This window comes from Achromobacter sp. PD1, assembly GCF_048541815.1.
GTDB classification, from domain to species: Bacteria; Pseudomonadota; Gammaproteobacteria; order Burkholderiales; family Burkholderiaceae_B; genus Achromobacter; species Achromobacter bronchisepticus_A.
Genome location: NZ_CP183349.1, coordinates 1,846,562 through 2,068,856 on the forward strand (window position 1 = coordinate 1,846,562; position 222,295 = coordinate 2,068,856).

Genomic DNA, 222,295 nt, shown 5'->3' on the forward strand with positions numbered 1-222,295 from the left:
GCCCATACGCTGGTCTCCTTCGGCTTCACCGACGGCCGCCACGTCGTGTTCTCGGTCGAGATCCGCAAGGAGCGCGGCGAACAGTTTTCCGAGGTCGGCGGCTTCTTCAAGCAGTTCGAACTGAGCGTGATCGCAGCGCAGGAGCGCGACATCCTTTACGTGCGAGCCGGGCCGCGCGCCGAACGCGTGTACCTGTATCCCGTCGACATGCCCGTGGCCGCCATGCGTGAACTGTTCCTGTCCTATGTGCGTACCGCCAACGAGCTGGCCGACGCGCCGCGCTTCTATCACACGGTGACGGCCAACTGCACGACGCTGGTCTACAGCATGGTGCGCGCCATAGTGCCGGGCCTGCCAATGGACTACCGCATCCTCCTGTCGGGCTACCTGCCGGAATACCTCTACGAACAAGGGGGACTGGATACCAGCAAGCCTCTGGCCCAGTTGCGCGAACAAGCCTACCTCGGCAAGCCCGCCTTGCCCGGTCCGGATCCGGTTGCGTTCTCGCGCGCCATCCGCCAACCGCCCGCCGCCGGGGCCGCGCAATGAGTGGAATCTGGACGGCCGGCGCGAAGGGCTGCGCGATCCTGGCCCTGCTGGCGTGCGCCGGCTGCGCAGGCGTCAAGGTATCGTCTGTCAGCACCCAGGATTACATCGCCCAGCGCCGCGGCGACGTGCTCACCACCGGCCAGCTGAGCGCGTCCGCGCGCGAGTCCATGGCCGTGCTGGGCCTGAACGCGCAGGAATGCCGCAAGGACCGCGACGCCTGCACCCATGCGCTTGCCACCATGGATGGACTAGACAGCGAACGGCGCCTCTCCACGCTGTCCGAAGTCTGGCTGATGGAGGCGCTGGCCACGGAAAAACAGCGCCCCGACAGCCAGGCCGGCCAGGACGAACTGCTGGACGCCTATCTGCAGACGGCGCGGGCCGCCTACGCCTATCTGTTCTTCACGCCGCGCTCGCCCAGCGACCGCGCCTTCGAGGACCGCCAGACGCAGGTGCGCGACTATTACAACTACGCGGTGCAACAGGCCGTCACGCGCCTGTTCGAGCAGCATCGCGGCCGTCCGCCGGAGCCCGGGGCCAGCATGGCGGCGGGGCCCTGGCAGGTGGTGGGCGAGATGTCCGACGTCAAACTGCCCGGCGGCAAGCAGTTTCCGCACGAACTGGTGCCCGCGGCGAACTTGACCTTCCGCGGGCTGCGCAGCATGTACCGGCGCGACGGCTTCGGCGCCGAACTGGTGGCGGTCACGGCGCGCCGCGTGAACGATGCCGACACCTTCAAGACGCGGTACAGCGAAACGCCGTTTCCCGCCGTGACCGTCATCATGGGCTTTCCCGGCGATACGCTGGAACAGGTCATGGCCACGCAAAACGCGACCCTGGCAGCCTACGACCCCTACAAGCGGGACACGGTGGAACTGGCCGGCACGACGGTGCCGCTGGCCGCCAACTTCACCTCCGGCTACGGCTTGTGGCTGGCGCGCTCGGGCTTCGCCACCCAGGCGCTGCGCAACGTGCTGGGCAATGAAGAGGGCATCGACGCGCCGCACGTCTATCTGTTGCAGCCCTACGACCCGGACCGGCGCACCGTCGTCATGCTGCACGGCCTGGCCAGCAGCCCCGAGGCCTGGATCAACGTCGCCAACGAAGTGCTGGGCGACGAAACCCTGCGCCAGAATTACCAGATCTGGCAGGTTTATTACCCGACCAACGCGCCGCTGGCGCTGAACAACCGCGCCATCCGCGACGCGCTGCGCCAGACGATCGGGCATTTCGATCCCATGGGCGCGGCGCAGGCTTCGCGCGACGCCGTCATCATCGGGCACAGCATGGGCGGCGTATTGAGCCGGTTGCTGGTATCCTCCTCCGGCACCGTGCTGTGGGATGCGCTGCGCGACCACGCCAAGCTGGACGATGCCCGCCTGGCCCAGGCGCGCGCCGAATTCGATCCGGTGTTGAGCTTCGAGGCGTTTCCCGGTATTTCACGCGCGGTGTTCATCGCGGCGCCGCACCGGGGCACGCCCTTTGCCGAGAACACTTTGTCGCGTTGGCTGTCCAACCTGATCACGCTGCCCGTGACCGTAGTCAGGCAGTTCGCCAAGCTCAACAGGCTGGCCGACGGCGATGGGCCGGCCCGCGAATCCTCGATCCGGATATCCAATGGCGTGGACAACCTGAGCGAAAAGGACCAATTTGTGAGACTGACCGCGTCCATGCCGATTTCGCCGGCGGTGCGTTACCACAGCATCATCGCGAACAACACGCCCGGCATCCCGCTGGCGGATTCGGATGACGGCCTGGTCCCGTACCGCAGCGCGCATCTGGACGGGGCCGAATCCGAGAAGATCATCGACTTCTCGCATAGCGTGCAGGAGACGCCGCAGGCGATCCTGGAGCTCAGGCGCATTTTGCGGCTGCAGCTGGAACAGGGGGCGCGCTGATGCACGGGTTATTGTTCGGCCTGCTGGGCGCTGCCGCCGGTATCTTGATCGCGGCGCTGTTGCGCCAGCCGGGCGTGCTGCTCTATGACTGGATCGCGACGCGCGCGGCGGCCAGGCATCAGGCCGTCCTGCGCAAACGCCAAGCCCTGATCGTCGAGGCGGCGGCGCGCGATGCCGCGAAGGCCAAGCGCGGCCGGCCGCCTGTCACGCAAGCCGGATAACCCTGAGCGGCGCGCCGAGATGGCCCGCCGGGGACGGCCGAGCCGGCCTATCGGGATCCCAGTCCCAGGTGCCCGCGCAGCGTGCTGTGTTGGTACTCGGTGCGGAACAAGCCCCGGCGTTGCAGCACCGGAATCACGTGCTCGACGAAATCGTCGATCCCCCCGGGCAGGGAAGGCGGCATCAGATTGAAGCCATCGGCGCCTTCGTTGCGGTACCAATGCTCCATCCGGTCGGCGATCTGTTCGGGCGTGCCCACCATGGTGCAGTGGCCGCCGCCGGCCGCCAGCCGTCCGAGCAACTGGCGCACGGTGGGCTTTTCGGTTTCGATGATGCGCAGGATGGTCGCGTAGCGGCCCTTGGGGCCGGTGAATTCCGCCAGGGGCGGCAGAGCCGGCACGGGCGCGTCCAGCTCCCAGGCGGAGCAGTCCTGCAGCACGAACATGCCCAGCTGGCGCAGCGAAGCGTCGCTGGGCAGCAACACGTCGAGCTCGCGCTGCTTGGCCCGGGCCTCGGCCTCGGTTGAACCCACGTAGGTGACCAGGCCCGGCATGATCGGCACGAAATCCTGGCGTCCGGCGGCCAGCACGCGCCGCTTGATGTCGCGGTAGTAGGCTTGCGCAGCGGGCAGGTCGTAGGCGACTGCGTAGATCGCTTCGGCGCGCCGGGCGGCCAGATCGCGCCCCTGGTCCGAGGCGCCGGCCTGGAACAGCACCGGGCGGCCTTGCGGCGGACGCGGCACCGTCAGGGGGCCATCCACCAGGAAATGCTCGCCGTGATGGCCGATCTTGTGCACGCGCGCGGGCACGCCGTAGTCGCCGGCGCGGTCGATGGCCAGGGCATCCGCGTCCCACGAGTCAAACAGCTTCAAGGCGACGTCGACGAATTCCTCGGCGCGCGCATAGCGCCAGTCATGCCCCGGCATGGACTCGTAGCCATGATTGCGCGCTTCCGCGTCGAACATGGATGTGACCACGTTCCAGCCCATCCGACCGCCCGAAATATGGTCCAGCGAGGCCACCATGCGGGCCGCGTGAAAGGGCGTGAAGAAGGTGCTGGAGACCGTGCTGATCAGGCCGATGCGGGAGGTGGCGCGCGCGATCGCGGCCATGGCGGTCAGCGGTTCCAGGTGCCAGCGCGGGCCGTCGCCGATGTTGTCGACCGATTGCCCATCGGCAAAGAAGATGGCGTCCAGCTTGCCGCGTTCGGCGGTGCGCGCCAGTTCTTCGTAATAGGCGATGTCGCCCAGCCGCTCGGCGGCCGAGTCCGGATGGCGCCAGGCGGCGCGGTGATGGCCGCAGCCGAAAATGAACAGGTTCAGATGCAGCATGGCGATCCGGCCCGGACAGGGGCGGTAAAAGGCGCGATAGGCATGGTCAGGCTCTACGATTGCAGCGGCGGACAGGAAAACGGCCGCCGCACGCGGGCGAACTTAGCACAAAAGCCGCTGGCGGGCGTCCGCGCCCGGCGCGTTGACATTGGCGTGCCGCTCTCCTAATCTTGCGGCAATTCCTGGGGGAGCCCTGCAAGGGCTGAGATTCCGCGACATCGCGGTAACCCTTTGAACCTGATCCGGGTAATGCCGGCGAAGGGAAGGACATCGCGCAGTCCGCGCGCCCTCCCTAGACTTTCATTCATCTTGCGGCCTGCGTGCCAGCGGGGCCGCCGCGTTGCGCGTCCGGCCACCCGCCGGCAGCGGGAGGACCGAAACCCATGTTGACCCAATCCACCGCCCTGATGTGGCTGCTGCTGTTTTCGGGCGGCTTTGCCGTGGCCAGCGTGCTGTACACGCGCCGCAAGCGCGGCACGCTGGAGGACTACATCGTCGCCCGCAACAGCCAGGGCGCCTTCGGCACCATCCTGACGCTGATGGCTTCGACCCTGGGCGCGTGGATCCTGTTCTCGCCCGCGCAGGCTGCCACCTGGGGCGGCCTGGCGGCGGTGATCGGCTACGCGCTGGGATCGATGTCGCCGCGCCTGGTCATGATTCCGCTGGGACGGCGCATGCGCGAACTGATTCCCCACGGACACACCCTGACGGAGTTCCTGATGGCCCGCTACGGCCGGCCCATGTACGGCCTGGCGCTGTTCATCATGCTGTTTTATCTCTTCATTGCCCTGTCGGCCGAAGTCACGGCGATCGCCAAGCTGGTCACCATGCTGGCGCCCGTGCCGCTGTGGGCCACCGCCGCCATCGTGATGGGCACCACCTTGCTCTACACCACCTACGGCGGCCTGCGCTCGTCGATCTTCACCGACCAGGTGCAGATGATGGTGATCGTGCCCCTGCTGGTGATTCTGTGCGTGGTCGGCTGGCAGGCCGCGGGCGGCGCCATGCCCACCATCGAAGCGCTGCAGGCCAAGGCGCCGCAGCTGCTGGACCTGACCGATCCGGTGGGCATCAAGGCGGGGCTGACCTTTTTCGTCGCCATCCTGCTGACGGGGATTTTCCACCAGGGCAACTGGCAGCGCATCTATGCCGCCCGCGATGCCCGCTCTATGCGCAACGGCTTCCTGCTGGGCGGCCTGCTGGTCGCGCCCTTCATCTTCCTCATGGGACTGTTCGGCCTGGCCTTCGTCGGCCTGGCGCCCCAGGGCGACAGCTCCATCGCGCTCTTCAGCGTCATCATGCCGCATGCGCCCGCGTGGTTCGTGATCGCGTTGATTCCCTTGGGGCTGTCGCTGGTCATGAGCACCGCCGACACGGCGATCAGCGCCGTCTCCAGCATCATCGCGGTCGACATGCGCCGCCTGATGCCCAACGCCAGTTCCATGACCATGAAGCGCCTGGCGCGCTGGCTGGTGCTGTTGATGGCCATTCCGGTCATGATCGTGGCCTCGCAGGGCTACAGCGTGCTGTACCTGTTCCTGCTGGCCGACCTGCTGTGCTCCGCCGCTGCCTTTCCGGTGTTCTATGGATTGTTCAGCCGCAAGCACGACGGCCTCACCGCCACTGTCGCGACCCTCTCCGGCTTGGCGGCAGGCCTGTTCTACTTCCCGGCGCCGGGCGACAAGCCCTCGTTCCTGCTGGAGTCCTTCCTGCTGGCGGCGGTGGTGCCGGTGGTGACGACGGTGCTGATGCGATGCCTGCTGCGCGGCCGCAAGGAGTTCGATTTCTCGACCCTGAGCGCGGCGGTGCGCAGGCTGGATCGGGACCCGGCGTGAGCAGCGGGCCGGCTGCGTGACGCCCCTGCCGGGGCGCCGCGCAGCTCTTATGGCGCGCGCAGCGCCTTCTTGTCCACCTTGTTGGCGCCCGTGTAGGGCAGGGCGTCGAGTATGCAGACGACCGCCGGCACCTTGTAGCGCGCCAGGTTCGACTGGCAGTGCGCGATCAGCCCGGCTTCGTCGATTGCCGCGCCCGGCCGCAGGACGACGAAGGCGCGGATGACCTCGCCGCGATAGCTGTCCGGCCAACCCACCGCGGCGGCTTCGGCCACGTCCGGATGCAGGTACAGCACCTCGTCGATCTCGCGCGGGTAGACGTTGTAGCCGCCGGAAATCACCAGATCCTTTTTACGGTCGCGGATGTACAGGAAACCGTCCTCCGCGAACTCGCCGATATCGCCCGTATAGAGCCAGCCGTCGCGCAGGGTTTCAGCGGTGGCGTCCGGCCTGGCCAGATAGCCTTGCATGATCTGCGGCCCACGCGCGCGGATTTCGCCGCGCTGGCCGGGCGGCAGCACGACCGTGCCTGATTCCAGGTCGACCACCTGTACCTCGGTGCCGGCCACGGGCGTGCCGACCGAACCATGGCGGGCGCCGGCCGGGCCGTTGTAGGTGAGGATGGGGCCCGCTTCAGTCTGGCCATAGCCCTCGTAGATCGGCGCGCCTACCGCAGCTTCCCAGCGCCGGTGCACTTCTTCGGCCAGCGGGGCGGATCCGGAATAGCAGACGCGCACGCTGGACCAGTCGGTGGCCGCGAAGCGCGGGTGCGACAGCAAGCCGGTGTAGATGGTGGGGCTGCCGGGAAACAACGTAATGCGCTCGCGCTCTACGGTGTCGCAGACGTCGTCGGGCCGGTAACGCGGCAGCACCACCAGCGTGGCCGCGGCGCTGGCGGCCAGGAACAGGCCCATGGCCATGCCGTAGGAATGGAACAGCGGCATGGCGCAAAGCACGCTGTCGGCGCCGTAGCGGGTGGGCAGGGCCAATTCCCGCTGCAGCACATTGGTGGCGATGGCGTCGCGTCCGAGGATCACGCCCTTCGGGTGTCCGGTCGTGCCGCCGGTGTATTGGAGCAAGGCCGGCGCCTGGGCGTCGGCATCGTCCAGCGGCGCATCGTCCAGGCCTGGCTCCGGCTTCAGCCACTCACGGGCCTCGTCTTCGGCGACCAACGGGATGCCCAGCGCCGCGGCCAGCGACGCCGCGACGGCCGCCGATGCCGCGTCCGCAATCAGCAGAGCGGGCTGCGCGTCGCGCAGGATGAACTCCAGTTCGCGCGCGGTATACAGCGGATTGAGCGGCACATGCTGGTTGCCGGAGCACTGCAGCGCCAGCGTCACCACGCAGGCCAGGTCCGAATTGCCCAGCAGCGTTGCGATGCGCGCGCCGCAAGGCGCGTGGACGCGCAGATGGCGGGCCGTCGCCCAGACTTCGGCGGCGTAGCGCCGGTAATCGACGCGACGTGTGCCGCAAACCAGGGCCGTGCGTTCGGGCCAGTCGCGCGCCGCGCGGGCCAGCAGGGCGGGAATGCGCAGGACGCCTTCAAGGCTGGATTGGCTCATCGTGCCGCTCCGCCAGCGTCCACGCGCAAGACCACGGCCATCGCGCTGTCGCCGGCCGCGCAGCCCGTGAACAGGCCCAGGCCGCCGCCACGCTCGGCCAGTTCTTCGATGAGCTCGATGACGGACCGAAGGCCGGTCGGACTTTGGGGATGGCCCCACACCAGCGAGCAGCCATAGTTGTTCATGGCCATGACGTCGAACCCCGTGGCGCGCGCCAGCGCAATGTCCGAGACCACGAAGGGGTTGTGCGTCTTCACCGCATGCAGGTCGGACACGGCCAGGTTGGCGCGTTGCAGCGCGTGGCCGGCGGCTTCGATCGGCGCCTGCGGCATGTAGCCCTTTTCGGTGCGCGACTGGCCGAAGCCCAGAATCTCGATGCCGATCTCGGGGCGGCGCGACAACTCACGCGCACGCGCGGCGGTTGCCAGAACCATGCCCGCGTTGCCGTCGGCCGGATGCGTCTGCCCGCCATAGGTGATGGTGCCGCCGGGCAGCACGGGCGCCAGGCGCGCCAGACCCGCTTCTGTGGTGGCATGGATGCCTTCGTCACCTTCCAGCACCGATGCGATTTTGGCGTAGCGCGGGTCGGGCACCTCGAAGGGCAGCGTCATGTAACGCTGTTGGAACCGGCGGCCGCCGGCGCAGGCCTGCGCGTACTGCTCGTAGCGGCGCAGCGTGACGGCATTCTGTTCGTCCGTGGAGATGCCATGGCGCTCGGCCACGCGCTCGCCGGTCTGCAGCATGGACAGGCCGCTCCAGGGATCGTGCGAAAAATTGTCCAACACCCAGTTTTCATGCGCGCCGGAGCCGCCGGGGCCGGCGGGATCGGGATGGTAGAGCTGCGGGCCGTTGGACACGCGGTCGGCCATGAGGACCAGCGAGGTTTCGGCGTTGCCGAGCATGAGTTCGGCCGAGGCCGCGGCCAGGCCCCGCACCGAGGTGGCGCAAGCCTGCGAGACCACCGGCCCCGCCAGATGGGGCGCGCCAAGCATGCCGGCCACCCAGGGCAGGCCGTAGAACGAGCCCTGCTGCGGCACCGAGCAGCCCAGCACCGCGCTTTGCAGCGCCGCGGGCGAGATGCCGCGGCGCTCCAGTTCACGGCTCGCGGTCCAGGCCGCGAAACGCAGGCTGTGCAGGCGCGACAGGCTGCCCTGCCAGCGCGAGAATGGGGTGCTCCAATACACGCCATAGGGAATGTGTACGCCGGTCATGCGGACTCCTGTTGCAAGAAGGGCGGCTTACGGCAGGAACTGCCAGGCGCCCGAACGGGCCTGCATCAGCACGACGCCGCGCTCGTCCAGACCGTTGTGGTTGGTGGGCGACATCATGTAGATGCCCTGGGTGCCGACGGTGCCCTGCAGGCTTTCCAGGGCGTCGCGCAGCGCCTGGCGGAAGGCGGGGGTGCCGGGCTGGGTGCCCGCGGGAATCTTGGCCACGGCCGCGTCCAGCAACAGGTAGGCGTCGTAGGTGTAAGGCGCGAAGGCGTTGCGCGAATCGGCGCCGTAGGTCGATTCATACTGCTGGGCGTAGCGCGTGGCGACCGGCTTGATCGGGCTGTCCGCGGGCAGCTGTTCCACCACCTGCACCGGGCCGCTGGGCACAATGACGCCATCCACGCCCTTGCCGCCCAGCTTCAGGAAATCCTTGTTGATCACGCCATGCGTGTTGTACTGGACGCCCTGATAGCCGCGTTCGCGCAGCGACAGATGGGGCAGGGCGCCCGGCGTGCCCGAGCCGCCGACCAACACCGCGCCGGGGTTGAGAGCGACAATCTTCAGCACCTGCGCCGTGACCGAGTTGTCGGTGCGCGCGTAGCGTTCGTTGCTGAGCACCGTGATGCCGCGCTTGGCGGCCGATTCCTGCAACGCGCGGTAGACGGCGTCGCCCCAGGCGTCCGAGAAACCGATGTAGGCCACGCTCTTCACGCCGCGCTTGGCCATGTCGGCGGTCAGCGAGTCCACCATCAGGTCTATGCCATGGGCCACCACGAAGATCCATTCGGCGCGGTCGGGGCTGACCATGATGGGCGCCAACGAGAGCTGCGGCGTGCGCGCTTCGCGGGCGACTTCCGTGACCGCCATCGAGGTCGGCACATTGCTCGGGCCGATGATGGCGTCCACCTTGTTCTCGGTGATCAGCTTGCGCGCCGTCCTGACCGCGGACGACGGATCGGTCGCATCGTCCAGCGCGATGTACTCCACCGGTTGGCCGCCCAGCGTCTTGGGCAGGAGCGGCACGGTGCTGCGGTATAGCGACCCCATGGAGGCTCCGGGGCCGGTGCTGCTGGCGATCACGCCGATGCGGATGTCGGCGGACGCGGCGGCGGGCGCCAGGGCGCAGGCCAGCGCCAGCGCGGCAAGACGATGAAACATGGCTATTCCCCTTTTTTTGGATATCACCCGGTTAGCGGGATGACCCTAGTATGGGCGTGTTGGCGATAACTGGATAATTGCGATTCCTTATCAATCGATAACCAACTTGCCGGGCGTATTCCATGCCGGACATCCCCCCTTTGCGGCAGCTGCGGTCGCGCCTGCGCATCCGCCACCTGGTCTTGCTGGACGAGCTGGGACGGGTCGGCAATCTGCACCGGGCAGCCGAAGCGATGCACCTCAGCCAGCCCGCGCTGAGCAAGCTGCTGGGCGAGGCCGAAGCGCTGGCCGGTCAGCCCTTGTTCGAGCGTTCGCATCACGGCGTCGCGCCGACCGCGCTGGGTTTGCTGATGATCGACCGCGCCCGCCTGCTGCTGAACGAACTCGACGCGACGCACGCCGAACTCGCCGCCGCTGCCAACGGCGCAAGCGGCAAGGTGAGGGCGGGCATTTTCCCGGTGGTGGCGCATCTGCTCGTGCCCCTTGCGGCGCAACGCCTGCAGGAGACGCATCCGGCCCTGCGCATCGAGCTGTCCGAAGGCCTGGAAAAGCAGTTGTTGCCCGCCTTGCGCGCAGGCGAGCTGGACTGCGTGGTGGGACGGCTCGGGGTGGATGGGGCGGACGCCGACCTGCAATGCGAGATCCTTTACGACGAGGCCACCGCCGTGGTCTGCGGCCCGGCCCATCCGCTGGCCTCGCGCAGCCGGTTGAGCGGCGCGGCGCTGGACAAATGCCGCTGGGTGCTGCCGTCGCGCAACGCGGCGCTCTACAGCATGGTCGCCGCCGCCGTCTCGGCGCGCGGCGCGGGCTTCCCGCAGGTTGCCATCGAATCCAGCGCCATTCTGACCATCGTCTCGCTATTGCAGCGGACCTCGCTGCTGTCGGCCATTCCGCTGCGTGTGGCTCGTGCTCTGGCGGCCAATGGGCAACTGGCCATCCTGCCGCTGGCCTTGCAGGCGCGGCTGCACCCCGTGGGCATCATGACGCGGCGGGACGTGCGCACTGCGGCTGCGGCGTCGTTGTTCCTGGATGCGTTGCGAGACGCCGCGACGACAGTGCGCGTCGACGAAAACGTTTGAATATCGCCTGTCAATAAATAAAAAATGAACAAGTAATTATATTTGTTTAAATTTTGAAATATTTCAGGAGTTTAACTATATTGTGACTGCGGCGTTATTGATTTTCAGCCGTGCGATTTTCAAATGATGGCGATGCAAATGCACGAGGGTGGAATTCGGAATGAAGCCGTGGGCACAAGACCTTTTATTGGCGACTAATAGCGCGACCACTGAGCAAGCCGTTTTCACGGAGGTGGCCACCGCTGCATTGAATCTGGGGTTTTCTTATTGCGGGTATGTGGTGGGGGCGGCCTTGCCGTTTACCAATCCCCAGGTCGTCATGATCAGCAATTATCCAATCTCCTGGCAGGAGCGTTACGCGCAGGCGCGTTACGTGGAGATCGACCCCACCGTAAAGCACTGCGGCCAGTCCGCGATACCCATCGTCTGGTCGGACAGGGTGTTTGCGGGAACGCCTGAGCTTTGGGACGAGGCGCAGGCGGCAGGCCTTTGTGTGGGGTGGTCTCAGTCGAACCTGGACGCTTACGGAACCGGGGGGATGCTGACGCTGGCCAGACAGAAGGAGCAACTCTCCGACGAGGAACTGATTAGCAAGGAATTGCGCATGCGATGGCTGGTGACCGCTGCGCACCTGGCATTGAGCAGGGTCACGCTGCCGCGATTCAAATTGGCGCCGGATACTCCATTGACGCGTCGCGAGACCGAAATTCTAAAATGGGCGGCGGACGGAAAGACCAGCAGCGACGTGTCCGAAATACTGGCGATTGCCGAGTCGACGGTCAGATTTCACACGAAGAACGCCATTTCCAAGCTCGGCGCCCGAAATCGGACTGCAGCCGTGGCGCGCGCCGCGCTGCTCGGACTCTTGCGATAGGTGGGCGGCGCATTGGCGGCCCGCCGATCTCCGCATGTTGCGGGATCGAGATTCCGCAGGCGCCGGAATCCGGCGCATAAAGCAAAACAGGGCACCACATCGCTAAATGTAGTGCCCTGTCTTGGCGGGAATTTTGGTGGAGCGGAGGAGGATCGAACTCCCGACCTTCGCATTGCGAACGCGACGCTCTCCCAGCTGAGCTACCGCCCCAATGAAGCAAGACCAAGACTATACAGGAATGTTCTTGGCCTGCGCAATATGCCGCCGTGCAAAAAATCAGGCGAATTCCAAGGTTGCCACCACGGGGGCGTGATCGGACGGTTGCTCGTTGCGGCGCGGCTCCTTGTCGATGACGCAGGCGGTGCAGCGTTTGACCAGCGGCGCGGACAGAAGGACGTGATCAATGCGCAGGCCGGCATTGCGGCGGAACGCGAACTGGCGGTAGTCCCACCAGCTGAAGGATTTCTCCGGCTGCTCGAAAAGGCGGAAGGAATCCGCCAGTCCCAGGTCGATCAGGGCGCCGAAGGCCTTGCGCTCCGGCTCGGACACCAGCACCTGGCCTTCCCATTTCTCGGGGTTATGCACGTCTTCGTCGGCTGGCGCGACGTTGTAGTCGCCCAGCACCGCCAGCCGCGGATACTGCTTGATCTCGTCGGCCAGCCAGGCGCGCATGGCTTCGAACCAGTCCAGCTTGTAGGCGTACTTGTCCGAACCCACCGCCTGGCCGTTGGGGCAGTAGGCGCAGACGACGCGTACGTCGCCTTCGGCGCTGGGAAAGGTCAGCGCCAGGACGCGCTGCTGCGGATCCTCATAGCCGGGAATGTTGCGCACCATGGACGTGCCGGGCACGCGCGAAATGATGGCGACGCCGTTATAGGTTTTCTGGCCGGCCCAGACGGCGCGGTAGCCGGCCTCGGTGAAGGCGGCTTCGGGGAACTTGTCATCCGTGAGCTTGAGTTCCTGGATGCACAGCACGTCGACGGGATTGGCTGCCAGCCAGTCCAGCACCTGCGGCAGGCGCACATTCAGGGAGTTCACGTTCCAGGTGGCTAATTTCATGATTTTCGTAGACCGTTTGTTTATGCGGTTCTTGAGGGTGCTGCCTTCCAAAAACCCGTTCTAGCTACTCATCTGGCTACTCATCCGGGGCGTGGTTGGCAGGCGCCGGGGACAAGGCCAGATGATACCCGCTCATGCTGCCTTCTTCTGCTTGCTCCGTTCGATCAGCGCCTGGACGCTCTCGACGGTAATACGGGTGGCGTCGCCGATCTGCACTTTCTCCAGGTCGCCGCGCTTGATCAGCCTGTAGATCATGGTGCGCGACAGGCCCAGCACTTCCTCCGCCTCCCTCAGTCGATATAGCAGCTTCGGCGCCGCGACCGGTGTTTGGTGTGTGGCTGCGTGTGCCATTACTGCTCCTTGTTGTCGGTGCGCACGCCGATGGCGTAGACCGTGACCGGGTCCGGGCCGAAGTGCGGGTGCGTGATGGTCTTGATGGTGTAGCCCTGCCAGGGGAGCACTAGGCGGCGGTCGGCATCGTCGCGGCGCGGGTAGCCGCGGGTCAGCACGATCCGGTCATAGCTCCTGTCCTCCAGCCTGTTGGCCCAATGGAGTGAGAGAAGCCGGTATTCCTCCGTCTTCATGCCGGCCTTGATGGCGTCGAAGTATTCGCCCTTGAGGGCCAGATGCAGGTCAGCCATTTGCGCCTCCGTCCTAGTTGTCGGGGGCGATGGGCGGCAGCGGCGGCAGCTTTATGTCGTCAGGCATTGCCAGTCTCCTCGATTCGGTACTCGCGATGGAAGCCGCCGCCGGGCCCTTCGTGCATCACCTGCGTAACCTTGATGCCGTGGGGGCGGCCCTGCCTATCCTCGATGCTGCCGTGCGCCCAGGGCCCGAGCAGCGCTTTCCAGTCCTCTGGAATCAGTGCCAGCACCTGGGCATCTGTGCCAGCTCGGTCTGGGTAAGCCTTGATGGTGGCGATGATGGTCTCGATGAAATCGCTGCTCATGGAAATGCCCGCCCTGGCCGAGTCTGAGGGTGACATTCCTGGGAACGGCCAGTCGTAATGAGGGACCAGTATCGGTGCCCGCGGGATTTTGACTGTGGACGCCAGGTTGGCCGCCGAGAACAATTTGCCCTGCATGCGGTCAGGCATCGTTGCCTCCCTTCTGCGCGCCCGGTTGCGAGGACAGTGCATCCAGTACATGCAGAACTTGCGCCAGTTCGGGCCACTCGTCGCCCTCGTAGAGGTCGGTGATTTGTTGCGCTGCTGATCTCAAGGCATCGCGCACCGCCTCGCTGGCCTGGGCCGCGGCATAGAGCTTTGTTCCAGCGTCCACCGCCTCGAAGTCCACCAGCGGCACGATGATGGCGCGCTCGTCGTCGGGCGGGCTATGCGGGTCAATCTGCACCTCTGCAACCGCCTCCCCGGCTACAGAGGCGCTTGCCAGGGCGGCGTGCGCGGCCTGGCCCTCTCTGTATGCATCGAAATAGATGCGGCCAGCGCGCAGCACCGGCGGCTCGTCGTCAAAGCCCTTCTGCCAGGCTTCGGCCAGGTCCTGATGGCCGGCGTGCGGCTTCACTGGCCGCTCATTGGCTACAGGGGCGCGCAGCTTGGACAGCAGGGCGGCCTGCACAGCAACGCATGCCATCAGCAGCCCGTCGGGTGAGTACGCCTCATTGGAATGCACTTCCCATGCGGCGGTGGCGATCGCCATCAATTGGTCATCACTAAACCGGATTTCATGCGCCTGGGCGGCGGTGGTTTGGTCGGTCATGAGAAAAGATCCTTTTGCCCGCCTACCTCGATTTGCCGGTAGTAGAGCGGTTCGTAGTAGGCCGCCACGGTGTCTTTCCAGACGCCTGGCGCGATGCGTTCAAGGTTGGTGAGGTAGTGCAGCGCGCTGTTGCCGCGCGGGCCGTCGTCAAGGTACGGCTGGTGGTGTGAGTTCAAGCCCCAGCGGCGCATGGTCCAGTGATCGGGGCCCTGGGTGTCGTCGGGCAGGATCTGGACCACCTCGTAGCAGTAGAGGAAGGGGTGGAGCCGGGCCACGGGCCGCAGGAACGTGCCAGGTACTGGGAACATGGCGGGGTCCATTCCTCACCTCCCTCCGGCCTGGTTGAACTGGCCGGCGCCCTTCGATTCCACGGTCACCGTTCGGAAGCAGTCCTTCCCGCAGTTTTCGGTGTGCTTCGCTGTGACATCGCCGGCAATGCTGGAGAAGTAGACACGTCGGTTGCCGTCGCTGAATCGGTAGATAGTGACGCCGCGGTGCGTGAATAGCTCGTCGACCTGAATTTCCCTGTTGTCGGTGCCGGATACGGACACAGGGTCTTTGGAGCAGCCCACAAGGGCGAGGGCTGTCATGATCATGACCAGGCTGCGCATGGTTACCTCTCTCCCTGGATGCAGTGCGGGATAGCGTCGAAGATCTCTTCGGGCGATTGGCGGACGGTATGGCTCTTTCCGTTTTGGGTGTGGATTACTGCTCTCGATCCGTGATAGCTGTTCAGCACGGCGGTCACGGAGACTATGAAATTCGGATTGATCGCGAGGGCATTCCCGTCGATATCCGTTAACAGGATCAGGCTCATGCCCCACCCCCTTTGCCCTGCTGGGCGGCAATGGCGGCGGCATAGTGCTCCTGCGAGCAGTACCCGTTGCCCATATGGAGGATGTTGGACGGGAGTCCGCATTGGCACGCCGGCAAGGGATCGGCCTGGTTGGCGTCGAAGTACGCCTGCGCCTCGGTGCCGTAGGGTTCATCCTCCTCGGGAATGTGACCCGGCCCGGCTAAGCCGTTCTCGATCCACCGCATACCTGCCTCGGCGCCTGCGCCGTGCTGCCATTCGATCCAGGCCGCCTGCTGCGCGACCGTAATGTTGTGGATGATCTTGCTGAGCTCGGCAATCAGGTCGGTCTTACGCGTGAGCTCATGCGCATCGCCAGCAGCGGAGAAGCCCGCCGCCGCAAGGGCAGCGCGCATGCGAATGCGGAAATGCTCCTGCTGATCCCTGCTATCCGGGAGGGTGCTGAACCAGCCATTGATGGCGGCGTCCACGACTTCAACGGGGATGGATATCTCGGGGGCGCTCATGCTGTGACTTCCTCCTTGCTGCGGTCGTAGGTTTCAATGCCCCAGGCAAGGGCGAAGCAGCACCAGCGGAACCGGCGCGTGTAGTCGTTGAAGTTGTGGTCCCAGAGATCGTCAAAGAACCAGGTACGGCCAGGGCCGGGGGTATAGCGGGACGGGGTCCAATTGAAGTCGTTTGCGGCGGTGCAGGCGTAGTGTTCGCCGTCATTGATCCGGTTCAGCACGTCGCAATCCACTGCCTCCCAGAGTTCGCGCCGTTCGTCCTTGGTCAACAGCCTGCGCGCATCGCCGCGGATCCAGTTCAGCCGATACTCTTCTATGACCTTGCGGAACTTTGCCAGGTCGAACTCTTCGGCAGCCCCACCGCGCCGACTGCCGTTGACGGCCTCAAGCTTCTCGGACCAGTACGACAGATTGACCGCCAGTCGGCGCCCGCGCCGTTGTGCGTACTCGCGATCTGTGCGGAAGAACTCGAACATGTCGGCCAAGCGCGTAAACACATAGGTACCCATGTCGCCCGTGTAGCAGAGGTATCCCGGCCAGGTGATCAGATCGAAGTGCATGCACATCGTGCCGGGCTTGCGGAAGCGGATGTGGCGGTACACGCCGTCATCCCGCTTGACCTCCATGACGTGATCGGCCACGTCGCGCAGGAATTCGTTTTCGGTAAGAGCGCTCATGCGGTGGCTTCCTCTTGTTCAAGGTCGATAGGTGCCTGTGTATCGGGGGCGGCTTGCTGTGCCTCCGTGGCGGCTTTCTCGGCGCGTTTGGCGCGGACGGTTTCGACGGCGCCGTGTGCCCGAAACAGGTTGATCAGGTCTTCGGCCTTTACCGTGATGGTGTCGGCGGCTACGCGGCCTTCCTGGATGTCGATGAGGATTGCGCGCTGGTTGGCGTCCAGTCCCTTGATGAAGGAGTCCACGCCGCTGATGAGCGGGGAGACGACTTTGCGGGGGAGGGCGCGGCCGTGGATGGTGCTGGCGGTCACCTTGGACTTGCCGGCGGCCTTGACCTGGTCAACCTTGCCGCTGAGGAAGTCGCCAGCCTTGGCGCCCAGCCTGCGCACGGCGTCGATAGCGACCTCGGCGGACACCTTGCAGCTGCGGACCAGTTCTTGCACTTCGCGTTCGGCGTCGGCCAGGACAAGGTAGTTTTCGACATGGGTACGGCTGCAATGGACGAGGGCGGCAATCTCGGCGCTGTCCAGGCCGGCGCCGCGGAAACGCTTGAAGCCACGCGCCGCTTCCAGGGGACGCAGGGGAGAATTCTTGTTGCTGGTGTATACGCGTGCCAGGCGATCAATCTTGTTGCCCTGGAAGGCCACGATGGAAACCCAATCGATGGGGAATCCCTGGGCGATGGCGCGTCCCATGGCATCGAAGCGCCGATGCCCGTCGACAAGCTCAACGCCCGACCCGTCAGCCATCGCGATGACCTCCAGCGGCGGCAGCGTACCGCCGGCCAGGATGTGGGCAAGCAGTTCCTGAATGTCGGTTTCGTAGAAGTCGTCCAAATCGCGCGGGTTGAAGTCGGGGGCAACGTGAATCCGGTCGTACTGGATCTTCATCGCGTCGGCGCGCTTGATCGTCTTGTCCAGAATCATCGTCTTGAACGATGCGGGGGGATGGGTCATGCTGACACTCCGGGGAGTTAAGATGCAAAACTTCAGCGGCGGGAGGGGATGAAAGATGACAAAGGCAGAGCAATTCTTGTGGTGTGTGCAAACGGCGATCCTGAGTAATCAGGTAGCTCTTTCACGCGAGATTGAGACTCGGGATATCGCCGGCCAGTTGTCGTTTAACGCGCTGGACAGACAACTGGCGCTGGCGCTGGCCGCTGCGGCCAGTATTCCCGCGGATGTGAGCGTGCGAGAGGCCGTGCGTGACTTTTGCCTGGTGCATATCGAGCGCCTTTGGTCATCGGACTACAAGGCCGCAGATTGGGTGCGTTCGCTGGCGGTCGATTAGAGGCGTTTCTCGCCTCCCAGGGCTTCGACCAGCTCGGCCATCATCTTGGCCAGCTCACCCGTCATCAGCAGCATGTCCGAATCGAATTTCTCGTCATCGTTGGCGGCCATGCCTTCATTGCCTTCCTTCAGTACATCGAGGGGAGACACGCGCTTGATATCCAGCCCTTCGGTGAGGACGAAGGAAATGCGGTCAGCCCACGTCATGGCGAGACGGGTGCATTGCTTGCCGGACTGGATGTGTCGGCGGGCGTCGTCGGCATCGATGGAGTGCTTGACGTAGCGAATGGCTGCGCCGCTCAGGCCAGATGACCGCAGTTCAGTGTCCTGATCGATGCTGAAGTTGGCCGGGGCCTCGTCGTCGGCCAGCCAGTTGGTCATGGCGGACGCGGGCGACTGGGCTACATAGAGGTTTTCTAGCGGGAACGGGTCGATGCACTTAGCCAGGATGCCGATCACCTCATCGGCCTTGTTGGAGGTTGCCGCGTCGATCACCAGCCAGCGATAGCGCGGGTCAATCCACACGCGGGTATCGCGGTAGATGCTGAAGGCGCGGGGCAGGAGTTCGTCCGTCACGCGCTCCTTGATTTCCTTCATCTGCTGGCGGCCCGGCTTGTAGCCTTGCTGCTCTTCGATTTCCTGGGCGCGGGACTTCGCCACCTGGTTGATGACCGTGCCATGGAGCTGCTTCTTTTCGGCGCGCAGGGTCAGCAGGATCTGGCCGTTGACAACGTGGGCGAGTCCGCCGTTCTCGCGGGGCTCGACCCAGCCGATGCACTGCATTTCCAAGTTCGTGCCGGGCTGGTACGCCTGGCGCGCCAGTGCGGCCTCCAGGTGATCGCCGAACAGCGACCAGGCGGCGGACAGGCGGTAGATCTTCAGGTTCTTGAACCACATGAGAGAGGACTCCGGTTTATCCCTTGGCGGCGTAAGCGGTCTTGCCGCCGTCCTGGGCTGTGATGGAGGATTCGTCGGCTTGTTGGCGCTCGCCATAGCCAAGCAGGGCGGCGGCGATGGCAATGACGCAGAAGGTGATGTTCATGAGCAGTTCGCCATGGACGCGCAGAATTCGGCGGATCATGAGGGGCTCCAAGGATCGGCCGCGACATAGCGGCGGGTGAAGTAGTTGCCAATGGGGACCAGGGCCACCGCCACGAGGGCGAGCAGCGCCAAGCCCCACCAGATGGCGGGGATAGTTGAGGGCATGGAGATTTGCGCGGTGTGCGCGGTGGTGGGTGGGCTTCGGGGAGCGGGCCGGTAGCCCGGTGAATTCCTGAAAGTCACTTTCAGCGCCGGTGACGTCGCAGCGCCGCCCGCTCTCTGAAGCCACGAAGAATGGGATTCAGGGAGTGTGTTAATTCGTAACAGCTATATCTTTGTTGCGGCTAATCATTGATAGTGGCCGCGGGAACATTTTCCCTGCAAATCTAGGACTTACATTGAAGATTGAAACTGGTATCGTGAAGTGGTTTAACAACGACAAGGGCTTCGGCTTTATCATGCCGGAGCTGGGTGGCAAAGACCTCTTCGCCCATTTCTCTGAAATTCAGGGTGATGGCCACAAATCTCTGGAAGAGAACCAGCGTGTCTCCTTCGTGGCCGGTCAAGGGCAAAAAGGCCCCACGGCAACGATGATCAAAGCGATTTAATCGGCAGCTTGCCCTAAGGCAAGTTGCTTGCGGTACAGGGGCTGGATCCATTGAAACAGTGGATCCAGCCCTTTGGTTTTGTGGGCAACAGGTTGCATTGGGCCGATGCCCCGTTGCCCGCTTTTGAATCGAAGCGGCTTGCTGAAAGGTTGAAGGGGCTTTCTGCTCCAGCACTTCTTGGTGGAGGTCGCTTTTTTTGCATTCTCATCGGCATCCGTTTGGAAATTCGATAGTGGTTCAACGAAGCTTGACCCACCGTTCTCGCTTCCATGTAAGACGTTGTCTTCTGCCGCCAAGTTTGTATTCCTGTCCAAGTCACGTAAGGTAGCCTACTTATCTTGACATGGAGAAGAAATGCCAAATAGGTACGGAAAACTCGCTTCCTGGATCTACCACCTAGATAAGCCCATTGGCCACTCATTCGGCGATCTGGAATTTTATCGGCAGCGCCTGACTGGATGTGATGGCCCGATCTTGGAACCTGCGGTCGGCAATGGCCGGGTCTTCATACCGATGCTTGAGATGGGGCTAGCGATGGAAGGTTTCGACGCGTCGCAAGACATGCTCGACTACTGTAGGCAGGAGTGCCTAAGTAGAGGTCTGGCTCCCGCACTGACCTGTCAAACATTCGAACAATTTAGCTACGATCGACGCTTCGCATGCATTGTCATGCCGGCGGGGTCGCTGCAGTTGATTACAGAGACCGCTTCTGCAATGGTCGTGCTCAAGCGGTTTTGGGATCATCTGCTGCCCGGTGGCAGGCTGATCGTAGATATTGACCCCATCGAGAGCCTCATTGGAGGGGCGAGCTCCGTGCGCAGTTGGGCGGTAGATGGCAGCGATTTGCTGACGCTGACCAGTCATCGGGCCGAGATTGATTACATCAAACAAACAACCCTTGATCATCTGCGCTACGAACACTGGCGGGATGGGGCGTTGCTGTCGACAGAGCTTGACCTATTCCATTTGCGCTGGTGGGGTGTCGAGGAGTTGGCTCTCGCATTGCGGGAAACTGGATTTGTAGATGTGGTCGTGTCGGGTGACTACCAGCATGGACGCTATCCCCGCAACGGCGCCCGGATCATCAGCTTTGAGGCGAGCCGCCCGAGTAGGTGTATTTGACCTAACCGAGCAATGCAATCGTAGTCCGCTTCTGGTTGGCGGTTGATCCTCTGTGGTTCTGCACGGTGTGTGTGGTTGTGGGCTTCGGAGAGCAGGCCGAAGGCCCGTTCATCGTTTTACGTTGGAAAGTCACTTTTGCACCGGTGACGTTGCGGCGCTGGCCCGCTCTCCGAAGCCGCGTCGCACAAGTTGATGCTGCCGTGGTCGACTTCAGATAGGCGTAATAGCCCTTCGCCTAAAATCCCAGATCTTCGACTGCGAACTCCTTGCAGGCCAGAGCATGAGCTTGAGCACGACCTTGAGAACTTGGGCTAAGCGCGTAAAACGCGATGGCCTCACCTTGTGGTTTGCGAGCAAGCATCCCAGGACGCCCTGGCACGCCAAAGCGCTAGGGGTGTTTGTTGTGGCTTACGCGTTGAGTCCAATTGACCTGATCCCGGATTTCATTCCGGTGATTGGGTACTTGGACGACGTGATCCTGCTACCGGGGTTGATCTGGCTCGCGATCAAGTTGCTGCCGGCCGACGTGCTTGTGGAATGTCGTATCAAGGCGGATGAATGGATGCGCGAGAGGGGAGCCAAACCTAGTAGCAGGATCGGTGCGGTGGCAATCGTGGCTTTGTGGGTCGCTGTCGGGATGGCCATTTGGTACTGGTTGGCCTCCTAGTGAGAGTGCGGATTCAGATTGCCTCTGTGATATCGAATTACAGCTTTCCGTTGCGGTCCAGCACGCTGAGAATGGGCGCGAGAATGTCCAGCAGGGCTTCAATGAACTTGATCATAGGTATTCCTGGGTAGGGGGAGGATCAGGCAACAGCGCCTGCCAATACTCCGCACGCGAGGCATGAGCCGGGGCTGTCAGGCGGGGAGTGCTTCGCCGTGGGCGCTGCTCCCGTTCGTGGATTTCATGTGCAGGGCTTCGCAATGGGGGCAGGTGGACAGCGTGTCCCACGATTCGCCTTCCGGCGCTGCCTTGGTGTCGATCACGCCGCCGCAGTCCGGGCATTCATAATTCGTGATTTCATCGCCGCGAGCGCGCAGGCGAGCTATGTAGTTTTCGTACTGTTGCTTCAGGCTCATGGTCATTTCCTCAGTGCTGGGGTTGCCGGCGAGGGCTCGGAACGGGCGTCAGGGTGCCGTAGTCGTCCATTACGCCGGGCAGACAATCGCCCTGAGTACTGAGGTCTACGCTTGCCCATGCAAGCCAGTACCGGCGGTCGCGGTGGAGGCGGCCGCCGAATATTCCGCCGGGGGTCTCATCCAGGTAGTCGCCGCCTAAGTGGTCGTAGGTTTCGATGGTGGACATCATCAGCGGCTTCAGGTCAGGCAGAGACCGGCGTGCAGTGGTCGACCGCCACGCAGCCGCGTTTGCCTTCAAGCCACACGACGGCGGTGTGGCCGCTCAATACTTCGGCTTCGGTCTTGGTCTTGAACGTCTGGGGTTCGGTCAGTCCTTTCACTTCGGCGTACTGGACCATTTGGCCGATCTGAACGCGAGCGTTCCAGGCATCGACCTCTTTCTGCGGGTTGGGTCTGCGGTTCATAGTTGGCTTCTCGGTGCTGCCCGTCATACGGGCAATTAACTGGGGGTTCATTTACCTGCCCAGACCTAGACGTGCTACGGTAATTGCCCCTCTACGAATCTCCTCAATCTCAACAATGAAAACGGAAAATGAGTTGAAAGCGGCAATTGACGCGGAATTGGACAGAGACCTTCTGATCGCGATATTCGGATCGCTGTCCGAAGACTCGCGCAGGAGCATCGCTCGCTCTATGAATGAATCTGTGCTGCGTCGGAATCACGTAATTCATCAAGAACTCGTTGACGAATCTGCTCGAGAGATTTCAGGAACGACGCAGCAGCAGGACAGTGGAGAGGGTCAGTCTCAAGCGTCTGAATTAACGAAAGAGCTATCGCTGCGCCAACGTGCTTGGGGCGATCTGCGAGACCGTCTAAAACTCTAAGTGCATAGGTGTAGTGACTTGCTTCGGCGTATGTTGCGCCTTGGTTCTTCCCGTCAAGCGGCATGGTTTGCTCCTCCTGTGAAATGTTCAAAATTGACCCTCCTTTTCAATAATTGGCTTCGGTAAGCGCCGCACGCGGCGGAGGCTAGAACCCGCACTTTTGGCGCTCCGGTTAACATCGAAGGGGACTTCGATCCGGGGGGACAGGGATGGGTATCCTTTCTTGCGAAAATTGTCGCGCTATCGTTCATGACAAAGTTGCAATTTGCCCGTCCTGCGGTGAGAAGGTGTTCGCCCGAAGCAGTCCGCAATTGGAAGGCGCGTTAGGGCGACAGCGGCATCGGTCATTGCGTGTAGACCTGATTGCACAAACTTTGCTTTGGGTCGCGGCAGTGGTCGCGGTGTTGTTCGCGAGTTGGTGGCTTTTTCTCACATGGGCTATGTCTGGCCCAGATCCCGTTGAGAAAAGGGCTAGGAAAGCCTGTGAATCGGCACTTCGGAGCGGATCTTTGGATGGCGGGCGAATCGCGATACCGCAGCCAAAAATCCATATTCAAGACGGCCGTTACAGGCTGGAGTGGCTTGCTGGGCAGGGGCTGACCATGCCAAATGGCTACGGCGCGAATCTCGCCGCATACGCGACCTGTTTCTACGACGGTTTTACTGGCACGATCACGAGTTTGCGCGTGAACGGTAAGTCGTTCCCGTAAATCCTGTTCAACGGGCAGTGACCTGGCGGTTTCCTGCCTTTCAGCGGGTTCGGAAAACGGCCGGGGTTATCGTCGCCACGCCCGGCTGGGCGTTGCCTGGGTTTGGAAGCCCAAGCACACAGGGTCCGGGGGCGCGCTGGCGTCTGGTTGTCCTGTTTCGCCCTTCCCCGGTGGGGGCGGGCGGCCTCGGTTGTTAAAGAGCGGTACTTCTGGTGCTGCTGCCTCTTCTCCATGCCGACTCTTTATGTGTGTGGGCTAACGTCTGCCGCCGAGGTGTCCCGAGGGTGCGGCTCCGTGGAGGTCTTGCTTCGCTGTGTTTGCAGCGCATGGGTGTAATGTGCCACAAGAAAAACTAGCATGCAAGAAAAACTAGCAAATAACGTTGTAACGGCTGCGCCGGGACGCAAAAAAAAGCCCGCTCGAGGCGGGCGGGGTTGAGGGGAAGACTTAGTAGGCCGGTGTGGCCCAGAGGGCCATTAGCACCACTAAGAGCCAGATCATGATGCGGATCATGGAGTGCTCCAGTACCTAGGCATCTTTTCACCTAGTACATGTGTAGTCATGATCAATTGGAGGTATTCGCAGGTCGCCGTTAGATATCGGCTAGCATCATGGAATCTTTTGTTACGTGGGGAGCGATGTGGTCGAAGTCACATTACGGTGGGTGCTGGGCACGCTCTTAGCGGGAGCGCCTTGGGCCGCAGCGCAGGCGAACAGCGTCGATTGCCAGAAGCCGGCGACGAAGATAGATCAGATGGTGTGTGGCAATCAGTCCCTGCTGAACCTAGACACCAAATACGCCCAGGCATACAGAGCAGCTCGGGATAGCGCCGAGGACCGCGATAAATTCATGAAGCTGGCCGCGTCCGATCTGAAGTGGCGCGCCGACAACTGCGCCGACGTAGCATGCGTAGAAGAGTGGTACGGGAATGTGACCCCAAGGTATCGTGCGTTCGCCAGTAATGCTCGGCTGCCCGCCCTGGAAAAGGGAAGGGAGCGATCAGAACCTGTCGAGTCTCGATCGTCGAAGGAAGTGAGCGTAAGTCCTAAGAATCTTGCAGTTGGTCAATGCCGAGTAGTACGTGGGTACATGTCGTCAGTTCCCCTATGGAGAGACAATGGGGTGCCGGTGGCGCAAGCATGGACCAATGTTGGGCGAGCGATTGCTGCTTTTGTACCGAGCTCCGATGTGATCCAACAGTGGGAGCAGGCAGTCAGAAGCATCTACGCATCGAGAGCAACCATCGCGGACGTTGAGAAGCGTTATGAGTCCTTGTGCGATCAATATGAAGGATTGCAGATAGCCGCGCCGAGGCCCCTCTAGTCTTGCGTGGCCCACGCCCGCTCGAGGCGGGGGTGGCCTAGTAGGCTGGCTGGCCCCAGAGGGCCAGTACCAGCACTACCACCACCCAGATGATGAACTTCATCATGCTGGCTCCTGCATCTGGGCTTCATTGCCCAGGTACATGGAAAGTCATGATCAATTGCAGGTAGTGCGCAGCGGGCAACAAAAAAGCCACCCGGAGGTGGCCTTGTTTATCAAACGTCCCTTGGCAGGCGGCGTTGAGTTTGTGCGGGATGAATGTTGTACTCAGAGACCTCCATCAATCGCGGACGCCCATCCCTGTCGACGTCGTACCAGCCCGAGACGCTAATCGTCCGGCCCAGGACTCGCTTGCTCAGGTTCTCATCGAACTTGCTGACGCAGCGTAGTGTGCCCACCCCCTCCACGCCTCTCAGCTGAAATCTACTGGAGTCTAGGTCTATTTCGCGCACTTGGCCCACAAACGAGCCACGCCTACGCTCTTTCATAAAGGGCCGAGAAGTTGCCTCGCGAAGGACTACTCGTTCTCGCTGGCCGAGCGTTCCTGTTCGAATGCTCGTGCGGGGCGCGGAGATCTCAAGCGTGTGGATTCCCTTGCGCCCTGTCGGAGCTATCTCGAATGCGGCCACTATCAACGCGTCCCTCAGCGCGGGATCTGGAAATGCGTCCATGATCTCAGAGCTCACATCAACGTCCGTCACAAATTGGGGTATGACTTGGATGCTCTGCAGCGCAGACCGAATAGACTGCACGAGCGATAAATCGGAAGCCTCCATGCCTGGCAGCGACGCCGCAATCTCCGCCAGAGCGATCCCCATGTAAAGGCTGCCAGGAGCAATGCCGGTGAGGCGAAGATCAAGCTTGCGGGCGGCGACACGCGCGTCAGCTTCCACCAACGGAGTCAGCGATTGGGCCAACTCACGAAGGCGGCGCTCCATTCGGACACCGAGCCAATTGACAGTGTCCAGCCGCGGGCTTTCATGGCCGGCACCAGGACCCTCTGCATGGAACAGGAGATCAGATTCATCTGTCAGCTTGGCAAGCTGAAAGTCTTCTTCATATAACCGAGTTACTTTGGTCAGGTAGGGATTGTTGGCCCAAAAATCTTCTTTGGTGACCAGGCCCGAGTCCTTGATGGCATCCCACATGGCGTTCGCTTGGCTCACCCACGTGAGAGCCTCACCATGCACCAGATTGCGCGTATCGTTCACCATGTCGTCACCTGTACAATGCCGCGCCGCTCCTTAGCTGGCAAGCCCTTCGCAGCGCCGGTCTTGATACCGACGTACTGGAAAAAATCCCGAAAATCATTGCCCGCTCCCGCAACCATCACATAGTAGTCTACGTGCTGTTGCGCATGCCATATGTGACGGTTTGCTTGGAAGCACACGTAACACTCGCCAATTACTGCTACTGGAAAATCAGGCGGCAGAGCGAGCACTGCTTCAATGTCCCCAGGGGCCGGCTTGTCAGAGAAATAGCTCCCTGCGAGGGTTAGCGGTGGTGGAGGCAACCCTCGTTGCGTGAAGGGCGAGCGGATAGTAGGCAGCACGCTACGTAACCCTGCCCAGATTCCCTGCCTATGAAGGTCTTCCTGCGCCCATCTTTCCGCCTCATCAAGTGCGCATTCATGGACGCCCGCAGGGAGCAGGCCACGATCATCTAATGGAGGAATCAAGTCCGACTCTCATCTGTTTGAACATGGCCAAGTTTCCAGTGGCCTTTCGCTAAAACCATCTCATCACAGCAGTATTAACTAGCTACGACCGCACCCACTGCCCCGCCTCATCATCCCGCAGCCTGGCGCCAGCCCAGGAATAGAGGATCACAGCCTGAACCCGACCCAAAAGACCCTGCCGATGATCTCGATTTCAGGGTCTTCGAAGTCCAGGTGTAGGTCAGGGTTCCCAACGAGGTTCTCCGACCTGGCGATAAAGCCGCCGTTGCCTTTGTGCAAACGCTTGACTCTGACCTCGTCACGCTGGCGAAAGGCATAGACCTTCCCATTGACGATTGAAGTCGCCGCACGGTTCACAAGGACCGTCGCCCCGTCGGGGATCAGCGGCTCCATGCTGGATCCCGTTACCGACACAGACACGGTTTGCTCCGGCGTAGCTCCAGCGGTGCGCAGAAAGTCCGCGCGGAACGAGAGGCGGCTCTTCTCATCTTCGGATAAGACGATCTCACCATGACCGGCAGAGAGGCGCACGTCTAGGCGACGGACCGCAACGAACTCGTCGGTGTCTGGATCCGTGACGGGACCCACAGCCAAATACTCAGGAGTCGTGTTCAAGGCCTTGGCGACGGCTTCCAGCCGGGCGCGCTTGGGCGCGGTCTTGCCGTTCTCCCACTGTTGAACTGTTTGCCAGGAAACGGGCACGCGCTCGGCGAGCTGTTCCATGGACAGCCCGAGCTTCTCTCTCAGGTCTTTGATTCGTTTGTGGATCGTGGGCATGCGCGCGAGATTACCCACAAGAAAGGCTTGTGTCATTGCAGGAATTTCTTGCATTGCTAGTTTTTCTTGTATAGAGTGGGCGAATGGACAAGAACCCTCATATCGCTCAAGCCATCGCCAACGCCGGCGGACCGGTGGCAACGGCTAGGAAGACCGGCGCGAACAACTACCAGACCGTCCAGCAATGGGAGAAGTCTGGAAATGTTCCGGCGGAGTACGCGACCGCCCTTGAGACGGCTTCCGGCATATCGAAGCGGCTCTTGTGCAAGCAATGGGCGAAGGTATGGCCCGAGTTGGCCGAAGAGGCGAGGGCGGCATGACATCAACACCCCGCAATTCGCACTTTGGGTTTCGCGTTCATCAGGAGCCCTCCCATGCATAGGTCGGCGCAGACGCTTGAGCTGCTTCCCACCTCCTTGGTTTTTCGCAACGGCCAGTGCGTCATGGAGGTATCGACCAGCGTTGACGGATTCTGGGTCGAACTTGGCCCAGAAGCGGGATTCGCACTGTTCATGAGGTCATCCCCAACAGGGTTCCGACTGCAGCAAGTGCGGCCGGTCCCGACTCCAGGCCTTTATCAACGAGCTTCAGTACGAGGTGTTTTGTGGTCTCGGCGGGCAGCGATCGAAGCTGATCGAGCCATCTCTTCTTTTCTGGCTGCGGGAGGTCCGATTGCAGGATCGTAGATTCAATCATCGCCTTGATGGTGTCGTCATGGAGCCGCACGGTCACTACACCGAGGATCGCGCCGAGGCCTCCATCGTCGGCAAGGAAATCCATCCCTTGCGCGGTGATGCAGGCAGCAACGACCTGAGCAGGCCCGGACATGGGGCGCACGATGGTTGCGTTGATCAAGCCGTGTTCATGCAGGTACGCAAGGTTCACGGAGCAGTCAGGGAACTCGTTTTCCCAGGAATCTACATCAACCTCGTTCGGATATTCCGCGGCCAGGCGTTGAAGGCAAATCAGCTGAGTCTCGCGATTGAGAGTCGCCATGGCAATTCCTTATCAGAAGGTGTGTGGATTGAGGGCGCAAGTCATAGCAGACGGGAGCTGCTCACTCCGCTTCGGGAGCCCTCCCATGCATAGCCTCTACGCCCGATTCGTTCTGTGGTTGATCAGACCAGCGGTGGAACGCATCGCCGATGAGCGTATTGCGGCGGCAACGCGCCAAGGCGGCGCACTTTGGCGGGCGGGAGTAGCCCTTGATGGAGTGCGCCTCCCTGGCCGCGTTGTGATTAGTTCGGAACGACTGCCGGGAGGGCGTCCATCGTGTCGGCAGCTTCGTTGAGCTTTTCCGCGATTGCTCGCGCCCCATCGGGCGTCATTCGCCAGCCGGGCGCGGCAACAAGCTTCCCGTCGAAAAGAGTTGACGGCAGGAGCGTGACAACCCGAGTGATCGGATCGATAGCGATTTCCGCATGGTCGAGGCGAGTGAAAACCGCTTGCCCGTTTTTGTTCATGGTCAGCCCCCTCCTGTTCGGGGCGAGTGCTTTGTGTGAGAGCAAACATTCTAAGGGGCTGGCCACCTGTTTTATGGAGAGGGCGCATGGATAGCGCGACGACGCCGGCCCAGCCGGCACCGCAGCCGCCGGCACCGGCAAAGCCTAGCGACAAGGTCCAGATCGGGCCGTTGGACGTGTAGGGCGCACTTCGCTTTTCCATGCAGCGCATCGTAAGGCCGCTGCTGAGCAATAGATACGTTCAGGAAATCAGGAAATGAACATCACCACTGCGGCCGATTTGACGGTGCATGAGTACAGGGGGGGGAGCGAGTCATTGGGGCCGTTGGTCGGCATTTCGGCGGCCGTCCTGCGCAACAAGGTCAATCCCAACAACAACACGCACCACCTGACCCTTGCCGAGGCGGACCGCATTGTCCGCATGACGGGGGATGCCCGGATTTTGGCGGCGTTTGCGCATAGCAACGGCTATCTGCTGGTGAAGGCTCCGGAGACATGTGGCGAAAGCGACATTTCCGTGCTGGAACAGGTTGCCGGCCTGATGGTCGCCCACGGCAAGTTTGGTCATGAGGTGTACGACGCCCTGGCCGACGGCGGCGTGGACCAGCAGGAGGTGGCACGCGTCACCGCGGCTGGACGCGTGGTCATGGAGGCTGTGGCGAGTGTTGCGAACCGTCTGAGCGGGATGGCCGAAGAATGATCCAGCGCGGAACATCGGGAGTACCCGTGCGGGCGCGAGTCCCGTCCACGGAGCGCAAGGGGGGCGCGCGGGCGCGTGCGGCCGACCAGCTCTGTAGGAGCGCTCGGTTCCAGGACTGGGTTGTTGCCCGCGTCGGCGCTGCCCCCCAGGGCGTGACAGCTAAACAGCACGCGGCGCAGTTCGTCCGCGACGTGTGCGGCATCACCAGCCGCGCCGAGCTGGATCACAACGCCCAGGCGGCCAGCTTGTTTTATCTGGCAATCCGAAAGCCGTTCATCAAGTGGAGCGGCATCTATGGCTGACTGCCTGCACATGTTCAGGGGCTACCGAGTGCCACCAGCGACGGTCGAGGCAGTGCGGCAGGCCATCATCGACACCCCGCGGCAAGTTCAAGTCGGCGCGCTACGGGCCATGGTTTCGCCTGCCATGGTGGCCGTCAGCCCTTGGCTGCGGACCACCCGGGATGACGCCGCAGCTGCTGCGGTGGAGTCGTTCCTGTTCGACGCCGTGCGCGCCGGCCTGGTCAGGCGTCACATGAACGGTTGGAAGTTCTCGCACTGGTCGCGCGTCCGAAAGCAGCGGGGCGCGGCATGACGTTGCAACGCAAGACGCCGCTTCGCCAGAAGACGCCTATGAAGCGTGGTGCGCCGCTGAAAGCGAAGGCCCCGATGATGCGCGCCAAGCCGCTGCCGCCGCCCCGAGCCTCGATGAAGGCGCGCAAGAAGGGCAAGAAGCCGCCCAAGACCGTTTATCGCAACCCGGCGCTGCTGGACCTTGCCAAGGGCGAGGAATGCTTACTGCGCGTTCCCAAGTACTGCCAGGGTGGCACGGACACCACGGTCGCCTGCCATTCCAACCGCCTGCGGGACGGCAAAGGGAAGGGCATCAAGGCCCACGACTGGGCTATCGCCTTCGGCTGCGGCGGGTGCCATTGGTTCATTGACCACTCCAAGGCCACGATGGAAATGAAGCTGTCCTATTTCATCCCGGGCTTGCGGCTTACGCGGCTGCGGATCGTTGCGATGGGCAAATGGCCGGAGGAAGCCGAGCGCGGGTATCAGCAGCTCTACGGGGAGGCGGCATGAGCGCCGTAGTCTTGAAGATGACGCCGAAATCTCCCCAGCTTGAGGAAGGCCATACGCAGATTTCCAACGAACTGCTGGAGGCGATCACTGCGCATCCGTTCAAGCAGACGACTTTGCGCGTGCTGCTGGCGCTTATCCGCAAGACCTACGGTTTCAACAAGAAGGAAGACGACCTGTCCGCCTCGCAGTTGGGCGCATTGCTGGGCGACATGAAGCGCCAGCACATCACCACGGCGCTGAATGAGCTTGCGGCGATGCGGGTCATTCACAAGCGGCCGGGCAAGTACGGCTCCATCGTGGGGATCAACAAGGACTACTCGGTGTGGCTGGATAGTCCGAAATCCGGACAGGTGAACGAATCTCGGACTAGTGGAACTACTAGTCCGAATCTCGGACAGGTGAACGAATCCGGGACTACCACTAGTCCGAATCTCGGACAGGTCGCTAGTCCGAAATTCGGACACACAAAAGACAACCTTCCAAAAGACAACCAACAAAAGGAATCTGCTGACGCAGATTCTTGCGCCGACCAGCTCGCGCTGCTTGGCGCCGAAGACGGCAATGCTCCGCCTCCCGTCGTTCAGCTTCCGCTGCAAGACGGCTCCGAGTTTCTGCCCACCGATGTCCAGCTCGCGGAGTGGAGCGCGGCTTTTCCTCAGGTCGACGTGCCGGGGGCGTTGAAGCGGATGCGGGTCTGGTGCACAGCCAAGCCGGCGAACCGCAAGACGCGCCGGGGCATCTCCGCATTCATCGTCAACTGGTTGGCCGGTGACCAGACAAAGGCAACAACCCCAGGGGCAGACCAGCGCCGCCCCGCGAAAGGAGCAAAGATCCATGGAAACTTCAGCAGCCAGGACTACCGGCATGGTGTTGACGACGATGGCCGGTTTTAACTTCGCCACGGAGGAGCGGCATTGCTCCGAGCATGGGGCGTATACCGCCATGAAGACGCCGGTAGGGTGGTCGGACTGCACCATGTGCAATGCCAAGCGCCAGCAGGCCGAGCGCTTTCGCCTGGAGGCCGAAGCCAGCCGCCTGACCATCATGCGCCAGGCCGAGGTGCCCTTGCGCTATCACGGCAAGACGCTGGATAACTACGACGCCTCGAACGAAGGCCAGGGACGCGCACTGCGTGTGGCGACCGAGTACGCCGATAGTTTCGCCACTGCGCGGGCCGCAGGCCGCGGGCTGATCTTCTGCGGCACTCCGGGAACGGGAAAAACGCATTTGGCCGTGGGGATCATGCATCAGGTGCTGGAGGCCGGGTACTCCGCGCGCTTTGCCGTGGTGCTGGACGCCATGCAGGCGGTGAAAAGCACGTATCGCCGGGACGCGGCCAGCACCGAGGCCGCCGTGTTGGAGAAGCTGACGGCGCCCGACCTTCTGGTGCTGGACGAGATCGGAAACCAGTACGGGTCCGACACCGAGCGGATGATCCTGACGAACGTCATCAACAACCGCTACAACGCGATGAAGCCCACCATCATGCTGAGCAACTTGGCAAAGGACAAGCTGGGGGCGGAGCTGGGCGAGCGCGTCATTGACCGGATGCGCGAAGGCGGCGGGCGCATGGTCATCTTTGACTGGGACAGCCACCGGGGGGCGCACGCATGAAGCCCTGGCCGAATATTGGCGTCAAGCGCTCGCCTCGCTGTTCGAGCGGTGCGGCGAAGCTCGCTGGCCCGAGCGAAGACACCATCCAGGCCCAGGTGATCAGGTGGGCGACCCTTCAGGCCGGGGTATGTCCGGAGCTCGCGCGACTCTTCCATGTTCCCAACGGCGGCCAGCGCCATGCGGCAGTGGCGGCAAAGCTGAAGGGGCAGGGCGTGAAGCCTGGGGTGCCAGACCTCTGTTTACCCGTGCCGCGCTTCGGATGCCCCGGGCTGTGGATCGAAATGAAGACCAGCGACGGCCGGGTCAGCACAAATCAGAAGGATTGGATTGCATACCTCAAGGGTGCGGGATATCGCGTCGAGGTGTGCCGGAGCTTCGATGAGGCGCGGGGCGTCCTACTGGACTACCTGAATCCGAAAGTGCCTTTCTCCCTGGGGGTGATTTGATGACTTCGGGACGAAATGCGGCATTGCTGGCAGGACAGACAGCGCTGGCTCAGAAGATCTATGTAGTCCTGCCGGCCGAGCGCACCACTGCCTTTACTGCGTTGCGGATTGCTCAGGCTATTAAGGACGCCACGGGCGCATCCCCGGATATCCACACCATGCGCGGATGTTTGAGGAGGCTGAGGGAGGCGGGTCTGATCAAAGAGGTTGTGCCGGGGTCGTTCCGGCGCATTGAGGTGAAGGAAAAATTGACGATGACGAATCAGGGGCAGCAGATGATGAGCAACAACTCCAACGGCAAGGAACCCGTTGATGTACTCGGGGGCGCAAAGCAAGCGGCGCCCATGGACGTGCTGGTGATCATCGCCGAAAAGGTTCGGACGGTTATGGCTGGGCTGGGGACGTTGGCCGAAGAGATCGACCAAGCCGCAATCATGATCGAGGAACGCACCGCAGCGAATGCTAATGAGCTGGCCAAGGTCAAACAGATCGCCACGTTGCTCAAGGAGCTGGGCTAAGGCTCGGGGGCGCAATGGCTGACCGATTCGACGCTAACGCCGTTTTGTGGAACTGGGCGCGCTGGTGCTGGTCCGGTGCATCAGTCGGAAACATGGTGTGGTACGAGCCGGCGACTGAGGATTACCACCCCATCGAGGTGGACCATGCGATGGCGGTTGAGCGTCTGCATCAGGCGCTACCTCTCCTTGAACGCATGATCATCATCGCCGAGTATCCGCAGCGTCATGAACGGTTCGCAGGGCTGGAGGCGCACCAGCGGCGCTCGGCAGCCCTGCGCTGGATTGCCCAGGTGACGGGCAAGGCAATTTCGGCCACCGAATACAGGCTGTATCTGGGGCTTTTCAAAGACAAGGTGAAACGTGAAGTTTGCTAAGGAAATCATCGGGTTGATGGCCCCGTATCCCGGCCGAGAATTCAAGATGGCGGATCTCGTGAGAGCCGCGACGGGGGCGCGGGAACTGACAATCAAGGAACGCACGGCGGCGCGGCAAGGCGTACTGCGCGCGGTCACCGCACTTATCGACCACGGGCAAGTGTTGCGCCGGCCCAGCCGCCCCGGTGTTCGCAACGCTGCTGTGTACCGGTGGAAAAGTGCGACATGAAGTAGTTGATTAGTGCGACAGGAACCGCGACAATTTGTCCGTCCACAGGTGCGCCCGCATGTAATGCACCCGAAAACCCGCCAGGCGAAAGCAGGCGGGTTTTTTCATGCACCTCGCGGAGGTGGTGACTAGTCAAGGCTTGACTCTCATGGACACGTCCACATGCGTGCCACGATCAAAATCTGCTCCTGGTGTTTTTTCCCATTGAGGAAGAGAAAGCAATTCTTTGCCAACTTCGCCAGTTTGGATGCGGCGAGCAACGTCATCTAGCAATTGGGTGCGATTCGCAAAGTTCCTGCCGCTCAATCCACCGATGAAAAGTCGATAGGTGAGGTTGGGCATTTGGCCCTTCATGACTCCCAGATCGAGCACTTGACCTTGCTCGTTTCGAATTAGCAGATGACCAGGGCGGGCATAGATCCGATAGATGCGCCATGGTGACGAAATCGCCGCGTGGGTCGGCTTCGTTCCTACACTCGGCTCTCGTTTCGCGCTTTGGGGCGGGGTTGGTGGAAGGAGCTTGACAAAGGCATGAGCGAACTTAGCAATGGACCTTCTGAGTGCTCTCACCTGGCTGTCGCTAATATCACGAACGTTGCCCTTTGCCGATTAAGCAGGGTAGGTGGGTTCTGCTGGCGTTGTGCTCGATGCATATTTGCACTCCTAAATGGCGAGGCGGCGAGGTGACGCACGTTCAAGCGCCAAATTCTCAGGGTACGCGACTTGTGACTCGCAAATTGGAACAATGGAAGGTCGTTACACAAAACTCGGCTAAATGTGGTGCCATGCAAGATCGGCCTGCTGACAAAGGGCTCCAACCTTGGTTTGGTGCTATTTGGAAACGCAGGTTGACTTTCGGAGATTACGCAACCATAGTGACTAAGCGGCTTTTCGAGCAACGCGATTTCCGTCCGGTCTTGCGCCCTCAAGGTGCTTCATTGTTCGCAGTCCTTTCCTTGACTAGCTCCCTTTTCGGGCGTTGCCCGCCATGTCAGGAGTCGAAGAATGGAAACCGGAATTGTTAAGTGGTTCAATGATGCTAAGGGCTTTGGGTTCATCATGCCGGAGGATGGTGGCAAGGACCTATTTGCTCATTTCTCTGAAATCGTGAGCGGCGATGGCCACAAAGTTTTGGTCGAGAATCAACGTGTTAGCTACGTAACCGCGCAAGGGGCTAAAGGCCCGCATGCAACGCAAATTCGCGCATTGTGAACAACGGTCCTGGACTGATGAACGGACAGGGAGGACTAATGTTCCATAACAACATGGTCTATAAAGGTTATCGACTGACAGCTAGTGTCTCTCGCATATCGGCTGGCGGCAGTCGTCGGCCCGCCTTTATCGCAACTGTGGCATTGGGTGCCGTTTCGGACCAACATGAGTTGAACGAGCCACAAGTAGTACCGCTTTTTGCCTCAGGAGGCTTTGTTTCAAGCCCAGTAATGGCGGTAGATGCGGCCATAAATCATGGGCGTAATTTGGTCGACGCTTACGTGCGGCCTTCCTGAGCAGCGTCCGCCAGTCTGCCTCACAGCGGGCTTTAGCTATGTTTCGATAGGCGGCGCGATGTTGATTCAGCAAATGAGCAGGTACGATCTGGCAAATCGACTGCGCGAGATGGCGGATGCGATAGAGCGAAACGTACTCATCCATTGGGCCACGCTTGAGATGAGCGCGATGTCCGCTGGAGAGTTTGCGTCGGGTGAATGTCCCGGGGCCGAAGGACAAATGCGAGGCCCAACAGCGCCAGAGAGTGTGGTCGAGCAAACCATTACGATCAGGCTGATGCGCGAAGGCTGAGCGTTTTGCCTGTCTAAATCACAATGATGAATCTGAATCCGCCCCGAGAATTGCGGGCGGATTTTTTTGCATTTCTACGCGCTTTGCGCGGCGTGCCAACTCTTCTCAGGTTGTCGGGGTGGAGCGCCGATCAAAGCCGTCTCGTGGATGGCATTGGCAAGCCCTCTGCCGTTGCGAGCTTCTCCATAGCGACTTCCAAGATGGCACGTGCCTGGCCTGCGGCTCGCTGCAAATCGCTATGCAACTGGGCATCGTCCGCACTGCGAGATGCACATTGGGCGCTGTAGCGTTCGAAGCTTCCCACCATCATCAACAGGTCCGCCAGATGTTTTGGACATTCGCAAGCCAAACCGCTGCCGGAGGCCATGATGGTCAGGAGTGCGCTTTCATCAAACCGGATGTCGGGCATGTGTGACTGTTGGTGTGGAGGAAGACGTTCTCCGGTAAGGGCTGAGCGGCAAAGGAGCGCGAGCTCGTTTACATCGGCTGGAACGCGCGTAACTAGGCAGGCCTGGGCGCGGAGGGCTCGAATGGTCGCGCTGGCGCAGAAGCGATAGAGAACTACAACAGCGACCGCACCCCAGATATTCCTGACATTAGCTATCAGCGGAACCGCGCTGTCGTGCAATTCTGATTGCTCGATGACTAGAACCTCCACGCCAGTGTTTGGTGGTTCCTGCACAGCTTGCTCAAGCTGAGAGCAGCTGTATTCCAGCACCAGATCTGCTCTATCGCGTGCGCCGCCAGAAATGCGTTTCGCTAGATTGCTCCCAATTACCCCAATTCGAATTGGTCCGACTACATCAGGCTGAGTGTATGCAGCATTGGCGAGCTCTTGAAGTTGGTTGTCGGGCATCAGGGCGAGCACGCCAATAGCATGGCCCTGGTCCACCAACTGTTTCAACAGGCTCAATTTTCGGACCTGTTCCGCGGAATACAAGCGCTGCCCTCGCTCGGAACGCTCAGTGTTCGAAAGGTTGTACCTGCGCTCCCAAACGCGCAGGGTTTCTGGGGAAAGGCCCGCTAGGCGGGCGGCCGCGCCGCTGCGATAGGTCACGTGCTGCTGTTCTGAAGAAGTCTGATGTTCCATATCTATGCTGCTCCAAATGACCCGATATTGACCCGTTTTGTTTATATTGTAGCGGGTCATTTTGTGGACCAGGAAGGTTTTGGCGCGTAAATTTACTCCTAAGCGGTTCAAGTGACCCACTCGATGCCGCGTACCAAGGGCGCCGACTTCATCGTGCAGCCCCTCATCAATTAAAGGAGTCGATTATGAAACGCGTCCTGACCACCCTAACGTTCGCTCTGGCACTTGGCACTGCGCAAGCCGCCGACATCGTGGACACAGCGAAGTCAGCGGGTTCCTTCAATACGTTGGTTACTGCGGTGCAAGCCGCGGGATTGGTCGACACACTCAAGGGCCCTGGCCCGTTCACAGTGTTTGCGCCGACCGATGATGCATTCGCCAAGATCCCCAAAGACAAACTCGACGCACTGCTGAAAGATAAAGCCGCATTGACTAAGGTTCTTACTTACCATGTCGTGCCAGGAAAAGTGATGGCAAAGGACATCAAGGCTGGCCCTGTGAAGACTGTTGAAGGAGACTCGTTGACAGTGGCCCTGAATGGCGGACAGGTTAGCGTCGACAATGCCAAGGTAGTGAAGGCAGACGTGGCGGCGGACAATGGTGTGATTCATGTTATCGATACCGTTGTGATGCCCAAGTGACGCGCGTTTAGTTTTCTTGCGTAAAGCGCGGCTGTAGTCATTACCACTTAACCCAAAGCCATACGCAACACACCGAATAATGCGGTGGGTTCATCTATTCTGCGAGCATGGCCGCAGCACTATTTTTTTGCCCTGTGCGAGTTATTTGCACGGGGCTTTTTTTTCCCCTCGTTCTTGGGAGTGCCGCGCGTTGGGCATGGCGTGTGGGGGAGGGCGCGCGCCGCCGAAGTGGGGGCGAGGTGGGCCCGCCTAGGGAAGGCCGGGGGCCCCTGCAAAATTCGGTCCGATAAGGGTAATTCGAACCCCGAACGCTCGCTAGTCACGGGCGCGCTAAGGGGGGGTAATAATAATTTCGCCCACCTATCCATCGCGCGGATTCGGCGGTGAGGGGCACAAATCTGAGACCGTCATGAAGCTGCGCCACCACTCTACGATTCGTGAGGGCGTGGATTTCTACGGCCAGGTTCAGAGGCAGCTGCCATATGCGACAGCCTTGGCCTTGAATCGGGTCGGGCAACACGTCCTCGATGCGCTGGCGCAGGTCACCGCAGAGGTCTTTGATCGCCCGACCCCGTACACGATGCGGGCGTTGCGACTTGTCCGGGCCACCAAAGACAATCTGGTGGCCACGGTCGATTACCGCGACGCCGCCGGCAAGGGAATTTCCGCCGACAAGTATCTGCCGCCCCAGGTTCTAGGTGGTGGGCGCAGGCTAAAGCGGTCCGAGCGCGCACTTGCCAGAGTAGGGCTTCCGACGGGGGCGTTTACGGTGCCGGCCGCCGCGGCGGAAATGGATGCCTACGGCAACATGTCGCGCGGCCAGGTCGTGCGCCTGTTGTCGTACCTGCAGGCGTTCGGCGAGCAAGGCTACAGGGCGAACTCCACGCCGCGCAGCCGCGCACGCACTGCGAAGGTGGGGCGGTCGCCTGAAGGCTACAGGCGCATCAACGGCGTGCAGTACTTCGTTTCCCGCGGCAAGGGGTCCATGTCCGGAAATCGTGAGCAGCATCTGCCTGCTGGTGTATGGCGGAAGACCGGAACGCACGGAGCGGACGTAAAGCCGGTCCTGCTTGCGGTGGCCCAGCCGACCTATACGCAGCGATTCCCCTTCTACGAAACGGCAGAGGCGGTCTATGGCGAACGCTACGACTCCGAATTTTCCACCGCCTTAGATCTGGCCCTGTCCACCGCAAGATGATCGACCTTGACAAGAAGACGACCCAGGCCCGGTTCGGGCAACTGGTCGGGATCACGCAGCCTGCCGTCAGCGGCTTGCTCATGCGTGGCGTCATGGTCGCGGGCGATACGCTGGGAAACTGGCTGCTGTCCTACTGTGGGCACATTCGAGACATAGCGGCAGGGCGCCAGGCCGGCGAGGAAACAAGAACGCTCGATCCTGCGGAGGAAAAGGCGCGGCTATATGCGGCACAGGCCGACAAGATCGAGATGGAGAACTCGGTTGCCCGCGGCGAGCTTGCGCCCGTCAGCGTGCTGGAGGAGGTCTTGACTCGGGCGGGCACGAAGGTAAGCGCGGCTATGGATGCTATTCCCACGGCACTGAAGCGCCGGCTGCCGAATCTGACTGATGCGGATCTGACGATTGTGCGCCGCGAGCTTGCAAGGGCTCGCAACGCAATTGCATCCCTGTCGCTGGAGGATCTGGAGGCTGACGAAGAGAACGAGGGTGAGTAATGCTCATAGAGTCCAATCGCGCCGCGGTCGCGCGCGCGCTGCGACGTGGGCTTGCAACCTTCGCCACTCCCGAGCCAATGACGTTGCGGGAGTGGGCCGAGCGCAACTTTTATCTCTCGGCCGAATCGTCGTATGTCGAACAGCGTTGGGAGGCTTGGCCGTTTCAGCGTGCCATCCTTGCCTGCGTTGGCAGCGACGATGTGCACGAGGTTGACGTAATCAAGTCGGCCCGCGTTGGTTACACGAAGATCTTGCTGGCGGCCATTGGGTACTTCGCGGAGCATAAGCGGCGCAATCAGGCGCTTTGGCAGCCCACGGACAGCGCCCGCGACGAGTTCGTCAAGACCGAACTGGAACCGATGCTGCGCGACGTGACGGCGATGCATCCGATCTTTCCGACTCGCCTGGCGCGGCACAAGGACAACACGCTCCTGGTTAAGAAATTCCGTGGCAGCGTGCTGCACCTTCGCGGCGGTCGTTCGGGCGACAACTACCGACGGCTGTCTATCGGTGTCGCATTCTTGGACGAGTTCAGTTCGTTCGATTCGAACATTGACGGTGAGGGCGACCCCGGCCAGCTGGCGGCCAAGCGTCTTGAGGGCGCCACGTTCCCGAAGATGGTGGTTGGGTCCACGCCCAAGCTGAAAGAGACCTGCCTGATGGATAAGCGCGCAGCCGGCGCCGATGCGCGATATGACTATCACATCACGTGCCCCCACTGCGACGGGCATCATGCGCTGACCTGGGGAGGTAAGGACGAAGCGCACGGGTTCAAGTGGATCGACGGCGATCCAGAATCGGTGAAGCACTTATGCCCGCACTGTGGTTGTCTTATCACCCAGAGCGAGTACCTGGAGGCATCGGAATCCGGATTCTGGTGCGGTTCGGACGGCACCACCATCGACCGCGACGGAGTTTTCCGTAGCGCGGCTGGCGAGGTAATACCGGCTCATCGGCGCGTCGCTTTCCACGTGTGGACTGCGTACAGCCCAATGGTTAGCTGGGCCAAGCTGGTCCGTGAGTTCATGGAGGCCTACGCCAAGGCAAAGCTGGGCGATGACGAGCCGCTGAAGACCTTCTGGAACACCACCCTGGGCCATGCCTGGGAGGGCGAGGTCGAGAAGATCGAGGCGGACGAGCTGAAGCGGCGCGCCGAGATCGAGGCCTATCGCCTTCCAGGCTTGGCCGAGAACCTCGTTCCTATGGGCTGTTCGTTGTTGCTCGCAGGTTGCGACACCCAGGGCAATCGGGTGGAGGTTGGCGTCTGGGGATTCGGTCGCGGCGGAGAAATGTGGACCGTCGATCACCAGATATTCCACGGGAACCCGGCGGAGGACGAGGTCTGGTCCAACGTGGCGGCTTATCTGTTCGAGCGGCGCTTCCAGCATGAAGGCGGCCAGCAGATGAGTATCTACGCCACGGCCATTGACAGCGGCGGCCACCATTCGAATGCGGTCTACGATTTCGCGCGCCGCAACAAGGCGCGCCGGGTCTTTGCCGTCCGCGGTCGCCCCTTCGGTGAGAAGGCCATCAAGGATGGCGCCGGCCAGGTGGATATCGACTGGCGAGGGAAGCGGATCAAGAAGGGCGTGATCCTGTGGCACGTCGGCACGAACCTGGCCAAGGATCTGCTGCACAGTCGCCTGGCTATTGAGACGCCGGGCCCGGGCTATGTGCACCTTTCGGAGGACTTGTCGGACGAATGGTTCCGGCAGTTCTCAGGCGAGGCGCGGGTGTCGCGCAAGACGGCGACCGGCGTTCGTACGCTGTGGACGGCGCTGCGCAAGCGCGTCGAAGCACTGGACTGCGCGGTGTATGCGCTATGGGTGGCGGAGCATCTGGGCCTTTCTCGCAAGTCGGACGCTTGGTGGGATGCCATGGCGGAAAAGCTTGATGCGTTGCCGCCACCGCGGGACGAGGAGGCTGAGGCGCCGCCGACATCAACCACGCGGCCGGCCGCCCCGGCGAAGGCCGCGCCAGCGGCGCCAGCGGCGCGTGCCGGGCCGGCCGTCAAGCCGGCGCGCCGGCGAGTGGCGGCTTCCAGCTACCTCCGGGGGCGCAGGTAGGCCGCAGAACAGAAACCAATAAGGCAAGGTCATGGCATACACCCAGGCGGACCTGGAACGGCTGGATCGCGCGATAGCGAACAGCCAATTGGAGGTCCAGTACGACGGCAAGCGCGTGCGTTTCCGCAGCACGGACGAATTGATGCGCGCCCGCGCCCATGTGGAGCGGGAACTCAGCAAAGGAAAGGGGCGCTCGCGGCAGTTCAGGCTGCGCAACGCCGGCAAGGGGATCCGATGAGCTATCTGAAACATCGTGGTTCCAGTCTGCTTGTGCCTCGTCGCCTTAGCGCGCAGATGAGCAGCAGCTACGAAAGCGGAAGCGCCACGGGGAGCCGGGCCCGAAATTGGAATCCCTCGGGGTCGGGGCCGAACGCCGCGGCGACGCAGAACCTGGGTCTGCAGCGTCGCCGCGCGCGCGACGCCGTGCGCAATGATCCATGGGCATTGACTGCGACCACACGCTGGGTATCCAACGTGGTCGGCACGGGGATCCAGCCGTACCCCAAGCACCCGGACCCCAACGTCCGACGGGCGCTGAAGGAACTGTGGGCCGACTGGGTGCAGGAGGCCGATGCCGACGGCAGGCTGGACTTCTACGGAATGCAGGCCCTGGCTGTGCGCAGCATCTTCCAGGATGGTGAGACCTTGTTCCGTTTGCGCGCTCGGCGGCCTCAGGACGGATTGTCCGTACCTCTGCAATTGCAGCAGATGGAGGGAGACCAGCTGCCGGTCGAGCGGTCGCTTACCCTGCCGAACGGCGGGGAGATCGTGAATGGCGTGGAGTTCGATTCTATCGGGCGGCGCACTGCCTATCACATGTGGCGTCGTCATCCTGGCGAATTCGGCCGAAACGCGGCTGGGCAGGATACGGTCAGGGTGCCAGCCGAGCAGGTCATCCACGCCTATCCAATGTTGCGGCCCGGGCAGGTACGGGGGGTGACTGCTCTGGCTACCGTCCTGCTCCGCCTGAAGTCCATCGACAACTTGGACGACGCCGTCATGTACCGGCAGGAGGTGGCAAACCTCTTCGCGGGCTTCATCACCAAACCGGATCCCGATGCCGATCCAAATAACCCTCTTACGGGCGAGGCGGACGGTTATGAGATCGATTACGACGGCACGCCGCTCGTCTCCATGGAGCCGGGCACGATGCAGGAGCTGGCACCAGGTGAAGAGGTGACATTCTCCAGTCCGCCAGATGCCGGCAACAACTACGAGGGATTTATGCGGCAGCAGTTGATGGGGGCGTTTGCCTCTGTCGGCGTGCCTTACGAAATCGCAACAGGCGACCTGCGCGGTATCAGCGATCGAACGCTGCGGGTGGTGGTCAACGAGTTTCACCGGCTCATCGAGCAATACCAATGGCACTGCGTGATCCATCAGCTCTGCCGCCCCGTCTGGAATGCCTGGATCGACGCCCTGGCGCTTTCTGGCACCTTCCCCATGCCGGATTTCCACCGCCGCCGCCGTGAATGGTTGCGCGTGCTGTGGGTGCCCCAGGGATGGCCGTACTTCAACCCCGTGCAGGACGCGCAGGCCGACAAGGAGTCGGTGCGAAGCGGCTTTTCCAGCCGGTCGTCAATCATCCTCAAGAAGGGCGACGATCCAGACCACATTGCGGCGGAGATTCGCGCCGACAACGAAACGGCCGACGCCGAGGGCTTTGTGTTCGATAGCGATCCTCGGCATACGACCAGCGCCGGTAAGGCGACGGGATCAGAAGGGGGCAGCAGCCCCGACCCTCTCAATCAATGAATGGAGCCAATATGGCAAAGAAGGCTTGGTATTCGATCAGCGTCAATGCGCAGGCGGATAAGCCGGTGGTCGAGATTCGCATTTATGGCGAAATTGGGTTCTGGGGAACTACGGCCGAAGCGTTCGTCGCAGAACTGGACGCAGCAGCGGCAGGTGGTGCCGACATCTTGGTGTCGCTGAACAGCCCAGGGGGCGACGTTTTCGACGCGTTTGCAATCTACAACGCGCTTCATCGGTACGCCGGTCGGGTAACCACGCGAGTGGACGGCGTCGCCGCCTCCGCGGCCTCATTGATCGCGATGGCCGGCAAGCCAACGATCATGCCCGAGAATACGCAGATGATGATCCACAACGCTTGGATCATCACTGGTGGTACGGCCGAGGATCTGCGCACCACTGCAGAAATGATGGATCGGATCCGAGACGGCGTGGTGGCAGCCTACTCCCGTAAGAGTGGACTGGACAGTGACAAGATCATCGAAATGATGGACGCGACCACGTGGATGTCTGCGCTCGAGGCGCAGGCGTTGGGATTTTGCGACCTGATCGAGGAGCCCGTGCGTCTGCAGATGTCGGATAGTGCGGCTGCGGTGCTGCAAAAGCACAAGAATCTGCCTGACGACGTGAAAGCTATGCTCAAGTCCCTGGAAGAGAGCGACCCCGAGCCCGCGCCGAATCCGAATCCGAAGCCCGAGCCCGAGCCCGAGCCCGAGCCCGAGCCCGAGCCGTCCCCGGCTCCTCCGGCGGATGCGCCGACGGCATCTGCGCTGGCCGCCCGTGTCTATGCGTCCTGCCGGCAAGAGGGGATTGCGGATCTGGCGGAAGGTGTGCTGCTCAGCGGTGCGCTGGATAGTCTTGAACTGGCGGATCAACGGGTCACGCAAGCCAAAGAGATCGCCGGCATCTGCTTGGCAGCAAAGCTGCCTGAGATGGCTGCCGCTTTCGTGTCTGCGGGCCTCACGGTAGACCAGGCGCGTGCGCGCCTGTTCGAGCATGTTGTGGCCGATGCGGGCGACTCTATCAATAACCGACCTCCCACCAATTCATCGGCCCAGAAGCAGAGCGGGCCGAATCCCCAGGCGATCTACGCCAAACGAAAAGCCCTCTCTGCCCACTAGGAGTCAGCACCATGCCTTTCATCCATCAACAGGCCAGAACGGCCGATTTCATCCTCTCCGAAGCCAACGGCCAGCGTTCTCGCGAAAACGCAATCTTGGCTGCCACCCTCGTCGCCCTGGCTGCAGGGCAATTGCTCACGCTGGGCGACGACGGCAAATATGCCGCCTACGCCGGCCCGGGGGCGGACCCCGGCGCGCCGATCACCGCTGACGCCGTGCTGTACGGCAATGCCCCGGTGTCCGACGATGATCAGCAGATCGTCGTCATCGCGCGTGACGCGGAACTGGCGGGCGTGCTGCTTGTCGGCTTGGATGCGCCGGCGCGCGTTGCCCTGCAGTCGGCTGGCATCATCGTCCGCTGATCCCACCAACACAACTCCATCCATCCAACATTCGCGGTCGCCTCCGGGCGGCCGTTTCTATTTCTGGAGCCTGACATGGCCGATATCAATATCTTCCAAGACGAGAAATTCACGGTTTCCGCCTTGACCGCCGCCATCAACGAGCTGGAGAGCATCCCGGGCCGCATCGGCAAGCTCGGCCTTTACTCGGAAGAGGGCGTTTCCTCCACCGTGGTGCAAATCGAATACGACGGCCAGACACTGGGTCTGGTGTCCGCCAAGCCCCGTGGTGGTGTCGGTCAATCGGTCGTCCTGACCGGCCGCAAGCTGATTCCGTTCAACACCGTGCACTTGCCGCAACGTTCCACGATGCTGGCCGACGAAATCCAGGGCATCCGCGCGTTCGGGAGCCAATCGGAGCTGGAATCGGCCGAGGCGCGGGTTGCCAAGTACCAGAGGAAGCATCGCCAGCAACTCGATCTGACGCACGAATATCAGCGCGTGGGCGGCATCAAGGGGCAGATCCTGGATGCCGACGGCACTTCGGTGTTGCTCGACGTTTACCATTCCTTCGGCATCGTCCAGCAGGAATTCCCGATGGAACTCACGAGCGCAACCACCCTCGTTCGCCAGAAATCGGACGACGTCGTGGATCTGGTCGAGGATGCCCTGGGCGCCACCCCGGCCAGCGGCGTTCGCGCGCTGTGCGGCAAGGACTTCTGGAAGACGTTGATCAACCACAAGAGCGTACGCGAGACGTACCTGAATACCGCGCAAGCAGCCGAGCTGCGGGGCAAACCGGCCGACTCCTTCGAGATCGGCGGCATTACCTACGAACGCTACCGCGGCAAGCTGGGGGGCGCTCCCTTCATCGGCGACGAGGAGGCTTACGCCTTTCCCGATGGCGTGTCCGATTTCTTCATCACGCGCTTCGCGCCGGCCGACTATATGGAAACGGTCAACACCGATGGCCTGCCGTATTACACGCGGGTCGAGCCGTTGCCGTTCGGGAAGGGGCTTGAGATCGAAAGCCAGTCCAATCCGCTGCATCTGCCGACGCGGCCCAAGGCCATCATCAAACTGAAGATGGGCACCTGAAGCCATGGAATGGGATAACTCCGTGTTCGACGAAGCCTTCGATGCGGTGGGTCTGCGCGAGCCGGCGTTGCTGCTGGATACGGAGCCTCCCGTTCCATTCAAGGTTCGGTTCGACCGCCCGCAGGTCATCGACGAAGGGGACCTGGTGCACTCGACCGACTACGAGATCGAGTACACCACCGCCGACGTCCCCGACCTTGCGTACCAAAGTCAGGTGGAAATCGGGGGCGTCCGCTACCGAGTCCGCCAGGAGCCGACCGCGGTAGGCGACGGCTTCTGGTCGCGCGCGATGCTGGAGCAGCTTCCATGACCACGCTGGCAATGCAATACGTGGTGGACCTCCGTGCCGCCCTCAAGGCGGCGCCCGGATTCCCCGCCGAAGTCGAGGCATCGCCTGTACGGGCAATCGCCAGAGAGGATCCGATGGTGATCTCTGTGCAGTTGGGCGGGGAGTCGGTGGAGAGCATTCACCCGCCGCGCGCCACCCGCGTACGTGAAATCCATGTCCTCGTTCACACAGCAGGCGATGACCATCAGGCCTTCGCAGAGGCGGTGTTCGAGCAGGCCCACCCCGTCGTTATGGCATACGCCGGCCCCAACGTGGTCGAGGTTGCCGAGTTCGGGACCGATGAGCCCAAGTACGTCAATGGCGACCTGCGGCGGCAGATTGTGAACAAGCGCTACCGCATCACCTACCAAACCGATGAGCACTCCCTAAGCGCCTGAACTATCGGAGAAAGCATGAACAAAGAAAGGAAATCAGTCGCAGACGATCCGGTGAGTACCGATATCGCCCAGCCTGCGCAGGCGGTGACCGGGCCCCAGATCGATGAACACCATGGCCGCGGCGGGAGCTATCTCCGTGATTCGGCTACCGGCGAGCGAATTCTGATCGAGCGGACCGAACCCTGCTCAGGCCGCCAGGCCCGGTAGGGCCGTCTCGCTATCAATCTGGCCCTTATTGGGCCTTCATTCTTGGAGCCCATGATGGCAAAGAAAACTCGCAATTCCGTCGTGTTGGCGAAACTGCAGACCACGGCCGGCACTGCCGCTCAGCCTGCCGGGGCCACGGACGCGGTGCTGGTCCGAAGCCTGACGGCGACGCCTCTGTCGGCAGAGTTCGTGGAACGCGAACTCCTGCGGCCCTACATGGGGAATTCCGGGCAAATCGCGACCACGCAGTATGCCCAGCTCGAATTCGAAGTGGAACTCGCAGGAGCAGGCACCGCGGGCAAGGCGCCTGCGTGGGGTCCGCTGCTGCGCGCCTGCGGATTCGCGGAGACGGTTACGGTGGGCACCGACGTGCGCTATCTGCCGGTGTCGACCGACTTTGAACTGATCACTCTGCATTATTTCCTGGACGGGCTGTTCCACAAGATCGTGGATGCCCGGGGAACGGTCGCCTTCGATCTGACGGCCAAGAGCATTCCGGTTCTGCGCTATCGGTTCATGGGTGCCTATGTGCCGATCACGGACGGCGCCATGCCTGCAGGCGTGGATTTCACCGCTTTCCAGATCCCGAAGGCGGTAAACAAGGCGAACACGCCGGCCTGGTCGCTCGGCGCCTATTCGGGCTGCTTGCAGTCTATGACCTTCGACGTGGCGAACCAGCTGGTTTGGCGCTCGCTCATCGGCTGCGAGGGGGCGGAGATAACGGACCGCAAGCCGACGGGAAAGCTCGTTCTGGAGCTGCCGCGCATTGCTGACCTTGACTGGCCGACCATGGTCCTGTCAGGCGCCGGATCGCCACTGTCGGTCACCCATGGGGTGGTCGCAGGCCATATCGTGGAAATCAAAGCCAGCTCGGCCCAGATGACCAATCCGACGTACTCGGACCAGGAAGGGGTGGCGATGCTGAACCTGGACACGAACATCAACCCCGGCGCGGTCGGCAACGATGAGCTGGAGATCATCGTCAGGTAGCGCCGCAGTTATCGCCCTTCCACCATTCGTATCACGACATGCCCGGGATATCCCGGGCATTTTGCATTTGGAGCCTTATATGTCTTTCGTCGTCACCAAGCGTCCTGTCGCCGCCATGCCCATTGAGGTCATCGTCAACGGTACCAATGGCAATCCGATGGAAATCAAATTCATCGCCCAGTACCACCGTCATACGCCTCAGCAGCTGGCAGATCTGCGTGATGGGATGACCGATCAGGTGCGCGCCGGTCAAGGGCTGGAGCCGTTGCAGCGTCCGGGCGGTACCCGTGCCCCCGCGTACCAGTATGCGAGCGATATCGACTTCTTGAAGGACAAGATGGCCAGTTGGCTGGGCGTTCGAGACGGGGCCGGTGAGTCCATCACATACAGCGTGGATCAGCTTGAAGCCCTGCTCGCCGACTGGCCGGAGCTGGTCATCCCGTTGTTCAACGGATTCTTCGGCGCCCACGAGGGAGCGAAGAAAAAAAACTGATCGAGGCCGCCAGGTACTGGGCCGGAGGAGGCACGTCGTCAAGTGGCGGGTTTGTGGCCGACGACCAGGTGCTGGCGGCATTGAGGGCGGCGGGGGCGCCGCCGGAGATTTTGGACGCAGCGCGCCCAAGTTCACCGTCTGAAGACGAAGTATTTGAGGTTTGGCCTGAAAACTGGCCAACAGTAGAGGCATTCCTGGCTCTCGGGCACAGCTGGATGTGGGTCGCGCCCGGGATGGGTACGCCTGTACGAGTCGGCATCCCAGCGACCGAGGTGGATTCCACGCTCAGGCTGTTGGATGTGCAGCGGCCAGGGCGTCGCGAAATGTTCTTGGAACTCAGGGCGATGGAGCAGGCCGCCCTTGAGGTCTTTGAAGGCAACGAGTAGGCGCAACGCCGGAAAAATATATGAACGAGAAGATCCTTGCCGTACGGTTGACCGGCGACGAGGCGGACTTGTTGCGTTCGTACGGAGCTGGCAGTGCTGCGTCGGCGCAGTTTGCCGCGGCCACCGAAGCTTCGCTGACTCGCGCGGCCACCGCGGCGGATAGGGTGGGGACGTCGTCCAGCCAAATGTCCTTGGCGGTCAATGCTGCATCCGCTGGTGCCCAGGCATATGCGACCGCTGGTGATAGGTTCCTGCAGAGCCTGGAGCGCCAGGCGCAGGCTGCGGGCAGGACCCGATCTCAGTTGCTGGAGCTGCGTGCTGCAGAACTCGGCGTAGCCGCACAGGCCGCGCCAATGATTGGCCACCTAAAGGCGCAAGAGTCCGCCTTGAATTCCGGGGCGGTGGCCTTCAATAAGCACGCCAGGTCGGCCGCGCAGACTGAAGCTGCGATGCGTGGCGTACCCGCGCAGATCACCGATATTGTGGTTTCGCTGCAGAGCGGACAGCAGCCCATGACTGTGGCGCTACAGCAAGGCGGTCAGCTGAAAGATATGTTCGGCGGGCTAGTCCCTGCAGCTCGTGCGCTGGGATCCACCCTGTTGGGGATGGTGAACCCGTGGACGCTGCTCGCCGGCGCTGCTGTGGCCTGGGGTATTGCTGCCTATCAGGGGGACCAGGAGACAGATCGGCTAAATCGGACGATCCGCCTGACAGGGAACTATGCAGGCGTCACTGCCGCGAGTATCCGCGAAATGTCGGCCGCTTCCGCCAAGATTGGGGGCGGGGGCATCGGAAATGCGCGTGATGCGGTTGAAGGATTGGTCGCTACCGGCCAAATCTCGAAGGCCACGATTGCTGATCTGAGCGCCACGATGGTGGAGCTGGAGCGCGTTTCCAAGCAGTCCATGGACGAAATCTCCAAGGACTTTGCTCGGATGCCGGAAGGTGTCACGAAGTGGGCGGAAGAACATAACCGCTCGATGAACTTCATGAGCCTGGCGCATTGGGAGTACATCCGCACGCTGGAGGAAAGCGGCAATCGCGAAGCCGCGATGCAGGCGACTTCGAAGGCTCTGCATGATTACCTGGGTGATGAGGCTCCTGCGAAGCTGGGTTTGCTGGAGCGAGCCTGGCGCGGGGTCAAACAGGAAGTCTCCGGCGCGTGGGAGGCGATGAAGCAGGTTGGGCAGGAGCAAGATCCGCTTGATGCTCGCATTACGTCACTCCGTAAGAATCTTGACCTTATCCGAGACAGAGCAAATGGGCCTGCCGGCATTAACGCGGCAGGCCAGGCCAAATTGGCGGCTGCCGAAGGGCGGCTGCGGGATGCTGAGGATCAGAGAGCCTTGGCAGAGGCGGTTTCACAGGTCCACGGGCTCAATGCCGCCGCCAATGCCAGCGCCATCACTGCGGCAAAGGCACTCGAATCGCTAGATGAGGCGACAAACAAGTCGCGTCGGCTGGAAAAGGCGCTCGAAGAAAACGCACGAAATGAAGCGAGTCTGAGGGCAATCGACCCGAACGATGATCGGATATCCGCCACCGCCATCCGCGCACGGGAAGCTGCCACCCGAAAGCGCTTTGAGGACAAGGGCGCTGGCGCAGGAGTCCAAAGCGGCATTTCCGCTCAGCTGGCCGCAATGCAGGCGCAGGCGCGCTTGCGAGAGGAAGAGCTTCGACGGGAAACTACGCGCCTGGAGGGCGAACGTGCCCGCGGTCTGCTGTCGGAGGAGCAATTCATCCACCGGCGCGCCGAGGCACAGCGCGCGGCCCTGCAAGATGAGCTGGAGGTGGCTCGCAAGCAGGCGGAGATTGCCGGAGGAAAGAAGCAGCTTTCGGAGCGGGAGCGTTATCTTGGCCGCGTAAAAGAGCTTGAGGCCCAGATCGTTCGCTCCCAGGAGCAAGAGGCCACCGATATCGAGAAGTACCAGGAGAAGATCCGCGGAGCGTTGCGGGCTACTCAGCTGGACATCGAGAACTATCGCGAGACGCGTGACCTGCAGGCTAACCGCCAAGTCAACGCCATGACGCTGGGTGCGAATGATCGCGCCCTGGTGGACTCTGTGAATCAGGCGCAGGACCGATTCCGGCGTATCCGCGACAGCTTTACCGACAAGATGCTGCGCGAAGGCGGGGCGGGCGCGCTGGATTCTGCGCAGTACCAGCAAGGGATTGCCCAGATCGATGCGGCCATGCTGGCCCAGGTTGAGCGTGAGCGCGCCTACATGCAGGAGCGTGTGGCAATCCAGTCTGACTGGAAGAACGGTGCACTGCTCGCCGTAAACGACTGGCTCGATGGCACTGCGAACCTGATGGCGCAGTCGCAGCAGGTCTTTTCATCCCTGTTCACCGGGATGGAGAACGTCGTTGCGAGCTTCGTGACCACCGGGAAGTCGAAATTCTCGGACTTCACCCGCAGCGTTCTGGCGGATATCGCAAAGATTGCGGCGCGCCAGGCCATGGTCGGATTCGTAAGCAGCATATCCGGAATGCTCTTCAGTGGGGTTTCGGCGGCTGCCAACTATGCCGGGGCTGGCCAGGTGGCGACCGGAGACACATCGGGCATGTCTGGCAGCTGGGGGGCAGTCAAGAACGCAAAGGGCAACGTCTATTCGTCGCCCAGCTTGTCCGCCTATTCGAACGGGGTCTATGACACACCGCAGGTCTTCGCCTTCGCGAAGGGCGCGGGTGTCTTTGCCGAGGCTGGTCCTGAAGCAATCATGCCGCTGAAGCGCGCGCCGGACGGGAGCCTTGGTGTCCGCGCACAGATTCCGAACTTCTCCCAGGCCGCGGCGGGCGATGACCTGCGGGCAGGCAATCGCCCAGTCCAGGTGCAGATCTACCTGCAAGAAGGGGAGGGAGTTCGCACGAACGCACCGGCCGGCCTGGAGCAATTCGGCAAGGAAATCGGCGAATTCGTTGACCAGCGGTTTGAGCGCCTCCTGGCCCGGTCCTACCGGCCCGGGGGGACTTCTTGGAACCGTCAGAACGGTAGGTGAGCTTCGTGGAAATTTTTACCTGGTGCCCCCGGAGAAATCCGAAGGGGGAGGTCGCCTTTCGCGGGTTGAGCGCGCAATTCGGCGATGGATTCGCGCAGGTCGCCGAAGACGGCATCAATTCCCGCTCTGAGTCTTGGCCGCTTGAGTTCTTCGGGACCGAGGCTGAGATCCAGCCAATCAAAAAGTTCCTTGACCGCCACGGGACCTGGACGGGGTTCCTTTGGACGCCGCCCCTGGGGCAGCAGGCGGTCTTCCTGATGGAGCGGGGTTACAGCCCTGTGCCTCTGGGTGGCGGCTGGTTCACGTTGGCCGTCACCTTCAAACAGAAATTCATTCCCTGATGACCATGGTGAACCTCGAAATCATCAACGTTGGGCAAGCACCCAATGATGGAACCGGCGATACGCACCGGGATTCGTTTCAAAAAATGAACCGGAATATGGCGTTGCTGAAAGCGGCGCTGGAGGATGCGTTCAAGGCCGCTGAAATGCCCGCGTCCGCGAACCTGAACGCGTATACGGCTACTGGCACGTTCCACCAGTCCGCGGACGCTGGCGCAGTGGGTGGTTCGAACTATCCTGAAGGTGCCGCAGGATTGCTGCAGGTCGTGGCGGCCGGTACGTCGTTTGTGTACCAGCGCTATGTCACCACAGCACGCAGGAGCTATTGGCGGACGCGCGTCGGTAGTGTGTGGGCTGGCTGGTTGCGAATGCTGGACGCCTCGATGCTGGGCGCTGCCAACGGTGCGGCATCGCTTGGCGCCGACAGCAAGATCCCGCGTGAGCAGTTACCATTCTTGACCGCTCTACCGATCGCGGCAGGCACCGACGCCAACACGGTTGTCGACCCTGGCCCCTACTACATCAACGATGACGCCGACGCGGTGCTGGCCAACAACTGGCCCGAGCTGCGAGCAGGCACGTTGGTGGTGGAGCGGTCCACCGCCGGCAACATGCAGGTCACCCAGACTTACACCACCCGTAGCGGCTCGGGCGGCGTGTCGCGTACCTACAAGCGCGTGCGATTTGCGGCGTCGCTTACTTGGAGCGGCTGGCAGGAGCTGGCGCGGGCTGTGGACACGGTGCGTAAAGTTTCCCTGACCTCGGCCATAGACGCCAACACCCTGACGACGGAGAACGTCTACTTCACTTGGGCGGGCGGCGCGGCAATGGTCGGCGGGGCGAACTGGCCTGCGACGATCTTCGGATCTGGCTCGCTGCAGGTGACCATGATCAACGCCACCGACCTCCTGCAGAGCTTGACTATAGTCCCAGGCGCAGGCCGCCGACCCACCAATTTCCAGCGCGCGCAGATCGGCGGTACCTGGGGCTCCTGGTATGTAGTTGCGCCCGTCAGCACTGTGGCCGATCTGCCCACGGCCGACCACGGCGACGTCTATGTGGACGGGGTTGGGTGGCACAAGTGGAACTCTGAGACGGGCAGCTACCTGCGCGCTTCCTTCGCAGCCGATATCCCCGATGGCGTGAATTTGAACATTTACGACGTCCCCGGCAGCTATGCGTGCCATGTTTCGGCTTATGCCACGCCGGCGAGCAATTACCCGGTTCAACTGGCGGGGATCTTGACCGTAGAGGCAGCGGCACCCTTTCCCGCCAGCAACCTTCAGGTCACACAGACCTATACGGCCTTCCCCGAAACTAACCCGGTGACCTACAAGCGCGTGCGCTTTGGTGCGTCGAAGGTGTGGGGGGCGTGGTTTGAGCAGGCCCGTCTCAAGGACGCTATGCACCGGGTGGTCCTGAGCGGCGCTTCCGGCGTGAACGCCAATACGCTCACCGCGGACAACACGTTCTACACCTGGGACTCCGGATCCACTATCACGGGTGCCGGCGGCGCCAACTGGCCGCCCGTGCAAAACGGCACGGTCGGCGCAGGTTTCCTGGAAGTGTTCTACATCACCTCCGGCCTAGCCGTTCAGCGCTGCACGTTGCTGGGTAACGGGCAGAAACCCCGCATCTTCCAACGATTCGGTTCAGGCAGTTCCTGGGAAGGTTGGAAGATCACCTCGGTCCTCAGCTCTGTGGCGTTCCTGCCCGTGGCTGACTGCGGCGACATCTACGTTGACGCGGTTGGCTGGTATCGCTGGAACGGTTCGGTCTACATTCCTCAAACCTTGGCTACGGGCGATTTGCAGCTGATGCCTGGGACGACTCTGAGGGGGTCGTTCACCGGCGACTACACCGACGGGGTCAGCACGGTGGTGCAGGCCAATTCCACCTCTACCTATCTCACCGTGGTTCCTGGGTCCGCAGGCACTTACGCCGGGCTCCTGGCGCGGGCACGCAAGGATCCCAATTCGCAATTCGTTTTGTTGGGCATCAACCAAGCCACGGGCCTCGGTCAGATCCTTTTCAGCAAGCACGGCACAGCTGGCACCCCGTATCACATGACCTTTGACTCCGCGACCGGGGAGTGCGGGCGCGTGATGGAGGACGGGCGCTGGATGTTCGGGCGGTTTCTAAACCCCAACGTGCAGTCCAAGCTCCATGTAGCCTTCAACGGCGGTGGCCTGGAGTACGGAATCGTGACGCGTCCGATCAATCCGTCGGACTCCACAGCCATCCAGTTCCAGTCGTCCACTGGCGGCGTAGCCGGGTATATCTATTCGACGCAGGCGCTGACCACGACCTACGCCACGACCTCCGACTACCGCGCCAAGACCGACCTGGGGGACATGAACCCCACGGACTCCCTGGTAACCGTCAACGCGCTGCGGCCCATCTTCTTCCGCATGAACGAGGCGCCGGAAGGCTCCGAGGTTCAACGCGGCTTCATTGCCCACGAGCTGCAGGCCCTGGTCCCCACCGCGGTGGTGGGCAAGAAGGACGAGATGATGAAGGGGCCCGACGGCAAGGACGTGCCCAGGTATCAGGGCGTGGACATGTCGCGCATCATGCCCGACATGGTGGCTGCGGTGCAGTGCCTGACCCAGATGCTGGAGGAAACCAACAGATCGTTGGTGACGGCCAACAACAGGATCGCGCAACTGGAAGCTGCGGGCTCGCCCGCTACCCCGGAGTAGTGCAATGGGGATCTATGCGGATGTTCAAAAGCTGGAGGTCGGCCAACTGGTCGACTTGTTCGAGCTGGACGCCACCGGCATTGGCGGCACGCTCCAGCGCTTTCACGGATACGCCCAGGTAGGCCCGATCTGGTGGCAAGGGAATCAGTACGACCCCTGGGCTATCCAGGCGGAGGGGTTTGAGCAGGTGGGTGAGGGGCAGCAGCCTACGCCCACGTTGTCCGTAGGCAACATTGGGCAGGACGCAGAGGGCAACCCCATGCCGGGTGTCATTTCCGCACTATGCATCCAGCTTGACGACCTGGTGGGCGCTCGCGTGGTTGTTCGGCGGACGCTCGGGAAGTACTTGGACGCGCGCAACTTCCCCGACGGTAATCCTACCGCCTCACCGGACGAAGAACTGGCGCCGGAGATCTGGATTGTCCAGCAGAAGACGAGCGATCTTCCCGAAGTCGTGGAGTTCGAACTATCGAGCGCGCTGGATTTCAACGGCCAGCAGCTTCCCGGCCGCCAGGTCATCGCCGGCGTCTGCGGTTGGCTGACGAGGGGCGGATACCGCGGCACGTACTGCGGATACACCGGGTCGCGCATGTTCGACCTTGACGGAAACCCCGTCACGGATCCCGCTCTTGATCGTTGCTCTGGCCTGTTGAGCGACTGCAAGAAGCGCTTCGGCGATTTCGAAGTTATCAATTTCGGCGGCTTTCCATCGGCTGACCGACTCAGAGGCTAACCATGCGCAAGAGGACTTTGACGGCCATCCGGGCTCACGCGATGGCGGAGTACCCGCGCGAGTGCTGCGGCCTGGTCGTGATGGCAGCCAGGCGCGAATCGTACTGGCCATGCCGAAATCTGGCGACCGGTACAGACCATTTCGTGATGGATCCAGAGGACTACGCCAAGGCAGAGGAGGCTGGGCGGATTACCGCCATCATCCATTCCCACCCGGACGTACCTATTGACCCCAGCGAGGCGGACCGCGTTGCATGCGAGGCGAGCGGCTTACCGTGGTTCATTGTCGGGGTGGAGAAGGATGCCGCCGGCGCCGTCGTGGCAGGAGACGTACGCGGGTTCGCGCCCGAGGGGTATGTGGCTCCGCTGCTTGGGCGTCCCTTTGCCCACGGTGTCCTGGACTGCTACAGCCTGATTCGTGATGGGTACGCGCGCGAGCTGGATATCTCCTTGCCTGACTTTCACAGGGATGATGGTTGGTGGGAGCCAGGCCGGGAGGGAGACCTTTACATGGACCATTTCGCCGAGGCGGGCTTCCGACCTCTGACCGTCGGCGAGGAATTGCAGTTTGGTGACGTGGTGCTGATGCAGATTCGTTCGGATCGTGTCAATCACGCCGGCCTGTTCATCGGAAGCCGCCCATTGAAGGAAGCGCCCGATCTCTTTCCGGTGCCCAACGCGATGCTCCATCACCTGTACGGGCGGGATTCTGAACGCGTGGTCTATGGCGGCTACTGGCGCGAGGCCACGCGCCTCGCACTTCGATATGAGGGTGCCCAATGAGCGAAACACTGCGTGAAGTGCGGCTGTATGGCCGGCTGGGCGCGCGATTCGGGAGAGTTCACAGGCTCGCCGTATGCAGCACCGCCGAAGCAATCCGCGCGCTATGCGTACTGATGCCAGGGTTTGAACGCGAGTTATCGGAAAGCGAGCTGCACGGCGTGCGGTACGCCTGTTTCCTCGGCAAGCGCAATATCGGCGAGGACGACATTGGGCATCCAGTGGGTTCCGATTCGATCCGCATCGCACCTGTCTTAGCTGGCGCTAAGCGCGGCGGACTTTTCCAGACCATTCTCGGTGCTGTCCTGATTGTGGCGGGGGCGGCAGTGAACGTCTTCGCTCCCGGGGCCGGCACGCCGTTTATGCAATTGGGAGCGGCGATGGCGCTTGGTGGCGTCATTCAGATGCTCTCGCCGCAGCAGCGCGGGCTCAGTGCGCGGGATAGCCCCGAGCATGGCGCTTCCTACAACTTCAATGGCGCGGTCAACACTTCAGCGCAGGGCAATCCTGCGCCGCTCTTGTATGGCCGAATGATCGTGGGCAGCGCGGTGATCTCGGCGGGGATCTACGCAGAGGATCAAGTATGACGATGCAATTCAATCGAGCCAGCGAGGCGCCTTCGGGCGCCTTTTTCGTTTCTGGCGGCTCGCGTCGGAGGGGTAGGCCCGTGGTCGGCCACGGGGGCGGGAAGAGTGGCGGCGGCGGCCGCTCTCCGAGGGAGGCGCCCGACAGTCTCCATAGCACCGCCTACGCCCGCATTATCGACTTGGTGTCGGAAGGGGAGATTTTTGGGCCAACCCATGGTTTGGGCGGCGCGTTGCGTGATGTGTACTTGGACGGTACGCCAGTAGCGAATGAAGACGGCTCGTTGAATTTTCAGAATGTCGCTATCGACTTTCGCACCGGCACACAGACGCAGGATCCATTGCCGGGATTCCCTGCGTCCGAGGTGACCACCGCGGCCAACGTCGAACTGACCGCGGCGTTGCCATGGGTTCGTTCGTTCTCTGACACGCAGCTGTCCGCAATTCGAATAACGCTCGCAGTCAACGGTCTGTCCCAAGCGAACACGAGCAATGGCGACATTACGGGCTATCGCGTCGAGTATCGAATCGAAGTCAGTACAGACGGAGGCGCGTATCAGACAACGCTTACGTCGGCCTTTGATGGCAAGACCACCCAGCGCTACGCACGATCGCACCGAATAGATTTGCCTGCGGCTCGTTCTGGCTGGTCGGTTCGCGTGGTTCGGACTACTGCCAACGCAGGCAGTAGCACCGTTTCTGATCGGACCTTTGTAGACGCCTATACCGAAGTGATCGATGCGAAGCTGCGCTACCCGATGTCGGCCGTGTTCGGGATCAAGGTCGATGCATCCCAGTTTCAGAATATCCCCGTTCGGGCGTATGACTTGAAAGGGCGCATCATTCGCGTCCCGTCAAATTATGACCCTGAGTCGCGCTCCTATGCGGGGACATGGGACGGCACATTCAAACTCGCATGGACGGATAACCCAGCCTGGATCTTCGTCGATCTGGTGAGCAACGACCGGTATGGCTTGGGCGAGCGCATCCCGGCCGGATGGTTGGATAAGTGGGGGCTGTACCAGATTGCCCGCTATTGCGATGAACTGGTGCCTGACGGATTCGGCGGGCAGGAGCCGCGTTTCACCTGCAACGTCTATCTGCAAACGGCCGCTGATGCCTATCGTGTACTTCAGGATCTGGCGTCGGTGTTTCGCGGCATGTCGTACTGGGCTAGCGGTTCTGTCTTTGCCGTGGCGGACATGCCTGGCGACCCGATCTATACATTCACGTCCGCAAACGTCATTGATGGGCGCTTCCATTACGCCGGATCGGCTCTTAACACCCGCTACACCGTGGCGTTGGTGTCATGGAACGATCTTTCTGACATGGGGCGGCAGAAGGTTGAATATGTGGAAGACCGCAGCGGCCTGGTGCGGTACGGCCTCCGGCAGATCGAAGTCAGCGCATTCGGGTGCACATCGCGAGGGCAAGCGAACCGCGTAGGAAAGTGGCTTTTGCTGACCTCCCGCATGGAAACGCGGTCCGTTTCGTTCTCGGTAGGGTTGGATTCTTGCCGTGTTCACCCGGGCAGCATCATCCGCGTGGCAGACCAGCACCTAGCGGGGCGTCGAATCGGAGGGCGGATTCATGCGGCGACCGGAACGGTGATTACTGTTGACGCCGCGCTGGGTGTCCGGCCAGGCGATCGCCTGACGGTCAACTTGCCCAGCGGTGTGTCCGAGACGCGAATCATCAGCACCGCAGTGGGTCAGGGACTGACTGCGGACATGACGACCTTCACAGTCGATTCCACCGAGCTGACTGCGGATATGGTGGGTCTTCCGGGAACAGTCCTCATTTTGACCGTTACGGCGCCTTATTCGGAGGTTCCTGAACCCGAATGCGTGTGGACACTGGAATCCGAGACGCTATCTGCACAACGCTTTCGAGTATTGAAGGTGAAGCGCAAGGAAGGGCTTGTCGCCGAGATCGCCGCTGTTCAGCATGAACCGGGAAAGTTCGACAACGTGGATTTCGGCACGCGGCTGGAACCGGTGCCGATCACGGTTATCCCGCCTGGCGTGCAGCCGCCTCCCTCCGAGGTGACTATCACGTCCTATCCCGTGATCAGCCAGGGCTTCGCCAGCCATACCGCCGTGTTTTCTTGGAAGCGCGCGGAGAGTGCTGTGGCCTATGAGGTGCAGTGGCGCCGGGATAACTCGGAATGGGTGAATATGCCGCGCACGGGGTCGGCGAGCGTTGAGGTGCCGAACGTCTACGCGGGGGCATTCCTGTGCCGGGTGCGTGCGCTGAATGCCTTGGATATCGCCTCTGTGTGGGCCACGTCGACGCTTACGCAGTTGGACGGCATTCTGGCTCCGCCTCCGGCCGTCACTAGCCTGGTGCCGACCGCTTTGGTCTTCGCTATTCGATTGAAGTGGGGGCTGCCTGCGGGCCCGTCCATTCTGGAACGGACCGAGATCTGGTACAGCGCCTCGCCTGCATTCGAGTCCGCGCAGAAGTTGGGAGACTACGCGTTCCCCCAAGACAGCACGACGCTGATGGGCTTGTCCGCCGGCGCGCGGCTGCACTTCTGGGCGATCCTGCGAGACAGGAACGGCGTAGCAGGGCCGCGCTATCCGGCGGGGAATGGCGTGCTTGGTCAGGCAAGCTCCGACGCCGGCGAAATTCTCGAGTACCTCACCGACAAGATCACCCAGACCCAACTGGCGCGAGACGTCCTCGAGCCGATTGAGCGGATCCCGGTGCTTGAAACTCGGATAGCTCAGGAGGAGGCGACTCGGCAGAGCCAGAATGAGGCGATGGCTCAGACGATCAGTACCGTCAGCGCGAAGGTCAACGAGAACACCGGCCTAATTCAGCAGGAGTCGCTTACCCGCGCGAATGAGAATGAAGCGATGAGCCGACGCGTCACGGACGTGCAAGCGACGGCCGGGGCAGCGTCACAAAAGGCAGATCAGGCGTTCGCCGGAGTTCAAGAGACGAGCCAGGCCATCGCCAAGACCAATGGCGATCTGTCGGCGATGTGGACGATTAAGGCGCAGACCACTGCGGGAGGTCGCAGCTACATGGCCGGCATCGGGGTGGGCGTGTCGAACACAGGCGGCATCGTCGAGTCGCAGGTGCTGGTGATGGCGGATCGCTTCGCGGTTCTGCATCCGAACGGCAGCAGCGTTACGTCGCCCTTCGTTATCCAGGGCGGCCAGGTGTTCATGAACCAAGCCTTTATCGGCAGGGCATTCATCGGGTCCGCGCAGTTGGCCGATCTACTTCAATCTGACGCAGTGAACAGCCTTGGGCAACCCATATTTACGCTGAATATGCGCTCAGGCCTGATGTCCTTCAATGGCCAAGACTCGGACGGATCGCGGACTGAAGTGAACAATAAGGGTGTGCGCTACTACTACCCGAACGGGCAGCTTGGCTTGCGTCTTGGCGGGGCTGCGTAGATGGCACTCGTACCGCTTGAAATTTGGGATCAGAACGGCGTCCCGCTGTTTAAGTTCGGCACTCGGGTCGCGCGCCAGTTCGGGTATTTCGATACGACAGCTGGCAACGGTTCGCGCTTCGTGGATGTGCTCGCTCAGCAGAATTCGTGGTTTGTTTGCAGCCCGAGGTTCGGCGGGACTGAGTGGCCGGCCATTACACGCAATGGCGGCACCATAAGTTGGGAAATTGTTGGCAACCCTAACAACGATGTTGTTAGGGTGCGCGTCTACTACGGGATGTTGTGATATGGCGGATGCTGCACTTTTGCTATACGACGAAGCCGGAAATCTGATCGTCGATAGCAAGAACGTCAATATGTTCTTGCGCTATCAGGGCGTTGGAAATTCGTTCACTTTCGCGGCGCTAGAGCCGGTGGTGTTCTTCCGGCCGACGCAGCAGTTTTCAAGCATGCGGGCTTTGATACCGAATGGCAACGGGACCTACACGGTCACCTTCGATGGCGCGGCGGTCGAATACTACATCTTCGACAGGCCCTGGGTGGCGGGTGGCCCGATCGATATCTGGGCCGAAGACGGGCGTCATATTTTCATGAGTACTGCGAAGCCGATGAACGTCTATCGGACCATGCAAATGGGTCGCTACTGGAATCCTGACGGGAGCGGCCGGGGAGCATACGACGGGGTTGAGTATGGCGGGCTACCGTATGCAAAGTGGGCGTACTGCCCATCGTTCTACCGTCAAGGCTACAACTGTACACGCGGTCCTGCCGGCATGACCTCCACCCTTCTGGGGGAGCATTTTGCTGCTCGAAACACAGGGGTCTTTTCCAAGTTCGGTCAGAACCTGGGTTTCTTCTATGGCTGGGCGCCGTTGACGGTGAACGCCTTCTACACCAAATCATCAACCAATGACATGGCCTATCTCGATGTGACGGGCTGGTTATAGCCCTGAGGACAGTAGGGCAGTTTTAGCGGACCCGCATTGGCGGGCTTTTTTTCGTCTATAGGGAACGCAATGAACGATTTTGAAAAGACGCTTGCCTGGTTGGCCGGCATGGGCGCGCTGATCGCAGTAGGACGTGCACTTACCAGTCAGGACAAGCTCTCGTGGAGGGTTGTCCTGGGCCGGACGATATTGGGCAGCGCGCTGGGTACCGTGGCGGCGCTGATCTACATCCCGTTCCCAGACGCGCCCCAGGTCGTCGTGATAGGCGCGGGCGCCGGTTTGGGAATTCTGGGTGAGCAGATCCTGGAGCTGGCGGCACGCCGGCTCATCTCGTTCAAGCTGGGGGGTGATTCGAAATGAGCCAATTTCAGCTGTCGCAGCGCAGCCTGACGCGTCTGGTTGGCGTGCATCCTGACCTGGTCGCCGTCGTGAAACTGGCGATCCAGCGGACGGCGGTGGACTTCTCTGTGGTTGAGGGCGTGCGCACGGTTGCGCAGCAGCGCGAGTATGTCGCGCGGGGCGCCAGCCAGACGATGGCCAGCTATCACTTACCGCAGGCCGACGGCCTGGGCCACGCCGTTGATCTGGCGCCGCTGGTGGGAGGCGCGATCCCATGGAACGACTGGGCGAAGTTCAAGGACCTGGCGGATGTAATGAAAGGCTGCGCCGCGGAATTGGGCGTGCCGGTGGAGTGGGGCGGGGATTGGAAGACGTTCAAGGACGGCCCGCATTTCCAGATTCCGCGCGAATGGAAGGGGCAGGCATGAACCCGCTGCTGCGCGCCGCATTGCCGTACCTGGTCGGCGCCGCGGTGCTGGCTGCCGCAGTGCTGGGCGTGCGCTGGTACGGCGCCGTCCAGTACCGGGCCGGTATTGACCAGGCGAAGGTGGATCACATGCTGGCTGAGCTCGTGGAGTTCAAGGCCCAGACAGCCAGAATCAGCGGCATTTCGGAAACCCTGGAAAGCGCGCTGGCGGCGCTGCGTGCCGCCAGCCCCAAGATCATTGAGAGGTATACACGTGTCGAAGTTCAGAGCCCTCTGCCTGCTGGCTGCCGCATTGATTCTGAGCGGTTGCAGCGCATCAACGAAGCCGGCCACATGGCCAATTCTGCCAGCCAATCTGGCCCAGCCGTGCCCGCCGGTTCCCGAGGTGATCAGTGATAGCTGGGATGACTTCGCCCGCAGCTACATGGCCCTGGCGTTGCAGTATGGGGAATGCGCTGCCCGGCACCGGGCTGCGGTGAATGCCTGGGCCAAGTCCTAGCGGGGCTCCATCCCCTTACGGAGCTTGCGCGGTGATTCCAAGTCTTGGGCCATGCCAGACGTAGCGGACGGCGACCCGGACCCTTAGCTCGGTTGTATTTCCAGTGCTACCCTGGGTATGAATCTTGCTGCGCTCAGCAAGAACTCTTGGGGATCGATGTGAATACGGACGAGTTTGTTTCTAAGATGATCGTGACCGCCGGCCCTGAGAATTTGGGATTCGGAGACTGGGCGGAGGTGCTCTACGCCTACGCTGCAGTGTTGGAGCGGATAGAAGCGCGGTTGACCGTGGAGGAGATTCACGAACTGGTCGGCGTGGGCGGCCAGTTCTATCGGACTCTCGCGCGTGCTGAAGACTATCGCCGCATGTTTAGGCGACATTCTGCCGCGGAGTGAACCTCGCGGCGATTCAGGTACGCGCCCCATAAAGGGACGCGTGCTTGAGACTTACACCGTATGTAGGCCTGCCAATTGAGCGGGGCTCGGCGGCGGTCTTGTCACTTCCTTTTCCTTCGCCCATCCTGCTTCCCACGCATCGACCTTGGCCTGCCAAACTCTGGGTGATTCTCCCGTGTGCCCGGGCATTGCCTGGGCCTTGAGGTAGGGGCAGTCCCAAAGAGGCGATCCTTGGCGGGCGGCCGCTGCTCCCTGCTTTCGGATGTCGTCATACATTGCGCAACCCTCCAAAAGTAGATGATCGAGGGCCAAGTATGAAACGAGTGGAGAGGCGAACGCAATAGTATGTCCGTACCAAGGGCGCTAGCGCGGCGACATCCCCTTGCGCAGTTTGTGCGGCGATTCCAGCAGGTGGGCCGTCATCTGGTCCCTCTCCAGCACACAGGGCTCTTTGGCCAGGCCGGCCAGCAGATCGTCGTAGATGTCGCCCGTCAGGCCGGCAGGCCGCTTCAGCTCAAAGGACACCTGATGCATGCGCAGCAGGGCCGCGCGCAGGCGCTTCACCTCCCAAAGCAGGGAGAGCACATCAGGGTTCCAGGGCTGACGCTCCCGGATGGCCCGGAGGTCGGCGAAGGTGAGCGGGTCTTTGAACGGCATGGCGGAAAACACTGGTTGAGTATCCAGTATATTCCGTCGATAATTGGGTCAGCTATCGGGCTTTCCCATGTCGCGTGCCCAGCGTCGAGATCTCGTTTCAGCGATCCAGCCACTTTGCCACGCTTCAAATCTCTCTCTCCAGCTCACCGGGGACTCTCCCGTCTGCCCCGGCATTGCCTCTGGTTTCAGAAATGGGCAATCTAATAGCGTCGCTCCTTCACGCGCGGCCTGCGCGCCTTGCTTTCGGATGTCGTCGTGCACTTGTGCACCCCCCAAAAGTGGCTGATCGGGCGAATAGTATCGAGCCGGCCGGGATCGGATTGCAATAGTGTGTCGATCCTGGCTTAGGTCGAATGTCGCTATGCCGCGGTCGAGTCCAGGCCCAAAAAAGCCACCCGGAGGTGGCTGCCCTGAGGCGTCGCGTGCCGGTACAAAAGGCGCCAAGTGATATCCGTCTCGGCAATATAAGTAGGTATTTTTTAAAAAATACTTGCATTGCTTGGGCTGCATAGTGAGAATGTAGGTACTTTTTAAAAGGAACCTACATGAGTTCGACTGATACCAAGGTGACGGGCAGAGCCAAAGGCGGGGTCCAGCGGGCGATTAATGCTTCCCCCGAGCGGCTTAGTGAGATTGGCCGGCTTGGGGCGGAGATCAAGAAGTTGCCAAGGGCCACGCATGGAGCCGCAGATAAGCCTCTGGTGATCGGCGACATCGAAATCACTTGCTACGTGCTTGAGGATGGCCGGCGTGTGCTGGCTCAACGTGGTCTCCAGCAGGGGATAGGTCTCTCGCAAGGAGGTGGACATACTGGCGCGCGCAGAATCGCCGAATTTCTGGCTAGGCTGGAGAAAAAAGGTATATTAATCAATGACTTGATCGCGCGCGCAAATTCCCCAATTCGCTTCGTTCCGCCGCATGGAGGGAACCCAGCCGATGGTTACGACGCCACAATTCTTCCCGACATTTGTGCAGCGATTATCGCGGCTGATCAGTCCGGTGCGCTCGACAAACGGCTAAAAAGGGTGGCCGAGCGTGCTGCTATTCTTCAACACGGATTTGCGACGATTGGGATCATCGCGCTGGTCGACGAGGCAACTGGGTATCAAGAAGTTAGGCCTCAAGACGCGCTTCAGGCCTACCTTGAAAAGGTGATCAGCAAAGAATTGGCCGCCTGGGTTAAAAAATTCCCCGACGAGTTCTACGAGAATATCTACAAGCTTCGTGGATGGCCATGGCCCGGCATGAGCAAAAATCGCTACAGTGTTGTGGGAACCTATACCCGCGACTTGGTTTTCGAAAGGCTAGCGCCTGGGTTGCTACCCGAACTTGAAAGACGGTTGCCTAAAGATGAAAAGGGAAATCGTGTCGCTAAGTTGCACCAGCACTTAACTCAAGATATTGGCGACCCTATGCTCGCTCAGCACATGCACACGCTCGTGATGTTCCAGCGTGTGGCGCTTCAAAATGGTTATGGCTGGGCGCGCTTCGTAAAAATGGTGGATGCAGCAATGCCGAAGCGCGGGAACACCCTGGAATTGGCTTTGACAGAGGTTTGACAGGAGCTAGGCCTCGCGCCTCTAACCAGGCGTGCGGCTATTAGCCTTCACGACCGCACCCACTGCCCCGCCTCATCATCCCGCAGCCTGGCGCCAGCCAAAACGAAAACGCCCCAACTCGTGAGGGAGTTGGGGCGAGTGCCCATATGCCGCCGGCCAAGGACGCACATGGGCGCCAGGAGTGTATCAGTCGTACAGTTCGGCATCCTTCAGGGTCTGATAGTGGCTGCACATGGTCCCTCCCATCGGAAGGGCCAGTATAGGATCAGGACGCGGCGCGCAGCGGGGTGACGTTCCACTCGGTGCCGGCGGCGCAGCTTTCCAGGTAGGCTGCCCAGAGCTCGAGCGCGGCCCGGCGCTCCGGGATGTCGTCGCGCACGTCGTAAATGGCCTCCATGCCCTTTAGCTTGTGGTTCAGGGCAAGCTCGGAGATCTCATTGGTGACGCCCAGGTTGCGCATATGGCCCTTGGCCGTGCTGCGGGTGTCGTGCGGGGTGAATCGGCGGATATCCAGGTCGCCGCGGTCGAAGGCGCGCCGCAATGCTGCCCATAGGGTGGTGCTTCCGACGTGCGTGTCGCCGCCCTGGTTGCGCCGGCGCCGCTCGTGGCGCGCGGGCAGAACCCATTCCGACGTGCCGGCCAGGGCCTGCAACTGCCGGAACCAACCGGCCACGGTCGGCGTGAGCGGCACGGTGAAGCCGCGGCGGACCTTGACGTTTTCCTCTGGCACCCACCACGTGCCGCGCTCGAGGTCGACATATTCCCATCGCGCCTTGGCCAGTTCCACCGACCGCACGCAGGTGGCCAGCAGGATGCGCAGCGCCAGTGCGTTCTCGGTGCCGATATCCTCGATGCTGGTCAGCAGGCCACGTAGATCGGCCTCAGTCAGCATCACCCGGCGTTTCACTGGCGGGCGTGGGCCCATGAGGGACACCAGGTCCACGCCTGCGGCGGGGTTTGTGTCGATGAGGCGTAGGCCACAAGCGTGGGCGAAAAGTTGCTTGGCCGTCGTGAGGATCCGCTTGCTGATCGTCCACGTGCGTTTGGCCGAAGTCAGCATATAAACAACGTCGGAGGGTTGCACTTGGTCGACAGGAATGGGGCCCAGCTTTGGGATGATGACCTTGTCCAGATCCCAGTTTCGGTAGGTGATAGTGTCGGCGGCCAGGCCGGCCAGCTTCTTGCTGCGGAAGTCGTCGACTAGTGTGCGGACGTTGGACACCTTCGTCGCCCGCGCCTTGCCCCGCTGCTTCTCCAGCGCGGGGTCAGCGCCGCGATCGATGGCGGCCCGAAAATCCCTGGCGGCCTTGCGCGCTGCCGCCAGGGAAATATCCGGGTAGTTTCCTATGGTGACTTCCTTCTGCGGGCCGCCCTGGCGATACCGCAGTACCCAGGCAGCGGTGCCGGCCGCCGACAGAGTGAATGTGAGGCCGTCGCCGTCGCTGCGCGCCAGCTTCTCGCCAGCGCTAACCCAGCGCCGCAGCTGGATATCGTCCAGCAGATTCTTCCCCCGCTTTGCCACCGTGTTCTCCCTGTGAAATGAGTAGCTAGCGGTCCTGGCTACTCATCTAGCTACTCATTGAACTGTCGCCAGCAAAGTACTACACGGAACACCCGGAAACAAAACAGCCCGCGTTTATGCGGGCTGGCGGGGAGGTGGGTGCATGGCAGGAAACAAAGGTGCACCTGCATGGGGCTTGCAGGTGGCTAATTTCATGATTTTCGTAGACCGTTCATTCATGCGGCTTGCGGCGGCGTCGCCCGCCACGATCCCGGTTCCAGTTGATCTTCTGGCCATGCATCCGGGGCGTGGTCGGCGGTCGCCGGGGACAGACGCAGATGATACCGTGGCTGCGCCGCCCGGGCCGGCGGCCTGTCCGCGCTGAAGCTGACTCTCAGGCTTGCAGGGCGCCATGCAGTAGCTAGCTTGAGGCCCTATAAAAAGAGCCGGGTTGGGCGAACAAAGGGGGCGCGGCGTTAGATATTCGATCTTCCATTAATAATAATTTTTCTCAATAGATTGAGTTATTTCAAGTCACCATAGATCTGTGCGCGGAGGCACTTCGATGTCCATGGGTTCGCAGGGAGCGGGGCTTGGAGACGTTTTCATTGCACATCGGGCGCAGCTGCGTCGCATCGCGCAAAGAATCGTCGGCACGCCGGAGATCGCGGATGAAGTGACGCAAGACGCCTACCTGAAGCTCATTGAAGGGTCATGCGCGCGCGACGTCAGCGAACCTTTTGGTTACTGCTGCCAGGTGGTCCGTAATCTGGCGTTGGACCATTGCCGCCGTCAGGCCGTCGAATCCACGTATCGCATCTATACGGACGATGGGGAATTGCCGCAGGTCGCTGGCGGCTGCGTGCCGGAGCGTCGCTTCCAGGAGCGGCAGGTGATCGATGCCATCGACCAGATCCTCGGCACCTTGCCGCCCAGGACGCGGCGCGCCTTCGAACTCTATAGGCTCGGCGGTTTGACGCAACGTGAGGTGGCGCGGCAAATGGGCTGCTCGGCCACGCTTGTGAACTTTATGCTCCGGGATGCCACTGAGGCCGTCGCCAGCTGCCGCGATTTGTTGGAGGTCTGAGTCCGCAGGCATCGGGCTGCGCAGTTGCGCCTTGGGCTTGGTTGGCGCAAGCATGCGGTTCGGACGGTATGCCGCCGCCCAAAGAAGTTATCGTGGATAGCCTTTTCCTATACCATAGCGCCGACTAGCCATTCAGGCCCGACGGTAGCCAATGGGCGATGACATCGATTCGAAGCAAGACCCGGTCTGGGATGCTGCCTGGTCCTGGGTGCTGCGCCAGCACGAGCACGATAGCTTCGACGCAAACGCTGAAGCCGAGTTGGTGCAATGGCTTGCCGTCGATGCGGCCCATCGTCAGGCCTACGACAAGGCCGGCCGCCTGTGGTTGATGGTGGGCTTGGTTCCTCCCGCGAACGATATCAATATCCCCGGCGCCGAGGAGCGCGGCGGCAAGGCCTAGTTTTCAGGCTTGTTCTCGCCACGTTTGCAGCCATCGACGCCATGCCGCTGTGCGCGGTTTGCATCTCCTTCCCCCTGCACGCTCGATCAGCGCCGCATCCGCAAGGATGCGCTTGCACATGTTCGCGCGCTGCTTGACCGGCGGCTGGCGCGCTGTCGACGGCGTCAAGGGAGACAAGAAAACCGTTCTCGATTATGTCGAGAAGACTTGGACCGACATGCGGCCGCTGTCGCCGCGCAGGTGGATGGACGAACAATCTGCGGCGATGCAAGGCCGGCCATGGCATGGCAAGCCACGACGAGCGCTATTTCCATCTGGCCGACCGCCTGATACGGATGGAGAACGGTCAGATCACGGCGATCGAGACATCGGTTGGAGGGGATCTGGCGAAGTTGGCGCCCGCCGAGCTGGTTGCCGTGCAATGAGAGGCTGTCGTTCGCCGGCGTTGCCCAGATAGTTTATGTGTGAATTTTTATTTCCACCCTGAGTGGATGGCGCAGCCTGGGATGGCTCGCTCCAGGCCGCGGGCGGGGAAGTACACAAAATGTTCTATTTTTTGCGGTTTTCTAATGCCTGAGAATTGACGCGGCGTCTACGCTCCCTACAGTTTCCTGAACGGAGAGGAGTATGAAGCCCCTTGATTTGGATCAGGTTCCTCCTGGCGTGGCCGGAGTTCCCGGCATCCCCATCGTCGGCTGGCTGCTGGACGGGCCGCAGCCCGAGTTCACCGATATCGTCAGCGTTGCCCGCCAATGGATGGCGGACGGGCAGCGCGTGTCCGAAGTGGTGCGGGCCCAGGACTGCCGGGGAGCGCCCGCGGCGGGGCCTGGGCTCATCCTGATGCGCGCCTGCGGCCTCGCGGGAAAGCGCTCGGGCGCGGAGAGAAAACAATGAAAACCGGAGTGATCAGGCTCAACGGGCATCAGCTCGAATATGAACTCAGGCCGCTGGCGGCGCAGCAAGGCTACGAAGCCTGGGTACGCACCGCGCCAGGCCGCGAATGGACGCGGATAGGCGTGGGCGATTCCGCCTTCGTGAGCGAGGATGCCGCGCTCAAGGGCATCAAGTACGCCGCAGTGGAAATCAGCGCGCGACGGCTGCAGGCCTAGGGTTTGCCGGCCCATGGCGCGTCAGGCCGTCGCGTCTTGCATCAGCCTTTTACCAGCCCGCCGTCGACGATCAGGTTCTGTCCGGTCACCGCGCGCGACCAGGGGCTGGCGAAGAACAGCACGGCGTCGGCGAATTGCTCGGGCGTGGTGACTTCGCGCAGCGGCGTGCCCGCGGCAATCATGTCGAAGACCGCGTCCGGCGTGGCCGCCGAGGCGTCGGTGGTGCGCAGCAAGCCGCCCGAAACCATATTGACGGTAATGCCATCGGCCCCCAATTCATGCGACAAGGTGCGGGTGAAAGCCAGCAGCGCGGCCTTGGCCGCGGTGTAGTCGTGGTATGGCACCACCGGGTTCTGGACCAGGTTGGTGCCGACGTTGATGATGCGTCCGCCGCCAGCTGTCCGCATGCCGGGCAGGGCTGCCTGCGTGGTGTTGAGCGCGGCGCGCACGCTGCCTTCCAGCTGCGCGTTCATCTGCGTCCAGTCCAGCGCGCCGGCATGCGGACGGGCGTCGCCGTTGAACTGGAAGGCCGGCAGGGCGTTGTTGACGACCGTGGCAACGGGCTGGCCGAAATGCTTGGCGGCCTGCGCGAACATGGCGGCGACGGCGGCCGGGTCGCGCACGTCGGCCTGCAGCGCGATGGCGCGGTCCGGCGCGCTGGCGGCCAGCGCCTGCGCGCGTTCGGCGCTGTTCAGATAGTTGACGACGACCTTGGCGCCTTCGCGCAGGAAGGCGCGGGCGATGGCGGCGCCCAGGCCGCGGCTGGCGCCGGTGACGACGACGAGTTGCTGGTTCAGGTCCAGGGAGGGGCGTTGCTGCGATGACATGTCGTTAAGGCTTCCTGCTCAGTGTTCCGAGCCGCTGTTCAGCATGCGGCTGCGGGCTTTTTCAATATGGGCGCGCATGACGTTGCGTGCGCCTTCGGCGTCCTGTTCCTGGATCAGCCGGTAAATGTGGCGGTGTTCCTCGATGGCGGCGCGGGTGCGCTTCCAGGGTTCGCTGTGGACCAGGTGGCGCATGACGTTCACGGCGTGGCTGACGTCGTACTCCAGGGACTTCAGCACCTGCACGAAGCGCTGGTTGCTGGTGGCCGCGGCGATGGCGCGGTGGAATCCGTAATCGTGATGGTGGGCGATGGCGCCGGAAGCGTCGGCTTCTTCGTAGCCGGTCAGCATGCGGTCCATTTCGCGCAGGTCTTCGTCGGTGCGGCGCAAGGCGGCCAGGTAGGCGCATTCGGGCTCGATCACCATGCGCAGTTCCAGGCCTTCCAGGATGTGGCCAACGCGGCGCGCCGGGTCCACCGCGGGCATGCCGCCCATCAGGTCGGGCTTTGCGCGCACGTAGGTGCCCGAGCCGCGGATGGAGTCCACCAGCTGGTCTTCGCGCAGCCGATCCAGCGCCTGCCTGACCACTGGCCGCGATACCTCGAACAGTGCGGCCAGCTCCAGTTCCGTTGGCAGCTTGTTGCCGGGCGCGATCTTGCCGGTGGCAATGGCATAGAACAGGCTTTCGTAGACGCGCTCCGCAAAGCGCTCGGCGCGCACGTAGCCCAGGCCCGAGGCCACTTCCGCCAGCACGTCCAATTCCGGCCGGGGGCGGTCCACGGCTTGCAGCAGCGATTCCAGCTGTGGATCCCGCACATTGCTCATCGTCATTCCTACATGCATTGCCGGGCTTGTCAGTCACCATGACAAATCCGGGGTGGCGTTAAGCCGCTGAATTATTAGGGATTACCCGAGGTGACCAGGAAATATCCTGACTCTTGGGACAAAAGCTGTCAATTCAATTGACAAGTTGCGGGCCGCTCCCGTACCTTGACCCGAAACCAAAACGCAATCCGCGCGCGACGCCATATCCCCGCAACCGGCCGTCCGGCCGCTACTTTACTCCGCACATCGTGACTCAGAAGAACTTTATCGCCAACCAATGGGTGGCAGCCGCCACCGGTGAAACCATTCCCGTCCTGAACCCGTCCGATGGCAAGCCCTTCGAGGCGATCGCGCGCTCGGGCGCCGCGGACGTGGATCGCGCGGTGACCGCGGCGCGCGAGGCTTTCGAAGGGGAGTGGGGCCAGATGGCGCCCGCCGCGCGCAGCCGCCTGCTGATGCGCATCGCCTTCGCGCTGCTGGACCGCCAGGAAGAACTGGCACAGTTGGAATCGGCCGACACCGGCAAGCCCATCAAGCAGGCGCGCGCCGATGCCGCCGCCGTGGCGCGCTACTTCGAGTTCTATGCCGGCGCGGTCGACAAGCTGCATGGCGAGACCATTCCCTACACCCCGGGCTTCACCGTGCTGACGGTGCGCGAAGCGCACGGCGTCACCGGCCACATCGTGCCCTGGAACTACCCGCTGCAGATCTTCGGCCGCAGCGTGGGCGCGGCTCTGGCCGCCGGCAACGCCTGCGTGGTCAAGCCGGCGGAAGACGCCTGCCTGTCGCTCCTGAAGCTGGCGGAGATCGCCGCCGAAGTCGGCCTGCCGGCCGGCGCGCTGAACATCTGCACGGGTTATGGCCATGAAGCCGGCGCGGCGCTGTCCGCCCACCCGGGCATCGACCATATCTCTTTCACCGGTTCGCCGCAGACGGGCAAGATGGTGGCGCATGCCGCCGCCGAGAACCATGTGCCGGTCACGCTGGAACTGGGCGGCAAGTCGCCCCAGATCGTGTTCGACGACGCCGACCTGGACGCCGCCATGCCGGTGCTGCTGGCGGCCATCATCCAGAACGCGGGCCAGACCTGCTCGGCCGGCAGCCGCGTGCTGATCCAGCGCGGCGTGTACGAAACGGTGCTCAAACGCCTGTCCGACGCGTTTTCGGCCACCGTCACCGGTCCAGCCGCGGCCGACCTGGACGTGGGTCCGCTGATCAACGCGCGCCAGCAGGACCGCGTGCGCGGCTTCCTGGCTGAAGCCGAGGCCGAAGGCATGAAGGTCGCCGCCCGCGGCAAGTTGAAGGAAGGCACGCCCGAGGCCGGTTTCTACCAGCCGCCCGTACTGTTCCGCGACGTGCCGCCCAACAGCCGCCTGGCGCAGGAAGAAGTCTTCGGTCCGGTGCTGGCCGCCATGGTGTTCGACACCGAGGAAGAGGCGCTGGAAATCGCCAATGGCACGTTGTACGGCCTGGTGGCCGGCGTCTGGACCCGCGACGGCGGCCGCCAGCTGCGCCTGGCGCGCAAGCTGCGCGCCGGTCAGGTGTTCATCAACAATTACGGCGCCGGCGGCGGCGTGGAGCTGCCGTTCGGCGGTTCGCGCCAATCGGGCTACGGCCGCGAGAAGGGCTTTGAAGCGCTGTACGGCTTCACCACCCTGAAGACGATCGCCATCCGCCACTGATCCTGGCTTGCGGGCAGTCCGGCCCCTGGCAAAATATCGGTTAACGTTGATGTTTTGCTTCAGGGGCCCGGCCCCGCATTCAGGATCCGTATGTTCACCGGTATTGTTCAAGGCACCGCGAAGATCGCCAAGATCGCGGATCGCGAAGGCCTGCGCACTTTCACGCTGGATTTCCCCCCTGGTTTTTGCGTGGACCTGGCCATCGGCGCCAGCGTGTCCACCGATGGCGTCTGCCTGACCGTCACGGAAATCCTGTCCGAGAACCAGGCGACTTTCGACGTCATGCTGCAAAGCCTGGCCATCACCACCCTGGGCAGCTACCAGGAGGGCGACCGCGCCAACGTCGAGCGGGCCGCCAAGGATGGCGCCGAGATCGGCGGCCATCCCTTGTCCGGGCACGTGGACTTCACCTCTGAAGTGGTGATGGTGAAGTCATCCGACACCAACCGTCTGATGCGCTTCAGCATCCCCGAGGCTTTCCGCAAGTATGTCTTCGCCAAGGGCTATATCGCCATCAACGGCGCCAGCCTGACCGTATCGGAAGTCAATCGCGCCGAGGGCTGGTTCGAGGTCTGGCTGATTCCGGAAACCCGCCGCATGACGGTGTTCGAGGACAAGCAGGTGGGCGATTTCGTCAATATCGAAATCGAACGCAGCACCCAGGTGGTGGTCGATACCGTGCGCGAAACCGTGCAGGAAAGCCTGGGCAGGCTGCAGCCGCTGCTGGAAGCCATCCTGAAGGAAAAGGGCCTGACGCTGGAAGACTTCGTCAGTCCGCAGGGCAAGCTGAAGTAGTGAGCGGGGGCGGGGCAGGCCGCGCCTGGCCCCTCAGCCGGAAAGCCGGGCCGAAGTCAGATCGGTCAGCACGCCATTTTCCAGGACGGCCATCGTCAACCTGTCGACCGTGCCGCGGATTTCGAGTCCGTTGCGGTTGAGTTCGTCGCACAGCGATTTCATCAGTGCGCGATTGGTGGACGACCCCATGGTGATGTGCGGCACATAAGGAATGTCCAGGCGCAAGGTCGGCGCCAGCACCTGGCGGTACAGGGCGTCATGCAGGCGCGACAGCTGGCTGTGGCCTTCATCGGGAACCAGGTACGCATAAGCGTGCGCGGAGTCGGCGCCCAGCATGGCGTAGCGGCATACGAAGTCTATCGGGCCGAGCAGGCCGGCGACTTCTTCGAGGTGCTGCTGGTAGGCCTGTTCGTCGATGCCCGCGCAGCCGAATGCCATGGTGAAGTGCGCTTGCACCAGCGGATGCTGGCCGTCATGCTGGCGTCGGCACTCCTCGATGAACGCGAAGTCCGGCGCGCTGAGGCGCGGATAGGCGAGCGTGTGGAGCTTTTTCATGCCTCCAGTCTGCCACTGCGTCGCGCGAAAGCAAACCCCGCCGGCTGGCGGCGGGGTGGGGGGGCTCAGTCAGAGAACGGCTTGCCTTGCGGACGCACGCGGATGCCGGGCTGCAGCCGGGTCCAGGGCAGGTCGGCCGGGTCGGCCTGCATCGGGCCGGGCGCCTTGGCCACCAGCACTTCGTGGGCGATGGGCTGGAAGTCCGCACGGAAGTGCACGGAACTCTTCACCACCAGTATCGCCATCTCCTCGGGCTGCACGCCGCCGACGCGGAACAGGTTGCGGTCCAGCATCTGCGACTTGGTGGCGCTGACCACCACCCGCACGCCGCCGATCCGCAGGCCGGCCACGGCTTCCAGGTCCACGTCCATGCCGTTCATCATCGGTCCGTCAAAGCGCAGCTTGCCGGGCGACAGGGTTTCGACCACGAATTCGCCTTCGAAAGCCGAATCGCCTGCCACGCCGGATTGGCCGCCCAGGCTCAGCCGGACCTTGCCGCCGACGCCGGCCGCCGTGGCCTGGCGCACCGCCTCGGGGTCGTAGAACAGCCCCAGCGCCGCATTCTGGGCGTCGGCCTGAACCAGCGCACGCAGCATGCCGGTGGTGTTGGCGTCGCCGCCCGCGCCCGGATTGTCCTGCGTGTCGGCGATGACCACCGGGCGCGACGCGCCCGCCGCCAGGGCCTGCGCACGGCGCACGGCCTCGGACGGTTCGAGGAAGTCGGGCGACCATTGCGGCTCCAGTTCCAGCACGCGCTGGTACAGGGTTTCGGTCACGCTTTCGACGGCTGCCGCATCGGTGCCGTAGGCCCAGACCACCGGGCCGCACTCGGGGAAGTCGGCCGCCGGAAAACCCGGCGCGAACGAGATGGAGGTCACGCCGGGCGTCCGCTCCAGGCGTTCCAGCAGTTCGTACACGCCTTGCGAGGGCTGCAGCATCGTGCACATGCCGTTGATGGGAATCAGGAAGGGCAGGCGGCGCTCGCTGCGGTGCCAGTTGCCGCCGGCGGCGATGCGGGCCAACAGCAGGCGCGCCGCGTGCACGCCGGTATCCGCCATGTCCACGTGCGGGTAGGTGCGGAACGCGGCCAGGCCGTCGGCTTCATGCAGCATCTGCGCGGTCACGTTGGCGTGCAGGTCCAGGCTGGCGACTACCGGAACCGTCGGGCCGACGATCTGGCGCATGCGCGCCAGCAGTTCGCCTTCGCCGTCATCGAGGTGCTCGGCCACCATGGCGCCGTGCAGGTCCAGATAGACGGCGTCATAGGCGCCCTTGCGGGCGGCGTCCAGGATTTCGCCGGCGATCCGTTCGTAGGCGTCGCGCGTCACGTGCGCGGACGGGCTGGCGCCGGCCCAGATCACGGTTTCCATGGTGTGGCCCTGGGCGGTCATCGCGTTGATGAAGCCGCCGGCGGGGATGTTGACCTCGCGCAGCGCCAGCATGTCCTTGCCGCGCACCATGGCGGGGAAGCCTTCGCCGCGCACGAAGTTGTCGTAGGCGGCGAGCGACGGCGCGAAGGTGTTGGTTTCGTGCTGGAAGCCAGCAACCAGAATATGCATGATCGTTTCCTGTGAGTTGGACTTCAGGCGCGGGCGGGCGCGGAACGGGGCGGACGGTTCACCAGCAGGAGCAGGGCGCCTGCCACCAGCAAGGCGGAAATCACGTACAGGCCGCCAGCCAGCGTGCCGGTGGCTTCCTTGGACCAGCCGATGATGGACGGGCTGAGGAAGCCGCCGAGCAGGCCGATGCTGTTGATGAGGGCGATGCCGCCGGCTGCTGCCTCTCCTTTGAGGTACTGCGAAGGAATCGCCCAGAATACCGTGTACGAGGCCCACATGAAGCCCGTGGCGAGCGTGATGGCCGTCAGGGATAGCGCGAATTGCGTCGGCGCGGCGGTGGCGATGCAGAGCGACACGCCGGCCAGCAGGGCGGGCACCAGGGTGTGCCAGCGCCGTTCCTGCATGCGGTCCGAGCTGCGCGCGAACCACAGCATGAAGGCGGCCGCCGCGATGTACGGAACGGCGGAATACAGGCCGATTTCCATAGTGTCCTGCACGCCGGCCAGCTTGAGCAGCGTGGGCAGCCAGAAGCTGACGGCATAGATGCCGCAAATCAGGCAGAAGTACGTCAACGCCATGCGGTAGATGGCGGGATCGCGCAGCACCTGCTTGAAGGCATGCTTCTGCTGCGCGCCTCGGGTTTCCAGGTCGGCGGCCAGCAGCGCCTTTTCATCGGCGCTGAGCCACTTGGCCTCGGCGGGCTTGTCGTCCAGGTAGCGGTAGGCGATCACGCCCAGCAGCACGCAGGGCAGGCCTTCCAGCAGGAACATCCATTGCCAGCCGTCCAGGCCGTGCGCGCCCGAGAACGCGGTCATGATCCAGGCGGATACCGGACCGCCGACGATGCCGCCGATGGGGCCGGCCAGCATCACCACCGCCATGACGCCGGCCATGCGCGACTGCGAATACCAGTAGGTCAGGTAGAAGATCATGCCGGGCGCGAAGCCGGCTTCGAACACGCCCAGCATGAAGCGCAGGATGTAGAAGCTCCATTCGCCCTGCACGAACAGCATCGAGGCGGAGGTCAGGCCCCACAGCACCATGATGCGGCTGATGGTGCGGCGCGCGCCGATACGGGTCAGCAACAGGTTGCTGGGCACTTCGAAGATGACGTAGCCCAGGAAGAAGATGCCGGCGCCCAGGCCGTAGACGGCGTCGGAGATGCCGATGTCCTGCTGCATCTGCAGCTTGGCGAAGCCGATGTTGATGCGGTCCAGGTAGGCAAAGACGTAACAGAGCAGCAAGAAGGGCAGCAGGCGCCACGTGATCTTGCGATAGAGCGGGGCCAGGCGCGGGTCCGCGCCCGGCGTGGTCGGATGGGGCATTGCATGTCTCCTCGCGCGGGTCTGGCGCCCGCGGTGGCTGGGGTTGGGCCGGAATCCTCATGGCTTCCGGGCCGCCATATTGGAAGACTGCGGCGTTCCGAACAATGACCAGGGTGATAAATTATCGTTGCCCTATGGGCAACACTCGAATCACTTTCAACTGGCGCGGCCTAGCGCCCCAGGAACGCGGGATATGCAGGAAATCAGCCAGGTCCGCCTGAAGTACTTCAACGAGGTCATGGCCTGCGGCTCGATACGGGGCGCGGCCGACAAGCTGGATACGGCGGCCTCGGTCATCAGCCGGCAGATCCAGCTGCTGGAAAAGGAGCTGGGCGTGCAACTGTTCGAGCGGCGCTCGCGCGGACTGACGCCCACCGAGGCCGCCGACATGCTGCTGGAGTACCACCGCGGCTGCCGCGCCCAGCAGGAACACCTGAACGCGCGCCTGCAGGAATTGCGCGGCATGCAGCGTGGCAACGTGCAGCTGATGATCAGCGAAGGCTTCATCGACGGCTTGATGGAGCACGTGGTCGGACCGTTCTGCATCGAATATCCGCAGATCAACATCAGCGTCAACGTCGGTTCGGTCAACGAGGTGGTCGAGGCGGTGGCTTCGGACGCGGCCCACATCGGGCTGGCCTACAACCCGCCGGTGGACCCGCGGCTGCGCTGCCGCGCCAGCCGCAAGCATCCGGTCTGCCTGCTGGCGGGCCGCGGCCACGCCTTGGCCTCGCGTCCAGGGCCGCTGACCATCGCCGACATCATGCCGTATCCCTTCGCGCTGATGTCCGCGCCCTACGGGCTGCGCCAGGCGGTGGACCTGCTGGAATTCACCGAGCGCATCCACCTGACGCCCAGCCTCACCACCAATTCGCTGCGCGTACTGAAGCAGTACGCAATGACGGGGGCCGGCGTGACGCTGATGCCGAACCTGGGCGTGCATCATGAGCTGGCCAGTGGCGAACTGGTGGCGATTCCGATCGCGCATCCCATCCTGAGCGCGCCCGAATGCCAGGCGCTCCTGCGGCTGGGAAGGCCGCTGTCGTCCGCCGCCAATGAGGTCATGCGGCGCATCGAACAACGCCTGCCGGCGTTCTCGGGCGGCTGAGCGCCAGCGCGTCGGGCCGCGCCCGCTTACAATGGGCGCACTTTCGGAGGTATCACCATGTCGGTCACAACCGATATCAAAATACGCCCCCTGGAGCGTGGCGACCTGCACTTCGTGCACAAGATCAACAATAACGACGTCATCATGCGTTATTGGTTCGAAGAGCCCTACGAGGCCTACGACGAACTGGTCGCCCTGTATGACCGCCACTTGCACGACCAGAACGAGCGGCGCTTCATCATCGAGCACGACACCGGGCAGCCCGCCGGCCTGGTCGAGCTGGTGGAAATCGACTACATCCACCGCCGCGCCGAATTCCAGATCATCATCGCGCCCAGCTATCAGGGCCGGGGCTACGCCAAGGCGGCGACGCGCATCGCGGTGGGCTATGCCTTTCGCGTGCTGAACTTGCACAAGGTCTATCTGGTGGTGGACAAGGACAACACCGCCGCCGTGCACATCTACGAGCGCTGCGGCTTCCAGATCGAAGGGCTGTTGAAGGAAGAGTTCTTTTCCAACGGCGGCTACCGCGACGCCTACCGCATGGCCCTGCTGCAGCACGACCATCTGCGCGACGTGGGGCCTGGCGCACCGGATGCGCCGGTGCTGCGCGACTGGCCGCAGGAAGAGCAGGCGGGCTGAGGCGGGCATGGTTGCCAGCAAAGCGTCGGGCAGAGTTGCCCGGCGCTTGTTCCTTGCCGGCTGGGCGGCTTCAGCCTTCGCGGCCCGAAACGCTTTCCCAGTTCAAGCCGAATCTCAGCAGATATTTGCGCAGGCGGTCAGCATCGTTGACCACGGTGCGTTGCGCGCGCGAGCGGTTGTACAGCTTGCGTCCCGCCTCGGACAGCGAGTCCGATTGCCGGCACACGCCGATGACGGCTTGGAGCTGCAGGCGATCGAACAGGTCGAGGCCATCGGCCGCGTCGGCGGGCAGCAGCGCGTCCAGGCGCGTCCTGTCGCCGTCGCGGTCCGCGGGCGCGCCGCGCTGCCATAGCCAGTTCAGACGCTGGATCTCGGCTTCCACCAGTTCCAGCGGGATCCGGCCGCCGTCCGCCAGCGTCGCCAGCCGCGTGATACTGGCCGACAGGTCGCGGAAGTTGCCGATCCATTTGGCCTCGGACGATCTGGCGAACTTCAGGTAGCGCGTGCGCGCTTCGGCGTTGAACCGGACCACGGCGCCGGTTTCCTCGGCGGACCGCATGAGCAGGTGGTCGACGTTGGGCTCGATGTCCTCGGGCCGCTGCGCCAGTCCGGGCAGGTCATAGGACCACAGGTTGATGCGCGCATACAGGTCTTCGCGGAAGCGCCCCTGCGCCACGTCCACGCGGAGGTCGCGGTGGGTGCCGGCGATCAGCTGGAAGTCGCTGCTGGTCTCGCGGTCGCTGCCCATGGGCAGGAAGCGCTTTTCTTCCACGGCCTTGAGCAGCATGGCCTGCTCGTCCAGGCCGAGTTCGCCGATTTCGTCCAGGAACAGCACGCCCTGGTGGGCCGTGCGCAGCAGGCCAGCCCGGTCCGCGGCCGCGCCGGTGAAAGCGCCTTTCTTGTGGCCGAACAGCGTCGAGGCGGCGCCGTCGCCGCGCAGCGTGGCGCAATTGACCTCGACAAATTCGCCCTGGACCTGGTGACGGGACTTCTTCAATTCGTACATGCGGCGCGCCAGGTGCGACTTGCCCGCGCCGGTGGGGCCGGTCAGCAGGATGGGCGCCTGCGAGCGCACCGCCACCCGTTCTATCTCTTCGATCAGCGTATTGAACGCCTTGTTGCGCGTGGCAATGCCGCTCTTGAGGAATTGCAGCGCGTCCTCGCGCGCCTGGCTGAAGCGGCGGGCCAGCACGTCGTAGCGCGACAGGTCCAGATCGATCAGTGTGTACTTGCCGGGACCTTCGCTCGCCTGCTTCCTGGGCGGCGCGGTCTGCAATAGCACGCCAGGAATGGCGCGCGACTCCACCATCAGGAACATGCAGATCTGCGCGACGTGCGTGCCGGTGGTGATGTGCGCCCAGTACTGCTCGCGCTCCGGATCGAAACGATAGCCGCGCGTCCAGTCGTAGAGCGCCGCGTACATTTCGCCAAAATCCCAGGGATCGGCGAAGTCCATCGGGATCAGGTTCACGATGGTGTCGGGCGACAGGTTGGCGATGTCCTGCTGCATCACCTGGGCCAGCGCCTTGTAGCGCGTCGGATAGAACAGCTCGAGCCGGTGGATCAGCGTGTCTTCGTGCTGGACCAGCGATACCGTGGGCCGCCATTTCGCCCAGCGGCCTGCACCCTGGCCGGCATCCAGCTGGGTGCCGAGGAAGCCGATGACGACGTTCTTCTTTTGCATAGTTTTTTAGATAAATGACTAGCTAATATTCTATATAAATCCTAGAGGCGATGAGATGAGATTTTCTTTCTGCCCGTTTTGGAAATTAATTAATAGTTAAGAATCAATGGCTTGAGAAAAACTTCCGACCGTTCCGGCAAAGTTGGCACGCCCTTTGCATAAGGAGATGCATAGACAACGAATCGCATGCAAGAAGGAGAACGCTCCATGGTCAACACGCAACTCTTCCAATCCCTGCGCGGCGCGCTGCTGCCGGCAGCCTTGGACGCCAATCAGGAACGGGCGCCGGCCTATGAATTCGGCCCGCGCCATCAACTGGCCCAGCTTGCCGTTACCGGCTGCCTGCGCCAGACGTTCTACGCCCAGGCGCAGGATCAGCTGGATCGCGTGCTGGCACTGGCCGCGAGCGTAGATCCGGCCTTCGTGGCCAAGACGGCGATCCATGCCCGCGAATCCGGCTACATGAAGGACATGCCGGCGCTGCTGGCCGCAATCCTGGCCGTGCGCGACCTGAGCCTGCTGGCCCAGGTGTTCCCGCGGGTGGTGGACAACGGCAAGATGCTGCGCAACTTCGTGCAGATCCTGCGCAGCGGGGCCGTGGGCCGCAAGTCGCTGGGCACTCGGCCGAAAAAGCTGGTGCAGCGCTGGTTGCTGCAAGCCACGGAAAAACAGTTGCTGAACGCGGCCGTGGGCAATGCGCCGTCGCTCGCCGACGTGGTGAAGATGGTGCATCCCAAGCCTGCCGAGGCCTGGCGCGCGGCCTGGTTTGCCTGGCTGATCGGCAAGCCCTATGACGAAGCCGCGTTGCCGCCCGCGACGCAGGCGTTTGAGCGCTACAAGCGCGATGCCACGGGCGTGCCGCCGGACGTGCCGTTCCAGATGCTGACCTCGCTCGAGATGGGGCCGGCGCAGTGGGCCCAGGTCGCGCGGGCCGGGTCCTGGCAGATGGTGCGCCAGAACCTGAATACCTTTGCGCGCCACGGGGTGTTCGAACTGCCGGGCATGGCGAAGGCCATTGCCGCCAAGCTGCGCGATCCGCAGGCCGTGGCCCAGGCGCGGGTGTTGCCGTACCAGCTCATGTCGGCCTTCAAGGCGACGGGCGAGGCGGTTCCGGAGGTGGTGCGGGATGCGCTGCAGGACGCGATGGAGCTGGCGATCGCCAACGTGCCCCGCTTCAGCGGTCGTGTGGTCGTGTGTCCCGACGTGTCGGGGTCGATGCAGTCCGCGGTAACGGGCTGGGCCGGGTCGGCGACGTCGGCGGTGCGCTGCATCGACGTGGCGGCCTTGGTGGCGGCCGCCGTGCTGCGCAAGAACGGCCGCGCCCGGGTGCTGCCGTTCGAGTGCGACGTGGTCGATGTGCGGCTGAACCCGCGCGATTCAGTCATGACCAACGCCCAGAAGCTGGCTGAAGTCGGCGGAGGCGGCACCAGCTGCAGCGCGCCGCTGGCTTGCCTGAACCGGGAACGGGCCAAGGTGGACCTGGTGATCCTGGTCTCGGACAACGAGTCCTGGATGGATGCGCGGCGCCAGGGAGCGACCGAAACCATGCGCCAGTGGGAGGCGCTGAAACAGCGCAACCCGCGCGCGCGGCTGGTGTGTATCGATATCCAGCCGCAGGCGACCACGCAGGCGGCGGAGCGTTCCGACATTCTGAACGTGGGCGGTTTTTCCGACGCCGTGTTCGAGATGGTGGCAAGCTTCGCCGAAGGACGGATGGGCGCCGAGCACTGGATCGGCGAGATCGAGGCCGTGTCGCTGGGAGTCCAGTAGGCGGCCAGGCCGCCGCAGGAAATTGATGTACCGATTACGCGCGAATGCCGGCAGGACTACATCGGATGCCACGGGGTTCAAATCCTCAGGCCGGGAAACCGGAGCAGGCTACGTCTTGCCAATCTGGTCGCGCATTGTCTTGCTCCGGAGGAGGTTCCTCCGGGGCGAGTTGGACGAATGCGGGCGGGACTACATTCCAAATTGTCCGTCTCGCCCACGAACTAGTCGTCCGTTGCTCGCCTTATGCAACAGTATTGTTCAATAGAAAAGAAGAAGATCAACATGTCGAATCAGAACTACAACGTCGAGGAAATCGCTGGCGGCGTGCCGGTGAAAATGTGGACCAAGGGCGTGCCCGTCGAAGACGACGCCAAGCGCCAGCTGGCGAACGCCGCCCGTCTGCCCATCGTGTTCAAGCACATCGCGGCCATGCCGGACGTGCACTTGGGCATCGGCGCGACCGTGGGATCGGTGATCCCGACGGTCAAGGCCATCATCCCGGCGGCGGTGGGCGTGGACATCGGCTGCGGCATGATGGCCGCCAAGACCACGCTGCGCGCCGAGGACCTGCCCGACAACCTGGGCCCGCTGCGTGCGGCCATCGAGCAGGCCGTGCCGCACGGCTCGGCGCCGCGCGGACGCCGCGACACGGGCAGCTGGGAGAACCCGCCCGTGTCGGTGGACCAGGTCTGGGCCACGCTGGCAGACGAGTTCGATGCCTTGTGCGAGCTGCATCCGCGCCTGCGCAACACCAACAACCGCAAGCACCTGGGCACGCTGGGCACGGGCAATCACTTCATCGAGGTTTGCCTGGATGAGGCGGGCTTCGTGTGGTTCATGCTGCACTCGGGTTCGCGCGGCGTGGGCAACGCCATCGGCACGCATTTCATCGAGCTGGCCAAGAAGGACGCGCAGCGCCACCAGAGCAATCTGCCGGACGAGAACCTGGCCTACTTCGAGGAAGGCGCGCAGTATTTCGGCCACTATGTGCGCGCGGTGTCGTGGGCGCAGCAGTTCGCGCTGCGCAACCGCGAGGTAATGATGGCCAACCTGATCGCGACGGTGCGCAAGGTCATCGCCAAGCCCTTCGAGTCGCACGTGGAGGCGGTGAACTGCCACCACAACTACGTGCAGCGCGAACGCCACTTCGGCGAGGATGTGTTCGTGACCCGCAAGGGCGCGGTCAGCGCCAAGCGCGGCGAACTGGGCATCATCCCGGGCAGCATGGGGGCGCGCAGCTACATTGTGCGCGGCCTGGGCAACCCGGAGAGCTTCGAGAGCTGCAGCCACGGCGCGGGCCGCGTCATGAGCCGCACCAAGGCAAAGAAGATGTACACGGTGCAAGACCAGGTCCGCGCAACAGAAGGCGTGGAATGCCGCAAGGACGCCAATGTCATCGACGAAATTCCGATGGCCTACAAGGACATCGACGCCGTCATGGCGGCGCAGCGCGACCTGGTGGAAGTGGTGCACACCCTGAAGCAGGTGGTGTGCGTGAAAGGCTGACGGAGCGGGGCGCTGGCCCCATTCCCCAAGGAGAAGAACATGAAGCAGGAAAGCGTCATGAGCGCGCATCCGGTGTCGGACGACATGCGCGCGCTCATCGCCGAGAAACTCGCCGACATCGAGCGCCAGCACCAGGTGACGGTGCTGTACGCCTGCGAGTCGGGCAGCCGGGGCTGGGGTTTCGCCTCGCCCGATAGCGACTACGACGTGCGTTTCGTCTACGTGCACCGGCTGTCCTGGTACCTGACCGTGCTGCCGGGGCGCGACGTCATCGAACAACCCATCAGCGGCGACCTGGACATCAACGGCTGGGACCTGCGCAAGACCCTGGGACTGCTGCGCGATTCCAATCCGACGCTGCTGGAATGGCTGCGTTCGCCCATCGTCTATCGCGCCGTCGAGCCCTGGGCGCCGCGCCTGCGGGCGCTGGCCGAAGAGGAGTTCTCGCTGGTCCGCGGCTATCACCATTACGTGTCCATGGCCCGCAAGAATCTGCGCGAGCATCTGCTGGGCGAGGTCGTGCGCTACAAGAAGTACCTGTACGTGCTGCGGCCGCTGCTGGCGGCGCGCTGGATCAGGGATGGGCGCGGCGCGCCGCCCATGCGCTTCGCCGAGCTGGCGAGCGCGACGCTGACCGACCAGGCGCTGCTCGATGAACTCAACGCCTTGCTGGCGGTGAAGATGCGCGCGGGAGAGGCCGCGACCAGCCCGCGCTGGCCGGGTCTGCATGACTTCATCCTGCGCGAGTTGGAAGCGGCGCAGGCGCACGTTCCGGTTGCGGGCGACAGGCCGGACCTGTCGCGGCTGGACCGGTACCTGCACGATGCCGTCCTGCATTTCGATGCCGGACCCGAGTGAAACAGAATTGGATGTGTATGAAAGTGATAGAAATCGACGGGGCCGCCGGAGAGGGCGGCGGCCAACTCCTGCGGACGTCGCTGGCGCTGTCCATGTGCACGGGCCAGCCTTTCGCCATGACCCGCATCCGGGCAGGGCGGGCCAAGCCCGGGCTGATGCGGCAGCATCTGGGCTGCGTCAACGCCGCGGCCGAGATCAGCGGCGCACGCACGCAGGGCGCGGAATTGAACTCGCAGTCGCTGAGCTTCGCGCCAGGCAAACCGCGGGCGGGTGACTACCGTTTCCATCTGGGCACGGCGGGCAGTTGCGGACTGCTGCTGCAGACGCTGTGGCCGGCCCTGATGATGGCGGACGCGCCCAGCCGCCTGTCGCTGGGCGGCGGCACGCATAACCCGGCCGCGCCGCCATTCCATTTCCTGGCGCGCAGCTATGCGCCCCTGCTGGGGCGGCTCGGCGCGCGGGCGGAACTGAACCTGCGCCGATTGGGCTTCTACCCCGCAGGCGGCGGTGAGATCGACGTCTCGATCTGGCCTGCCGCCGACGCGCTGGAGCCGTTCGACCTGACCGAGCGCGGCGCGCCCGCCGCGCGCTACGCCGAGTGTTATGCGCCAGCCCTGCCGCGCGCGGTCGCGCGGCGTGAACTGGAGCATCTGGGCGAGGCGTTGGGCTGGACCGCGGAGCAGTTGCGCGTCGCGCCCGCGCGCCAGCACGAGGGGCCGGGCAACGCGCTGCTGGCGACGCTGGAGCATGAGCACGTTTGCGAGGTCTACACCCGTTTCGGCGCCAAGGGCGTGGGCGCTGAGCAGGTGGCCCAGGAGCTGGCGCAGGACCTGCGCGGCTATCTGGACAGTGACGCGGCGCTGGGGCCGTACCTGGCGGATCAGTGGGCCTTGCCGCTGGCCCTGGCCGTCTGGCGCCGTGGCCGGCCCGCGCGCTACACCTGCACGGAACTGACCGCGCATGCGCACAGTAACTTCGCGGTCATCCAGCAGTTTTTGCCGGTGAAGTTCGCCGCCGTCCCGCAAGGCGCGGGCTGGCGCGTATCGGTCGAGCCCGCCTAGGGCGGGCTGGTCCTAGTGGGCGGCAGGCGCCGCCCGCAACAGCCGCAAGCCGTTCGCCACCACCAGCAGGCTGGCGCCCACGTCGGCGAACACCGCCATCCACAGCGTGGCGTTGCCGGTCATGGCCAAGGTCAGGAACACGGCCTTGATGCCCAGCGCCAGCGCGATGTTCTGCACCAGCACGCGATGCGTGGCGTGGGACAGGCGCAGGAAGGTGCCGATCTTGCGCAGGTCGTCGTCCATCAGGGCGACGTCGGCCGTTTCGATGGCGGTGCCGGTGCCGGCCGCGCCCATGGCGAAGCCGATGTCGGCGCGGGCCAGGGCGGGGGCGTCGTTGATGCCGTCGCCCACCATGCCGACGCGGCCGCCCGACGCCAGCTTGCTTTCGATGGCGGTCAGCTTGTCTTCGGGCAACTGGTCGCCGCGGGCTTCGTCGATGCCGACCTGTTGCGCGATGGCTTGCGCCGTGGGCGTGTTGTCGCCCGTCAGCATCAGGGTGCGCACGCCCAGGGCGTGCAGGTCCGCGATGGCGGCGGCGCTGGTCGGCTTGACCGTGTCGGCCACGGCGGCCACGGCCAGCACGCGGCTGCCGTCGGTCAGCGCGATGGCGCTCTTGCCCTGGCGTTCCAGTTCATCCAGGCGCGCTTCCAGCTTGGGGCTGGAGACGCCCAGTTCGCGCATCAGGCGGCGGTTGCCCAGCTGGAAGGTCACGCCGTCCAGCGTGGCGCTGACGCCGCGACCGGGCAGGGCGGTGAAGTCCCGCACGTCCAGCAAGGCCGTGCCGGCGTCGCGCGCGGCATTGGCCACGGCCAGCGACACCGGGTGGTCGGAGCGGGCGGCCAGGCTGGCGGCGACCAGCGCGGCCGGTTGGCGGCTTTGGTCGGACACGTCCCAATCCTGGATGTCGGTCTGCACCGGCTTGCCGTGGGTCAGCGTGCCGGTCTTGTCCAGCGCCAGCCATTTCAGGTTGCGGCCTTCTTCGAGATACACGCCGCCCTTGACCAGGATGCCGCGGCGCGAGGCCGCGGTCAGGCCGCTGACGATGCTGACCGGGGTGGAAATGACCAGCGCGCAGGGGCAGGCGATGATCAACAGCGCCAGGGCGCGGTAGATCGCGTCGAACCAGGGCTGGCTCCAGAACAGCGGGGGCAGCACCGCCACCAGCACCGCGATGCCCACCACGGTCGGCGTATAGATGCGCGAGAAGCGGTCGATGAAGCGCTGGGTCGGCGCGCGCGCGCCTTGCGCCTGTTCGACGGCGTGGATGATGCGCGCCAGCGTGGTGTTGCCCGCCGCTGCGGTGACGCGGTATTCGAAGGAGCCGGCGGCGTTCACGGTAGCCGCGTAGACCGGGTCGTTCTGTGTCTTTTCCACCGGCAGGCTTTCACCGGTGATGGGGGACTGGTCCACCGCCGAGCTGCCGCTGACGATGATGCCATCGGCCGCGATGCGTTCGCCCGGGCGCACCCGCACGATGTCGCCCACCTGCAATTTGGCGGCGGGCACTTCCAGCCAGTCGCCATTGGCCTGGCGCACGGTGGCGGTTTCCGGCGCCAGGTCGAGCAGGCCGCGGATGGCGTTGCGCGCCCGGTCCAGGGAGCGGGCTTCGATCAGTTCGGCCACGTTGAACAGGAACATCACCATGGCCGCTTCGGGCCATTGGCCGATCAGCACGGCGCCGGTGACGGCGATGCTCATCAGGGCATTGATGTTGAGGTTGCCGTTGCGCACGGCGATCCAGCCCTTGCGGTAGGTGCTGACGCCGCAGGCCAGGATGGCGGCCACGGCCAGGGCCGCGGTGACGCCCAGCGGCCAGCCGGCGAAATGCGACAGTTCCGACAGCGCCGCCAGGACGCCGGAGCCGCCGATCAGCCACCAGTTCACCGGCTTGGCCGCGGGGGCGGGTGTGCCGGGGGCGTTGTCGGCCAGGGGCTCGGGCGTCATGTCCAGCGACTTGATGGCGGCCATGACGCGGTCCAGCGCGCCTTCGGCATGCACCACCGTCAGGACGCGCTGCATCAGGTTGAAGTCCAACGCGTGCACGTCGGCCATGTTGTCGAGCTTCTTGCGGATCAGCGTTTCCTCGGTGGGGCAGTCCATCTGTCCGATGCGCAGGCGCGCCAGCGACTGGCCGGGGCCGGCGGTAAGCGCGGCCGCGCCGGCGCCCGAGACGCTGAAGGGCTGGCCGTCGCCGTGGCCGCAGCAGGCGTCGCCGCCGTGGTCGTGCTTGTGGCTGTGGTCGTGCTTGCGACCGTGGGCGTGATCGTGGCCGGCGTGGTCGTGGCTGTGATCGTGGCCCGCGTGGCTGTGATCGTGGCCCGCGTGGCTGTGATCCGCGTGATCATGCCCCGCATGATCGTGTCCGGCATGCGCCTGGGCGTTCTTGGCGGGAGCGTCGCATGCGTCATGCGCGCAGCAGGCGCCGCCTTGCCCGGCGGGCATATGTTCGTGTTTTTTGACCGGAGGTAAAGACATCGTCCTCTGCCTTGAAATAAGCTGGTGACGCTATTCCACACCTTGGAGTTACTATAGGGTCAACCCCCTATATCAATCGGATGCGATCCGGGAGGCAGCGATGCGTATCGGCGAATTGGCCACGGCGGCCGGGACCACGGTCGAGACCGTCAGGTATTACGAGAAAGAAGGGCTGTTGCCGGCCCCGGAACGGGGGCTGAACAATTACCGCAGCTACGGCCAGCCCCATCTGGAGCGGCTGCGGCTGATTCGCAATTGCCGGGCGCTGGACATGACGCAGGACGAGATCCGCGCCATTCTGTCGCTGGCGGACAACCATCAAAGCGGTTGCGGCCCCATCAATGAACTGTTCGACGAGCACATCTCCCACGTGGACGAGCGCATCGCCGAGCTGACCCAGCTCAAGACCCAGCTCACCGAACTGCGCCAGCGCTGCCTGTCGGCCCGGCCCGACACGGAAGACTGCGGCATCCTGCATGGCCTGAGCGAAATGCAGGTCGAAGAGCGCCAGGAACGCCACACCCACCTGGGCTGACACCGGCCCTGCAAAGGGCGGCATCACGGAATACAGGCCTGATGGCCTAGGGAAAACCCGCCGCGCAAAAAGCGCGGCGGCGTCTTGTTGCGCCCAAAATCAACATGTAAGATGTCCAACATCCAACAAATAATGACAAGGCGGCGCGGTTCACCCCCCCAGCGACGCCGAACAGAGAGGCAGACAAGCATGGATTCCAAGCCCTTGGGCCGATTCACCGTCCTGGACCTGACGCGAGTGCGCTCGGGACCCGCCGCCGTGCGCCAGTTCGCGGACTGGGGCGCCACCGTCATCAAGATCGAAGAGCCGGGTGACGAGCAGGACGACAAGCCGGGCGGTTCCGCCCAGTTCGCCGACTACCAGAACACCCACCGCAACAAGCGCAGCGTCACGCTGAATCTGAAGCACCCGCAGGGCCGGGCGCTGTTCCTGGACCTGGTGCGCCAGGCCGACGTGGTGGTGGAAAACTACCGGCCCAACGTCAAGTTCAAGTTGGGCATCGACTACGAGACGTTGCGCCAGGTGAACCCGCGCATCGTCTACGCCAGCGTGTCCGGCTTCGGGCAGGACGGCCCCTACGCCGGACGGCCAGGGCTGGACCAGATCGCACAGGGCATAGGCGGGCTGATGTCGGTGACGGGCGAGCCCGGCCGTGGCCCCATGCGGGCCGGGATCCCGGTGGCGGACCTGACTTCCGGCCTGTTCTGCGCCATCGGCATCTTCATCGCGCTGCTGGAGCGCGAGGTGTCGGGGCAGGGGCAGTGGGTGCAGACCTCGTTGCTGCAATCGCAGGTCTGGATGATGGATTTCCAGGCGATGCGCTGGCTGATGAACGGCGAGGTGCCGGGCCAGAGCGGCAACGACCATCCCACCAGCAGCCCGACCGGCGTGTTTCCCACCAGTGACGGCTATATGAACATCGCGGCCATGGGCAACGATATCTATGCGCGCCTGTGCCGCGTGCTGGAACTGCCGGAACTGATCGAGGACGAGCGCTTCCTGACCGTGCCGCTGCGGGCGCGCAACCGTCCGGCGCTGAACGCGGCCATCGGCGCGCGCACCGCGACCCGACGCACCGCCGAATGGATCGCGTTGATGAACAAGGAAGGCGTGCCTTGCGGTCCGATCCTGGGCATGGACCAGACCTTCGAGGATCCGCAGGTGCGCCACCTGGGACTCAGCCGCGAGATTCGCCATCCCGCGCTGGGGCCGATCTCGGTGGTGGGGCAGCCGATGATCCTGAGCCGCTCGAGCGCTGGGGAAATGGCGCCCGCGCCCGAGCGCGGCCAGCACAATGGCGACGTCTACGGCGGCATGCTGGGCTTGGCGCCCGCCGACTTGCAGCAGCTGGCCCGCGAAGGCGTCATTTAAGGGATCCGTCCAGGCACCGAGCATAAAATCGCCGCCAAGGCCGCCCGCGTATCCGGCGGCCCAGACGGAGACAGCCCCCATGAACGCACCATCCACCGCCGCCGACCAGGTCTTTTCCAGCCTGGGACGCCCCGACAACCTGCCGGACGAGATCGCTTCGCAGATCCGCCAGAAGATCGTGGCGCGCGAATTCGAGCCCGGCCAGCGCCTGCCCACGGAGTTCGAGCTGGCGCAGATGTTCGCCGTCAGCCGCAATGTGGTGCGCGAGGCGATCGCGCGGCTGAAGCTGTCGGGATATGTGGATACGCGGCGCGGCGTGGGCTCCTTCGTGGCGCAGGACGTGGGCACGCGCAATTTCGAGATCGCGCCCGAAGACCTGCTGCAGCCCGAGCCGCTGGCGCACATCTTCCAACTGCGCGTGGAGCTGGAATCCGGCGCGGCCGCGCAGGCGGCCTTGCACCGCACCCCCGAACAGATCGAAACCCTGCGCCAGGCCCTGCAACGGGTAGACGCGGCTGGCAACGACTGGCAGGCCGGCGCCGACCACGCGCTGGACTTCCACATGGCCGTGGGCGAGGCTACCAACAACCCTTACTTCGTGCGCCTGTTGGCGCACCTGCGCCACGTGTTCCGCGGCGCCGTGCGCACGCTGCGCTACACCAGCGCGGGCACCGAGCGCGTGCCGGAAATCGAACGCGAACATCACCGCATCTTCGATGCCATCGTGGCTGGCGACAGCGAGGCCGCGCGCCTTGCCATGCGCGCCCACCTGACCAATGGCATTCAACGGCACCAGACAGTCATACAAGGAAAGCAACCGTGACCATACAACGCATCCTGCAGGGCGATATCACCGACAGCATCGTGGCCGAAAAGCGCGGCGCGGTGGGCTGGCTGACCTTCAACGATCCGCAGCGGCACAACGCCGTGTCGTTCGCCATGTGGGAGGCGGTGCCGGTGGTGCTGGAAGCCTTCCGCCAGGACCCGGAGATCCGGGCGGTGGTGCTGCAGGGCGCGGGCGGCAAGGCCTTCGTCAGCGGCGCCAACATCTCGCAGTTCGACAAGCTGCGCAGCGGCGAAGACGCCGTGGTGGAATACGAACGCGTGGCCGAAACCGCGCAGCTGGCGCTGTACGACTACGACAAGCCCACGATTGCGTACATCCAGGGCTATTGCATCGGCGGCGGCCTGAACATCGCCCTGTGCTGCGACATCCGCATCGCCTCGGCCAACAGCAGCTTCGCCATTCCCGCCGGCAAGCTGGGCCTGGGCTACCGCCTGACCGCGATCCGCAACCTGGTGACGGCGGTCGGTCCGGCCAACGCGTTGGAGATCTTCCTTACGGCGGCGCGCTACGACGCCCATCAGGCCAAGGAACTGGGCCTGATCCGCAGGGTGGCCCCGGCGGACGAACTGCCGCAGGTGCTGGAGACCATGCTGGCGCAGATCCAGGCCAACGCGCCGCTGACGCTGCGCGCCGGCAAGAAGATGATCCGGCAGCTCCAGCAGCTGGGGCCGGAGGTCGACGTGGAAGGCATGCGCCGCCTGGTGCTGGAGTGTTTCGAAAGCAATGACTACCGCGAAGGCCGCAAGGCGTTCGCGGAAAAGAGAGCGCCGGTGTTCACCGGCACCTGATCTCCGGCCGCGGGCCGGATTCCCTACGCGGCTTGCAGGTCCGCGCCGTCGCCGGCGCGGCCCGGGGGAGGCTTGCGTCCTGAATCCGCCGCGGACCGGATCAACCCGGCCACCGATCCCACCGGGGACGGCCAGGCCATAGACCGCGCAGCAGAAGCGCGGCGACGAGGAGACAGACATGAAAGCGGTTCATCTGAGGGCAGGCCTGGCGGGTTTGGCGGCGTGGCTGTGCGCGGCGCCGCTGCACGCGCAGGGGGCGTACCCTAGCCAGCCGGTGCGCATCGTGGTGGGCTACGCCGCCGGCGGCACCACGGACATCCTGGCGCGGGCGCTGGGCGAGCAGTTGAGCAAGGAGCTCAAGCAGCCCGTCATCATCGAAAACAAGGCCGGCGCCGCCGGCAACATCGCCGCGGCCTCCGTGCAGCAGGCCGCGCCCGATGGCTACACCTTGTTCATGGCCACCGTGTCCAGCCATGGCATCAATCCGGTCGTGTACAAGAAGTCGCTGGGCTACGACCCGGTGGGCGGCTTCACGCCGGTCAGCATGATCGCGTCCATCCCGCTGGTGCTGGTCGCCAATCCCAAGCTGCCGGTCGCCTCGGTGGCCGATCTGGTCAAGCTGGCGCGCGAGAAGCCGGGCGACCTGAACTATTCCTCCAGCGGCAATGGCTCGCCGGTGCACGTGGCTGGCGCCATGTTCGCCTCGGAGGCCAAGGTGCAGATCCAGCACGTGCCGTACCGGGGCGGGTCGCTGGCCAATTCCTCGGTCATGAGCGGCGAGACCCAGTTCAGCTTCGCCACCTTGCCGGCGGCCTTGCCGCAGGTTCGCGCGGGCGCCTTGCGCGCCCTGGCCGTGACCACGCGTGACCGTTCGGCAGAACTGCCCGACGTGCCGACGGTGGCCGAGGACCCGATGTTCAAGGGCTACGAGATCAACACCTGGAATGCGTTGATGGCCCCCAAGGGCACGCCCGACGCGGTGGTGGCGGTGCTGAACCAGGCGGTGGCGCGCTCGCTGGCGGTGCCGGCCCTGCAGACCCGTTTCAAAGGCGAGGGCGCCACGCCCGGCGCCAGCAGCCCGGCCGAGCTGGGCCAGTTCGTCAACGCGGAGCTGGCGCGCTGGGCGGGCGTCATCAAAGAGGTCGGCATCCAGATCGAATGACCTCTGGCGGTCCGGGGGGATGACGGCCTGCGGCGGCGGAGTGGCGTAATATGAATTGTGTTTCTTTCTCATTGACGCCTGATCCGATGACCACTAGCCAGAACGCCACCCCGACCGCCACCCCGTTGCACGCCCTGAATACGCGCCGTTCCTTCAAGTTCCTCCGCGCCCCGGCGCCCAAGCCCGAGGAACTCGAACAGATCCTGCAGGCGGCCATGTCGGCGCCCGACCATGGCGCCTTGCGCCCGTGGCGTTTCGTGGTGATCCAGGGCGAGGCCATCGGCAAGCTGGCCGATCTGGCGCTGGACGCCGTCAAGCGCAGCGGCGATCCGCGCATGACGCCGGAAAAGGAAAAGTCGGTGCGCGAATGGATGGCCGGCGTGCCGCTCTTCGTCGCGGTGGCGCAGAAGATCGCGCACGACAACACCAAGATTCCGGAGCAGGAACAGCTGCTGGCCACCGGCGCCGCCACCATGAACCTGCTGAACGCCGTGCACATGCTGGGCTACGGCGCGTTCTGGAGCACCGGTATCGGCACCTACGTCGAAGACGTGCAGAACGCGCTGGGCCTGGACGCGCTGGACTACCGTTTCCTGGGCTTCTTGGCCATTGGCACGCCGGCTTGCGCGGTGCCGCCGGCCAACCGCCCGGACTACCGGGAATTCGTCACGGAGTGGACCGGTCCGGTCTGAGTCCGCTGTGTTTCTCCCTGGCTGCCCGAGACGGGCGTACGCTGAAGCAGCAGCGAAGCCAGGGCAGAGACGATGCTGAGCAGCCCCGCGATCAGGAATGCCGCGTGATACCCGGCCAGTTCAGCCACTTGCGGTATTTCGCCGCCGGCCAGGTGAGCCGTCGTCACGCCATGGGCCACAGAAGCCAGAATGGCAATGCCGACGGCGCCGCCCAATTGGCGTGAGGTGTTTTGCAGACCTGCCGCCAATCCAGAATCCTGGCGGGGTACCCCGGCCAGCACGGCCTGGGTCGCGCTCATCATCACCAGGCCGTTACCTGCGCCGACCAGCAGGGTTGGTAGCAGAAGTTCGGTCGCATGCACTGGATGCATGGGCAGCCAATAGAGCCAGATCAACCCGCCCGCAGCGATCAAGCCGCCGATCAATGGCAAGCGGGTGAAACCGGCATCGCGCAAAGAGCGGGAAGCCATTGCCGCGATTGCCAGGGCGAGGGCCATCGGCAACAGTGCCAAGCCTGTTTCCAGCGCGTTGCGTCCATCAATGCGCTGCAGCGCCAAAGACAGGAAGAACGCCGAGGCCGTGAGAATTGCGCCTAGCCCCGAGACCATGACCATCCCGATGGGAACATTGCGCAATCGGAAGATGCCGAATCGGACCAGCGGCTGCTTGGCGCGAAATTCCCGGAACACGAACGCCAGGAACATGATCAGTGCAAAAACCATTGCATTGAATACGAGCTTGTCGCTCCAGCCTGCATGAGCCGATTGCGATATGGCGTACAGAAATGATGCCAAGGACAGCGTCACCGTGATGGCTCCCGGTATGTCCAGCTTGGCCCTTGGCGTATCCGGATGCAGCGGACTCAGGCTGAGCATGACCGCTGCGAACAGAATCAGGCCCAGCGGCACATTGACGAACATGACCCAGCGCCAATCGACCAGACTGGTCAGTACGCCGCCGATCACCACGCCGAAAGCAGAGCCCATCGCGGCACACGCTGCCCAACAACCAATCGCGCGATCCTGGCCGGCTCCAGGGGGATGAGCAGCCACGATCACAGCCAGCGGCGATGTTGCCAGCGCTGCGGCGCCAAATCCTTGCACTGCGCGAGCAACCAGCAGGATCGCTCCTGATTGCGCCAAGCCACCCATCAGGCTGGCGCCGGTGAACAACGCCAATCCCCATAGCAACACGTTTCGCCGGCCATAGATGTCGCTGGCGCGAGCCGCCAGCAGCATGAAGCCACCCAGCAGCAAAAGATAGATATCGACCACCCATTGAAGCTGTACCGCAGATAGCCCCAGGTCGTCCCGCATCGCCGGGAGCGCGACACTCACGATGGCGCCATCCATCACGACCATGAAGGCGCACAGGCAGGCGACCAGGGTGGCAACCCAAGTTGAAATTCCATCGCGTAAAAGCGGTGGGGGCATGACTGGCGTAGAGGTGGAAGACATGTGTACCTGATCCCGAATGAAGAATGGTCAATCTATCGTTGTGAAACCTGCAGATAGGCCATTGTGGTTGGCGGGAGGTAAACTGATATAACGGCAAATGGACTAAAAATAGTGAAAAATGGCCAATACGCCCGAACCGGCCCGACCCTCTTCAACCGTTGATCTCAGCGAGTGGCTCGAAGGACCTTTCCTTATCGCGCTAAGAGGCAATGACAAGCCCGACAATGAATTCCAGCTCGGGACGCGGGAGTACGACTGGCATCAGCATGCGAGAGGCCAGGTCTTCTGTGTCGAAGCGGGGATGATTCAGGTCAGGACACAGCATGGCTCGTGGCTGCTGCCCCCGCACCGTGCAGGCTGGATACCGCCGAACATTCCGCATCAGGTGCGGGTAAGTGGCGCGCTGACGGGCTGGAGCCTGCTGATCACTCCTCATGGAGGAAGACGGCTACCGAAACAGCCGTGCGTCATCGGCATTTCGGAGGTCTTGCATGCTCTGGTGCGGCGTGCCGAGAATTGGGATAAGCATGCGCTGCTGGCGCCGGAGCAGGTTCGCATCGCCGCGGTCATCCTCGACGAAATCCGCCGAGCGCCGCATGAGTCGCTTCACATCCCCATGCCTTCCGACCCGCGGCTGGCCCGTGTGGCGCAGGCGATTCTGGAAAACCCTGGCAATCCGCGCACATTGGAGGACTGGGCGCAGTGGGGAGCCATGTCGGCCCGAACCTTGAGGCGGCTGATCCTGTCGGAAACAGGCTTGAGCTTCGCCCAATGGCGCCAGCAGGCGCAATTGGGACATGCGCTGGAAATGCTGGCGCGCGGTGCGTCAGTAACGGATGTTTCCGATCAATTGGGTTACGCCTCGCCAAGCAACTTCATTGCCATGTTCCGCCGCGCCTTCGGAGATTCGCCCGCGCATTACTTCTTGACCAAAAAAGGAAGCTAGAGATGGCAATGTCCTTCGCGGACTACGCCACTGACCGCCGCGTGGCTTCAGGGCTAGTCATCGCGGTGCATTCATACTGCCCTTGGTCGACAATGCGAGGAAGACCGGCAATCGCAAGAACCAAGCCTGACCCATGGCCCCGCATGGCCTGTTTTGCTGTTGCGCGCGCAAGGAAAAACCGGGCGGCGGCAATTCTTCATGGGCGGCTTGCCTGGCGCCGGTCCCCGAACGGCCGGAAGGCCAGGCGCACGAGCCGCTCCAGGCTCCAGCCCGCGAAGTAGAAGAGGGCCAGCGTGGGCAGTCCGATCAGCAGGTAGCCGCCGACCCAGGACAGGCCTTCCAGCAAACGGTCCAAGTTCAGTTCATGCAGTAGCGCCAGTTGCAGCGCCAGCGGCAATTGCAGCAGCACGAAACGCCCCTTGTCGTCGCCGCCGGCCGACAGCGCGGCGGCAACGCAGAGGATGACGATGGCGAGGTACAGCGCGGCGAACACGATGCCGGTCCAGCTGAACCATTTCGAGGCGGTCGATCGGGGCACGTCGGTTTCCAGCGGATCAGGGACAGGCAGTATATGACGTCGCCGGCCGCCGCCACCGCGACCCCGCCAGCGCCGCATGGCCCGCGACCGGCGCGGGCAACGAGGCCCGGCGCGGCCCCTGTTTCGGGGCTGCGCCCTGTGCTACTCTGGCTGCCGGTCGTGCATGTTCATCCCTTTGCACCGGCCGACGATGGCAATGTCCGAGGTCACCCCCTTGGGCAGTGTCTTGGTAAGAAGAATGCGCATGACACGATCAAGCGTGGAGACAATACATGAGCCAATATGGGCCGTTGAAGTTGCACGTCCCGGAGCCTACAGGGCGCCCGGGTTGCAAGACCGATTTTTCCTACCTGCACCTGTCGCCGCCCGGCGATGTGCCCAAACCACCCATTGATGTTGCCGCGGTCGATACCGGCGGACTGGCCTACAGCCTGGTCCGGGTGATCGCGGACGACGGCAGCGCCGTCGGACCGTGGGCGCCGGAACTCAGCCATGAGCAGCTGCGCGCCGGCATGCGCAACATGCTGAAGACGCGTCTGTTCGATGCGCGCATGCTGACCGCCCAGCGCAAGAAGAAGATCTCGTTCTACATGCAGAGCCTGGGCGAAGAGGCCATCGGCACGGCCCACGCCATGGCGCTGGAGCAGGGCGACATGTGCTTTCCGACCTACCGCCAGCAGAGCATCCTGCTGGCGCGCGACGCCTCGCTGGTCACCATGATGTGCCAGCTGATGTCCAACGAACGCGATCCGCTCAAGGGGCGCCAACTGCCGGTCATGTATTCCGACCGCGAACGGGGCTTCTTCAGCATCTCCGGCAACCTGGCCACGCAATTCATCCAGGCGGTGGGCTGGGGCATGGCCTCGGCCATCAAGGGCGACACCCGCATCGCTTCCGGCTGGATCGGCGACGGCGCCACCGCCGAGGCCGACTTCCACACCGCACTGACCTTCGCCCACGTCTACCGCGCGCCGGTCATCCTGAACGTGGTCAACAACCAGTGGGCCATCTCCACCTTCCAGGCCATCGCCGGCGGCGAAGGCGCGACCTTCGCGGGCCGCGGCGTGGGCTGCGGCATCGCCTCGCTGCGGGTGGACGGCAACGATTTTCTGGCGGTCTACTCCGCCTCGCGCTGGGCCGCCGAACGCGCCCGCAGCAATCTGGGGCCGACCCTGATCGAATGGGTGACCTACCGCGCCGGGCCGCACTCGACGTCCGACGATCCCTCCAAGTACCGTCCCGGCGACGATTGGAGCCACTTCCCGCTGGGCGATCCGATCGCGCGTTTCAAGAAGCACCTGATCCTGCTGGGCATCTGGTCCGATGAAGAGCATGAAGCCGTCAAGGCCGAGCTCGACGCCGAGATCCTGGCGGCGCAGAAGGAAGCGGAAAGCTACGGCACCCTGGTGGACGGCCACGTCCCCAGCGCCGCCAGCATCTTTGAAGACGTGTACAAGGACATGCCGGAGCATCTGCGCCGGCAGCGTCAGCAGCTCGGAGTCTGATCATGGCTATCGATAACAACGCTGGTCCGGCCTCCGCGCCGATGACCATGATCCAGGCTTTGCGCTCGGCCATGGATGTGATGCTGGAGCGCGACAACAACGTGGTGGTGTTCGGGCAGGACGTCGGCTATTTCGGCGGCGTGTTCCGCTGCACCGAAGGCCTGCAGGCCAAGTACGGCAGCTCGCGCGTGTTCGACACGCCCATCTCCGAAGGCGGCATCGTCGGCGTGGCGGTGGGCATGGGCGCCTACGGCTTGCGCCCCGTCTGCGAGATCCAGTTCGCCGACTATTTCTATCCCGCTTCGGACCAGATCGTGTCCGAGGCCGCGCGCCTGCGCTACCGCTCGGTCAACGAATTCGTCGCGCCCATGACCATCCGCATGCCTTGCGGCGGCGGCATCTACGGCGGCCAGACGCACAGCCAGAGCCCCGAGGCCATGTTCACGCAAGTCTGCGGGCTGCGCACGGTGATGCCGTCCAATCCGTACGATGCCAAGGGCCTGCTGATCGCGTCCATCGAGAACGACGACCCGGTCATCTTCCTGGAGCCCAAGCGGCTCTACAACGGCCCGTTCGATGGTCACCATGACCGGCCCGTCACGCCCTGGACCGGGCGGCCGGGCAGCGTGGTGCCCACCGGCTACTACACCGTGCCGCTGGACTCGGCCGCCATCGTGCGGCCCGGCAACGCGCTGACCGTGCTGACCTACGGCACCACCGTGCACGTGTCGCTGACGGCCGCCGAGGAAACCGGCATCGACGCCGAGATCATCGACCTGCGCAGCCTGTGGCCGCTGGACCTGGACGCCATCGTCAACTCGGTCAAGAAGACCGGCCGCTGCGTGGTGGTGCACGAAGCCACGCGCACCTGCGGCTTCGGCGCCGAGCTGATCGCGCTGGTGCAGGAACACTGCTTCCATCATCTGGAGGCGCCCGTGGAACGCGTGACCGGCTGGGATACGCCGTATCCCCACGCGCAGGAATGGGCGTACTTCCCCGGCCCGCGCCGGGTCGGCGAAGCGTTCAAGCGCGCGATGGAGGGTTGAGAGATGGGTATTCATGTCATCAAGATGCCCGACATCGGCGAAGGCATCGCGGAAGTGGAACTGGTCGCCTGGCACGTGAAGATCGGCGACATGGTGGCCGAGGACCAGCCCCTGGCCGACGTCATGACGGACAAGGCCACGGTCGAGATTCCCGCGCCGGTGGTCGGCCGCGTGGTCGCGCTGGGCGGGGACGTGGGCCAGGTCATGGCGGTGGGCGGCGAGCTGATCCGCCTGGAAGTCGAAGGCGAGGGCAACCTGAAGCCCGGCGCCGATGCGCCGCCGGCCAAGGCGGCTGCGGCTCCCGCGGCGGCACAACCTGCCGCCGCAGCGCCTGCGCCGCAGCCCGCGCCTGCGCCGAAGGCAGAGGCCGCCGCGCTCGCGAAGCCGGCCGCGCCGCCAGCCGCGCCGGCCAAGCCCGCGCGCCAGGCGACCGCCGCCGTCGCGCGCCAGCCCGGCGACAAGCCGCTGGCGTCGCCCGCGGTGCGCAAGCGCGCCTGGGACCTGGGCGTCGAACTGCGCTACGTGCACGGCAGCGGCCCGGCCGGCCGCATCCTGCACGAAGACCTGGACGCCTACCTGCAAGGGCAGGGCGGGGGCGCCCAAGCCCGCGGCGGCGTGGCCTACGCCGAGCGCAACGACGAGGAAAACGTGCCGGTCATCGGCCTGCGCCGCAAGATCGCGCAGAAGATGGCGGAGTCCAAACGCCGCATTCCGCACTTCAGCTACGTCGAGGAAATCGACGTGACCGAACTGGAAGAGTTGCGCGCCAGCCTCAACCAGAAGTGGGGCGCGACGCGAGGCAAGCTCACGCTATTGCCGCTGCTGGCGCGCGCCATGGTGGTGGCGCTGCGCGATTTTCCGCAGATCAACGCGCGCTACGACGACGAGGGCGGCGTGGTCACGCGCTACGGCGGGGTCCACATCGGCATCGCCACGCAGAGCGACGGCGGCCTGATGGTGCCGGTCATGCGCCACGCCGAGGCGCGCGACCTCTGGTCCATGGCGGCCGAGATCGTCCGCCTGGCCGAGGCGGTGCGCACGGGCAGCGCCAGCCGCGACGAGCTGTCGGGGTCGACCATCACCATTACCAGCCTGGGGCCTTTGGGCGGCATCGTCACCACGCCGGTGATCAACCATCCCGAGGTCGGCATCGTGGGCGTGAACCGCATCGTCGAGCGGCCCGCTATCCGCAATGGCGCCGTGGTGGCGCGCAAGCTGATGAACCTGTCGTCGTCCTTCGACCACCGCGTGGTGGACGGCATGGACGCGGCGCGCTTCATCCAGGCGGTGCGCGCGCTGCTGGAACAACCCGCGCTGCTTTTCGTGGAGTAAGCATGAGCCAGATCACTAAGACTACGACTTTGCTGGTGATCGGCGGCGGCCCCGGCGGCTACGTCGCCGCCATCCGCGCCGGCCAGCTGGGCGTGCCGACCATCCTGGTCGAAGGCGCCCAGCTGGGCGGCACCTGCCTGAACATCGGCTGCATCCCCTCCAAGGCGCTGATCCACGCGGCCGAGGAATTCGACAAGGCGCGCCACTACGCGGGCAAGTCGGCGCTGGGCATTTCCGTGTCGGCGCCCGCCATCGACCTGGCCCAGACCGTGGCCTGGAAGGACGGCATCGTCGGCAAGCTGACCGGCGGCGTGGCCGCGTTGCTGAAGAAGAACGGCGTGGAAGTGGTGCGCGGCTGGGCCCGGTTGCTGGACGGCAAGACCGTGGAAGTGGAAGGCGGCGAGTCCGGCGTCATCCGCATCCAGTGCGAACATCTGCTGCTGGCGGCGGGATCCGAACCGACGCCGCTGCCGTCCATGCCTTTCGGCGGCATGGTGGTGTCGTCCACCGAAGCCTTGTCGCCTGCCAGCATCCCCAGGCAATTGGTGGTGGTGGGCGGCGGCTACATCGGCCTGGAACTCGGCACCGTGTACCGCAAGCTGGGCGCCGAAGTGGCCGTGGTGGAAGCGCAGGACCGCATCCTGCCGACCTACGACGCCGAACTTACCAAGCCGGTGGCGGCGGCGCTAGGCAAAATGGGCGTGGACCTGCACCTGGGCCGCAAGGTGCTGGGCCTGAACGGCGCCGGCAATGCGGTGCGCGTGCAGGACGCGGCGGGCGTCGAAACCCTGCTGCCGGCCGACCGCGTGCTGATCGCGGTGGGACGGCGTCCGCGCACGCAGGATTGGGGGCTGGAAAGCCTGCAGCTGGACCGCAAGGGCAACGCGCTGCGCATCGACGACCAGTGCCGCACCTCCATGCGCGACGTCTGGGCCATCGGCGACATCGCTGGCGAACCCATGTTGGCGCACCGCGCCATGGCGCAGGGCGAGATGGTGGCCGAGCTGGTTTCGGGCAAGCGCCGCCATTTCCAGCCTGCCTCCATCCCGGCGGTCTGCTTCACCGACCCCGAGGTCGTGGTGGCGGGCCTGTCGCCCGCGGAGGCGGAAAGCGCGGGGCTGGACTGCCTGACGGCGTCCTTCCCGTTCGCCGCCAACGGCCGCTCGATGACGCTGGAATCCACCGACGGCTTCGTGCGCGTGGTCGCGCGCCGCGACAACCACCTGATCGTGGGCTGGCAGGCAGTGGGACGCGGCGTGTCCGAGCTGTCGACGGCCTTCGGCCAGTCGCTGGAAATGGGCGCCACGCTGGAAGACGTGGCGGGCACCATTCACGCGCATCCGACGCTGGGCGAAGCGGTGCAGGAAGCGGCGCTCAAGGCGCTGGGCCACGCGCTGCACATCTAGGCGCAATGGAACGCCGCGCTTGCGCGGCGTTCCAACGCAAGCCCGGACAAGTGCCTAGCGAGGGGTTACGGCTTGCGCCAATGCGGCGCTGAATCCTTCCACCGCAGGATTGCCTTGGTCGCGCAACGCCGCCAGCACCACCTGGGCCGTGGCTCCCGCCACAGCGCGCAAAGGCAGGAAGCGCAATGAATCCGAGCGCATGCGGGACAATGATTGGGGTACCAGTGCAGGGCCGACGCCGGCTTCCACCAGCGTCAGCAAAGTCGGAATGACGCTTTCCTGCGCAATTTCCGGCTTCAGCTGCGCGCGCGCGTACAGCGCCTGGATCATGCTGCGGAAGTACGGCGAGACGTCCTGGCGGTAACCCACCAAGGGATATTCCAGCAGTTCTTCCAGCGAAACATCACGCTGATGCGCCAGCGCATGATCATGGCGCAGCGCCACGCGCAGGGGCTCTTCGTAGATGACGCGGGTCACGATATCCGCATCCAGCGGATGCGGTCGCATCAGCGCCACATCGACGGCGCGCGACCGCAGCGCCGGCTCCATGTCGACGGAATTCATTTCGCGCAGATCGATGCGGACTTCCGGGTGTGCATCGCGGTAATGGCTGAGCGCCGACACCAGCGGCGAGCTTGCCGCGCTGGGCGTGATGCCTATCACCAGCGACCCGGTCTCGCCGCGGGCCGTGCGCCGCGCCTGCCGCAGCATCAGCTGGGTGTCGGCTGCGATCTTGCGCGCTCGTTCATACATGATTTCGCCAGCAGGCGTCAGCTTTACCGAGCGCGTGGTGCGTACGAACAGCGGCACGCCGACGATCGCTTCCAGCCGCTTGATCTGCTGCGTGAGGGGCGGTTGGGTCATGAACAGGCGCGCCGCCGCTCGCGCGAAGTGCAGTTCTTCCGCCAGCGTGCAGAACAGGACCAGCAAGCGACCGTCCAGGAAGATTAATTCGGATTTCGACATAATCAGGGCGAAATTACATATTGGACATAGATTAGTCGAGTTCCTAAGATGCCGCATCGCTACACACCGCCGGCATTCCGGATTCGCACATGTCCCTCGCTTCCATTCCTGCCTCAGTCGCCGCCATCGCTCAAAGCGTGAGGGAAGGCGAGGTGGCGGCGTTCGCGGCGGCGCGCCAGAGCCTGGCGGCCATTGCGCGGCAAGACCCGGCAATCCGCGCCTGGAGCCATGTGCTGCCCGCCGCGGCGCTGGAGCAGATGGACCCGGCGCGGCACGCCGCTGGCGCGCTGGCCGGCGTGCCTATCGGCATCAAGGATGTGATCGACGTAGCGGACATGCCCACAGGTTTCGGCGCGCCAGGCTTGATTACCGGCAAGGCGGCGTTCGACGCCTGCAGCGTCGGCATGCTGCGGGCGGTCGGCGCGATCCCCGTGGGCAAGACCGTGACCGCCGAGTTCGCGTTCAGGACACCGGGCCCCACCCGCAATCCCCATGCCCTGGCGCATACGCCCGGCGGCTCCTCCAGCGGCTCCGCCGCCGCGGTGGCGGCCGGCATGGTGCCGGCCGCGTTGGGCACGCAGACGGGGGGCTCCATGATCCGTCCGGCGGCCTATTGCGGCGTTGTCGGGTTCAAACCCAGCGCTGGCCGAGTGTTCCGGGACGGCATGAAGCTCACTTGCGAATCGTTGGACACCATAGGCTGGTACGCGAACAGCGTGGCGGACGCCCAGCTCATCGCGGACGTGCTCGTGGGCGGCGCGCATGCGCCCGTACCGTCCGGTCGCCAACTGACCGTCGCGGTGCAATTGAACAATCCGAAAGCCGGATTGTGTGTCGAGAGCCGTGCCGAGATCGATCGCGCCCTTGCGGTGCTGGCCGCGCATGGCGTGCAGTGCGTGGCCGTGCAAGCCGAACGCGAGACGGCGCTTTTGCTCCAGGCGCACGATGTGATCATGCACTACGAGTTCGCACGCAGTCTGGCGCCGGTAGTGGAGCGCCAAGGCCATGCCCTGAGCGCCGTCTTGCGCCAGGCGGTGACGCGTGGCCTGGCCATCGGGGCAGGGGAGTACCACGAGATGCTTGGGATGCAGGCAGCGCTGCGCCAGGGCTGGGGCGCGCTCTATGGCGGCGCCGACTTGGTGCTTACGCCCAGCACGCCGGGGCCGGCGCCCCTTGGGCTGGAGCACACCGGCGACGCTTCATACAACAAGATCTGGTCGGTGCTGGGGTGGCCATGCCTGCACCTGCCGACCGGATTCAGCCGCGCGGGACTGCCCATGGGCATGCAATTGGTCGGCGATCTGGGCAAGGACCTGGCCTTGCTCGCCATCGGCCGGGATTTACATCATCTGCTGAAACAGCAAGGGGAATGAAATGGGATTCAAGAAACTGAGGCAGGGCGTGCTGGCCCTGTGCGCCGCCGCAGCGGTGACAGGATTGGGGCAGGCCCACGCCGCCTTTCCCGACCGTCCGATCAATGTCGTCGTGCCCACGGCGGCCGGCGGCACGGTGGATATCGTTGCGCGCATCATGGCGGAAAAACTCGGCGCCGAGCTGGGACAGCCCGTGGTTGTCATCAACAAGCCTGGCGCCGGCGGCGTCGTCGGCACGCAGGCGTTCCTGCGCGAGCCGCAGGATGGCTACACCGTGCTGTTCACGGCGAACAGCAATCAGCTGATCGTGCCTTGGGTCTACAAAGATGCGAAGTTCGATCCGATCAAGGACTTCGCGCCGATCGCCGCGGTGGGCGAAGTGCCCAACGTGCTGTGCGTGAACCCGGCCTTTCCCGCGAAGGACATGAAGGAGTTCATGGCCTTGATCAAGGCCCACCCGGAAAAGTACCAGTACGCCTCGGCCGGCGCGGGGACCTTGAACCATCTGCTGGGCGTCATGCTGGACCAGATGGGCGGGCTGCGCATGCAGCACATTCCTTATCGCGGCGTGTCGCCGGCCATGGCGGATGTGATGGGCAATCAGGTGCCGATGCTGTTCGCCAGCCTGCCCTCGGCGGTGGAAGGCATCAAGGCCGGCAAGCTGCGCGCGCTGGGCGTCAGCAGCGAAAAGCGCAACGCCTTGCTGCCCGATGTTCCTGCCATCAACGAAGCCATACCAGGATTCCGCGGCGACCTGTGGGTAGCGTTCTATGGCGCAAAGGAGGCGCCCCGCGCGACTATCGAGACCTTGCATCAGGCCATCCGCAAAGTCCTGGCCGACCAGGCGCTGCAACAGAAGTTCGACCAGCTGGGGGTCACCATGATGCATGACGGGCCGGCCGAGCTGGCGGCGCGCCAGCAGGCCGAGTTCATGCAGTGGAAGCAGGTCGTGCAGGCCTCGGGAGCGAGTCCGGATTAAGGCCTAACGGCTGCCGTCGATGTACGGCCGGGCCTGCAGGATCAGGATGTCGTCACCCTGCACGGCCCATTCGATATCCTGGTCCGCGCCGCCCAGGCGCTGCTTGACCTGGCTGCCCACAGCAGCCAGGCGCGCCACCAGGGCATCGTTCAACACCTGGCGCGCGCCCTCGATCGGCACTTCGCGCACGCCGCCCGCGGCGTCCGCCACCAGTTGGGTGTCTTCGGCGGAGCGCGTCAGCACCTGCACCGCCTTGGACCAGCTGGAGTACATCAGCTGTTCGGCCTGCCGCTTGCCTTCCACCACCTTGATGCCCAGGCCGCGCTTGGCCGAGATGTAGGTGACGTAGCGGCGCGAGGCGTCGAAGGGATCGCGGGTGATCATGACGCCCGAGCTGTCCGATGCCGCCGCCTGTTGCACCAGCACCGCCATCACCACGCCGTCCTGGCCGATGCCGGCCGCGCGCCGGGCTTCGTACGCTTCGTAGTTGTAGACCGAGGCCCACACGGTCTGCACGGCTTGCGCCAGCGCGTCGGCCTGTGTCACGTTGGGCACGGTGGTGTAGAGCCCCGCGCCGCTGAATCCCGGCAGGTCCTCGGAATTGGACGAGCTGCGCACGAATACGCCGCGGCCCTGCAACTGCTTTTGCCAGCGTTCGCGCCAGGCGGCGGCCAAGGCCGGATCCGGTTGGGCCTGGATGATGTCCTGGCGCAGCGCGGCCAGTTCGGCGCGGCGCACGTTGGCATCGTTGGCGAAGTCCGCCCGCTGCTCCAGCGCGGCCATGCGCTGCGGCACGCCCAGCTGCGCCATGAAGGCCGCGTACTGCGCGAAGGGGATGCAGAAGCCGTCCGGCACGGTGGCCGCGGGCGGCAGCGTGGACTTCAGCGCGCCCAGGTTGGCCGCCTTCACGCCGCAATGGCGGCTGTCGCGCGTGACCATGCCGGAGAGCGGCTTGATCGCCTTGACCGTCAGGTCGGGCTTGGGCAGCGGCAGGGCGGCCCTGGGCGGCGGGGCTTCAGGCTTGGCGATGCGTTGCACCTGATAGCCGCTGCTGGTGACGGTCAGCTCGACCCATTGGCCGTCGTGCTCGCGCAGTGCGGCGACGGCATCGCGCACATAGGCGTTGGGAATGCGCCAGCCCTTTGCCAGCAGATTGACGTGGGACAGCAGGGTGGAGGGGCGCTGCGTGACCAGGCCGGCCACGGGCGGCAGCGCCACCGGAACCTCGTCCAGCACCAGGATGTCGGTCGGCGCCAGGTCCGGCGTGTCGTCCACCGAAGCCACGATGCGCAGCCGGCCTTGCGCCTGGCCGGTGTTCAGCGGCAGGAAGGTCTGTTCGCGCAGCAGCGATTCCTGCGTCACGGGCTTCAGGCCAGAATTCTGCGCGACCTGTTCGTGCAGCGTGGAATTGGCCTTGAAGCGCACGGGTTCGTAGAAGCTGGCCTGCAGTTTTTCCTCGGTCAGCTTCAACAGCTCCGGGGTGAGCCGGTCGCCTTCCCAGAATTCATAGGTGTAGCCGGGCAGGTCGCGCTGCCAACTGAGCGTGCCGAACAGCAGGCGCCGCTGCGGCTCCTTGTACTGCGCGATCAGCGTGGCCTTGTCGTTGGCGGGCAAGAGGCGACGTTCACGCGCGAAGTTCTCGTGCAGCGTGTAGCGCGGTGTATTGACGTAGTAGATCTTGCCGCCCTGTTTCCGGTCGATCACGAACAGCACGTGGGGGATCTCCAACGGCGTGCCGGGGTTGTAGACCCGGGCAAGCTGCTGGAATTCGGCCTGGGTCTGGATTTTCCCCAGGAAGGCGGGGCCGGTTTTCCTGGCGTCTTCCGCCTGCTGCGCCGCGCGCTCGTCGGCGGTCAACGGCCGCGAGTTTTCATAGGGCGAAGGCTTGCGGGCGGTTTGCGACTGGACGGGCGGGCCAAAGCTGGCCGCCGCCGCGCCCAGCGCGGCCAGGACGATCAGGCGGGTCAGGTGGCAGGACGAAAGGCGGCGGGCGGAAGATGGACTCATGAACGGGCGGGCGGGGCGCAGGGAGCCGCGATGATATCGGAGTGCCGCCGGCGTTTGTTTCTGGATGTGGCCAACTATGCGTTGACGTTGCTGCGGGGCGCAAAATACCCAATTTCAGTGATGTGCCTGGGGCCAGGAATGGCGTCTAATTCCGCCCAGGCTTGATCGCGCCCGCCGGCGCCGCGAGAAACCGGCCATCTCCGTACGAGAGGATGGAGACGGTTTTTCCGCAAGGTCTTTTTTAAGGAGCAGCTATCGCTGCTCTTTTTTTTCGCCTGCTCGGGAAATTCCCTAGCTGCTGAGGGCGTGCCGCCCGTTGACAGCGGCCTGCAGTGACTCGATACTCGAATCCAGTACGTATACGTACAAAATAATGGGCCTCGCAGCATCGGTCGACATCGGGTTCCCACTGCTCTCGCAAAGGAGTAAGCAATGAAGGACGGCGAAATTCTTTCCGGATTCCTGGCTCCCCATCCGCCGCACCTGGTGTACGGCGAGAACCCGCCGCAGAACGAGCCGCGCTCGCGCGGCGGCTGGGAAACCTTGCGCTGGGCCTACGATCATGTGCGCGAGAGCATCGAACGCCTGCGGCCCGATGTGCTGCTGGTGCATTCGCCGCACTGGATCACGCAGGTGGGCCACCATTTCCTGGGCGTGCCGCGCCTGGCGGGCCGCTCGGTGGACCCGATCTTTCCCGACCTGTTCCGCTACGACTTCGGCATGGACGTGGACGTAGAACTGGCCGAAGCCTGCTGCGAGGAAGGCCGCAAGCTGGGCCTGGTCACCAAGATGATGCGCAACCCGAAGTTCAGGGTGGACTACGGCACCATCACCACGCTGCACATGGTGCGGCCGCAATGGGACATTCCGGTGGTGGGGCTGTCGGCGAACAACACGCCGTACTACCTCAACACCAAAGAGGGGCTCAAGGAAATGGACCTGCTGGGCCGGGCCACGCGCGAAGCCATACGCAAGAGCGGGCGGCGCGCGGTACTGCTGGCCAGCAATACGCTGTCGCACTGGCATTTTCATGAACAGCCCGAGGTGCCCGAGGACATGTCCAAGGAGCATCCAGCGCGCTACGACGGCTATCTGTGGGACATCCGCATGATCGAGCTGATGCGCAAGGGCAGGATGGGCGAGGTGTTCGAGCTGCTGCCGCAGTTCATCGACGAAGCCTTCGCTGAAGTGAAATCCGGCGCCTTCACCTGGATGCACGCGGCCATGGGCTATCCGCAGCTGGCGGGCAAGTTCCACGGCTACGGCACCGTGATCGGCACCGGTAACGCGGTGATGGAATGGAATCTTCAGGAGGCCGGGCTGTCCCGCCTCGAAGCATCCGCCGGTGCGACCGCCTAGCCCTCGAAGGACACATGCCATGACCCTCGTTTCCGCATTTCTCGTTCCCGGCAGCCCGCTGCCGCAATTGCGCAGCGACGTGGCGCCCTGGGGGCGGCTGAACCAGGCGCTGCGCGCGGCCGGCAAGTCGCTGGCGGCTTCCCGGCCCGACGTGGTGCTGGTGTATTCGACCCAGTGGATGGCAGTGCTGGACCAGCTATGGATCACCCGCGCGCGCAGCACTGGCGTGCACGTGGATGAGAACTGGCACGAGTATGGCGAGCTGCCCTTCGACATCGCCAGCGATACGGTTCTGGCCGAAGCCTGTGTGCAGGGCTGCCGCGATGCCGGCATCCATGCGCGCGGCGTGGACTACGACCACTTTCCCATCGACACGGGCACCATCACGGTCAGCACGTTGATGGGCTTCGGCACCGATCAGCTACCGGTGACGCTGGCGGCCAACAACCTCTACCACGACCACGCGCAGACGGAGCAGCTCAGCCGCATCGCCCTGCAGGCGGCCGCGCTCCAGAACAAGCGGGCAGCGGTCATCGGCATAGGCGGACTGTCCAACACCATGTTCCGCGAGCCGGTGGCGCCGGACTCGGATTGTGTGATCTCGCCGGCCGACGACGAGTGGAACCGCCGCATGTTGGCGTTGCTGGAAGGCGGCGATGCCGGACAACTGCGTGAACTCATGCCCGAGTACGCCGGGCAGGCCAAGGCGGAGATGGGCTTCAAGCACATGTCCTGGCTGCTGGGCGCGTTGGGCGGGCAGTTCCGCGGCGCCAAGGTGCTGGAATATGCGCCGCTGTATGGCAGCGGCGGGGCGGTGGTGGAATTCAAGGTGGGTTGAGGGCGCGCCGGGGCGCGGCGGGATCCAGGCTGCCCCTACCAGGACGGCATCGACCTTCGTCGTCAGGCAGTCCCCGTCAACGCCACCGGTATTTCCCTGGCCCCCGCCGTCCGGCGCCACTGCGCCGGCCCCGACACATGCAGGTTGCCGCCTTCGGCGTCCACCGCCACGGTCACGGGCATGTCCTGGACTTCGAACTCATGGATCGCTTCCATGCCCAGGTCCTCGAAGGCGACCACGCGTGCGCTGCGGATGGCGCGGGACACGAGATAGGCGGCGCCGCCCACGGCGATCAGGTAGGCCGCCCGGTGGCGCCGGATCGCCTCGACCGCCTGCGGACCGCGCTCCGCCTTGCCTATCATCGCCAGCAGTCCCGTGCGCTCCAGCATCATGCCGGTGTAGCCGTCCATGCGCGTCGACGTGGTGGGGCCGGCGGGTCCGACGGCTTCGTCGCGCACGGCGTCCACCGGCCCTACGTAGTAGATGGCGCGGCCGCGGAAGTCGGCCGGCAATGGTTCGCCGCGCGCCAGCATTTCACGGATGCGCTGGTGCGCGGCATCGCGTCCGGTCAGCATGCGGCCGTTGAGCAACAGGGTTTCGCCCGCGCGCCAGGATGCGACTTCCTCGCGGGTAAGCGTGTCCAGGTTCACGCGCCGGCCGGCGCTGGATCCGCGCGCGGCTCCCAGGTCGGGCCACAGGTCCAGCGACGGCGGGGCCAGGTGCGCGGGGCCGGAACCGTCCAGCACGAAGCGGGCATGGCGCGTGGCCGCGCAATTGGGGATCAGCGCGACGGGCTTGGCGGCGGCGTGCGTGGGGTAGGTCTTGATCTTCACGTCCAGCACGGTCGTGAGGCCGCCCAGGCCCTGCGCGCCCACGCCCAGCGCGTTGATGCGTTCGTGCAGTTCCAGCCGCAGCGCGTCCTCGGGCGCCAGCGCGTCGCCGCGCCGAGCCCGCGCCTGCAGTTCATGCATGTCCAGCGGCTGCATCAGGCTTTCCTTGGCCAGCAGCACCGCCTTTTCGGCCGTGCCGCCCACGCCTATGCCCAGCATGCCGGGCGGACACCAGCCGGCGCCCATGGCGGGTATCTGCGCCAGCACCCAGTCGACGATGCTGTCGGCCGGGTTCAGCATGGCCAGCCGCGCCTTGTTTTCCGAGCCGCCGCCCTTGGCCGCGACCGTGACGGCCACGCTGGCGCCCGGCACGATGCGCGTGCTGATGACGGCGGGCGTGTTGTCGCGGGTGTTGCCGCGGCCGAACAGCGGGTCGGCCACCACCGAGGCCCGCAACGGATTGTCCGGGTCCAGGTAGGCGCGCCGCACGCCGGCGTTGACGGCGTCTTCCAGGCTGGCGGTAAAGCCCTCCCAGCGCACGTCCATGCCGACTTCCAGGAAGACGTTGACGATGCCGGTGTCCTGGCAGATCGGCCGGCGGCCGATGGCGGCCATGCGCGAGCTGGCCAGGATCTGCGCCATGGCGTCGCGCGCCGGCGCGCTGGCCTCACATTCGTAGGCGCGGGCCAGGTGCGCGATGTAATCGGCCGGATGGTAGTGGCTGATGTACTGCAGCGCGCTGGCGATGGATTCGATCAGGTCGTCCTGGCGGATGAAGGTGCTCATGGCATGCGTGGGTAGGTGGCTTCAGCAGAGGATCAAGTTCAGTCGGCGTGCAGCGTGACGCCGGGCCGGTCCTTGACCAGGCTCACGGCCACGAAGGACACCAAGGCCATGGCGATGACGTAGACACCCACATGCCAGGACTGTCCGGTGGCGGTGATGATGGACTGCGCGATCATCGCGGCGAAGGCGCCGCCCAGGATGGAGCCCAGCGCGTAGCCCGCCGACACGCCCGAGTAGCGCACGTCGGCCGGGAACATCTCGGCGTACAGCGCGGCCTGCGGACCATAGGTCAGGCCCAGCGGCACCGACAGCACGGCCAGGGCGAAGGCGAACTGCATGACGTCGCCGGAGTCGACGAAGGACCACATCGGCACCGCCCACAGCGCCAGCAGCACGTAGCCGAGCTGGAAGGTGCGCACGCGGCCGATGCGGTCGCCGAGCCAGCCGCCCAGCAGCGTGGTGCCCAGCCAGCAGGCCGCGGCCAGCGTGCAGATCATCAGCACCTGCTGCGGCGGCATGCGCAGCGCCCGGCTGCCGTAGCTGATGAAGAAGCCGACCAGCAGGTAGCCGGCCGTGCTGTTGCCCACGAAGATCAGCGTGGTCAGCAGGATCTGGCGCGGATGCTTGCGCAACAGCGTGCCCAGCGGCGCAGAGGAATGGCTGCGGCGCGACTGCATCTCCAGGAACACGGGGGATTCCTCGACCGCGCGGCGGATGAAGACGCCGACGACGATGAGCGCGATGGACAGCAGGAAGGACACGCGCCAGCCCCAGGCCATGAAATTGTCGGGGCCGACCAGGGAGGTAATGCACCACAGCACGCCGGTGGCGACGATCATGCCCAGCGGCACGCCGATCTGCGGAAAGGCGCCGAACAGCGAACGCCGGTCGCGGGGCGCGTGCTCGACCGCCATGAGGGCCGCGCCGCCCCATTCGCCGCCGGCGGAGAAGCCTTGCAGCACGCGCAGCGTCACCAGCATCACCGGCGCCCAGATGCCGATCTGCGCATAGGTGGGCAGCACGCCGATCAGCGCGGTGGACACGCCCATCAGGATCAGCGTGGCCGCCAGCACCCGCTTGCGGCCGTAGCGGTCGCCCAGATGGCCGCAGACGATGGCGCCCAGCGGCCGGAACAGGAAGGCCACGCCCACTGTCGCGAACGACAGGATCAGCGACAGTTCCGGGTTCTCCTTGGCGAAAGGCGCGAAGAACAGCGAGCCCAGCACCAGGCCGGCCGCCTGGACGTAGATGAAATAGTCGTACCACTCGATGGCCGAGCCGACCAGCGTGGCGGCCAGCACCTTGCGGTCGTCGGCGCTGACCAGCGGGCCGGACGCGGAACGGCCGGGGGCTGCGACGGCGGCGCCGTCAGCGGGAATTTCTGTCTGCATGATTGTCTCCGTGGGGGGAATGCGGCGGTTCAGCTTCTTATTCGGGGGTGTTGCCTAGGCCGCCGCGCTCTGCGGCGCGTCGGGTTGGTTTTCCGGACGGGCCGCTTCGAACGCGGGCAGCCCGGCGCAGGCCTGGACGATGGCGCGGATCCGCTCGAAGGGCGTCAGGTCCGCGCCGTAGCGCAAGGCGTTGTAGACCTGCGGGATCAGGTAGCACTCGACCAGCGTGGGCGCGGCGCCCAGCGCGTAGCGGCCGTCCTGCGCCGCGGGCAGCGCCGCCTCGAAGGCCTGGAAGCCTTCGGCGCACCAGTGGCGGTACCAGTCCTGGATCTGTTCGTCATCCGCGCCGAACTGGGCGCGCAGGCGCTTGAGCGCACGCAGGTTGTTGAGCGGATGCATTTCGCAGGCGATCAATTGCGCCAGTGCGCGGGCTTGCGCGCGCAGCGCCGGATCGGCCGGCAGCAGCGGCGCGCCGGGATGGCGCTCGTCCAGGTACTCGATGATGGCCAGCGACTGCTGCAGGCGCAGGCCGTCGATTTCCAGCATGGGCACCAGGCCGAAGGGCGCCAGCGATCGGTAGGCGGGCTGCTGGTGTTCGCCCTTGACCATGTGCCAGGTGACCTGCCGGTAAGGCAGGCCCTTCAAGGCCAGGGCGATGCGGACCCGGTAGGCCGCGGAACTGCGCCAGTAGCTGTGCAGGGTGAGGGCAGGCGTATCGGCCATGGCGGTCTCCGGTCAGGCGGCGGCAGTTTCGGGCGTACCGGCCGATACGGCGCCAGGCATTGGGCGCGTGCCGGGAATGCGCACCTGCTGGTCGATGTCGCCGAACAGGCTTGCGCCCGCGTCGTCGTGCATGCCGATGCGCACCCGGTCGCCGTGCTTGAGGAAGGGCGTGCGCATTTCGCCGTCGCGCAGCTTTTCCCGCACGCGCGCCTCGACCAGGCAGCACACTCCGGCGGCGTCGCTGGCATTCGAAATGGTGCCGCTGCCCACCAGGGTGCCGGCGCCCAGGCGGCGCGTGCGGGCCGCGTGCGCGATCAGTTCGCCGAAATGGAATTGCATTTCCTCGCCCGCCTGGGGCTGGCCGATCTGCCGGCCGTTTAGCCACACCTGCATGGCGCGGTGCAGCTTGCCGCCGCGCCAGTAGGGCGCGAGCTCGTCGGGCGTGACCAGCACGGGCGACAGCGCCGATGCGGGCTTGCCCTGCAGGAAGCCGAAGCCCTTGGACAGCTCGGGCAGCACCACGTTGCGCAGGGTCACGTCGTTGACCAGGCCCAGCAGCACGACGTGTTCGAGCGCCGCGTCCGGGTCCACGCCCAGCGGCACGTCGTCGGTCACGACCACGATCTCCGCCTCCAGGTCCACGCCCAGTTCCTCGCTGGCGGCGGTGATGTCTTCGCAGGGGCCCATGAAGTCATCCGAGGCGCCCTGGTACATCAGCGGATCGGTCAGGAACGAAGGCGGCATCTCGCCGCCGCGGGCGCGGCGCGTCAGCTCCACGTGGTTCAGGTAGGCCGACGCGTCCAGCCATTGGTAGGCGCGCGGCAGGGGCGCGGCGCAGCGGGCAGGGTCGAAGGGCTGGCTGGCGCCCTCGCTGGCGTTCAGCGCTTCGTATTCGGCCTGCAGCAGCGGCGCGGCGCGGGCCCAGTCGTCCAGCGCCTGCTGCAAGGTGGCGGCGATGTGCGGCACGGTGCGCATGCGGGTCAGGTTGCGGTCGACGACGGCCAGGGCGCCGTCGCGGGCGCCGTTGGTCAGGGTGGCGAGTTTCATCTTCAGGTGCTCCGTATCGGAAAGGCAGGCCCGCGGCGGGGCCTCGTCGTGCGGGGATCAGGCGGTGAGTTCCGCCCACATGTCGCGGTCGCGCTGGGCGGTCCAGACGCGCGGATCGGCGATACCGCTGGCCTCGTCATAAGCGCGCGAAACGTCGAAGGGAATGGCGTGTTCGTAGATGACGACATGACCGAACTCGGGGTCCATCACGCGGCGCGTGTCTTCATAGACCTGCTTCAGGCTCTTGCCTTGCTCCACGCCCTGGCGGGCGCAGCCGTACAGCGTTTCGACCCAGCTGCGCGTGTAGCCGATGGCCTCGCGGCAGGCGGCGGGCGTGGTCAGGGCGGGACCGCGGCCCGGCACCATCTGGCGCGGTTGCAGCGCTTGCAACGCGTCCAGCGTGGCGGGCCAGTCCGACAGGTAGGCATCGCCCGTGTACACGCCCGCGTTGAATTCCACCAGGTCGCCGGAGAAACAGATGCCCTGCGACGGAATCCAGACGATGGAGTCGCCCCGGGTGTGGCCGGCGCCCAGGTGCAGCATGCGCACTTCGAGGCTGCCCAGGAAAACGGTCAGCTCGCGCTCGAACACCACGGTGGGCCAGGTCAGCCCGGGGATGGTCTCGGCGGACTGGAACAGCCGCGGGAAGCGGCCGATCTCCGAATCCATGTCGGCCTGGCCGCGTTCGACGATGAGCTCATGCGTGCCGCGGCTGGCGTACACGTTGGCCGCGCCCTCGGCCACGAAGGCGGACGCGCCCAGTACGCGCACGGCGTGGTAGTGCGTCAGCGCCACGTGGCGGATGGGCTTGTCGGTGACGCCGCGGATGGCGCGGATCAGCGCCTGCGCCATGGCCGGGGTGGCGGTCGCGTCGACCACCATCACGCTGTCGTCGCCGATGATCACGCCCGAGTTGGGGTCGCCGTCGGCCACGTAGGCGTAGGCGTTGTCGGACAGGCGCTCGAAGGAGATCTTCTTTTCCGCCAGGTCGGCCTGGGAGGCGAAGGGTTTGCTCATGGTGTTCCTTTGATGAATGGAAAGTGGGCGTTTCAGCTGGCGTGGGCCTGGCCGCGCTGCTGGCTGCTGGTGCCGGTGGCGCCGGGCATCAGCCCGGCGGCCTTGTCGCGGGTCCAGGCAGCCAGGTCGTCATGGGCGCTGCGGCGCTTGCGAGCCACGTAGTCGTCCACGGGTAGGCGCAGGGTCAGTTCGAGCCGGATGCCGTTGGGGTCGAAGAAATAGATCGAGCGGATGAAGTGGTGGTCGGTCGGCCCCACCACGTCGACGCCGTGGGACAGCAGCCGCTGGCGCATCCGTTCCAGCTCGGCTTCGCCGCCGATTTCCATGGCGAAGTGGTTGACCCAGCGCGGCGTGGCGGGATCGGGCTGGCTCTGTCCGTTGTCGCCCAGGTCGAAGAAGGCGATGTGCGAGCCGTCGGCGAATTCGAAGAACAGGTGCACGAAGGGGCAGTGTTCGCCGGTGGAGGGCACGCGTTCTTCCTTGACCACGTGCACCAGCGGCAGGCCGAGGATGTCTTCGTAGAAATGCCGGGTTTCCTCCGCGTCGCGGCAGCGCCAGGCGAAGTGATGCAGGCCCTGGATGGCGGGGCAGGCGGGGGGGGGTTGCAGCGTCATGGCGCCGTCTCCGTGGTTCATGGAATGTTCAAGGCGGGCGAACCGGGTTGGCTCGCCAGCATCTCGTCGACCGCCGCCTGCACCCGGGCCGCGTCGTCCACGGCTTCGATGAGCAGCAGCGACAGCCGGGCCAGGCTGTCGCGCTGGGCCGCGGGGTCGGGCACGTTGGTCAGCGCAATGAGGCGCTCGAGCAGGTCGTCAAGCTGTTGCTGGGATAGCGGCATGGCTGGCGCCTCCGGTTGAGCGGTAGAGGCCGCGGGCCTCGGATAGGGGTTCGGTACAGGCGCCGGGGGCATCCAGCGCCGCGCTGATCCAGGCCTGCACGGCCTCGGGATCGCGCGTCTCGGGCGTGGCGGCGGCCATGACATGCTGGTCGGGGCGCAGCAGCCAGGCCTGGCCGTCCAGCGTCTGGCCGAGCTGGTGCGCCAGGGCGGCGCGTCCGCGCTCATCGCAAAGCGGGCCGACGGCGATCCAGCGCAGCAGGCCGTCGCCGTCCTCCGCGCCGGCGGGCAGGGCATCGCCGAACACCAGCACGGTGAACCAGGGGCCGAGCAGCCCATGCAGGGTCAGGCCGTCGCTTTGCCGCAGCACCACGTTGGGCAGCGCGCGCCCGGCCAGGGCGTGCGCGCCGCGCGCCAATGCCGACGCCGGATAGACGGCCGGCATGCACAGGCGGCCGGTGTTGATCATGCGGGCGGCGGTGGCGTGGCGCGGCGCCAGGTCGATGATGGCGTCGCGCCACAGCGCGGCCGAGCGGGCCGCGCCCGGGTAGACGAAGCGCGAGGAGCGGCGCGCCTGGCGGATGTTCTCCATCGCCGCGTGCTTGCGCTCCACGCTGTAGGTGTCCAGCAGTGAGTCGCCCGCGCGGCCTTGCAGCAGCAGGGCCAGCTTCCAGCCCAGGTTGTCGGCGTCCTGGATGCCGCCGTTGCCGCCGCGCGCGCCGAACGGCGCGACCAGGTGGGCCGAGTCGCCCGCGAACAGCACGCGGCCGTGGCGCAGGCTGTCCAGGCATTCATGGCGGTAGGCCCAGACGCCGTGCCAGGCGATGTCGAATTCCACGCGTTCGCCCAGCAGGTCCCAGACGCGCTGACGCATGGCCGCGTCGGTGGCCGCCTCGGCCGGGTCTTCGTCCGCGCGCAGCTGGAAATCCAGCCGCCAGGTGTCGTCGGCCATCTTGTGGCGCCAGACCGCGCGGCCATGGTTGCTGCGCGCGTCCAGCCAGGTCCAGCGTTCCTCCGGCCAGGTGGTGTCGCGCAGCACGATGTCGATGATGATCCAGCGGTCCTCGGTCTGGTCGTACACCCGCGGGCTGAGGCCCAGCATGCCGCGCACCGCGCTCTTGGCGCCGTCGCAGGCGACGACCCATTGCGCGCGGCACGGGTAGGCGCCATCGGGCGTCTCCACCTGCAGCGTCGCCGGGCCGTCCGCTTGCGGTTCGATGCCGGCGACGCGGTTCAGCCAGCGCAGCTCGGCCAGCGGCTCGCGCATCAGCGCGTCCACCAGGAAGGCTTCCAGGTAGTACTGCTGCAGGTTGACGAAGCCGTTGTGGCGCATGTCGGGCTGGTCCTGCAGCGTGAAGGACGCCACCGCCATGTCGCGGCACAGCACGCGGCCCACGTTCCAGCGCACGCCCTTGCCGACCACGTCGCCGGCCATGCCGAGCCGGTCGAAGATGTCCAGCGTGCGCTGCGCCCAGACCATGCCGCGCGAGGCCAGGCCGCGCACGCCGACGGTGTTGTCGTCGTCCAGCACGACTACGGGGATGCCCCGCCGCACCAGGTCCAGCGCCAGCGTCAGCCCGGTCAATCCGGCCCCCACGACCGCCACCGGATGCGGATCGCGGCGCGGGCGGTCCATTTCCTCGGGCCTGACGTATGGATAGATGGGAAGCTCTTTCATCGTTTTCCCTAGTTCGATGTGGTTTGTTGCAGGCCCCACTCTAGGAGCGCCGCGCGGGCCCGTCATGTCCTCACGGAAGAGGACATCGCGGCGGCGGGGGATGACCTTAGAATCGGGAAAACACGCGCAAGCGGGGGAAAACGACACCATGGAAGAGACAAACAACCCTATGCCCGCGGGCGGGGGGCCGGACCGTTGGGCCGAGTCCGCCGTCATGGACCTGGGCGGTCCGATGTTCCATGCCGCGCTGCTGCTGGCACTGCGCGAAACCGTGGCCGCCGACCACGTGTCGCACGTGTTCTACGGCCAGGAAGGCTCGGTGCAGTATTCGTCCGCGGCCAGCCTGCTGAACCAGTCCCTGATCGAATGGACCACCAACGTATTCGTGGACAACGAGTTCTACCGGCGCGACCCCAACTACGGCCTGCTGCGCGACATGGCCTGCCGGCCCGGCCATCATCCCGACCTGGTCGTCCAGACCGCGTCGCCCGAACGCATCGCGGATGACGAGTACCGCCGCCTGCTGTTCGAGCGCCCGGGCTTCGCCAGCAAGATCTCGCTCATCGGCTGCCGCGACGAGGGCATCAGCTACCTGAACCTGTATTTCTCGCACGCCCATTCGCCGAACGTGGCCGAGCTGATGCGCGGGCGCGCGCCCTTGCTGATCGCGCTGGCGCGGCGCCATCACCAGTTGTGCCGCGTGCAAGCGGACGCGCCGCGCGTGCCGTCCTGGTGCAGCGGACTGTCGCTGCGCGAGATCCAGGTGGCGGACCTGCTGCGCCAGGGCCATACCGCGAAGGAAGTGGGGCGCGAGCTGGGCCTGTCGCCCACCACCGTGGTCACCTACAAGAACCGCATCTTCAAGAAGAACAACGTGGCCAGCCTGAAGGAGTTCCTGATCAAGGCGCCGGCCGCATGCGCCGTGCCGGCCTGTATGCCGGAGGCGGGCAGGCGCTGAGCAACGCGCCTGCGTTCGGGGTTGCAGCCGCTGCTGCCGGGTTTCCAGCCTCCGGGCGCCCGGTGGCCGCTCGCGCGATTCGGGATCAGACCTTGCGGATGGCCGCAGACGGGCGACGGCAGGAACCGCCAGGGCCGCCAGCAGCGCCACGGCCCCGGCGATATAGCCCACGCTGCCCAGCCCCCATTGCGCGATCGCCCATCCGCCCAGCATGGCGCCGGCGCCAATGCCGGCATTGGCTGCCGACACGTTCAGCGTCCCCGCCATGGCCTGGGCTTGCGGCGCGACCTGCATCACGCGCACCTGGCACACCGGATACAGGGCCGTGTTGGCGATGCTCCAGGCAGCCAGCGCCGGCAGCAGCCCGGCTGGCGTCGACGCCAGCGGCATGGCGGCCATCATGCCCAGGCCCAGCAGCAGGGTGAATGCCAGGGTCGCGGCCAGCGGATTGCGGTCGGCCGCCAGTCCGCCCAGCCAGTTGCCCGCCAGGCCCGCCGCGCCAAACCCCATCAGCCACCAACCCACCTGCGCCGGCGGCACGCCGGCGATACGTTCCAGCGCATCGGCGAGATAGGTGTAGGCAGTGAACATCGCGGTGAACACCGCGACGGACAGGGCGATGTGGGCCAGCATGCGAGGGTCGCGCAGTATCCGCGCCTGCTCGCGCAGGCCCGCGCGCGGCGGGCGCGGCAAGGCCGGCATGCAGGCCCACATCAAGGCGGCCAGCGCCAGGGACAGCGCTGCCAGTCCCCAGAAACTGCCGCGCCAGCCTATGGATGCGGCCGCCAGGGTGCCTAGCGGAATGCCGAACAGCAGCGCGGCGGAAATGCCCAGGTAGACGCGCGCCACCGCCTGTCCGGCACGGCGGGGGCCGGCCAGTTGCGCCGCGGCTTCGCTGGCCGTGCCCCAGAACACCGGCAGGGCCAGCGCGGGTATGAAGCGCGCCACTGCCAGCACCCAGATGTTGGGCGCGGCAGCGGCCAGCGCATTGGCGGCGGCGAAGACCAGCAGGATCGCGACGAACAGGCGCTTGCGCTCCACGTGCGATAGCGCCGCCGTCAGCAAGGGCCCCGACAGCATCACGGTGAATGCGAACAGGGTTACAAGCTGGCCCGCGGCGGATACGGAGATGGACAGGTCGCGGGCCAGTTCGGGCAGCAGTCCCACGATCAGGAACTCCGTGGAAACGATGACGAAGGCCGCGACGGCGAGGATGGCGATGGAAAGCGTGGCGGAGCGGGCGGGGACAGATGGCGATGCCAGGGAGGTTTCGAGCATGGATGGGTTCAAGAGCAAGACGGTCTTGAACGATATTGGAGATAGAATTTCTTATCTCAGGTATTTATTCCATAAATTAAGGAATCTAATTCCTTAATAATCGCCGCCATGATCCCGTCCGAACGCCTGAAAGGCATCGAAGCTTTCGTCACCACCGCGGACGCGGGCAGCTTCACCGCCGCCGCTGACCGGCTCCACCTCACCGCGTCGGCGGTGGGCAAGAGCGTCGCGCGGCTGGAAGCCCGCCTGCGCACCCGCCTGTTCGAACGCAGCACCCGCCGCCTGGCGCTGACGGATGCGGGCAGCGCCTACTACCGCACCTGCGTGCGCGTACTGGCCGAATTGCAGGACGCCGAAGCGGTGCTGGCGGCGCAGCGCCAGGAACCGGCCGGCCGCCTGCGCCTGGACCTGCCCGCGACCTTCGGCCGCAGGGTCGCGCTGCCGCTGCTGTTGCAGTTCGCCAAGCGCCATCCGTTGTTGCGGGCGCAAGTGTCGTTCACGGACCGTCATGTGGATCTGGCCGCCGAAGGCATAGACGTGGCCGTGCGCATCGGCGGGCCGCAGCAGTGGGCGCCCGGCCTGGGCCATCGTTACCTGGGCTCGGAACGCGTGATTTTCTGCGCTTCGCCGCAATACCTGGCGCAACGCGGCCCGCCGCTCACCGCCGACGACCTGGCGCAGCATGACGCGGTGGCCTACGGCCGCGCGGACGGGGAGCCCCCGGTGTGGCGCATCGCGCAGGACGCCGGACCCGCCAGCCTGCGGCCGATCGACGGCGTGATGTTGCTGGACAGCGCCGAAGCCCAGGTCGACGCCGTCGCCGCCGGCTTCGGCATCGCGCAACTGGCGACCTGGCTGGCGGCCGACGCCTTGCGCGATGGGCGGGTGGTCGAAGTGCTGCCGCAATTGGCCACCGAAGGCCTGCCGTTGCACCTGGCGTGGCCGCTGGGCAAGCAGTTGTTGCCCAAGGTGAATGCGGTGGTGGAAATGCTGGGGGAGTCGCTCAGTATCGTGTAGCGGGCGGCCAATGGACCGTATGCACAGGCGGTCTGGCGCTCAAATGAAAATCGGCCCCGATCAATCGGGGCCGATAGTCCTGCATCGGAAAACCAGGCTTACTCCGCCGTATCCTGCAGCACGCGCTTGGCTTCCTCGGCCACGCGCTCCGGGGCGGTGCCGCCCACGTGCTTGCGGGCCGCGACCGAGCCTTCCAGGGTCAGGACCTGGTGCACGTCGTCGCCGATGCTGGCGTGGTACGCCTTGAGTTCGTCCAGCGACAGGTCGGCCAGGTCGCAGCCGCGCTGTTCGCAGTCGCGCACGGCGTGGGCCACGACTTCGTGGGCGTCGCGGAACGGCACGCCGCGCTTGACCAGGTAGTCGGCCAGGTCGGTGGCGGTGGCAAAGCCTTGCAAGGCGGCTGCGCGCATGTTGTCGGCCTTGACCTTGATGCCGCCGGCCATGTCCGCAAAGATCGTCAGCGTGTCGCGCACGGTGTCGACGGTGTCGAACAGGCCTTCCTTGTCTTCCTGGTTGTCCTTGTTGTAGGCCAGGGGCTGGCCCTTCATCAGGGTCAGCAGGGCGACCAGGTGGCCGTTGACGCGGCCCGTCTTGCCGCGGGCCAGCTCGGGCACGTCGGGGTTCTTTTTCTGCGGCATGATCGAACTGCCGGTGCAGAAGCGGTCGGCCAGGTCGATGAAGCCCACGCGCGGGCTCATCCAGAGCACCAGCTCTTCGGACAGGCGCGAGACGTGCGTCATGATCAGCGCGCCGGCGGCGCAGAATTCGATGGCGAAGTCGCGGTCGGACACGGCGTCCAGCGAATTGCGGCACACGCCGTCAAAGCCCAGGGTCTTGGCGACGCGCTCGCGGTCGATCGGGTAGGACGTGCCGGCCAGGGCGGCGGCGCCCAGCGGCAGGCGGTTCACGCGGCGGCGGCAGTCGGCCAGGCGCTCGGCGTCGCGGCCGAACATTTCGGCATAGGCCATCAGATGATGGCCAAAGGTGACGGGCTGGGCGACCTGCAGGTGCGTGAAGCCGGGCATGATGGTGCCGGCGTTGTCCAGCGCCACCGTGGCCAGGGCGTGGCGCAGCTGGCGCAGCAGGTCCAGCAGGTTGTCGATTTCGGCGCGCAGCCACAGGCGGATGTCGGTGGCGACCTGGTCGTTGCGCGAACGGCCGGTGTGCAGGCGCTTGCCCGCGTCGCCCACCAGTTCCACCAGGCGCTTTTCGATGTTCAGGTGCACGTCTTCGAGGTCGAGCAGCCATTGGAAGCTGCCGGCGTCGATTTCAGACAGGATCTGCGTCATGCCGCGCTGGATGTCGGCCAGGTCCTGGGCGCCGATGATGCCCTGGGCGGCCAGCATGTCCGCGTGCGCGAGCGAACCTTGAATGTCGTAGCGCGCCAGGCGCTTGTCGAAATCCACGGACGCCGTATAGCGCTTGACGAGTTCGGAAACCGGTTCCGAGAACCGGGCGGACCAGGCCTGCGCCTTGTTGGCGAACTGGTTTTGATCGGGGGAGGGAGTGTTTGCCATGATGGTCGGAATTATAGGGCCTGGCGCGGCAGGCCGGCGGCGCCGGGCGCGGGTCCCGCGGGCGGCGAACCCTCCGGCCCGGCCTTTGTCGGATAATCCTGGATTAGTTTCAAGACCTTAGAGCAGGAAGAGAGTCTATGCCCCTGGAATGGGAAGAACTGGTCACCCAATTGGATACCCATCTGCCGCGCGAAGCCTGGGCGCAGACCTTGATCGGGATCGGCGCGCTGATCCTGGCCGCGTTGTTCGTGCAGTGGGTGGTGGCGCGGGTCGTGCTGCTGCTGGCGCACCGCGTGCTGGTGCTGAGCGGCCGCGGCGACTGGGATAAGGCCCTGCAACGCCGCCGCGCCTACCAGAACCTCTGGTATGCGGTGCCGTTCGCGGTGGTGTCGCTGGGTATAGACCTGGTGCCGCATGTCGAGCGGGCGGTGACCATCGTCGGGCGGCTGGCGCATGCCGGCGCCTGGATCTGCGTGTTCATGGCGTTTTCCGGGGTGCTGAGCGCCTGGCAGGATACCTATTCCGCCACCACCCGGGCGCAGACCCGCTCCATCAAGGGCTATATCCAGATCGGCAAGCTGATCCTGATGGCGGTATGCACCGTTTTGGTGCTTTCCATCCTGATCGACCGCTCGCCGCTCTGGATGATCTCCGGCCTGGGCGCGCTGTCCGCCGTGCTGCTGCTGGTGTTCAAGGACACGCTGCTGTCGCTGGTGGCCAGCACCCAGCTGACCAGCAACGACATGCTGCGCATCGGCGACTGGATCGAAATGCCGCAGTCCAACGCCGACGGCTTCGTCAAGGACATCGCGCTGCACACGGTCAAGGTGCAGAACTGGGACAACACCGTCACCACGGTGCCCACCTATAAGCTGTTCTCGGAGAGCTACCGCAACTACCGCCACATGTTCGAATCGGGCGGACGGCGCATCAAGCGCACCGTCCGCATCGACTCGGCCAGCGTGCGCTTCCTGACCGACGACGAGGCGCAGCGGCTGATGCGTTTTCGCCTCTTGCACGACTACCTGCAGGCCAAGACCCACGATATCGCCCAGGCCAACCAGACCATGGGCGAACTGGCCAGCGTGCCGGCCAACCGCCGCCGCCTGACCAATATCGGCACCTTGCGCGCCTATGCGCTGGCCTACCTGAAGCAGAATCCCGAGGTCCGCCAGGACATGGCGATGATGGTGCGCATGATGGAGCCCACCTCCGAGGGCATCCCGGTCGAGGTCTATTGCTTTACCGCCGTCACCGCCTGGGTCGAGTACGAGCGCATCCAGGGCGACATCTTCGACCATCTGCTGGCCATCCTGCCCGAACTGGGCCTGCGCCTGTACCAGCAGCCGTCCGGCGCCGACATCGGCGCGATGGGCGTCCATCTGCGCGAAGGCGCCTTGCAGGCTGCGCTGGCCGGTGAAGGCGGCCGTCCGGGCCTGGCCGCGCCGTCGGAACGCGGACTGACCGACGAGAAGATGCCGCGCTAGCGGACAGCGGGCGCGGCAAGGCGCCGGGGCGGGGCCGGCGGGTGGCCCCGTGAGATAATCCAGGCGTTGAAATCCCAGGCGATAGACCCGATGTCGAACCCGTTCTTCAACCTGTATTCCCACGGCTTTGCCCGGGTGGCCGTCGGCGTGCCCGAATGCAAGGTCGCGGACCCCGCGTTCAATGCCGCCCAGACCATCGCGCTGGCGCAGCAGGCCGCCCAGGGCGGCGCGGTGCTGGCGGCGTTTCCCGAACTGGGCCTGTCCGCCTATACCTGCGACGACCTGTTCCACCAGAAGGCCTTGCTGGACGAATGCGAGGCCGCGCTGGCCCAGGTGGTGGCGGCAACCGCGGAAATGGACATCGCCGTCGTGGTCGGCGCGCCGCTGCGCGTGGCCCACCAGCTGTTCAATTGCGCCGTGGTCGCCGCCGGCGGCCGCGTGCTGGGCGTGGTGCCCAAGAGCTACCTGCCCAACTACGGCGAATTCTACGAAGCGCGCCAGTTCAGCGCCGGGGATTGCGCAGCCGTGTCCGAGATCAGCCTGCTGGGGCAGACCGTGCCGTTCGGCTCCGAGCTGGTCTTCCAGATGGAAAAGCTGCCGCTGTTCCAGTTCCACGTCGAAATCTGCGAAGACGTCTGGGTGCCGATCCCGCCGTCTTCCTACGCCGCGCTGGCGGGCGCCACCGTGTTGGTGAACCTGTCGGCCTCCAATATCGTGGTCGGCAAGTCCGAATACCGCCACCAACTGGTGGCGCAGCAGTCGGCGCGCTGCCTGTCGGCCTACATGTACACCTCCGCCGGGCGGGGCGAGTCCTCCACCGACATGGCCTGGGACGGCCAGGCGCTGATCTACGAAAACGGCGAACTGCTGGGCGAATCCGAACGTTTCCTCGGCCATTCCCATCTGCTGTTCGCGGACGTGGACCTCGAACGCCTGTCGCGCGAACGCATGCGCCAGACCACCTTCGGCCAGTCCGTGCGCCGCCATCAGGACGAAGTCCGCAAGTTCCGCAGTGTGGCGGTGCCCGTGAATCCGCCGCTGGAAGACGCCGAGCTGCCGCTGGAGCGGCGCGTGGCGCGCTTTCCCTATGTGCCGGCCGACCCGCAGCGCCGCGATGCCCGCTGCAAGGAGGTCTACAGCATCCAGGTGCAGGCCCTGGTCCAGCGCCTGTCGGCCAGCCGCATGTCCAAGGTCGTCATCGGCATTTCCGGCGGGCTGGATTCCACCCATGCGCTGCTGGTCTGCGCCAAGGCCATGGACGCGCTGGACCTGCCGCGCGCCAACATCCTGGCCGTCACCATGCCGGGCTTTGCCACCAGCTCGCGCACGCTGCAGCAGGCGCGCAAGCTGATGGAGGTGGTGGGGTGCACGGCTTCCGAGATCGACATCCGGCCGAGCTGCCTGCAGATGCTCAAGGATCTGGGCCATCCTTATGCCGACGGCAAGCCGGTCTATGACATCACCTTCGAGAACGTGCAGGCCGGCGAACGCACCAACCACCTGTTCCGCATCGCGAATTTCAACAACGCCATCGTCATCGGCACAGGCGACCTGAGCGAGCTGGCCCTGGGCTGGTGCACCTACGGCGTGGGCGACCACATGTCGCACTACAGCGTCAACGCCAGCGTACCCAAGACGCTCATCACCCACCTGGTGCGCTGGGTCGCCGAATCCGGCCGCCTGGGCGAGGAGGGGGCGCAGGTGCTGCTGGACGTGCTGGGCACCGACGTCAGTCCCGAACTGGTGCCGGGCGGAGCCGACGACAAGCCGGTGCAGAAGAGCGAAGACTCCATCGGCCCCTACGAACTGCAGGACTTCAACCTGTACTACACGCTGCGCTACGGCTTTGCGCCGACCAAGGTGGCTTTCCTGGCGCTGGCGGCCTGGCGCGACCGCGAGGCCGGCGCCTGGCCCGAGGGCGGCCACGTGGCCCGCAACCAGTACGATCTGGCGGCCATCAAGCGCAACCTTAAGATTTTCCTGGACCGTTTCTTCCGCCTCAGCCAGTTCAAGCGCACCTGCGTGCCCAACGCGCCCAAGGTCGGCTCCGGCGGTTCGCTGTCGCCGCGCGGCGACTGGCGCGCGCCCAGCGACTCCGAGTCGGCGGTGTGGATGCGCGACGCCGAACGCATTCCCGACGAGGCCTGACCGGGATTTCCCGCCCAAGGGGGACCCGGCGTCCGGGTCCCCGCGGGTGGTATTCTCTTATCCGATGCGCCCTGCAGCCATATCTAGCCAGGGCGCCGCAACAGATCAAAACCCAGGACGACCAACGTGAAACAAGTCACCGCCATCATCAAACCCTTCAAGCTCGACGAAGTCCGCGAAGCGCTGGCCGAAGTCGGCGTCAGCGGCCTGACCGTTACCGAAGTCAAGGGTTTCGGCCGCCAGAAAGGCCATACCGAGCTCTACCGCGGCGCCGAGTACGTGGTGGACTTCCTGCCCAAGATCCGCGTCGAAGTGGTGCTGCCCGACAGCCAGGTCGAAGCCGCCATCGAGGCCGTGGTCAAGGCTGCCCGCACCGGCAAGATCGGCGACGGCAAGATCTTTGTCACTCCGGTCGAACAGGCCATCCGCATCCGCACGGGCGAGAGCGACGAAGAGGCGCTATAAGTTCCACGGGGCTTGCGGCTGGCCGGATCCGCCGGCGGCCGCGAGACCGCGGCAGGATGTTGCGGGCTTGGCGCGGCGAGGATCCTGCCGCACCAAGCCCGCAACGCATTTTCCGGCCTAGCGGATGAGCTGGTTCATCTCCAGGATCGGGCTCATCACCGCCAGCACGATCAGCAGCACGAATCCCCCCATCAGCAATATCAGCGCCGGTTCCAGCAGCGCCGTCATGGCCATGGCGCGCCGCTCCAGATCGCGCGACAGGTTCTGCGCGCCGCGGTCCAGCAGTTCAGGCAGGCGGCCGGTCTTCTCGCCGCTGGCGATCAGATGCACCAGCAGCGACGGAAACACCTTTTGCGCGCCCAAGGATGCCGATAGCGACGCGCCTTCGCGCACGCGCGCCGAGGCTTCGTCCACGGCCTGGCGCAGCACATCGTTGCCCAGGGTGCGGCGCGCCGCCTCCAGGGCCGTCAGCAATGCCACGCCGCTGCCCGAGAGGATCGCCAGCGTGGACGCGAAGCGCGCGGCATTCACGCCCAGCACGAAGCGCCCGGCCAAGGGCAGCTTCAGCACGCGCGCATGCCAGGCGCGCCGCGCGGCGGGCGCGCGCAGCGCGTAGCGCCACAGCGCGACGGCCGCCGCCAGCGCCGCGCCGGTCGCGACGCCCCATTCGCGCACGTAGTCCGACAGCGCCAGCATGATGCGCGTCAGGAGCGGCAGCTCCTGCTTGGCCTGGCTGAACGCCGACACCACCTGCGGCACCACGTAGCCCAGCAGGAAGATCACGATGATCACCGACACGCAGGCCACCACCGCCGGATAGATGAACGCGGTCAGCACCTTGCTGCGCAAGGCGTTGCGCTCCTCGATGTAGTCCGCCAGCTTCTCCATCACTTGCGCGAGATCGCCCGATTCTTCGCCGGCGCCGATCAGCGCGCGGTAGATCTCCGGGAAGTCGCGCGGCCGCGCGGCCAGGGCGGTCGACAGCTTGTGGCCCGCGCGCACATCGTCGCGCACGCCGCCCAGCGTAGCGGCGATGTGTTTTTTCTCGGCCTGTTCCAGCGTGGCGCTCAGGGCCGCGTCCAGCGGCAGGCTCGCGGCCAGCAGGCTGGCCAGCTGGCGGGTGAGCCAGGCCAGATCCGCATCCGACAGGCGCGTGCGCAGCGATGCGCCGAAGCCTTCGGCGCGCGCCGCGAGGGACGTGGACAGCGGCAGCAGGCCGCGGCCGCGCAGCTGGTTGCGGGCGCCGCGTTCGCTGTCGGCGTCGATCGTGCCGCGCACGATCTTCCCCAACGCATCGGTGGCTTCGTAACGGAAGGAAGGCATCTGGAAAGCATGGCCAGCGCGCATGAAAAAAACGCGCAAAGCCCCGAATTTAAAGGGTTTCAAGGCCGCTACGATGCCTGCGAATTATGACCGTAGTGTTGCACTGTCACCCCGTATACTCCGACGCGCTTTCACGTTTTTTCACACGATTTCACGTTTCAGGCACCTATCCCGTCATGCGTCATATTGCGCAATTCAGCCTTGCGGTACTGCTCGCCGCAAGCCAGCTCGGACCCGCGGCCAGCACAGTCCATGCTCAACAGACCGACAATCGCGTCAGTCTGAATTTCGTCGACACCGATATCCCCGCCGTGCTGCGCGCGCTGTCGCTGTTCACGCAGCGCAACTTCCTGGTGGATCCGCGCGTCAAGGGCAAGCTGACGCTGGTGTCGGACCGTCCCGTGGACAGCGCGCAGGCGTTGTCGATGCTGACGGGCGCGCTGCGCATGCAGGGCTTTGCCATCGTCGAGGTGGACGGCGTGACGCGCGTGGTGCCCGAGGCCGACGGCAAGCTGCAAGGCAGCGTGGTGGCGGGCAGCGCACGTCCCGCGCAAGCCGTGGGCGGCGCGCCTGCCGGCGGCGCGGGCCGTGGTCCCGTGCCCGTGTCCGCGTTCGCCAAGGGCAGCAGTGGCGAAATGCTGACCCGCGTGTTCCCGCTGAAGTACGAGAACGCCGCCAACCTGGTGCCGGTGCTGCGCCCCATGGTGCCGCCCAATAACCCGATCAACGCCTATCCCGGCAACAACACGCTGGTGGTGACGGACTACGCCGATAACCTGGAACGGATCGCGCAGGTCATTGCGCGCATCGACGTGCCCAGCTCGATCGACACGGACGTGGTGCCGGTGCGTTCGGCCGTCGCCACCGACCTCGCCATCCTGGCCTCGCAGCTGCTGGATACGCAAAGCAGCGATCCGACGCAGCGCATCGCCGTGGTGGCCGATCCGCGCAGCAACAGCGTGCTGGTGCGTTCCGGCAGCCCGGCGCGCACCCGGCTGGCGCGCGATCTCATCATGAAGCTGGACGCGCAGCAGAACCGCGCCGGCAATCTGCACGTGGTCTACATGCGCAACGCGCAGGCCACGCGCATCGCCGAGGTGCTGGGCGGACTATTGACCGGGCAGGCGAATTCCGCGCCTGGCGCCACGGGTGGCGCCAGCGGCGGCGCGGCGGCGCAGGGCGGAGCGCGCACGCAGAACGCCGCGCCAGGCATGGCTGCCCAGGCGGCGGGCATGGCCGGCATGTCGGGTTCGAACAAAGGCGGATTGTCGGGCGAGCAGGAACGCATCTCGCGCGAAGACAACAGCACGCAGGCCGTGTCGTATTCGGCCGGCGGCGCCACCATCCAGGCCGACCCGGCCACCAACTCGCTCATCATCTCCGCGCCCGAGCCGCTGTACCGCAGCCTGCGTGAAGTCATCGACCAGCTCGACCAGCGTCGCGCGCAGGTGCTGGTGGAAAGCCTGATCGTGGAAGTCAGCGAGGCCAAGGCGGCGGAGTTCGGCATCCAGTGGATGACGGGCGCCGGCAACATCAACAGCGACGGCACCAGCTTCATCGGCGGCACCAACCTGGGCGGCAGCGGCATCACCGGCAAGGGGCCGACCACCATCGACGGCATCGGCAGCGGCCTGAGCCTGGGGGTGGTCAAGGGCACGGTCGACGTGCTGGGCAACAAGGTGATCAACCTGGGCGTGCTGGCGCGCGCCATGGAGAACACCGGCGAAGCCAACATCCTGTCCACGCCCAACCTGCTGACCCTGGACAACCAATCGGCCAGCATCCTGGTGGGCAAGACCGTGCCGTTCGTGACCGGGCAGTACGTGACGTCGGGCAGCAACGGCAGCACCAATCCGTTCCAGACCATCGAACGCGAGGACGTGGGCCTGAAGCTGAACATCCGGCCGCAGATTTCCGAGGGCGGCGCGGTAAAGCTGGACATCTACCAGGAAGTCAGCAGCATCGACGAAAGCCGCTCCAACTCCACCACTGGCATCGTGACCAACAAGCGCGCCATCGACACCAGCGTGCTGATCGACGACGGCCAGATCATCGTGCTGGGCGGCCTGTTGGAAGACAACGTCACGCTCTCCACCAACAGCGTGCCGCTGCTGGGATCCTTGCCCGTGATCGGCTCGTTGTTCCGCTACGATTCGCGCAAGCGCACCAAGACCAACTTGATGGTGTTCCTGCGTCCCTACGTGGTGCGCGACGCCAATCGCACGGCGGGCGTCACCATGGACCGCTACGACTACATGCGCCGCGCGCAGGCGGCGGTGCAGCCAGGCCAGCACTGGGCGCTGCCCGACATGCAGGCGCCGATGCTGCCGGCGTCGGGCTCCGCGCCTTCGGTGTCGAACAACGCCTATGACCTGCGCCCGGAACATCAGGCCGAAACGTTGCGCCGGCCGGCGCCGGTCACGGCCCAGTCCTTCGCGGTGCGCCAGTATCCCGGCACGGAGTCTGCGCGCGACGCTTCGGACGCCATCCGCGTGTCGCGCACGCTGATGCACAGCGTGGCCGTGGACCCCGATACGCTGCTATGAGCGCGCATCCCTTGCCTTATGCCTGGGCCCGGGCGCAGCGCGCGATGTTGTCGCTGCGCGGCGGCCAGGCCCGCCTGACCGTCAGCCCGCGCACGCCGGAATGGGCGGTGCGCGAGATCCGCCGCTGCCACGGCGACATCGAACTGGCGCAGGTCGACGACCAGGCGCTGGAAACCCTGCTGACCGCGGCCTACAGCCACTCGGAAGACGCGGCTTCGGTCATGGGCGTGGCCGAGAACGAGATCGACCTGGACCGCCTGATGCAGGACATGCCCGAGGTGGCTGACCTGCTCGAAGCCCAGGACGACGCGCCCGTGATCCGCATGATCAACGCGCTGTTCGCCCAGGCGGCGCGCGACGGCGCCAGCGACATCCACATCGAACCCTTCGAGACCCACTCGGTGGTGCGCTACCGGGTCGACGGCACCTTGCGCGACGTGGTGTCGCCGCGCAAGGCGCTGCATGCCGCGCTGATCTCGCGCATCAAGATCATGGCGCACCTGGACATCGCCGAAAAGCGCTTGCCGCAGGACGGTCGTATTGCGCTGCGCGTGGGCGGACGGCCCATCGACGTGCGCGTGTCCACCTTGCCCACCGGACACGGCGAACGCGCGGTGCTGCGCCTGCTGGACAAGGAAGCGGGGCGCCTGCAGCTGGAAAAGCTGGGCATGGATGCGGGCGTGCTGGGCCAGCTGGACCGGTTGATCCGCCAGCCGCACGGCATCGTGCTGGTGACCGGACCCACCGGCAGCGGCAAGACCACCACGCTGTACGCGGCGCTCAGCCGCCTGGACGCCTCTACGAGCAACATCCTCACGGTCGAGGACCCGATCGAGTACGACCTGGCCGGCATCAGCCAGACGCAGGTCAACGCCAAGATCGACATGAGCTTCGCGCTGGCCCTGCGCGCGATCCTGCGGCAGGACCCCGACGTCATCATGATTGGCGAAATCCGCGACCTGGAGACCGCGCAGATCGCGGTGCAGGCCTCGCTCACCGGCCACCTGGTGCTGGCCACGCTGCACACCAACGACTCGGTGTCCGCCGTGACCCGGCTCACGGACATGGGGGTCGAACCCTTCCTGCTGGCGTCGTCGCTATTGGGCGTACTGGCCCAACGCCTGGTGCGCAAGCTGTGCCCGGCTTGCAAGCAGCCCGCCATGCAGGACGGCGCGCGCGTGTTCCATCCGGTGGGCTGCGACGCCTGCAACCATACCGGCTACAGCGGGCGTTCCGGCATCCACGAACTCTTCACGGTGGACGACGAGGCGCGCCGGCTGATCCACGAAGGACGCGACGAGCGCGAACTGCGGCGCGCGGCGGCCGCGTCAGGCATGCGCACCATGCGCGAGGACGGACAGCGCTGGGTCGACAGCGGGCAGACCTCGCCGGAGGAGATCCTGCGGGTGACGCGGGATGCCTAGGGTCTATCCCCGCCAGCGGTCTGGAAAGTCGAAGGAAAGCTGGCGGTGCTTGAGGGCCGACACCGCGCTTAGCGCGTCCTTGAGCTTGCCGGCCGCAACATCGGACAAGCTCCGGCTAGCATCGTCGATCAACAGCAGGTGGATGCGTTCCTGTTCCAGTCGCTGGTAGTGGTCCAGCCGCTCGGCGTCGATCAGCGCGACGTAGCTTTCACCATTCTTGGTGATGATCTTCTCGGCTCCGGACTTGACCTGATCAGCGAACTGGGACAAATTGGATCGAGCTTGGGGCAACGGAATCACATCGGCGGAGGAGATGCTCTTGACAGGCTCCGCGGGCGAAATACTTGTACCTAACAACGCATAGTCTAGTGCCGAGCTTGCCTTCTCTGGTTCATGTCCCGAAGGTCGTAACATCCCCCGAACGCCGCCCCAGCGCCGACAACAGTCCATCCAGCGCCGCCCGGTCCGCTTCACGCGCGGCGTCGGCGTAGGTCGCCTGGCCCCGGAACTTCAGGCCGCCGCGCCCGCCTGCGCTGCCCTGGCCGGTGACCTCGAGCAGGCCGCTTTCCGTGCTCAGGGCCAGCGTGGAGCCTGACTTGCCGCCTTGCACCCGCAGCAGATACGAGCCCACGGGCGCCACCGGCGTCAGCGCGGTGCTGGCGTTGCGCCAGCGCAGTTCGGCCACCGGGCCTGCGGGCAGGGCCGCGCCCAGCCGCAGCGGCTGCCAGCGGATTTCCAGCGTGCCCTGCGGGGCGATGGTGTTCCACGGCGCGCCCAGCGCGGACAGGATGGAGGCGGGCGCGCGCAGCGACTGGGCCGGCACCGACACGCCGTTCCAGGCGGGCGTCGCGCGCAAGGGACCTTGCAGCCAGGGGTGGGAGATATCCAGCGCGAGCGCGTCCCAGCGCCATTGCCACTGCACCGGTTGCGGCAACATGCGGCGCGCGCCGGGAGGTCCCAGCGCGATCCAGGCGCTGCCGCGCCACAAGGTGCCGCTGGCGTCGGCCAGCGTGATCGGCGCCTTGTCCGGCAGCACGGCCAGCAGCCAGCGTGCGGGCAGCACGGTGATGGCGGCTGCGGCGGCACAGACGGTGCCGGCCAGGAGCAGCGCGGCGGAACGTTTGGAAAGTCGGACGGCAGACATCTCAGCCACGCTCCGACGCTTGCGGCGCCGCCAGGCTCACCTTGCCATTGACCAGGCCGGGCAGCGGCCGCCCGTTGACATTGGCGGCACGGGTGAGCTGCACCTCCTTGACGGCCAGGCCCCAGTCGCGCGCCGCACCGTCCAGCCAGCGCAGCAAGGCCGAAGAGGGCGCCTGCTTCAGCGTCAGCAGCATGCCCGATCCCTGCTCGGGCTGACCCAGCGTCCATAGCTCCGCGGCGAGTCCGGCGCGTTCCAGCGAGGCGCCCAGCTCCGCGGTGCTGGGCATGGCGCCGGCGGGCGCCGCCGACTTGTGCCGCAATGCCGTGGCTTGCGCGGTCAGGTCGGCGACCGTGGCGGCCTGGCCGCGCAGCGCGGGTAATTCCGCCTGCAGCTTGCGCAGCGTGTTCAAGGGCGGTTCGATCAGGGTGACGAAGACCAGCGCGCCGCCCAGCAGCAGGCCGGCCGCGGTCACCAGCCGGCGCTCACGCGGCGCCAGCGCCCGGTAGCGTTGCCCGGCGCGCGTCAGCGCGGGCGTGAGGGTCTTGGCCAGCGACTGCCTGGCCGCATGCAGGGCTTGCGGGAGTTTCATGGTTGCGCGCGCACGATGCGCCAGGTGTTGTCGTTATCGCCGCGTTCGAGCTTCAGGCCCAGGGCGGCGGCTTGCTGGATCAGCGCGGGGGTTTCCGCGACACGTTGCGACTGCTCGCCGGCGTCCGCCAGCTGCAGCGTCAGCGCCTGTTCGGCGTAGCCCAGGCGGGCCACCTTGTCGGCGGCGAAGGGCAGGGCCTGGGCCGCGGCGCGCGCCAGGGGCAGGAAGTCGGCGGCATTGGCCGCGCCGCGGTTCGCTTGCAGCGCGTCCAGGCCTTGCTGCGCCTGGCGCGGCGGGTCCAGGACCACCGGCAGGTCGGGGAACGCGGCCAGGACCTGCGCGTGCATGCCATTGCGCAACGCGTCGGCTTCGGCTTGCAGCTGCGAGGCGTACAGATTCAGCCCGCCTATCCAGACGACTGCCGCGGCCGCGGCCCAGCGCCAGGCGGGGCGCCAGGCTGAAACGCGGGCCGGCGCCAGCTGGGGCATGGCCAGCGACCACGAAGGCGAGGGCGCCAGCCAGCGGGGATCGGCGGGGTCGCGCAATGGTTCCGTGGTCTCGGCGCCCAGCGCTTGCGGCGCGATGAGCGCCTGCGTGCGCAAGCCCTGCGCATTCAGCAGGCTCCAGCCGCGGCGCACGGGTTCGCGCGCGGCCCAGGCCAGCGGCACGGTGCCGTCGGCCGAGCGCGGGCCGTGGCCGATAGCCAGCGCGTCCAGGTCGCTGAGCACCAGCGGCTCCAGCGCGCTGTGCACCGCGGCCGCAAAGCGGGCGCGCGCCACCGCGGGGATCTGCACGCTGGCGGCGATCACGTCGGCAGGATGCAGCACGGCTTCGCAGGCGGCGTGGGGGTAGGCGTGCCCCAGGGCTTCAAGTGTGAGCTCGCCCTGGCGGGCGCAGCGTCCGCGCCGGTCGAACCAGGCATAGGGCAGGAGAGAGCCGGAGCCGAACTCGTCCAGCGGGGGCAGCGCGATGCGCAGGATGTTCTTCAAGGAATTTCTCTGGTCCATAAGGTGTCGGGGGCGGCGGGCGGCGAGCTGCGCAGCAGCGCCTGCATGGAGATGCGCGCCCGCTCATAGGCCACGGTGCCGCTGGCCAGGAACCAGCCGCTGGTGGTGGCGACGGCCGGCGCAGGCGTCTTCACGCCCGCGCCGGCCAGGCGGTTGGCGAAATCGCCGGAATTGTTGAACCAGTTGCCGCGGTCGCGTTCGCCCGCCATGGACCGGGCCTGGCTGAGCGACAGGCCGGGCACCAGCGCTGCAAGCACCTCCGCGGGCGCGGTGTTGACGTTGACGCTGGTGGCGACGGGCAGCACTGTCATCGTGCGGCGCAGCTCGTTGCGCGCCGACGGCTCCAGCGCCAGCAGGGCCGCCACTTCGTCCACGCCGCGCGGCAAAGGGGCGCGGGCGTCGGGCGCGGGCCGTCCCTGCGGCGCCGAAGCCGCATCCGCCGGCGGCGCCACGGGCTGCGCGGCCGACATAATGTCCACCATGCGCGCGGCCAGGGTGTCGGGCAGCTGCAGCGTGTTCAGCAGCCTGCGCAGCACCAGTTCCTGCTCGGGCTGCGGCACGCCATTGTTCGCCAGGTTATAGAGGTTGTACTTGCCTTGCTCGTCCTGCACGCGGCCGGAGAACACCGCAACGCGTTCGTCGCCGGGCCGTTCGATGCGCGTGTCCAGCACCGGGGTGGCCCATATCTGGTCGCCGCGGGTGATCGGTTCGCGCTTGCTGTGGTCGCGCACGATCAGGCGGGCCCAGTCTATGCCGCCGGCCAGCATGGCGCGCGCCTGCACCCGCGCCATCTCGTTTTCCACGCGCCGCGTGCTGGCGGTCTGGCGCTGGAACAGTCCGGTGGTCAGGGCGGCGACGATGGCGACGATGATGAGCGCGCTGATGACCGCCGCGCCGCGTTCTGCGTTGCGCGTGCGTTTCATGGCAGCTCCAGCACGCGGGTGTAGCGCTCGGGGGATCCCGGCGCGCCGCGTTCCAGCGCGATCTCCAGGCCGCTCGGGGCCGCGGCCTGACTGCCTTCGCCATTCACCCAACCGGTCCCCGGCACCCAGGCGCGCAGCGTCAAGGCCCGCGTGCCGGGCAGCAGGAGGATGCCGTTGTCCGTCGCGGGCAGCGGACTGCGCGCCGCCGACGGCCCGCTGGCGCGCCACAGGCCGTCCTTGCGCACCTGCCATTGCACGCGCTGCCACAGGCCGTTGTCGTCCGGGTCGGGGCGCAGGATCTCGAACACGGGACCGCCGCCTGCGCGGCGCAGCAGGCGCAGGCCGCTGGTGTAAGCCTGCACATCCAGGCCCGCCGGCTCGAAGCCGGGACCGGTGTAGGACAGATCCACATCGCGCGCCATCTGGCCCAGCGTGCGGACGATGGCATCGATGTCCTCGGCCTGCGCCTCGATCCGCTCGCGCGCGCCGGATACGCTGGCCAGGCCGCGCCAGGCCATCAGGCTGACCAGCGCCATCAGGGCCAGGGCCACCAGCACTTCGATCAGCGTGAAGCCGGCTTGGGATCGGGGAGGGCGGCGCATGGCTATCGCAGGCTGGACAAGAGGCCGTCCAGCTGCAGCAGCACGGCGTCCGCCTGCGAGGCGCCGGCGTCGCGCACCTTGATCGACACCTGGCGGAAGCTGCGGTTCATCGAATTCGTAAACTCCATTTCGCACTGCAAAGCCCGGCCGCCCTGCGGACAAGGCGCGCTGCGCGTGCCCGCGCGCGGCAGCGCCTGTTCCAGCCGCAACTGGGCAAGCGCGTTCTGCGCGGCCAGCAGCGCCAGCGTCTTGTCCTGCAGGGCGCGGTTGTTCTCCGCCATGACGCCGGTCGCGCGCAGGGCGGCGCCCATGGCGACGGCGATGATGGCCAGGGCCACCAGCACTTCGATCAGCGTGAACCCGCGTTGCCGATCGGGCGGGCGGGGCGGTTCATTGAATTTCATAGCGGCCCGCGGCGTCGCGCCGCAAGGTGACGCGGGCATCGCCCGCGCTCAGCGTCAGCGTGACGGGCGCGGCGACCCATTCCGTGTTGAACACCAGCGGCCGGTCCGGATCGAGCCGCAGCGCCACCGGCGCCGTCGACCAGGATTGCGGGCGCAGCACCTCGTCGCGTTCCAGCCGGTCTGGCGGCAACGGCCTGTCTTCCTCGGCGTTCGGGCCCGGCAGCCGCCCCTGGCGTTCGAACGACCAGCCCTGGCCATTGGCGAGCCAACGGATGGGGCGGCCGTCGCTGCGGGCCTCGCTCTGGGCCACGGTGAAGGCGTCGGCCAGGCGCTGGGCGTCGCCGCGCAGACGGTTGTCGCCGCGGCCGACGGACAGGCTCACCATGCTGGCCGCGATCGCCACGATCACCAGGACCACCAGGACTTCGACCAGCGTGAAGCCGCGCTCAGAGTTCCCAGGAGCCGATGTCGGCATCGCCGCTTTCTCCACCGGGCTTGTTGTCGGCGCCGAACGAGAACACGTCGATATCGCCTTTGACGCCAGGGCTCAGGTATTGATAGGGATGGCCCCAGGGATCGTTGGGCAGCTTGTCCAGGTAGCCGCGCCAGTTGTTCGCGCCCTCGGGTTTCTGCACCAGCGCGCGCAAGCCCTGCGCGGTGCTGGGGTAGCGGCCATTGTCCAGGCGGTACAGCTTCAGCGCCTGCATGATACCGGCGATGTCCTGACGCGCGGCGACCTGGCGGGCCTGGTCGGGACGGTCCAGCACGCGGGGGACGATCAACGCCGCAAGTATCCCCATGATCACAATCACCACCATGATCTCGATGAGGGTGAAACCTTGCTGGCGGGCAAGCCCGCGCGGTAACTGACGCACTTGATGACTCCGGTCTTTCAGTAGGAGCGGAGGATTGTGGACATGAAATATGACAGCAATACTCACGCCGCCGCCAAATGCGCAAAGAGCCGGCCCGCGCGCGGCGCGGCCTACTTTTCGCGCGATATGCCGGCGGGCGCGGGCAGGGCGGCCGGCGCTGGCAGGCGGCTTGAGCGTCCGGCCTGTTCCACCGTCACCGCGTCCGCGGCGACTGCGCGCAGCACGATGCCGGGGGCCACTTCGCCGCCCGCGCGCCAGGCCAGCGGCGGGCCGCCGTCGACGCTGAGCACGGCGGCGCCGTCGGCGCCCGCGGCGATCACGCCCAGCACGGTGATCTGCGTGCGCATGGCTTCGTCCTTGCCGAACCACAGCGCCACGGGCGTGTTGTCGGCGGCGCGCGGCGCTCCCGCCGATACCGCCGCAGGCAAGGCGCCGGCCTTGGGCGCAAGCAGGATCGACGCCCATACGCCCAGGCCCGCGGCCAGGGCCAGCACGGCAAGAACGCGGAACGCGGCGGGCAGGTTCGGGCGCAGGGAGAAGGGCATGGAACAGGCGGGAAGGGCGGGTTGCGACGGGCCGACTATAGCGTCGCTACATGACAGGCTTGCGATGCCCCGCGGTATCTGCCATCGCTCTTGTTGCGCGGGGCCTTCTGTCATCGTTCGTACATGCCCCATGTCTAGCATGCGCTGAAGTCCGGATGCCGCATCCGGGCAGACCTCCTTTCCAACAGGGAACCCGCATGCAAGACCTGAACCAAGCCAATCGCCGCCGACTCCTCAAAATGCTGGGAGGCGCGCCGATGCTGCCGCTGGGCGGCGTCAGCCTGACCGCGCTGCTGGCCGGCTGTAATTCCAGCGATGACGATGACGACAGCACGCCGCCCGTCGCGCCGGTCACCTTCAAGTCCGCCTCCTTCAGGTCCATGGCCGCGCCCTCGCTGTCCCAGCCTGAACTGATGGCGCGTACCACCGTCGCCTCGGCGCTGGAGCTGACGTTCAGCGACGGCTCCAAGCGCAGCGTCGAGCTGGGCTACGAGCCTTTCTTCATGACGGGCGACGCCGTGCCGGACGGCAAGGGCGGCACCGTGGTCGCCGGCGGCTACTACAACCTGGCCGGCGCGCCCATCGTCGACAATTCGGTGCCCGCGAAGGCGCGGCAGTTCTTCTCGAACTGTCCGGACGGCATGTCGCTGCTGTCCTTGTCGGAACCGACCAAGGTGGCGGGCGTGGCCGGCAACGCGCTGTACGCGGTGGTGCAGTTCGAGTACCAGTCCATGGACCAGGCCGGCAAGGACATGTACGGCCTGCTGCCGTCGCAGATCGCGGTGCTGACGCTGTCGCAGGACACCAACACCGGCAAGCTCAGCCTGGTGAAGTACCACACCGTGGACACGTCGTCGGTGCATGGCCTGTGGATCACCTGTGGCGCGAGCCTCTCGCCCTGGAACACCCATCTGTCCAGCGAAGAGTACGAACCCGACGCCACCACGGCCAAGGCGTCGTCCTCGTTCCAGGCCTACAGCCAGAATCTCTACGGCGATCCGGCCAAGGCCAATCCCTACCACTACGGCCACATGCCCGAGGTCACCGTCAACCCGGACGGCACCGGCACTATCAAGAAGCACTATTGCATGGGCCGCATTTCGCACGAGCTGGTGCAGGTCATGCCGGACCAGCGCACCGCGCTGATGGGCGACGACGCCACCAACGGCGGCCTGTTCATGTTCGTGGCCGACCGCAAGGCCGATCTGTCGGCCGGCACGCTGTATGTCGCCAAATGGAACCAGACCTCGGGCACCGGCCCCGGCGCCGGCACGCTGACCTGGATCAAGCTGGGCCACGCGACCAGCGCCGAAGTGCAGGCGCTGGCCGACCAGCTGAGCGCCGCCGACATCATGGACGTGCGCACCGCCGACCCGCTGGATGCCGCCTTCACCAAGATCCGCTATTCCGGCAAGGACAACTGGGTCAAGCTGCAGCCCGGGCGCAACGTGGCCGCGGCCTTTCTGGAAACCCACCGTTACGCCGCCATGGTGGGCGGCACGCTGGCCTTCTCCAAGATGGAGGGCACCACCGTCAACGCCAAGGACAAGATCGCCTACAGCGCGATGTCGCGCGTGGACAGCTCGATGACCGACGGCTTGTCGCCCGGCTTCAAGGTCGAAGGCCCGGCGGCGGGCGCGGTCTACCAGCTGCACATGAAGGAAGGCCAGGTCGACACGGACGGGAAGGCTATCGACAGCGCCTGGGTGCCGGTGGACATGGCCGCGGTGCCGGAACTGGTGGGCGAAGTGCTGGCCGCGCGCGATGCGCTGGGCAATACCCACGCCGCCGACAAGATCTCCAACCCCGACAACCTCAAGTTCTCGGAGAAGCTGCGCACGCTCTTCGTGGGCGAGGACAGCGGCGGCCACGTCAACAACTTCCTGTGGGCCTACAACGTCGACACCAGGCAGTTGTCGCGCCTGCTGTCCTGCCCGGTGGCCGCGGAATCCACCGGCCTGCAGGCCGTGGACGAGATCAACGGCTGGACCTACATCACCAGCAACTTCCAGCACGCGGCCGATTGGGGCAGCGTGCACTCGGTGGTGCGGCCCACGCTGGAACCCCTGGTCAAGGCCAACTACAAGGACGGCTTTGGCGCGTCGGTGGGTTATCTGACCGGCGTCAAGATCGGCGCCTAGGCTTGCGGCAGGCGCCAGCCTGCCTCCGGCTGTGCCGCGGCTTCCTTCGGGAAGCCGTTTTTTTTTGCGGATCGCGCGCAAAAGAATCCTGATCCGTCGATCAAGGTTTCTCTTCTTTGCTTCACGGGGCTTTCACCTTGGCTGGCCATCATGTAGCCCTGCATAAAACCCTGTTCATGACTAGAGAAGAGAAGCATGCAAGCATTGAATTGGAGAAGATGGTGCGCGGCCCTGCTGGCGACCAGCGCCCTGGCGGGCTGCGGAGGCAGCGACGATGACGACGACACCGATGCGCCGCCGACCCAGCCGCCCGTGACCCAGCCGGACCCCACGCCCGCCGACAAGGTGCTGTTCATCGGCGTCGACGGCCTGACCTACGACGCGATGCGCCGCGGCGTGGCCGACAAGTTCCTGCCCAACATCGCGCAGTTCAATGCCACGCGCGCCTGGACCGGCGGCGTGACGGACGCGCCCACGCAGCAGCCGACGCTGCTGGCGCCGGGCTGGGCGACGTTGCTGACCGGGCAATGGGCCGACCAGCATGGCGTGCGCTACAGCGTGCAGGGCGAAACGCTGCAATCGCCGACCCTGTTCCAGCGCGTCAAGCAGGCGCGTCCCGAAGCGCGCAGCGCCGCCGCCTTCAATTCGACGGTGCTGGCCGGGTTGATCGCCGGTCAACGCGACGCGGGCTATCTGCAGTCGCTGACCGACTGTGCAGGCGCGGACGATTGCGTCGCCGCCCAGGCGCGCGACCGCATTACCGAAGGCTATGACGTGGTGGTGGCGCAGTTCGGCGCGCCGGAACGCGTGGCGTCGGAGAACGGCTTCGGCTCGGCCTATGACAGCGCGATCCGCCAGGCCGACGCCGCCATCGGCGCGCTGGCCAAGCAGATCGCCGACCGCAAGGCGGAGCATCCGGGCGAGAAGTGGCTGGTGATCGTGGCTTCCAGCCACGGCCTGGGCAAGACTGGCGCCAGCGACGGCCGTCCCATGTCCTCGAACAAGACCATCCTGTTGGCCGCCAACCAGCCTGCGCTGCTGGGCGGCAGCGCCGACGATGCATCGTTTGACGGCCTGTGGGACAACAACTGGTACGCGCTGCCCAGCGCGGCCGATGTGACGCCGACGGTGCTGGACCATCTGAAGGCGCTGCCGGCCGCCGCCAAGTACGACATGGCGGGCACGTCGCTTGCCGGCAAGCTGGCGTTGCGCCACACCGCGGCCCGCACCTCCACCGACAACAAGAGCGTGACGCTGAGCTGGGTGCGCGTGGGCGAACCCGCCGGCGACATCGTGGTCAGCCGCGACGGCGTGGAGATCGCGCGCGTGCCTGGCACGGCCGCCGAGTACGTCGACAAGGGTTTCAAGTTCGAGACCGAGGGCGTGCATACCTTGAACTACAGCGTGGCGGTCGGCAACGCGGTCAGCGCGGCGCGCACCACCGTGGCCTACACCAAGCCGCTGCCGCTGCTGGCTTCGCTGCGCACCGGCCTGACGATGCTGTTCCCGTTCGAAGGCAACATGACCGACCTCGCCGCCGGCGGCGGAGCCATCACGCCGTTCGACGGCACGCAGGCGCCGGTCTACGCGGATGCAGGCGTGTTCGGCAAGATGTTCAAGAACGACCGCAGCGCGGCTGCCCTGGGCGGCTTCAAGCTGGACTATCCGGCCGGCATGCTGGACGCGGCCCAGGCCTTCACCATCGGCTTCTGGTATCAGTCCGACGGCACCGCCAATGACCGTTCCATCCTGGGCAACAAGGACTACAACTCCGGCGGCAACCCCGGCATCACCATCGCGCAGTGGGCCGGTCCGGTGCTGTATTTCAACCTGGCTGGCGGCGGCTCGCGGGTCGACATCAACAACGTCAAGTTCACCCCGAACAAGCCGGTCTACGTCGCGATGACCGTGAACAAGACGGCCAAGACCCTGACGGCGTCCGTCTACGACAGCGAACTGGGCTTCTCCCAGCGCACCATCGGCACGGGCTCGGTCGACCTGACCAAGATCGCCGGCGTCTACGGTCCGCACCTGGGCCTGAATGAAGACGGACGCGGCACCTATGGCGTCTGCTGCGCCGGCACCAAGGGTCCCTACACGATGTACTTCGACGACCTGGCGTACTGGTCGCGCGCGCTCACCGAAGCTGAAGTGAAGTCGCTCGCCCTCTCCGGCAAGTCCGTTTCCGAACTGTTTCCCTGATGTATCGAGGATAAAAAAATGAGCATGTCCATGATCTTGCGCGGTTTCCTGCGCCTGGGCGCGGTGCTGATGCTGAGCGCCACGCTGGCTGCCTGCGGCGGCGATGACGGCGACAGCGACGGCGGCAAAGACCCCGGCACCGGCCAACCCGAGACGCCGAAGCCCGAGCCCGTCAAACCCGAATTGCGTTGCGCGCCTTGAGCCGCGCGTCCACCCGATCCATAGGAATAGAATCCGTGACGTTCGATAAAGACCAGGTCCACGCCGGCAAGCGCCGTTTCTTGCGCAACGCGGCCGCCTCGACCGCAGGCTTGACCGCGCTGTCGATGTTTCCGCCGGCGATCCGCCGCGCGCTGGCCATCCCCGCCAACAACCGCACCGGCACCATCAACGACGTCGAGCACGTGGTCATCCTGATGCAGGAAAACCGCTCCTTCGACATGTACTTCGGCACGTTCAAGGGCGTGCGCGGCTTCGGCGACCGCATCACCATCCCGCTGCCTGAAAAGCGCTCGGTCTGGGAGCAGAGCAACGGCACGCGCGTTGTCATGCCGTATCACCTGGACAGCACGCAGGGCAACGCCCAGCGCGTGGCCGGCACGCCGCACGACTACATGGACGCGCAGATGGCCTGGGACGGCGGCCGCATGGACCACTGGCCGCGCTACAAGCAGAACCAGTCCATGGGCTACTACAAGAAGAAGGAGGTGGAGTTCCAGTTCGCGCTGGCCGAAGCCTTCACGCTGTGCGATGCCTACCATTGCTCGACCCACGGCGGCACCAACACCAACCGCCTGTTCCTCTGGACCGGCACCAACGACCCGCTGTCCCTGGGCAACGGCCCTTCGACCCGCAACCAGTGGGACAGCCTGGGCGCCTCGTCCACCGGCTGGACCTGGAAGACCTATCCCGAACGCCTGCAGGAAGCGGGCGTCACCTGGAAGGTTTACCAGAACCTGCCGGAGAACTTCGGCGACAACTCGCTGGCCGGCTTCAAGCAGTACCGCCGCGCCAACGAGCTGGCCGGCAACAGCGCCAACGGCGCGCCGTACCCGGCCTGGACCCCGTCCATGGACGCCGCCAACCCGCTCTACAAGGGCACGGCCAACACCATGCCCGACGGCGGCTTCCTGAAGGCGCTGCGCGAGGACGCCCTCAACGGCACGCTGCCGCAGGTGTCGTGGATCGTGGCGCCCGCCACGTATTCCGAGCACCCCGGTCCGTCCAGCCCGATCCAGGGCGCCTGGTACATCCAGGAAGCGCTGGACGCGCTGACGGCCAATCCCGAGGTCTGGAGCAAGACCGTGCTGCTCATCAACTTCGACGAGAACGACGGCTATTTCGACCACGTGCCGCCGCCCGCCGCGCCCTCGCTGAATCCGGACGGCTCGATGGCCGGCGCCTCCACCGTCAACACCGACCTGGAGCGTCACACCCATGCCTCGGCCCAGGATGCCGCCGACGACCGCGTCTATGGCCCCGGCCCGCGCGTCCCCATGTACGTGGTGTCGCCCTGGAGCCGTGGCGGCTGGGTCAATTCCCAGGCCTTCGACCACACCTCGGTGCTGCGCTTCCTGGAAGCCCGCTTCGGCGTGGCCGAGGACAACATCAGCCCCTGGCGCCGCGCGGTGCTGGGCGACCTGACCTCGGCCTTCAACTTCGCCACGCCCAATAACGAAAAGCTGCCCGACCTGAATCTGCTTACCCGCGCGGGTTCCGACAGTGAGCGCAGCGCGCAGGAAGCGCTGCAGGCCGTGCCGCTGCCCGACCCCAGCACCCAGGCCAAGCCGGTGCAGGAGCAGGGCGTGCGCTATTCCCGCGCCTTGCCCTACGAACTGCACACCAGCGGCCGCGCCCAGCCCGACACGGGCGCCATGCGCCTGGTGTTCTCCAATACGGGCAAGCAGGCGGCGGTGTTCCATGTCTATGACCGCCTGCACCTGGACCGCCTGCCGCGCCGCTACACGGTGGAGCCGGACAAGCAGCTCGAAGGCAGCTGGGACGCGGCGGCCGACGGCGGCAAGTACGACCTCTGGGTGCTGGGCCCCAACGGCTACCACCGCCATTTCGCGGGCGACCTGGCCTTGGCCCGCACGTCGGCGCTGGCGGCGGAAATCCGGGTCTGCTATGAAATCGCCAAGGGCGACGTCTACGTCAGCTTCATCAACGGCGGCCAGAACCCCTGCACCTTCGAAGTCGCGCCCAATGCCTATTACGCCAACCACGAGCGCTGGAAGTTCACCGTGCCCGCGGGCGGCCAGGTCGAACAGCACTGGGCGCTGGAAGGCAGCCAGGGCTGGTACGACTTCACCGTGCGCCTGGCCGAGGATCCGGCCTATCTGCGCCGCTTTGCCGGCCGCGTGGAAACCGGCCGTTCGTCGGTGACGGATCCGGCGATGGGGCTGTAAGCCTCAGGCGGCGGTCTGCGGTTCGCGCGCCTGGAACGCCTGGGCGCACGCCTCGCAGATCGCCGCCGTGATGCCCTGGCGCGCATGCTCGCGCCGCTCCAGCATGCCGATGGCGCGCGCCATCGGCCCCAGGTCCTGCGGCAGCGTGAGAATCCGCAGTTCCGGACTGTGCTGCCAGTTGGAGCCGTTGATCAGCGGCAGCAGCGTCACGCCGACTTCCTGGCGCACCAGTTCGACCAGGGTCTCGATCGCGTTGAGTTCCAGGAATTCATTCAGCGGCACCGCCAGGCGGCGCAGCAGCCGGTCTATCTGCAGGCCGGTGCGCTGGGTGCGGTCAAAGCGCAGGAAGGGGTTCTGCGCCAGCACCTGGCGCGCGTCTTCGCCCGGCGCCGAGCGCGGCGCGATCACCACCAGTTGCTCTTCATATAGCGCGGTCCAGCGCGTGCTGGCCATCTTGCGCCCGGCCTCCACCAGGAAGGCCGCGTCCAGCTCGCCGTCCTCGACCTTGCCCGCCAGCTCGCTGGCCTTGCCCGACAGGATGCGCACGTCCAGCTTGGGGTGCTGCTTCTTCATGCCCGATACGACCTTGGACAGGGTGCCCATGCAGGACACGATGCTGCCCACGGCGACCGACCCGGCCAGCTCGCCAGGTACGGTGCGCGGCAGCCGCATGCGGTCGTAAAGGTCCAGCAAGTGCTTGATTTCAGGGAGTAATTCCCGGCCGGCGGCGTTCAGGATGGCGAGCCGGCCGCTGCGGTCGAAGAGTTCGCGGCCCAGTTCCGCTTCCAGGGAGCGCATCTGGAAGCTGACGGCGGCCTGCGTCAGCGCCACCTGCTCGGCCGCTTCCGAAAAGGAACCGTGGTGTGCGACCGCCAGGAAAGTGCGCAGAAAGCGGATGGTACTCACAAAAATCTCTTTTATGACGGAACAAAATTTCAAATTGATTTAATTAAACCACGGGAGTAACTTCGGCCGCTTACCCGTTATGAGACTAGCCACATGAAATCCTTCGACTGGGGCAACCCGTATCCTTCCGTCCGCATTCCGCTGTTCGCCCGCAATGTGGTGTCCACGTCGCATCCGCTGGCGGCGCAGGCAGGGTTGCGCATGCTGCTCAAGGGCGGCAATGCCGTGGACGCCGCCATCGCCGCGGCCGCCACCATCGTCCTGGTCGAACCCGTGTCCTGCGGCCTGGGCGGCGACTGTTTCGCCATCGTCTGGGACGGCAAGGAATTGCACGGCCTGAACTCCTCGGGCGTGGCACCGGCGGCCTGGAGCACCGAATACTTCAAGCGCAAGCACGGCGTGGGCGCCAACGGCCTGGCGATCCAGCCCAAGCGCGGCTGGGACGCCGTGACGGTGCCGGGCGTGGTGGCTGGCTGGGCCGCGCTGCATGAAAAGCTGGGCAAGCTGCCGTTCGAGCAACTGTTCGAACCCGCCATCGAAATCGCCGAGCGCGGCTACGCCGTGCCGCCGGTGGTGGCGCACAAGTGGGCCGCCGCGGCCGAGGAACTGAAATCGCAGCCGGGCTACGCCCAGGCCTTCCTGCCCGAAGGCCGCGCGCCCAAGGTCGGCGAACACTTCCGTTTCCCGGACGCTGCCAATACGCTGCGCCGCATCGCCGCCTCCAAGGGCCGCGACTTCTATGAAGGCGAACTGGCCGAGCGCATCGCCGCTTTCAGCCAGGAATGCGGCGGCGCCATGACCCTGGAAGACCTGCGCAACTACCGCCCGGAATGGGTCAAGCCTATTTCCAAGTCCTATCGCGGCTACGAGCTGCACGAGATCCCGCCGAACGGGCAGGGCATTGCCGCGCTGATCGCGCTGGGCATCGTCGAACGCTTCGACATGGCCGACATCCCGGTGGACTCGGTGCAGTCGCAGCACATCCAGATCGAAGCCATGAAGCTGGCTTTCGCCGACCTGTACAAGTACGTGGCGGATCCGCGTTCCATGCAGGTGACGCCGGAGCAGATGCTGTCCGACGCCTACCTGGACAGCCGCGCCAAGCTGATCCGCCTGGACCGCGCCACCCATTTCGAGGCGGGCCGTCCGCACGCCGGCGGCACCATCTACCTGACCGCCGCCGACGAAAACGGCATGATGATCTCGTTCATCCAGTCCAACTACATGGGCTTCGGCTCGGGCGTGGTGGTGCCGGGCACCGGCATCAGCATGCAGAACCGCGGCGTGGGCTTCTCGATGGATCCGAAGTCGGCCAACGTGGTCGAAGGCGGCAAGCGTCCCTTCCACACCATCATCCCGGGCTTCCTGACCCGCGGCGGCAAGCCGGTCATGAGCTTTGGCGTGATGGGCGGCGACATGCAGCCGCAAGGCCACATGCAGACCGTGGTGCGCATGCTGGACTATCACCAGAATCCGCAGGCCGCCTGCTGCGCGCCGCGCTGGAAGGTCAACCGCGATTTCACGCTGGACATCGAGACCAATATGAAGGCTTCCACCATTGCGGGCCTGAAAGACCTCGGGCATGCTTTGAAGTCGGTCGACGATCCGTACATGGATTTCGGCGCGGGCCAGTTCATCTGGCGCATGTCCGAAAACGACAACGAGCTTGGCTACGTCGCCGCCAGCGACAGCCGGCGCGATGGTCAGGCGGTCGGCTTCTAATACGCAATAGCGCAGCCACAAGGGGAATTTAAATAATGAAACGCTTGACCTTGACCTTCGGCGCCAGCCTGCTGGCGCTGGCCGCGGGCGCGGCTTCCGCCCAGAACATCCGAATCGGCCTGCAGGAAGATCCGGACGTGCTGGACCCGCACCGGGCGCGCACGTACGTGGGCCGCATCGTCTTCACCTCGCTGTGCGACAAGCTGATCGACATCGATCCCAAGCTGCACTTCGTGCCGCAGCTGGCCACCTCGTGGTCGTTCAGTCCCGACAACAAGGTGCTGACCTTCAAGCTGCGCGAAGACGCGCTGTTCCATGACGGCTCCAAGTTCGACGCCGCCGCGGCCAAGGCCAACCTGGAACGGGCCATGTCCTTGCCGGACAGCCTGCGCAAGGGCGAACTGGCCTCGGTCGAAAAGGTCGACGCGCCTGATGCCGCGACGCTGGTGCTGACGCTGAAAAAGCCCGACGCCACCTTGCTGGCGCAACTGTCCGACCGCGCCGGCATGATGCTGTCGCCCAAGACTTTCACCGACGACGTCGCCGCCGTTGGCCGCAAGCCGGTGTGCTCCGGTCCCTACAAGTTCGTCGAACGCATCCAGAACGACCGCATCGTGCTGGAAAAATTCGACCAGTACTACGACGCCAAGGATTTCGCCTTCAAGCGCGTGACCTTCCTGCCGATCCCGGACACCACCGTGCGCCTGTCCAACCTGCGCGCGGGCGACCTGGACATGCTGGAACGACTGAATCCCTCCGACGTGCCGCAGGTCAAGAGCGACGCCAGCCTGACTTTCGCGCCGGTGGCCGGCCTGGGCTTCCAGCAGTTCATGTTCAACGTCGCCAACGGCAAGCGCGCCGAGGACAATCCGTTCAAGAACAAGCTGGTGCGCCAGGCGTTCCAGTACGCCATCGACCGCAACGCCATCAGCGAAGTGGCCGGCGGCGGCATCTTCGATCCGGCGCAGCAGCCGTTCCCGCCCGCCAGCCCCTACCACAGCGACAAGTTCCCGCCGACCAAGCGCGACGTCGCCAAGGCCAAGGCGCTGCTCAAGCAGGCGGGCTTCGACCGCGTGAAGGCCGAGGTCATGTTCGGCAACAACACCACCACGTCTTCGATCGCCGAGATCGTGCAGGCCATGGCGTCCGAGGCGGGCTTTGACCTGTCGCTGCGCCCGACCGAGTACGCGGCCCTGCAGAAGGAATCGGCCGGCGGCAACTTCCAGGTCGTGATGCTGGGCTGGTCGGGCCGGGTCGATCCGGACGGCAACATCCACGCCTTCGTCACCTGCAAGGGCGCGCTGAACGACGGCCACTACTGCAACCCGGAAGTGGACAAGCTGCTGAACGAGGCCCGCACCGTGCCCGACGAAGCCAAGCGCAAGGCCATCTACGACCAGGCGCAGACCATCATCCAGGACGAATTGCCCGGGGTGTATAACTACTATCAGCCCTGGCCCTTCGCCATGGCCAAGAAGGTCAAGGGCTTCACGCCTTATCCTGACGGCATGATCCGCCTGAAAGGCGTGACGTTCGCGCAGAAGTGATCGCGGCGCGGCAGTCAAGCGCCGCGCCAGCCGGACGCGCCTCGCGCGTCCGGTTGTCGTTTGCGGCGGCAGGGCGCCGCGGTTTATCTTCCGCGCCCCGTCCGCCGTTCCTGTCTTACGGTTTCTCATATGCTTAAACTCATCTTGCGCCGCGTGCTCGTCGCGATACCGACACTGATATTGGTGTCGATGATCGTCTTCATGCTGCAGAAAATCCTGCCCGGCGACCCGGTGCTGACACTGGCCGGCGAAGAACGCGATCCGGCCGTCCTGGACTACTTGCGCGACAAGTACCGCCTCAACGATCCTCTGCCCGTGCAGTACGCCGCCTGGGCCGGACAGGTCCTGCAAGGCGACCTGGGCAAATCGCTGCGCACCGACGTTCCCGTCACCACGCTGATCGGCCAGAAGCTGCCGGTCACGCTGCAACTGGCCGCCATGGCCATGTTCTTCGCGCTGCTGATCGGCATTCCCATGGGGATCGTCGCCGCGGTGCGCAAGGGCAAGCCCATCGAAATGGGCGCCAACATCGCCGCGCTGTCAGGCATGTCCATCCCCAACTTCTGGCTCGGCATCATCCTCATCATGGTGGTGTCGGTGCAGTGGAAACTGCTGCCGGCCTCGGGCTACGTGTCGCCGTCCGAGGACTTCTGGCTGTCGATCAAGACCATGCTGATGCCGTCCCTGGTGCTGTCCACGGCCATCGCGGCCTACCTCATGCGCCATACCCGTTCGGCCATGCTGGAAGCCCTGTCGGCCGACTATGTGCGTACCGCGCGCGCCAAGGGCGTGTCGCCGCGCAGCGTGGTGCTGCGCCACGCCCTGCGCAATGCGCTCATGCCGATCGTCACGCTGGTGACGCTGCTGTTCGGCGAACTGCTGGCCGGCGCCGTGCTGACCGAGCAGGTATTCACGATTCCGGGCTTCGGCAAGCTGGTGGTCGACGCGGTCTTTACGCGCGACTACGCGGTGGTGCAGGGCGTGGTGCTCTGCGTGGCGGTGGGTTTCATCATCATGAACCTGCTGGCCGACATCCTGTACATCCTGGTCAATCCCCGCCTGAGGCACTCATGAGCGCAATTCCTGCAACGGCCGCAGCCGTCACGCCGCCCCGCAGCCGCAACCGCGCCTGGGGCAAATTCAAGCGCAACCACATCGCCATGCTGGGCCTGGGGATCGTGCTGTTCTTTGTCGTGATCGCCATCCTGGCGCCGCTGATCGCCAGCCACGATCCCTTCCAGACCAGCTTCACCACCATCCGCAAGGCGCCCTCGGCGTCCTACTGGCTGGGCACGGACGAGCTGGGCCGCGACATCTTCAGCCGCATGGTCTATGGCGCCCGCGCGTCGCTGATGGCGGGCCTGGTGTCGGTCCTGATCGCGCTGGCGGTGGGCGTGCCCTTCGGCCTGGCCGCCGGCTACTTCGGCGGCTGGACCGACAGCATCATCTCCCGCGCCACCGAAGCGCTGCTGGCCATTCCCTTCCTGATCCTGGCCATCGCGCTGGCCGCGTTCCTTGGACCCAGCCTGACCAACGCCATGATCGCCATCGGCGTCTCGGCCGCGCCCAAATTCATCCGCCTCACGCGCGGACAGGTGCTGGCGGTCAAGAACGAGGACTACGTGCAGAGCGCGCGTGCCCTGGGCGCGTCCGACCTGCGCATCATCGGCCGGCACGTGTTCCCCAACGTGATGCCGCCCTTGATCGTGCAGGCCACCATCACCATCGCCACGGCCATCATCGCCGAGGCCAGCCTGTCGTTCCTGGGCCTGGGGCTGCAACCGCCGAATCCGTCCTGGGGTTCGATGCTGAACACCGCGAAGAACTTCATGACCCAGGCGCCCTGGATGTCCATCTTCCCCGGATCGGCCATTTTCCTGGTGGTGCTGGGCTTCAATCTGCTGGGCGACGGCCTGCGCGACGCGCTCGATCCGCGTCAGGAAAAGTAATCACCATGACAACAACAATGGACCCCAAGCGCGTCGTCCAGGTCAACGACCTGACCGTGCGCTTCAAGACCCCCGAGCGCACGGTGGAAGCGGTGCGCAAAGTCTCCTTCCACGTCGACCGCGGCGAGACCCTGGCCATCGTCGGCGAATCCGGCTCGGGCAAGTCGGTGACCTCGCTGGCGCTGATGCGCCTGGTCGAGTATGGCGGCGGCCGTATCGTCAATGGCGGCATGCTGCTGCGCCGGCGCAGCGGCGAAGTGCTGGACCTGCTCAACGCGCCCGACAGCACGCTGCAGCGCGTGCGCGGCGCGGACGTGGCCATGATCTTCCAGGAGCCCATGACGTCCCTGAACCCCAGCTTCACGGCCGGCAACCAGATTGCCGAAGCCCTGCAGCTGCACCAGGGGCTGGACGCCGCCGCGGCCCGCGCCGAGACGCTGCGCATGCTGGAGCGGGTGCGCATCCCCGAGGCCCGCGCCATCCTGGACCGCTATCCGCACCAGCTATCGGGCGGCATGCGCCAGCGCGTCATGATCGCCATGGCGCTGTCGTGCAAGCCCCAGCTGCTGATCGCCGACGAGCCGACCACGGCCCTGGACGTGACCATCCAGGCCCAGATCCTGCAGCTGATCCGCCAGTTGCAGGAAGAAATGGACATGGGCGTGATCTTCATCACGCACGACATGGGCGTGGTGGCGGAAGTGGCCGACCGCGTGCTGGTCATGTATCGCGGCGACAAGGTGGAAGAGGGCAGCTCGGACGAGGTCTTCGCCCGTCCGCAGCACGCCTACACGCGCGCGCTGCTGTCGGCGGTGCCGCGGCTGGGCGCCATGCAGGGCACGGACGAGCCCGCGCCGTTCCCGCTGCTGCGCGTGGACGACGCCACGGCGCGACCGCAAGCCGCCGCGCCCGTCGCGGCCGCGTCCACCGTGCGCCGCGAAAACGGCCCGGTGCTGAAGGTGCGCGACCTGACCACCAGTTTCGACATCACCGGCGGCATCCTGGGCCGGGTGCAGAAGCGCGTGCACGCGGTGGAGAAGGTCAGTTTCGACCTGTATCCGGGCGAGACGCTGTCGCTGGTGGGCGAGTCCGGCTGCGGCAAGACCACGACCGGCCGTTCGCTGCTGCAGCTGGTCAAGAGCAAGGCCGGCAGCATCGAATTCGACGGCAAGAACATCGGCGCGCTGCGCGGCAGCGCCATGCAGACCCTGCGCCAGCACATCCAGTTCATCTTCCAGGATCCGTTCGCCTCGCTGGATCCGCGCATGACGGTGGGCTACTCCATCATGGAGCCGCTGCTGATCCACGGCGTAGCGCGCGGCAAGGCGGCGCAGGACCGGGTGCGCTGGCTGATGGACAAGTGCGGCCTGTTGCCGGAAATGATCGACCGCTATCCGCACGAGTTCTCGGGCGGCCAGCGCCAGCGCATCTGCATTGCGCGCGCCCTGGCGCTGAACCCCAAGGTGGTGATCGCCGACGAATCCGTGTCGGCGCTGGACGTGTCGATCCAGGCGCAGATCGTCAATCTGTTGCTGGACCTGCAGCGTGAACTGGGCGTGTCGTTCCTGTTCATCTCGCATGACATGGCGGTGGTCGAGCGCGTCAGCCACCGGGTGGCGGTGATGTACCTGGGCCAGATCGTCGAGATCGGCCCGCGCCGGGCCATCTTCGAGAACCCGCAGCATCCTTACACCAAGAAGCTGATGGCGGCGGTGCCCATCGCCGACCCGCAGCGCCGCCACCGCGAGCGCTCGCTGCTGGTCGACGAGATCCCCAGCCCGATGCGCAAGCTGGGCGACGATCCGCTGGTCGAGCCCCTGGTCGCCGTGGGCGAAGGCCACTTCGTGGCCCGCCATTCGATCGGGGTCTATTGAGGCAGAAGGCCGCCGGCTGGCAGCCGGCGGCATCCCCCCGCTGCGTGCAGGGGGAGCCGAAACTAGCGCTTTTCCAGCGCCAGCTTCAGGCCGAAGGCGATGAAGACCGCGCCCGTCATGCGGTCCAGCCCGCGCATCACGGCCGGCCGCGACAGCCAGCGCGCCAGCGGGCGCGTCGCCGCCACCAGCACGCCAAACCATACTATCCCCAGCATCGCGTGTATGCCTGCCAGCAGCAGGCTGAAGCGCAGCACGTCCGCGCCCGCGGGGATGAACTGCGGCAGGAAGGTGATGTAGAAGATCCCGATCTTCGGATTGAGGGCATTGGTCAGGCAGCCGCGCATGAACCAGCCGCCGGCGCTGGCCGCCGCGGCGGGGGCGGGCGGCGCGGAATCGGGGGTGGCTTGCTTGCCTTGCCGGGCGCCCCACAGCAGCTTCACCCCCAGATAGAACAGGTATAGCGCGGCGCAGATGCGCAGCGCGTCGTAGGCCAGGGTCGATACCAGCAGCAGCGATCCCAGGCCGAATGCCGCCACCACGCCCCAGGCCAGGCATCCGGCGGCGATACCCAGGCCAGCCATGAGCGCGCGGCGGCCGCCCTCGACGGCGGCGGTGCGCAGCACCAGGGCGGTATCCATGCCGGGCGTGACGGTCAGGATGGCGGCGGCCAGGGTAAAGGCGAGCAGGGCGGCGGTGGCGGTCATGGGCGGGGTCCGGTAGCGGGCGTGGCGAGGCGGAGCTGGCCAGTGTAGCGCCGCCGGGACGGCGTCCGCGGCCGTCTGTCGCCGTGCCGCAGCGCCGCAGGCGTTATCATGGCGGCCTTCAGCAATTCGCTACATTCACCGGATTTACGCCATGGCCCTGCGCGCCACCATCTACAAGGCCGAGCTCAACGTCGCCGACACCGACCGCCACTACTACGGCAGCCACTCGCTGACGGTCGCCCGCCATCCCTCGGAAACCGACGAGCGCATGATGGTGCGGCTGGTCGCCTACGCCCTGCACGCGCAGGAGGAACTGGCCTTCACCAAGGGGCTGAGCGACACCGACGAGCCCGACCTGTGGGTCAAGGACCTGACCGGCGCGGTCAAGCTCTGGATCGAAGTCGGCCAGCCCGAAGAGCGCCGCATCCTGCGCGCCTGCGGCCGCGCCGACGAAGTCATCGTCTATTGCTATGGCGGTTCCGCCAGCAAGATCTGGTGGGACGGCGTGAAGAACAAGCTGGAACGCACGCGCAACCTCAAGATCGTGAACCTGCCGTCCGACCAGACCCGCGCCCTGGCCCAGCTGGCCGAGCGCACCATGCGTCTGAACGCCAACATTTCGGACGGCGTGGTGTATTTCTCGGCCGACAAGGGCGAGGTCAGCGTCGAGCCGGAAACCTGGCGCTAGGTTCCCGGCGGGCACGCTATTCGCGCTTGATGCCGGCTTGCTTGACCAGGGCCGGCCAGCGTTCGCGTTCCATGGCTATGAGCTTGGACAGCGCCGCGCCATCGGTGAGCTCCGGTACCGTGCCCATATTCTTCAGCGCGTCCAGAAAGGGCGTGTTTCCAGACATGCCGCGGATGGCCGCGCCGATTTTCGCGACCGCCGCCGGGTCCATGGCGGCCGGTCCGAACAAGGCAAACCAGGCATCGACCTGAAAATTGTCGATGCCGGCCTCCTGCATGGTTTGCACGTCGGGCAGGATGGCCGCGCGGTGGGCGCTGGTGACGGCCAGGGCGCGCAATTTTCCAGATTGGATGAACGGCAGCGCAGACGGCAGGTTGTCGAACAGCAGGTCGACCTCGCCGCCGAGCAGCGCGGTGATGGCCGGCGCGCCTCCCTGGTAGGGCACGTGGGTCAGGTTGAGGCTGGTGCGCGCCTTGAACAGTTCGCCCGTGAGATGCGGGCCGTTACCCGTGCCGGTGGAGGCGAAAAAGCCGCCGCCCTTCTTGTTTTTCAAGTAGGCGATCAGTTCCTGCACGGTCTTGGCCGGCGTGGCGGGATTGACCACCAGCACGTTCGGCACGCTGGCCACCAGGCTCAGCGCGGTCAGGTCCTTCTGCGAGTCATAGGGGATATTGGCGTAGGTGGCGTAATTCAGCGCCAGGTTGCCCGCGCTGCCCACGCCCAGCGTATAGCCGTCAGGCTCGGCGCGAGCAACCTGGTTCGCTCCCAGCCCGCCGCCCGCGCCGGGCTTGTTTTCGACCGCGACCGGCTGTTTCAGCGCCTGCATCAATTGCTGTCCCAGCGCGCGCGCCAGCAGGTCCGTGGTGCCTCCCGGCGGATACCCCACCAGCAGTCTGATCGGTTTGGAGGGGTAATCCGGCGGCGCCGCCGTGGCGCCAGCGGCGAGGATGGACAGCGCCAGGCCCAGCAGCGTTTTTCCCAGTGGTATGCCTTTCATGGTTTGTCTCCGTGTGGCGGGGCTATTGTTGTTTGAATACGGTCCAGAGCTTGCCGTCAGCGCTGTCGCCGCCGTCGTTTTCCAGGTCCACGGCCAGGCGCAGTATGGCGGCATTGAAGCGGAAAGGGGGACGGTAGGCCTCGGTCAGCGGCACGCCCGCCAACCCGCAGGTCAGACCGGCGGTGGTGCTGTAGGTCCACCAGGTTTTCGGCAGCTCAAGTTCTCCCATCAGTTCGCCGTTGACGCGTAGCGCGATGCGTCCGGCATTCTGGCCAGTGCGCGTGAATTGCAGCGTGACGGTGGCGGTGCCTTGCGGCAGCGGGACCGCCAGGCGATGGGCGACGGTTTCTGTATAGATGTACTCGTAGACCAGTTCACCGCCCAGGGCGTACAAGGCAAAGCCGGCGAATCTGCTGCCCCAGGAAAAGACCACGCCTTCGGTGGCGCCCGACAGGTCCGCCAATTCCGCCGTGATGCAGTAGCTGCGGTCGCTGATTTCCGGAACCATGAAGCGGTCGATGCGCGCCATGTCCGGCTGGAATTCGTAGTGCGTGCGGGTTTGCGTGCCCAGGAAGTCGCGGGCGCGCTCGGCCTCGCGGTCGTCCAGCGGCAGCACGCCGAACTCGTCCGCCTGCTGCCACCACAGGTCCAGCAGTTCCCGCAGCTTGTCGGGATGGGACTGGGCCAGATCGCGCGTTTCGGTGAAATCGTCGTCCAGCTTGTAGAGTTCCCAGCGGTCCTCGGTGTCGTAGTCCTGGCCCTTGACGTGGCGCGCCACGGCTTTCCAGCCGCGATCCCAGATGGCGCGGTCGCCCAGCAGTTCGAAATACTGGGTGGTCTTGGCGGTGGGGGCATCGGGCTCGGCAAAGCTGTAGCGCATGCTCACGCCATGCAGCGGCAGCTGCTTGTAGCCCTGGTGGACGGATGGCGGCTCCACGCCCAGGCAGTCGAGCACCGTCGGGACGACGTCGATCACATGATGAAACTGGGTGCGCAGCCCGCCGGCCTGCTTGATGCGTTCCGGCCAGTGCATGATCAGCGGGGCGCGCACGCCGCCGCCATGGGTGTCCTTCTTGAACCACTTGAGCGGAGTGTTGGAAACCTGCGCCCATCCCATCGGGTAATGGCTGAATGAATGCTCGCTGCCAATCAGGTCGATATGGGGCAGGGCGGAGGCCACGGTTTCCTGTTCGTGGGTCATGTGCTTGCGCATATTGATCGCGCCCGTGGGGCCGCCCTCGGCGCTGGCGCCGTTATCCGACAGCAGCACGATCAGCGTGTTGTCCAGCTGTCCGATGGACCGCAGATAATCCACCAGGCGGCCGATCTCGGCATCGGTATGGTCCAGGAACGCCGCGTAGGTTTCCTGCAGGCGGCAGCCCAGGCGCCGCATGTCTTCCGACAGATCTTCCCATGCGCCTATGCCGGGATTGCGGGGAGCCATCTCCGCGTTCTGCGGAACCACGCCCATGGCCTTTTGCCGGGCGAAACGTTCGGCGCGCACGGCGTCCCAACCCTGGTCGTAGCGGCCCTTGTACTTCTGGATGTAGTTGGCGGGAACCTGGTGCGGCCAGTGGCAGGCGCCAAAAGCCAGGTAGCTGAAAAATGGCCGGTTGTCGGACGAGGTCACGTGATCGCGGATCTGCGAGATGGTCTTGTCGACCAGGTCGGATGACAGGTGGTATCCCGGTTGCGGCGCGATATGAATGGGGTGGTTGTCCTCGTAGAGCTCGGGATTCCATTGGTCGATCAGGGCGCCATGAAAGCCGTACCAGCGGGAGAACCCGCGGCCCAGCGGCCAGTCGCCGTGCGGCCCCGATGCACCGTAATCGGCGAGATTGGTCAGATGCCATTTGCCGGTGGCGTAGCAGCCATAGGCATAGTCGCCCAGGATCTCCGGCAAGGTGGCGGCCTGGCGGGTGATCCGCCCTTGATAAGAGGGATAGCCGTTGGCCCATTCCGAAATGATGCCCACGCCGACCGAATGCGCGTTGCGCCCGGTCATGAGGCAGGCCCGGGTGGGCGAACACATGGCGGTGACATGGAAGTTGGTATAGCGCAGCCCGCCCGCAGCCAGCCGGTCCATGTTCGGGGTGTGGATCTCGGAGCCGTAGCAGCCCAGGTCGGAGAAGCCTACGTCGTCGAGCACCAGGAAGAGGACGTTTGGCGCCTGTTCGGGAGCTGCTGGCTTGCGCGGCCAGTCCGGCGTCGAATCGCGGTAGGTCTTGCCGATGACGCCGTTGAACGAGTGGTCGTTGGGGTGAGGCATTGCGCGGTCTCCGTGGGTATCGATTCGTTGTGCCTGCATCGTAGGCCGCTGTACCGCAAAGCCAGTGGTACAGTTGGCCGCTACAGTTGGATATCCGCCATGGCCACTCGTTTCCCGCCGGACCTTCTTTCCGAGCAGATCGCCAACCAGATCAAGCTGCAGATACGGCAGGGTGATCTGGCCCCAGGCGCCAAGCTGCCCTCGCTGCGGCACTACTCGCAGATCAAGGGGGTCGCCAAGAACACGGTGGTGCAGGCCTATGAACTGCTGGTGGCGGATGGCTATGTGGAGCCTCGCCATGGTTCGGGGTTCTACGTGGTGGGCGTGCCGCAGGCGCCGGTTTCGGCGGAGCGCTGGGCGCCGGCCCTGGATCACGCGCTGGCGGGCATCGGCATAGACCGGTCGGCGTTCCATCTGGCTGGAGGCGGCCATTCGGTGGGCGAGGGCCTGCCGCCCTCGGCCTGGCTGGAGAACTGCCGGCTCGACCGCTACATGCACAAGATCGGGCGCAGCGGGCTGGGCAGCGTGTTCCGCTACGGCGACCCCTACGGCTATCTGCCGTTGCGCCAGAGCATTTCGCAAAAGCTCGGCGCCTATGGCATCGAGGCGCGTTCGGACCAGATCATCCTCACCCAGGGCGCCTACCAGGCGGTCGATATCCTGATCCGCCACATGGTCCGGCCGGGAGACACCGTGCTGGTCGACGCGCCCGGCTTCTATCCCACCTTCAACAAGCTCAGCCTGCAAGGCGCAAGAATCATTGGGGTGCCCCGAACGCCGCTAGGGCCCGATCTGGTTTTTCTGAAGCGGGCGCTGCGGGCCAGCCGGGCCAAGCTGTTCTTCACGCAGTCCGTGGGCCATAACCCGACGGGCAGCGACATTTCTGCGGAAACAGCGCGCGAGCTGCTGGCGCTGGCGGCTTCGGCGGGGCTGACGATCGTCGACGATGATGCGCTGGCGGACTACAAGCCGGGGCATTGCGCGCGCCTGGCCTCGCTGGACCAGCTGGAAAACACGATATACGTGGGGAGTTTTTCCAAGTCGCTGTCCAGCGTGGTGCGCGTCGGCTTCCTGGCCTGTGCGCCGCGGCATGTCAGGGAACTGGTGTCGGTCAAGACCGTGCTGTCGCTCAACAGCTCCCCGTTCGCCGAGCGCACGGTTCATGCGGTGATCACTGAAGGACGATTCCACAAGCACGTGCTGGACCTGCAACAGCGGACCCGGCGCGCCGTGAAGGATGCGCTCAGGCAGTTTGGCAAGCATGGCGCGACCGTGTTCTGCACGCCCGAACATTCGCTCTTTCTCTGGGTCAAGCTGCCTGGCGTGGAGGACGCGGCGGCATGCACCCGTGCTCTGTTGGAACGCGGCTTCGCGCTGACGCCCGGGGCCATATTCCTGCCCGAGCCCGGAGCCGTCTCGCCGTGGTTCCGGTTCAATGTGGGCTTCATGCAGGATGCGGAGCGGATGTCCGCGTTATGGCGGGCGATCGCGACGCAGCAGCGCGGAGCGTGAGGCCCGGGCCGTGCCGCGCGCCTCAGCCGCAGGCGTCGGCGGCCTGATTCCCGGGATCGGCGCAGGCGCGCCAGCGGGCCTCGTCCATGGCGGGCAGCAGCAGCACCCGGCTCATCAGGTCCGAATACCAGAAGATCCTGCCAGGCTTGTCGCGCATGGCCTGCCAGACGCGCGCCTGCGCGTCCGCCGAGAGCGGCGCGCGGCCTTGCGCGTCGGTCACGCCCTGGGCCAGGATGGTTTGCGTGTCCGGATTCCAGGACTGCATGTCCGGATCGTCCAGCGCCACCTCGTCGGCGATGCTGACGATGCGCCAGTCATTGCCCGGAACCTCGGTGGATAGCTGGTTCAACTCTGCCTGGTGCACCGGATAAGGGCGGGAGTCCGGGGAGGCGTGCGCGACGGAGGCGTAGGATTTGGCGCCATCCCCGGGGGAATAGCGGCGCACATAACGTTGTTTTGGCTGACCCTCGGCATCATAGGTCTGGACCTGGAATGCGCCGCCTTGCTCGGCGGTATCGATGGCGCGCAGCAGGCGGCCTGCGGCGTCGCGCGCGTAGAACCGGCCGGCGGCCGGCTCTTGCCTGGCGTCGCAAGCTCCATCGCTGAAGGCGGTCAGTGCGCCCCGGGCATCGCGTTTCAGGCAGGCCTGGCCGCTTGCCTCGTAGGTGGCCGGCCGGCGCACCGCGGTCTGTTCGTACTCGACCACGCGCGTCAGGGCGCCGTTGCCGTCGTATTCCAGCGTGTAACCGCCCGACAGGAAGGGGGCGGCGTCGCCGCGCCGGGGCAGGTCGTAGGACTCCGCGCGGCACAGCCGGCCATCGTCGTCGAAGTACAACCTCGTGGGCGCCCGCGAGGCGCTCTCCAGCCGGTAGGCGGACCAATCGACCTTGTCCATCCAGGTCCGGGGCATCGGATCGCCGGTTTCGTCGACCCATACCGGCTTGTTGCGGGCGGCAACGCGTTCGCCCCGGCGGCCCAGCAGGACACGGTCGCCGCCCAGGCCGACCGAGACGGGCACCGCCTTCAGCGCCACGGGCGCGGCGAAATCGACGGCGGCCGGGCCGCAGGCCGCCAGGGCAGGGCCGGCATGCGCGATGGCCGCCAGCAGCAGGACCAGTCGCTTACGCATATTGCTGCGTATCCATGAACTTCACCAGATCCCAGAATTCCTTGGACACGCCGCCCAGCCGCAGCTTGCCCTCATGTTCCTCGAACAGCAGGAAGGGGTAGGCGTCGCGCTCCAGGGTGCCGGGCGCGGGCAGGCGGTAGGGCTTGAAGTTTTCGGGGTCGTTGAAAAAAGACTCCAGCCGGCCGCCGCCGTCCACGTGCATGTAACGCACGCGCAATACTTGTTTCTGATACTTGGCCTGCGTTTCGGGGTAGTTGCCGCCGTCGCTCGCCACCACGGCGTTGGCCAGGGCGGCCAGGAAGACGCGTTGCAAGCCTGCGTAGTGGACCTCGCCGCTGGTGGAGTCGCCGGGCGCCTCCACCAGTGTCCTGACCAGCTGGGTGCCGCGGGAAGCCGGCACGATGGTCTTCGCGAACAGGCTGTCGATGTCGGCCTTGGCCGGATCGGGCGATTGCCGCAGGCGCTGCAGGTCGGCGCGGAAGTCCTCCAGCCATTGCCGGTAACGGGCGTTCTCCGCCTGGCGGTCGAACGCCTGGGCGTGGGCCAGGCCGCCGTGGAGGGTGATCAGGATGGCCAGCAGCAGGAGCCAGGCGCGTTGCAGCAGGCGGGTAGGGTGTTCCATAGGCCGGTGATCATATCGTTCAAAATGATGCTATTTTGGTGCAGAGCGTGACAAAATGTCAGTCATGGCCACCGGCATGGCCATGTCTATGAATCTCGTGTTGAGTCAGGTCCAGACATGCCAGCAACAGGTGACGTTCCCCCTGCATGCGCGCCCGCCGGCGGCGCGGAGAATGTGCAAACCGGGCTCGACGGCCCCCTGGACCGGCTCGTCCGCTTGGCCAGGCGGCAGTTCGGCGTGGACATGGCGCTGGTCGCCTGCAGCGACGCCGACGGCGTCTGGCAGGCCCAGGCAGGCGCCTTGCCTGCCGCCGCGGCCGGCACGCTTCCTTTCTCCGTGGATTGCCCGCTGCATGCCTGCGACGGCCGCCGGCTGGGTACGTTCCGGCTGCTGCACGGCCAGCCGCGGGACTTCGGCGACGAAGACCTGGATGCCTTGCACGATTTCGCCAAACTGGCCGTCGCGGCCGTCGAGAAGCGCGAGGCCCTGGCGGCGGAACGGGCGGCGGAAGACGGCTGGCGCACCGAGGCGCGCAATCTGTCCATGGCCATTGCAGGCAGCGGCACGGGCATCTGGGACCGCAATGTCGTAACCGGCGAAATCACCTATTCGCCGGGCTGGAAGGCCCTGCTGGGCTACGCCGAATCCGAAGTCACCAACCGCATCGAGGACTCCTACAAACGCCTGCACCCCGACGACGCCGACTATGTGCGCGCCGCCATGCAGGCGCATTTCGAGGGCAAGACCGAGAGCTACGAAGTCGAGCACCGCATCCTTTGCAAGGACGGCAGCTACAAGTGGATCTGCAGCCGCGGCAAGGTCGTCAGCCGCGACGCGCAGGGGCGGGCCTTGCGCATGATGGGCACCACCACCGACATCAGCGCGATGCGCGCGATGTCGGAACGCCTGCGGCGCACGGCGGACCTGCTGGTCAACCTGACCGACGCCGTGCCGGGCATGGTGTTCCAGTGCGGCCAGCGGCCCGGGGGCGGGTCGCGCTTCCTGTATGTCAGCGCGGGCATCTGGGACATGTTCGAACTCACGCCTTACGAGGTGCGCACCAACCCCGCGGCGATCGAGCTGCGCGTCCATCCCGAGGACCTGGCCACCTATCACGCCTCGCTGCAGGCCGCGGCCGCGGCGCAGACCCCTTGGCACCTGGAGTTCCGCGTCTGCCTGCCGCAGCAGGGCCTGCGCTGGCGCCAGGGCGACGCCAGTCCGCGCAAGGCGGCCGACGGTGGCGTGGTCTGGCACGGTTTCGTGACCGACATCACCGACCGCAAGCGCGCCGACTTCGAACTGCGCGAACTCGCCGCCACCGACGCCCTGACCACGCTGCCGAACCGCCGCCATTTCATGTCGCGCATCGCCGCGGAACTGGCCCGGATCAAGCGCCAGGGCAGCGATTGCGCCGCCGTGCTGATGTGCGACCTGGACCATTTCAAGCGCATCAACGACACCTGGGGCCACGCCATCGGCGACGGCGTGCTGCAGCACTTCGCCAATACGCTGCGGGCCCAGCTGCGGGCGGTCGACCTGGTGGGGCGCATCGGCGGCGAGGAATTCGCCGTGGTGCTGCCGGATACCGACATCGAGCGCGCGCACGCCTTCGCCACGCGCGTGCAGCAGCGCATTGCGGCCGCGCCGTTTTCGCTGGGCGACGACCGGCATATTCCGCTGACGGTCAGCATCGGCATCTCGACCATGCACACCATGGACGCGGACGCCGAGCTGGCGCTCAGCCGCAGCGACCGCGCCCTGTATTACGCCAAGCAGCGCGGGCGCAACCGGATCGAGTCCGCGCCCTCAGTGTTTTCCCGATAGAACAACCGTCTAAGTCATTTGTTCCATTGACGGTACATTAGGACACTCCTAGAGTTCCCGTCATGGGAACCTCATTACCTCTGCCGAAGTACCACCAGATCTACCTCGTCCTGCGCGAACAGGTGCAGGAAGGGCGCTTCGATCAGGACGGCGTGCCAGGCGAGCACGCGCTGGCCCACCAGTTCGACGTGGCCCGCATCACCATCCGCAAGGCCATGGAGATGCTGGTGGCTGACGGACTGGTGTCGCGCCGGCCCGGCCTGGGCACCTGGCCGCTGCGCGCGCCGGCGAATCCGGCCAGCGCGCCCAAGGCCAATCCGCCGCAGAAGGCGCACCTCACCGGCCTGCTGGAGAACATCGTCAACATGGGCCTGCGCACCTCGGTGCAGGTGCTGGACAGCGCCCTGGTGTCGGCGCCGCCCGTGGTGGCCGAGGCGCTGGACCTGGCGCCCGGCGCGCCCGTGCACAAGAGCCTGCGCGTGCGCAGCACCGAGGCCGGGCCGCTGTCCCACATCACGACCTACGTGCCGCAGGCCGTGGCCGATTTCACGCGCGCAGACCTGGAGCGCGAACCCCTGCTGATGTTGCTGGAAGCGGCCGGCGTGGAGTTCGGCGGCGCGACCCAGACCATTTCGGCGCGGCTGGCCGATGCGCAGGTGGCGCGCCACCTGGACGTGGCCGTGGGCTCCGCGCTGCTGGCCGTGACGCGCATCGTGCGCGACGTGAACGAGCGGCCGGTGCAGCTGCTGCAAGGCCTGTACCGCCCCGATCGCTATCAGTACCAGTTGCAGCTGTCACGCGTCGGCAGCATCGACGCCAAGGTATGGGTCAGCGAAGAGCTGTCCGCCCAATTCCATTGAACTCTCGGAGATCGCCCATGAATTCGCGCCGCACTTTCCTCTATCAATCCGCCGCCGCAGCTGCCCTGGTGTCGGCGCCATGGGTGGCACGCGCCCAGGGCGCCAAACCCGTGAAGGTCGGCATCCTGCATCCGGTGACGGGGGCGCTGGCCTATTCGGGCCAGCAATGCCGCTTGGGCGCGCTGCTGGCGATCGAGGACATCAACAAGGCCGGCGGCATCAAGTCGCTGGGCGGCGCGCCGCTGGAAGCCATGCTGGGCGACGCGCAGTCGCGCCCCGAGGCGGGTTCGGCCGAGGTCGAAAAAATGAACGAGGCGGGCGTGTCGGCCATCGTCGGCGCCTATGCGTCGGCGATCTGCCTGGCCACCACGCAGACCGCGGCCAAGTACAACCTGCCGCACGTGGTGGACGTGGGCGTGGCCGACCAGATCGTCGAGCGCGGCCTGAAGAACACTTTCCGTTTCGGCCCGGGCTACCGCGCCTGTAGCGAACGCGCCATCACCGACCTGGCCGCGCTCAACGACGCGGCGGGCAAGCCGGCCAAGACCGTGATGATCGTGCACGAGGATTCGCTGTTCGGCACCGGCACCGCGGCGCTGCTGTCCAAGGCCCTGCCGCAGCATGGCTTCGAGGTCAAGGACGTGGTCAAGCATCCGAACCCGACCCGCGATTTCAACAACATCGTGCTGCGCATGAAGTCCCTCAATCCGGACATCGTGATCCCGGCCAACTACTACAACGAATACGCCTTGCTGCTGCGCGCCATGAAGCAGCAGAAGGTGCAGCCCAAGGCGATCTACTCGGTGCTGGGCGGCGCGGCCTCCAGCTACAAGTTCCTGAAGGAATTCCCCGACATCGCCAACGGCATCCTCGACTGCAACCACTGGTTCAACCCCAAGGATGCGCGCGTTGCCCCGCTGAAGGCGCGCGTGGAAGAGAAGGGCGCCTACTTCAGCTACGAGGTCTTCATGACCTATACCTCGGTGCTGCTGCTGGCCGACGCGCTGGAACGCGCCAAGTCCGCCGACCGCGCCGCCATCACCGAGGCGCTGGCCTCCAGCACCTTCTCGGACCACATCATGCCCTACGGCCCGACCAAGTTCGTGGACGGCCAGAACACCGGCGCGCAGCCTCTGCTGACGCAAGTGATCGGCGGCGACATCAAGGTCGTCATCCCGGCCGACTACCGCCAGGCCGATGCCATCTTCCCGCTGAAGGCCTGAGCGTGCTCGATCCAGCCATCCTCTTTTCCTCGGTGCTCAACGGGCTGACCACCGGCGCGGTGTACGCGCTGATCGCCCTGGGCCTGACCTTGATCTACGGCGTGCTGCACATCATCAACTTCGCCCATGGGGCGGCGTTGATGGTGGCGCTGTACGCCGTGTATCTGCTGAAGGACCGCCTCGGCATCGACCCCTACGCCGCCTTGCCGCTGGTGGTGGCGGGCATGTTCGCGCTGGGCTATGCCCTGCAGCGCTACGTGATCAACCGCGCCAGCCACGGCAAGGACGAGAACATCCTGCTGGTGACGCTGGGCCTGGCCATCGTGCTGGAGAACCTGGCGCTGGTGTGGTTCAAGTCGGACACGCGCACCATCGACACGGCCTACACGCTGTCCACGGTGGAGATCGGGCCGGCCATGATCGCGTTGCCCAAGATCATCGCCTTCTGCGGCGCGCTGGCGGTGGCGGCGGTGCTGTTCTGGATCATCCGCAGCACCGACCTGGGCCGGGCGATCCGCGCGGTGGCCAAGGAAAAGCAGGGCGCCAAGCTCATGGGCATAGACGTGGAAAAGGTCTACGCGCTGTCGTTCGGCATCGGCATGGCCTGCCTGGGCGCGGCGGCCTGCTTCCTGCTGCCGGCGTACTACGTGAATCCGCAGGTCGGCGGCGGCTTCGTGCTGGTGGCCTTCACCATCGTGGTGCTGGGCGGCATGGGCAGCTTCGTGGGCGCGCTGGTCGGCGGCCTGCTGATCGGCGTGGTGGAGTCCATCGGGGGCCTGTTCCTGGGCGACTCGCTGGGCCAGATGGGCATATTCGCGATCTTCATCGCGGTGCTGCTGTTTCGCCCGCAGGGGCTGTTCGGGGCGAGGGGCTGAGCATGGGCAAGGATCTTTTGACTATCGCGCTGTTCGGCGCGGCGCTGGCGGCCGCCGCCGCGCTGACGGAGTCGGGCGTCGCCCTGACCTTCGTGATGATGTCGCTGTACGCGGCGCTGCTGTCGCAGGCCTGGAACATCCTGGGCGGCTACGGCGGCCAGCTGTCGTTCGGCCATGCGCTGTTCTTCGGCGTGGGCGCTTATGCCCAGGCGCTGGGCCAGCTCAACCTGGGCATCAACCCCTGGCTGGCGCTGCCCATGGCCATCGCGCTGGGCGCGCTGGTCGGGCTGGCGGTGGGCGGGCTGACGTTCCGCTATGGCCTGAAAGGCTCCTATTTCGCGCTGGTGACGCTGGCGTTTGCGGAAGTGTTCCGCATCCTGGCGCTGTCGGTGTCGTTCACCGGGGGCGGCGTGGGCCTGATGGTGCCGTTGCAGGAGGGCGTGGCGAACATGCAGTTCGCTTCGCGCCGCGGCTACATCTACCTGCTGTTGGGCTTCGTGCTGCTGGCGCTGGTGGTTACGGCATGGCTGCGGCATTCGCGCTTCGGCGCCTATCTGCAGGCGGTGCGCGACAACGAGGACGCGGCGCGCGCCATCGGCGTGAATCCGCTGCGGGTCAAGCTCGGCGGCATCGCGCTGTCGGCCGCCTTCATGAGCGCGGCTGGGGCCTTCTACGTGCAGGTGTTCCAGTACATCGATCCGGGCATCGCCTTCGGCTCGGCCGTGTCGGTGGAGGCGCTGGTCGGCGCCATCGTCGGCGGCCTGGGCACTCTGTGGGGACCGCTGCTGGGGGCGGTCACGCTGCATGCGCTGAGCGACCTGACGCGCAACCTGTTCGGCGAGCTGCCGGGCATCAGCATGGTCATCTACGGCGTGGTGCTCATCGTGATCGTGATGTTCCTGCCCCGCGGCATCACCGGCAGCGGTCAGGCTTTGAGCCGGCTGTTCAGTGCCAAGGAGCGCGCCCGTGTCTGAGATCCTGCTGCAAGCGCGCAATCTTTCCATCACTTTCGGCGGCCTGAAGGCAGTCCAGGACGTGAGCCTGGACGTACGCCAGGGCTCGCTGACGGCCCTGGTCGGCCCCAACGGCGCGGGCAAGACCACGCTGTTCGGCCTTTTGTCCGGTTTCCTCAAGCCCGGTTCCGGTTCGGTGCATTTCGCCGGCGCGGACATCACCGGCCGCCCGCCGCATGAGTCGGCGCGGCTCGGGCTGACCCGCACCTTCCAGATCGTGCAGCCCTTCGGCGCGCAGACGGTGCGCCAGAACATCGCCGTGGGAGCGCACTTGCGCCTGGGCAACCGCCGCGAGGCGCTGGAAGCGGCCGAAGAGGTGGCCGCCCGAGTGAACCTGCAAGCCTTGCTGGACCGGCCGGCGGCGGACCTGACCGTGGCCGGACGCAAGCGACTGGAGCTGGCGCGCGCGCTGGCCACGCGGCCGCGCCTGCTGCTGCTGGACGAAGTATTGGCGGGGCTCAACCCCAGCGAGATCGACGAGATGATACCGGTGGTGAAGAAGCTGGCCGACGACGGCGTGACCGTGTTGATGATCGAACACGTGATGCGCGCGGTGATGAGCCTGGCCGAGCACGTCTGGGTACTGGCGCAGGGCCGCCTGATCGCCTCGGGCACGCCGGGCGAGGTCACGCGCGATCCGGCGGTGGTCGAGGCCTATCTGGGCCAGGGCGCGGCGGCCAGGCTGGCCGCGCAGGGAGCGCCGGCATGAGCGCGCTGCTGGAAGTCCAGGGATTGCGCGCCGGCTACGGCCGCATGGAAGTGCTGCGCGGCGTCGACCTGCGGGTGGACCAGGGCGAGATCGTGGTGCTGTTGGGCAGCAACGGCGCCGGCAAGTCCACGCTGAACAACACGGTCTGCGGGCTGTGCCGGCCTTGGGGCGGCACGGTGCGCTTCGAAGGCCAGGACCTGACCGGCCGCCATTACCGCGACGTGGTCAAGGCCGGACTGATCCAGGTGCCCGAAGGCCGCCGCGTGTTCCCCAACCTGAGCGTGCGCGAGAACCTTGAACTGGGTTCGTTCACCCGGGCCCGCGAGCGCCGCGCCGCCAACCTGGAGAAAGTGCTGCACATCTTCCCGCGCCTGCGCGAGCGCCTGGTCCAGCTGGCCGGCACCATGTCCGGCGGTGAACAGCAGATGCTGGCCATCGGCCGCGGCCTGATGGCCGAGCCGCGCCTCCTGATCCTGGACGAGCCGTCGCTGGGCCTGTCGCCGCTGATGGTCGAAGAGCTGTTCGGCTTGATCACGCGCCTGCATGGCGAGGGGCTGGCGATCCTGCTGGTGGAGCAGAACGTGGGCCAGTCGCTGGAAACGGGACAGCGCGCCTACGTGCTGGAAAACGGGGCGGTGCGCTATAGCGGCGCCTGCCCGGAATTGATGGCCAGCGACGACGTGCGCCGGGCCTATCTCGGGATGTAGCTATGGCCGAGCCTCAAACACTGGCGCAGAAGCTGATCGCGGCGGCCTGTGGCCGCGCTTCCGTCGCCGAGGGCGAAATCGTCACCTGCGCGGTCGACCTGGCCATGTTCCATGATTCCAGCGGCCCGCGCCGCCTGCAGCCCATGCTGCAGGAACTGGGCGCCACGCTGTGGGATCCGTCCAGGATCGTGCTGGTCATCGACCACTACGTGCCCGAATCCGACGACGAATCGCGCCGCATCGTGCGCATCGCGCGCGACTGGGCGGCCGAACAGCAACTGCCCAACGTCTATGACTCGCTCGGCATCTGCCACGTGGTGGTGCCGCAGCACGGGCATATCCGTCCCGGCATGTTCTGCGTAGGCGGGGACTCGCATTCGCCCACGGGCGGCGCGTTCGGCGCCTACATGTTCGGCATCGGCAGCACCGAGATGCTGGGCGTGGCCGTCACCGGGCAGATCTGGGTGAAGGTGCCGCAGACCCTGATGATGCGCTGGAACGGCCGGCTGTCGGCTGGCGTGACCGCCAAGGACATGATGCTGCACATGATAGGCCGCTATGGCATGAACGGCGGCCGCTACCAGGCGGTGGAATTCTGCGGCGAGGCGGTGCGCGCCTTGTCGATGCAGGAACGCATGACCTTGTCCAACATGAGCGCGGAGCTGGGCTCGCAGGTCGGCCTGATCGCGCCGGATGCCACCACGGTTGCCTACCTGCGCGAGGCAGGCGTCACGGACGAGATCGATCTGGCGCGCTGGCGCAGCGACGAAGGCGCGCAGGCCGAGTGGCACGAATTCGACGCCGCGGCGCTGGCGCCGCAGGTTGCCGCGCCGCACAGCCCGGCCAATGCGCGCGACGTGGATCAGTATGGCGACGTGCCGCTGCAGGTGGCCTACATCGGCGCCTGCACCGGCGCCAAGCTGGAGGACCTGCGCGCCGCGGCCAGCGTGCTGCGCGGCCGCCGGCTGGCCGCCGGCATGCGCCTGATGGTGGCGCCGGCCAGCCAGCAGGACCAGCGCCAAGCCGAGGCGGAAGGGGTGATGCAGACGCTGCGCGAGGCCGGCGCCGATATGCTGGCCACCTCCTGCGGCGCCTGTGCGGGCTACGGCGGGTCCATCCCGGACGGCGCCAGCGTCATCGCCACCACGGCGCGCAATTTCAAGGGGCGCATGGGCTCGGAGACGGCCCAGGTCTATCTGGCCTCGCCCTATACGGTGGCGGCATCGGCGGTAGCCGGCCGCATCACCGATCCCCGGGAGTTCATGGCATGACCGAGCAGTCCGTGACGCACCGCGTCTGGCGCGTGGGCGCAGATATCGACACCGACGCGTTGGCGCCGGGCGCCTATATGAAGTTCGGCATCGACGAGATCGCGCGCCATTGCCTGCAGCGCGTGCGGCCCGAGTTCGCCGCCGGCGCGCGGCCGGGCGACGTGCTGGTGGCCGGCCCGAACTTCGGCATCGGCTCCTCGCGCGAGCAGGCGGCTGCGGCGCTGGTGCGCCTGGGCATCGCCGCGGTGGTCGCGCCATCCTTCAACGGCCTGTATTTCCGCAACGCCTTCAACGTGGGCCTGCTGCTGTTGACCTGCCCACAGGCCGAAACCCTGCAAGAGGGCGAGCGCATCGCCCTGGACCCCGCCGCCGGCCGCATCCGCCGCGCCGCGGGGCAACCCGCGGAACTGCATTGCGACACCGTGCCCGCCTTCCTGCTGGAAATGGTGCAGGCCGGCGGACTGCTGAATTTGCTGAAACAGCGCAAGACTCATTAGGAACCACATCATGCTTGATCCCGTCACACTCGCGGTCCTGAAAGGCCGCCTGGAACAGATCGCCGACGAGATGGACGCCACGCTGTACCGCAGCGCGTTCAATCCCATCATCGCCGAGGCCCATGACGCCTGCCACGGCATGTACGATGCCGCCACCGGCGCCACGCTGGTGCAGGGCAAGTCCGGCCTGCCGGTATTCGTGGGCGCGATGGCCTTTGCCGTCAAGGCCGCGGCCAAGGCGGCCGCCGAGCGCGGCGGCATGGTCGACGGCGACGTCTGGCTGTTCAACGATCCCTATGAAGGCGGCACCCACGCCAATGATTTCAAGCTGGTGCGTCCGGTGTTCCGCGACGGCAAGCTGTTCTGCTTCCTGGCCTCGGCGGCCCATTGGCATGACGTCGGCGGCGCGGTGCCGGGCAACTACAACCCCGCCGCCACCGAATGCTGGCAGGAAGCCGTGCAGATTCCGCCGGTGCGCATCGTGCGCGCGGGCGTGCTGGACCTGGACGTGCTGGCTATTCTGAAGGCCAACACGCGCCTGCCGGACAGCCTGTGGGGCGACCTGAACGGGCAGCTGGCGGCGCTGGAACTGGGCGCGGGCCGGCTGGACGGCCTGCTCGACGAATACGGCGACGCCACCGTGCTGGAATCGCTGGACACCTTGCGGGAGCGGGCGCGCCGCCTGATGCGCGACCACATCTCGCGCCTGCCCGACGGCGAATACGCCTTCGAGGACATGCTGGACAACGACGGCGTGCGCGACCAGCCGCTGCGCATCGCGCTCAAGCTCATCGTCCAGGGCGACCGCCTGACGCTGGATTTCACCGGCACTTCGCCTGCCTGCGCCGGGCCGGTGAATATCTCCCGCGCCACGGCGATCGCGGCCTGCTATGTGGCCCTGAAGCACCTGTTCCCGGACGTGCCGGCCAATGCCGGCGTGCTGGACGCGGTGGACGTGGTGCTTCCGGACGGCCTGGTGATCTCGGCGGACCGCCCGCGACCGGTCGGAGGCTACACGGAAACCATTCTGCGCATGATCGACGTGATCTTCTGCGCCATGGCCCAGGCCGAGCCGGCGCGCGCGCTGGCGCAGGCCTACGGCACCATCAATGCCTTGTCGATCGCCGGCTACCGTAGCGACCCCGCCCGGCGCGGCCAGCGCTGGGTGATGTTCAGCTTCTTTGGCGGCGGCCATGGCGGCCACTCGGACGGCGACGGGCTCAGCCATGGCAACGCGCCCATCTCCACGGCCACCATTCCGCCGCTGGAAATCCTGGAAGCGGCCTATCCCGTGCGTTTCACGCAATGGGCGCTGCGACCCGATTCGGCGGGCGACGGCCAGCACCGCGGCGGGCTGGGCGCCATCTATGAAATCGAACTGCTGGAAGACAGCGCCGAGGCCTTCATCTTCGGCGAACGCGGCAAGAGCGCGCCCAAGGGTATCGCCGGCGGCAGGGAAGCGGCGCTGAACGTCTTCCGCTATCAGCTGGACGGCGGCTGGCAGACGCCACCCATGCGTTCAAAGATGCTGGGCATCCAGCTCAAGCGCGGCGACCGGGTCCGCCTGGAAACACCGGGGGGAGGCGGTTACGGCGAGCCTGCCGCGCGCACGCAGGCGGCGCGCGAGCATGACCGCAAGATGGGTTACGTGAGCGGAAATCTGAAGGAGCAGTCGGCATGAGCGCGGCACAAGGTTTGGTCGTAGGCGTGGACGTGGGCGGTACGTTCACCGATATATTCGTGCTGGACGAGGCGGGCGGCAGCGCCCGCGTGGTGAAGGTGCCTTCCACTCGCGGCGAGGAAGCGCGCGGCTTCATGAACGGCATCGCCCGCGTCGCCGACGGCGCGGACGCCATCGCCACCATCGTGCACGGCACGACGGTGGGCACCAACGCGCTGCTGGAGCGCAAGGTGGCGCGCACCGGCATCATCACCACGGCCGGCTTTCGCGACGTGCTGGAAATGCGCCGGCGCGACCGGCCCCAGACCTGGGGCCTGCGCGGCAACTATGAGCCGGTGGTCCCGCGCGACCTGCGTCTGGAAGTCGAAGAGCGCGTGCTGGCCGACGGCACCTTGCATACGCCAGTGAACCTGGCCCAGGTCGAGGCCGCGGCCCGCCAATTGCTGGAGCAGGGCTGCGAGGCGGTCTGCCTCTTTTTCGTCAACGCCTATGCCAATCCGGCCAACGAGGCGCAGGCCGCGGCCTGCGTGCGCGCGCTGTGGCCCAACGGCAACGTCACCGCCGCCACCGAGGTGCTGCCCGAGATCCGCGAATTCGAGCGCTGCTCCACCGCCGTGCTCAATGCCGCGCTGCAGCCGGTGGTCGGCGGCTATCTGACCCGGCTGGAAGCGGACCTGAAGGACAACGGCTTCGGCGGCGAACTGCTGGTGGTGCAGAGCAACGGCGGCGTGATGTCGCGCCAGACGGCCTGCGACGTGCCGGTGCGCACCGCGCTGTCCGGCCCGGCCGCGGGTGTCATCGCCTGCGCCGCCATCGCGCGCGCCGCGGGCTTTCCCAACGTGGTCAGCGGCGACATGGGCGGCACTTCCTTCGACGTGTCGCTGGTGGCCGACGGCGAGGCCTCGCTGTCGGCGCAGACCGCCATCGACTTCGGCATGGTGGTGCGCGCGCCCATGATCCAGATCGAGACCATCGGCGCGGGCGGCGGCTCTATCGCCAGCGTGGACGCGGGCGGCCTGTTGCAGGTGGGTCCCGAATCCGCCGGCAGCGTGCCGGGGCCGGCCTGCTATGGCCGGGGCAATACCCGTCCCACCGTGACCGACGCCAACGTGCTGCTGGGCCGCATCGCGGCCGAACGCCCGCTGGGCGGCGGGCTGCTTGCCACCATGGACGTGGCGCTGGCGCGCGCCGCCATCGAAGAGCATGTAGCCAAGCCGCTCGGCCTGGACGTGCATGCCGCGGCCGAGGCCATCCTGACCGTGGCCAATGCCAAGATGGCGGGCGCGATCCGCGTCGTGTCCATCGAGCGCGGCCATGACCCGCGCAAGTTCGCCTACATGCCGTTTGGCGGCGGCGGCGCGCTGCACGTCTGCGCCATGATGAACGAAGTGGACGCGGCCCGCGGCATCGTGCCGCGCTATCCCGGCGTGACCTCGGCCTTGGGCTGCGTCATGGCCGACATGCGGCACGACGGCGTGCAGACCTTGAACGTGGCGCTGGCCGCGCTGGACGCCGACGACCTGCTGGCCCGCATCGACGGCCTGGCGCTGGCCTGCCAGGAGCGGCTGGATTCCGCGGGCGTGGGCTTTCAGGGCATACGCGAGAGCATCGAGCTGGACATGCTGTACGTCGGGCAGAGCCATACGGTGCGGGTGGAAGTCGGGCGTGATGAACTGAACCGCGCCGGCATCGGCGCAGCCTTCGAGCGTGCCTACCGCGCCGCCTTCGGCCGCAGCCTGGACGGCATCGCGGTGCGCATCCTGAACCTGCGCTATGCGCGCATCGGCCAGCGGCCCAAGTTCGATCTGGCGCTGCTGGCGCCGACCAGCACCGCAATGCCGGACGCGCTGGGCACGCAACCCGTCTTCCACGGCGGGCAATGGCATGACGCCATGCGCTACGCGCGGCTGGATCTGCCGGTGGGCGCGGAGGTGGCGGGGCCCGCCATCCTGGAGCAGCCGGACACCACGATCTGGATCGAGCCCGGCTTTGCCGGCCAGGTCGATTCCCTGGGCAATCTGCTGATCGCCCGCCAGGTTTCCTAGGAGCAGAGCCCATGTCAGCCTTCGATCCCCGCAGCACCGCGCTGGTCGTCATCGATCTGCAGAACGATTTCCTCGCGCCCGGCGGCGCCTATGACCGCGGCGGCGCCGTCAGCCCGCAGGCGCGGGCCTTGCCCGCCCGGGTCGCGCCCGTGGCCCGCGCGCTCAAGGCGCGAGGCGGCTTCGTGGCGGCCAGCCAGTTCACGCTATGGCCGGACGCGCACGGCGAACCCATGATTTCGCCGCATCTGCGGCAGTTGCGCCCATTCCTGCGCAAGGGCGATTTCGTCGCCGGCTCCAAGGGGCAGGCCAACGTGGCCGAGCTGGATGGGCTGGTGGACGTGTCGGTCTGGAAGGTGGCGTACTCCGCCTTCTTCAATACCCAGCTGGACTGGGTGCTGCGGCGCGCGGGCATCTCCAACGTGGTGATCGCCGGCATCGTCACCAATGGCGGCGTGGCCAGCACGGCGCGCGATGCCCACATGCGGGACTATCACGTAGCGGTGCTGGCCGACGGCTGCGCCGCGCCCACGCCGGCCATGCACGATGCCGCGCTGGCGGATTTGCGCACCGTGGCCGACGTGCTGTCCTGCCAGGACTTCCTGGGCAGGCTGGCTTCGTGAGCGCGCCGCAAGTCCTGCGGGGCTTGGCTCCCGGCGCGGACGCGATGCATGTGCCGGTGGCCATCATCGGCGCCGGCGCTTGCGGCCTGACCGCCGCGCTGCGCCTGGCCGATGCCGGCATCGAGACCGTGCTGATCGAGCGCGATGCCGCGCCCAGCGGCTCCACCGCCTTGTCGTCCGGCTTCATTCCGGCGGCGGGATCGGCGGTACAGCGGGCCGCTGGCATCGAGGACGACGCGCAGCGCTTTGCCGCGGACATCCAGGCCAAGGCGGGCGGCACGGCCGCGCCGCAGCTGGTCGATGCCTACACGGGTGCGGCAGCTGCCGCAGTGGACAATCTTGCCCGCCACGGCCTGGATTTCCAGGTGCTGGACGGCTTCCTGTATCCGGGCCACAGCGCCCGCCGCATGCACACCTTGCCCGAGCGCACGGGCGCGGCCCTGGTCGCCGCGCTGGAGCGCGCCGCCACCGGGGCCGGCGCCTATCTGCTGACCCGCGCCCTGGCACGGCAGATCTGGACGGACGAGGGCGGCCGCGTCACCGCGGTGGGCTGCGAACGTCCGGACGGCTCCATCGACGTGATCGGCTGCGACGTGCTGATCCTGGCCTGCAACGGCTTTGGCGGCAATGCCGCGATGGTGGGCGCACATCTGCCGGCCATGCGGGGGGCTGTCTACGGCGGCCATGTCGGCAACGACGGCAGCGCGATCGAATGGGGAGTGCAACTGGGCGCGCGCCTGGCCGACCTGGGCGGCTACCAGGGGCACGGCTCCTGGGCCACGCCGCAGGGCGCACTGATCTCCTGGGCCGTGATGATGGACGGCGGCGTGCAGATCAATGGCGCGGGGCGGCGCTTTCATGACGAGACCCACGGCTATTCCGAGGCCGCGGTCCATGTGCTGGCGCAACCCGGCGGCGTGGCCTGGAACGTATTCGACGACCGCACGCTGGCGCTGGCGCGCGGCTTTCCGGACTTCGTCCAGGCAGAGATGGGCCAGGCGCTGAAGACTTGCGCCGACGTCGGGGCGCTGGCGGCCCTGATCGGCTGCGACGAAGCCACGCTGCGCGCGACGCTGGCGGGGGTGTCGCCCGGCGCCGCCGACGCCCTCGGCCGGCGCTTCGAGCGCGCGCTGCAAGCGCCGTACCACGCGATCAAAGTGACGGGCGCGCTGTTCCATACGCAGGGCGGTCTGGACATCGACGCGCATTGCCGCGTGCTGGACCGGATGGGCAACCCCTTGCCCAACCTGCTGGCGGCAGGCGGCGCGGCGCGCGGCGTGTCGGGCAACGACGTGTCCGGCTACCTGTCCGGCAACGGTCTGCTCAGCGCGGTGGCGGGCGGCCATATCGCCGCGGCGACGGCCGCATCCCTGCTGGGCCGCGAGCTTTCCTAGGAGTTTCCAAACCATGCACAAACAGAATCTGCAAGCACAGCTGGCCGGCGGCGCCGTGCTGGCTCCCGGCGTCTACGACGCCTTGTCCGCGCTGATCGCCGAACAGGCGGGTTTCGGCGCGCTATACCTGTCGGGCGCGTCCATTGCCTACACGCGGCTGGGCCGCTCGGATATCGGCCTCACCACGTACAGCGAGGTCGAGGACACGCTGGCCCGCATCACCGAGCGGGTGGCCACGCCCGTCATCGTGGACGCCGACACGGGCTTCGGCAATGCCTTGAATACGCAGCGCACCGTACGCGGACTGGAACGCGCCGGCGCCGCCATGATCCAGCTGGAAGACCAGACCTTCCCCAAGCGCTGCGGCCACCTGGACGGCAAGGCCGTGATCCCGACCGCCGAAATGTGCGGCAAGCTGCGGGCCGCGGTGGATACGCGCGCGCAGGCGTCCACCTTGATCCTGGCGCGTACCGACGCGCTGGCCGTGGAAGGGCTGGAAGCCGCCCTGGACCGCGCCGACTCGTATCTGGAAGCGGGCGCGGACGCGCTGTTCATCGAGGCGTTGCGCACGCCGGAGCAGATGCAGGCGGCGTGCAGCCGTTTTGCGCATCGCGTGCCGCTGCTGGCCAATATGGTCGAAGGCGGCAAGACTCCGGTGCAAAGCGCGGATGCGCTGACCGCGCTGGGATTCCGCATCGTCATCTTTCCTGGCGGCACGGCGCGCGCGGTGGCGCACACGCTGCAGGGCTACTACGCCAGCCTGCGCCAGCATGGCACGACCGCGCCGTGGCGCGAGGGCATGCTGGATTTCGACGGTCTGAACGCCGTGATCGGCACGCCCGAACTGCTGGAGCGCGGACGCCGCTACGAAGGCTGAGGCCGGGGTGTCAGCGCGGCGTGCGCTGGTGCGGCACCAGCGGCGGCACCGGCTGATCAGCAACCAGCTCCCAGAACGCCGGCAGGAAGCACTCGGCCACCAGCAGCGGCTGGCCCTGGCGCCAGAACACCGAGCGGCGCGCCCAGATGCGCCCGCCATCGCGGTCGCGCTGCCCGGTCGGCAATGCCCCCAGCGCGGTGGCATGAAACGGCACCGGCGAGGCCAGCCGGCGGCAGGCAAACGGCGAACGCACCACAGTGCTGTCGTGGTAAAGCATGTCCGCCAATGGCCGGGTCAGGAGGCGGCGCATGCCTTGCCAGGCGCCGTGGGACGCGCGCAGCGGCGTCAGGCTGCGGGCGGGCACGCTGTCCACGCCGTCCACCGACATCAGCACCTCACGGATCCATACCGGCGCGCCGGGCGCGATGCCCATCGCCCGGGCTTCATCCAGCGGCGCGCCATCGGCGTACTCGGCCAGCACGCGCAGGCGCACCTGGCCAACCTGGCGCAAGCCGGCGGTCAGCGCGCCGGGGCGGAACAGCCAGTGGCGCGGGGCAGGAGGCAGGATGGGAGGCGCGCTGGCCAGCCAGCCTGCGGCAAGGGGAGGGTGGTGTGCTGCGGGTTTGCTCATGGCTGCGTATTATGCCAAGCCGGGTGGGACGACCCAATGCGTCGCAATGACGCAGCGCCGGAACGCGCGTTTTGGCGGACCGTCCTGCCGTCCGGGAAAGCACTTATTGTCCCAGGAACCCGCGTCTCCCTATCATTCGCACACGGTCAACATTGACCTGAACGGCTTGCAGTACCCCGCAGCAATGATTGCTGCCTGAACATACAGTCTTGGCTATAGAAGCCCCCGACTTGCACGCAATGCGTGGTCGGGGGCTTTTTCGTTTTCAATTTCTGAATATGGAGCTCGCATGCAAGCGTCGGAACCGCAACGTTCTCCCGCCGCCGTGACCTGGGTGGCCAGTGTGCAAATGGAGCCCGCGATCGGCGAAACCGCCGCCAACATCGCGCGTTCCATCGAACTGGTGGAGCAGGCCGCGGCCCAGGGCGCGCGGCTGGTGGTGCTGCCTGAACTGGCCAACACGGGATATATGTTCGATAGCCGCGATGAGGCCTACGCCCTGGCCGAAGCCGTGCCGGAAGGCCCCAGCTCGCAGGCCTGGATCGCGTTGGCGCAGCGCCTGGGCATCTACCTGGTGGCGGGCATTGCGGAACGCGCCGGCGGGCGCCTCTACAACTCCGCGCTGGTCGCGGGCCCGGATGGCTATCTGGGGACCTATCGCAAGCTGCACCTCTGGGGCGACGAGAACCTGTACTTCGAGGCGGGCGACCTGGGGTTGCCGGTATTCGACACCGAGCTGGGCCGCATCGGCGTGGCCATCTGCTACGACGGCTGGTTTCCCGAAGTCTACCGGCTGCTGGCGGTGCGCGGCGCGGACATCGTGGCGGTGCCAACCAATTGGGTGCCGATGCCGGGGCAGACCCGCGACGGGCCGGTCATGGCCCATGCGCTGACCATGAGCGGCGCCCACAGCAACGGCTTGACGGTGGTGTGCGCCGACCGGGTCGGCACCGAGCGCGGCCAGCCCTTCGTGGGCCGCAGCCTGATCGTGGGGTCCCAGGGTTGGACGGCGGCAGGACCCGCCAGCATCGACCAGGAGGAGGTGCTGCTGGCGCCCATAGACCTAAAGGCCTCGCGCCGCGCGCGCCAGTTGAATGATTTCAACCATGTGCTGCGCGACAGGCGCCGCGACATCTATGACGAGCAGTTGGGCGCCGCCGCAGGCCTGCGGCAACGCTGAACGACGGTCCACGGCCGTTCCCCCAAGGAGAAAACCCATGAAGAGCCTATTGAATAGCTGCCGGATCCGCCTGTCGTTTGTCGCATTGCTGGCTGGCGCTGCCAGCGCGCATGCCGCCGAACCGTTGCGCATCGGCGTGCCCGTCGGCCTGTCCGGCGCAAACAGCGTGGTCGCGCCGGGCGTGGTGCAGGCCTCGCAACTGGCTGCCGACGAGATCAATGCGGCCGGCGGCATCCTGGGCCGCCAGATCGTGCTGGAGATCGCCGATGACGCCTCGGGCGCGGTCGGGGCGCAGAAGGCGTATGACACCCTGGTGTTCCAGAAAAAGGTGGACGCGATCATCGCCATGGAAACCAGCGCGGCGCGCAATGCCGCGCTGCCCATCGTGTCGCGCGGCAAGGTGCCCTATATCTACACGTCATTCTATGAAGGCCGTTCCTGCAACCGCTGGCTACACGTGAATGGCTGGGTGCCGGAACAGCAGGTTGCGCCGGTGGTAGACCACTTCATGCAGGACCGCAAGGCCAAGACCTTCTTCCTGGTGGGCAGCGACTACGCCTTCGGCCGCGGCATGCTCAAGTTCACACGGGAATATATTGAAAAGCAGGGCGGACGCGTGGTGGGCGAAGAGTACCTGCCGATCGACGGTTCCGACTGGACGCCGGTGGTCTCCAAGATCCGCTCGGCCAACCCGGACGCGTTGATCAGCTCCACGGCCGGCGGCGGACCCAACGTCAGCCTGGCCAAGCAGGTCAAGGCTGCTGGCCTGTCCATGCCCTACGGCAATCTGGCGATCGACGAAGGCACGGCCAAGACCATGGGCGACACGGCGGTGGGCATGTACATGTCGGCCTCGTACCTGACCAGCATCGACACGCCGCAGAACCGCAAATTCCTGGACGGCCTGAAGGCGAAGTTCGGCAACGACGCCAAGACCGCCAACGAATTCTCCGCGCCGCAGTATGAAGCCTTCTACCTGTACAAGGCGGCGGTCGAAAAGGCCGGCGGCACCGATGCGCCCAAGGTGGTGCAGGCCTTGAGCGCAGTCACGTTCGACGGCCCGCGCGGCCCGGTGACCATGGACCGCCAGCGCCACGCGGCGTTGACCATGCGCCTGGGGCAGGTGCAGCAGGACGGTTCCATCAAGATCCTGCAGACCTTCGACAAGGTCGACCCGGGCGCGCAGTGTCCGGACCTGAAGTGACGGCCATGCCATGACAAGCGCCGCCGGTCCTGCCGGCGGCGTCGGAGAGCGATATGGGTTTGCTGCTGGACATCCTGAGCACGGCCGCCATGCTGTTCATCGTGACGGCCGGGCTGATGATCATCTTCGGCGTGATGAAGATCGTCAACTTTGCGCATGGCGCGATTCTTACGCTGGGCAGTTACGCCAGCCTGGTGGTGACGCAGCTGGGGCTGAATCCCTGGCTGGCGCTGCCGTTCGCGCTGGCGGTCGGCGTGCTGGTGGGCATGGGCGTGGAACGGCTGATCGTGCAGCCGCTGTACAAGCGGCCGCTGGACGCCATCCTGGCCACCTGGGGACTGGGCATCGTGATCGGCCAGCTCATCACCATGGCATTCGGGCGCGAAGTGAAGTTCGCGGATTCGCCCATCCACGGCGCCGTGTCCTTCCTGGGCACGGAGTATTCGGCGTACCGCCTGTTCCTGGTGCCCGCGGCCTTGCTGATGTATGCCGCCATGACGCTGCTGCTCAGCGGCACGCGCTTTGGCGTGCGGACCCGGGCCGTGATCATGAACGAGGACCTGGCGCGCGGCCTGGGCATCAATGCCGAGCGCATCCGTTTCACCACCTTTGGCCTGGGAGCGGGGCTGGGCGCGCTGGCCGGCGCGCTGATCACGCCCTTGTCCAGCGTCGACCCGAACATGGGGCTGCCGTGGCTGGTCAGCGCTTTCATGCTGGTCATGGTGTCGGGCCATTCGATCACCGCGCTGCTGCTGACCTGCCTGGTCTACGGCGCCTGCCAGGTGCTGGTAAGCGTCTACGTCAGCCCGATCCTGGGCGGCGTCACCATCGCCGTCCTGGCCGCGCTGACGCTGCGTTTGCGTCCTCAAGGATTCGCCCATGACTGACCGCGCATTGACCCCTCAAACGCTGGCTGGCGCCGCTGACGACGCCTCGGCGCAAAAGGCCGCGCGCAGCCGCAGCCTGCTGGGCCTGGCCGGGCTCTGCCTGGTGCTGACCGCGGCCGGCCCCTGGCTGTTCGACACTTATCTGCTGAACGTGCTGATCAAGGCGCTGTTCTTCGCCGTGGCGGCGGTCACCGTGGACGTGCTGTGGGGCTACACCGGCTACCTGACCTTCGGCCAGTCTGCCTTTTTCGGGGTTGGCGCATATGCCGCGGGCCTGGCCTTCACGCACTACGGATTCTCGCCTGCGATAGCGGCGCTGGCCGCCTTGGCGGCAGTGGGCGCCGCGGCGTTGCTGGCGCTGGTGACCGGCTGGCTGTCGTTCTACCGTGGGGCCTCGCCATTCTTCGCCACGGTGATCTCGTTGGTGCTGCCCATCGTGCTGATGCAGCTGGTGCTGTCCGGCGGCACCTACACCGGCTCTTCGTCCGGCCTGACGGGGTACGAAACCTTCGACTTGTCGCTGGAGGCCTGGTACGTGATCGCGGCGGGCGGCCTGTCCGCGGTGGCGTTGCTGGCCTGGGTGGTGGTGCGCAGCGATGGCGGCCGCATCCTGGTGGCGCTGCGCGACAACGAGGCGCGGTGCAGCTACTTGGGGTTGAACACCGCCCATTGGCGCATCGCGCTGCTGGTGGCCTGCGGCGCGGTGGCCGGCCTGGCGGGCTTCGGCTATGGCGCGTTCAGCGGCGTGGTGGCGCCGGAACTCACGGGCTTCGTCTTCGGCACGGAACTCATCATCTGGGTGGCGCTGGGCGGGCGCGGCACCATCTGGGGGCCGGTGCTGGGAGCCATACTCATCAATGTGGCGGGCTCCTATCTCAGCGGCAACATGCCGTTCGTCTGGCAGTTGCTGCTGGGGGTGACCTTCGTCCTGGTGATCCTGCTGCTGCCGCGGGGGCTTCTGCCCCTGCTGATCGCGCCTTGGCGCGCAAGGGCGGGTAGGGCGGCCACACCCGCGCTGGGCGAGCGCGCCATCCCACCGCGGCAAGCCGGCGGCGCGGCCCAGGCCTTGAGCCTGGCGGGCGTTTCCAAGCACTTCGGGAGCCTGAAGGTGCTGGAAGGCATAGACCTGCAAGCCCGCGGCGGCGAACTGGTCGGGCTGATCGGCCCCAACGGCGCCGGCAAGACCACGCTGATGCGCTGCATCGCGGACGGCGCCGAGCGGTCCCAGGGCAGGCTGGAACTTTATGGCCACGAAGTGCGGCGCGACGGACCGGAGCAATGCGTGCGCCATGGGCTGGGCCGCAAGTTCCAGAATGCCAACGTGTTCGATACGCTGACCGTGGCCGAAAGCCTGCGCATCGCGACCACGCTGCGCGAACGGACGTCGTGGTGGCGCCGGTCGCCCACGCTGCATCTGCCGCCCTATGCGCTGGAGACATTGCGCGTGACCGGCCTGGACCACTGCCTGGATCACGTGGCGCGCGACCTGTCGCATGGACAGCAGCAGGCCCTGGAGCTGGCGATGGTGCTGGCGCTGGAACCGGGCATCGTGCTGCTGGACGAGCCCACCGCCGGGCTGAGCAAGGCCGAACGCCTGCAGATCGGCCACGTGCTGTCGTCCCTGGCGCACCGTTATGGCCTGTGCTGCCTGCTGGTGGAACATGACCTGGATTTCGTCAAGGAGATCGCGACGCGCATTGTGGTCCTGCACCAGGGCCGCATCGTCATGGACGGAGGATTCCGCGAGGTCGTGGAATCAGAACTGGTGCGCACCATTTACGCCGGCGGCGCGCCGGCCGCGCAAGGAGCAGGGCAATGACGAGCATCGCAGCGCCGGCGTTGAGCATGGAAGCGGTGTCCAGCGGCTACAAGCGGGCCATGGTGCTGCATGACGTGTCGCTCACGGTCGAGCGCGGCGCCTGCGTGGCGCTGCTGGGCAAGAATGGCATGGGCAAGAGCACCTTGCTCAAGACCGTCATGGGTTATCTGCCCAAGCAGCGCGGGCGGGTCAGCGTGGGCGGGGTCGACGCCACCCGGCTGCGGCCGCACGAAGTGGCGCGCTGCGGCGTGGCCTACGCCGCCCAGGAACAGCCGCTGTTTCCTGACCTGAGCATCCGCGACAACCTGCGCCTGGGACTGCCGCACGAGCAACTCTTCGACGAACGCTTCGCCCAGATCGCCGAGCTGTTTCCGGTGTTCACGAGCCGCTTGCGCCAGCATGCCGGCACCCTGTCGGGCGGCGAGCAGAAGATGCTGTTGGTGGCGCGCGGGCTGATGCAGCGGCCCGCGCTGCTGCTGTTGGACGAGATCACGGAAGGGCTGCAGCCCTCGGTGATCGAGCGCCTGGGCCGCGCGCTGAACTGGGAACGCGAGCGGCACGGCACAACAATGTTCATCGTGGAGCAGAACGTGGCGTTCGCGCTGGACGTGGCCGATCGCTATCTGGTGCTCAAGCAGGGCAGCATCGTCGATGAAGGCGAGGCTGGCGCGCCCGAGGCGGCGGGCAATATCATTGCTCATCTGAAAGTATGAAGGCCACGCGGCCCGGATTCGCCATGACGCACACGCGCACTACACGTTCAAGGATTCCCTCATGAGTACGCCCCAGGACAAGCACGCAGAGCGGCCGGACTGGCGCATCGGCGTGCTCTATTCGCGCAGCGGCGTCACCGGAACCACGGAATCGCAGCACTTCTTCGGCACGGTACTGGCGGTGGAGGAGATCAACGAACTGGGCGGCGTGCTGGGGCGGCCATTGGCGCCGGTGGTGTATGACCCGCGCAGCGACGCCGAAGAGTACCGCCGGCTGGCGGCCCGGCTGCTGCTGGACGACGAGGTCAGCGTCATCTTTGGCGGCTGCACCTCGCACTGCCGCAAGGCCATGCTGCCGGTGGTCGAGCGCAGCAATTCCCTGCTGTGGTACGGCTCGGTCTACGAAGGCTTCGAATATTCGCCCAACGTCATCTATACCGGCGCGGCGCCGAACCAGGGCAGCATGCAACTGGCTGCATACCTGATCCAGAATTGCGGCTCGCGCATCTTCCTGGTGGGCGCGGACTACATCTACCCGCGCGAGACCAACCGCATCATGCGCGAAACGGTCGAGGAGCATGGCGGCGAGATCCTGGATGAAACCTATCTGCCCCTGGGCTGCGACGACAGCGAGATCAACGACGTGGTTGCTGACATTCGCCGCATCCAGCCGGACGTGGTGTTTTCCACCCTGATCGGCTCCGATGCGCAGCGCTTCTACCAGCGCTACCACGAGGCCTGCCAAGCCGAAGGCGCGGCCACCGCCCACATCCCCATCGCCAGCCTGACCATGGCGGAGTCGGAGGTGGCGGAGATCGGGCCGCGGCGCTGTGTGGGCCACATCACCGCTGCGACCTATTTCAATACGGTGGATACGCCCGCCAACGCGCATTTCCTGGAACGCTGGCGCGCCCGCTTCGGCGACCATCCCGCCAGCGTCTATGCCGAGACCTGCTACAGCCAGATGCACCTGTTCGCGCGCGCCTTGCAGCGCGTGGGCAGCATGGACACCCGCAAACTGGTGCAGGCGGTGCATCAGGTGCAGTTCGACGCGCCGGACGGGCAGATGTCCGTGCTGGCGGAAAACAACCATAGCGTGCTGACGCCGCGCATAGGCGTGTGCCGCGAGGACGGACGCTTCGACATCGTCTGGGAAAGCGACGAACCCGTGAAGCCGGACCCGTACCTCACCGCGTTCGGCCTGGACGAGTTCTGGTTGAAATAGCCATGGACCATAGCCTACGCCGCCTCTACGAGGACCTGCGCAGCGTGGCCGTCGCCGTGGTGTATCCGCCGGGCGAGGACCGCGACCTGCTGGTCGAACAGCTCAAGCGCATCGGTTGCCGCATCCATCTGCACTGGCCGTTTCCGGATGGTCCGCCCGCCGGCGTGGACGTCATCTTCTTCCAGGTATCCCAATGCGGCCGCAACAGCGCCGCCTGGACGGCCAGCGAGGTCGAGGCCACCCTGATCGCCTTGTCCGAGTACGAAACCCCGACCACGCTGAAGCAATTGCTGAAGACCAACGCGCACGGCGTGCTGACGCGGCCGTTCCGCTCCGCGGGGGTGCTCAGCACGCTGGTGCTGGCGCGTTCGGCCAAGCAGTTCCAGAGTCGCCAGCAGTCCAAGATCAACAAGCTGGAAAGCACGATCAAGGCGCGGCGCGTCATCGAAAAGGCCATCCGCGTGCTGATGGACCACCAGCGCCTGGATGAGCGCGCCGCCTATGAGCACATGCGGACCCGGGCGACGGGCCTGCGCGTGAGCGTGGCGGAAGTGGCCGCGATGATCGTCGAGGCCAGCGAGGCCATGGAAAAGCTTGGCCTGGGGGCCTTGCGCCCGGGGCCGTCTCAGAACAACTGAACGAACTGAATGCGCATGCCGCAGGAGCCGGACAATGAAGGTCATGATCGCCCGCCTGAACCACGAGACCAATACGTTCTCGCCGGTGCCCACGCCGCTGTCCGCATTCGGCAATGACGGCCCCGCCTACGGCGCCCAGGCCTATGCAGAGAACAAGGGCAAGCGCACGGCCATGTCCGCCTTCATCGATATTGCCGAGGCCAACGGCGCGACGGTGGTGACGCCGGTTTCCGCCACGGCCTACCCCAGCGGCCGGGTGTCGGCAGAAGCCTATAGCCAACTGTGCGATGCAATCGTGGCCGGCGCTCAGGGCTGCGGCGCCATCCTGCTCGATCTGCATGGCGCGATGGTGGCCGAAACTACCGACGACGGCGAAGGCGACCTGCTCGAACGCCTGCGGTGCCGCACGCCCGACGTACCCATCGCCGTGGCGCTGGACCTGCACGGCAATGTCACGCCCAAGATGATGGCCAACGCCGACGTGATCATCAGCTTCAAGACCTATCCGCACGTGGACATGTACGAGACCGGCGAGCACGCGGGCCGCATCCTGTACGACTGGCTCAATGGCGGCCCGCGCCCGGTGATGGCCTGGCGCCGCCTGCCGCTGATGACGCACACCCTGCGCAGCGCCACGGCCCAGGGCGCCATGCGCCGCGCGGTGCAGGCGGCGCGGGGCGCGGAAGCGGACGGCATGCTGGGCGTCTCCGTGCTGGCGGGCTTCGCCCTGGCTGACATCCCCAATCCATGCCTGAGCGTGGTCGTGGTGGGCTCCGGGCCGCGGGAGCAGGCGGAACGGGTCGCAAGCGATATGGCGCAGGCCATCTGGGCCGAGCGCGACGGCTACTTCTACGATAGCGAGCCCCTGGGCGAATCGCTGGCCCGCGCGGCGCAACTGGCCCGCGGCGCGGACAAGCCCGTGCTCCTGCTGGACCATGGCGACAACTGCATGTCCGGCGGCACCTGCGACACCATGGAGGTGCTGACGGCCGCGGTCGACGCCGGCCTGACGGGCATCATTGCGGGCCTGTACTGCGACCCAGAGGCAGTCGCCGCGCTGGCCGCGGCGGGCGAGGGCGCGCAGGTGGAGCTGGCGGTGGGCAACAAACGGCCGATTCCGGCCATCGGCCGCCCGGCGGCGCCCGTGCTGCTGCGCGGAGTGGTCCGCGCCGTGACTGGCGGCGAATATGTCATTACCGGTCCGACGTACACGGGGCAGACGGCATGCATGGGCCGCAGCGCGGTGTTGGACATAGGCGTCGCGCAATTGGTGATCACCGAGAGAACCCACGAGCCCTGGGATCTGGGCGTGTTCGAGAGCATGGGGCTGGATCCGCGCCGGGCCCGCTTCGTGCTGGTGAAGTCGCGCATGTATTGCCGCCCTGTGTTCGAACCTATCTCCCAGGCGCTGGTGGAATGCGCCAGCGCGGGCGTCACCAGCTCGGACTTCGCGCTGTTTCCCTATCAGCGGCGCAGCCGGCCGCTCCATCCGCTGGATCCCATGGCGCCGTCGGACTACGACCCCGCGGCCTGAAGAGGGGGGCATGGCGTCCGCATACAATACCGGCCATGGAAAAAGTACGTATCTCCAAGCTCATGTCCGAGCGTGGGCTGTGTTCGCGCCGCGAGGCCGACACCTATATCGAGCGCGGCTGGGTCCGCGTGGACGGCGTTGTGGTATCCGAACTGGGCGCCCGGGCCTACCCTGACCAGGTCATCACCCTGGAGCGCGCCGCGCAGGCGCGCCAGACCTCGCGCGTCACCATCCTGATCAACAAGCCCGTGGGCTACGTCTCGGGCCAGGCCGAAAAGGGCTATACGCCCGCCGTGGCCCTGATCGACTCCCGCTCCCGCTATGCCGGCGACCGCGCGCCGCAGCGTTTCGAGCGTGCGCACCTGGACGGGCTGGCCGTGGCCGGCCGCCTGGACATCGATTCCCAAGGCCTGCTGGTGCTGACCCAGGACGGGCGCATCGCCAAGCACCTGATCGGCGAAGATTCCAGCGTGGACAAGGAATACCTGGTGCGGGTGCAGGGCAACCTGTCCGAAAACGGGTTGGCGCTGTTGAACCACGGCCTGTCCCTGGACGGCAAGGCGCTCAAGCCGGCGCAGGTGCGTTGGCAGAACAGCGACCAGCTGCGTTTCGTGCTGCGGGAAGGCAAAAAGCGGCAGATCCGCCGCATGTGCGAACTGGTAGGCCTGAAGGTGATAGGCCTGAAACGGGTGCGCATCGGACGGGTGTCGCTGGGTGACCTGCCGCTGGGCCAATGGCGCTACCTGCGCGAAGACGAGCGCTTCTGATTGGCCGAGCTGGCCGACAGGTGTTGTCGGGCAGTCCTAAATTTTTCAATCTGTTTCCGACTTCCGTTTATTTCATGAAAGCGGGAGTATTCTTCGCCTGCCCGACATCGCCCAGGCGCTCCATCAGGAATTCGATGAAGATCCGGGTCTTGGCGGGCAGCAGCCGCGTCTCCGTCACCGCGTAGACCGGAAACGGACCCAGTTGCCAGTCAGGCAGCACACGCTGCAATTGGCCGGACTGCTGTTCGGCCGACTGGTCGCCCAGCAGCACCACGATGCCCGCGCCCAGCAGGGCCAGGCGCCGGGCCATGGCGACGCCGTTGACGGAAAAGCGGTTGCCGGGAGTGAATTCGATGTGCTGCTGGCCGTCGGTCAGGGGCCAGCGGGTCACCTGTCCGGCGCCCTTGGCGCGGAACTCTATGCACTCGTGGCGGGTCAAGTCGCTGGGATGCCGCGGTTCGCCGTGCTTCTTCAGGTATTCGCGCGAGGCGTACAGATGGGCCGGCAGCATGCCCAAGAGCCTCGCAATCTGTGACGAATCGGGCAGTTCGCCGATTTCGATCGAAATATCGCAGGTCTGGAACACGCGCTGCGCGTGATCCGGATTGGCCAGATCCAGGAAAAACGTGACGTCGGGGTAGCGGCGGGAAAATTCCATGAACGATTCAGCCAGGAAGTCCGTGCCGAAATCCGCGGGCATGTTCACCCGCAGCGGCCCGGCCGGCGTATCGACCAGCTTCTGCAGTTCCTCATGGGCGATCTGCGCCTCGGCCACGATGCGCTGGCAGCGGTCGAAGTACAGGCGGCCCGCGTCGGTCAGTTCGACCTTGCGGGTGGTGCGGCTGAGCAGGCGCAGGCCCACGGAGCGCTCCAGTTCGGCCACCTGGCGGGACAGTGTCGATTTCGGCACGCCGAGCATCGCCGCCGCGCGGCTGAAGCTGCGCGTTTTGGCGACTTCGACGAATAGTTCCATGCCTTGCAAGCGTTTCATGGCGGAATTTTGTCATATTCAACGGTGAAGCCATTGTCCCATAAATGGAATGATGTTTTCTCAACATGCCTCTTTGTTTCTGGGACGGGATAACGCAGAATGCGAGTTCTGCAATGCAGCAATGCGACAAAGCCCAGCCTGCGTGTTCGAGGCAAATCCACCCAATCGATGCGCACGGAACGCTCATTACGCGATCCGGGGCGGGCTTTTTTTTTGTTGAAATCGGGAATGCAATCTATGGATAAGAAAAGCGCTATGTGGCGCAGCGCGGCAGTCGTCACGCTGACGGCATCGGCCCTCATGCTGGCCGCTTGCGGCAAGAAGCAAGACGCTCCCCAGGCGGGCAAGCCCCAGGTAACGGTAGTGACGCTTGCCACGCAGCCGGTTTCGCTGACGACTGAACTGCCTGGCCGCACCTCGCCGTTCCGCGTGGCCGAAGTGCGTCCCCAGGTCAATGGCATCGTCCAGAAGCGCCTCTTTACCGAAGGCGGCGAGGTCAAGGCGGGCCAACAGCTCTACCAGATCGATCCCGCGCTCTACCAGGCCAGCCTGGACAGCCAGAAGGCCGCCCTGGCGCGCGCCCAGGCGCAGCAAAAGACGGCCGCGCTGCTGGCCGAGCGCTACAAGCCGCTGGTCGCCACCCGCGCGGTCAGCCAGCAGACCTATGACAACGCCGTCGCCTCGCGCGATCAGGCCGCCGCCGACGTGTTGTCGGCCAAGGCGGCGCTGGACACGGCGCGCATCAACCTGGTCTACACCAAGGTGCTGTCGCCCATCGACGGCATCATCGGCCGTTCGGCGGTGACCGAAGGCGCGCTGGTCACGGCCAACCAGACCACCGCCCTGGCCGCGGTGCAGCAGATCGATCCCATCTACGTCGACGTGACCCAATCCAGCGTCCAGCTGCTGCGTCTGCAGAACGCGCTGGCCAGCGGCCTGCTGAAGAAGGCCGACGGCGAGCAGGCCGCGCTGGTGACGCTGACCCTGGAAGACGGCTCGCAATACGCCCAGCCGGGCAAGCTGCAGTTCTCCGAAGTCACGGTGGACCAGGGCACGGGCTCGGTCACCTTGCGCGCGGTGTTCCCCAATCCGGAACGCCGCCTGTTGCCGGGCATGTTCGTGCGCGCCCGCCTGGCCGACGGCGTCGCCGCCGATGGCCTGCTGGTGCCGCAGCGCGGCGTGACGCGCAACCAGCGCGGCGTCCCGACGGCGCTGGTGGTCAACGCCAAGAACCAGGTCGAACTGCGTGAACTGAAGACCGACCGCGCCATCGGCGACAAGTGGCTGGTCACCGACGGCCTGGCCGCCGGCGACAAGGTCATCGTGGAAGGTCTGCAGATGGTGCGTCCGGGGGCTGAAGTCGTCGCCACCGAAGCCAGTGCCGCGCAGCCGGCGCAGCAGCCGCAAGCAGCCGCCGCGGCGGCCAAGCAGTAGTAGTCAGGAGCCTTGCATGGCAAAGTTTTTTATCGATAGACCGGTCTTCGCATGGGTGATCGCGATCGTGCTGATGATGGCCGGCGCGCTGTCCATCCTGAAGCTGCCGGTCTCCCAATACCCCAACATCGCGCCGCCAGCCATCGGCATTGCGGTGACCTACCCGGGCGCTTCCGCGCAGACCGTGCAGGACACCGTGGTGCAGGTGATCGAGCAGCAGATGAACGGCCTGGACGGCCTGCAGTACATCTCCTCGGAAAGCAACTCCGACGGCAGCATGTCCATCACCCTGACCTTCACGCAGGGCACCAACCCTGATACCGCGCAGGTCCAGGTGCAGAACAAGCTGTCGCTGGCGCAGCCGCTCTTGCCGCAGGAAGTGCAGCAGCAGGGCATTCGCGTCACCAAGGCCACCAAGAACTTCCTGATCGTGGCGGGCTTCGTGTCCACCGACGGCTCGATGACCAAGGACGACCTGGCCGACTATGTCGCCTCCTATGTCCAGGATCCCATCAGCCGCACGCAGGGCGTGGGCGACTTCCAGCTGTTCGGCTCGCAGTACGCGATGCGCATCTGGCTGGATCCCGCCAAGCTCGTCAACTACGGCCTGACCACGGTCGACGTGGTGGCGGCGATCAAGGAACAGAACGTGCAGGTGTCGTCCGGCCAGCTGGGCGGCCTGCCGTCCGTGCGCGGCCAGCAATTGAACGCCACCATCATCGGGCCGTCGCGCCTGGAGAAGGCGGAAGACTTCGGCCGCATCCTGCTCAAGGTCAACGCCGACGGCTCGCAAGTGCGCCTGGGCGACGTGTCCACCATCGAACTGGGCGGACAGACCTACGCCATCGACAGCTTCTACAACGGCAAGCCGGCCTCGGGCCTGGCGGTCAAGCTGGCGCCGGGCGCCAACGCGCTGGATACGGCCCAGGCGGTGCGCGACACCATCAACAACCTGAAGCCTTACTTCCCGCCGGGCATGGACGTCGTCTATCCGTACGACACCACGCCGTTCGTCAGCCTGTCGATCCACGAGGTGTTCAAGACGCTGATCGAGGCCATCATCCTGGTCTTCCTGGTGATGTACCTGTTCCTGCAGAACTTCCGCGCCACCATCATTCCCACCCTGGCGGTGCCGGTGGTGCTGTTGGGCACGTTCGGCGTGCTGGCGGCGTTCGGTTATTCCATCAATACCCTGACCATGTTCGGCATGGTGCTGGCCATCGGCCTGCTGGTGGACGACGCCATCGTGGTGGTGGAAAACGTCGAGCGCGTGATGGCCGAAGAGGGCTTGTCGCCCAAGCAGGCTACCCGCAAGTCCATGTCGCAGATCACCGGCGCCCTGATCGGCATCGCCATGGTGCTGGCGGCGGTGTTCATTCCCATGGCCTTCTTCGGCGGCTCCACGGGCGTGATCTACCGCCAGTTCTCCATCACCATCGTGTCCTCCATGGTGCTGTCGGTGATCGTGGCCATCGTGTTCACGCCGGCCTTGTGCGCGACCTTGCTCAAGCCCATCCCCAAGGGCCATCATGGTTCCAAGAAGGGTTTCTTCGGCTGGTTCAACCGCGCGTTCGACCGCAGCAGCCACGGCTATGCCAATACCGTCGCACGCGGCCTGAACCGCACCAAACGCCTGATGGTGGTGTACCTGGCGCTGGTTATCGCCATGGGCTGGATGTTCACCCGCATCCCGACCGCGTTCCTGCCGGACGAGGACCAGGGCATTCTGTTCGCCCAGATCCAGACGCCTGCCGGCGCGACGGCGGAAAGCACCAAGGCCGTCATCGACGACGCCACCAAGTATCTGCTGACCGAGGAAAAGGACGCCGTCACCTCGGTGTTCGCCGTCAACGGCTTCAACTTCGGCGGCCGTGGCCAGAACGCGTCCATCCTGTTCATCAAGCTGCGCGACTGGGAAGAACGCGGCGACGCGCGTCTGAAGGCCGGCGCCGTGGCGGGACGGGCCAACGCGCACTTCCGCAAGACGGAGCGCCGTGCGCAATTGTTCGTGGTGCCGCCGCCGTCCGTGATGGAACTGGGCAACGTCACCGGCTTCGACTTCCAGTTGATGGACCGCGCGGGCGTGGGCCATGAGCGGCTGCTTGCCGCGCGCAACCAGCTGCTGGGCGAAGCCGCCAAGAGTCCGGTCCTGCAGGGCGTGCGCCCCAACGGCATCGAAGACGCGCCGCAGTATCAGCTGGACATCGACCGCGAGAAGGCGCGCGCCTTGGGCGTGGCCGTCTCGGACATCAACAGCACGCTGGCCACGGCCTGGGGTTCGTCGTACGTCAACGACTTCATCGACCGCGGCCGCGTGAAGAAGGTGTTCGCGCAGGGCGAGGCGTCGTCGCGCATGCTGCCGGAAGACCTGAACAAATGGTACGTGCGCAACAAAGAGGGCGACATGGTGCCGTTCTCGGCCTTCGCCAAGGCCACCTGGAGCTACGGCCCGCAAAAGCTGAACCGCTATAACGGCGTGCCGTCGTACAACATCCAGGGCCAGGCGGCGCCGGGCTACAGCTCGGGCGCGGCCATGGAGGAAATGGAACGCCTGGCGAGCAAGCTGCCAGTGGGCGTGGGCTTTGAATGGACTGGACTGTCGTTCGAAGAACGCCTGTCCGGCGCCCAGGCGCCCGCGCTCTACGCGATTTCGCTGATCGTGGTGTTCCTGTGCCTGGCTGCGCTGTACGAAAGCTGGACCATCCCGTCGGCGGTGATGCTGGTGGTGCCGTTGGGCATCATCGGGGCCTTGCTCGCCACCATGATGCGGGGCTTGTCCAACGACGTGTACTTCCAGGTGGGCCTGCTCACAACCATCGGTCTCGCGGCCAAGAACGCCATCCTGATCGTGGAGTTCGCCAAGGAGCACTACGAGCATGGCGCCAGCCTGACGGAATCGGCCATCCACGCCGCGCGGCAGCGCCTGCGTCCCATCCTGATGACGTCGCTGGCGTTCATCCTGGGCGTGACGCCGCTGGCGATCTCGTCGGGGGCGGGCTCGGGCAGCCAGAACGCCATCGGCACGGGCGTGATCGGCGGCATGCTGACCGGCACCTTCCTGGCCATCTTCTTTGTTCCGGCCTTCTTCGTGATCATGCTGCGCGTCTTCAAGGTCAAGCGCATGAGCGAAAACGTCGACGAGCACGACACCAGCGCCAACGGCACGCAGGGCGTCTCGACGGAGGGCCAACCGCAATGACATTCCCGATGAGAACCTTGCTGTCTGTTTCCCTGGCGGCGGCCCTGGCGGGCTGCTCGCTGGCCCCCACCTACGAACGGCCGGACGCGCCGATCGATGCGGCCTATCCCACGGGTCCGTCCTACCAGGCGGCCCAGCCCGCCGACGCGGGCGGCCTGATGACGGCCGATATCGGCTGGCGCGATTTCTTCGGCTCGGATCCGCTGCTGCAACAGCTGATCGAACAGTCCTTGGCGAACAACCGCGACCTGCGCGTGGCGGCCCTGAACGTCGAGGCGGCGCGCGCCCAGTACCGCATCCAGCGCGCCGACCTGATGCCCAGCATCGGCATCGCCGGCCAGGAGTCGGCCCAGCGCTCGCCGGCCGACTTGTCGGCCAGCGGCCGCGCCACCACCAGCCACAGCTACCAGGTCGGCGCCGCCATGTCGGCCTGGGAGCTGGACCTGTTCGGCCGCATCCGCAGCCTGAGCGACAAGGCGCTGGAATCCTATCTGGCGCTGGATGAAACCCGCACTGCGACCCAGCTGACGCTGATCGCCGAAGTGGCCAATGCCTACCTGACCCTGCGCGCCGACCAGGAACTCGTCGGCCTGACGCGCGACACGCTCAAGAGCCAGCAGGATTCCTTCAAGCTCACGCAGCAGAGCTACGACCAGGGCCTGTCCACGGCGCTGGACCTGAGCCAGGCGGAAGTGTCGCTGCGTACCGCCGAGCGCAACCTGTCGCAATACACGCGCCAGGCCGCGCAGGACCGCAATGCGCTGGTCCTGCTAGTGGGCCAGCCGCTGTCGCCCGAGCTGACGGCGGCGCTGGACAACGCCGTCCAGCTCGACGATGGCATGTTGCCGACCACCTTGCCCGCCGGCCTTCCGTCGGACCTGCTGGCCCGCCGCCCGGACATCCGCGCGGCCGAGCACCAGTTGAAGGGCGCCAACGCCAATATCGGCGCGGCGCGCGCCGCCTTCTTCCCGACCATCAGCCTGACGGGCTCGGCCGGCACCGCCAGCGCCAGCCTGGGCGGGCTGTTCGAAGGCGGCTCGGGCGCCTGGAGCTTCGTGCCCCAGATCACCGTGCCGATCTTCGCGGGCGGCTCGCTGCTTGCCGGCCTGGATCTGGCCAAGGTGCAGAAGAACATCCAGGTCGCGCAGTACGAGAAGTCGATCCAGACGGGGTTCCGCGAAGTGGCGGACGCCCTGGCCGGACGCGGCACCCTGGACGAGCAAATCCAGGCGCAGCGGCTCCTGGTAGCCGCCAACCAGCGCGCCTACGACGCGTCGGACCAGCGTTTCCGCCAGGGTATCGATGACTACCTGAGCGTGCTGGATTCGCAGCGTTCGCTGTACACCGCGCAGCAGGCGCTGGTGGATACGCGCCGGGCCAGGTTGTCCAATCTCGTCACCCTGTACAAGGTGCTGGGCGGCGGCTGGACCGAACGCACGGCGACCGCGCAGGCCCAGCAGCAGTAAGGGCAGGCGAAAAAAACGGGCCGATCTTTCGATCGGCCCGTTTTCATTTCAGGTCCAGCAGAACGTCAGGCGCGTTTCTTGGCGATCAGGCCAACCACGAACAGCACGACGATCGCGCCGACGACCGATCCGATCCACCCGGCGGGTTCGCCCGGCGCGTACCAGCCCAGCGATTGGCCCAGGAAGCCGGCGACGACCGAACCGACGATACCCAGGATGGTGGTCATGATGATCCCCATGTTCTGGTCTCCGGGCATGATGGCGCGGGCGATCAGGCCCACGACGAACCCGACGATGATCATGATGATTATGCTCATGCGCGTACTCCTTGCTGGAAGTAAAAGGGGGCAGTGTGGCTAGATGATACTCACGCCCCGCGCGCAGCGGCTGTAACAACTGGTGTATGGGGCGCGCGGGCAACACCGCGCCCTGCTGGCGCTCAGGAAGTCAGGTCGATCAACTGGCGCACGTCCTTGGTCATGGCCTCGATGCTGTCGGTATCCGAAGCCAGCAAGCGCGCCTTGCCGTCCTTGTCGAATATATACACGCCGCGGCTGTGCGTGACTTCGTACATATCGGCGTCGTCCCCGGGGCGCGGTTTCTCGATCTGGTAGGCCACGCGGTAGCGGCGCGCCAGGTCGGCGATCTGCTTTTCATCGCCGGTCACGCCGATGGCGTTGTTGTTGAAGGCGTTGACGTAGGCCTGCAGGATGTCCGGCGTGTCGCGGTGCGGGTCCACGCTGACGAACAGGATGCGCACGTCGCGGGCCTTGTCGCCCAGGTTCTGCAGCACGGCCGTCAACTGCGCCATGGTGGTGGGGCAGACGTCCGGGCAACTGGCGTAGCCGAAGAACAGCAGCACGGTCTTGCCCTTCAAATCGTCGCTGCTGACCATCTTGCCGCCTGCGCCAGGCAGGGAGAACTTCAGGTCGGGCAGGTGCCCCTTCACGTTGTACAGGGTCCAATCGACGTTCCTGTCGCCGCAGGCAGCGAGAAACACGCACAGGGTCAGCAGCAGGCTGCGCAGGGCGCGGCCGGAAATGAGGTGTCGCATGAGTCCAAGGGCCGGTAGGGGGTAAACCTTTTGATTCTACCCGCAAGCCGCGGGCAGGGCGCAGCGGGCAAGGGGCGCCAACTTGGGGGCGGCTTGTCCTGGCGCAAGCCGCGGGGCCGCCCCGCCCACTTGTAAAGCTTTGTCTAGTTATTGTTTGGAAGTGGCGAATTCTCCAGACCGGGTGCCATGGCTGCCGCTACATTCAGGGCCGTGTCAGATTTCAAGATCTAGAGGCGCCACATATGGACATGCCGGTCAGGAATTCCTTGGGCTATCCCTACTATCCGTACTACCCCGTCGTGCTCGACATCCTGCGCAGCCGCCTGGCGGATTCGGTGCTGGACGCGCCTTGCGGATTGGGCTGGCTGGGCGACATGCTGCCCGCCGCCAGCGGCCGGCAGGTCGATATCGATGGCGTGGGTTTGTGGGAGTTTCCGCCGGCGGACGGCGGCTACCGCCAGGTGGCGGAGCACGACCTGGAAACGCCATTGACGGTTTCCGCTGCCTACGATGCCGTGGTCTGCTGCGAGGCGATCCACTTGCTGACCAACCCCGGCGTGCTGATGCAGAGCTTTTATCGCGCGCTGCGGCCGGGCGGCACGCTGATCGTCACCACGCCCAACACCTGGTACTTCCGTTCGCGCCTGCAGTTCCTGCTGCGCGGCTTTCATTCGGGGTTCCGGCCCATGGTCGGACGGCAGCGTGGCGAGGATTACGTCACATACTTTCCGTGGAGCTTTCCGCAGCTGCATCTGCTGTTCAAGCACTACGGCTACACCGACATCACCTTGCACGACGTGGACGAGAACAAGCCCAAGCGCATGGCGGAGCATGTGCTGGCCGTGCCGTCGCGGCTCTACTACGGCCGCAGGCTCAAGCAGGCGCAGGATGAGGAAAGCCGTCGCTACTGGAAGCAGGCCGGTTCCGACCAGTCCGTGCACGGGCGCTGGCTGGTGATGTCGGCGCGCCGGCCGGTGGACGATTCCGCCGCGGCATAGAAAACGGCCCGCCAGGGCGGGCCGTCGGATTGCGCGCGGAGGCGCGGTCGCTCAGGCAGGCGTCATGCCGCTATGGCGCAGCAGGGCGTCGATGCGCGGCGCGCGCCCGCGGAAGGCGGCGAAGGACTCTGCCGCCGGGCGCGATCCGCCCACGGCCAGCACCTCGCGGCGGAAGCGTGCGCCCGTTTCGGGATCCAGCGTGCCCAGCGCGTTGCCGGCCTGGCGCGCCGCCGCCTCTTCGAAGGCTTCGTAGGCGTCGGCCGACAGCACCTCCGCCCACTTGTAGCTGTAATAGCCCGCGCCGTAGCCGCCCGCGAACAGGTGCGAGAAGGCGTGCGGCAGGCGGTGCCAGGCGGGCGGGAACAGCACGGCCACTTCCTGGCGCACTTCCTGCAGCAGGGCCAGCACTTCGGCAATCGACGAGCCCTGGGCGCGGTCATGCATCAGCATGTCGAACAGCGCGAACTCGATCTGGCGCACGGTCTGCATGCCGCTCTGGTAATTGCGGGCGGCGACCAGGCGGTCATACAGGGCGCGCGGCAGGGGCTCGCCCGTGTCGACGTGGGCGGACAGCTTCTGCACCACCGCCCATTCCCAGCAGAAGTTCTCCATGAACTGCGAGGGCAGTTCGATCGCGTCCCATTCGACGCTGGCGAAGGCCGCGGCGCCGGGTTCGTCCACTTCGGACAGCAGGGCGTGCAGCGCATGGCCGGTTTCATGGAACAGCGTGATGACGTCGTCATGCGTCAGGACGGCCGGCTTGTCGCCGTTGGGACGCGAGAAATTGCAGGTCAGGTAGGCGATGGGCGTCTGCACCTTGCCAGCCACGACGCGGCGCGTGCGTTCGCTGTCGACCCAGGCGCCGCTCTGCTTGCCGGCGCGGGCGTACAGGTCCAGGTACAGATAACCAATGAGTTCGCCCTTGGGGCTTTCCACGCGCACGCCGCGCACGTCGCCATGCCAGGACGAGACGGGCGTTTCCGCCAGGCGCACGTCGAACAGGGTCTCGATGACCTCGAACAGGCCGGACAGCACGCGCGGTTCGGTGAAATACTGCTTCACCTCGTCTTCGGAATAGGCATAGCGCGATTCGCGCAGGCGCTCGGAAGCGTAGGCCACGTCCCAGGGCTGCAGGTCGTCCAGGCCCAGCTCGCCGGTGGCGTAGGCTTTCAGCTCCGCCAGGTCGCGCTGGGCGTAGGGCTTGGCGCGCGCCGCCAGGTCGCGCAGGAATACGGTGACTTCCTGCGCGTCGCGCGCCATGCGCGTTTGCAGGCGCAGCGCGGCGAAGGTGCCCAGGCCGAGCAGGCCGGCTTCTTCGGCGCGCAGGGACAGCAGCTCTTCGATGAGCGGCGAATTGTCGAACTTGCCATCGCCGTGTTCCGACGCCACGGTGCCGTAGCCGCGGTACAGCGCTTCGCGCAGCGTACGGTCCTGGGCATACTGCATCACGGGCAGGTAGCACGGCATCTTCAGCGTCAGCTTCCAGCCCGGCTTGCCGTCTTCCTCAGCCGCCGCGCGGGCGGCGGCCCGCACGTCGGCCGGAATGCCTGCCAGGCGGGCCTCGTCCTCGACCAGCAGCGACCAGGCGTCGATCGAGTCCAGCACGTTTTCGGAGAATTTCTGCGAGGCCTGGGCCTCGCGGTCGGAAATGGCGGCGTAGCGTTCGCGGTCGGCGCCTTGCAGCTCCACGCCGCTCAGGCGGAAGTCGCGCAGGGCCATTTCCACGATGCGGCGGCGCACCGGCGTCCAGGACGCGAAATCGGGGGCGGCGGCCAGGCGCTGGTACTGCTTGTACAGGCCTTCGTGCAGGCCGACCCAGGTGGAGAATTCGGTCACCAGGGGCAGGGCGGCGTTATACGCTTCGCGCAGCTCCGGGGTGTTGACCACGGCATTCAGGTGGCCGGCGACCGACCAGGCGCGCCACAGGCGTTCCGATGCGGTATCCAGCGGCTCAACCACGGCTTCCCAGGTGGGCGCCAGCGCGGTGTCGGCGGCGCGGTCCACGGCCAGGCGGGCGATGCCCAGCAGCTCCTCGACTGCCGGCACGATGTGTCCGGGTTTGACGGCCGCATAGTCGACGAGGTCGGAAACAGGGGCGAGCAGGGGATTCTGGGACATGGCGGTAGCGGCGGGAATAGGGACAAGAATCAGTTTGGGGCGATTCCCCGGAATGCAAGTGCGATGGGCGCGGCGCGGGAGTTCTGGCAGAAGAACTCCCGCGCCGCGCCCATGACATGCAAAGTATCAGCCTGCGGCGCGTTCCGCGGCTTCGATGGTGTTGACCAGCAGCATGGCGATGGTCATGGGACCCACGCCGCCCGGAACGGGGGTGATGGCGCCCGCCACTTCCTTGGCCGAGGCGAAGTCCACGTCGCCGCACAGCTTGCCGTCAGCGCCGCGGTTGATGCCCACGTCGATGACGACCGCGCCGGGCTTGATCATCGAACCGTCGATCATGCCGGGCTTGCCGGTGGCGACCACCAGCACGTCGGCGCGGCGGGTCTGGGCCGCCAGGTCGCGGGTCTTGGAATTGCAGATGGTGATGGTGGCGCCGGCCTGCAGCAGCAGCATCGCCATGGGCTTGCCGACGATGTTGCTCGCGCCCACGATCACGGCTTCGGCGCCACGCAGCGTCACGCCTTCCGATTCCAGCATCTTCATCACGCCATAGGGCGTGCAGGGGCGGAACAGGGGCTGGCCGGTCATGAGCAGGCCGGCGTTGCTGATATGGAAGCCGTCCACGTCCTTCTCGGCCGCGATGGCTTCGATGACCTTGTGGGAGTCCATGTGCTTGGGCAGCGGCAACTGCACCAGGATGCCGTGGATGGTCGGGTCCTGGTTCAGGATGGCGATGCGGGCCAGCAGCTCGGCCTCGGTCATGTCCGCGGGGTACTGTTCCTTGACGGAATGCAGGCCGGCCTTTTCGCAGGCCGCTACCTTATTGCGGACGTACACCTGGGAAGCGGGGTCTTCACCCACCAGCACCACGGCCAGGCCGGGGCGGGTGCCCTTGGCGGCCAGGGCCGCAACGCGTTGGGCAGCTTCTTCGCGAATGCGCGCCGACAGGGCCGCGCCGTCGATAATCCTTGCAGTCATTCGGCGGCCTCCGCGCTACGCGCTGCGGTATTCGCCTTGGGATCGGCCCGGCGGCTCATGCCGTCGCCTCGGGTTTGGCCAAGGCCACTTTCATCAAATCAGCTACGGTGGTCACTTCAAGTTTTTCCATGATGTTGGCGCGGTGCGCCTCTACGGTCTTGATGCTGATGCCCAGGTCGTCGGCGATCTGCTTGTTCAAGCGGCCCGCGACGATGCGCTCCAGCACCTGCTGCTCGCGCGCGGTCAGGCGCGCCAGCATGGCTTCGTGGTCTTTCTGGGCCTGGTGCTTGCTCACGCGCTGCGTGGCCTGCTCCAGCATGCGCGCCACGATCTCGCGCAAATCGGATTCATTGAACGGCTTTTCCAGGAAGTCGACCGCGCCTTTCTTCATGGTGGACACGGCCATCGGCACGTCGCCGTGGCCGGTGATGAACACGATGGGCAGCGGGGCATTGCGGGCGATCAACTGTTCCTGCAGTTCCAGGCCGCTCATGCCGGGCATGCGCACGTCGGCGATCAGCACGCCGATCTGGCTGGCGTCGTAGTCTTCCAGGAAGGACTCGCCGCTGGCGTAGGCGCGAACGCGATAGCCATTGGCCTCCAATAGCCAGCGCAGCGAATCGCGGACCGCTTCGTCGTCGTCAACAATGAAAACCGTGCTCGACAGGTGGGGCGTGTTCATGCGTGCAACTCCTCGGACTGATCGTTCTGGGCCTGCGACTGGGGTGCAGCGCAGGGCAGGGTAAAGCGGAAAATGGTGCCGCCGGCGGGATTGGGATCCGCCCACAAGCGGCCATGGTGCGATTCAATAATGGTACGGCAGATGTTCAGCCCCATGCCCAGGCCCTGGGTCTTGGTGCTGAAGAAGGGTTCGAACAGGCGTTCGGGTTCGGCCAGGCCGTGGCCGCGGTCCACGACCGCGACCTCGATGTGCTGTTCGTGCAGGATCACGGCGACCTTGAGTTCGTCGGATTCGCTGTTTTCCATGGCCTCCAGCCCGTTCTTCAGCAGGTTCAACAGCACCTGCTCGATCAGGATGGGGTCGGCCAGCACGTCCGGCGCGTTCGACGGCACAAAGCGGTCGATGCGGATGCGGCGCTTGCGGGCGTCGATCTCGGCGAAGCCGATGGCATTGTCGACGATCCGGCTGATGGTCACGCGCTGGCGGCGGGGCTCGCTGCGCTTCACGAATTCGCGGATGCGGCTGATGATCTTGCCGGCGCGCTCGGCCTGCGAGGCGGCCTTTTCCAGGGCCGGCAGCAGCATGTTGGGGCTGGTGTGGCCGGCCTTGACCAGGGCGACCGCGCCCATGCTGTAGTTGGCGATGGCGGTCAGCGGCTGGTTCAGTTCATGCGCCAGCGAGGAGGCCATTTCGCCCATGGTGGTCAGGCGGCTGGTGAGCTGGATCTTTTCCTGCTGCACGCGCGAGGCTTCCTCGTGCACGCGGCGCTCGGTGATGTCGCGCGCCACCTGCATGCGCACGCGGCGGCCGTCGGTCCAGGCCAGCATGCGGTGGTGCACTTCGAACCAGCGCTGAACCGAGGGCGCGAAGACTTCGACGGATTCGTCGGTGAAGCGGCCGCGGCGGCCGGCCAGCAGCTCGTCGTGGCCGCCGGTCTGCGCGCCGAACACGCGGCGGTAGGTGCGGTTGGCGAACAGCAGCTCCAGGCCGTCGTGGGTGTCGGCGGTGACCGAGATGGCGTCGTCCAGGCCTTCCAGCACCGTCATGAAGCGTTCGTGCGCGGCGGTCAGGGCCTCGCGGATGCGCTTGGGCTCGGTGATGTCGGTCATGGAGGTCATCCAGCCGATCTGGTTGCCGTTCGGGTCCAGCAGCGGGGACACGTACATCCGCGCCGTGAAACGCGAACCGTCGCGGCGCTGCGCCTCGACTTCCAGGCCGCTGCTGGGCGTCTTGCCGGACATCAGCACGTCCAGGGTGTGCTGGTGCTGTTCGTGGCGACCCGGCACCCAATAAGGGAAGGGCGGGCTGCGGCCGATCAGGTCGGCCTCGTTCCAGCCGATCATGCGGCAGAAGGCCGGATTCACGTAGGCGATGCGGCCTTCCATGTCCAGCACCCGCATGCCGGTGGACATGGAGTTCTCCATGGCGCGGCGGAAGCCCGTCTCGGCGATCAGGGCGGCTTCGGCCGCCGAGCGGAAACGGGTATAGCGCCACAGCATCAGCAGGCTGATGACGATCACACAGGACAGGGCCAGCACCACCCAGATCAGGCGCTGCTGGCGCATTTCCTGGTCGATGGTGACAAACATGACGCTGTCGTCATGGATGCGTTGCAGCCAGAAGAACACCGCCATCACACAGATATAGAGGATCAGCACCATGGCTGGCGTGACCCAGTACACCCCGCGTCGGCGAGTGCGGGCGTGATCGTGGAATGGCGTAGGAATATTGGACTTGGGCGCGCTGGACATGGAATTCGGGCCGGATAGACCGCGCATTTTAGTGCGTGTTGGCAGGGATTTGCCGGGAATCGACTCGTCCTTTTGGAGTCCCTGGGTAAAAGTATGACGCCAAAGCGTTCAGCTTGCTTTAAATTTTTCGTATTATGAAATGCCGTACCGCAACATGAAATTTTGCTTGCGACCGGTTAACCTTCTTTCTTAGAATGCCCGCTGATAGGGAACCGACCCAGTAGCAGGTCTCTAGAACAACCCGACCCCATGCCTTGCATGGTAGCCCGGATGATCCCGGCTACCATGCAAGGTCCGCGAGTAGATAAGTAAGCGGGTGCGGTCACGAACAATCCAACAGGAGACACACGATGTCCTCTTACGCCCAGGCTGGCGCCGTACAGGCTGCCAACGACGAAGACACCCTTGAAACCCAGGAGTGGCTCGAAGCCCTGGCGGCTGTCCTTGATCGTGAAGGACCGCAGCGCGCCCACTATCTGCTCGAACGCCTGATCGACGAAGCCCGCCGTTCCGGCGCGCATATCCCGTTCTCGCCCAACACCGCCTACGTCAACACGATTCCCCCCGGCCTGGAGCCGGCCCACCCGGGCAACCTGGAGCTGGAATCGCGCATCCGCTCGTACGTGCGCTGGAACGCCATGGCCATGGTGGTCAAGGCCAACAAGCACAACCCGCCGGACGGCGGCGACCTGGGCGGCCACATCGCCTCCTTCGCCTCGCTGGCCACCATGATCGGCTGCGGCCAGAACCACTTCTGGCACGCCGAAGACGAAAACCACGGCGGCGACCTGGTCTACTTCCAGGGCCACACGTCGCCCGGCATGTACGGCCGCGCCTACCTCGAAGGCCGCCTGACCGAAGACCAGCTGAACCACTTCCGCCAGGAAGTGGACGGCAAGGGCCTGTCCTCGTACCCGCATCCGAAGCTGATGCCGGACTTCTGGCAGTTCCCGACGGTGTCGATGGGCCTGGGCCCGCTGATGGCCATCTACCAGGCCCGCTTCCTGAAGTACCTGCACGCCCGCGGCATCGCCGACACCAGCAAGCGCAAGGTCTGGGTGTTCTGCGGCGACGGCGAAATGGACGAACCCGAATCGCTGGGCGCCATCGCCCTGGCTGCCCGCGAAAAGCTGGACAACCTGATCTTCGTCATCAACTGCAACCTGCAGCGCCTGGACGGTCCGGTGCGCGGCAACGGCAAGATCATCCAGGAACTCGAAGGCGACTTCCGCGGCTCGGGCTGGAACGTGATCAAGCTGATCTGGGGCGGCTACTGGGATCCGCTGCTGGCGCACGACAAGGAAGGCATCCTGCGCAAGATCATGGAAGACACCGTCGACGGCGAGTACCAGGCGTACAAGGCCAACGACGGCAAGTTCGTGCGCGAACACTTCTTCGGCAAGCATCCGAAGCTGCTGGAAGCCGTGTCGCGCATGAGCGACGAAGACATCTGGCGCCTGAACCGCGGCGGCCATGACCCGCACAAGGTGTACGCCGCGTTCAACGCCGCCGCCACCCACGAGGGCCAGCCCACCGTCATCCTGGCCAAGACCATCAAGGGCTACGGCATGGGCCACGTCGGCCAGGCCAAGAACCCGACCCACCAGCAGAAGAAGCTGGAGCTGGACTCGATCCGCGAATTCCGCGACCGTTTCGGCATCCCCATTCCGGACGACCAGCTGGCCGACCTGCCGTACTTCAAGCCGGCCGAAGACTCGCCCGAAATGAAGTACCTGCACGAGCGCCGCGCCGCGCTGGGCGGCTATCTGCCGCGCCGCCGCGCCAAGGCCGACGAGCACCTCAAGGCTCCCGCCCTGGACGCCTTCAAGGCCGTGCTGGAACCCACCGCCGAAGGCCGTGAAATCTCCACCACCCAAGCCTTCGTGCGCATCCTGAACCAGGTGCTGCGCGACAAGGAGCTGGGTCCGCGCGTCGTGCCGATCCTGGCCGACGAATCGCGTACCTTCGGCATGGAAGGCCTGTTCCGCCAGATCGGCATCTACGCGCCGGAAGGCCAGAAGTACACCCCGGTCGACAAGGACCAGGTCATGTACTACAAGGAAGCGGCCGACGGCCAGCTCCTGCAGGAAGGCATCAACGAAGCGGGCGCGATGAGCTCCTGGATTGCGGCGGCCACGTCGTACTCCTCGAACAACCGCATCATGATCCCGTTCTTCATCTACTACTCGATGTTCGGGTTCCAGCGCATCGGCGACCTGGCCTGGGCGGCCGGCGACATGCAGGCGCGCGGCTTCCTCCTGGGCGGCACCGCCGGGCGCACCACGCTCAACGGCGAAGGCCTGCAGCACGAAGACGGCCACAGCCACATCCTGGCGTCCACCATCCCGAACTGCGTCTCGTACGACCCGACCTTCGGCCACGAACTGGCCGTGATCATCCAGCATGGCTTGAAGCGCATGGTGGAAGACCAGGAAAACGTCTACTACTACCTGACGGTGATGAACGAAAACTACCCGCAGCCCGGTCTGACCCAGGGCGACGAGGAAGGCATCATCAAGGGCATGTACAAGCTCAAGTCGCACGGCAAGGGCAAGAACCGCGTGCAGCTGATGGGCTCGGGCACCATCCTGCGCGAAGTCATGGCCGCGCAAGAACTGCTGGAAGCCGACTGGGGCGTGGCTTCGGACCTCTGGAGCGTCACCAGCTTCACGGAACTGCGCCGCAACGGCCTGGACGCCGAACGCCACAACATGCTGCACCCCGACGAAAAGAAGCCGCAGGTGGCTTACGTCACGGAACAGCTGGCCAAGACGGAAGGCCCGATCATCGCGTCGACCGACTACATGAAGCTCTTCGCCGACCAGATCCGCCCGTTCGTGCCCAAGGGCCGCGAATACAAGGTGCTGGGCACCGACGGTTTCGGCCGCTCGGATTTCCGCTCGAAGCTGCGCGAGCACTTCGAAGTGGACCGCCACTTCGTCGTGGTCGCCGCGCTGCGCGCGCTTGCCGACGAAGGCAAGGTGCCGGTTGCCAAGGTGGCTGAAGCCATCAAGAAGTACGGCATCAATCCGAACAAAGCCAACCCGCAATACGCCTGAGGGTAAAGAGACATGAGCAACATCGTGCAAATCAAGGTTCCCGACATCGGCGACTTCAAGGAAGTGGAAGTCATCGAAGTGCTGGTGGCGGTGGGCGACACGATCAAGGCCGAACAAAGCCTGATCACCGTCGAATCCGACAAGGCCTCGATGGAGATCCCCGCGTCGCAAGGCGGCGTGGTGAAGTCGATCAGCGTCAAGGTGGGCGACAAGGTTGCCGAAGGCACGGTCGTGCTGGAAGTGGAAGCGTCGGGCGCGGGCGAAGCTGCGGCCCCCGCAGCCGCGCCGGCCAAGGAAGAGGCTCCCAAGGCCGAAGCCAAGGCTGCCGCGCAGCCGGCCGCTGCCGCCGCTGCGCCGGCCGCCTCCAGCGGTCCGGTGAACATCGAAGTGCCCGACATCGGCGACTTCAAGGAAGTCGAAGTCATCGAAGTCATGGTCGCCGTGGGCGACACCATCAAGGCCGAGCAAAGCCTGATCACCGTCGAGTCCGACAAGGCCTCGATGGAAATCCCCGCCTCGCAAGGCGGCGTGGTCAAGGAAGTGAAGGTCAAGGTCGGCGACAAGGTCGCCAAGGGCTCGGTCGTGGTCGTGGTGGAGGGCGCCGCGCCCGCCGCCGCTGCCGCCGCGGCCCCGGCTCCTGCCGCCAAGGCGGAAGCCGCTGCCGCGCCCGCCGCCAAGACCGAAGCGCCGGCGCCTGCCGCGCAGCGTCCGGCTCCGGCCGCCGCGCTCGAAGACGCCAACCTCAAGCCGGGCCAGCTGCCGCACGCGTCGCCCTCGGTGCGCAAGTTCGCGCGCGAACTGGGCGTCAACCTGAGCAAGGTCAAGGGCTCCGGTCCCAAGGACCGCATCACCGCCGACGACGTGCGCGGCTTCGTCAAGCAGGCGCTCGCCGCCGGTCCGGTGGCCGCTACGGGCGGTTCGGCCGATGGCGCCGCGCTGGGCCTGTTGCCGTGGCCCAAGATCGACTTCACCAAGTTCGGCCCGATCGAAGCCAAGCCGCTGTCGCGCATCAAGAAGATCTCCGGCGCGAACCTGCACCGCAACTGGGTCATGATCCCGCACGTCACCAACAACGACGAAGCGGACATCACCGACCTGGAAGCGCTGCGCGTCACGCTGAACAAGGAAAACGAGAAGTCGGGCATCAAGGTCACGATGCTGGCCTTCCTGATCAAGGCCGTGGTCGCGGCCCTGAAGAAGTTCCCCGAGTTCAACGCCTCGCTGGACGGCGACAACCTGGTGCTCAAGCAGTACTACCACATCGGCTTCGCCGCCGACACGCCCAACGGGCTGGTAGTGCCGGTGATCCGCGATGCCGACAAGAAGGGCATCCTGCAGATCGCCCAGGAAATGACCGACCTGTCCAAGAAGGCGCGCGACGGCAAGATCTCGCCCGCCGAAATGCAGGGCGGCTGCTTCTCGATCTCGTCCCTGGGCGGCATCGGCGGCACCTCGTTCACACCCATCATCAACGCCCCTGAAGTGGCGATCCTGGGCGTGTCGCGCTCCGCGCACAAGCCCGTGTGGGACGGCAAGCAGTTCGTGCCGCGCCTGATCGTGCCGCTGTCGCTGTCGTACGACCACCGCGTCATCGACGGCGCCTCCGCCGCGCGCTTCAACGCCTATCTGGGCGCCTTGCTGGCCGACTTCCGCCGCATCGCGCTGTAAACGGGGAGCCCCATGAGCAATACCGTTCAAATCAAAGTGCCGGACATCGGCGACTTCAAGGAAGTGGAAGTCATCGAAGTGCTGGTGGCGGTGGGCGACACGATCAAGGCTGAACAAAGCCTGATCACCGTCGAGTCCGACAAGGCCTCCATGGAAATCCCCGCGTCGCAGGGCGGCGTGGTGAAGTCCATCAACGTGAAGGTCGGCGACAAGGTCGCCGAAGGCACGGTCGTGCTGGAAGTGGAAGCTGCAGCGGGTGCCGCAGCCGCCGCCGCGCCTGCCGCCAAGGAAGCCCCCAAGGCCGCCGAGGCGCCCAAGCAGGCTGCCGCGGCGCCTGCCGCCGCGCCCGCCGCGGCCAGCTTCAAGGGCTCGGCCGACGGCGAGTACGACATGCTGGTGCTGGGCGCCGGCCCCGGCGGCTACTCCGCCGCCTTCCGCGCCGCCGACCTGGGCCTGTCCGTGGTCCTGGTGGAACGCTACGACACGCTGGGCGGCGTCTGCCTGAACGTCGGCTGCATTCCGTCCAAGGCGCTGCTGCACAACGCCGCCGTCATCGACGAAGCCCGCGAACTGGCCGCCCACGGCATCAGCTTCGGCGAGCCCAAGATCGACCTGGACAAGCTGCGCGGCTACAAGGACAGCGTGGTCGCCAAGCTGACCGGTGGCCTGGCCGGCATGGCCAAGGCGCGCAAGGTCACCGTGGTGCATGGCGTGGGCGAGTTCGCCGACGCCAACCACCTGACCGTCAAGGCCGCCGACGGCAAGACCCAGACCCTGCGCTTCAAGCAAGCCATCATCGCCGCCGGCAGCCAGTCGGTGAAGCTGCCGTTCCTGCCCCAGGACGACCGCATCGTCGACTCCACCGGCGCCTTGCTGCTGCGTGAAGTCCCCAAGAAGATGCTCATCATCGGCGGCGGCATCATCGGCCTGGAAATGGGCACGGTGTACTCCACGCTGGGCGCGCGCCTGGACGTGGTCGAAATGCTGGACGGCCTGATGCAGGGCGCCGACCGCGACCTGGTCAAGGTATGGCAGAAGAAGAACGCCTACCGCTTCGACAACATCATGTTGAAGACCAAGACCGTGGGCGCCGAAGCCAAGAAGGATGGCATCTACGTCAGCTTCGAAGGCGAAGGCGCGCCCAAGGAGCCGCAGCGCTACGACCTGGTTCTCCAGGCAGTGGGCCGCAGCCCCAACGGCAAGAAAATCGGCGCTGACAAGGCTGGCATTGCCGTGACCGACCGCGGCTTCATCGAGGTCGATCGCCAGATGCGCACCAACGTGCCGCACATCTACGCCATCGGCGACATCGTCGGCCAGCCCATGCTGGCGCACAAGGCCGTGCACGAAGGCCACGTCGCCGCCGAAGCCGCCGCAGGCCAGAAGTCCTTCTTCGACGCCCGCGTCATTCCGTCGGTGGCCTACACCGATCCGGAAGTGGCCTGGGTCGGCTTGACCGAAGACGAGGCCAAGAAGCAGGGCATCAAGATCGAGAAGGGCGTGTTCCCCTGGGCCGCCTCCGGCCGCGCCATCGCCAATGGCCGCGACGAAGGCTTCACCAAGCTCATCTTCGACGCTGAAACGCATCGCATCCTGGGCGGCAGCATCGTCGGCACCCACGCCGGCGACCTGATCAGCGAACTGGCCCTGGCCGTGGAGATGGGCGCCGACGTCGTCGACATCGCCAAGACCATCCACCCGCACCCGACCCTGGGTGAATCGGTGGGCATGGCTGCCGAAGTCGCAGAGGGCGTGTGCACCGACTTGCCGCCGATGAAGAAGAAGTAATGCGCAGGAGGGCGGTCATGCCGCCCGCACAATGCAAAAGCGCCGGCCCTGGACAGGGACCGGCGCTTTTTTTTTTTGTGTGCGTATGGCGCGGCGTTCAGGCGTGCGTATCGATGCGCGAACCCAGCGTGGCGTCCACTGCCAGCACCGGCAGCGACTGCATCAGCGTCAAGGCCGTGTCCGCTTGCGCATTGAGCGCCTTCTTCAGTACGCGGGCCTGTACTTCCTGCATGAGGTTCGCGTCCTGCAGGGCCAGGGCAGTATTGACGGTGTTGCTGATCGATGCGTCCATGCTTGGGGTGTCCTAGTGTTTGGTAGGGGGCTTAAGCCGGTATTGGATTATCGCGTGGACCGCACCCGGATGCACGGGATTCGTGGCGGTCCTCACGGTCGATTCGGGCATTCCTTGATGGTGCCCCACGCGCTATTGGGTTCACAGAACTGTCGGCGTGCGGCCCAGGCGCAGTCGGGGCGATCAAAGAACCCCAGCGTTGCGCAACGTGCCAACTCACCTTTCAGCTCTTCCACCCAGGCCATGGGGTCTGCTGCGGGGATTTCGGTCATGCGCAGGGTAGACCTGGGAGCAGTGTTCACCGTGTCCACCGCCGTGCTCGCTGCCGCGCGCGACGCCGCATCGTGCTCGGGCTGCGCCTGCGAGGTGGGTTGCTGTTCAGCAGGGGCGGGCTGTGCCGTGGGCTCAGGTTGCGGTTCTGCCGAACCTGGGCCCGAACCGGAATCGGAGTCCGAATCTGGAACGGGTACTGGCACCGCCAACGACGTCAATTCCGGGTGGCCGAATACAGGTTCCGCGTTCGCAGGTGGCGCCGGTGTCAGAGGTATCCGTACCGGGCCGGCAGCCGTGGAGCCCGAAACGGTCGTATTCGGCGAGCTCCATGACACCACCAGCAAAACCAGCGCGCCATAGATTGCCAGCGTATACAGCACGGTCAATGTGGCATATCCCACGCGTTTACCCGTGATCGGCCGCGCGTCTTCGCGTCCTACCAGGGCGCGCCAGCGGACCAGTGCAGCGCCAGGCGCCGATATCAACCACCAGAACATCCGCCGTAGCGGACCGGGTTCCTGCGGCGCGGGCGCGGCCTGCGCCTGCGCCACCAGCAATTCGCGCAAGGCGCGGTTCTCTTCGCGCAGACGCAGGGTCTGCTCATCCATCGGCGCCTGGGCATCGGGATCCGGAATGCTGCTGTGCTGCGTAGCGAGTGGATCGGGAGGCGTCGCGGTCATGTTGTGAAAACTATGGATACAAAAACGTGCAGCCGCGAGTATGAGGCAATTGAGAGGAGTGAAAAAGGGGAACAGTCCGAAAAAATGGGGCTTGATTAGGACTCGAAGGGGGATTACCGCAGGAACCGGCAAAAACCTGCGTTTTTCCAACGATTTAGCCAGCGCGGCCGCTGATACTCTCGCCACACTTGCCACAGCTACTTGCCCGATGCGGAGTTTTTTTGAACGCGCCTGAGTCCTTACCCGATGGGGGTCGCGAGGTTGCGATCGCTCCCGCCTTGGCCGACCACGCCATCAACTTCCTGAGTTCGCCGGGCCACTTGCGGGCGACGGCGCATTTGTATGGTCTTTCCAGTGTGCCACTGGATCAGGCTCGCGTGCTGGTACTCGGGTGCCGCGCAGGAGCCAATGTCTTCCCTTTTGCCGCGGCCTATCCTCAAGCTCGTGTGGTCGGGATCGACCCTGACGCCGGCCAAATCGAGCTGGCGCGTCAGCATGCCGAGGGGCTGGGCTTGGGAAACGCGGAGTTCTTTGCGGCCGATTACGCCGCGGTGACGCCGGAGTTGGGCGAATTCGACTATATCGTCGCCCATGATGTCTACAGTTTGCTGGATCGCAGCCAGGCAGTCGAAATTCTGCGCATCTGCCGCCTGAACCTGTCGTTCGAAGGCATCGCGTACGTCAATTACGACACCTACCCGGGCGCGCGCGTGGACGAGGCGGTGCGCGACGCCATGTTGCTCTACGGCCATGGTGCCGACACCGCGGAAGAACAGACTGCTGCTGCCCGCACTGCTTTGACCCTATTTTCCAACGGAATGGCATCGGGTAATCCGATGGCCGGCGCCTTCGTCGCGGCTGCCGAGATTGGCAAAGCTGATCTCGATGCCGGGTTGTTCGGTTTCTCACGCCAGGCCTATTACTTCGTGGAGTTTTCGGAACTCGTGTCCGGTTACGCCTTGATCTGCGCGGGCGATGCCGAGCCGCAAATCGAGATGGCCGACACCTATGGAGGCAATGTATCGCTTGCGCATGGATTGCTGGGTCTCGGCAAGCCGCGGGTCTTGCGGCAACAGAACCTGGACTTTTCAGTCGGCCGCCGCCATCGCCGCACGCTCATCGTGCATCAGGAGCGCGCGGAGCAGGCTTCGCCGCAGATCGATGTGGCGCGTTTGATGGAATTGCGCTGGGCCGGCCGGTTCAGGCGTTGCGCGCTGGGCTTGCGCGACGTCAAGAATATCTATTTCGAAACCTCGCCAGGGCAGGTGTTCTGCACCGACGATCCCGTGGTTCAGCGTGTCCTGGATGCGCTGGGTTGCGCTTGGCCCGAGTCGCTCGATGCGGCGGGCCTGGCTGACTTCGTGGCTGCGGGGCCGTCGGTGGGCGAGGGCAAGACGGCATTTGAAGCAACGCAGGCAGCGCTGCTGTATCTGGTGCGCCGCGGACTCGTGCGTTACTCGGTGGATCGCACGCCTTACGACACGATCGGGGCGGACGCCCTGGCCGTGGTTGCGCAGGCGCTTCCCGCACTTTCAGATCGCGAGCGGGGCGGGCAGGCTCCGTTGTTCAACTGGTGGCACGAGCCAGTGACCGAGATCATCGACCGGCACGTGCTGGAACTGCTGGCTCAAGGGCAGTCCCTGGCGGCGCTGGACGCCTATGTCGAAAAAGAGAAGGCCGAGTCGAAATCGAGCGGCCCGCTTGGCGAAAAGCCGGCGACTGCGCCGCAGGGTGTGTCTCTGACTCAGCAATTGCGGATGCTGCGGCGGTCCGCCTTGGTGCTTGCCGGGCCAACACGTTGGCGCGATTTCCTGGCGGATGGCCTGGAGGCCAGCAAGGGCGAGCGCCATTCATGGATGCTCTATGTGCAGGCATTGTCGAGGTGCCTGTTGCAGCAAGTACCCCCCAAGGGACTGCGAGGCGTCACCCCTGCACAGCACAGGGAGGCCGTGGAGCTGCGGAATCTCGCGTACAAGGGCAAGGTCAGCGCCGAGACCGAGGCGCAAGTGCGCCGCCTGATCAAGCAGGCTCCCCGGAACGATGCCGCGTGGGACGCGCTGTCGTGCATTGTGCGCGACAAGGGTGAGAACACTGAATCGTTGATGGCCTTGTTGCATGCGCTGCGCCTGGATCCGACGCCTGCGCACCGCTACGCCCTGCTGGCCTTGACGCTGTTGGCGCGGGATTCGTTGGATGACGCGGAGCAGAGCGCTTTGCTGGCGCTGACGATTCACCCGAAGTACGCCTCCGCGCACAACGTCCTGGGTAGCTGCTATCACAAGGCCTCGCGCTTCTACGACGCGATTTATCACTACGGGCGCGCCCTGGAAGAGGATCCTTCGGTCGTGGATTCCCACGGCAACTTGGGTGTGGTCCTGGCGGATATCGGCGATTTCGACGGGGCGGAGAAAAAGTACAAGGAAGTGCTGCGTCTGGTACCGGACAATCCACAGGTCTGGGGTAGCCGGTTTTTCGGCTTGAATTACTTCCCCGATCGTACGGCCGAACAGATTTTCGAGGTCTACAAGGAATTCGACGAGATATTTGGCAAGCCGATGCGTAAGCATTGGTTGCCTCACCGCAACGACAAAGATTCCGGACGACGGCTGCGGATCGGCTATGTCTCGCCGGATATCCGATTCCACCCCGTGACCCTGTTTCTTGAGCCCCTGATGGCTCACCACAATCCGGATGAATTCGAGGTGCATATATATGCGCACCTGGATGTCGAGGACAAGGTCACCGAAGCGTTCAAGGGGTACGCCCAGCACTGGACGCGTACGAACGGCATGACGGACGACGCGCTGGCGCGTCGCATACGCGCCGACAAGATCGACATTCTGGTGGATCTGGCCGGCCATACCGGCAACAACCGCCTAGGCGTATTTGCGCGCAAGCCGGCTCCCATCCAGCTCACATGGTTGGGTTTCGGATGCACGACCGGCCTGACGGCCATTGACTACATTCTGAGCGATGCTGAAATGGCGCCGCCTGGATCCGACCATTTGTTCGCGGAGAAGCCTTGGCGCTTGAGCGGCAGCAATTTTGCCTACAGGCCGAAATCCGGCATGGGTGATGCAGGGCCGTTGCCGGCCCTGGCCAATGGCCATGTCCGGTTCATCACGCTCTCCAGGGCAATCCGTTTCAACGATCATCTGATTCGCACGTGGGCGGAGATCATGCGCCGGGTGCCGTCATCCAAGCTGGTGGTGGATAGCCGCAGCTACGTGTCTCCGGGACTGAGGGAAGAGCTGGAGTCGCGGTTCGCGGTACACGGTGTGCAGGCATCGCGTCTCGAAATCGGCTTTCATTCACCTCCTTGGGACCTGCTGCGCAGCGCGGACATTACGCTGGACTGTTTTCCGCACAACTCCGGAACGACGTTGTTCGAGAGCCTTTATCAAGGCCTTCCGTTCATTACGTTGGCGGGCCGGCCCGGCGTCGGCCGTATTGGCGCGTCCACCCTGATAGGCCTGGGGCGCGGCGACTGGATCGCGTCGACCGAGGCGGAATACATCGATAAGGTGGTGGCGCTGGCCAGCGATATCCCGGCCCTCGAGCGCATACGCGCCGGACTGCGTGCCGAAATGCAGGCCAGCAGCCTCATGGACGAACCCGCTTTTGCGCGCAAGGTCGAGACGGCCTTTCGCGCCATGTTCAAACAATGGTGTGAGAAACAAGCATGAAGGCGATTATTCTTGCGGGCGGCCTTGGCACGCGCATTTCCGAAGAAACGCATGTCAAGCCGAAGCCCATGGTGGAGATCGGCGGAAAGCCCATTCTGTGGCACATCATGAAGATGTACTCGGCCCACGGCGTCAATGATTTTGTGATCTGCTGCGGCTACAAGGGCTATGTCATAAAGGAGTACTTTGCCAATTACTTCCTGCATATGTCGGACGTGACGTTCGACATGGCCAACAACCAGATGGAAGTGCATCAGCGCAAGGCGGAGCCCTGGCGCGTCACGCTGGTGGATACGGGCGACGACACCATGACTGGCGGACGCCTCAAGCGCGTGGCCGCTTACGTCAAAGACGAAGATGCGTTTTGCTTTACCTATGGTGACGGGGTCGCTGACGTGGATATCTCCGCGTTGATCGCGTTCCACCGCAAGCACGGACGCTCGGCGACCGTCACGGCCGTGCAGCCCCCCGGGCGCTATGGCGCATTGAAGATGGAGAACGATCTGGTGGCGGGCTTCACGGAGAAGCCGCGCGGCGATGGCGGCCTGATCAATGGCGGTTTTTTCGTGCTCTCTCCCAAGGTCCTGCCGCTGATCGAAGGCGACCATATTTCCTGGGAAATGGAGCCATTGGAAACCCTGGCGCGCAATGGCGATCTCATGGCTTACAAGCACATGGGTTTCTGGCAACCCATGGACACGCTGCGTGAAAAGCGCATGCTGGAATCCCTGTGGGAAGCGGGCAAGGCGCCCTGGAGGGTGTGGTGATCAGCGACGCCGCCAGCTTCTGGCGCGGCAAGCGTGTCTTCCTGACCGGCCACACCGGCTTCAAGGGGGGCTGGATGGCGCTGTGGCTACGTCTGCTGGGGGCGGAAGTATGCGCCGCGTCGCTGGCCCCGCCTGTCGGTCAGACCAGCCTGTTTGAGGCAGCCGGCATCGCGCGCGTGCTGGACAGCCACATTCTCGATATCCGCGATGCGGCAGGGCTGGCTGCGCTCGTACGCCAAGCGCAACCTGAAATCGTGCTGCACTTGGCAGCCCAGCCGCTGGTCCGCGCCAGCTATCGCGAACCGCTGCAGACCTTCGGCACCAACGTAATGGGGACGGCGCATGTCCTGGATGCGCTGCGCGGCGTGCCGGACGCGCGCGTGGCGCTGTGCATCACGACCGACAAGGTCTATCGCAACGAGGAGTGGCCGCATCCGTATCGCGAGGGCGACGCCTTGGGCGGACACGACCCCTACAGCGCCAGCAAGGCTGCCGCCGAACTGGTCGCGGCCTGTTACCGCGATGCGTTCCTGGCGCAACAGGGTGTCGCAGTTGCAACTGCCCGGGCGGGAAATGTCATAGGCGGCGGCGATTGGTCCGAAGACCGTTTGCTGCCGGATGCTGTGCGGGCCTGGCAGGCGCAGGACAAGCTTGAAATCCGCAACCCGGGATCGGTTCGCCCCTGGCAGCATGTCCTCGAGCCCCTGACCGGGTATCTGCGCCTGGCGCGAACGCTATGGGATCGTCCCGACTTGGCCGGTCCGTACAATTTCGGGCCTCCGTCGCACGAGGCGGCCACGGTGCGCGAAGTCGTCGAGCTTGCCCGCGACGCCTATGGCAGCGGCGACGTGGCTTACGGTACGGAGGTCCAGGGGCCTCACGAAGCTGGCCTGCTGACGCTCGATACTTCGCGCGCGCGTTCCATTCTGCAGGTGCAGGCGCGTTGGAGCCTGTCCCGTTCAGTGACTGAAACAATGCAGTGGTACCGCGCCCAATACGAAGGCGCGGACGCGCGCGCCTTGTGCGAGGCGCAGATAGAGGCTTACGGCCCTCCGTGACCCTGGCGTGAGTCCTCGCGACACCGCCTAGACAAGAACACCTGGTTTTAGAGAAATAGCATGAGTCCTAACGAAATTCGGGCGCAGATCGCCCTGCTGGTCGACCAGTATCACGAGGCCCAGGAGCGCGAGCGCGCAGCCTTCGCTCCAGGAAAGACCGTTGTGCCGCCTTCGGGCAAGCTGATCGGCGCGGCCGAGCTCAAGTCCATGGTCGAGGCATCGCTGGACGGTTGGCTGACGACGGGCCGCTTCAATGACGCCTTCGAACAACGCCTGGCCCAGTATCTGGGCGTAAAGCACCTGATCACCGTCAACTCCGGGTCCTCGGCCAATCTGGTGGCATTTTCCACGCTCACTTCGCCGAAATTGGGCGAACGGGCTATCCGGCGGGGCGATGAAGTGATCGGCGTGGCGGCCGGCTTTCCCACCACGGTCAACCCGATTCTGCAATTTGGCGCCGTGCCCGTGTTTGTGGACGTGGAACTCGGCACCTACAACGTGGACGCCAGCCTGCTGGAGGCCGCGATCACCCCCCGCACCAAGGCCATCATGCTGGCGCACACGCTGGGCAACCCGTACAACCTGGACGTCGTGACCGCCTTGTGCAGGAAGTACGGGCTGTGGCTCATCGAAGACTGTTGCGATGCCTTGGGTTCGACCTACAACGGCCGCATGGTCGGAACCTTCGGTGATATCGGCACGCTCAGCTTCTATCCCGCGCATCACATCACGATGGGCGAGGGCGGGGCGGTCTTCACGAACGACCCGCACCTGAAGATGATCGCGGAGTCGTTCCGCGACTGGGGCCGCGACTGCTACTGCGGGCCCGGCAAGGACAATACCTGCGGACGGCGCTTCTGCCAGAAGCTGGGCAGCCTGCCCGAAGGCTACGACCACAAGTACACCTATTCGCACATCGGCTACAACCTGAAGATCACCGACATGCAGGCCGCTTGCGGTCTGGCGCAGTTGGACCGGGTCGAGGAGTTCGTGACGCAGCGCAAGGCCAATTTCCGCTTTCTGAAAGAGCGGCTGGCCTCCTGCGAGGAATTCCTGATCCTGCCCGAGGCCACGCCCGGTTCCGATCCTTCCTGGTTCGGCTTCCCGATCACGTTGCGGCCCGAAGCCGAAGTGCGCCGCGTCGACCTGCTGACGTACCTGGACCAGGACAAGATCGGCACGCGCTTGCTGTTCGCCGGCAACCTGACCCGCCAACCCTCGATGGTCGGCCAGCATTACCGCGTGGCAGGCGAGCTGACGAACACCGAAATCATCATGAACAACACGTTCTGGATCGGCGTGCAGCCTGCGTTGACTCCCGAGATGTTGGACTATGCCGCCAGCCGCATCGAGCTGTTCTTCGGCGTCGGGCTCTGACATGGAAGCCAGGGCCTTGGATATTCCGGGCTGCTACTTGTTCAGCCTTCCGCGCTTTCCCGATGCACGCGGCGAATTCCGCAAGCTTTTGCACGCGCCCACGCTGACCGCCTTGGGGTTGGAAGCCGACTATGCCGAATCCTATGTATCGGTATCGCATCGCGGCGTCTTGCGGGGCCTGCATTTCCAGGCGCCGCCGTCGGATCATGCCAAGCTCGTGACCTGCGTGTCGGGCCGGGCGCGCGATGGCTTGCTGGACCTGCGGCGGGGGTCGCCGACGTTCAGACAGTCCCTGTCCTTGATCCTGGACGGCGATGAGCCGCAAGCGGTTTATGTGCCCCGAGGCGTCGCCCATGGATTTGCCGCGCACCGGGACCAGACGGCATTGCTCTATTACACGACATCGGTTCACGATCCATCGCGGGACGCGGGTGTCGACCCGCGCAGCGCCGGCATCGACTGGTGGGCTGGCGAATCAGGCATGAAAGAACCCATCATGTCGCCGCGCGATGCCGGCCTGCCTGCGCTGGACGATTTCATCACCCCCTTTACGTACGCAGGGGCGCCATGACGTCGCGGGTACTGCTTACCGGAGCCCGCGGATACGCGGGCGGGGCGGTTGCCGCACGCTTGCGCGCTCATGGCGTGGACGTCGTCACCGCGGGCCGGGCGCCGTCGGATGACATCCGCCTGGACCTGTCGGACCCGGACGCCGTGGCCGGCTTGGCACTCCCGGATGGCTTGGACGCCTGCATCCATGCTGCGGCGATGCACGAGGTGGCTTGCCGCGCCAATCCGTCATTGGCTTATGTCGTCAATGTCGCGGGAACCCGGGCTCTGTTGGAGGCCTGCGCGCGCGCGGGGATCGAGCGCCATGCCTATGTTTCCACTTTCCACGTGTTCGGGCGGCCCGCGGCGCTGTTGGACGAGCTTGCGCCCGCCGTGCCTGCCAACGACTACGGACTGACCCATAGGCAGGCAGAAGAGTTGTACGCCCTGGCTGCGAGGGAGCAAGGCATGTCAGTGGACATCTTGCGGCCCGCGAATCTCTTCGGGGTGCCCGCTCGCTGGACAGGCTTCGACCGCTGGACCCTGGCGCCATTTGATTTCTGCCGCCAGGCGGTGGCAAACGGCCGGATCGTCCTGCATGGGCAAGGCGAAGCGCGGCGTAACTACTTGAGCGTGGAGCATTTCGCACAGGTGCTGGCGCGGCGTCTGCCAGGCGCCGGTTCCGGCGTGCTGCATGTGGCGGGGGCTGACTGGTTGATCCGCGATCTCGCGGGCCTGGCCGCGTCTCGTGCCACGCGACTCCTGGGCAGGAACATTCCGGTACAGTTCGGCTCGGCTGAGGAGCTGCCCGCGCCTGACTATCAATTCATGTCACGGCATGAGGCTGCGGAGGGTGGCGATGCCAATGACGCCATGGCGATGTTCTTCGACAAGACCCTGGCACATCTGATGGAAGAGAAGCGATGAATCGGCTATCCGTCCTGGCAAAGATCTCCCCCTTGGCCGATATCGAGCAATCGGTGCGAGGCAACAGTGTCACGGTGGGCGACCACGTCACGATAGACAGTTTCGTGAAGATCAAATTCGCCGGCGGTGACGGTGATGTGCTCATCGGCGACCATGTCTACCTGAATTCCGGCGTGGTCATCTATTCAGGCAACGGCGTCGACATTGGCCGCGGAACCCTGATCGCGGCCAATACTACGCTGGCGCCCACCAACCACGAGTATCGCCGCAGCGATCTGACCATCATCGAGCAGCGGTTCATGCCCAGCAAAGGCGGCATCCTGATCGAAGAGGATTGTTGGATCGGCGCCAACTGCGTGCTGTTGGATGGCTGTATATTGCGGCGCGGTTGCGTCGTCGCGGCGGGGACGGTGCTGCGTGGCGAATGGCCGGAATATGCGGTGATCGCAGGCAGCCCGGCAGCGGTGATACGTCATCGCACCCCGGATGCGTATTGAAAATCTATTGGAGTACAACAGGTGAAAGCAAACAAGAAGACTGCGCCTAAGCCCGCCACCGGCCAGACGATGAGCGTGGATGACGCTTTTGGCGTCGCAGCGCGCGCGTGGCACGAGAACCGGCAGGCGGACGCCGCTCAAATTTGCAGGCAGATCCAGGCGATCCGCCCTGAGCATCAGGGCGTCAAGCATTTGAACCTGACGCTGCAGCATGGTGTGCGGGGCCTGGTTTTCACGGCGCTCGGTTTGGTTGATCCGGATATTTACAGCGTTGGCGACTTTTCCTACGGCGTACCGTCGGTATTTCCACACAATCAACCCCATGAGCCTGCCCGATTGTCGATCGGGAATTTTTGTACGATCGGCCACCACGTTGAGATTATTCTAGGAGCCTATCACCGCCAGGATACGTATACGATCTATCCCTTCTCGGCGCCGCACTTCGGCACCTTGTTCGCCTCCACGCAGTCAATCGCGGATTACTCCACGACACGGGGCGGAGTAACGATTGGGCATGATGTCTGGATTGGCGCCGGTGCCAAGATCATGTCTGGCGTGACGATTGGCACGGGTGCCGTGATTGGCGCTGGCTCCGTCGTGTCACGCGATGTCGGTAGCTACGAAATCTGGGCTGGCAACCCTGCGCAGTTTCGGCGGAGACGCTTCGACGTAGCGGTATCGGACCGACTCATGCGTGCGCGCTGGTGGGATTGGCCGAAGGACCTGATCGAACGCTATGCGCGTGACATCATGCATGGCACGCCAGAAGCGCTCGAAGCGCTGGAGCAGGGCCATGAGGAATGGCTGACGAGGTTGAGCGCGCAGGTGACCGCGCCCTTCGAAGCGCTGAGAGGGCACTCCGGGCTAATTCGAGCGCGTCGTAGCGCCGGTTGGCGCGAAGGGCGCGCGACGTGGATTGTGCTGCACGGTTCGCTGGGCAGTATCGCCACCGTACAAGGCTTTGAATCCCACCTGCCCGATGCCAATCTGCTGTTCGTGGATATGCCAGGTTGTGGCGCCAGCACGGCGCCGCTGGACATGTCTGTCAACGGGTTTGTGGATGAGCTGTTGCCCGCGTTGTTGGCGGCGGCGCCATCAGGCTTTGGCATGCTGGGCGTGTCCTTCGGCGGCAGTGTTTCCTTGGAGATTGCGCGTCGGACGCCCCTGTGCAAGCAGGTAGTACTTCTTGATACGCCGTTCTCGGCCGCGAAACTATGGCATAACCACGCATTTTTGCGGGGAGCTATCGCAGCTCGCCCGGACGACCGGTACTTGCGTAGCTTCGCTCTGGAGATCTATGGCGTCACACCTACGGCAGCGGTCGAGCGCGATTATTGGTCTTTGATGGATGGCGTCGTGCAGTCGGTGACGGTCGTAACTGGCAATGTGTCGATGCAGCCTCCCCGTCAGATGCCGCCCGTGCCATGCTGCTTGGACGAAGACGACTTGATGCGCCTGGATGCTCTGGGTTGCCGATTGGAGCGCATCCCGGGTGGTCATGATTTGATCAACGATAGTCCCGCCGCTGTCGCGGCTGTATTGCGCTCAGTGCAACTGTAGGTCTGAGTTAAGCATTCCAATGCGACGCTGAGTAGGGAAGACATGCTGCAAGCATAAGGAGCGAATCAGTAACTCGCTCCTTTTTTGCGTCTGCGGCGCGCGCTTATTGCGGAAGATCCACACATAAAAAAAACCAGCCCGAAGGCTGGCTTTTCTTGTTCCGCTGGAGTGTGGAGCCGTCCCGCAACTCCACACCCCGGGGAGGGGGCGGTTCGCTGGAATTAACGCAGCAGCGACAGAACCGTTTGCGGCACTTGGTTGGCTTGAGCCAGAACCGAGGTGCCAGCCTGTTGCAGGATCTGAGCCTTGGTCATGTTCGACACTTCCGTAGCGTAGTCGGCGTCTTGAATACGCGAACGAGCGGCGGACAGGTTGTTGATCGTGTTGTTCAGGTTGGCAACAGTCGACTCGAAGCGGTTCTGGATCGCGCCCAGGTCGCTGCGCAGGTTGTCGACTTGCGACAGGGCCTTGTCGATGGCTGCCAGCGGGTTGCTGGTGGCGGCGAACGTCGAGGCCGTCGCATCCTTGGCGCCAACGGTAAGCGTTCCATTGGCTGCAACGCTCAGGTCCGACGGCTTGACCGACACGTACATCTTTTGGCCAGCAGTGACGCCCGGCTTCGTCGCGCCAGTGCCTGCGGTGACTTCGACGAACAAGTTGCCCTTGCTGTCTTTGACCAGCGAACCGGAGGTCGGTGCGTTGGTGCCAGAGCCCAGATCGGAAGCGTTGTTGATGGTGACAGCGTTCGTGGCACCGGTGGTGACGCTGCCGGTGGCGAGGCTCAGGAAGCTTTCGACGTCGCTGTTGGCAGCGGCGGAAGTCGTACCTTGCGGGCCGTTCAGGCTCAGCTTTTCCAGACCCAGCGACTTGGCATCGATCTTTTCCAGATTGATGGTGATCGTTTCGTTGTCGTTGGCGCCGACTTGGATCGTCAGCGTGTTGTCCTTGGCCAGAACCTTGACGCCGTTGAACTGGGTCTGTTCCGACACGCGGGTGATTTCGCCCAGGCGTTGCGAGATTTCAGCTTGGATCGAGTCCAGGTCGGTCTGCGAGTTCGTGCCGTTGGTGGCTTGAACCGACAGTTGGCGGATGCGCTGCAGGTTGTTGTTGACTTCGTTCAGCGCGCCTTCGGTCGTTTGAGCGATCGAGATGCCGTCGTTGGCGTTACGGGCGGCTTGGGTCAGGCCGTTCACGTTGGCGGTGAAGCGGTTGGCGATGGCTTGGCCAGCGGCGTCGTCCTTGGCGCTGTTGATGCGCAGGCCCGAGGACAGGCGCTCAATGGCGCTGCCCAGGGTCGATTGCGATTTGTTCAGGTTGTTCTGTGCAACCAGGGACAGGTAGTTGGTATTGATGACTGCCATGTGAGGCTCCCAAGAGAGAAAGGCTTCTTCAAACTGGGCAGCAAGGCCGCCCACTGGTGTTAACGGGAAAGTTCGTCGACTTCTTGTCTAGGAATCTCTCCGTTGCCAGGATTACGGCAGTCCAAAATCAATCTTTAGCGCTATTTCGCGAAAGTCGACATTTTTCTTCCATCCGGTCGGAGAAGGCGGGCATTCGACCCAAGTCGGGCAACTACCGCCGATGCGGCGCCCTTAATGCAAGCCACCAGTCTTTGGAAGTTTGCAGACCACGCGTGCCCTCGGTTCTCTATCCATCGTCTCTTTAGGCGTCGCGCAATGAGAAACGGACGCGAGGTGCGTCCGTTATGTTGAGAGCCTTTAGTGGCCAGGGGGGGCAAAGGTGCCTCGCCGCGCGACGTCCTTCTATATCACCTGCGCAATCTGCCCGTCCTGGGGCAGTTCCTGCCAAGCCTGTTCCTTCAGCTTCGCCCGTATCCGCGCCGTCGCCTGCGACCTTAGTTGGCACACCCGTGCCTCGGTCACATTCAGGATCGCGCCGATTTCCTTCAGGTTCAGTCCTTGCTCGTAGCAAAGTGACAACAGCAACTTTTCACGCTCGGGCAGGGCGTCGATCGCGTGGATCAGCGCCTGGCGGAAGTCCCCGGCCAGCAGCGAATCCAGCGGATTGCCGCCGGCCGCGCCATGGTTCAGGGTGGCCGCCCAGTCGGATTGACCGCCAGCCGAATCGGGCTCGGTGGTGAAGTCTTCGTAGTGCACGATTTGCACGCCCTGGGCGTCGTGCAACAGTGTTTGATAGTCACCCAGGGGCATGTCGAGCTGCTGCGCGATTTCGGCTTCGCTTGGTGCGCGCATCAAACGTTGTTCGAGCTGTTGGATGGCCTGTTCGATCTTGCGCGCCTTGGCGCGCACGCTGCGGGGCAGCCAATCCTGGCCACGCAGCTCATCCAGCATCGCGCCGCGGATGCGGGTGGTGGCGTAGGTCTCGAATTGGGCGTCGGCCGTTTCCTGGTAGCGGCGCACGGCATCGAGCAGGCCGATCATGCCGGCCTGGATCAGGTCGTCGAGTTCTACGCTGGCGGGTAGCCGGGCGAGCAATTGCAGGGCCAGCTTCCGCACTAGCGGGGCATATTCGACCAGGCTGTCATCTGCGTGAGGCATTGCGGGAGTGTCGGGCGGTGTCCATCGTGGCGCGCTGTCTGTTGTTGTCAATTTGCTACATTGTCGACAAACGCGCGGCGGCGCTGAAGCTAGGTGGATTTAGTGATCTGCAAGCTGCCATTGTCGGCAAACAACACCGTTTCATTCCTCAAAGTACGCAATGTTTTGAATGCTTATTTGCCAAATTGACGTAAAGTCGGCTGAAATTTATATGTCAAGGTGTATCGGGAAAGGTAAGTTGCGCAACATCAACAAAGTTTTGTCATATAAGTCATAGAAAATGACATTAGCTGTGGTAAATTTTACTTAAATTGCGAACAAATGATACATTTCGCATCAAAGCGGAATGCATCGAACGCAATGGCAACGGAATTCCGGTGCTTTTGCTTACACAAGCCCCCGTCGGCGGGATAGGGAATAGGGAGTTGGGCGTGCAACAAGTCGAAAATTCATTGCTGACAGACATTCGCGAAGTGAATCTGTCATATTTGTTACTGGCGCAACGTATGTTGCGGGACGATTACGCGGCATCGATGTTCCGCCTTGGATTCAGCAACGAAGTTGCCGATATCCTGATGCGTCTTTCGCCCGCTCAGTTGGTCAAGCTGGCCAGCTCCAGCTCGCTGCTGTGCCGGTTCCGCTTTGACGATTACAGCCTGCTGTCCGCGCTGACCCATGACGTTCTGGGCGGTGCGTTGCAGCAAGCGCACGCCACCATCCTGCTGGCCAAGCAGCCTGTCGAAGAATTGGCCTGACGGCCTGATCATTCCATCCGGAAGCACGTGTAATGGCCACCAAGAGCGTTTCGCAGGAAGCGGATGACATTCTGCTAGCCAGCTCCATGATCACTTTGGGAGCCCGGCTGCAGGTGCTGGAGGCTGAAACCAGCCTTAGCCACGACCGCCTGGCACGCCTGTACCGCGAAATCCGCGGCTGCTCGCCACCCAAGGGCATGCTGCCCTTTTCGGTTGACTGGTTCATGACCTGGCTGCCGAACATCCATTCCTCGCTCTTCTACAACGTGTATTCGTTCCTGAATACGCGTACCAGCAGCAGAGGCATACGCGCCACCATCGACGCCTATCGCCTCTATCTCGAAAACGCCGGCACCGATGCCGCTGAAGGCGCAGAGCCCGTCCTGAGCTTCACGCGCGCCTGGATGCTGGTGCGTTTTTTCGATAGCGGCATGCTGCAAATGTCCGCCTGCCGCCAGTGCGGGGGGCATTTCATCGCCCATGCGCACGATCCCCAGTCGGATTTCGTGTGCGCGATCTGCCGGCCGCCACCCCGCGCCGGCAAGACGCGCGCTGCGGCCAAGGCGCGCTCCGGCTCCCGCCCCGCACCCGTTGCGAATGCCGCCCGGCTCTGACCGGCGGTATTCAA

Annotated in this window: 223 protein-coding genes, 1 tRNA gene, 2 pseudogenes and 1 riboswitch (1 of these 227 only partly in view); of the genes and pseudogenes, 140 read left to right on the forward strand and 86 right to left on the reverse strand. The window is 65.3% G+C overall.

Annotated features, from left to right (window positions below; genetic code table 11):
- The 3 genes in view from ACM1PE_RS08665 to ACM1PE_RS08675 are tightly spaced (each overlapping or abutting the next) and all read left to right on the forward strand, a layout consistent with a single transcriptional unit that may run on beyond the window.
- Positions 1-549: the 3' portion of a DUF4105 domain-containing protein gene (locus ACM1PE_RS08665; protein ID WP_419342991.1), read on the forward strand. It extends 486 nt beyond the left edge of the window; 549 of the gene's 1,035 nt are visible here — the last part of the coding sequence; its start codon lies beyond the left edge, outside the window; it ends in the stop codon at positions 547-549.
- Positions 546-2,447: an esterase/lipase family protein gene (locus ACM1PE_RS08670; RefSeq protein ID WP_419342992.1), complete on the forward strand. Its 1,902-nt coding sequence runs from the start codon at positions 546-548 to the stop codon at positions 2,445-2,447. The genes ACM1PE_RS08665 and ACM1PE_RS08670 overlap by 4 nt, the downstream gene beginning before the upstream one ends.
- A complete protein-coding gene (locus ACM1PE_RS08675; protein ID WP_419342993.1) occupies positions 2,447-2,668 on the forward strand; it encodes a hypothetical protein in 222 nt (73 codons plus the stop codon). Before ACM1PE_RS08670 ends, ACM1PE_RS08675 begins: the two co-directional genes overlap by 1 nt.
- 47 nt (positions 2,669-2,715) lie before the next feature.
- Here ACM1PE_RS08675 and ACM1PE_RS08680 read toward each other — a convergent pair whose 3' ends face one another.
- Positions 2,716-3,996, reverse strand: a complete 1,281-nt coding sequence (locus tag ACM1PE_RS08680; protein WP_059374215.1) for an LLM class flavin-dependent oxidoreductase — start codon at positions 3,994-3,996, stop codon at positions 2,716-2,718.
- Between the two features lie 174 nt (positions 3,997-4,170).
- A riboswitch (TPP riboswitch) is annotated at positions 4,171-4,277 on the forward strand.
- A gap of 102 nt (positions 4,278-4,379) precedes the next feature.
- On the opposite strand from ACM1PE_RS08680, the gene ACM1PE_RS08685 reads away from it, so the two are divergent.
- Positions 4,380-5,831 carry a sodium:solute symporter family protein gene (locus ACM1PE_RS08685; RefSeq protein WP_059374216.1) on the forward strand — a complete coding sequence of 484 codons (1,452 nt, stop codon included), beginning with the start codon at positions 4,380-4,382 and terminating at the stop codon, positions 5,829-5,831.
- 47 nt (positions 5,832-5,878) lie between these two features.
- Here the strand turns inward: ACM1PE_RS08685 and ACM1PE_RS08690 are convergent, their stop codons facing one another.
- The 3 genes from ACM1PE_RS08690 to ACM1PE_RS08700 are packed head-to-tail and all read right to left on the reverse strand — an operon-like array spanning position 5,879 to position 9,762.
- Complete coding sequence (locus ACM1PE_RS08690; RefSeq protein WP_059374217.1) at positions 5,879-7,390, reverse strand: AMP-binding protein; 1,512 nt, start codon at positions 7,388-7,390, stop codon at positions 5,879-5,881.
- Positions 7,387-8,601, reverse strand: coding sequence for a thiolase family protein (locus ACM1PE_RS08695; RefSeq protein WP_280014871.1), 1,215 nt, complete (start codon positions 8,599-8,601; stop codon positions 7,387-7,389). Before ACM1PE_RS08695 ends, ACM1PE_RS08690 begins: the two co-directional genes overlap by 4 nt.
- Positions 8,602-8,628: 27 nt before the next feature.
- The gene (locus tag ACM1PE_RS08700) at positions 8,629-9,762 is read right to left on the reverse strand and encodes an ABC transporter substrate-binding protein (protein WP_059374219.1); all 1,134 of its coding nucleotides are present in this window, start codon (positions 9,760-9,762) and stop codon (positions 8,629-8,631) included.
- 122 nt (positions 9,763-9,884) lie between these two features.
- Between ACM1PE_RS08700 and ACM1PE_RS08705 the strand changes: the two genes are divergently transcribed.
- Together ACM1PE_RS08705 and ACM1PE_RS08710 are read left to right on the forward strand one after the other, a co-directional pair.
- The gene (locus ACM1PE_RS08705; RefSeq protein WP_419342994.1) at positions 9,885-10,841 is read left to right on the forward strand and encodes a LysR substrate-binding domain-containing protein; all 957 of its coding nucleotides are present in this window, start codon (positions 9,885-9,887) and stop codon (positions 10,839-10,841) included.
- A gap of 160 nt (positions 10,842-11,001) precedes the next feature.
- Complete coding sequence (locus tag ACM1PE_RS08710; protein ID WP_059374221.1) at positions 11,002-11,715, forward strand: autoinducer binding domain-containing protein; 714 nt, start codon at positions 11,002-11,004, stop codon at positions 11,713-11,715.
- Positions 11,716-11,849: 134 nt separating this feature from the next.
- Here ACM1PE_RS08710 and ACM1PE_RS08715 read toward each other — a convergent pair.
- From ACM1PE_RS08715 to ACM1PE_RS08770, 12 genes are all read right to left on the reverse strand, one after another.
- Positions 11,850-11,925, reverse strand: a tRNA-Ala gene (locus ACM1PE_RS08715).
- Between the two features lie 66 nt (positions 11,926-11,991).
- Positions 11,992-12,774 (reverse strand): exodeoxyribonuclease III, encoded by a 783-nt coding sequence (gene xth / locus ACM1PE_RS08720; RefSeq protein WP_059374222.1) that lies wholly within the window; start codon positions 12,772-12,774, stop codon positions 11,992-11,994.
- Positions 12,775-12,906: 132 nt separating this feature from the next.
- Entirely contained in the window at positions 12,907-13,125 is a 219-nt protein-coding gene (locus ACM1PE_RS08725) for a helix-turn-helix domain-containing protein (protein ID WP_419342996.1), read from the reverse strand.
- The gene (locus tag ACM1PE_RS08730; RefSeq protein WP_419342998.1) at positions 13,125-13,415 is read right to left on the reverse strand and encodes an ASCH domain-containing protein; all 291 of its coding nucleotides are present in this window, start codon (positions 13,413-13,415) and stop codon (positions 13,125-13,127) included. Before ACM1PE_RS08730 ends, ACM1PE_RS08725 begins: the two co-directional genes overlap by 1 nt.
- Positions 13,416-13,474: 59 nt before the next feature.
- Positions 13,475-13,870, reverse strand: coding sequence for a hypothetical protein (locus ACM1PE_RS08735; RefSeq protein ID WP_419343000.1), 396 nt, complete (start codon positions 13,868-13,870; stop codon positions 13,475-13,477).
- Positions 13,863-14,492: a hypothetical protein gene (locus ACM1PE_RS08740; RefSeq protein WP_419343001.1), complete on the reverse strand. Its 630-nt coding sequence runs from the start codon at positions 14,490-14,492 to the stop codon at positions 13,863-13,865. Before ACM1PE_RS08740 ends, ACM1PE_RS08735 begins: the two co-directional genes overlap by 8 nt.
- Positions 14,489-14,800: a hypothetical protein gene (locus ACM1PE_RS08745; RefSeq protein ID WP_306636342.1), complete on the reverse strand. Its 312-nt coding sequence runs from the start codon at positions 14,798-14,800 to the stop codon at positions 14,489-14,491. The genes ACM1PE_RS08740 and ACM1PE_RS08745 overlap by 4 nt, the downstream gene beginning before the upstream one ends.
- A 15-nt stretch (positions 14,801-14,815) precedes the next feature.
- On the reverse strand, positions 14,816-15,103 hold the full coding sequence (locus ACM1PE_RS08750) for a hypothetical protein (RefSeq protein WP_419343002.1): 288 nt from the start codon (positions 15,101-15,103) through the stop codon (positions 14,816-14,818).
- Between the two features lie 2 nt (positions 15,104-15,105).
- Positions 15,106-15,309 carry a hypothetical protein gene (locus tag ACM1PE_RS08755; RefSeq protein WP_306636345.1) on the reverse strand — a complete coding sequence of 68 codons (204 nt, stop codon included), beginning with the start codon at positions 15,307-15,309 and terminating at the stop codon, positions 15,106-15,108.
- Positions 15,306-15,812: a hypothetical protein gene (locus ACM1PE_RS08760; protein WP_306636347.1), complete on the reverse strand. Its 507-nt coding sequence runs from the start codon at positions 15,810-15,812 to the stop codon at positions 15,306-15,308. Before ACM1PE_RS08760 ends, ACM1PE_RS08755 begins: the two co-directional genes overlap by 4 nt.
- Entirely contained in the window at positions 15,809-16,489 is a 681-nt protein-coding gene (locus ACM1PE_RS08765; protein WP_419343003.1) for a hypothetical protein, read from the reverse strand. Before ACM1PE_RS08765 ends, ACM1PE_RS08760 begins: the two co-directional genes overlap by 4 nt.
- Positions 16,486-17,442, reverse strand: a complete 957-nt coding sequence (locus ACM1PE_RS08770) for a ParB/RepB/Spo0J family partition protein (protein WP_419343004.1) — start codon at positions 17,440-17,442, stop codon at positions 16,486-16,488. The genes ACM1PE_RS08765 and ACM1PE_RS08770 overlap by 4 nt, the downstream gene beginning before the upstream one ends.
- A 55-nt stretch (positions 17,443-17,497) precedes the next feature.
- Here ACM1PE_RS08770 and ACM1PE_RS08775 point away from each other — a divergent pair, with 55 nt between their 5' ends.
- A complete protein-coding gene (locus ACM1PE_RS08775; protein ID WP_419343005.1) occupies positions 17,498-17,776 on the forward strand; it encodes a hypothetical protein in 279 nt (92 codons plus the stop codon).
- Here ACM1PE_RS08775 and ACM1PE_RS08780 read toward each other — a convergent pair.
- Genes ACM1PE_RS08780 through ACM1PE_RS08790 form a run of 3 tightly spaced genes read right to left on the reverse strand, consistent with a single transcriptional unit; the run spans position 17,773 to position 18,981 of the window.
- Entirely contained in the window at positions 17,773-18,672 is a 900-nt protein-coding gene (locus ACM1PE_RS08780) for a recombination-associated protein RdgC (RefSeq protein ID WP_419343006.1), read from the reverse strand. The two genes, ACM1PE_RS08775 and ACM1PE_RS08780, sit on opposite strands and share 4 nt — an antisense overlap.
- A gap of 16 nt (positions 18,673-18,688) precedes the next feature.
- Positions 18,689-18,856 carry a hypothetical protein gene (locus ACM1PE_RS08785; RefSeq protein ID WP_419343007.1) on the reverse strand — a complete coding sequence of 56 codons (168 nt, stop codon included), beginning with the start codon at positions 18,854-18,856 and terminating at the stop codon, positions 18,689-18,691.
- Positions 18,853-18,981, reverse strand: coding sequence for a hypothetical protein (locus tag ACM1PE_RS08790; RefSeq protein ID WP_419343008.1), 129 nt, complete (start codon positions 18,979-18,981; stop codon positions 18,853-18,855). Before ACM1PE_RS08790 ends, ACM1PE_RS08785 begins: the two co-directional genes overlap by 4 nt.
- 233 nt (positions 18,982-19,214) lie before the next feature.
- Between ACM1PE_RS08790 and ACM1PE_RS08795 the strand changes: the two genes are divergently transcribed.
- Complete coding sequence (locus ACM1PE_RS08795) at positions 19,215-19,424, forward strand: cold-shock protein (RefSeq protein WP_054451283.1); 210 nt, start codon at positions 19,215-19,217, stop codon at positions 19,422-19,424.
- Here ACM1PE_RS08795 and ACM1PE_RS08800 read toward each other — a convergent pair.
- Complete coding sequence (locus tag ACM1PE_RS08800; RefSeq protein WP_419343010.1) at positions 19,421-19,720, reverse strand: hypothetical protein; 300 nt, start codon at positions 19,718-19,720, stop codon at positions 19,421-19,423. The two genes, ACM1PE_RS08795 and ACM1PE_RS08800, sit on opposite strands and share 4 nt — an antisense overlap.
- A 58-nt stretch (positions 19,721-19,778) precedes the next feature.
- Between ACM1PE_RS08800 and ACM1PE_RS08805 the strand changes: the two genes are divergently transcribed.
- Together ACM1PE_RS08805 and ACM1PE_RS08810 are read left to right on the forward strand one after the other, a co-directional pair.
- Positions 19,779-20,546 (forward strand): methyltransferase domain-containing protein, encoded by a 768-nt coding sequence (locus ACM1PE_RS08805; RefSeq protein WP_419343011.1) that lies wholly within the window; start codon positions 19,779-19,781, stop codon positions 20,544-20,546.
- A 280-nt stretch (positions 20,547-20,826) separates the two neighbouring features.
- Positions 20,827-21,213, forward strand: coding sequence for a YkvA family protein (locus tag ACM1PE_RS08810; protein ID WP_419343012.1), 387 nt, complete (start codon positions 20,827-20,829; stop codon positions 21,211-21,213).
- A 191-nt stretch (positions 21,214-21,404) separates the two neighbouring features.
- On the opposite strand, the gene ACM1PE_RS08815 is transcribed toward ACM1PE_RS08810, so the two are convergent.
- The 4 genes from ACM1PE_RS08815 to ACM1PE_RS08830 form a co-directional block, all read right to left on the reverse strand.
- Positions 21,405-21,626, reverse strand: coding sequence for a hypothetical protein (locus ACM1PE_RS08815; protein WP_419343013.1), 222 nt, complete (start codon positions 21,624-21,626; stop codon positions 21,405-21,407).
- A gap of 10 nt (positions 21,627-21,636) precedes the next feature.
- Positions 21,637-21,855 carry a hypothetical protein gene (locus tag ACM1PE_RS08820; protein ID WP_419343014.1) on the reverse strand — a complete coding sequence of 73 codons (219 nt, stop codon included), beginning with the start codon at positions 21,853-21,855 and terminating at the stop codon, positions 21,637-21,639.
- A gap of 13 nt (positions 21,856-21,868) precedes the next feature.
- Positions 21,869-22,090, reverse strand: coding sequence for a hypothetical protein (locus ACM1PE_RS08825; protein WP_419343015.1), 222 nt, complete (start codon positions 22,088-22,090; stop codon positions 21,869-21,871).
- Positions 22,091-22,317: 227 nt separating this feature from the next.
- A complete protein-coding gene (locus tag ACM1PE_RS08830) occupies positions 22,318-22,602 on the reverse strand; it encodes a hypothetical protein (protein WP_419343016.1) in 285 nt (94 codons plus the stop codon).
- 118 nt (positions 22,603-22,720) lie between these two features.
- On the opposite strand from ACM1PE_RS08830, the gene ACM1PE_RS08835 reads away from it, so the two are divergent.
- Positions 22,721-23,221, forward strand: coding sequence for a hypothetical protein (locus ACM1PE_RS08835; RefSeq protein WP_419343018.1), 501 nt, complete (start codon positions 22,721-22,723; stop codon positions 23,219-23,221).
- A gap of 1,539 nt (positions 23,222-24,760) precedes the next feature.
- On the opposite strand, the gene ACM1PE_RS08840 is transcribed toward ACM1PE_RS08835, so the two are convergent.
- From ACM1PE_RS08840 to ACM1PE_RS08850, 3 genes are all read right to left on the reverse strand, one after another.
- On the reverse strand, positions 24,761-25,759 hold the full coding sequence (locus tag ACM1PE_RS08840; RefSeq protein ID WP_419343019.1) for a hypothetical protein: 999 nt from the start codon (positions 25,757-25,759) through the stop codon (positions 24,761-24,763).
- Positions 25,753-26,223: a DUF6932 family protein gene (locus ACM1PE_RS08845; RefSeq protein ID WP_419343020.1), complete on the reverse strand. Its 471-nt coding sequence runs from the start codon at positions 26,221-26,223 to the stop codon at positions 25,753-25,755. Before ACM1PE_RS08845 ends, ACM1PE_RS08840 begins: the two co-directional genes overlap by 7 nt.
- 147 nt (positions 26,224-26,370) lie before the next feature.
- Positions 26,371-27,054: a helix-turn-helix transcriptional regulator gene (locus ACM1PE_RS08850; protein ID WP_346546909.1), complete on the reverse strand. Its 684-nt coding sequence runs from the start codon at positions 27,052-27,054 to the stop codon at positions 26,371-26,373.
- Between the two features lie 29 nt (positions 27,055-27,083).
- On the opposite strand from ACM1PE_RS08850, the gene ACM1PE_RS08855 reads away from it, so the two are divergent.
- Entirely contained in the window at positions 27,084-27,320 is a 237-nt protein-coding gene (locus ACM1PE_RS08855; RefSeq protein WP_192354962.1) for a carph-isopro domain-containing protein, read from the forward strand.
- A gap of 190 nt (positions 27,321-27,510) precedes the next feature.
- Here ACM1PE_RS08855 and ACM1PE_RS08860 read toward each other — a convergent pair whose 3' ends face one another.
- Both ACM1PE_RS08860 and ACM1PE_RS08865 read right to left on the reverse strand, forming a co-directional pair.
- Positions 27,511-27,996 (reverse strand): hypothetical protein, encoded by a 486-nt coding sequence (locus ACM1PE_RS08860; protein ID WP_175214210.1) that lies wholly within the window; start codon positions 27,994-27,996, stop codon positions 27,511-27,513.
- Positions 27,997-28,238: 242 nt separating this feature from the next.
- Positions 28,239-28,463: a hypothetical protein gene (locus ACM1PE_RS08865; protein ID WP_419343021.1), complete on the reverse strand. Its 225-nt coding sequence runs from the start codon at positions 28,461-28,463 to the stop codon at positions 28,239-28,241.
- A 256-nt stretch (positions 28,464-28,719) separates the two neighbouring features.
- On the opposite strand from ACM1PE_RS08865, the gene ACM1PE_RS08870 reads away from it, so the two are divergent.
- The 9 genes from ACM1PE_RS08870 (at position 28,720) to ACM1PE_RS08910 (ending at position 33,200) form a co-directional block, all read left to right on the forward strand.
- Positions 28,720-29,163 carry a phage regulatory CII family protein gene (locus ACM1PE_RS08870; RefSeq protein ID WP_419343022.1) on the forward strand — a complete coding sequence of 148 codons (444 nt, stop codon included), beginning with the start codon at positions 28,720-28,722 and terminating at the stop codon, positions 29,161-29,163.
- A gap of 152 nt (positions 29,164-29,315) precedes the next feature.
- Positions 29,316-29,465, forward strand: a complete 150-nt coding sequence (locus ACM1PE_RS08875) for a hypothetical protein (protein ID WP_419343023.1) — start codon at positions 29,316-29,318, stop codon at positions 29,463-29,465.
- Between the two features lie 28 nt (positions 29,466-29,493).
- On the forward strand, positions 29,494-29,757 hold the full coding sequence (locus tag ACM1PE_RS08880) for a hypothetical protein (protein ID WP_419343024.1): 264 nt from the start codon (positions 29,494-29,496) through the stop codon (positions 29,755-29,757).
- Positions 29,754-30,248 carry a nuclease domain-containing protein gene (locus ACM1PE_RS08885; protein WP_419343025.1) on the forward strand — a complete coding sequence of 165 codons (495 nt, stop codon included), beginning with the start codon at positions 29,754-29,756 and terminating at the stop codon, positions 30,246-30,248. The genes ACM1PE_RS08880 and ACM1PE_RS08885 overlap by 4 nt, the downstream gene beginning before the upstream one ends.
- Positions 30,245-31,141, forward strand: coding sequence for a replication protein (locus ACM1PE_RS08890; protein ID WP_419343026.1), 897 nt, complete (start codon positions 30,245-30,247; stop codon positions 31,139-31,141). The genes ACM1PE_RS08885 and ACM1PE_RS08890 overlap by 4 nt, the downstream gene beginning before the upstream one ends.
- Positions 31,083-31,862: an ATP-binding protein gene (locus tag ACM1PE_RS08895; RefSeq protein ID WP_419343027.1), complete on the forward strand. Its 780-nt coding sequence runs from the start codon at positions 31,083-31,085 to the stop codon at positions 31,860-31,862. Before ACM1PE_RS08890 ends, ACM1PE_RS08895 begins: the two co-directional genes overlap by 59 nt.
- Positions 31,859-32,308, forward strand: a complete 450-nt coding sequence (locus tag ACM1PE_RS08900; RefSeq protein WP_419343028.1) for a VRR-NUC domain-containing protein — start codon at positions 31,859-31,861, stop codon at positions 32,306-32,308. Before ACM1PE_RS08895 ends, ACM1PE_RS08900 begins: the two co-directional genes overlap by 4 nt.
- The gene (locus ACM1PE_RS08905; protein WP_419343029.1) at positions 32,308-32,826 is read left to right on the forward strand and encodes a hypothetical protein; all 519 of its coding nucleotides are present in this window, start codon (positions 32,308-32,310) and stop codon (positions 32,824-32,826) included. Before ACM1PE_RS08900 ends, ACM1PE_RS08905 begins: the two co-directional genes overlap by 1 nt.
- Before the next feature lie 14 nt (positions 32,827-32,840).
- Positions 32,841-33,200 carry a hypothetical protein gene (locus ACM1PE_RS08910; RefSeq protein WP_059374244.1) on the forward strand — a complete coding sequence of 120 codons (360 nt, stop codon included), beginning with the start codon at positions 32,841-32,843 and terminating at the stop codon, positions 33,198-33,200.
- A 361-nt stretch (positions 33,201-33,561) separates the two neighbouring features.
- Here the strand turns inward: ACM1PE_RS08910 and ACM1PE_RS08915 are convergent, their stop codons facing one another.
- Positions 33,562-33,999, reverse strand: coding sequence for a hypothetical protein (locus ACM1PE_RS08915; RefSeq protein ID WP_306636389.1), 438 nt, complete (start codon positions 33,997-33,999; stop codon positions 33,562-33,564).
- Positions 34,000-34,434: 435 nt separating this feature from the next.
- On the opposite strand from ACM1PE_RS08915, the gene ACM1PE_RS08920 reads away from it, so the two are divergent.
- The gene (locus ACM1PE_RS08920) at positions 34,435-34,641 is read left to right on the forward strand and encodes a cold-shock protein (RefSeq protein WP_054453614.1); all 207 of its coding nucleotides are present in this window, start codon (positions 34,435-34,437) and stop codon (positions 34,639-34,641) included.
- A gap of 354 nt (positions 34,642-34,995) precedes the next feature.
- Positions 34,996-35,229: a hypothetical protein gene (locus ACM1PE_RS08925; protein ID WP_419343030.1), complete on the forward strand. Its 234-nt coding sequence runs from the start codon at positions 34,996-34,998 to the stop codon at positions 35,227-35,229.
- 130 nt (positions 35,230-35,359) lie between these two features.
- On the opposite strand, the gene ACM1PE_RS08930 is transcribed toward ACM1PE_RS08925, so the two are convergent.
- Positions 35,360-36,319: a MerR family transcriptional regulator gene (locus ACM1PE_RS08930; RefSeq protein ID WP_419343032.1), complete on the reverse strand. Its 960-nt coding sequence runs from the start codon at positions 36,317-36,319 to the stop codon at positions 35,360-35,362.
- 185 nt (positions 36,320-36,504) lie between these two features.
- Here ACM1PE_RS08930 and ACM1PE_RS08935 point away from each other — a divergent pair, with 185 nt between their 5' ends.
- The 29 genes from ACM1PE_RS08935 (at position 36,505) to ACM1PE_RS09075 (ending at position 61,989) form a co-directional block, all read left to right on the forward strand.
- Positions 36,505-36,960, forward strand: a complete 456-nt coding sequence (locus ACM1PE_RS08935; protein WP_059374246.1) for a fasciclin domain-containing protein — start codon at positions 36,505-36,507, stop codon at positions 36,958-36,960.
- Positions 36,961-37,369: 409 nt separating this feature from the next.
- Positions 37,370-38,158 carry a hypothetical protein gene (locus ACM1PE_RS08940; RefSeq protein ID WP_419343034.1) on the forward strand — a complete coding sequence of 263 codons (789 nt, stop codon included), beginning with the start codon at positions 37,370-37,372 and terminating at the stop codon, positions 38,156-38,158.
- Positions 38,155-38,652: a terminase small subunit gene (locus ACM1PE_RS08945; RefSeq protein ID WP_059374248.1), complete on the forward strand. Its 498-nt coding sequence runs from the start codon at positions 38,155-38,157 to the stop codon at positions 38,650-38,652. Before ACM1PE_RS08940 ends, ACM1PE_RS08945 begins: the two co-directional genes overlap by 4 nt.
- The gene (locus ACM1PE_RS08950; protein ID WP_306636395.1) at positions 38,652-40,718 is read left to right on the forward strand and encodes a phage terminase large subunit family protein; all 2,067 of its coding nucleotides are present in this window, start codon (positions 38,652-38,654) and stop codon (positions 40,716-40,718) included. Before ACM1PE_RS08945 ends, ACM1PE_RS08950 begins: the two co-directional genes overlap by 1 nt.
- A 31-nt stretch (positions 40,719-40,749) precedes the next feature.
- On the forward strand, positions 40,750-40,956 hold the full coding sequence (locus ACM1PE_RS08955; RefSeq protein WP_043544039.1) for a phage head-tail joining protein: 207 nt from the start codon (positions 40,750-40,752) through the stop codon (positions 40,954-40,956).
- Complete coding sequence (locus ACM1PE_RS08960; protein WP_306636399.1) at positions 40,953-42,473, forward strand: phage portal protein; 1,521 nt, start codon at positions 40,953-40,955, stop codon at positions 42,471-42,473. The genes ACM1PE_RS08955 and ACM1PE_RS08960 overlap by 4 nt, the downstream gene beginning before the upstream one ends.
- Before the next feature lie 11 nt (positions 42,474-42,484).
- Positions 42,485-43,591 carry a head maturation protease, ClpP-related gene (locus ACM1PE_RS08965; protein WP_419343036.1) on the forward strand — a complete coding sequence of 369 codons (1,107 nt, stop codon included), beginning with the start codon at positions 42,485-42,487 and terminating at the stop codon, positions 43,589-43,591.
- Between the two features lie 11 nt (positions 43,592-43,602).
- Positions 43,603-43,953 carry a head decoration protein gene (locus ACM1PE_RS08970; protein WP_054453587.1) on the forward strand — a complete coding sequence of 117 codons (351 nt, stop codon included), beginning with the start codon at positions 43,603-43,605 and terminating at the stop codon, positions 43,951-43,953.
- A gap of 75 nt (positions 43,954-44,028) precedes the next feature.
- Positions 44,029-45,030, forward strand: a complete 1,002-nt coding sequence (locus tag ACM1PE_RS08975; protein ID WP_054453580.1) for a major capsid protein — start codon at positions 44,029-44,031, stop codon at positions 45,028-45,030.
- 22 nt (positions 45,031-45,052) lie between these two features.
- Positions 45,053-45,340, forward strand: a complete 288-nt coding sequence (locus ACM1PE_RS08980; RefSeq protein WP_124260411.1) for a head-tail joining protein — start codon at positions 45,053-45,055, stop codon at positions 45,338-45,340.
- Positions 45,337-45,756, forward strand: a complete 420-nt coding sequence (locus ACM1PE_RS08985) for a hypothetical protein (protein ID WP_054453576.1) — start codon at positions 45,337-45,339, stop codon at positions 45,754-45,756. The genes ACM1PE_RS08980 and ACM1PE_RS08985 overlap by 4 nt, the downstream gene beginning before the upstream one ends.
- Positions 45,757-45,771: 15 nt before the next feature.
- On the forward strand, positions 45,772-45,963 hold the full coding sequence (locus ACM1PE_RS08990; protein WP_306636403.1) for a hypothetical protein: 192 nt from the start codon (positions 45,772-45,774) through the stop codon (positions 45,961-45,963).
- 51 nt (positions 45,964-46,014) lie between these two features.
- Positions 46,015-46,953 carry a phage tail tube protein gene (locus ACM1PE_RS08995; RefSeq protein ID WP_306636405.1) on the forward strand — a complete coding sequence of 313 codons (939 nt, stop codon included), beginning with the start codon at positions 46,015-46,017 and terminating at the stop codon, positions 46,951-46,953.
- A gap of 79 nt (positions 46,954-47,032) precedes the next feature.
- Positions 47,033-47,446, forward strand: a complete 414-nt coding sequence (locus ACM1PE_RS09000; protein ID WP_306636406.1) for a hypothetical protein — start codon at positions 47,033-47,035, stop codon at positions 47,444-47,446.
- A 53-nt stretch (positions 47,447-47,499) separates the two neighbouring features.
- Complete coding sequence (locus tag ACM1PE_RS09005) at positions 47,500-47,832, forward strand: DUF1799 domain-containing protein (RefSeq protein WP_306636408.1); 333 nt, start codon at positions 47,500-47,502, stop codon at positions 47,830-47,832.
- A gap of 20 nt (positions 47,833-47,852) precedes the next feature.
- Positions 47,853-50,831: a phage tail tape measure protein gene (locus ACM1PE_RS09010; protein WP_306636409.1), complete on the forward strand. Its 2,979-nt coding sequence runs from the start codon at positions 47,853-47,855 to the stop codon at positions 50,829-50,831.
- 5 nt (positions 50,832-50,836) lie between these two features.
- Positions 50,837-51,172, forward strand: coding sequence for a phage tail protein (locus ACM1PE_RS09015; RefSeq protein ID WP_165867964.1), 336 nt, complete (start codon positions 50,837-50,839; stop codon positions 51,170-51,172).
- Positions 51,172-53,874 carry a pyocin knob domain-containing S74 family peptidase gene (locus ACM1PE_RS09020; protein WP_419343037.1) on the forward strand — a complete coding sequence of 901 codons (2,703 nt, stop codon included), beginning with the start codon at positions 51,172-51,174 and terminating at the stop codon, positions 53,872-53,874. The genes ACM1PE_RS09015 and ACM1PE_RS09020 overlap by 1 nt, the downstream gene beginning before the upstream one ends.
- Before the next feature lie 4 nt (positions 53,875-53,878).
- Complete coding sequence (locus ACM1PE_RS09025; protein ID WP_419343038.1) at positions 53,879-54,607, forward strand: phage minor tail protein L; 729 nt, start codon at positions 53,879-53,881, stop codon at positions 54,605-54,607.
- 2 nt (positions 54,608-54,609) lie between these two features.
- Positions 54,610-55,389 (forward strand): C40 family peptidase, encoded by a 780-nt coding sequence (locus ACM1PE_RS09030; RefSeq protein ID WP_419343039.1) that lies wholly within the window; start codon positions 54,610-54,612, stop codon positions 55,387-55,389.
- Positions 55,386-55,973 carry a tail assembly protein gene (locus tag ACM1PE_RS09035; RefSeq protein WP_306636416.1) on the forward strand — a complete coding sequence of 196 codons (588 nt, stop codon included), beginning with the start codon at positions 55,386-55,388 and terminating at the stop codon, positions 55,971-55,973. The genes ACM1PE_RS09030 and ACM1PE_RS09035 overlap by 4 nt, the downstream gene beginning before the upstream one ends.
- Positions 55,970-59,383, forward strand: coding sequence for a host specificity protein J (locus ACM1PE_RS09040; protein WP_373429079.1), 3,414 nt, complete (start codon positions 55,970-55,972; stop codon positions 59,381-59,383). Before ACM1PE_RS09035 ends, ACM1PE_RS09040 begins: the two co-directional genes overlap by 4 nt.
- Positions 59,384-59,668, forward strand: coding sequence for a hypothetical protein (locus ACM1PE_RS09045; RefSeq protein WP_059374264.1), 285 nt, complete (start codon positions 59,384-59,386; stop codon positions 59,666-59,668).
- A gap of 1 nt (position 59,669) precedes the next feature.
- On the forward strand, positions 59,670-60,329 hold the full coding sequence (locus ACM1PE_RS09050; RefSeq protein WP_306636418.1) for a hypothetical protein: 660 nt from the start codon (positions 59,670-59,672) through the stop codon (positions 60,327-60,329).
- 69 nt (positions 60,330-60,398) lie between these two features.
- Positions 60,399-60,689 (forward strand): holin, encoded by a 291-nt coding sequence (locus tag ACM1PE_RS09055; RefSeq protein WP_306636420.1) that lies wholly within the window; start codon positions 60,399-60,401, stop codon positions 60,687-60,689.
- Complete coding sequence (locus ACM1PE_RS09060) at positions 60,686-61,096, forward strand: M15 family metallopeptidase (RefSeq protein ID WP_306636422.1); 411 nt, start codon at positions 60,686-60,688, stop codon at positions 61,094-61,096. The genes ACM1PE_RS09055 and ACM1PE_RS09060 overlap by 4 nt, the downstream gene beginning before the upstream one ends.
- Positions 61,093-61,491: a hypothetical protein gene (locus tag ACM1PE_RS09065; protein WP_419343040.1), complete on the forward strand. Its 399-nt coding sequence runs from the start codon at positions 61,093-61,095 to the stop codon at positions 61,489-61,491. The genes ACM1PE_RS09060 and ACM1PE_RS09065 overlap by 4 nt, the downstream gene beginning before the upstream one ends.
- Positions 61,439-61,594 (forward strand): hypothetical protein, encoded by a 156-nt coding sequence (locus ACM1PE_RS09070; protein ID WP_419343824.1) that lies wholly within the window; start codon positions 61,439-61,441, stop codon positions 61,592-61,594. Before ACM1PE_RS09065 ends, ACM1PE_RS09070 begins: the two co-directional genes overlap by 53 nt.
- 158 nt (positions 61,595-61,752) lie before the next feature.
- Positions 61,753-61,989 carry a hypothetical protein gene (locus tag ACM1PE_RS09075; protein ID WP_059378642.1) on the forward strand — a complete coding sequence of 79 codons (237 nt, stop codon included), beginning with the start codon at positions 61,753-61,755 and terminating at the stop codon, positions 61,987-61,989.
- A gap of 51 nt (positions 61,990-62,040) precedes the next feature.
- On the opposite strand, the gene ACM1PE_RS09080 is transcribed toward ACM1PE_RS09075, so the two are convergent.
- The 3 genes from ACM1PE_RS09080 to ACM1PE_RS09090 form a co-directional block, all read right to left on the reverse strand.
- A complete protein-coding gene (locus tag ACM1PE_RS09080) occupies positions 62,041-62,265 on the reverse strand; it encodes a CrpP-related protein (RefSeq protein WP_419343041.1) in 225 nt (74 codons plus the stop codon).
- Between the two features lie 87 nt (positions 62,266-62,352).
- Entirely contained in the window at positions 62,353-62,646 is a 294-nt protein-coding gene (locus ACM1PE_RS09085; RefSeq protein WP_059378639.1) for a hypothetical protein, read from the reverse strand.
- A 48-nt stretch (positions 62,647-62,694) separates the two neighbouring features.
- The gene (locus ACM1PE_RS09090) at positions 62,695-63,156 is read right to left on the reverse strand and encodes a CrpP-related protein (protein WP_419343043.1); all 462 of its coding nucleotides are present in this window, start codon (positions 63,154-63,156) and stop codon (positions 62,695-62,697) included.
- 35 nt (positions 63,157-63,191) lie between these two features.
- Here ACM1PE_RS09090 and ACM1PE_RS09095 point away from each other — a divergent pair, with 35 nt between their 5' ends.
- Positions 63,192-64,205, forward strand: a complete 1,014-nt coding sequence (locus tag ACM1PE_RS09095) for a P63C domain-containing protein (RefSeq protein ID WP_419343044.1) — start codon at positions 63,192-63,194, stop codon at positions 64,203-64,205.
- A gap of 265 nt (positions 64,206-64,470) precedes the next feature.
- Here ACM1PE_RS09095 and ACM1PE_RS09100 read toward each other — a convergent pair whose 3' ends face one another.
- On the reverse strand, positions 64,471-65,727 hold the full coding sequence (locus tag ACM1PE_RS09100) for a tyrosine-type recombinase/integrase (RefSeq protein WP_419343045.1): 1,257 nt from the start codon (positions 65,725-65,727) through the stop codon (positions 64,471-64,473).
- 544 nt (positions 65,728-66,271) lie between these two features.
- Between ACM1PE_RS09100 and ACM1PE_RS09105 the strand changes: the two genes are divergently transcribed.
- The 6 genes and pseudogenes from ACM1PE_RS09105 (at position 66,272) to ACM1PE_RS09130 (ending at position 68,302) form a co-directional block, all read left to right on the forward strand.
- Positions 66,272-66,793, forward strand: coding sequence for a sigma-70 family RNA polymerase sigma factor (locus tag ACM1PE_RS09105; protein ID WP_059374271.1), 522 nt, complete (start codon positions 66,272-66,274; stop codon positions 66,791-66,793).
- A 151-nt stretch (positions 66,794-66,944) separates the two neighbouring features.
- Entirely contained in the window at positions 66,945-67,193 is a 249-nt protein-coding gene (locus ACM1PE_RS09110; protein ID WP_419343046.1) for a FecR/PupR family sigma factor regulator, read from the forward strand.
- Positions 67,194-67,320: 127 nt separating this feature from the next.
- Positions 67,321-67,458, forward strand: a pseudogene (locus ACM1PE_RS09115) (antibiotic synthesis protein MbtH); the annotation flags it as partial.
- 19 nt (positions 67,459-67,477) lie between these two features.
- On the forward strand, positions 67,478-67,618 hold the full coding sequence (locus ACM1PE_RS09120) for a hypothetical protein (RefSeq protein ID WP_419343877.1): 141 nt from the start codon (positions 67,478-67,480) through the stop codon (positions 67,616-67,618).
- Between the two features lie 202 nt (positions 67,619-67,820).
- A complete protein-coding gene (locus ACM1PE_RS09125) occupies positions 67,821-68,087 on the forward strand; it encodes a hypothetical protein (protein WP_419343047.1) in 267 nt (88 codons plus the stop codon).
- On the forward strand, positions 68,084-68,302 hold the full coding sequence (locus ACM1PE_RS09130) for a hypothetical protein (RefSeq protein WP_059374274.1): 219 nt from the start codon (positions 68,084-68,086) through the stop codon (positions 68,300-68,302). The genes ACM1PE_RS09125 and ACM1PE_RS09130 overlap by 4 nt, the downstream gene beginning before the upstream one ends.
- Before the next feature lie 41 nt (positions 68,303-68,343).
- On the opposite strand, the gene ACM1PE_RS09135 is transcribed toward ACM1PE_RS09130, so the two are convergent.
- The gene (locus ACM1PE_RS09135; RefSeq protein WP_059374275.1) at positions 68,344-69,129 is read right to left on the reverse strand and encodes a 3-oxoacyl-ACP reductase; all 786 of its coding nucleotides are present in this window, start codon (positions 69,127-69,129) and stop codon (positions 68,344-68,346) included.
- 18 nt (positions 69,130-69,147) lie between these two features.
- Positions 69,148-69,951, reverse strand: coding sequence for a FadR/GntR family transcriptional regulator (locus ACM1PE_RS09140; RefSeq protein ID WP_054456557.1), 804 nt, complete (start codon positions 69,949-69,951; stop codon positions 69,148-69,150).
- Positions 69,952-70,196: 245 nt separating this feature from the next.
- Between ACM1PE_RS09140 and ACM1PE_RS09145 the strand changes: the two genes are divergently transcribed.
- Both ACM1PE_RS09145 and ACM1PE_RS09150 read left to right on the forward strand, forming a co-directional pair.
- Entirely contained in the window at positions 70,197-71,633 is a 1,437-nt protein-coding gene (locus ACM1PE_RS09145) for an aldehyde dehydrogenase family protein (RefSeq protein ID WP_187523986.1), read from the forward strand.
- Positions 71,634-71,723: 90 nt separating this feature from the next.
- Complete coding sequence (locus ACM1PE_RS09150) at positions 71,724-72,428, forward strand: riboflavin synthase (RefSeq protein WP_059374277.1); 705 nt, start codon at positions 71,724-71,726, stop codon at positions 72,426-72,428.
- Between the two features lie 33 nt (positions 72,429-72,461).
- On the opposite strand, the gene ACM1PE_RS09155 is transcribed toward ACM1PE_RS09150, so the two are convergent.
- The 3 genes from ACM1PE_RS09155 to ACM1PE_RS09165 form a co-directional block, all read right to left on the reverse strand.
- Positions 72,462-72,983 (reverse strand): 2'-5' RNA ligase family protein, encoded by a 522-nt coding sequence (locus tag ACM1PE_RS09155; RefSeq protein ID WP_419343048.1) that lies wholly within the window; start codon positions 72,981-72,983, stop codon positions 72,462-72,464.
- A 65-nt stretch (positions 72,984-73,048) separates the two neighbouring features.
- Positions 73,049-74,542: a M81 family metallopeptidase gene (locus tag ACM1PE_RS09160; RefSeq protein WP_280014784.1), complete on the reverse strand. Its 1,494-nt coding sequence runs from the start codon at positions 74,540-74,542 to the stop codon at positions 73,049-73,051.
- A 23-nt stretch (positions 74,543-74,565) separates the two neighbouring features.
- Entirely contained in the window at positions 74,566-75,867 is a 1,302-nt protein-coding gene (locus ACM1PE_RS09165) for an MFS transporter (RefSeq protein ID WP_118933024.1), read from the reverse strand.
- A 193-nt stretch (positions 75,868-76,060) separates the two neighbouring features.
- On the opposite strand from ACM1PE_RS09165, the gene ACM1PE_RS09170 reads away from it, so the two are divergent.
- Positions 76,061-76,975 (forward strand): LysR family transcriptional regulator, encoded by a 915-nt coding sequence (locus ACM1PE_RS09170; RefSeq protein WP_251880631.1) that lies wholly within the window; start codon positions 76,061-76,063, stop codon positions 76,973-76,975.
- Between the two features lie 57 nt (positions 76,976-77,032).
- Positions 77,033-77,617, forward strand: coding sequence for a spermidine N1-acetyltransferase (gene speG, locus ACM1PE_RS09175; RefSeq protein ID WP_013393257.1), 585 nt, complete (start codon positions 77,033-77,035; stop codon positions 77,615-77,617).
- Between the two features lie 70 nt (positions 77,618-77,687).
- Here speG and rtcR read toward each other — a convergent pair whose 3' ends face one another.
- On the reverse strand, positions 77,688-79,301 hold the full coding sequence (gene rtcR / locus ACM1PE_RS09180; protein WP_419343049.1) for an RNA repair transcriptional activator RtcR: 1,614 nt from the start codon (positions 79,299-79,301) through the stop codon (positions 77,688-77,690).
- A gap of 207 nt (positions 79,302-79,508) precedes the next feature.
- Between rtcR and ACM1PE_RS09185 the strand changes: the two genes are divergently transcribed.
- From ACM1PE_RS09185 to rtcA, 4 genes are all read left to right on the forward strand, one after another.
- The gene (locus tag ACM1PE_RS09185) at positions 79,509-81,071 is read left to right on the forward strand and encodes a vWA domain-containing protein (protein WP_419343050.1); all 1,563 of its coding nucleotides are present in this window, start codon (positions 79,509-79,511) and stop codon (positions 81,069-81,071) included.
- A gap of 282 nt (positions 81,072-81,353) precedes the next feature.
- Entirely contained in the window at positions 81,354-82,577 is a 1,224-nt protein-coding gene (locus tag ACM1PE_RS09190) for an RtcB family protein (protein ID WP_059374487.1), read from the forward strand.
- A gap of 39 nt (positions 82,578-82,616) precedes the next feature.
- The gene (locus ACM1PE_RS09195) at positions 82,617-83,435 is read left to right on the forward strand and encodes a nucleotidyltransferase domain-containing protein (RefSeq protein WP_306632902.1); all 819 of its coding nucleotides are present in this window, start codon (positions 82,617-82,619) and stop codon (positions 83,433-83,435) included.
- Between the two features lie 17 nt (positions 83,436-83,452).
- Positions 83,453-84,496: an RNA 3'-terminal phosphate cyclase gene (rtcA, locus tag ACM1PE_RS09200; RefSeq protein WP_118933028.1), complete on the forward strand. Its 1,044-nt coding sequence runs from the start codon at positions 83,453-83,455 to the stop codon at positions 84,494-84,496.
- A 12-nt stretch (positions 84,497-84,508) separates the two neighbouring features.
- Here rtcA and ACM1PE_RS09205 read toward each other — a convergent pair whose 3' ends face one another.
- Positions 84,509-86,938 (reverse strand): heavy metal translocating P-type ATPase, encoded by a 2,430-nt coding sequence (locus ACM1PE_RS09205; protein WP_419343051.1) that lies wholly within the window; start codon positions 86,936-86,938, stop codon positions 84,509-84,511.
- Positions 86,939-87,071: 133 nt separating this feature from the next.
- Between ACM1PE_RS09205 and cadR the strand changes: the two genes are divergently transcribed.
- The 6 genes from cadR to ACM1PE_RS09235 all read left to right on the forward strand — a co-directional run bounded on the left by cadR (position 87,072) and on the right by ACM1PE_RS09235 (position 92,366).
- Positions 87,072-87,506, forward strand: a complete 435-nt coding sequence (gene cadR, locus ACM1PE_RS09210; RefSeq protein ID WP_054456564.1) for a Cd(II)/Pb(II)-responsive transcriptional regulator — start codon at positions 87,072-87,074, stop codon at positions 87,504-87,506.
- 189 nt (positions 87,507-87,695) lie between these two features.
- Positions 87,696-88,877 carry a CaiB/BaiF CoA transferase family protein gene (locus ACM1PE_RS09215; protein WP_059374286.1) on the forward strand — a complete coding sequence of 394 codons (1,182 nt, stop codon included), beginning with the start codon at positions 87,696-87,698 and terminating at the stop codon, positions 88,875-88,877.
- A gap of 79 nt (positions 88,878-88,956) precedes the next feature.
- Positions 88,957-89,700, forward strand: a complete 744-nt coding sequence (locus ACM1PE_RS09220) for a FadR/GntR family transcriptional regulator (RefSeq protein WP_251880625.1) — start codon at positions 88,957-88,959, stop codon at positions 89,698-89,700.
- Positions 89,697-90,512, forward strand: coding sequence for an enoyl-CoA hydratase (locus tag ACM1PE_RS09225; RefSeq protein WP_419343053.1), 816 nt, complete (start codon positions 89,697-89,699; stop codon positions 90,510-90,512). Before ACM1PE_RS09220 ends, ACM1PE_RS09225 begins: the two co-directional genes overlap by 4 nt.
- Before the next feature lie 178 nt (positions 90,513-90,690).
- A complete protein-coding gene (locus tag ACM1PE_RS09230) occupies positions 90,691-91,674 on the forward strand; it encodes a Bug family tripartite tricarboxylate transporter substrate binding protein (RefSeq protein WP_118933033.1) in 984 nt (327 codons plus the stop codon).
- Between the two features lie 86 nt (positions 91,675-91,760).
- Positions 91,761-92,366, forward strand: coding sequence for a nitroreductase family protein (locus tag ACM1PE_RS09235; RefSeq protein WP_251880623.1), 606 nt, complete (start codon positions 91,761-91,763; stop codon positions 92,364-92,366).
- Here ACM1PE_RS09235 and ACM1PE_RS09240 read toward each other — a convergent pair.
- Positions 92,327-93,823 carry an MFS transporter gene (locus ACM1PE_RS09240; protein WP_419343054.1) on the reverse strand — a complete coding sequence of 499 codons (1,497 nt, stop codon included), beginning with the start codon at positions 93,821-93,823 and terminating at the stop codon, positions 92,327-92,329. The genes ACM1PE_RS09235 and ACM1PE_RS09240 overlap by 40 nt on opposite strands.
- A 118-nt stretch (positions 93,824-93,941) precedes the next feature.
- Here ACM1PE_RS09240 and ACM1PE_RS09245 point away from each other — a divergent pair, with 118 nt between their 5' ends.
- On the forward strand, positions 93,942-94,769 hold the full coding sequence (locus ACM1PE_RS09245; RefSeq protein ID WP_419343055.1) for an AraC family transcriptional regulator: 828 nt from the start codon (positions 93,942-93,944) through the stop codon (positions 94,767-94,769).
- A 196-nt stretch (positions 94,770-94,965) separates the two neighbouring features.
- Here the strand turns inward: ACM1PE_RS09245 and ACM1PE_RS09250 are convergent, their stop codons facing one another.
- The gene (locus tag ACM1PE_RS09250; protein WP_419343056.1) at positions 94,966-95,307 is read right to left on the reverse strand and encodes a hypothetical protein; all 342 of its coding nucleotides are present in this window, start codon (positions 95,305-95,307) and stop codon (positions 94,966-94,968) included.
- Between the two features lie 272 nt (positions 95,308-95,579).
- Here ACM1PE_RS09250 and ACM1PE_RS09255 point away from each other — a divergent pair, with 272 nt between their 5' ends.
- The 4 genes from ACM1PE_RS09255 to lpdA (ACM1PE_RS09270) are packed head-to-tail and all read left to right on the forward strand — an operon-like array spanning position 95,580 to position 100,596.
- On the forward strand, positions 95,580-96,812 hold the full coding sequence (locus ACM1PE_RS09255; protein ID WP_059374291.1) for a 3-methyl-2-oxobutanoate dehydrogenase (2-methylpropanoyl-transferring) subunit alpha: 1,233 nt from the start codon (positions 95,580-95,582) through the stop codon (positions 96,810-96,812).
- Positions 96,813-96,814: 2 nt separating this feature from the next.
- Positions 96,815-97,858, forward strand: coding sequence for an alpha-ketoacid dehydrogenase subunit beta (locus ACM1PE_RS09260; RefSeq protein WP_059374292.1), 1,044 nt, complete (start codon positions 96,815-96,817; stop codon positions 97,856-97,858).
- Between the two features lie 3 nt (positions 97,859-97,861).
- A complete protein-coding gene (locus ACM1PE_RS09265; protein ID WP_059374293.1) occupies positions 97,862-99,190 on the forward strand; it encodes a dihydrolipoamide acetyltransferase family protein in 1,329 nt (442 codons plus the stop codon).
- Between the two features lie 2 nt (positions 99,191-99,192).
- A complete protein-coding gene (lpdA, locus tag ACM1PE_RS09270) occupies positions 99,193-100,596 on the forward strand; it encodes a dihydrolipoyl dehydrogenase (RefSeq protein ID WP_419343057.1) in 1,404 nt (467 codons plus the stop codon).
- Positions 100,597-100,650: 54 nt separating this feature from the next.
- On the opposite strand, the gene ACM1PE_RS09275 is transcribed toward lpdA (ACM1PE_RS09270), so the two are convergent.
- Positions 100,651-101,562 carry a LysR substrate-binding domain-containing protein gene (locus ACM1PE_RS09275; protein WP_059374295.1) on the reverse strand — a complete coding sequence of 304 codons (912 nt, stop codon included), beginning with the start codon at positions 101,560-101,562 and terminating at the stop codon, positions 100,651-100,653.
- Positions 101,563-101,651: 89 nt separating this feature from the next.
- Here ACM1PE_RS09275 and ACM1PE_RS09280 point away from each other — a divergent pair, with 89 nt between their 5' ends.
- Positions 101,652-102,935, forward strand: a complete 1,284-nt coding sequence (locus tag ACM1PE_RS09280; RefSeq protein ID WP_419343058.1) for an amidase — start codon at positions 101,652-101,654, stop codon at positions 102,933-102,935.
- A 1-nt stretch (position 102,936) separates the two neighbouring features.
- Positions 102,937-103,914, forward strand: coding sequence for a Bug family tripartite tricarboxylate transporter substrate binding protein (locus tag ACM1PE_RS09285; protein WP_251880617.1), 978 nt, complete (start codon positions 102,937-102,939; stop codon positions 103,912-103,914).
- Positions 103,915-103,917: 3 nt separating this feature from the next.
- Here ACM1PE_RS09285 and ACM1PE_RS09290 read toward each other — a convergent pair whose 3' ends face one another.
- The gene (locus ACM1PE_RS09290) at positions 103,918-105,921 is read right to left on the reverse strand and encodes a PEP/pyruvate-binding domain-containing protein (RefSeq protein WP_419343059.1); all 2,004 of its coding nucleotides are present in this window, start codon (positions 105,919-105,921) and stop codon (positions 103,918-103,920) included.
- 432 nt (positions 105,922-106,353) lie between these two features.
- Here ACM1PE_RS09290 and cnbCb point away from each other — a divergent pair, with 432 nt between their 5' ends.
- Complete coding sequence (gene cnbCb, locus ACM1PE_RS09295; protein ID WP_059374299.1) at positions 106,354-107,280, forward strand: 2-aminophenol 1,6-dioxygenase subunit beta; 927 nt, start codon at positions 106,354-106,356, stop codon at positions 107,278-107,280.
- A gap of 19 nt (positions 107,281-107,299) precedes the next feature.
- Positions 107,300-108,118 (forward strand): tRNA U-34 5-methylaminomethyl-2-thiouridine biosynthesis protein, encoded by an 819-nt coding sequence (locus ACM1PE_RS09300; RefSeq protein WP_118934640.1) that lies wholly within the window; start codon positions 107,300-107,302, stop codon positions 108,116-108,118.
- 62 nt (positions 108,119-108,180) lie between these two features.
- On the opposite strand, the gene ACM1PE_RS09305 is transcribed toward ACM1PE_RS09300, so the two are convergent.
- The 8 genes from ACM1PE_RS09305 to ACM1PE_RS09340 are packed head-to-tail and all read right to left on the reverse strand — an operon-like array spanning position 108,181 to position 116,425.
- A complete protein-coding gene (locus tag ACM1PE_RS09305) occupies positions 108,181-109,734 on the reverse strand; it encodes a fumarate hydratase (RefSeq protein WP_419343060.1) in 1,554 nt (517 codons plus the stop codon).
- Between the two features lie 38 nt (positions 109,735-109,772).
- Positions 109,773-111,125 carry an MFS transporter gene (locus tag ACM1PE_RS09310; protein WP_187524041.1) on the reverse strand — a complete coding sequence of 451 codons (1,353 nt, stop codon included), beginning with the start codon at positions 111,123-111,125 and terminating at the stop codon, positions 109,773-109,775.
- A gap of 54 nt (positions 111,126-111,179) precedes the next feature.
- Positions 111,180-111,848, reverse strand: a complete 669-nt coding sequence (gene maiA, locus ACM1PE_RS09315; RefSeq protein ID WP_419343061.1) for a maleylacetoacetate isomerase — start codon at positions 111,846-111,848, stop codon at positions 111,180-111,182.
- Between the two features lie 12 nt (positions 111,849-111,860).
- On the reverse strand, positions 111,861-112,895 hold the full coding sequence (locus ACM1PE_RS09320) for a fumarylacetoacetate hydrolase family protein (protein WP_419343063.1): 1,035 nt from the start codon (positions 112,893-112,895) through the stop codon (positions 111,861-111,863).
- A gap of 57 nt (positions 112,896-112,952) precedes the next feature.
- On the reverse strand, positions 112,953-113,912 hold the full coding sequence (locus ACM1PE_RS09325; protein ID WP_419343064.1) for an MBL fold metallo-hydrolase: 960 nt from the start codon (positions 113,910-113,912) through the stop codon (positions 112,953-112,955).
- Positions 113,913-113,944: 32 nt separating this feature from the next.
- On the reverse strand, positions 113,945-114,526 hold the full coding sequence (locus ACM1PE_RS09330) for a VOC family protein (RefSeq protein ID WP_419343066.1): 582 nt from the start codon (positions 114,524-114,526) through the stop codon (positions 113,945-113,947).
- A 17-nt stretch (positions 114,527-114,543) separates the two neighbouring features.
- A complete protein-coding gene (locus ACM1PE_RS09335; protein WP_054456585.1) occupies positions 114,544-114,750 on the reverse strand; it encodes a hypothetical protein in 207 nt (68 codons plus the stop codon).
- Positions 114,725-116,425, reverse strand: coding sequence for an FAD-dependent oxidoreductase (locus ACM1PE_RS09340; protein WP_419343068.1), 1,701 nt, complete (start codon positions 116,423-116,425; stop codon positions 114,725-114,727). The genes ACM1PE_RS09335 and ACM1PE_RS09340 overlap by 26 nt, the downstream gene beginning before the upstream one ends.
- A 640-nt stretch (positions 116,426-117,065) precedes the next feature.
- On the opposite strand from ACM1PE_RS09340, the gene ACM1PE_RS09345 reads away from it, so the two are divergent.
- Positions 117,066-117,383, forward strand: a complete 318-nt coding sequence (locus ACM1PE_RS09345) for a response regulator transcription factor (protein WP_419343825.1) — start codon at positions 117,066-117,068, stop codon at positions 117,381-117,383.
- A 60-nt stretch (positions 117,384-117,443) separates the two neighbouring features.
- Here ACM1PE_RS09345 and ACM1PE_RS09350 read toward each other — a convergent pair.
- A pseudogene (locus tag ACM1PE_RS09350) lies at positions 117,444-118,661 on the reverse strand (MFS transporter); the annotation flags it as partial.
- A gap of 108 nt (positions 118,662-118,769) precedes the next feature.
- Between ACM1PE_RS09350 and ACM1PE_RS09355 the strand changes: the two are divergent.
- Positions 118,770-119,678, forward strand: a complete 909-nt coding sequence (locus tag ACM1PE_RS09355; RefSeq protein ID WP_419343070.1) for a LysR family transcriptional regulator — start codon at positions 118,770-118,772, stop codon at positions 119,676-119,678.
- Positions 119,679-119,776: 98 nt separating this feature from the next.
- Here ACM1PE_RS09355 and argH read toward each other — a convergent pair whose 3' ends face one another.
- Positions 119,777-121,195, reverse strand: a complete 1,419-nt coding sequence (gene argH / locus ACM1PE_RS09360) for an argininosuccinate lyase (RefSeq protein WP_419343071.1) — start codon at positions 121,193-121,195, stop codon at positions 119,777-119,779.
- Between the two features lie 137 nt (positions 121,196-121,332).
- Here argH and ACM1PE_RS09365 point away from each other — a divergent pair, with 137 nt between their 5' ends.
- From ACM1PE_RS09365 to ACM1PE_RS09375, 3 genes are all read left to right on the forward strand, one after another.
- Positions 121,333-122,682 carry a mechanosensitive ion channel family protein gene (locus ACM1PE_RS09365; RefSeq protein WP_118934652.1) on the forward strand — a complete coding sequence of 450 codons (1,350 nt, stop codon included), beginning with the start codon at positions 121,333-121,335 and terminating at the stop codon, positions 122,680-122,682.
- Between the two features lie 90 nt (positions 122,683-122,772).
- Complete coding sequence (locus tag ACM1PE_RS09370; RefSeq protein WP_419343073.1) at positions 122,773-124,830, forward strand: NAD(+) synthase; 2,058 nt, start codon at positions 122,773-122,775, stop codon at positions 124,828-124,830.
- A 126-nt stretch (positions 124,831-124,956) separates the two neighbouring features.
- Positions 124,957-125,295 (forward strand): P-II family nitrogen regulator, encoded by a 339-nt coding sequence (locus ACM1PE_RS09375; protein WP_013393295.1) that lies wholly within the window; start codon positions 124,957-124,959, stop codon positions 125,293-125,295.
- Positions 125,296-125,412: 117 nt separating this feature from the next.
- Here the strand turns inward: ACM1PE_RS09375 and gspF are convergent, their stop codons facing one another.
- Entirely contained in the window at positions 125,413-126,618 is a 1,206-nt protein-coding gene (gene gspF, locus ACM1PE_RS09380; protein WP_059374497.1) for a type II secretion system inner membrane protein GspF, read from the reverse strand.
- A 176-nt stretch (positions 126,619-126,794) separates the two neighbouring features.
- On the opposite strand from gspF, the gene gspD reads away from it, so the two are divergent.
- A complete protein-coding gene (gene gspD, locus ACM1PE_RS09385) occupies positions 126,795-129,164 on the forward strand; it encodes a type II secretion system secretin GspD (RefSeq protein WP_419343076.1) in 2,370 nt (789 codons plus the stop codon).
- Positions 129,161-130,588 carry a type II secretion system ATPase GspE gene (gspE, locus tag ACM1PE_RS09390; RefSeq protein WP_419343078.1) on the forward strand — a complete coding sequence of 476 codons (1,428 nt, stop codon included), beginning with the start codon at positions 129,161-129,163 and terminating at the stop codon, positions 130,586-130,588. The genes gspD and gspE overlap by 4 nt, the downstream gene beginning before the upstream one ends.
- Positions 130,589-130,591: 3 nt before the next feature.
- On the opposite strand, the gene ACM1PE_RS09395 is transcribed toward gspE, so the two are convergent.
- The 10 genes from ACM1PE_RS09395 to ACM1PE_RS09440 form a co-directional block, all read right to left on the reverse strand.
- Positions 130,592-130,930: a type II toxin-antitoxin system Phd/YefM family antitoxin gene (locus ACM1PE_RS09395; RefSeq protein ID WP_419343826.1), complete on the reverse strand. Its 339-nt coding sequence runs from the start codon at positions 130,928-130,930 to the stop codon at positions 130,592-130,594.
- A gap of 49 nt (positions 130,931-130,979) precedes the next feature.
- Positions 130,980-131,732, reverse strand: a complete 753-nt coding sequence (gene gspN, locus ACM1PE_RS09400) for a type II secretion system protein N (protein WP_419343080.1) — start codon at positions 131,730-131,732, stop codon at positions 130,980-130,982.
- A gap of 1 nt (position 131,733) precedes the next feature.
- Positions 131,734-132,321 (reverse strand): type II secretion system protein GspM, encoded by a 588-nt coding sequence (gspM, locus tag ACM1PE_RS09405; RefSeq protein WP_419343082.1) that lies wholly within the window; start codon positions 132,319-132,321, stop codon positions 131,734-131,736.
- A complete protein-coding gene (gspL, locus tag ACM1PE_RS09410; protein ID WP_419343084.1) occupies positions 132,318-133,310 on the reverse strand; it encodes a type II secretion system protein GspL in 993 nt (330 codons plus the stop codon). Before gspL ends, gspM begins: the two co-directional genes overlap by 4 nt.
- Complete coding sequence (gspK, locus tag ACM1PE_RS09415; RefSeq protein ID WP_059374316.1) at positions 133,307-134,251, reverse strand: type II secretion system minor pseudopilin GspK; 945 nt, start codon at positions 134,249-134,251, stop codon at positions 133,307-133,309. Before gspK ends, gspL begins: the two co-directional genes overlap by 4 nt.
- A complete protein-coding gene (locus tag ACM1PE_RS09420; protein WP_419343086.1) occupies positions 134,248-134,853 on the reverse strand; it encodes a PulJ/GspJ family protein in 606 nt (201 codons plus the stop codon). The genes gspK and ACM1PE_RS09420 overlap by 4 nt, the downstream gene beginning before the upstream one ends.
- A gap of 2 nt (positions 134,854-134,855) precedes the next feature.
- Positions 134,856-135,257 (reverse strand): type II secretion system minor pseudopilin GspI, encoded by a 402-nt coding sequence (gene gspI, locus ACM1PE_RS09425; protein ID WP_059374318.1) that lies wholly within the window; start codon positions 135,255-135,257, stop codon positions 134,856-134,858.
- On the reverse strand, positions 135,244-135,732 hold the full coding sequence (gene gspH / locus ACM1PE_RS09430; protein ID WP_118935116.1) for a type II secretion system minor pseudopilin GspH: 489 nt from the start codon (positions 135,730-135,732) through the stop codon (positions 135,244-135,246). Before gspH ends, gspI begins: the two co-directional genes overlap by 14 nt.
- Positions 135,704-136,132: a type II secretion system major pseudopilin GspG gene (gene gspG, locus ACM1PE_RS09435; RefSeq protein ID WP_059374320.1), complete on the reverse strand. Its 429-nt coding sequence runs from the start codon at positions 136,130-136,132 to the stop codon at positions 135,704-135,706. The genes gspH and gspG overlap by 29 nt, the downstream gene beginning before the upstream one ends.
- A gap of 110 nt (positions 136,133-136,242) precedes the next feature.
- Positions 136,243-136,677, reverse strand: a complete 435-nt coding sequence (locus ACM1PE_RS09440; RefSeq protein WP_187774050.1) for a general secretion pathway protein GspC — start codon at positions 136,675-136,677, stop codon at positions 136,243-136,245.
- A 197-nt stretch (positions 136,678-136,874) separates the two neighbouring features.
- On the opposite strand from ACM1PE_RS09440, the gene ACM1PE_RS09445 reads away from it, so the two are divergent.
- The gene (locus ACM1PE_RS09445; RefSeq protein WP_419343088.1) at positions 136,875-138,818 is read left to right on the forward strand and encodes a PhoX family protein; all 1,944 of its coding nucleotides are present in this window, start codon (positions 136,875-136,877) and stop codon (positions 138,816-138,818) included.
- Here ACM1PE_RS09445 and ACM1PE_RS09450 read toward each other — a convergent pair.
- Entirely contained in the window at positions 138,815-139,015 is a 201-nt protein-coding gene (locus ACM1PE_RS09450) for a hypothetical protein (RefSeq protein WP_251880586.1), read from the reverse strand. The genes ACM1PE_RS09445 and ACM1PE_RS09450 overlap by 4 nt on opposite strands.
- Between ACM1PE_RS09450 and ACM1PE_RS09455 the strand changes: the two genes are divergently transcribed.
- Genes ACM1PE_RS09455 through ACM1PE_RS09465 form a run of 3 tightly spaced genes read left to right on the forward strand, consistent with a single transcriptional unit; the run spans position 139,014 to position 143,428 of the window.
- Complete coding sequence (locus tag ACM1PE_RS09455; protein WP_419343089.1) at positions 139,014-141,020, forward strand: alkaline phosphatase family protein; 2,007 nt, start codon at positions 139,014-139,016, stop codon at positions 141,018-141,020. The two genes, ACM1PE_RS09450 and ACM1PE_RS09455, sit on opposite strands and share 2 nt — an antisense overlap.
- 18 nt (positions 141,021-141,038) lie before the next feature.
- A complete protein-coding gene (locus tag ACM1PE_RS09460) occupies positions 141,039-141,221 on the forward strand; it encodes a hypothetical protein (RefSeq protein ID WP_059374323.1) in 183 nt (60 codons plus the stop codon).
- Between the two features lie 35 nt (positions 141,222-141,256).
- The gene (locus ACM1PE_RS09465) at positions 141,257-143,428 is read left to right on the forward strand and encodes a phosphocholine-specific phospholipase C (protein WP_419343091.1); all 2,172 of its coding nucleotides are present in this window, start codon (positions 141,257-141,259) and stop codon (positions 143,426-143,428) included.
- A gap of 3 nt (positions 143,429-143,431) precedes the next feature.
- Here the strand turns inward: ACM1PE_RS09465 and ACM1PE_RS09470 are convergent, their stop codons facing one another.
- Positions 143,432-144,334, reverse strand: coding sequence for a LysR family transcriptional regulator (locus ACM1PE_RS09470; protein WP_118933542.1), 903 nt, complete (start codon positions 144,332-144,334; stop codon positions 143,432-143,434).
- Positions 144,335-144,427: 93 nt separating this feature from the next.
- Between ACM1PE_RS09470 and ggt the strand changes: the two genes are divergently transcribed.
- From ggt to ACM1PE_RS09495, 5 genes are all read left to right on the forward strand, one after another.
- Positions 144,428-146,056: a gamma-glutamyltransferase gene (gene ggt / locus ACM1PE_RS09475; RefSeq protein WP_059374330.1), complete on the forward strand. Its 1,629-nt coding sequence runs from the start codon at positions 144,428-144,430 to the stop codon at positions 146,054-146,056.
- 35 nt (positions 146,057-146,091) lie between these two features.
- Positions 146,092-147,603, forward strand: a complete 1,512-nt coding sequence (locus ACM1PE_RS09480; protein ID WP_059374331.1) for an ABC transporter substrate-binding protein — start codon at positions 146,092-146,094, stop codon at positions 147,601-147,603.
- A 129-nt stretch (positions 147,604-147,732) separates the two neighbouring features.
- The gene (locus ACM1PE_RS09485; RefSeq protein WP_059374332.1) at positions 147,733-148,677 is read left to right on the forward strand and encodes an ABC transporter permease; all 945 of its coding nucleotides are present in this window, start codon (positions 147,733-147,735) and stop codon (positions 148,675-148,677) included.
- Positions 148,674-149,552, forward strand: a complete 879-nt coding sequence (locus ACM1PE_RS09490; RefSeq protein WP_054456608.1) for an ABC transporter permease — start codon at positions 148,674-148,676, stop codon at positions 149,550-149,552. Before ACM1PE_RS09485 ends, ACM1PE_RS09490 begins: the two co-directional genes overlap by 4 nt.
- 17 nt (positions 149,553-149,569) lie before the next feature.
- Positions 149,570-151,426 (forward strand): dipeptide ABC transporter ATP-binding protein, encoded by a 1,857-nt coding sequence (locus tag ACM1PE_RS09495; RefSeq protein WP_118933543.1) that lies wholly within the window; start codon positions 149,570-149,572, stop codon positions 151,424-151,426.
- A 62-nt stretch (positions 151,427-151,488) separates the two neighbouring features.
- Here the strand turns inward: ACM1PE_RS09495 and ACM1PE_RS09500 are convergent, their stop codons facing one another.
- Positions 151,489-152,130 carry a LysE family translocator gene (locus tag ACM1PE_RS09500; protein ID WP_306632851.1) on the reverse strand — a complete coding sequence of 214 codons (642 nt, stop codon included), beginning with the start codon at positions 152,128-152,130 and terminating at the stop codon, positions 151,489-151,491.
- A gap of 151 nt (positions 152,131-152,281) precedes the next feature.
- Between ACM1PE_RS09500 and ACM1PE_RS09505 the strand changes: the two genes are divergently transcribed.
- The gene (locus ACM1PE_RS09505; RefSeq protein ID WP_059374335.1) at positions 152,282-152,818 is read left to right on the forward strand and encodes a YaeQ family protein; all 537 of its coding nucleotides are present in this window, start codon (positions 152,282-152,284) and stop codon (positions 152,816-152,818) included.
- 16 nt (positions 152,819-152,834) lie between these two features.
- Here ACM1PE_RS09505 and ACM1PE_RS09510 read toward each other — a convergent pair whose 3' ends face one another.
- Together ACM1PE_RS09510 and ACM1PE_RS09515 are read right to left on the reverse strand one after the other, a co-directional pair.
- Positions 152,835-153,815, reverse strand: coding sequence for a Bug family tripartite tricarboxylate transporter substrate binding protein (locus tag ACM1PE_RS09510; RefSeq protein WP_419343093.1), 981 nt, complete (start codon positions 153,813-153,815; stop codon positions 152,835-152,837).
- 22 nt (positions 153,816-153,837) lie between these two features.
- Positions 153,838-156,084, reverse strand: coding sequence for a sulfatase-like hydrolase/transferase (locus ACM1PE_RS09515; protein WP_419343094.1), 2,247 nt, complete (start codon positions 156,082-156,084; stop codon positions 153,838-153,840).
- Between the two features lie 99 nt (positions 156,085-156,183).
- Here ACM1PE_RS09515 and ACM1PE_RS09520 point away from each other — a divergent pair, with 99 nt between their 5' ends.
- Positions 156,184-157,596 (forward strand): PLP-dependent aminotransferase family protein, encoded by a 1,413-nt coding sequence (locus ACM1PE_RS09520; RefSeq protein ID WP_419343096.1) that lies wholly within the window; start codon positions 156,184-156,186, stop codon positions 157,594-157,596.
- Positions 157,597-157,618: 22 nt separating this feature from the next.
- Here the strand turns inward: ACM1PE_RS09520 and ACM1PE_RS09525 are convergent, their stop codons facing one another.
- On the reverse strand, positions 157,619-158,725 hold the full coding sequence (locus ACM1PE_RS09525; protein WP_419343097.1) for a hypothetical protein: 1,107 nt from the start codon (positions 158,723-158,725) through the stop codon (positions 157,619-157,621).
- A complete protein-coding gene (locus tag ACM1PE_RS09530) occupies positions 158,718-159,347 on the reverse strand; it encodes a hypothetical protein (RefSeq protein ID WP_419343098.1) in 630 nt (209 codons plus the stop codon). The genes ACM1PE_RS09525 and ACM1PE_RS09530 overlap by 8 nt, the downstream gene beginning before the upstream one ends.
- A 117-nt stretch (positions 159,348-159,464) precedes the next feature.
- Here ACM1PE_RS09530 and ACM1PE_RS09535 point away from each other — a divergent pair, with 117 nt between their 5' ends.
- The 14 genes from ACM1PE_RS09535 (at position 159,465) to ACM1PE_RS09600 (ending at position 174,943) form a co-directional block, all read left to right on the forward strand.
- Positions 159,465-161,171, forward strand: a complete 1,707-nt coding sequence (locus ACM1PE_RS09535; protein WP_419343099.1) for a sensor domain-containing diguanylate cyclase — start codon at positions 159,465-159,467, stop codon at positions 161,169-161,171.
- Between the two features lie 62 nt (positions 161,172-161,233).
- The gene (locus tag ACM1PE_RS09540) at positions 161,234-162,031 is read left to right on the forward strand and encodes a GntR family transcriptional regulator (RefSeq protein WP_059374342.1); all 798 of its coding nucleotides are present in this window, start codon (positions 161,234-161,236) and stop codon (positions 162,029-162,031) included.
- A gap of 17 nt (positions 162,032-162,048) precedes the next feature.
- Positions 162,049-163,254, forward strand: a complete 1,206-nt coding sequence (locus ACM1PE_RS09545) for an ABC transporter substrate-binding protein (RefSeq protein ID WP_059374343.1) — start codon at positions 162,049-162,051, stop codon at positions 163,252-163,254.
- Positions 163,255-163,256: 2 nt separating this feature from the next.
- Positions 163,257-164,129 carry a branched-chain amino acid ABC transporter permease gene (locus ACM1PE_RS09550; protein WP_059374344.1) on the forward strand — a complete coding sequence of 291 codons (873 nt, stop codon included), beginning with the start codon at positions 163,257-163,259 and terminating at the stop codon, positions 164,127-164,129.
- Between the two features lie 2 nt (positions 164,130-164,131).
- The gene (locus tag ACM1PE_RS09555; protein ID WP_059374345.1) at positions 164,132-165,103 is read left to right on the forward strand and encodes a branched-chain amino acid ABC transporter permease; all 972 of its coding nucleotides are present in this window, start codon (positions 164,132-164,134) and stop codon (positions 165,101-165,103) included.
- Complete coding sequence (locus ACM1PE_RS09560; protein ID WP_059374346.1) at positions 165,096-165,851, forward strand: ABC transporter ATP-binding protein; 756 nt, start codon at positions 165,096-165,098, stop codon at positions 165,849-165,851. Before ACM1PE_RS09555 ends, ACM1PE_RS09560 begins: the two co-directional genes overlap by 8 nt.
- On the forward strand, positions 165,848-166,558 hold the full coding sequence (locus ACM1PE_RS09565) for an ABC transporter ATP-binding protein (protein ID WP_419343101.1): 711 nt from the start codon (positions 165,848-165,850) through the stop codon (positions 166,556-166,558). The genes ACM1PE_RS09560 and ACM1PE_RS09565 overlap by 4 nt, the downstream gene beginning before the upstream one ends.
- Positions 166,559-166,560: 2 nt before the next feature.
- The gene (locus ACM1PE_RS09570) at positions 166,561-167,829 is read left to right on the forward strand and encodes a 3-isopropylmalate dehydratase large subunit (protein ID WP_419343103.1); all 1,269 of its coding nucleotides are present in this window, start codon (positions 166,561-166,563) and stop codon (positions 167,827-167,829) included.
- Positions 167,826-168,326: a 3-isopropylmalate dehydratase gene (locus ACM1PE_RS09575; RefSeq protein WP_059374354.1), complete on the forward strand. Its 501-nt coding sequence runs from the start codon at positions 167,826-167,828 to the stop codon at positions 168,324-168,326. The genes ACM1PE_RS09570 and ACM1PE_RS09575 overlap by 4 nt, the downstream gene beginning before the upstream one ends.
- A gap of 10 nt (positions 168,327-168,336) precedes the next feature.
- The gene (locus tag ACM1PE_RS09580; RefSeq protein WP_419343104.1) at positions 168,337-170,007 is read left to right on the forward strand and encodes a hydantoinase B/oxoprolinase family protein; all 1,671 of its coding nucleotides are present in this window, start codon (positions 168,337-168,339) and stop codon (positions 170,005-170,007) included.
- Positions 170,004-172,052 (forward strand): hydantoinase/oxoprolinase family protein, encoded by a 2,049-nt coding sequence (locus tag ACM1PE_RS09585; protein ID WP_118933558.1) that lies wholly within the window; start codon positions 170,004-170,006, stop codon positions 172,050-172,052. Before ACM1PE_RS09580 ends, ACM1PE_RS09585 begins: the two co-directional genes overlap by 4 nt.
- A gap of 11 nt (positions 172,053-172,063) precedes the next feature.
- The gene (locus ACM1PE_RS09590; protein WP_059374360.1) at positions 172,064-172,672 is read left to right on the forward strand and encodes a cysteine hydrolase family protein; all 609 of its coding nucleotides are present in this window, start codon (positions 172,064-172,066) and stop codon (positions 172,670-172,672) included.
- Positions 172,669-174,066 (forward strand): FAD-dependent oxidoreductase, encoded by a 1,398-nt coding sequence (locus ACM1PE_RS09595; protein WP_419343106.1) that lies wholly within the window; start codon positions 172,669-172,671, stop codon positions 174,064-174,066. The genes ACM1PE_RS09590 and ACM1PE_RS09595 overlap by 4 nt, the downstream gene beginning before the upstream one ends.
- 13 nt (positions 174,067-174,079) lie before the next feature.
- Positions 174,080-174,943 (forward strand): isocitrate lyase/PEP mutase family protein, encoded by an 864-nt coding sequence (locus ACM1PE_RS09600; RefSeq protein WP_059374362.1) that lies wholly within the window; start codon positions 174,080-174,082, stop codon positions 174,941-174,943.
- Between the two features lie 10 nt (positions 174,944-174,953).
- On the opposite strand, the gene ACM1PE_RS09605 is transcribed toward ACM1PE_RS09600, so the two are convergent.
- Entirely contained in the window at positions 174,954-175,574 is a 621-nt protein-coding gene (locus ACM1PE_RS09605) for a chorismate lyase (RefSeq protein WP_059374363.1), read from the reverse strand.
- A 289-nt stretch (positions 175,575-175,863) separates the two neighbouring features.
- Here ACM1PE_RS09605 and ACM1PE_RS09610 point away from each other — a divergent pair, with 289 nt between their 5' ends.
- From ACM1PE_RS09610 to ACM1PE_RS09650, 9 genes are all read left to right on the forward strand, one after another.
- Complete coding sequence (locus tag ACM1PE_RS09610) at positions 175,864-176,754, forward strand: nitrilase family protein (RefSeq protein WP_059374365.1); 891 nt, start codon at positions 175,864-175,866, stop codon at positions 176,752-176,754.
- A 37-nt stretch (positions 176,755-176,791) separates the two neighbouring features.
- Complete coding sequence (locus ACM1PE_RS09615; protein ID WP_059374367.1) at positions 176,792-177,958, forward strand: substrate-binding protein; 1,167 nt, start codon at positions 176,792-176,794, stop codon at positions 177,956-177,958.
- A 53-nt stretch (positions 177,959-178,011) separates the two neighbouring features.
- Positions 178,012-178,845 carry a branched-chain amino acid ABC transporter permease gene (locus ACM1PE_RS09620; RefSeq protein ID WP_059374371.1) on the forward strand — a complete coding sequence of 278 codons (834 nt, stop codon included), beginning with the start codon at positions 178,012-178,014 and terminating at the stop codon, positions 178,843-178,845.
- Entirely contained in the window at positions 178,838-180,664 is a 1,827-nt protein-coding gene (locus ACM1PE_RS09625) for an ABC transporter permease subunit (protein WP_419343109.1), read from the forward strand. The genes ACM1PE_RS09620 and ACM1PE_RS09625 overlap by 8 nt, the downstream gene beginning before the upstream one ends.
- The gene (locus ACM1PE_RS09630) at positions 180,661-181,377 is read left to right on the forward strand and encodes an ABC transporter ATP-binding protein (protein WP_306632841.1); all 717 of its coding nucleotides are present in this window, start codon (positions 180,661-180,663) and stop codon (positions 181,375-181,377) included. The genes ACM1PE_RS09625 and ACM1PE_RS09630 overlap by 4 nt, the downstream gene beginning before the upstream one ends.
- Positions 181,378-181,438: 61 nt before the next feature.
- On the forward strand, positions 181,439-182,602 hold the full coding sequence (locus ACM1PE_RS09635) for a transporter substrate-binding domain-containing protein (protein WP_059374375.1): 1,164 nt from the start codon (positions 181,439-181,441) through the stop codon (positions 182,600-182,602).
- Positions 182,603-182,604: 2 nt separating this feature from the next.
- On the forward strand, positions 182,605-183,240 hold the full coding sequence (locus tag ACM1PE_RS09640) for an ANTAR domain-containing response regulator (RefSeq protein WP_054456633.1): 636 nt from the start codon (positions 182,605-182,607) through the stop codon (positions 183,238-183,240).
- A 34-nt stretch (positions 183,241-183,274) separates the two neighbouring features.
- Complete coding sequence (locus ACM1PE_RS09645; protein WP_419343110.1) at positions 183,275-184,774, forward strand: M81 family metallopeptidase; 1,500 nt, start codon at positions 183,275-183,277, stop codon at positions 184,772-184,774.
- Between the two features lie 35 nt (positions 184,775-184,809).
- Positions 184,810-185,541: a pseudouridine synthase gene (locus ACM1PE_RS09650; protein WP_059374381.1), complete on the forward strand. Its 732-nt coding sequence runs from the start codon at positions 184,810-184,812 to the stop codon at positions 185,539-185,541.
- A 67-nt stretch (positions 185,542-185,608) separates the two neighbouring features.
- Here ACM1PE_RS09650 and ACM1PE_RS09655 read toward each other — a convergent pair whose 3' ends face one another.
- The gene (locus ACM1PE_RS09655; protein WP_059374511.1) at positions 185,609-186,514 is read right to left on the reverse strand and encodes a LysR family transcriptional regulator; all 906 of its coding nucleotides are present in this window, start codon (positions 186,512-186,514) and stop codon (positions 185,609-185,611) included.
- 255 nt (positions 186,515-186,769) lie between these two features.
- Between ACM1PE_RS09655 and ACM1PE_RS09660 the strand changes: the two genes are divergently transcribed.
- From ACM1PE_RS09660 to adeC, 3 genes are read left to right on the forward strand one after another with little or no spacing between them, the layout of a single operon-like run.
- Positions 186,770-187,966 carry an efflux RND transporter periplasmic adaptor subunit gene (locus tag ACM1PE_RS09660; RefSeq protein ID WP_059374384.1) on the forward strand — a complete coding sequence of 399 codons (1,197 nt, stop codon included), beginning with the start codon at positions 186,770-186,772 and terminating at the stop codon, positions 187,964-187,966.
- A 16-nt stretch (positions 187,967-187,982) separates the two neighbouring features.
- Positions 187,983-191,165 carry an efflux RND transporter permease subunit gene (locus ACM1PE_RS09665; protein WP_059374387.1) on the forward strand — a complete coding sequence of 1,061 codons (3,183 nt, stop codon included), beginning with the start codon at positions 187,983-187,985 and terminating at the stop codon, positions 191,163-191,165.
- Complete coding sequence (adeC, locus tag ACM1PE_RS09670; protein WP_059374389.1) at positions 191,162-192,631, forward strand: AdeC/AdeK/OprM family multidrug efflux complex outer membrane factor; 1,470 nt, start codon at positions 191,162-191,164, stop codon at positions 192,629-192,631. Before ACM1PE_RS09665 ends, adeC begins: the two co-directional genes overlap by 4 nt.
- 65 nt (positions 192,632-192,696) lie before the next feature.
- On the opposite strand, the gene ACM1PE_RS09675 is transcribed toward adeC, so the two are convergent.
- Together ACM1PE_RS09675 and ACM1PE_RS09680 are read right to left on the reverse strand one after the other, a co-directional pair.
- Positions 192,697-192,948: a GlsB/YeaQ/YmgE family stress response membrane protein gene (locus tag ACM1PE_RS09675; RefSeq protein ID WP_013393352.1), complete on the reverse strand. Its 252-nt coding sequence runs from the start codon at positions 192,946-192,948 to the stop codon at positions 192,697-192,699.
- Positions 192,949-193,070: 122 nt separating this feature from the next.
- The gene (locus tag ACM1PE_RS09680) at positions 193,071-193,685 is read right to left on the reverse strand and encodes an SCO family protein (RefSeq protein ID WP_059374390.1); all 615 of its coding nucleotides are present in this window, start codon (positions 193,683-193,685) and stop codon (positions 193,071-193,073) included.
- 242 nt (positions 193,686-193,927) lie between these two features.
- On the opposite strand from ACM1PE_RS09680, the gene ACM1PE_RS09685 reads away from it, so the two are divergent.
- Entirely contained in the window at positions 193,928-194,683 is a 756-nt protein-coding gene (locus ACM1PE_RS09685; protein ID WP_251880544.1) for a class I SAM-dependent methyltransferase, read from the forward strand.
- Positions 194,684-194,734: 51 nt separating this feature from the next.
- Here the strand turns inward: ACM1PE_RS09685 and ACM1PE_RS09690 are convergent, their stop codons facing one another.
- The 4 genes from ACM1PE_RS09690 to ACM1PE_RS09705 form a co-directional block, all read right to left on the reverse strand.
- A complete protein-coding gene (locus ACM1PE_RS09690; RefSeq protein ID WP_419343112.1) occupies positions 194,735-196,801 on the reverse strand; it encodes a M3 family metallopeptidase in 2,067 nt (688 codons plus the stop codon).
- A gap of 126 nt (positions 196,802-196,927) precedes the next feature.
- The gene (folD, locus tag ACM1PE_RS09695) at positions 196,928-197,779 is read right to left on the reverse strand and encodes a bifunctional methylenetetrahydrofolate dehydrogenase/methenyltetrahydrofolate cyclohydrolase FolD (RefSeq protein ID WP_118933566.1); all 852 of its coding nucleotides are present in this window, start codon (positions 197,777-197,779) and stop codon (positions 196,928-196,930) included.
- A gap of 55 nt (positions 197,780-197,834) precedes the next feature.
- Positions 197,835-198,461: a response regulator transcription factor gene (locus ACM1PE_RS09700; RefSeq protein WP_054456641.1), complete on the reverse strand. Its 627-nt coding sequence runs from the start codon at positions 198,459-198,461 to the stop codon at positions 197,835-197,837.
- Complete coding sequence (locus tag ACM1PE_RS09705; protein ID WP_059374396.1) at positions 198,458-200,212, reverse strand: PAS domain-containing sensor histidine kinase; 1,755 nt, start codon at positions 200,210-200,212, stop codon at positions 198,458-198,460. Before ACM1PE_RS09705 ends, ACM1PE_RS09700 begins: the two co-directional genes overlap by 4 nt.
- A gap of 350 nt (positions 200,213-200,562) precedes the next feature.
- On the opposite strand from ACM1PE_RS09705, the gene aceE reads away from it, so the two are divergent.
- From aceE to lpdA (ACM1PE_RS09720), 3 genes are read left to right on the forward strand one after another with little or no spacing between them, the layout of a single operon-like run.
- Positions 200,563-203,271, forward strand: coding sequence for a pyruvate dehydrogenase (acetyl-transferring), homodimeric type (aceE, locus tag ACM1PE_RS09710; RefSeq protein ID WP_059374398.1), 2,709 nt, complete (start codon positions 200,563-200,565; stop codon positions 203,269-203,271).
- 12 nt (positions 203,272-203,283) lie between these two features.
- Positions 203,284-204,939: a dihydrolipoyllysine-residue acetyltransferase gene (aceF, locus tag ACM1PE_RS09715; RefSeq protein ID WP_059374400.1), complete on the forward strand. Its 1,656-nt coding sequence runs from the start codon at positions 203,284-203,286 to the stop codon at positions 204,937-204,939.
- Positions 204,940-204,951: 12 nt separating this feature from the next.
- Entirely contained in the window at positions 204,952-206,727 is a 1,776-nt protein-coding gene (gene lpdA / locus ACM1PE_RS09720) for a dihydrolipoyl dehydrogenase (protein ID WP_419343113.1), read from the forward strand.
- A gap of 97 nt (positions 206,728-206,824) precedes the next feature.
- Here the strand turns inward: lpdA (ACM1PE_RS09720) and ACM1PE_RS09725 are convergent, their stop codons facing one another.
- Together ACM1PE_RS09725 and ACM1PE_RS09730 are read right to left on the reverse strand one after the other, a co-directional pair.
- The gene (locus ACM1PE_RS09725; RefSeq protein ID WP_192327428.1) at positions 206,825-207,019 is read right to left on the reverse strand and encodes a YjfB family protein; all 195 of its coding nucleotides are present in this window, start codon (positions 207,017-207,019) and stop codon (positions 206,825-206,827) included.
- Positions 207,020-207,111: 92 nt separating this feature from the next.
- The gene (locus ACM1PE_RS09730) at positions 207,112-208,122 is read right to left on the reverse strand and encodes a hypothetical protein (RefSeq protein WP_419343115.1); all 1,011 of its coding nucleotides are present in this window, start codon (positions 208,120-208,122) and stop codon (positions 207,112-207,114) included.
- Positions 208,123-208,250: 128 nt separating this feature from the next.
- On the opposite strand from ACM1PE_RS09730, the gene ACM1PE_RS09735 reads away from it, so the two are divergent.
- The 8 genes from ACM1PE_RS09735 to ACM1PE_RS09770 are packed head-to-tail and all read left to right on the forward strand — an operon-like array spanning position 208,251 to position 218,393.
- A complete protein-coding gene (locus ACM1PE_RS09735; protein WP_419343117.1) occupies positions 208,251-211,658 on the forward strand; it encodes a methyltransferase domain-containing protein in 3,408 nt (1,135 codons plus the stop codon).
- Positions 211,655-212,425, forward strand: a complete 771-nt coding sequence (gene rfbF, locus ACM1PE_RS09740; RefSeq protein ID WP_054456648.1) for a glucose-1-phosphate cytidylyltransferase — start codon at positions 211,655-211,657, stop codon at positions 212,423-212,425. Before ACM1PE_RS09735 ends, rfbF begins: the two co-directional genes overlap by 4 nt.
- Positions 212,422-213,483, forward strand: coding sequence for a CDP-glucose 4,6-dehydratase (rfbG, locus tag ACM1PE_RS09745; protein ID WP_419343118.1), 1,062 nt, complete (start codon positions 212,422-212,424; stop codon positions 213,481-213,483). Before rfbF ends, rfbG begins: the two co-directional genes overlap by 4 nt.
- Before the next feature lie 60 nt (positions 213,484-213,543).
- On the forward strand, positions 213,544-214,860 hold the full coding sequence (gene rfbH, locus ACM1PE_RS09750) for a lipopolysaccharide biosynthesis protein RfbH (RefSeq protein WP_419343119.1): 1,317 nt from the start codon (positions 213,544-213,546) through the stop codon (positions 214,858-214,860).
- Position 214,861: 1 nt separating this feature from the next.
- Entirely contained in the window at positions 214,862-215,431 is a 570-nt protein-coding gene (locus ACM1PE_RS09755) for a dTDP-4-dehydrorhamnose 3,5-epimerase family protein (protein ID WP_419343121.1), read from the forward strand.
- Positions 215,428-216,336 (forward strand): NAD-dependent epimerase/dehydratase family protein, encoded by a 909-nt coding sequence (locus ACM1PE_RS09760; RefSeq protein ID WP_419343123.1) that lies wholly within the window; start codon positions 215,428-215,430, stop codon positions 216,334-216,336. The genes ACM1PE_RS09755 and ACM1PE_RS09760 overlap by 4 nt, the downstream gene beginning before the upstream one ends.
- Before the next feature lie 32 nt (positions 216,337-216,368).
- Positions 216,369-216,833, forward strand: a complete 465-nt coding sequence (locus tag ACM1PE_RS09765) for an acyltransferase (RefSeq protein WP_419343124.1) — start codon at positions 216,369-216,371, stop codon at positions 216,831-216,833.
- Positions 216,834-216,854: 21 nt separating this feature from the next.
- A complete protein-coding gene (locus tag ACM1PE_RS09770; protein ID WP_419343126.1) occupies positions 216,855-218,393 on the forward strand; it encodes an alpha/beta fold hydrolase in 1,539 nt (512 codons plus the stop codon).
- A 221-nt stretch (positions 218,394-218,614) separates the two neighbouring features.
- Here the strand turns inward: ACM1PE_RS09770 and ACM1PE_RS09775 are convergent, their stop codons facing one another.
- Together ACM1PE_RS09775 and ACM1PE_RS09780 are read right to left on the reverse strand one after the other, a co-directional pair.
- Positions 218,615-219,754: a FliC/FljB family flagellin gene (locus ACM1PE_RS09775; RefSeq protein WP_419343128.1), complete on the reverse strand. Its 1,140-nt coding sequence runs from the start codon at positions 219,752-219,754 to the stop codon at positions 218,615-218,617.
- Between the two features lie 402 nt (positions 219,755-220,156).
- On the reverse strand, positions 220,157-220,912 hold the full coding sequence (locus tag ACM1PE_RS09780; protein WP_419343130.1) for an RNA polymerase sigma factor FliA: 756 nt from the start codon (positions 220,910-220,912) through the stop codon (positions 220,157-220,159).
- 431 nt (positions 220,913-221,343) lie between these two features.
- On the opposite strand from ACM1PE_RS09780, the gene flhD reads away from it, so the two are divergent.
- The gene (gene flhD / locus ACM1PE_RS09785; RefSeq protein ID WP_013393369.1) at positions 221,344-221,667 is read left to right on the forward strand and encodes a flagellar transcriptional regulator FlhD; all 324 of its coding nucleotides are present in this window, start codon (positions 221,344-221,346) and stop codon (positions 221,665-221,667) included.
- Positions 221,668-221,699: 32 nt separating this feature from the next.
- Entirely contained in the window at positions 221,700-222,281 is a 582-nt protein-coding gene (flhC, locus tag ACM1PE_RS09790; RefSeq protein WP_419343132.1) for a flagellar transcriptional regulator FlhC, read from the forward strand.
- The last annotated feature ends 14 nt before the right edge of the window (positions 222,282-222,295 follow it).

Bases quoted from the DNA above. Each gene is read 5' to 3' on its own strand.
- ACM1PE_RS08670 (WP_419342992.1), top strand. From the start codon at position 546: ATGAGTGGAATCTGGACGGCCGGCGCGAAGGGCTGCGCGATCCTGGCC.
- ACM1PE_RS08675 (WP_419342993.1), top strand. From the start codon at position 2,447: ATGCACGGGTTATTGTTCGGCCTGCTGGGCGCTGCCGCCGGTATCTTG.
- ACM1PE_RS08680 (WP_059374215.1), bottom strand. From the start codon at position 3,996: ATGCTGCATCTGAACCTGTTCATTTTCGGCTGCGGCCATCACCGCGCC.
- ACM1PE_RS08685 (WP_059374216.1), top strand. From the start codon at position 4,380: ATGTTGACCCAATCCACCGCCCTGATGTGGCTGCTGCTGTTTTCGGGC.
- ACM1PE_RS08690 (WP_059374217.1), bottom strand. From the start codon at position 7,390: ATGAGCCAATCCAGCCTTGAAGGCGTCCTGCGCATTCCCGCCCTGCTG.
- ACM1PE_RS08695 (WP_280014871.1), bottom strand. From the start codon at position 8,601: ATGACCGGCGTACACATTCCCTATGGCGTGTATTGGAGCACCCCATTC.
- ACM1PE_RS08700 (WP_059374219.1), bottom strand. From the start codon at position 9,762: ATGTTTCATCGTCTTGCCGCGCTGGCGCTGGCCTGCGCCCTGGCGCCC.
- ACM1PE_RS08705 (WP_419342994.1), top strand. From the start codon at position 9,885: ATGCCGGACATCCCCCCTTTGCGGCAGCTGCGGTCGCGCCTGCGCATC.
- ACM1PE_RS08710 (WP_059374221.1), top strand. From the start codon at position 11,002: ATGAAGCCGTGGGCACAAGACCTTTTATTGGCGACTAATAGCGCGACC.
- xth (WP_059374222.1), bottom strand. From the start codon at position 12,774: ATGAAATTAGCCACCTGGAACGTGAACTCCCTGAATGTGCGCCTGCCG.
- ACM1PE_RS08725 (WP_419342996.1), bottom strand. From the start codon at position 13,125: ATGGCACACGCAGCCACACACCAAACACCGGTCGCGGCGCCGAAGCTG.
- ACM1PE_RS08730 (WP_419342998.1), bottom strand. From the start codon at position 13,415: ATGGCTGACCTGCATCTGGCCCTCAAGGGCGAATACTTCGACGCCATC.
- ACM1PE_RS08735 (WP_419343000.1), bottom strand. From the start codon at position 13,870: ATGCCTGACCGCATGCAGGGCAAATTGTTCTCGGCGGCCAACCTGGCG.
- ACM1PE_RS08740 (WP_419343001.1), bottom strand. From the start codon at position 14,492: ATGACCGACCAAACCACCGCCGCCCAGGCGCATGAAATCCGGTTTAGT.
- ACM1PE_RS08745 (WP_306636342.1), bottom strand. From the start codon at position 14,800: ATGTTCCCAGTACCTGGCACGTTCCTGCGGCCCGTGGCCCGGCTCCAC.
- ACM1PE_RS08750 (WP_419343002.1), bottom strand. From the start codon at position 15,103: ATGCGCAGCCTGGTCATGATCATGACAGCCCTCGCCCTTGTGGGCTGC.
- ACM1PE_RS08755 (WP_306636345.1), bottom strand. From the start codon at position 15,309: ATGAGCCTGATCCTGTTAACGGATATCGACGGGAATGCCCTCGCGATC.
- ACM1PE_RS08760 (WP_306636347.1), bottom strand. From the start codon at position 15,812: ATGAGCGCCCCCGAGATATCCATCCCCGTTGAAGTCGTGGACGCCGCC.
- ACM1PE_RS08765 (WP_419343003.1), bottom strand. From the start codon at position 16,489: ATGAGCGCTCTTACCGAAAACGAATTCCTGCGCGACGTGGCCGATCAC.
- ACM1PE_RS08770 (WP_419343004.1), bottom strand. From the start codon at position 17,442: ATGACCCATCCCCCCGCATCGTTCAAGACGATGATTCTGGACAAGACG.
- ACM1PE_RS08775 (WP_419343005.1), top strand. From the start codon at position 17,498: ATGACAAAGGCAGAGCAATTCTTGTGGTGTGTGCAAACGGCGATCCTG.
- ACM1PE_RS08780 (WP_419343006.1), bottom strand. From the start codon at position 18,672: ATGTGGTTCAAGAACCTGAAGATCTACCGCCTGTCCGCCGCCTGGTCG.
- ACM1PE_RS08785 (WP_419343007.1), bottom strand. From the start codon at position 18,856: ATGATCCGCCGAATTCTGCGCGTCCATGGCGAACTGCTCATGAACATC.
- ACM1PE_RS08790 (WP_419343008.1), bottom strand. From the start codon at position 18,981: ATGCCCTCAACTATCCCCGCCATCTGGTGGGGCTTGGCGCTGCTCGCC.
- ACM1PE_RS08805 (WP_419343011.1), top strand. From the start codon at position 19,779: ATGCCAAATAGGTACGGAAAACTCGCTTCCTGGATCTACCACCTAGAT.
- ACM1PE_RS08810 (WP_419343012.1), top strand. From the start codon at position 20,827: ATGAGCTTGAGCACGACCTTGAGAACTTGGGCTAAGCGCGTAAAACGC.
- ACM1PE_RS08815 (WP_419343013.1), bottom strand. From the start codon at position 21,626: ATGAGCCTGAAGCAACAGTACGAAAACTACATAGCTCGCCTGCGCGCT.
- ACM1PE_RS08820 (WP_419343014.1), bottom strand. From the start codon at position 21,855: ATGATGTCCACCATCGAAACCTACGACCACTTAGGCGGCGACTACCTG.
- ACM1PE_RS08825 (WP_419343015.1), bottom strand. From the start codon at position 22,090: ATGAACCGCAGACCCAACCCGCAGAAAGAGGTCGATGCCTGGAACGCT.
- ACM1PE_RS08835 (WP_419343018.1), top strand. From the start codon at position 22,721: ATGGGTATCCTTTCTTGCGAAAATTGTCGCGCTATCGTTCATGACAAA.
- ACM1PE_RS08840 (WP_419343019.1), bottom strand. From the start codon at position 25,759: ATGGTGAACGATACGCGCAATCTGGTGCATGGTGAGGCTCTCACGTGG.
- ACM1PE_RS08850 (WP_346546909.1), bottom strand. From the start codon at position 27,054: ATGCAAGAAATTCCTGCAATGACACAAGCCTTTCTTGTGGGTAATCTC.
- ACM1PE_RS08855 (WP_192354962.1), top strand. From the start codon at position 27,084: ATGGACAAGAACCCTCATATCGCTCAAGCCATCGCCAACGCCGGCGGA.
- ACM1PE_RS08860 (WP_175214210.1), bottom strand. From the start codon at position 27,996: ATGGCGACTCTCAATCGCGAGACTCAGCTGATTTGCCTTCAACGCCTG.
- ACM1PE_RS08865 (WP_419343021.1), bottom strand. From the start codon at position 28,463: ATGAACAAAAACGGGCAAGCGGTTTTCACTCGCCTCGACCATGCGGAA.
- ACM1PE_RS08870 (WP_419343022.1), top strand. From the start codon at position 28,720: ATGAACATCACCACTGCGGCCGATTTGACGGTGCATGAGTACAGGGGG.
- ACM1PE_RS08885 (WP_419343025.1), top strand. From the start codon at position 29,754: ATGACGTTGCAACGCAAGACGCCGCTTCGCCAGAAGACGCCTATGAAG.
- ACM1PE_RS08890 (WP_419343026.1), top strand. From the start codon at position 30,245: ATGAGCGCCGTAGTCTTGAAGATGACGCCGAAATCTCCCCAGCTTGAG.
- ACM1PE_RS08895 (WP_419343027.1), top strand. From the start codon at position 31,083: ATGGAAACTTCAGCAGCCAGGACTACCGGCATGGTGTTGACGACGATG.
- ACM1PE_RS08900 (WP_419343028.1), top strand. From the start codon at position 31,859: ATGAAGCCCTGGCCGAATATTGGCGTCAAGCGCTCGCCTCGCTGTTCG.
- ACM1PE_RS08905 (WP_419343029.1), top strand. From the start codon at position 32,308: ATGACTTCGGGACGAAATGCGGCATTGCTGGCAGGACAGACAGCGCTG.
- ACM1PE_RS08910 (WP_059374244.1), top strand. From the start codon at position 32,841: ATGGCTGACCGATTCGACGCTAACGCCGTTTTGTGGAACTGGGCGCGC.
- ACM1PE_RS08920 (WP_054453614.1), top strand. From the start codon at position 34,435: ATGGAAACCGGAATTGTTAAGTGGTTCAATGATGCTAAGGGCTTTGGG.
- ACM1PE_RS08925 (WP_419343030.1), top strand. From the start codon at position 34,996: ATGTTGATTCAGCAAATGAGCAGGTACGATCTGGCAAATCGACTGCGC.
- ACM1PE_RS08930 (WP_419343032.1), bottom strand. From the start codon at position 36,319: ATGGAACATCAGACTTCTTCAGAACAGCAGCACGTGACCTATCGCAGC.
- ACM1PE_RS08935 (WP_059374246.1), top strand. From the start codon at position 36,505: ATGAAACGCGTCCTGACCACCCTAACGTTCGCTCTGGCACTTGGCACT.
- ACM1PE_RS08940 (WP_419343034.1), top strand. From the start codon at position 37,370: ATGAAGCTGCGCCACCACTCTACGATTCGTGAGGGCGTGGATTTCTAC.
- ACM1PE_RS08945 (WP_059374248.1), top strand. From the start codon at position 38,155: ATGATCGACCTTGACAAGAAGACGACCCAGGCCCGGTTCGGGCAACTG.
- ACM1PE_RS08950 (WP_306636395.1), top strand. From the start codon at position 38,652: ATGCTCATAGAGTCCAATCGCGCCGCGGTCGCGCGCGCGCTGCGACGT.
- ACM1PE_RS08955 (WP_043544039.1), top strand. From the start codon at position 40,750: ATGGCATACACCCAGGCGGACCTGGAACGGCTGGATCGCGCGATAGCG.
- ACM1PE_RS08960 (WP_306636399.1), top strand. From the start codon at position 40,953: ATGAGCTATCTGAAACATCGTGGTTCCAGTCTGCTTGTGCCTCGTCGC.
- ACM1PE_RS08965 (WP_419343036.1), top strand. From the start codon at position 42,485: ATGGCAAAGAAGGCTTGGTATTCGATCAGCGTCAATGCGCAGGCGGAT.
- ACM1PE_RS08970 (WP_054453587.1), top strand. From the start codon at position 43,603: ATGCCTTTCATCCATCAACAGGCCAGAACGGCCGATTTCATCCTCTCC.
- ACM1PE_RS08975 (WP_054453580.1), top strand. From the start codon at position 44,029: ATGGCCGATATCAATATCTTCCAAGACGAGAAATTCACGGTTTCCGCC.
- ACM1PE_RS08985 (WP_054453576.1), top strand. From the start codon at position 45,337: ATGACCACGCTGGCAATGCAATACGTGGTGGACCTCCGTGCCGCCCTC.
- ACM1PE_RS08990 (WP_306636403.1), top strand. From the start codon at position 45,772: ATGAACAAAGAAAGGAAATCAGTCGCAGACGATCCGGTGAGTACCGAT.
- ACM1PE_RS08995 (WP_306636405.1), top strand. From the start codon at position 46,015: ATGATGGCAAAGAAAACTCGCAATTCCGTCGTGTTGGCGAAACTGCAG.
- ACM1PE_RS09000 (WP_306636406.1), top strand. From the start codon at position 47,033: ATGTCTTTCGTCGTCACCAAGCGTCCTGTCGCCGCCATGCCCATTGAG.
- ACM1PE_RS09010 (WP_306636409.1), top strand. From the start codon at position 47,853: ATGAACGAGAAGATCCTTGCCGTACGGTTGACCGGCGACGAGGCGGAC.
- ACM1PE_RS09020 (WP_419343037.1), top strand. From the start codon at position 51,172: ATGACCATGGTGAACCTCGAAATCATCAACGTTGGGCAAGCACCCAAT.
- ACM1PE_RS09025 (WP_419343038.1), top strand. From the start codon at position 53,879: ATGGGGATCTATGCGGATGTTCAAAAGCTGGAGGTCGGCCAACTGGTC.
- ACM1PE_RS09030 (WP_419343039.1), top strand. From the start codon at position 54,610: ATGCGCAAGAGGACTTTGACGGCCATCCGGGCTCACGCGATGGCGGAG.
- ACM1PE_RS09035 (WP_306636416.1), top strand. From the start codon at position 55,386: ATGAGCGAAACACTGCGTGAAGTGCGGCTGTATGGCCGGCTGGGCGCG.
- ACM1PE_RS09040 (WP_373429079.1), top strand. From the start codon at position 55,970: ATGACGATGCAATTCAATCGAGCCAGCGAGGCGCCTTCGGGCGCCTTT.
- ACM1PE_RS09045 (WP_059374264.1), top strand. From the start codon at position 59,384: ATGGCACTCGTACCGCTTGAAATTTGGGATCAGAACGGCGTCCCGCTG.
- ACM1PE_RS09050 (WP_306636418.1), top strand. From the start codon at position 59,670: ATGGCGGATGCTGCACTTTTGCTATACGACGAAGCCGGAAATCTGATC.
- ACM1PE_RS09055 (WP_306636420.1), top strand. From the start codon at position 60,399: ATGAACGATTTTGAAAAGACGCTTGCCTGGTTGGCCGGCATGGGCGCG.
- ACM1PE_RS09060 (WP_306636422.1), top strand. From the start codon at position 60,686: ATGAGCCAATTTCAGCTGTCGCAGCGCAGCCTGACGCGTCTGGTTGGC.
- ACM1PE_RS09065 (WP_419343040.1), top strand. From the start codon at position 61,093: ATGAACCCGCTGCTGCGCGCCGCATTGCCGTACCTGGTCGGCGCCGCG.
- ACM1PE_RS09080 (WP_419343041.1), bottom strand. From the start codon at position 62,265: ATGTATGACGACATCCGAAAGCAGGGAGCAGCGGCCGCCCGCCAAGGA.
- ACM1PE_RS09085 (WP_059378639.1), bottom strand. From the start codon at position 62,646: ATGCCGTTCAAAGACCCGCTCACCTTCGCCGACCTCCGGGCCATCCGG.
- ACM1PE_RS09090 (WP_419343043.1), bottom strand. From the start codon at position 63,156: ATGCAGCCCAAGCAATGCAAGTATTTTTTAAAAAATACCTACTTATAT.
- ACM1PE_RS09095 (WP_419343044.1), top strand. From the start codon at position 63,192: ATGAGTTCGACTGATACCAAGGTGACGGGCAGAGCCAAAGGCGGGGTC.
- ACM1PE_RS09105 (WP_059374271.1), top strand. From the start codon at position 66,272: ATGTCCATGGGTTCGCAGGGAGCGGGGCTTGGAGACGTTTTCATTGCA.
- ACM1PE_RS09110 (WP_419343046.1), top strand. From the start codon at position 66,945: ATGGGCGATGACATCGATTCGAAGCAAGACCCGGTCTGGGATGCTGCC.
- ACM1PE_RS09120 (WP_419343877.1), top strand. From the start codon at position 67,478: ATGGCAAGCCACGACGAGCGCTATTTCCATCTGGCCGACCGCCTGATA.
- ACM1PE_RS09125 (WP_419343047.1), top strand. From the start codon at position 67,821: ATGAAGCCCCTTGATTTGGATCAGGTTCCTCCTGGCGTGGCCGGAGTT.
- ACM1PE_RS09130 (WP_059374274.1), top strand. From the start codon at position 68,084: ATGAAAACCGGAGTGATCAGGCTCAACGGGCATCAGCTCGAATATGAA.
- ACM1PE_RS09135 (WP_059374275.1), bottom strand. From the start codon at position 69,129: ATGTCATCGCAGCAACGCCCCTCCCTGGACCTGAACCAGCAACTCGTC.
- ACM1PE_RS09140 (WP_054456557.1), bottom strand. From the start codon at position 69,951: ATGAGCAATGTGCGGGATCCACAGCTGGAATCGCTGCTGCAAGCCGTG.
- ACM1PE_RS09150 (WP_059374277.1), top strand. From the start codon at position 71,724: ATGTTCACCGGTATTGTTCAAGGCACCGCGAAGATCGCCAAGATCGCG.
- ACM1PE_RS09155 (WP_419343048.1), bottom strand. From the start codon at position 72,983: ATGAAAAAGCTCCACACGCTCGCCTATCCGCGCCTCAGCGCGCCGGAC.
- ACM1PE_RS09160 (WP_280014784.1), bottom strand. From the start codon at position 74,542: ATGCATATTCTGGTTGCTGGCTTCCAGCACGAAACCAACACCTTCGCG.
- ACM1PE_RS09165 (WP_118933024.1), bottom strand. From the start codon at position 75,867: ATGCCCCATCCGACCACGCCGGGCGCGGACCCGCGCCTGGCCCCGCTC.
- ACM1PE_RS09170 (WP_251880631.1), top strand. From the start codon at position 76,061: ATGCAGGAAATCAGCCAGGTCCGCCTGAAGTACTTCAACGAGGTCATG.
- speG (WP_013393257.1), top strand. From the start codon at position 77,033: ATGTCGGTCACAACCGATATCAAAATACGCCCCCTGGAGCGTGGCGAC.
- rtcR (WP_419343049.1), bottom strand. From the start codon at position 79,301: ATGCAAAAGAAGAACGTCGTCATCGGCTTCCTCGGCACCCAGCTGGAT.
- ACM1PE_RS09185 (WP_419343050.1), top strand. From the start codon at position 79,509: ATGGTCAACACGCAACTCTTCCAATCCCTGCGCGGCGCGCTGCTGCCG.
- ACM1PE_RS09190 (WP_059374487.1), top strand. From the start codon at position 81,354: ATGTCGAATCAGAACTACAACGTCGAGGAAATCGCTGGCGGCGTGCCG.
- ACM1PE_RS09195 (WP_306632902.1), top strand. From the start codon at position 82,617: ATGAAGCAGGAAAGCGTCATGAGCGCGCATCCGGTGTCGGACGACATG.
- rtcA (WP_118933028.1), top strand. From the start codon at position 83,453: ATGAAAGTGATAGAAATCGACGGGGCCGCCGGAGAGGGCGGCGGCCAA.
- ACM1PE_RS09205 (WP_419343051.1), bottom strand. From the start codon at position 86,938: ATGCCCGCCGGGCAAGGCGGCGCCTGCTGCGCGCATGACGCATGCGAC.
- cadR (WP_054456564.1), top strand. From the start codon at position 87,072: ATGCGTATCGGCGAATTGGCCACGGCGGCCGGGACCACGGTCGAGACC.
- ACM1PE_RS09215 (WP_059374286.1), top strand. From the start codon at position 87,696: ATGGATTCCAAGCCCTTGGGCCGATTCACCGTCCTGGACCTGACGCGA.
- ACM1PE_RS09220 (WP_251880625.1), top strand. From the start codon at position 88,957: ATGAACGCACCATCCACCGCCGCCGACCAGGTCTTTTCCAGCCTGGGA.
- ACM1PE_RS09230 (WP_118933033.1), top strand. From the start codon at position 90,691: ATGAAAGCGGTTCATCTGAGGGCAGGCCTGGCGGGTTTGGCGGCGTGG.
- ACM1PE_RS09235 (WP_251880623.1), top strand. From the start codon at position 91,761: ATGACCACTAGCCAGAACGCCACCCCGACCGCCACCCCGTTGCACGCC.
- ACM1PE_RS09240 (WP_419343054.1), bottom strand. From the start codon at position 93,823: ATGTCTTCCACCTCTACGCCAGTCATGCCCCCACCGCTTTTACGCGAT.
- ACM1PE_RS09245 (WP_419343055.1), top strand. From the start codon at position 93,942: ATGGCCAATACGCCCGAACCGGCCCGACCCTCTTCAACCGTTGATCTC.
- ACM1PE_RS09255 (WP_059374291.1), top strand. From the start codon at position 95,580: ATGAGCCAATATGGGCCGTTGAAGTTGCACGTCCCGGAGCCTACAGGG.
- ACM1PE_RS09260 (WP_059374292.1), top strand. From the start codon at position 96,815: ATGGCTATCGATAACAACGCTGGTCCGGCCTCCGCGCCGATGACCATG.
- ACM1PE_RS09265 (WP_059374293.1), top strand. From the start codon at position 97,862: ATGGGTATTCATGTCATCAAGATGCCCGACATCGGCGAAGGCATCGCG.
- lpdA (WP_419343057.1), top strand. From the start codon at position 99,193: ATGAGCCAGATCACTAAGACTACGACTTTGCTGGTGATCGGCGGCGGC.
- ACM1PE_RS09275 (WP_059374295.1), bottom strand. From the start codon at position 101,562: ATGTCGAAATCCGAATTAATCTTCCTGGACGGTCGCTTGCTGGTCCTG.
- ACM1PE_RS09280 (WP_419343058.1), top strand. From the start codon at position 101,652: ATGTCCCTCGCTTCCATTCCTGCCTCAGTCGCCGCCATCGCTCAAAGC.
- ACM1PE_RS09285 (WP_251880617.1), top strand. From the start codon at position 102,937: ATGGGATTCAAGAAACTGAGGCAGGGCGTGCTGGCCCTGTGCGCCGCC.
- ACM1PE_RS09290 (WP_419343059.1), bottom strand. From the start codon at position 105,921: ATGAGTCCATCTTCCGCCCGCCGCCTTTCGTCCTGCCACCTGACCCGC.
- cnbCb (WP_059374299.1), top strand. From the start codon at position 106,354: ATGAAGGACGGCGAAATTCTTTCCGGATTCCTGGCTCCCCATCCGCCG.
- ACM1PE_RS09300 (WP_118934640.1), top strand. From the start codon at position 107,300: ATGACCCTCGTTTCCGCATTTCTCGTTCCCGGCAGCCCGCTGCCGCAA.
- ACM1PE_RS09305 (WP_419343060.1), bottom strand. From the start codon at position 109,734: ATGAGCACCTTCATCCGCCAGGACGACCTGATCGAATCCATCGCCAGC.
- ACM1PE_RS09310 (WP_187524041.1), bottom strand. From the start codon at position 111,125: ATGCAGACAGAAATTCCCGCTGACGGCGCCGCCGTCGCAGCCCCCGGC.
- maiA (WP_419343061.1), bottom strand. From the start codon at position 111,848: ATGGCCGATACGCCTGCCCTCACCCTGCACAGCTACTGGCGCAGTTCC.
- ACM1PE_RS09320 (WP_419343063.1), bottom strand. From the start codon at position 112,895: ATGAAACTCGCCACCCTGACCAACGGCGCCCGCGACGGCGCCCTGGCC.
- ACM1PE_RS09325 (WP_419343064.1), bottom strand. From the start codon at position 113,912: ATGAGCAAACCCTTCGCCTCCCAGGCCGACCTGGCGGAAAAGAAGATC.
- ACM1PE_RS09330 (WP_419343066.1), bottom strand. From the start codon at position 114,526: ATGACGCTGCAACCCCCCCCCGCCTGCCCCGCCATCCAGGGCCTGCAT.
- ACM1PE_RS09335 (WP_054456585.1), bottom strand. From the start codon at position 114,750: ATGCCGCTATCCCAGCAACAGCTTGACGACCTGCTCGAGCGCCTCATT.
- ACM1PE_RS09340 (WP_419343068.1), bottom strand. From the start codon at position 116,425: ATGAAAGAGCTTCCCATCTATCCATACGTCAGGCCCGAGGAAATGGAC.
- ACM1PE_RS09345 (WP_419343825.1), top strand. From the start codon at position 117,066: ATGCGCGGGCGCGCGCCCTTGCTGATCGCGCTGGCGCGGCGCCATCAC.
- ACM1PE_RS09355 (WP_419343070.1), top strand. From the start codon at position 118,770: ATGATCCCGTCCGAACGCCTGAAAGGCATCGAAGCTTTCGTCACCACC.
- argH (WP_419343071.1), bottom strand. From the start codon at position 121,195: ATGGCAAACACTCCCTCCCCCGATCAAAACCAGTTCGCCAACAAGGCG.
- ACM1PE_RS09365 (WP_118934652.1), top strand. From the start codon at position 121,333: ATGCCCCTGGAATGGGAAGAACTGGTCACCCAATTGGATACCCATCTG.
- ACM1PE_RS09370 (WP_419343073.1), top strand. From the start codon at position 122,773: ATGTCGAACCCGTTCTTCAACCTGTATTCCCACGGCTTTGCCCGGGTG.
- gspF (WP_059374497.1), bottom strand. From the start codon at position 126,618: ATGCCTTCCTTCCGTTACGAAGCCACCGATGCGTTGGGGAAGATCGTG.
- gspD (WP_419343076.1), top strand. From the start codon at position 126,795: ATGCGTCATATTGCGCAATTCAGCCTTGCGGTACTGCTCGCCGCAAGC.
- gspE (WP_419343078.1), top strand. From the start codon at position 129,161: ATGAGCGCGCATCCCTTGCCTTATGCCTGGGCCCGGGCGCAGCGCGCG.
- gspN (WP_419343080.1), bottom strand. From the start codon at position 131,732: ATGTCTGCCGTCCGACTTTCCAAACGTTCCGCCGCGCTGCTCCTGGCC.
- gspM (WP_419343082.1), bottom strand. From the start codon at position 132,321: ATGAAACTCCCGCAAGCCCTGCATGCGGCCAGGCAGTCGCTGGCCAAG.
- gspK (WP_059374316.1), bottom strand. From the start codon at position 134,251: ATGAAACGCACGCGCAACGCAGAACGCGGCGCGGCGGTCATCAGCGCG.
- ACM1PE_RS09420 (WP_419343086.1), bottom strand. From the start codon at position 134,853: ATGCGCCGCCCTCCCCGATCCCAAGCCGGCTTCACGCTGATCGAAGTG.
- gspI (WP_059374318.1), bottom strand. From the start codon at position 135,257: ATGAAATTCAATGAACCGCCCCGCCCGCCCGATCGGCAACGCGGGTTC.
- gspH (WP_118935116.1), bottom strand. From the start codon at position 135,732: ATGCCGACATCGGCTCCTGGGAACTCTGAGCGCGGCTTCACGCTGGTC.
- ACM1PE_RS09440 (WP_187774050.1), bottom strand. From the start codon at position 136,677: ATGCCCTTCTCCCTGCGCCCGAACCTGCCCGCCGCGTTCCGCGTTCTT.
- ACM1PE_RS09445 (WP_419343088.1), top strand. From the start codon at position 136,875: ATGCAAGACCTGAACCAAGCCAATCGCCGCCGACTCCTCAAAATGCTG.
- ACM1PE_RS09455 (WP_419343089.1), top strand. From the start codon at position 139,014: ATGCAAGCATTGAATTGGAGAAGATGGTGCGCGGCCCTGCTGGCGACC.
- ACM1PE_RS09450 (WP_251880586.1), bottom strand. From the start codon at position 139,015: ATGCTTCTCTTCTCTAGTCATGAACAGGGTTTTATGCAGGGCTACATG.
- ACM1PE_RS09460 (WP_059374323.1), top strand. From the start codon at position 141,039: ATGAGCATGTCCATGATCTTGCGCGGTTTCCTGCGCCTGGGCGCGGTG.
- ggt (WP_059374330.1), top strand. From the start codon at position 144,428: ATGAAATCCTTCGACTGGGGCAACCCGTATCCTTCCGTCCGCATTCCG.
- ACM1PE_RS09480 (WP_059374331.1), top strand. From the start codon at position 146,092: ATGAAACGCTTGACCTTGACCTTCGGCGCCAGCCTGCTGGCGCTGGCC.
- ACM1PE_RS09485 (WP_059374332.1), top strand. From the start codon at position 147,733: ATGCTTAAACTCATCTTGCGCCGCGTGCTCGTCGCGATACCGACACTG.
- ACM1PE_RS09490 (WP_054456608.1), top strand. From the start codon at position 148,674: ATGAGCGCAATTCCTGCAACGGCCGCAGCCGTCACGCCGCCCCGCAGC.
- ACM1PE_RS09495 (WP_118933543.1), top strand. From the start codon at position 149,570: ATGGACCCCAAGCGCGTCGTCCAGGTCAACGACCTGACCGTGCGCTTC.
- ACM1PE_RS09500 (WP_306632851.1), bottom strand. From the start codon at position 152,130: ATGACCGCCACCGCCGCCCTGCTCGCCTTTACCCTGGCCGCCGCCATC.
- ACM1PE_RS09505 (WP_059374335.1), top strand. From the start codon at position 152,282: ATGGCCCTGCGCGCCACCATCTACAAGGCCGAGCTCAACGTCGCCGAC.
- ACM1PE_RS09510 (WP_419343093.1), bottom strand. From the start codon at position 153,815: ATGAAAGGCATACCACTGGGAAAAACGCTGCTGGGCCTGGCGCTGTCC.
- ACM1PE_RS09515 (WP_419343094.1), bottom strand. From the start codon at position 156,084: ATGCCTCACCCCAACGACCACTCGTTCAACGGCGTCATCGGCAAGACC.
- ACM1PE_RS09520 (WP_419343096.1), top strand. From the start codon at position 156,184: ATGGCCACTCGTTTCCCGCCGGACCTTCTTTCCGAGCAGATCGCCAAC.
- ACM1PE_RS09525 (WP_419343097.1), bottom strand. From the start codon at position 158,725: ATGCGTAAGCGACTGGTCCTGCTGCTGGCGGCCATCGCGCATGCCGGC.
- ACM1PE_RS09530 (WP_419343098.1), bottom strand. From the start codon at position 159,347: ATGGAACACCCTACCCGCCTGCTGCAACGCGCCTGGCTCCTGCTGCTG.
- ACM1PE_RS09535 (WP_419343099.1), top strand. From the start codon at position 159,465: ATGCCAGCAACAGGTGACGTTCCCCCTGCATGCGCGCCCGCCGGCGGC.
- ACM1PE_RS09540 (WP_059374342.1), top strand. From the start codon at position 161,234: ATGGGAACCTCATTACCTCTGCCGAAGTACCACCAGATCTACCTCGTC.
- ACM1PE_RS09545 (WP_059374343.1), top strand. From the start codon at position 162,049: ATGAATTCGCGCCGCACTTTCCTCTATCAATCCGCCGCCGCAGCTGCC.
- ACM1PE_RS09555 (WP_059374345.1), top strand. From the start codon at position 164,132: ATGGGCAAGGATCTTTTGACTATCGCGCTGTTCGGCGCGGCGCTGGCG.
- ACM1PE_RS09565 (WP_419343101.1), top strand. From the start codon at position 165,848: ATGAGCGCGCTGCTGGAAGTCCAGGGATTGCGCGCCGGCTACGGCCGC.
- ACM1PE_RS09570 (WP_419343103.1), top strand. From the start codon at position 166,561: ATGGCCGAGCCTCAAACACTGGCGCAGAAGCTGATCGCGGCGGCCTGT.
- ACM1PE_RS09575 (WP_059374354.1), top strand. From the start codon at position 167,826: ATGACCGAGCAGTCCGTGACGCACCGCGTCTGGCGCGTGGGCGCAGAT.
- ACM1PE_RS09580 (WP_419343104.1), top strand. From the start codon at position 168,337: ATGCTTGATCCCGTCACACTCGCGGTCCTGAAAGGCCGCCTGGAACAG.
- ACM1PE_RS09585 (WP_118933558.1), top strand. From the start codon at position 170,004: ATGAGCGCGGCACAAGGTTTGGTCGTAGGCGTGGACGTGGGCGGTACG.
- ACM1PE_RS09590 (WP_059374360.1), top strand. From the start codon at position 172,064: ATGTCAGCCTTCGATCCCCGCAGCACCGCGCTGGTCGTCATCGATCTG.
- ACM1PE_RS09600 (WP_059374362.1), top strand. From the start codon at position 174,080: ATGCACAAACAGAATCTGCAAGCACAGCTGGCCGGCGGCGCCGTGCTG.
- ACM1PE_RS09605 (WP_059374363.1), bottom strand. From the start codon at position 175,574: ATGAGCAAACCCGCAGCACACCACCCTCCCCTTGCCGCAGGCTGGCTG.
- ACM1PE_RS09610 (WP_059374365.1), top strand. From the start codon at position 175,864: ATGCAAGCGTCGGAACCGCAACGTTCTCCCGCCGCCGTGACCTGGGTG.
- ACM1PE_RS09615 (WP_059374367.1), top strand. From the start codon at position 176,792: ATGAAGAGCCTATTGAATAGCTGCCGGATCCGCCTGTCGTTTGTCGCA.
- ACM1PE_RS09620 (WP_059374371.1), top strand. From the start codon at position 178,012: ATGGGTTTGCTGCTGGACATCCTGAGCACGGCCGCCATGCTGTTCATC.
- ACM1PE_RS09625 (WP_419343109.1), top strand. From the start codon at position 178,838: ATGACTGACCGCGCATTGACCCCTCAAACGCTGGCTGGCGCCGCTGAC.
- ACM1PE_RS09630 (WP_306632841.1), top strand. From the start codon at position 180,661: ATGACGAGCATCGCAGCGCCGGCGTTGAGCATGGAAGCGGTGTCCAGC.
- ACM1PE_RS09635 (WP_059374375.1), top strand. From the start codon at position 181,439: ATGAGTACGCCCCAGGACAAGCACGCAGAGCGGCCGGACTGGCGCATC.
- ACM1PE_RS09640 (WP_054456633.1), top strand. From the start codon at position 182,605: ATGGACCATAGCCTACGCCGCCTCTACGAGGACCTGCGCAGCGTGGCC.
- ACM1PE_RS09645 (WP_419343110.1), top strand. From the start codon at position 183,275: ATGAAGGTCATGATCGCCCGCCTGAACCACGAGACCAATACGTTCTCG.
- ACM1PE_RS09650 (WP_059374381.1), top strand. From the start codon at position 184,810: ATGGAAAAAGTACGTATCTCCAAGCTCATGTCCGAGCGTGGGCTGTGT.
- ACM1PE_RS09655 (WP_059374511.1), bottom strand. From the start codon at position 186,514: ATGGAACTATTCGTCGAAGTCGCCAAAACGCGCAGCTTCAGCCGCGCG.
- ACM1PE_RS09660 (WP_059374384.1), top strand. From the start codon at position 186,770: ATGGATAAGAAAAGCGCTATGTGGCGCAGCGCGGCAGTCGTCACGCTG.
- ACM1PE_RS09665 (WP_059374387.1), top strand. From the start codon at position 187,983: ATGGCAAAGTTTTTTATCGATAGACCGGTCTTCGCATGGGTGATCGCG.
- adeC (WP_059374389.1), top strand. From the start codon at position 191,162: ATGACATTCCCGATGAGAACCTTGCTGTCTGTTTCCCTGGCGGCGGCC.
- ACM1PE_RS09675 (WP_013393352.1), bottom strand. From the start codon at position 192,948: ATGAGCATAATCATCATGATCATCGTCGGGTTCGTCGTGGGCCTGATC.
- ACM1PE_RS09680 (WP_059374390.1), bottom strand. From the start codon at position 193,685: ATGCGACACCTCATTTCCGGCCGCGCCCTGCGCAGCCTGCTGCTGACC.
- ACM1PE_RS09685 (WP_251880544.1), top strand. From the start codon at position 193,928: ATGGACATGCCGGTCAGGAATTCCTTGGGCTATCCCTACTATCCGTAC.
- ACM1PE_RS09690 (WP_419343112.1), bottom strand. From the start codon at position 196,801: ATGTCCCAGAATCCCCTGCTCGCCCCTGTTTCCGACCTCGTCGACTAT.
- folD (WP_118933566.1), bottom strand. From the start codon at position 197,779: ATGACTGCAAGGATTATCGACGGCGCGGCCCTGTCGGCGCGCATTCGC.
- ACM1PE_RS09700 (WP_054456641.1), bottom strand. From the start codon at position 198,461: ATGAACACGCCCCACCTGTCGAGCACGGTTTTCATTGTTGACGACGAC.
- ACM1PE_RS09705 (WP_059374396.1), bottom strand. From the start codon at position 200,212: ATGTCCAGCGCGCCCAAGTCCAATATTCCTACGCCATTCCACGATCAC.
- aceE (WP_059374398.1), top strand. From the start codon at position 200,563: ATGTCCTCTTACGCCCAGGCTGGCGCCGTACAGGCTGCCAACGACGAA.
- aceF (WP_059374400.1), top strand. From the start codon at position 203,284: ATGAGCAACATCGTGCAAATCAAGGTTCCCGACATCGGCGACTTCAAG.
- lpdA (WP_419343113.1), top strand. From the start codon at position 204,952: ATGAGCAATACCGTTCAAATCAAAGTGCCGGACATCGGCGACTTCAAG.
- ACM1PE_RS09725 (WP_192327428.1), bottom strand. From the start codon at position 207,019: ATGGACGCATCGATCAGCAACACCGTCAATACTGCCCTGGCCCTGCAG.
- rfbF (WP_054456648.1), top strand. From the start codon at position 211,655: ATGAAGGCGATTATTCTTGCGGGCGGCCTTGGCACGCGCATTTCCGAA.
- rfbH (WP_419343119.1), top strand. From the start codon at position 213,544: ATGAGTCCTAACGAAATTCGGGCGCAGATCGCCCTGCTGGTCGACCAG.
- ACM1PE_RS09755 (WP_419343121.1), top strand. From the start codon at position 214,862: ATGGAAGCCAGGGCCTTGGATATTCCGGGCTGCTACTTGTTCAGCCTT.
- ACM1PE_RS09760 (WP_419343123.1), top strand. From the start codon at position 215,428: ATGACGTCGCGGGTACTGCTTACCGGAGCCCGCGGATACGCGGGCGGG.
- ACM1PE_RS09775 (WP_419343128.1), bottom strand. From the start codon at position 219,754: ATGGCAGTCATCAATACCAACTACCTGTCCCTGGTTGCACAGAACAAC.
- ACM1PE_RS09780 (WP_419343130.1), bottom strand. From the start codon at position 220,912: ATGCCTCACGCAGATGACAGCCTGGTCGAATATGCCCCGCTAGTGCGG.
- flhC (WP_419343132.1), top strand. From the start codon at position 221,700: ATGGCCACCAAGAGCGTTTCGCAGGAAGCGGATGACATTCTGCTAGCC.